Source organism: Aliiroseovarius sediminilitoris (genome assembly GCF_900109955.1).
GTDB classification, from domain to species: domain Bacteria; phylum Pseudomonadota; class Alphaproteobacteria; order Rhodobacterales; family Rhodobacteraceae; genus Aliiroseovarius; species Aliiroseovarius sediminilitoris.
The window spans coordinates 1-202,011 of sequence record NZ_FOJB01000002.1; the positions used below are offsets into that span (position 1 = coordinate 1).

The window sequence follows — 202,011 nt, forward strand, 5'->3', positions numbered from 1 at the left end:
TGGGCGGGCTTAGAAGAGCAAAAAGCAGCATGAAATCTAAACCTGATACACCTTAGAAACGCTGCAAACCTGTCCTAAAAGGTGGGACCACTTCAGCCATAGGGCCAGGAATTGGCAAAGCCCGCTTCAGGATCAAACAGAAAAAGATGCGAGGTATGCGCCATTGTGTAACCGTCAGGCGCGGTGGCTTCTTCAATTCGCTCGAAAAAGATCGGGAAGGTTTTCGACGTTGCCGCGATTTGCTCGGGTGTGCCGGTCAGACCGATAATGCCCGCGTTGAACAGAGGCACATAGTTGGCGAGTTCCAATGGAGTATCTCGCTCAGGATCGACCGATATGAAGATTGGTTGCACCTTTGACGCATCGTTCCCCAACCCCTCCATCACGGTGGTCACTTCAGACAATGTAGTGGGGCAAATGTCAGGGCAGTTCGTAAAGCCGAAGAACACCAGCATCCACCGCCCTGAAAAATCGCGTTTGGTACGGATCATGCCCTGGTGGTCGGTCAACTCGAAGATTGCTCGGAACGCCGTCTCGTCATTGCGAGATTGATCGGCTCGGTAGTCCGACCAAAGCAGCAACCAAACAAAGGCCAACGTCGCAATGCCCGCCAGCGTCCATAGGACTTTCCGAAACGCTTTCAGTTTCAATGTAAACCGCCTGCTATGGTTCTTTCATTGCTGTGTGCATTTGCATCCTCCAGCTACTAGAGGTTCAATCCCTTTAAGCCCCATGCGACGCGGAGTCACACGGTTGTGAGCAACAGACATCCCTTGAAAATTTTGCCTCAAAAACCTACAGTTACTTTACATTCAAGGGGACCATACATGTTCACTATCGGAACGCTCGGAAAAAAGACCGGCACTAAAGTTCAAACCATTCGCTACTATGAGCAGATTGGCCTGATGCCTGAGCCCGGCCGGACCGAAGGTGGACAAAGGCGCTATCGAGAAACCGACCTCGACCGCCTGTCTTTCATCCGCCACGCCCGCCAACTAGGGTTCCCGCTGGAAGCCATTCGAGAACTCTTGGATTTGTCCGACGATCCAAACCGTCCCTGCCATGATGCGGATGCCATCGCGCGTCGTCAGCTTAAGCAGGTCGAACAAAGGATGGCGCGTTTGGAAGCACTTCGAACGGAGCTAAAACGCATGGTGCATGAGTGCAGCGGCGGAAAGACTTCGGAATGTCTTGTCCTGGAAGTATTGAGGGACCATTCCGAGTGCCTGACCGACCACGAGGAAATTGGTGCCTAGGGTGCGAGAAGCAGGTTTCTTTGGAAATGCGGAACCAATACAGCTTTTGCAGGTTAATCATGTAACCGTCGCGAAGGGGACCACATGGCAACGCCAATGAATCGCTCTGAACATAAGATATTGTGGGTCGTCTTGGTCCTGAATGCAGCTCTCGCGATTGCATTTTTTGCGACGGGCACTTTCGGTGATTCCAACGCGCTGATCGCCAATGGGCTCGACAATCTCTCCGACAGCCTCGTCTACGCAATCAGTCTTTTTGCGTTGTCGCGCACCGGAAAATGGAAGCGGACAGCGGCGAACGTGTCAGGTGGTCTGCTTATTTTTTTCGCTCTTGGGATTCTTTATGATGCGTGGCGTCGGTATTCGGGGGGGTCCGAACCGCTCGGGTCAATCATGATTTTAATGGCGCTTATTGCCGCTTTTATCAACGCGGTCTGCGTCTGGCTGCTTGCCCAGTTGCAGGACCCGGATGTCAATATTCGTGCTGCCAATACATTCAGTTGGAACGACTTCGCAGCCAATCTTGGAATTCTCGTGGCTGGTGGTTTTGTCGCTTGGTTGGGAACAAACTGGCCAGACCTTTTGGTCGGCGCCATTGTCGCCGGCATCGCCTTTTGGGGGGGGCTGAAGATACTAAGGGACGCTCATCAAGAACACCACAAGGCCGTGCATGGCGATATCCAATAATGAAATCACATGGGGCATTCGGCACTTGAAGCTACAGTCGCTGTAGCAAATAGACCTGTTTCATCATGATTCGAGGAACAACAATGCGACAAAAAACCGATCCCCTGCATGCCGCCAGCAAATTGTTGGATTTCGATGATGATCGTATCGCCAGATTGATCGCGGATCGCGGATGGCGCGAACTGGACGAGTTTGACCGGATCGGTGCCATCTACGACTTTGTCCGAAACGAGATCGCCTTCGGCTACAATCAGGCGGATGATATACCCGCCTCACAGGTTCTTTCCGACGGCTATGGGCAGTGCAACACCAAAGGCACGCTTTTCATGGCGCTGCTGCGCGGCGTTGGCATTCGGTGTCGATTGCACGGCTTTGCGATCCATAAAGGCTTGCAGCGCGGTGTGGTCCCCGAGTTGGTATATCCCCTCACGCCGAAAGAGATCCTTCACTCGTGGGTAGAGATCGAATTTGAACATGCGTGGATCAATCTCGAAGGCTTCATCCTTGACGACGCGTTCCTCAACGTTCTTCAGGCATCTTTTCCCGGAACGAACAGTCTGTGCGGCTATGGCGTCGGCACGGATTGTCTAAGTGCTCCTCCCGTCATGTGGGAGGGGCAAGACACCTATATTCAGAGAACCGGCATCGTTCAGGATTTCGGGGTGTTTGAGACCCCGGACACCTTTTATGAGACCCACGGACAATCCTTCGGTTGGCTGCGGGGTATCCTGTATCGCCACCTCATACGGCACTGGATGAATGCTCGCGTTCGCGCCTTTCGCAGCGGTCGCATGAAGGCCCACAACGGTGCGACACATGCACACAAGGAAGCTGCCAATGCCACATGATCACGGACATGCCCATATCGATCCGGATTCGGGGGATCGCAGGATCTCTCTTGCGATCTGGGCCAATGGCCTTCTGACCGTTGCGCAGGTCGTCGGCGGTATTTTTGCAGGCAGCTTGGCCCTGATCGCCGATGCTCTTCACAATTTCTCCGACATGGCCTCGCTCGTGATTGCCTTCGGCGCCCGCAAAATCGCGCGCCGCCCGGCCGATGAACGTATGACCTTCGGCTATGGTCGGATCGAAATCGTCGCAGCTTTGATCAACTACACCACCCTCATCCTAATCGGACTCTACCTGATCTATGAGGGTGGTATGCGCATGATCGACCCACCCGAAGTCATGGGATGGACAGTGGTCATTCTTGGAGGGATCGCGCTGGTGGTTGACACGCTGACCGCGATGTTGACCTATTCCATGCAGAAGGGGAGCGTGAACATCCGCGCGCTGTTCCTCCACAACCTGTCCGACGCGCTTGCGTCGGTGGCCGTGATCGTCGGTGGGACGCTCATCATCCTTTACGACATGCGTTGGGTTGACCCCGCCATCACCATCGGCATTGCGCTTTATATCCTGTATCTGTCCATCACCGAGATCGGAGGCCCGATCCGCACCCTCATGCTGGGAAGCCCGCCCGACATTGACGGCACCGAAGTGGTTGCGGCGATCCAGAGTGTCGACGGCGTCGCCGATGTGCATCACATCCATCTGTGGCAGATGCAAGAACACGCCGCGGCTTTGGACTGCCATATCGTTGTCGAACGCAGTCGGATGGAGGACATTGAAACCATAAAATCCGGCATCAAGGCAGTGCTCCGCGAACGCTTTTCGATCGAACATTCCACGCTGGAATTCGAGGCAAAAGACACCGCGCATCAGAACGCCCATCTGTTCGGACATGGATCATAAGCGCGGCGCAAGGCGCCTTGTTTGCCCTTGGACTAGCTGCATTGGCCCTTGCCCCGTTCGCCGAAGGGCCGTGGTTGCGCGAGCAGTATTGCGCGAAATGCGATGATGATTGTGCCGAGATGCGTAGGTTCTTGTAAGATGCTGGCTCATGGCCTGGATATTTTGACAACCTCAAGCTCAACGCATCTCATCCGGGCAAGTCTTCATACCAGAGTTGCAGGGAACATCTGAAACAGCCTTTGTTTATGGTTTTCCTTTTTGACAATGGGCGTGCCAGCCTTCGCGCCTCTCGTGGAAGACGCCACAGATCGGATCGATCACCTTTGTTGCGCCACCGTGAGGTTCACTCGGACGTGTGAAAACGGCTGGGGCGAGGGCGGTGATCGCCATGTTTCATCTCTGACAGCGATTTATCCAATCGCTTGCGATCAGCGTCGGAAGGCCCTTGGGCGAGGGATCAAGCCGTTTTTGCTGTTCTTTCCGGGGTTTTGCCGGACCGGCCCGAATGCGCCCACCAAATCAAAATAAGTCCGGCAGCGAGCATGGGCAGGGACAGGATTTGGCCCATGGTCAGCCCGCTGTTGCCAAAATGCAGGGCATGACCAATTGGGTTCGTATCGGTTACGAATTGCAGATCAGGCTGGCGCACCAGTTCGACCAGCCCTCGTGCCAAGCCATAGCCGACAAGGAACAAACCGGTCAGGGCTCCTGGTTTGCGCAGCCAGTCACGCCTCAGGGCAAGCGTCAAAAGGACGATCCCAAGCACCAGGCCTTCCAGAACGGCTTCGTAGATCTGCGATGGGTGGCGGGCACAAAGCCCGACCACTCCGGCACAGGTCTGGGCGGCCTCACCGGGAAACACGACGCCCCAAGGAAGAGTGGTCGGGCGGCCCCACAATTCCGCATTGATGAAATTTGCGCTCCGCCCAAGGAAAAGCCCTATCGGTGCCGCCAAAGCAAGCAAGTCCGCCAGACTCAGGACGGGAAGACGGTTTCGCATGGCGAAGATAAGGGCCGCGACTGAAACACCCAGGAATCCACCATGAAAGGACATACCACCTTGCCATACCTTAAGGATATCAAGGGGTTGTGACAGGTAGTATCCCGGTTGATAAAACAGGACATATCCAAGCCGTCCACCCAAAATAACCCCGACGATCACCCAAGTCAGCAGATCCTCCAGCTGCGCCGGTGAAAGCGGCGCCTCGCGCCCAGGCCAAACAGCAGTGTTTCGGACCAATCGAACACAAAGCCGCCAGCCAAGCAGCAACCCCACGATATAGGCCAGCGCATACCATCTGATTGCAATGTGAAGAGACCATAGATCGATTGAGAAAATCTCGGGAGATATCTCAGGGAAGGGGATGGCGGCGACAATCATTTCGTTTCCTTAAACTTGGGAGGGGTGTGGGGAGATCGCCGTGAGGCGGAATTGCGGGTAAGCGCGAATACGAGCATTGGGATGGCTGTCAGCAACCCAAGGCCGAGCGCCACCCAACCTGCGGGGCCGTATCGACCCGATATGGCTTCGGCACCAAAATAGGCCAATGCAAAACTGGCGGGCAGTATACCAGCCATGGTTGCAATGAGAAATCGCCACAAATGAAGGCGACTCAGACCGGCTGCGTAGCTCATGACATCGAAAGAAATAAAGGGCAGCAGGCGGCTGATGAAAACAGCAACAGTCAAAGCGTTTTGTGACCCAAGCAGGCCTGCCTCAATCCGTGCGCCCAAAAGCCGCTCGACAGTCCGCCGACCAAGAATGCGGGCGATCAGGAACGCGACGAGGGCGCCAGTTTCCGCACCGATAGCGACATAAAATGTGCCAGCAATCTGCCCAAATGCGGCGCCGGCAGCCAATGCGATAGGTGCGCTTGGAATAGGACTCGCCACGACGGCAATGGTCATAAGCGCAATAACAGCAAGAGGACCAAAAACCCCGAGACCCTCAACCCAAGACCGTATGGTATCAGGGTTCAAATCAGCCAACATAGGAGAGAACTGCCACCAAAGCGCGATGATACCCGCAGCACCAAGAAGCGCGGCGACAACGATTTTAGCTTTGATTGCGGGCCTTCCCGGCATTTTGTGCTTTCTGAATTCGGATATAGCCGTTCCCGAAAGGTGAGGCGTCTCAGCCAACGGTGAACTGACCCATCATCCCTGCATCTTCATGTTCGAGGATATGGCAATGGTACATATAGGGCGCATTGGCCGGGGCGGGTTGGTCAAATCGGATCAGCAGGTCGACCGCGCCATTGACCAAAACGGTGTCTTTCCAACCCGTATTCTGAGGTCGCGGCGCGCGACCGTTCTCAGACAAGACCTGAAACTTGGCACCATGGACATGAAACGGATGCATCATCATATCAGCGCTGACTGTCCATCGCTCGAATGCCCCTTGGGTCACACGGAAATTGATCCGGTCCATCGCGAAGGCGTCGCCATTGATCGAGAACATACTGTCAGAACGTCCAAACATCATTCCCATTCCCATGGGCATATCCAACGAAAGACGTCGCCAGTTCGCATTGGCGGCATTCCCATTTGGACGGGTGCCTCCAAGGTCGTCAGGCAGTTTCGTGATCCGAACGGGAAGGGTGGTATCAACGGTAAAGGGCAATACGGTGAAGCGCCCGCTTTGCTGGCGTTGACCCCCCATCATGCCACCCATCATCCCGATATTGGGATTGTGTTCAGAGGTCAGCGTCACGTCGCGCTCATTTGAGAAATCGACAAGGACTTCGAAACGTTCGCCGGGCGAGATGAGCAATTTCGACAATTGGATCGGCTTGTCCAGATAGCCGCTGTCGGTGGCAACAAGATGCATGGGCCGATCATCCGACAAAGCAAGCGTATAGATACGCGCATTCGACCCGTTCAACAGACGAAGACGAACCAATCCCTTGGGCACAACAGCAGAAGAGCCGACCTGGCCATTGATCAGGATGGTATCACCAAGAAATCCCATCATTCGGTCGGGCATGGAAGGGGAAAGGTCAAAGTCACCTCCTCGTGTAAACCGCCGATCCTGCAACACCAAAGTCAGGTCGTCGACACCATATTCCGACGGCAATCCACGCGCATCATCCTGACCATCGTCAATCTGAAGCACGCCTGCCAGCCCCAGTTGAACCTGCCGGGCAGTCGCCCCGTGAGCGTGGGAATGATACCAAGCGGTTGCTGCTGGCTGGGTGATCGCCAGTTCAGGCGACCAGGTTTTTCCCGGCGCGATGGGTTGATGCGGGCCACCATCGACCACCCCCGGCACAAGAAGGCCGTGCCAATGCACTGAAATCGTTTCGTCAAGTGAGTTGTAGACGTCGACCTGGGTTGAACGACCTGTTGGCATTCGCAAGGTTGGACCCAGGAAGGGTTGGTTGAATCCCCAAGTGTTGGTGCCGGACGAGCCTACAAACCCTGTTTGCCCTTTCAGCGCCTCCAACCGAACCTGCCCCGCTGACCTGGCGTCCAAAAGTGGCTGCATGGTCAGCCGTTTTACCGCCGCCTGGCCAAGGGAAAAGGACGATGTCCCCACAAGAAATGCGCTGGCAGACAGGCTGCCAAGGAAAGTCCGGCGTTTCATTCGCTTTTTCTCCGGTTCACAGCCTGAGAACAGACGGCAAGTCAGAGATTGCCTGCTGTGCGGTGACGACCGGCAGACCGGCCTTGACCCATCCCGGTCCGCTGCGTGACCCAAGCATTCCATCTGCCACATCGATAAAACTATCATATCCAGACTTGCGAAGACTGCTCATCACACTGCCGGATCGCCCACCCGTTGCGCAAATCAGGGCAACGGGGCGGGTTTCGGCCAGATCACGTGCGGCAAACAGGCGTTCGGGAAAACGCTCATCGTGCAGGCTGACAGGCCAGGCACCCTGAGCTACGCCTGTTTGGCGCCATTCCTCCGCGGAACGAATATCAAGCATCCGTATCAGGTCCTGTTTCAAGGCTTCGAATGCCTCTGCGGAAGTCCAGATGTCACGATTCTGGGCCAGCGTCGCTGTAGCAAGTGCCTGAACGGGTAGAGATGCCAGGAAGACCAGAGTGCTTCGGCGTGAAAATTTCATCTTCTACACTCCCGAAACGACATCAAGCTGCCTCGATCGCTGTGCGCAGCATGTCACGAACTTCACCGGCCACCTCATGCAGCCCGCTATTCTCGACGGCCGCCATGGATGCGACCGGGTCGATTGCACTGACTTCAGTGCCACCGTCTACCTGACGCAGGATGACGTTGCAGGGCAACATCGCGCCGATGCGCGGCTCCAGCCCAATGGCCTGATGCGCCATTTCAGGGTTGCACGCGCCTAAGATGCGGTAGCCGTCCATGTCGACGTCAATCTTCTTTTTCATCGTGGCCTTGACGTCGATTTCGGTCAAAACGCCGAACCCCTGTTCACTCAGAGCGTCACGCACGCGCATTTCTGCATCATCAATTGACACATCGGAAAGCAGCCGGTTGAAAGTGTATGTCATCATGTATCTCCTCTTGGAATTATTCCGACCGACATCGGGGGGAAGTCTAATGTCGGTCGGAGCACCGGGTGCATACCATTTGGATGCACCCAGTTAAACGTCTCAGTTGTTTTCAGTGCTGTTCTCGGTGCCGGTATCTTCGCTTTTTTCTGTGCCGGTATCGTCACCCATCATTCCTTCGGAAGACGGACGCATATTCATACGCTTGGCAGGGGTTGTCATTTCACTTGGTGTCACCATGCCGTCCCCATCCGAATCAAGATACTGGAAACGGTCAACCATCATGGACCGGGTGATTTCACCGTGCAGAACTTCGAACTCCTCAAGTGATAGCGCACCGTCACCATTCGTGTCAGCATCCGCGTGCATTGACTGCAATTGGCCAAGTGCCTCGTCACCTGAAACAATCCCATCACCATCGACATCAAATCGGTCCATCATCGACCCGCGCATGAGAGACATCATATCTTGTCCCATCATTCCCTGCGATCTGGCCGCTCCCATGTTGCCCATGCCAGCACCCATGTTGCCCATGCCGCCGCCCATGTTGCCCATGCCGGCACCCATGTTGCCCATGCCGCCGCCCATCATCCCACCATGCATCTGCATCATCATTTTCATCATGCCTTGCATCATTTGACGGTGGTCGCCGTCCATCATACCACCCTGGCCCATCATACCCATGGGTCCAGAACTGTCTGCCATCGCCCCAGAGCTTGGAGGATTGGCTTTACCTGCTCCTGCTTTCCCACCATCGTGGTGTCCTGCTTCGGCAAATGCTGCTCCGGTTGTGCTGAAGACCAGCGCCAGGGCGAGTGCGGTATTGGTTGTCTTGGACATAGTAGCCTCTTTTCGTGTTTTGTTGCCTCGTTTACATCGGCATAAGAAATCGAAACGGAAGGGTATGCATCCCCCGGTTTGTAACCGTCTGTCGCAACACCCGATTCTTGATACAATCGGTGACAAAAATGGGTCTGACCGCCTCTGCGAAGATATCTTAGAAAGAGACCATGACGAACCCACCGCATATCCTTGTTGTTGACGATCACCAGCAGATCCGTGACAGCGTGACCCGTTTTCTTGAGAAGAACGGCTTGCGCGCCACATCCGCGAAAGACGCTCAGGACATGGATGCGAAACTGGCCAAAGGGCATTTCGACCTCATGGTTCTGGATGTCATGATGCCGGGTGAAAGCGGGCTTTCGGTCTGTCAGCGTCTTGCAGCGGACAAAAGCATTCCAATTATCATGCTGACCGCATTGGGCGAGGAAACCGATCGGATTGTCGGACTGGAGATCGGAGCGGACGACTATATCGCGAAGCCGTTCAACCCCCGCGAATTGTTGGCGCGGATCAAGGCAGTGCTGCGCCGCGCGCCTCCGGTCGAAACCGTGGCAGGTGACTTTGCCGGCAAGAAAGTTCGATTTGCGCATTTGACCCTTGACGTTGACCGACAGGTTCTTTTGGACAGCGGTGCCACGGAAATTGCGCTGACCAGCGCAGATTTCAAACTTCTGATGGTGCTGCTTGAACGCCCCAGGGTAATCCTTAATCGCGACCAACTTCTGGATTTGGCTGCTGGACGGGCGGCGGGTCCTCTGGACCGCACCATCGATAACCAGATCAGCAGGCTGCGTCGCAAGATCGAACCCGATATCCTGCGCCCGAAGATCATAAAGACGATCCGCAACGGTGGGTATTGCCTTAGTGCCGATGTAGAGGTCGACGGATGACCTTGGCGCCCATTTATACTCTGCGGGTTCAACTGGTGCTGTTGGTGATCGCAGCCTTGACAGTCGCACAAGTGATCAGTCTTTGGCTGTTCGCGGATGAACGCAGTTTGGCCGTGCGTGCAGCTCTTGGTTTCGAAGCAGCAGGGCGCGCCGCCAATGTCGCGCGGTTGATCGAAGAAGCCCCTGAAGATTTGCACATGTCGATCCTGCGCGCTGCAAATTCGCCACTTGTCCGATTTGATCTGGCAAAAGAACCCATGGTTCAGCTTACTGGTCATTCGGACGGCGGTCTGGTCGAGACACGTATCCGCGCGCTTCTTGACGATGGTTACAGTCGCGACATCCGCGTCGAACTGCATGAGATTGAAGGGCGGATTCTTCCGCTTCCGCAACTTTCACAACAGATGTCCGAAATGCACGCGGCAATGATGCGCGGCGGGCTTTCGGCGGTCGAGATGAATTTGTCCATCGCGATCGCAGGCGGGCGCTGGTTGAACGTCGGAACGCGATTCGAACGACCGCCGATCCAATGGCCTGTTTATTCAATGTTGACCTTCGCATTATCGGCAGCGGTCATTCTGATCGCGATTTTTTGGTTCCTGATGACCCGTTTGACGGGTCCACTGCGACGGCTGGTTGGCGCGGCAGATCGATTGGGACGGGGCGAAGATGTGGCGGATTTGCCCATGGCCGGACCAACCGAGGTGCGTGACCTGACCTCGACCTTCAATCGGATGCAGGATCGCCTGACACGGTTTGTGGCAGACCGAACTCGACTACTTGCGGCGCTTGGGCACGACATACGCTCACCGCTCACAGCGATGCGGGTGCGGGCTGAAATGGTAGATGACGTTGAAACCCGCGATAGTCTTATCGCCTCGGTCGAGGAAATGCAGTCCATGGTCGAAGCCACTTTGACATTCGCGCGTGGGCTTGCGGATTCCGAAGAGCCCGAGACCATTGATATCGGCGAATTTCTTGATGCGCTGAAATCTGACATGGTGACGCCGTTTCACCTTGAAGACGGTCCAACGGTCAAAGCCCGGATTCGCCCTCATGCGCTGCGACGTGCCCTGCGCAACGTCATCGAAAATGCAGTTCGCTATGGTGGTGCGACGCGTGTCAGCCATCAAAGCCGCACCGAGGAATTCATCATCACCGTCGAAGATAATGGCCCAGGCATTCCCGCCCCAGAACTGGAGCGCGTCTTTGATCCCTTCTTTCGCCTTGAGCAATCACGATCGCTTGAAACAGGCGGGCATGGGTTGGGTTTATCAATCGCTCGAACGATAATTCGTGCCCATGGCGGCGATATTTCACTTTCCAATCGCGACGAAGGGGGGCTACGTGCAACCATCGCGATTCCTTTTGCGGACGACTTATCAATGAAAGGAGACCATCATGAACATGAAGCTAGGTCTAACAACTCTGGCCGCGCTGCTTATGGCGAACATCGCCTATGCGGACAGGGCAGATGATTGGGGCAGGGGGTACGGCCACATGACTGGAGGCGGAGCATATGGTATGTTTGGTGGACTCATGATGTTGGCTTTTTGGGGCGTGATCATCGTCTTGATCGTGCTGGCGGTTCGCTGGTTCTCCGGTGATCGACCCGGCGGGAGCAAATCTTCGGATGCAATGAACGTCCTCAGATCCCGCTTTGCCAAAGGAGAGATCGATGAAGAAGAGTTTCTCAAGCGAAAAGCTGCACTCGAAGATTGACCTTCGCCAGACAGCTCTCACCCTTTCGAGGGTGAGGGCACCACGACTGTACTTGATTGACAGGATAGCAACATGACACCCGAAATCGGCCACTTTGCCCTAGCACTCGCCTTTGCATTGGCACTCATCCAAAGCGTACTCCCCGTGATGGGGGCTAATCGCGGCAAGCTGCTCTGGATGCAGTCCGCACGTGCGACATCAATCGGGCAGTTGGTGCTTGTCGCGGTTGCATTCGCCGCCTTGATGCGAAGCTTCATCATCAGCGACTTTACCGTTGTCAACGTGGCATCGAACTCGCATTCACTCAAACCCATGCTCTACAAGATTGCCGGAACCTGGGGCAGTCACGAGGGGTCATTATTGCTCTGGGTGTTGATCCTGACCATTTTTGGCGCCGCCGTATCGGTGTTTGGCAGCAATATACCGGACTCGTTGAAGGCGCGCACGCTCGCCGTGCAGGCGTGGATCAGTTCAGGCTTCTTGTCATTCATGCTTCTGACATCGAACCCGTTTGACCGGGTGTTTCCACCCCCTGCGAACGGTAACGATCTGAACCCGCTTTTGCAGGATTTCGGCCTCGCGCTTCACCCTCCGTTCCTTTACCTCGGATATGTCGGTTTCTCGATCGTCTTTTCTTTCGCCGTGGCTGCATTGTTGGAAGGCCGGGTCGATGCCGCATGGGCCCGCTGGGTGCGTCCCTGGACGTTGGCCGCCTGGATTTTCCTGACCGCAGGCATCGTGCTTGGCTCGTGGTGGGCTTATTATGAGCTTGGCTGGGGTGGCTGGTGGTTCTGGGATCCGGTTGAGAATGTCAGCTTCATGCCTTGGCTGCTTGGCACTGCCTTGCTTCATTCCGCTATCGTTACCGAAAAACGCGATGCATTCAAAAGCTGGACAATCCTGTTGGCGATCCTGACGTTCTCGCTGTCATTGTTGGGAACGTTCGTGGTGCGGTCAGGGCTTTTGACTTCGGTCCACGCCTTTGCCGTTGACCCGGAGCGCGGGCTTTACATCCTGTTCCTGCTGGCGTTGTCGATCGGTGGCTCGCTGGCACTTTACGCATGGCGTGCGCCGATGATGGAGGCTGGTGGGGTTTTCAAACCCATCAGCCGCGAAGCTGGATTGCTGGTCAACAACCTTATCCTTGGCGCGGCAACCGGGTCGGTCCTGTTCGGGACGCTCTATCCGCTGTTTCTTGAGGCGGTCACTGGAGAAAAAATTTCAGTCGGACCCCCTTTCTTTAACTCAACCTTCATACCAATGATGCTGCCATTGGTGTTTTTCATGGGCGTCGGCCCATACCTGAGTTGGAAACGGGCTGATTTGCCCGGTGTTCTACAGCGTGTGAAATTCGTCGCACTGGCATCAATCGTCGCGACCCTAGTTCTGTGGTATCTTCAGGAAGGTGGACCATTGCTGGCGCACCTGTCGGTCCTGCTGGCCATCTGGTTGTTGCTCGCGACGTTGCGGGAATGGGCGATGCGCATTCGACTGTTTGATGTGCCCTTTCCCGATGCGCTGCGTCGTGCGCGCAATCTGCCGCGCGCATCGTATGGAATGACATTGGCCCATGCCGGTCTTGCGGTCCTTATGCTTGGCCTTATTGGCTCCAGCGCCTGGAAGGTTGAAGAGGTCGTATTTGTTTCGCCCGGGACAACCATTGAAATTGCCGGTTTCGAGGTCAGGTTCGACGGGGTCGAGCGGGTGCGTGGACCAAATTATTTCGCCGACCGCGGCACGTTGTATGTCACGAAAGGAGGGGAAGCCGTCACGACCCTGTTCCCCGAGCGGCGCTTCTACCCGATTGCCGAAAGCTCAACGACAGAAAGCGCTATTCGCTCTACCATTGTTGGTGATCTCTATACCTCGATAGCTGAACCGGCGTCTGACGACGCGGAACTAAGTGGCGCTTGGACCCTGCGCATTCTTTATGAGCCGTTCGTCAACTTCATCTGGTTGGGCGCCGTAATCATGATCACTGGAGGCGGATTGTCCTTGTCAGACCGACGGCTTCGGGTCGGCGCACCGAAACGCAAACCAGTGCTCCCTGCGATCACGAATCCGGCGGAATAGAACATGTTACGAGTACTGGCTTTCCTACCGTTCCTGATTGCGGTTGTTTTCGGGGGGTTTCTTCTCTGGGGTTTGAACCCGGATCGGAATCCGAATGAAGTCCCGACCGTGTTGATCTCGCAACCAGCACCAGAGTTTGAACTGGGGCCGGTTGCGGGTCTGGATACCCCGGGCTTGTCGCGTTCAAACTTGATTGGAACCGATTCACCAGTCGTCGTGAATGTCTTTGCGTCCTGGTGCGTGCCATGTCGCGCGGAACATGCAGTGCTGACCAGCTTGGCCGAGCGCGATGGCATCCGGCTTTTTGGCATCAACTACAAGGACGAACCCGAAGACGCGGCGCGGTGGTTGGCCGAACTCGGGAACCCATACACACGGATTGGCTCTGACCTGTCGGGGCGGGCCGGGATTGAGTGGGGCATTTCCGGAGTGCCGGAAACCTTCATTGTCGGCACCGATGGCACCGTGCTCTACCGCTATGTCGGCCCGGTCGTGGGAGAGGAAGCGGTCGGTAAATTTCGCGAGGCCCTGGTCCAAGCCGGTGCCCTGAACAGAGAGGATCTGTGATGTTGCGACTTTTTATACTTCTTCTGGCGATGGCTTTGCCGATGACGGCATTGGCTGTTGAGCCGGACGAAATGCTGGATGATCCGGTATTGGAGGCACGCGCGCGCGAAGTGTCAAAGGGGCTTCGCTGTGTCGTATGTCTGAACCAGGACATCGACAGTTCAAACGCGGGCGTCGCGCGCGATCTGCGGTTGCTGGTTCGTGAACGCATCATGGCCGGGGACACTAACGAAGAGGCCACGGCCTTTATCCAAGCTCGCTATGGTGACTATGTCCTGCTTAGACCGCCCTTGAATGCCAAAACCTACGTCTTGTGGTTTGCACCGCCAACGCTGTTGATCATCGGCGTCGGTGTTGGCTGGATGACGTTGTTGCGCAGGAGAAGGAAGCCTGTTCAAAACAAACTGAGCGAAGCCGAAGAGCAAGAAATCAAACAGTTCATAGATGACCAGAAGGCAGGAGAAAGTACATGATTTTCGTTTGGATGGGGTTGCTGACACTTATTGCAGTCGCCTTCGTTGCCTTTCCCTTGCTGAAGAAGGAGCAGGCACCAACATCTGCGCAGGATTCGACGCCAGCAGTTCTGGTGGATCAGTTGGACGAGGTGCAACGTGACCTTGATCGACGCGTGATATCGAACTCCGAAGCATCGGCTGCGCAGCAGGAGATCAAGCGGCGCATTCTGGCAGCGGCAAGACGCACGGTGTCCGGACAGACTGTCGAGAACACAAGCGGAAGGGTCGGGCTTTGGCTGGCCGTTTTATTCGTGCCGCTTCTGGCTGTCGTATACTATGCCTTCATGGGATCGCCAGAAATCTCAAGCCTGGCCTTTGCAGATCGCCAAGCCGAACGCGCCGAGCAAGAGAAAATTACCGAACTTACAGACAAGCTCTATGCCCGATTGGCGTCCGATCCGGAAGGCGGGCCGTCAGAGGGTTGGATGCTGCTAGGACAGACCTACTATCGTATGGGAGAGTATTCGCGGGCCGCGGCTGCGTTCGAGACCGTAGCGGACCGCGAAGATGCGACTTCGGCGACCTTTTCAATGCTGGCCGAAGCCCTGGTTAGTGCTGAGCAGGGTATCGTGACACCTAAAGCGGAAACCGCCATTGACAAAGCAATCGCGCTGGACCCAACCAACCCTGCGGGTGTTTTCTATAAATCAATGGCCATGGCACAGAAAGGCGAAGAGCAAGCGGCCTATGAGCTGTTGTTATCCAGTCTGGAGGCCGCCGACGGATTCGCATCCTGGATGGAAGTCTTTGTCGCACAAGCCAATCAGATCGGTGAAAAAATTGGCCAGGACCCAATTTCACTGACGGATTATGCACCGATGGCAAACGGTGGGGCAGGACCGACAGCCGAGGACATCGAGGCTGCTGGCGAAATGAGCGCCGAAGATCGTAGTGATTTTATCCGTTCAATGGTGGAGCGACTTGCCGCTCGACTTGAAGAAAACCCTGAAGATCTGGAAGGTTGGATGCGATTGGCGAACGCCTACAAGGTCCTTGGAGAAAAGCAGAATGCGGTTTCGGCTTACGAACAGGCCTCAAACTTGCTTGCTGACCTCGCCGCGAATGATCCACGGCATCAAATTGTAGAGCAGGCATTGTCTGAACTGAAAGAATAACAATGAGTTGGCAAGGGATCTTTGGGAAGGTTCTCGGTGTTCCTTCCGTTTGGGTATGTGAAAGGTCAGCCTGTTTGCACCCACCAATCCAACGCTGACACAGAAAATCCATGACGAACTATCCCAGCGGCTTTGACAAGCCGCTGGTTGATTTCATGCCAAAACCGTTTCCTCAGGTGGGCAATGGCAATCAATTGAGGTCTGGGCGGATCACTTGACCTTACGCCCGTTCATATAGGGTCCGGGCTTGAGCGGATTCTACTCTCAATCACGACACCGTAAACAAAACGGTCGCATCCCGGGCATCTGGCGCAGATATCTTGCCACGGCATTCAAGTGATCCAAGCCTTAAGCCAGGCCAGGCCAGGCCAGGCCAGGAATATTGTGGTCGGGGCGGCATGAAAGCTCGTGTTGATATCCCCATGAAACAGGCATTACCGGGCCATAGCTCTAAGTTGCAATCCGGGGATACCCATGCGCCACCTTGACCTGTCAGAAATCAAGACGCCCTGAAAGATACCGGCTGTGGCGCTAAAGCCTGCGCTGTCAGCAATTCTGCAAACACCGCTGGCCTTGCGCTTCCTGAATTCTGGGGTTTTCCGGTGTCTTTGCGCCGCGCTACTTCTCAAACTCAAGGTTGCTGGAACGAACCTCGCTGATACGAGCGGTTTCCAGAGCCATCATGACATCCTGTGACGACAGGATTTCGGACAAAATAATTCCGTTCGGTGCGCCGGGTCCATAGACAGCATTGAAGGGAATTCCATAGCGGTTGTTTGCTTCAAGGAACCGCGAGATACGTTCGTCGGGGCGCGTCCAATCGGCCTGCATTGCGGTGACACCATCACTGTTCAAGGCGGCCAAGACCGGTTCACGCTCCAAGACCAGAGCCTTGTTGGCTTTGCAAGTCAGGCACCAATCGGCAGTGACATCGACAAAAACCACTTCGCCCTGTGATACACGGCGCGCAATGCCCCCACGGTCGAAGGCGACCCAATTGATCCGCCCCCCTGGTGTTTCAGGCCCTGCCAACGCCTGACGCGCAAGAAGTTCGGCCGAAACCATGGGCAGAACGGCGAGCACGATCACGGTCAGGCCGCGCAGGGAAGGGGACCAGGGGCGCTGAATCAGAACCAGGAGCAATAGAAGTGAAAGGCCGACAACTACGATCATGGAAAGGGGGCCTGCGACGCTGGTCAAGACCCACAAGAGCCAGATTGATGTTCCGAGAAGAAGCCCCCCCAAAACCAATTTCAACCCGACCATCCACCGTCCTGGTTTGGGTAAGACCGACACCAGACCCGGCATGAGAGCTACAAGCAGATAAGGCAGTGCAAGCCCCAAACCCAGCGCTGTGAATACAATCATGATGTCAACGCCACGCCCGGCAAGCGCAAATGCTATCGCCGTGCCCAGAAACGGTGCCGAACAGGGGGTAGCCATTACCGCCCCGAAAAATCCGGTAGCGAAGTCAGCTCCATGACCCGGGGTGCCTCCCGCATTGGACAAGCGAGTCTGGAGTGCGGAAGGCAAAGCCAGCTCGAACAGGCCAAACAGATTTGCGGAAAAGATAACGAGCACAAGGACCATCAATGCCAAGAATGCCGGATTCTGGAATTGCAGTCCCCATCCGACGGACACGCCAAAAAGCTGCAAAACATAGAGGATGGCGGCCAGAGCCCACATGAAACTCATGACACCTGCGGCAGCGGCCAGAAAGCCAATACGAACAGATCGCGAGCCGCGTCCTTGCGCCTTGATCGCCGATGACAGCTTGATTGACAAAACCGGAAGGACACACGGCATCACATTCAAGATCAGACCACCCAGAAAGGCGATCATCGCAATCCAGGCCAATTTGTTCAGACCTGGCACCAGTTGTTCAAGCCTGAACGGCGGTTCCGGTGGATCCGACATCAACTGAGGCGACAGGGTCAGGGCGCGTTCAGGACCGTCTGTCACGGTCAAGACGGGATCGTTATAGGTTTGTTCGTTAACGGTAAGGATCGGGATGCGCGCCCAAAGCCTGCGACCTCCATCCCCGAGCCGGATGTCAGGTTTACCCAAAGCTGTGCCGGCCCCAAGTTCGACAAAAACATCCGGTGACACAAATGCTTTGGCGCTTAGCAACTCAAGCGTCAGGGCTGTCTGCTTTGCGTCGATTGACGCAACAGCAGCCTCAATCCCTGTGTTGTTACCTTCGCTGGGAACACGAGATAAGAAGGTGCTGATGCGCGATGCAGACGCCGTATCGATGTCCGAACCCGGCGGCAGTGACAGAGCCAGTTCAAAGGTATGAGGAACACAGACCTCGGAGCAGGTCAGCAGTTTCACGGTTCCGACCAAATCGACTGGTTCACCCGGCTGTTGAAGAGTGATCTGAAGGGGCAAAACAACGGAATCGTGATAGCCGAAGTTTTCGATACCGAATGCAGTGAACCGCTCCGGGGCTGGCCAGAGCATTTCAACATTTGCGACGTTGCTTGAGCCGCTCCAATCGACCTCGGGGGGGCTGCCAACTTCACCCGGAGAGCGCCAATAGGCTTTCCAGCCTTCGGCAAGCGTCAAGTCAAGACCCGCTGATAGCGTTTCAGTGCCGGATGGAACGCCATCCTGTGCAGAGATCAATTTTGCGGTCACAGATGTCGAGGAATATGCCTCCGACGTCACTGCGATAGCAGGGCTGGTCGCAAGCATTCCCAAACCAAGAATAAGGAGCAACCCAATGTGGCGGGCTCCTGTCATCAGGGATGTAAACATCGTCATGTTCATTAACTCACGGTGCTATGCGTCATTCATTTGCCCCTACCGGGATTTCCGATACGTCAGCAATTGTCAAACCCTGTCGACCATCATCACAAGAAATCGTTCGAACCGGGCTGTCTGCGTCGCCGGTAAACCAGCATCCCTCTGGTGCAGACATTGTCACATTGCCATAGGCAACGGTCGTATTGTCCGGTTTCTCGCATAGCTTGGGTGTCGCGGCACAACCGCTCAGCGCCAATCCAGCCAACACAACACGCAGGGGGCCGGAACCAGGCACCGGATCAACCCTGACGCACTTGCGGAACAGCCGATGACACTTCGCGGATCACAATATCGTGTGTTTCATTGTCGGCCACAGAATCATCGGCCCCAGAATCACTTTTGTGACAGCTCTTGCCCATCACCTTGTGCATCACGAAATGGACGCCGACACAAAGCAGCAAGGGTGCAAAGGTGAACAGGTTATACCCCGCCCCGCCAAACGCGCCGCCTGCCAGGACAAAGCCGACAATCGGTATAAACATGACGACACAACAGGCCAACATCGCAAGATGCATCGGCTTCGACCCCGACTGGGATTGCGCCGTAGGTTTGGTGTCGTTTTGGTCGCTCATGTGTGCCTCTTCCGGATGGGTTGGCCCCATATGCACGCCTAACCTGTAGAAAGGTCAAGGATACATTTCGATACAAAATTTGATGCTCGGAGCAGTTGATGAATGTATCGGATCAGGCGAATAAGCAGCTCAGAAAAACGTCCAACAATCGCGTGGAGACGCAACATGGCAGGCAATGGAAAACTAGACAGGCGTATGGTGATGGCCGGTGCGGCTTCTTTTTTGGCTGCACCAACCATATTACGGGCACAGGAAGTTCCAACGAATATTCAGGAACCCGCGGTGCGGCGAAACATATCTTCCTTCACCCTACATGAATGGAAAGACCATTTCGATAGTTTGGGCAAAGGCATTCTGCTGTCCGATACCGTCTCTCGTGTTCTTCAGCACTGGACAGCGGACGGTGAAATGCGGATTTATCCGACGTCGGTGCCAATCTCGGAAGAATTGACCCGTCGCGGATATACCGAAGTTATCGAAAAGCGAAAAAACCCCAGTTGGGCCCCGACACCATCCATGAGAAAGCGCAATCCGGAATGGCCCGCGATCATAAAGGGAGGCGACCCCGAAAATCCCCTTGGATCACGAGCGCTGTATCTGTCTTGGCAATACTACCGCATTCATGGCACTCAGGATTCGCGCAAAATCGGTCGCAATTCTTCGAATGGATGTATAGGTCTCTACAATGAACAGATCGAAGAAGTATATGACCGTACTCCCGTTGGCACGCAGGTCAAGCTGATCTGATTACCGCAAGAACAAACCCAAAGGAAAAACGAATGAGCAATTGGGGACTTTTCGTGGGCGGTGCGCTGCTGGTTGGCGTCGCGGCAGCCGGATGGCAGGCGTTTCAGCCAGCGCCCGCACAGCAAGGCCATTCCATGGTGCCGCCTGACACGAGCGACATCGCAATGGGTGATCCGATCGAGGACGTTCGGGTGCCCGAGGAATTGTCGGTTGAGGCAGCAATTGGAAAACGCGCGTTTGAGGCCAAGTGCGCAACGTGCCATGGCACAAATGCTGCCGGCCAAAATGGAGTAGCCCCCCCGCTTGTGCATAAGATTTACGAGCCGGGGCACCATGCGGATGAAGCATTCCAAAGGGCTGCGATGGGCGGGGTTCGTTCGCATCACTGGAACTTCGGCGACATGCCTCCTGTAACTGGGATAACACGAGGGGATGTCCAATACATCGCGCTGTATATCCGAGAGCTTCAGCGCGAAAACGGGATCAATTGATGCTCCCAAAGACCGGTGCATTCCTGTTTCGATTGCTCTTTGTTGTTCTGATCGGCGGTTTCGTCGCTTTTGCGAGTGTTCCGGACGTCGCCGATGGCCACGCGGGAAGCTCTGACAGTCTGTCTGAGACGCTCGTGGATGAAAGCGGCGCGGACCACCACGCCGATACCGCATCCAGTTCATCCGGGCATTGCCACCCCGGTCTTGATTGCTTCACTGCCGGAGCCTTTCTTCTGCTTCCGGCATTGTCTGCACCATTGGAGACCGGAAAATCGAAAGTCTGGTTCTCACACCTTGAAAGCGAGAGCTGGGCATCCCTTCCAGACAACCCGCCGCCGCGAAATCAATCCTGACACCAGCAAACTGAAAAAGACTGATCAAGGATTGAAACTATGAAAAAAACGACTGTTATTGCGGCAATCATCGCAAGCTCGACGGCTTTGGCCGCTTTTGCTCATGGCGGCGCAACCGGCGTCGTGAAAGAACGCATGGATGCCATGGCTGACATGGGAAAGGCTGTGAAAGCGGTCACGCCCATGATGCGCGGCGAAATCGCCTATGACGCGGATGTTGTGCGTCAAGCTGCGGCAACGTTCTCTCGTCACGCTGGCGAGACCATGACCAACCTCTTTCCCGAAGGCACCGGTGGTGCGCCCTCAGAAGCCAAAGACTCCGTCTGGACCAAATGGGAGGAATTCTCAGAACTGGCCGAACAGCTTGGTGTTGTTTCCGAAGGGCTGGCAGGCGCTGCTGACAACGGGATGATGGCGTCAGGCGGTGGTGCCGCGTCCACAGACACAATGATGGGCGGCGGTTCCAGCATGACGGGCGGCGCATCCGGCATGATGGGCGGCGCTGACACAACGGAAAGCACCATGACCGTCGCGCAGATTGCTGAAATGCCAGTGGACAGCGCGTTCACAATGGTGACTCAGGTTTGCTCCGCCTGTCACACAAAATTCCGTGCGGAATCAAAGTAAGATGCGCGGTATCAGTAAACTAGCCTTGGGCGTGACGGCATTCGGTGCCTTCACGACCATCGCAATCGTTGCGTGGCCGATCGGGCAGATCAAAGGGCCCATCACTCTTGAAGGAGACGCAAGCAAAGGGGCCTATCTCGCCCGTGCAAGCGGCTGCATTGCCTGCCACACGAATTTTGAGGCAGGTGGTGCTCCTTTGGCTGGCGGAGTAAAACTGGACACGCCTTTCGGCACGCTGTTTTCACCCAATCTGACCACCGACCCGGAACACGGAATCGGTGACTGGACGATTGACGAATTTGCGCGTGCCGTCAGGCAAGGGATCTCGCCGGATGGAGAGCCATACTATCCAGCCTTTACCTATCCTTTCTACGCCAACTTCACCGACCAGGAGATTGCCGACCTTTGGGCTGCTTTTCAGACTGTCCCTGCAGTTGCCGAACCGTCCAAGGAACAGGAAATGCCTTTCCCTTTCAACCAGCGTTGGGGGCTGAAACTGTGGCGTGCCGCGTTTTTGACCACCCCGCGCACAGATCCGGTTGAAGGCAATGGCAACGCCTGGAACCGCGGTCGGGAGCTCGTGGAAGGGGCCACGCATTGTGCAGCCTGTCACACAGGCCGCAACATTGTAGGTGCGCGGAAAACGGACAGCCAGCACTTCAAGGGAAGTGCCGCGTTACCCGGAGGAGGCAAAGCCCCGGCCATCGATTATGAAACGCTACAAATGCGCGGATGGACCGTAGACAGTCTGGCCTATGCGTTGCGAACCGGTATCAAACCCGACGGCGACGCGTTTGGAGGGTCGATGGGAGAAGTTGTAATGTATGGAACCAGGTTTTTGACAGAAGAAGATCAAAGGGCCATGGCAACCTACCTGATGGACGATCACACCGACGGGTGACATAGCGAAACGAAACTAGGGAGGGGGCTGTGGCCCCCTTCCAAAGAAGGACACGGAATGAAACAAACCCGACGAGATGTTTTGCGCATGGGGGCGACCCTGGGACTTGGTACACTGGTGCCAGGAACAATTCGCGCGGCCGCGACCGACCCCACTTTGCTGACTGCCCGCGTTGCAGATGTCCAACTCGCGCCTGCCAACTATCCGCTGACCCAAATCTGGGGCTACGACGGGCAGATGCCGGGAACTTTGATCCGGGTGCAACAAGGCGACCGCATTGCGCGACGGTTTGTCAACGAGCTTCCACAGGCCAGTTCCGTGCACTGGCACGGTCTTCGTATCGACAACGCGATGGACGGGGTGGCTGGGCTGACCCAGGACGCAGTGCCGCCCGGCGGGACATTCGACTATGATTTCACCGCCGATGATGCCGGCACGTATTGGTATCATGCCCACAACCGCTCTATGGAACAGGTCGCCCGCGGGCTTTACGGTGCCCTGATCGTTGATGAAGCGGAAGCGGCTGACATTGACCGGGATGAAATTCTGATCCTCGATGATTGGCGCCTGGACCCGGAAACGGCGCAGTTGGACACTGATTTCGACACCCCGCACGACCGAAGCCACGCCGGGCGTCTCGGAAATTTTGTTGCCACGAACGGATCGCCGGAAACAGAGTTGCCGGTCAAGCCCAACGAACGTCTGCGGCTGCGCCTGATCAACGCGTCCAACGCGAAGATATTCCAACTGGCGCTGTCGGGGCTTGAAGGTTGGGTGATGGCTTATGACGGTATGCCGCTGGACGTGCCAGAGAAGGTTGAAGGCCCTTTCCTGTTGGCACCTGGGCAACGCATCGATCTGTTTGCCGATGTCACCGCCGCCACAGACGAAGTCGCACATTTGGTTCGCATCGACGATGAAGAAGCTGTTTCGCAAGCCGCTTTTCCAGTTGGTTCTTCCGAGAGTTCAGCCAGCAAGCGCAACACCCCAACGCCGCTGCCACCAAATCCGAACATGTCCGTTCCCGACGTGGACACGGCACGCCGGTTCGACTTGAAGATGGAAGGTGGCGCTATGGGCGGCCTTCAAAGCGCCAAGCTGGACGGCAAGACAATGAACTTTAGCGAATTGGCGGCAGTCAACCAGTTCTGGTCGTTCAACGGCATAGTCGGTATGGACGATACTCCACTTGCGCAGCTATCATCAGGGGAAACCGCACGGGTCAGCATCCAGAACGACACAGTCTTTCCACATGCCATGCACTTGCACGGTATGCATTTTCGCGAAGTCTTGAAAGATGGTAAACTTGGCCCCCTCAGGGATACGCTGTTGGTGTTCAGGGGTGAAACACGTGAGATCGCCTTTGTCGCTGGCAAACCCGGCAAGTGGCTATTCCATTGCCACATGTTGGCTCATGCAGCAGCGGGCATGGCGACCTGGATTAGCGTGACATGAACAAATTAATATATGGGAGAACAGCATGAAACTGAGAAATGGAATTCTCGCTCTGGCCATCGGTCTGGCGACGCCGTTTGGAACATGGGCGGACGAGTTAGATGAGGGCAGAATCAAGGAACTGGCCCTTGAAGCGATCCGTGAAAACCCCAGCATCATCATGGAAGCCGTCTCGATCCTGGAACAACAGAAAGCCACCGACATCGAGGCCGCCCGCGCAGATGTTCTGACCAATCAGCGCAACTTGCTGGAACTGGATCCGAATGCACCGGTGCTGGGCAATCCGGATGGGGATGTAACGGTGGTGGAGTTCTTCGACTACAACTGTCCCTATTGCCGCCGAGCGATGGACGAAGTGCAAGGACTGCTTGAGGATGATGCGGATGTGCGACTTGTTTATCGCGAGTGGCCTATTCTGGGAGAAGGATCGGTTTTTGCTGCAAAGGCTGCATTGGCAGCCCGGGAACAGGGGAAATACGAAGCATTCCATTGGGCGCTGATGGGTATGAGTGGTCGTGCAGAAGAAGCGTCTGTCATGCGCATCGCATCTGAAGTCGGACTGGATATCGACCAGCTGCGCCGGGATATGCAAGCACCTGAAATCGAAGAACATATCTCGACCTCGATGAATCTTGCGCAATCCCTGGGCTTCAATGGCACACCATCATTTGTGATCGGTGATGAACTGGTGCCGGGGTTTGTAGAGAAATCCCAGTTGGTTGAAATCGTCGATGCGACGAGAAAGGCAGCAGAATGATCCCAGACTGCTGGTGGTCCAGCGATGTTTGACGACTGTTGGAACGAACACCATTTTTCAAAGGGAAAGGTTGGACGTGATCCCTGATGGTAAAATGTCGCTTGCTCCGTGCGCCGTCGAACCTTTGACGGCAGATGCTGACCACACATGGCGGATCGGGGATGTTCGAACAGTCGCTGCGCAGACATCATGGCAATCCAGGATGAGGTATCATGATGAAAAAGAGAACGTTCACTAACCACAGCACGGAGAGAAACGATGTCACGAACCAAGCTTGTGATTGCTGCGGCTGTCGCCATATTAGGTATTTTGAGCGCCGCGGCCTTCCTAGGCTCCAACGATGCAAAAGCCGGGCCACCAAAGCAACCGGCGAATTCTGATACCGAGGCCGGTGCGAAGTTGTATGCTGAAAACTGTGCTTCGTGCCACGGGGCGCAGTTGGAAGGTGAACCCGATTGGCGCAGCCCGAAAGATGACGGCACTCTACCCGCTCCCCCCCATGACCAGACCGGCCATACCTGGCATCACGGAGATGCGCTGCTGTTCAATTACACAAAACTGGGCGGGCAGGCGGCCCTGGAGGCAAGCGGCGTCACCGATTTTGTCAGCAGTATGCCCAGTTTTGGCGACCAATTGAGCGAGCAGGAAATCTGGGATATTCTGGCGTTCATCAAGTCAACCTGGCCCGACCGGATGCGCGAAACCCAGAAAGTGCGGACGGAAGGCGAACAGATGCAGGGTAGCTCGTAAGCGACACGGTTTGACCTTTGTCATGTTGTGATATCGCGCCAATGATAAAATACAATGAAATAAAATCACCAACCCACCCACCAAACATGGAAGCGAACCAAATGACCAATCTTACACTTAATCGCCGCGCAGTTCTGTGTGCTATCGGAGCCGCCGGGCTTGGACTGAGTATGCCTGCTCTGGCTGGCACAGGCCCGTTGATGCAAGTCGTCAAGGATCCGAATTGTGGATGCTGCGGCGCATGGGTCGACGTCATAAACGAAGCAGGATTTGAAACGGAGGTCAGCGAAGTCCCCTATGAAGCGCTGGTGCGTCTGAAGCAGGAAAGTGGAATCAGCGAAGAGATGGCGTCTTGCCACACGGCCCGTGTGGAAGAATATGTCATTGAAGGTCATGTGCCACCAGCCGACATCCGCCGCCTGTTGAGCGAACGACCAGACGCAATCGGCTTGTCAGTTCCGGGCATGCCGTGGGGATCACCCGGCATGGGTCCTGAAAGCGAACGCGATGCCTATGCGGTATATATAATCCGTAAAGACGGGACGACCGAAGTCTTTACCGCTTATGACGCCGCGTGATGGGTATCATCAATCCCGTAAGCTCTGCGTGAGTGTGTCAGATGGGGCCGCGTTCGCCCTGATCCAGAAAATACACCCTGCTCGCCGGGGTGCCTTGGCGAGGCAAGAGTTTACCGACTCTGTTTGATGCCCGAACTGTAACGTTCCAGATCGGCGGTCGAACGACCGGGACAAGAAGTCGAGATTGGCAGGAATGAGGTTAACGGAAGTGACCTCGTTCGGCGCAACCAAGGCCATTCGCGCCCTGTTCTTCGTTGAAGTGATGGCTAACGGCCGCCAACACCAGGCACTTGGCGTTGATGTGGCAACCGGCCAGACGGCGTATTGGCTTAGACAGCCATCGTGCTGGGATAACCCTCCTTGTTCAAGATCTCGGCCAGTTCGGCGTCATTTAGTCTGCTGCTGATGTCGACGGTGCGTGCATCAAGATCGAAGGCAAGAACCGCATCGCCATCGACGGCGTCGATCGCTTTTTCGATGGCTGCTTTACAATGACCGCAGCTCATGTCGGGCACGTTGAATTTGCTCATTACACTCTCCGTTTCGTTGATCATCAAGCGACATGGAGGTTCCCATGGGGTAAGGTCAAGAGTCAAAAATATATTACATTCAGTGCTTGACCTTACCCACACTGGAACCCAGATACATGCCTGATCCCCCCGAATCGCAGAGAGTGTCATGACGGAAAAAAACAATGTTACTTTGTCGGTCGAAGGTATGACTTGCGCCTCGTGCGTCGGACGTGTCGAAAAGACACTGACCGCAGTTCCCGGCGTATTAACTGCCGAAGTCAATCTGGCCAACGAAACTGCCCGAGTAAGCTTCGCCGCCCCCGCCAACTTGCCTGGGTTGATGGATACTTTGAGTGAAGCAGGCTATCCGGCCTCAACGAACGAAGTGACCCTTGAAGTCGAAAATATGACCTGCGCCAGCTGCGTTGGCCGGGTTGAACGCAAACTGATGGCCAGCACCGGTGTAATCGATGCGCAGGTCAATCTGGCCACAGAAACTGCAACCGTACGCTATGCCATCGGCGCAACTACGCCGGCAGATTTGGCCCGGATTTCCACCGAACTGGGATATCCAGCGAAGGTCAAGGCGGGTGAAGATCGCGACAAACAGGACCGCAAGGCAGCAGAGACTGCCCATCTCGGTCGACTGACCCTGATCGCGGCGGTTCTGGCTCTGCCGGTTTTCCTGATCGAGATGGGCGGTCATGTGGTTCCCGCGATACATATGTGGATCGAAAACAGCTTCGGTCTGCAAAACAGCCGGATTCTACAGTTTGTTCTGACCACGGTCGTCCTGTTCGGCCCCGGTCTGCGGTTTTATACCAAGGGATTTCCGCAACTGCTGAAGGGCGCGCCTGACATGAACTCGCTTGTCGCGCTTGGCACGTCCGCGGCCTATGTGTTCTCACTGGTGTCCACTTTCACACCGGGTCTGCTGCCGCCTGGCACTGATAATGTCTACTATGAAGCGGCAGCCGTGATTGTCGTCCTGATCCTGCTTGGCCGCTTTCTGGAAGCGCGCGCCAAAGGGCGCACAGGAGATGCAATCCGCAAACTTGTCGGGCTTCAGGCGAAAGCCGCACGGGTAGAGCGCGATGGCGAGGTCGTCGAGCTTCCGATCGAAGATATTGTCGTGGGCGATCTGATCCACGTGCGTCCAGGCGAAAAAATTGCCGTGGACGGCACTGTCTCCAGCGGTCGTTCATATGTCGATGAAAGCATGATCACCGGCGAACCCGTCCCGGTCGAAAAATCCACCGGGTCTGAGATCGTGGGCGCCACGGTGAATGGAACCGGCGCGCTGACGTTCCGCGCGACCAAGGTCGGGTCCGATACGATGCTGGCACAGATCATCAAGATGGTCGAAGAAGCCCAAGGTGCCAAATTGCCAATTCAGGGTCTTGTGGACCGGATCACATCCTGGTTCGTGCCTGCTGTCATGGTCATCGCGACCCTGACGGTGCTGGCATGGCTGTTCTTTGGTCCTGACCCGGCACTGAGCTTTGCGCTGATTGCGGGCGTCGCCGTCTTGATCATTGCCTGCCCTTGCGCGATGGGGTTGGCAACTCCGACGTCGATTATGGTCGGCACGGGTCGCGCAGCCGAAATGGGCGTCCTTTTCCGAAAGGGCGATGCCCTTCAGATGTTACAAGAGACGCGGGTGGTCGCGCTGGACAAGACCGGCACCTTGACACAAGGTCGCCCGGAATTGACGGACCTTATCGTCGCTGACGGGTTTGATGGCGATGAGGTGCTGCGCCTGGTTGCCGCCATCGAAGCGCAGTCCGAACACCCGATCGCCGAAGCCATCACGCGGGCCGCAGCCCAGAAGGGATTGAAAGGAGCCGTTGTCGAGGCGTTCACCTCGATCACGGGTTACGGTGTTGAAGCGACGGTTGAGGGCCATCGAATTCTTGTCGGTGCCGACCGGTTAATGAAGCGCGAAGGGATCGACCTGCGGGCGCTTGCTCAAACCGGCGAGGCACTGGGCCGTAAGGGGCGCACGCCGCTTTATGCTGCGATTGACGGACAGATCGCGGCAACAATTGCTGTGACGGATCCAATAAAGGCGACCACCCCGGCAGCTATCGCAGCATTCCATGATCTGGGGCTGAGCGTGGCAATGATCACGGGTGACAATCAGGGAACCGCCAACGCCATTGCGGCCGAATTGGGAATTGATATTGTCGTGGCTGAAGTCCTGCCCGAGGGCAAGGTTGCCGCTCTTGAAGATCTGCGAACGCGGGGCAAGCTGGCATTCGTCGGAGACGGCATCAACGACGCGCCCGCACTGGCAACAGCGGATGTGGGCATTGCCATCGGCACCGGGACGGATGTGGCGATCGAGGCGGCAGATGTTGTGTTGATGTCTGGTGAGTTGACAGGTGTCGTCAACGCCTTTGACATTTCAACGCGCACCATGCGCAATATCCGGCAGAACCTGTTCTGGGCTTTTGCATACAACACATTGCTGATCCCTGTGGCTGCCGGCGTGCTGTATCCGGCCTTCGGGTTGCTTTTGTCGCCGGTTCTGGCGGCGGGTGCGATGGCCCTTTCCAGTGTCTTCGTGCTGACGAACGCGCTGCGCTTGCGTTGGGTCAAACCGGTTCTGTTCGAAAAAGCACCGGTTCCGATGCAGGGGGATAACACTCTGAACCCGGCGCTGGCTGAATAAGCAGGAGGACGACATGAACCTGAATATTGGCGAAGTATCCAAGCGCACCGGCCTGCGGGCGAAAACCATCCGGTATTATGAGGATATCGGGTTGGTGAAACCTTTGCGGGACTGCAACGACTATCGGGTGTTCCGCGAAACCGATCTGCACAAACTCATTTTCCTGAGTCGTGCTCGTGGCTTGGGCTTCACAATCGATGATTGTCGTGCATTGCTTGCACTATACGAAGATGGCAGCCGCAGTAGTTCGGAAGTAAAAGATATCACAAACAGACACTTGGAAGAGATCGAAGCCAAGATCATTGACCTTCAGGCAATGCACGAGACATTGTCCCATCTGGCGATTGAATGCGCGGGGGATCACCGACCTGACTGCCCAATCCTAAAAGGACTGAGCGCCGAAATTGACCATTGATCTGAGACCAGTCTTTAATAAGGAACGCCTGATCGGATCTTCCGTTGCTGGCTTCGTCCCGGGCTTGGTGTGACGACTTGTTTTCCTCGCAATATTTCGATGTTCAGGACAAAAGCCTGACCGCGTGGCCTGACCTTCCCCGTATACGCGATGCGCTCAGATGCGTGAGCATCTGGGCGCCATAGTATTGGCGTAGCACGTATTTGAAATGACATTGACACCACCCCGTGACCGCGCAAAGCAACATCGGCATGGCTGGTCAGACCTGCTGTAGAAGATGGCTCCGCCCCGCCCAGCCATGCTCTGCTGCCACCAGATGTGACAGTTCTAGCTTGGACAAACACTGACACTTGCAACTGATTGCAACACCGACACACCAAATCCGAAGGGTCAGTGGATTCCGGGTATCAACGCCCAATTGATCAAGCTGCAACAAGCGGATGCCGTGTTGCTGAAAACCATCACTGTATATCGCTTCGGAGCGCCACGGCGGTCCTTCAGTTCTTGGACCAGTTGGTGTCAGATGACGCGAAATTATGGTGAACAGGCAAGGGGGCTTCACGATGCTGTGTGGCCGGTTTTGCCTGACGGCGGTTTGTATTATTGTTGACATCGAAAAAGTTCACCAAGGGCATATCTGGTCAACTTGACTGATCCAGAGCCATTGGTCCGGTTCATTGATCTGACAGGAGGGCCTTGGATGTCCAAAATCCTGATCAAACGCCGCACCCTTATTGCCACCGGGATCGCCGCCGCTGTGACCGGGGGGGCCGGTCTTTTGGTGCCTGCGCGGGCGCAAGGCCTTGCGCCGACCCGATCGATGCGCGGCGGGTCCAACAACTATCTGCCCGGTGCGCCGATTGTGGACCGGATAGGCAATGGTGGTTTCTGGATGACCGGCACAGTTCGCCGCGCAGGCGATGGTGCCCCGCTGGCGGGTCAACGCATTCAGGTCTGGGCCCATACAACCGAAGGTCACGAACGCGACCCGCACAGTCACGGTGCCACACTGACCGATGCGACCGGAGCGTTCCGGCTTGAGATGCCGCAGATCGTGCCAGCCTTTGGGCAACCGCACGGCCATCTGGCCTATGACGACGACGCATTCGAGACGGTCTTCCTGCGGCCCGTCATGGCCAGTTCGAAAGACACCAGCCTCAGCGCGCATTTTGTCCTGCAACCGGCCTGACAAGGCGTGCTTCGGGGGATGAACGGTTTCAGGACCATCCTTTCCGTGCTGGTCGTTGCGGGCACGATTGCGACACCGTTGCTACTCGCCGCGCAAAGCCCACTGCTCGCGTGGCGCGATCCGGTCTATATCGTGGCCGGGTTCGCTGGTATCATTGCGATGGCGTTTTTGCTGATCCAGCCATTGCTGGCGGCTGGGCTGTTTCCCGGCCTGCACCTGTTTGCCGGGCGTCGCGTGCATCGCGTGACCGGTGCAGGGCTGGTGCTTGCGGTGGTGATCCATGTCGGGGGCCTTTGGATCACAAGTCCGCCCGATGTCGTTGACGCACTTCTTTTCACGTCACCCACACCGTTTTCTGCTTGGGGTGTCATCGCGATGTGGGCGATGTTCGGTGCCGCCGGTCTGGCACTGGGGCGACGACATCTGAGGCTGCGGCTCTGGCGCCTTGGGCACACGTTACTGGTCGTTGTGGTCGTGGTCGGCAGCGTCATTCATGCGATGCTGATCGAAGGTGCCATGGAAACGATCTCGAAATCCGCGTTGTGCCTGCTGGTGCTGTTGGGGACCGCGAAAGCGGTGTCGGACCTGCGAGCCTGGTCCGGTCGTGGCCCCACCGCACGCTGATCGTGCCACGCGGCGGACATTTCAGCCGTCCAGCCGATAGAACCGACGCGAGACGGTTTCAAAGACCTGTTCGTGATCCGTTTTGGGCACCAGAAGCGCATGCGCGCTGAATAGGGTTTCATAATCGGAATACAGGCTGTCGACCGGGAAGTTAGAGCCGAACATGCAGCGATCCGGGCCGAATTGGTCAAGGCAGACCTCGATTATGGGCCGGAGATCTTCGGGTCTCCAGTCATGTTTGAACATGCCGAGTCCGGACAGTTTGCAGGTGACATGGGGCAGGGCAGACAGGTGGCGCAATGCCTGCGCCCAATCGGCAAGCCCGGTCGCCGAACGATCATGCGGGCTGCCCGCGTGACACAGGGCAATCTGCGTGTCGGGAGCTGTTTCCAGCACGCGGGCGGTGTTTTCCATTAGTTCCGGGATCAGTTGCAGATCGAAGCTCAGCCCGCGCCGTCCCAATTCGCGCAGGCCGTCAGCGAACCGGGGATTGTCAAGCAGCGTGTTGGTGCCGGTCATGGCATCTTCGCCCGGCGCGCGACCGACGATCTGGCGGGCGCCGCGCAGGGTCGAGAGGGTCTGGAACCGGTCAAGCTGATGCCCAAGGTCGGGCGCGGTCAGATCGCAAAAGACGACCTGCACCATTGGCCAGTCGGGATTGGCATCTGCCACGGACTGCACCCATTGCGCCTCGGCCCAACCATCTTCGGCACCCACCTGTACGTGCACGGAGCCCGTCACGCCTTGCGCGGTGGCATCGCGGCGAAACTCCTCCAGCAGATAATTGCGCTGGATCGAGGCGGGATCGCCGAAAAAACGTGACGTTCCTTTGGCCATCAACCACGGGTAATGCACCGCAGACAGATCCCAAAGATGGTGGTGGGCATCGATCATCACAGCTCTCCGTCAGCCAGTCGTTGCAGCACGTCATCACCTTGGTCTTTCCAGAAATGCAGAAGGTCAATGAATATCCAGTTTTCGGCCAGTTTGTCGCCATCGCGACGGTAAATGTCGATCACGCGGAACGCGCCGGTTTCGCCGGTGGGGGCATGCCCCATGAACTCGCCGGTCAGACGGGCAGTGAAATTGGGCCAGCCGAAGAAGCCTCCATAGTGACCTTCAGCCAACCGGGCGATATGGGTGGTTTTTGAGCGGTCAGAGAAGGCCGCGCGGAACGGCCCTGAATGCTGCCGCGCATATCGCGGGATCGTATAGGTCGCGCCGATGCCCGTCGGTCCCCACCACAACATGTCATCGGCCCAGGTCTGGCGCAGCTCGTCTTCCAGGCTCAAACCGCTTTGCCATTGCCCCAAATCGCCGATCATGCGGTTGATCACCGCAAGCGTCGCCTCGCCCTCGTCGGCGGGCTGCGGCGCGAGAAGTAGCCCATCATGAGTTTGCGGACCCGGCTGCACCAGTTGCGCGGCGGTCTGGCCGGGGAACGGGTCAAGACCGGCTTGCACCATCAGGTGGGGCAGGTCGAAATACATTGCGGTTTCGACGATCTTACCATCCGCGACCCGGTTGAATTCGCAATAGCGCAGCATGGCGATCTTGTGGGTCGGAGGGATGTTCAGAAACGGTTCGTCAAACAGCCCCATCAGATGCCCCATCGACACCACCCATATGCCGTTGAATCCATCCATCTGATTGCGTCCGGCAAAGAAGACATCCTCGCGCCGTTGCAAGGACGTCAGGCTGCTGCGCAGGGGCACCCAGAACAGGCGGTCCACCTCTTGGATTGATCCAAGTTCGCCAAACGGATGGAACCCACGCCAGAGGTAATCGGGGGCGGTGTGTGCCGCAAGCGCGTCTAGGGCGTTGATTCCCGGCGCGATCAGGTCCGCGTGATGGCGCCGGACGATGTCCTTGGCGGTTTGAAGGTCTTGCATTTGCTTCTCTTTACAGTCAGTTGCGCCTGAAATTGCATACGTTTGCAAATATAGCTTGCCAAATTGTCGCAGCAAAGTCTAACATTATTGCATTCGTATGCAAAACCCAATGGGAGGGGGTCCGAATGGCAGAGATCGAACTGCGCAACATCAGCAAGCGTTGGGGCGCATTTGTCGGCGTCGATAATTTCGACCTGACCATCGCCGATAAGGAATTCCTGGTTTTGCTAGGGCCGTCCGGGTGCGGCAAGACCACCACGATGCGGATGATCGCCGGGCTGGAGGATGCCAGCGAAGGCGACATTATCGTTGACGGAGAGCGGGTGAATGACAAGGAACCCAAGGATCGCGACGTGGCCATGGTGTTCCAAAGCTATGCGCTTTACCCGAACATGAACGTCTATGAAAACATCCGCTTTCCGCTGAAGGTGCGCGGCAATGACCCCTCCACCCACCATGAACGCGTGATGCAGGCCGCCGAACGGGTCGAGCTTCTGGACTTTCTGGATCGAAAACCGGCCGCCCTGTCGGGCGGTCAACGGCAGCGCGTGGCGCTGGCGCGGGCCATCGTCCGCAAGCCCAAAGTGTTCTTGATGGACGAACCCCTGTCCAATCTGGATGCCAAGCTGCGGGTCTCGACCCGCGCGCAGATCAAGAACCTTAGCCACGATCTGGCGGCGACCACCATTTACGTGACCCATGACCAGATCGAGGCGATGACCTTGGCGGATCGGGTCGTCGTGATGAAAAAAGGTGTGGTGCAGCAGGTTGGCAGCCCGACCGAGATCTATGACACCCCGGCCAATACGTTTGTCGCCAGCTTTATCGGCTCACCTGCCATGAACCTGATGGATGGAGAGGTAAAGGGCGGCACGTTCCGGGCACAAAACACCGAAATCCGCGGCCTGAACGCCCCCGACGGCCCCGTCACGCTTGGCTTTCGCGCCGAAGATGCCGCCTTGGCCGAGACCGGGCAGGGGCAGATCAACGCGCCGATCTATACGCTTGAGCTGCTGGGCGACGCGACGATGATTTCCGTGCGTATCAATGGCGCGCTGGTGTCGGTGAAATCCGACAAGACCTTCCGGGCAGAGATTGGGGACATGGTCTCGATCTCGGTCCCGAATGAGATTTGCCACAGTTTCGAAGCCACCGAAGATGGCAAACGTATCGAGGGCTAGCCCTCAGACACTTGCCGCGACAGCGGCACAACCATGGTCCGCGCGTCGACGGCGGACCTGACAAAACAGGGAGACATTTCTGATGTTCAAGAAACTTGCATTGGCCGGCGTATTGTCGGTGATGGCAACCGGCGCATGGGCCGAGTGTGCCTATGAAAACACCACACCTTTGAAATCGCTGTCCGCCGGGTTCGAAGCCTGGAAGGCGGTCACGGATGCGATGGCGGAATGCGGAAATTTCCAAGCCTCGCTGGATCAGGATTTCCGCGAGAAGCAGCCCGAAGCCTTCGCGGCAAAACCTGCGCTGTATCAGATTGGCGGTGTTGCAAACTCGACCATGGTGCCGCTGTTGAATGCGGGCACAATTCGGCCGCTGGATGATCTGGTAGCAAAGTATGGCCAGCACCTGAAGCCCAACCAGCTGATCAAGGTGGACGGCAAGACCTATGCGATTGCGATGATGGTGAACCTGCAACACCTGATGTATCGCGAGGACATTCTGAATGACCTCGGCATCGCGGTGCCCACGACCTATGCCGAGATGCTGGACGCGGCCGCGAAGATCAAAGAGGCGGGCGTTGTGGAGTATCCCATCGGTGCCACCTTCAAGACCGGCTGGAACCTGGGCGAAGAATTCATCAACAACTATCTGGGTGAAGGCGGCGAATTCTTTGCCGAGGGCAACATGCCCAACATCAACAATGAAAAAGGTGTGGCCGCGCTGGAAGTGATGAAAGCGCTGACCGAGTATATGGATCCGGAATATCTGGTCTCGGATTCGACTTATGTTCAGCAGCAATTCCAACAGGGCAAGATCGCCATGGCGAACCTGTGGGCCAGCCGTGCCGCCGCGATGAATGACGAAGCCGAAAGCCAGGTCGTTGGCAAGGTCGTGATGGCCGCCGCCCCGATGGGGTCCGAGCGTCCGGCCTCGTCGCTGTGGTGGGATGGCGTCGTCTTTGCCACCAACATGACAGACGAAGAGGCCGAAGCTGCCTTTCAGGTGGCCATGGAGGGTATGGATACCGAAATGGTCAAGGCGAACAATGACGCTGCCGTCTGGCTGATCGACGGGTTTGATGCCGGGCCGCTGGCCAAAGGGGCCTATGAGACCGCGCAGAAAGGCACGGCACCCTATCCCGGATCCGGACCGATGGGCATCATGCACACGGTGCTGGGTAACGGCATTTCGGATTACCTGAATGGTGCCAAGGATGCGACCACGACGCTGGCTGACATCGAAGCGGCCTATATCACCGCCGCCAAGGAATCGGGCTTGGTGCAGTAATTCCTTCTGAACGGGGGAGGGTTTCAGCTCTCCCCCCTCTTTCCACCAGTAACTTCAGGACCATGAGAAAGGCAGAGCCATGAATTTCAAGACTTTCGCAGCCTTCGTCGGGCCATCTGTCTTTATGATGCTCCTGTTTATCGCGTTCCCGCTGGCAAGTGTGCTGAAGCAGAGCTTCTATGTCACTCAGCCGGTCTATGAAACGGTGGAGGTCGAGACATGCTCGCCGGGGTTTCCCGACCAGATTTGCGTGACCGAGCAAAAATCCGTTCCGCAACTGGATAAAGATGGCAACATCGTCGAGATCACGACCTTCGTCGGCCTGCAAAGCTATCGCAATGTGTTGGAGTTGGAGCGGGCATGGAATGCCATCAAAACTGATGGACTGATGGCCCTTCAGTCGATTGATTTCTGGAAGGCGCTGCGGTTCACCCTGACATTCACCCTGATCACCTTGCCGATTGTCGTGGCGTCCGGGCTTGGCATCGCGCTGATGATCAACAATGCCTCACTTGCCATCAAGGGGCCGGTGATCTTCATCTCGCTCTTGCCGTTCATCATCACGCCGGTCATCGGTGCGCTCAGCATCAACTGGCTGTTTCGCGGCGACGGTATTCTGACCGCCCTTATCGAATGGTATTTGCAGCGCGACGTGTCGATGTTTGCGCAGGCCTGGACCATCGAGATTCTGATCATGCTGTATCGTGTGTGGCACGTGGCCCCGTTTGCGGCGATCGTGTTCTATGCGGGGCTTCAGACGGTCAACAGTGACGCGCTGGAAAGCGCCGTGATCGACGGGGCAAGCAGATGGCAGCGAATGAAATATGTGGTGATCCCGCATCTGACCCCGCTGATCATCTTCATTTCGATGATCCACCTGATGGACGCCTATCGCGTCTTCGAAGAAATCGTCGGCTTCTCAAGCCAGGGCTATGTCATCAGCTTGCAATGGCTGACCTATGACTTCCTGGTGCCGGATCAGGCGGGCAACCGGTCGATCAGCCGGGCTTCGGCCTCGGCGATGCTGACCATGATCGGGATTGCCGTTCTCCTGGTTCCGCTTCTGCGCCGCACCTGGCAAGACCATAAAGGAGGTCACTAAGATGTCGTCTCGCGCTCTTCGTCAGCCTTTGGGGCTGAAACTCACCTCGGCGTCGTTTTTGGCGCTTTGGTGCATCGTCGCGGCCTTCCCGATCTTCTGGATCACGGTGATGAGCTTCAAATCCCCGGTCGATGCGTTTTCGTCCAACCCGCTGAACGTCATCTTTGGCCCTAACACACGAGCTGGCGGTCAGGGACTTTCCATCCTGGATATCCTGTTCGGGATCGTGGTGATCTGGGTGACGGCCCGGCTGGCCACCAAGACCCTGCCGATCATGGTCGCCGCCTATGCGCCCTCTGGCCAGAAATGGATTGGATGGCTGATCGGCGCGCTTGCCCTTGTCATCGGTTTCCTTGTCACCTTCTTCGCGATCCTGCCAGCCATCCTTGACGTGCTGAACCCATGGTTTGGCCCGCTGGGCCGGGATGTCATCGGTCTGACCACCGAGCATTACAAAACCGTTTGGATCGACCGCGGGTTTTCCAACAACTTCAAGAACTCGATGATTGTCACCACCGGCGTTGTGACCGTGTCGCTGACGGTGGGCACGCTGGCGGGCTATGGGCTTGCGCGGTCCGGGTCGGGCATTGCCTTCGCGATTCTTATCATTGCGCTGGTATTTCGGGCGTTGCCGCATTCGGTGCTGGTGGCGGGTTATCTGCCGGTGTTCATCTCGTCGTCCGAGTGGCTGGCCCCGATCCTGGGCGACAACGCCCCCACGCTTTATGGCAAACCCTTCGCGGTCATCGCGGTGCTGGTTGCCATCAATCAACCCTTCACGATCTGGATGCTGCGGTCATTCTTTCAAAGTATCCCTGCCGAGCTGGACGAGGCCGCGCGGGTCGATGGTTGCAACCACTTCCAGGCCTTCCGTCGTGTCATCATGCCGGTGATGTGGCCGGGGGTGATCACGACCGGGCTGTTTTCCTTCCTGTTGGGCTACAATGACTTCCTTGTCACCTCGCTTCTGCTGGATGCGCAGAACCAGACCATGGTGCCAGCCATCGCCGGGATGTTCAGCCGCGAAACCACCACGACGGATCAGGTTGTCGCCGTGGCTGCGGCGGTGTCGATCACCGCGCCTTTGTTCTTCCTTGTCATGGTGTTCCAACGCCAGATTGTCAGCGGTCTGACCGCAGGCGCGGTGAAAGGCTGATGAGCAGCCGGGCAAGACATAACGCGCGGTGCGGCCATCCGGCCCTGAACAGAATGCCGCGGGATTTCCTGCTGGGGCGTCCACGCCCCGCACGATCCCAACGTATTTTGACAGGAGAGACAGAATGAAAGGTTCCCGCCCCGAACAAGCGGTGCTGACCCGTGATACGGATATGTCGAAAACCGACGATACCCGCCGGGTGATCGAAGCCATGGTTGATGGCCTGAACGACCACCGCATCAACGATATTGGCGAGTTCTTTGCCAATGGATTTCGTTGGATGGGCAATCGGGGATGCGGCACGAAAAACGGGTTGAAAGAATTTCAGACCAACTGGCAGCGCCCGTTTCAAGCGGCGTTTTCGGACAAGACCTGCATCGACGAGGCGCGTCTTTATATGGGGGAATGGGCCGCGGCGTTTGGCCGACAGGAAGCCACCCATTCCGGCGAATTTCTGGGCATCGCCCCCACCGGAAAGCGGGTCGAGATCCGCTATATGGATTTCTGGAAAGTGGTCGACGGCAAGATCACCGACAACTGGGTGAATGTCGATTTCGCCCATGTGGCCGCGCAACTGGGCGTGGATCTTTTTAACGGCGAAGGCTGGGAAGCCTATGACCGGGGCGAACGTGTACCCCCCCGGCCCGAATAAGCGAGGAAAAGCAATGACGATCACACATCTGAAACGCGGCAAACCCGAGGCTGATCGTGCCGAGGATGACGCGCAGACGGCCGCTGTTGTGGCGGCGACGCTGAAGGACATCGAGACCCGTGGCGATGCCGCCGTGCGCGAGCTGGCGGTGAAGTTTGATGGCTATGACCGCGACAGCTATCGCCTGACGCAACAAGAGATTGACGCGCTGATCGCGAAGGTCAGCCCGCGCGAGCTGGCGGACATCAAGTTTGCGCAATCGCAGGTCACAAAGTTCGCCCAGGCGCAGCGCGACAGCATGCTGGACATAGAGGTCGAGACCTTGCCGGGTGTGATCCTTGGTCACAAGAACATCCCGGTGCAGTCGGTCGGCTGCTATGTGCCGGGCGGCAAGTTCCCGATGGTGGCAAGCGCGCATATGTCGGTGGCCACCGCGAAGGTTGCGGGTGTGCCGCGCATCATCGCCTGCACGCCGCCCTTCAACGGCGAACCGAACCCCGCGGTGATCGCCGCGATGCATCTGGGCGGCGCACACGAGATTTACGTGCTGGGCGGCATCCAGGCCGTGGGCGCGATGGCGCTTGGCACGGAAACCATTGCCCCCGTGCATCTGCTGGTTGGCCCCGGCAATGCCTTTGTCGCGGAGGCCAAGCGGCAGCTTTTCGGCCGCGTCGGCATCGACCTGCTCGCCGGCCCGACCGAGACCATGGTGATCGCCGACGACACCGCTGCCGACGCCGAACTGTGCGCCACCGACCTTCTGGGTCAGGCCGAGCATGGCTATAACAGCCCCTGCGTGCTGCTGACCAACTCGCGCAAGCTGGCCGAGGACACGATGGCCGAGATCGACCGCCTCCTTCAGATCCTGCCCACCGCCGGCACCGCGAAAGTGTCGTGGGACGATTATGGCGAGGTCATTGTCTGCGACACATATGAAGAAATGCTGAAGGTCGCCGACGACATCGCGTCCGAGCACGTGCAGGTGATGACCGACCGCGACGACTGGTTTCTTGAGAACATGACCTGCTATGGCGCGCTGTTCCTGGGGCCGCGCACCAACGTGGCCAATGGCGACAAGGTGATCGGCACCAACCACACGCTGCCGACCAAGAAGGCGGGCCGCTATACCGGCGGGCTGTGGGTCGGAAAGTATCTGAAAACACACAGCTATCAGAAGGTCACAACGGACGAGGCCGCGGCGATGATCGGCGAATACGGCTCGCGCCTGTGCATGCTGGAAGGCTTCGTCGGCCACGCCGAACAATGCAACATCCGCGTGCGACGCTATGGCGGTGTGAACGTGCCTTATGGCGAAGGCGCGCCCTATCGCGACGCAGCAGAGTAGTACTAACAACGTGCGGGGATCGCGAAACGACACCCCGCCAACACATGAGACAACGAAAATGGATGTTCAAAGCAAGAACAAGGCTCTGATCGCACCTGTGCGGGCGGCGATGTATGATTTTGACGCGGGCAAACTGCGCAAGGCGCTGGCAGACGCCTGTGCACCGGATGCGGTGTTTCACCTGTGTTTCCCGTTTGGCGACAGCATCGGGGCCGGCGCCTTTTGTGACACTGCCTATCGCGACCTGCTGGACGCCTGGCCGGATCTGGAGCGGCGTGATTATATCGTCATGGCCGGACCGGACGAAGACGGCGCGGAATGGGTCGGCTGTGGTGGCTATTACACCGGCACGTTCGAGGCCCCGTGGCTGGACATCCCCCCCACCGGTCATCAGGTCCATATGAGGTTTCACGAGTTCTTCCGCATCGAAGACGGCAAGATCGTCGAATTTCAGGGCCTGTGGGACATTCCCGAGGTGATGATGCAGGCCCATGCCTGGCCGCTGGCCCCGTCGCTTGGGCGCGAATGGCATGTGCCGGGTCCGGCCACCTGTGATGGTATCCTGACCGGCCCCTATGACATGAACAAGGGCACCGCGTCCCGTCAGCATATCATCGACATGCTGGAACATATGAAGCGCCACCCCAGCCAGGGCGGCCCCGAAGTGATGGAGATGGACAGGTTCTGGCACGAGAAGATGAGCTGGTATGGCCCATCGGGCATCGGCACCGGTCGCGGTATCCGGGGGTTCCGCAACTGGCATCAAATCCCGTTTCTGTCGGGGATGCCGGATCGCGGCAAATATGTGGACCAGATCGACTATCACTTCTTTGGCGATGGCGATTATGCTGCCGTGACCGGGTGGCCTGACATGATCCAGACCGTCACCCATGGCGGCTGGCTGGGCATCGCGCCGTCGGGCAAGAAGATCACCATGCGCAGCCTTGATTTCTGGCGCATTGAAAACGGCAAGATCCGGGAAAACTGGGTGTTGGTCGACCTGCTGGATGCATATGACCAGTTGGGTGTGGACGTGTTTGCACGTCTGCGGGAGTTCAACAAGGTGCGCCATATGGGGCGCCTTAATATCCCTGATGGAATGAGCTGATGGATAAACTGCCCAAAACCCCCTCGTTTCGACTTGATGGTCGTCGCGCGCTTGTGGCCGGGGCCAGTTCCGGGATCGGCCTGGCGTGCGCGGCTGCTTTGGGCGAAGCCGGGGCCGAAGTGGTTCTGGCCGCCCGGCGCGCCGATGCGTTGAAGGCGCTGGTCGGCGAAATGACGGCTGCGGGTATGTCTGCCCGTGCGCTGCCGTTGGACGTGTCCGATATTGCGGGCACGCAGGCGGCGATTGCGGGAAACGGACCCTTTGATGTGCTCGTGAACTCCGCCGGACTGGCGCGCCACAGTCCCGCGACCGAGACCACCGAAGCGGATTTCGACGCGGTGTCCGACTTGAACATCAAGGGCGCTTATTTCCTGACCCAAGCGGTGGCGAAGGGGCTGATTGCAGCCGGAAAGCCCGGCAGCCTGATCAACATATCCTCGCAAATGGCGCATGTGGGCGGGGTGGACCGGGCGGTCTATTGCGCGACCAAACACGCGGTCGAGGGCTTCACCAAGTCGATGGCGATCGAATGGGGCAGGGCGGGCATCCGCGTCAACACGATCTGCCCGACTTTCATCCTGACAGACTTGACCCGATCCACCTTTGAGCAGCCGGACAAACGCGCCTGGATCGAAGACAAGATCAAGCTGGGTCGCGTGGGTGAGGTCGAGGATATCATGGGCGCGGTGCAATTCCTGGCCTCGGACGCGTCCAGCCTTGTCACCGGCACGGCCTTGATGATCGACGGGGGATGGACCGCAGAATGAGCAAAGTGACCTCAGCCCAAGTTGCACAGCGCGCGGGCGTCAGCCAATCTGCCGTCAGCCGGGTGTTTACCCCCGGCGCCTCCGCGTCGAAGCGCACGGTTGAGAAGGTCAGGAAAGCTGCGGATGAACTGGGCTATCGCCCCAATTCGCTGGCGCGCGCGATGGTGTCGGGCAAAAGCCGGATAATCGGCCTGGTCGTGGCCTATCTGGAAAACCACTTCTATCCCGAAGCCTTGGAAAAACTGTCCAATGCGTTGCAGGAACAGGGCTATCACATCCTGATTTTCATGGCTTCCAGCACGTCCGGTGACATCAGCGACGTGGTCGAGGAAATTCTGGATTATCAGGTCGATGGGATCATCACCGCCTCGGTCGCCATGTCGTCGGATCTGACCGACCGCTGCCGCAAGGCCGGGGTGCCGATTGTCCTGTTCAACCGGTCGCAGGACGGGCCGGACCTGTCCTCGGTCGCGTCGAACAATGTCGCGGGCGGGCGCAAGATAGCCGAGTTCCTGATCGCGGCGGGGCACCGGAAAATCGGCTACATCGCGGGGTGGGAAGGGGCGTCGACCCAGCGTGACCGCGAGGCTGGGTTCCGGACCGGACTGGCTGCGGCCGGTGTTTCGCTTCACAGCCGCGCCGTGGGGGATTTCCGTTCTGACCGCGCTGCCGAGGCCGCACGGCAGATGTTCTCGGGCGATGATCGGCCCGACGCGGTGTTTGTCTGCAACGATCACATGGCCTTCGCGGTGATGGATGTATTGCGGTCAGATCTTGGCCTGTCGGTGCCCGGTGACGTGTCGGTCGTTGGCTACGACGATGTGCCGATTGCCGGCTGGCCCGCCTATGACCTGACCACCGTGCGCCAACCCGCCAACCGTATGGTGGCCGAAACCGTCGGCCTGCTTCTGGCGGAAATCGACGGCACCGGGAAAGGCCCGCAAAAGATTGAAATTGACGGCCCGCTAGTCGTGCGCGGCTCGGCCCGCAAACCGGAAGGATGGAGCGAATGAAGGGTTTTGACAGCAAGTTCAAGGATTTCCCCGACTATATCATCGGGATCACCAAGGAAATCTGGGAAGATCGCGGCATCGCCACGCTGCATGACTACTATGCACCCGATATCGTTGTGCGCTCGCCTGCCTCGGTCGTGGTGGGCAATCAGGATGTCATCGGCGCGACCATGGCCACGCTGGCAGAGTTTCCCGACCGCACCCTGCTGGGCGAAGATGTAATCTGGTCGGGCACCCCGGAAGAGGGGATGTTGTCCTCGCACCGGTTGTTTTCGACCGCGACGCATCTGGGCGATGGGGTTTATGGCAAGGCGACTGGGAACAAGCTGGCCTATCGCATCATCGCGGACTGCCACGCGATCAACAACCAGATCAATGATGAATGGCTGATCCGCGACCAGGGCGCGATTGTGCGCCAGATGGGGTGGGAACCGAAGGATTATGCAAGTGACCTGATCGCGCGTGAGGGCGGGCCAGAGCGTTGCGTGAAACCCTTCACCCCCGCCAATGACAAGCCCGGCCCCTATAAGGGCAACGGTAATGACAATGAATGGGGCCAGAAATACGCCGACATCCTGACGCGCATCATGAATGCCGACATGACCGCGATCGAATCCGAGTATGACCGCGCGGTGCAATCGGAATATCCGGGCGGTGCCACAGGTCACAGCTGGGGGCCGGTGGATCGGTTCTGGATGGGGCTGCGTGCATCCTTCCCGAATGCCACCTTCACCATCCACCACCAGATCGGGCGCGATGATCCGTTGATGCCGCCGCGCGCCGCGCTGCGTTGGACGTTGCACGGCAAGCATGACGGCTGGGGCGTTTTCGGCGTGCCGACCGGGGCCGAGGTCTATGTGCTGGGCGCAAGCCATGCCGAGTTCGGGCCGTGGGGTTTGCGGCGGGAATTCACTCTGTTCGATGAAACCGCGATCTGGAAACAGATCCTGTTGCAAACCGGAGAGGTGTAAGTGTCAACCGACGCTCTTCATCTGGACGCGGGTCAGGCCGCACGCAGGTTTCATAACTTCTGCGCGTCCCGGCGCGCGCGGCGGTTGAATGACCACCCGCCCGGTGTCCGGGTTTGATCCACACAAACCCAACCCGATAGGAGACAGACCAATGAGCAACATCCAAGACCGCATCGTTCGCTATGGCGAGCTGCAACCCTGCAAAACCGCCTTCATCGACGCCCACACGCCGGGCTCGGACCAGAAGGAAAACTTCACCATCATCGGCGGCGGCGTCAGTGAAAGCCCAGATCAGCACGTTCACATCACCGATCAGATCGGCTTCAACATCGGCGCGGCGGGGCAACCGCCGAAATGCCGCAACTCGCTGCATTCCCATACCACCGCCGAGGTGTTCTTTGTCCTCAAGGGACGTTGGCGGTTCTTCTGGGGCCGCTATGGCACAGCGGGCGAATTCGTGGCCGAAGAAGGCGATATTTTCAACATCCCCACCGGCATTTTTCGCGGATTTGAAAACATCGGCACCGACTATGGCATGATCATGGCTGTGTTGGGCGGCGACGACGCGGGCGGCGGCGTGACCTGGGCCCCGCAGGTGATCGAAGACGCCAAGGACCATGGGCTTGTGTTGGGGGATAACGGTGCGCTTTACGACTCCAAGAAGGGTCAAAGCCTGCCGGATGGTGTGAAACCCATGCCACTTCTGACCGAAGAAGAGCTGAAGGCCTTCCCCGAAGTGCCGGTCGAAAATGTCGTGCGCGACTATGTCGCCCGGTATTGGGACTTGATGGCGCTGGCGGGCAAGAAACCCGCGAAAGTCATCGGCGAGGATGGGCTTTTGCGCGACAAACCGGGGTTCGAGGTTGAGTTCCTGACCCGCGTCTCGATCCCCGACGAAATGCACAGCCACGACAAACCCACGGTTCTGATGCCCATGCGTGGTCATTGGAAACTGCGGTATGAGGGCGGGGAAACCGTGCTGAACCCCGGCGACACCTGTCTGATCAATCCGGGCGAGTCCCATGCGCTTGCGCCGTCCATGACAGGCGAGGCGAGCCTTTATCGTGTCCGCACGACTGATGATCCGGCGGGCCTGACCTGGTCTGGCAAATAAGAAACTGTGAGGAGCCCATTATGACACGTATCAAAACAACCCATGTGGGCTCCTTGCCGCGCAGTCAGAAGGTGGTGGATTTCATCTTCGCCCGTGAGAACGGCACCGCCTATGACCCCGACGCGTTCGATGCCTGCATGACGCAGGCCGTGTCCGACACCGTGCGCAAACAGGTGGCGGCGGGGATTGACATCGTATCGGACGGTGAGACGTCGAAGATCTCTTACGCCACCTATGTCAAGGACCGCTATACCGGGTTTGACGGCGACAGCCCGCGCAATGCGCCGGCCGACCTGAAAATGTTTCCGGGCTTCCTGAAACGGCTGGCCGATGATGGCGGCACCCCACAATATGCACGCCCCATGTGCGTGGGTGAGGTGAAATCAAAAGGTCAGGGCGAGCTTGAAAAGGACATCGCGAACCTGAAAGCCGCGATGGACGAACATGGGGCAGAGCGCGGCTTCATGAACGCCGCCAGCCCCGGTGTGATCTCGCTGTTCCTTCAGAATGACTACTACACATCGCGCGAGGCTTATCTGGCCGCGCTGGCCGACGCGATGAAGGCGGAATACGAGACCATCGTGGCCTCGGGGCTGGACCTGCAACTGGATTGCCCCGACCTTGCCCTGTCGCGCCACATGCTGTTCACCGACTTGACGGATGACGAGTTCATCAAGGTCGCGAACCTGCATGTCGAGGCGTTGAACCACGCGCTGTTGGACGTCCCTGCCGACAAGGTGCGGGTGCATATCTGCTGGGGCAATTACGAGGGGCCGCATTGCTGCGACATTCCGATGGCCAAGATGTTCGACACGCTGATGGCAACGAAATCGCGCTATGTGCTGTTTGAAACCTCGAACCCGCGCCACGGGCATGAATGGACCACGTTCCGCGACCGCAATGGCGACATCCCAGATGACAAGATTCTGGTGCCCGGCGTCGTCGACACCACCACCAATTTCGTCGAGCATCCTGAACTTGTCGCCCAACGCATCCAGCGGTTCACCGACATTGTCGGCGCGGATCGGGTGATCGCGGGTTCGGACTGTGGTTTCGGCACGTTTGCGGGCTTTGGCGCTGTCGACCCTGACATCGCCTATGCCAAGCTTTCGGCCTTGGCCGAGGGGGCCGCGCTGATCAAATGACGCCCCTTGTGCTGCTTCCCGGAATGATGTGCGATGCGCGGCTGTTTGCGCCGCAATTCGCCGCTTTTTCGGGTCAGCGGATGGTGGTTAGCGCCCCCATCACCGAACATGACCGCGTTGAACGACTGGCCGAGGCTGTGCTGTCGGATGCCCCGCCGCGCTTTGCCCTGGCCGGTCTGTCCATGGGCGGCATCGTCGCGATGGAAGTATTGCGCCAGGCCCGCGATCGGGTCGAGCGGATCGCCCTTCTGGACACCAACCCGTTGGCTGAAACCGATGCCGTCAAAGCCCGTCGTTTTCCGCAAATGCAAAAGGTGCGCGAGGGCCAACTGGCGCATGTCATGCGTGACGAGATGAAGCCAAATTACCTGAGCGACGGCCCGCGCCGGCAGGAAATCCTCGATCTGTGCATGGAGATGGCGCTGGACCTTGGTCCGCATGTGTTTTTGACCCAGTCGCGGGCTTTGATGGGCCGGCCCGATCAGGCTGAAACCTTGCGGGCGACGCAGCTTCCGGCGCTGGTCCTGTGCGGGCGGGATGACACTTTGTGTCCTGTGGCGCGGCACGAATTGATGGCGGACCTGATCCCTGATGCTCACCTTGAAATCATCGACGGCGCGGGGCATCTGCCGACGCTGGAGCAACCCGAAAAAACCAACGTGGCGCTGGCGCGCTGGCTGGAGGACTGAATGGACAACACTCTTTTGACCATGCTGCAACGGGTCGATACACCCACCGTTTGCAACGCCATCGAGGTGGCGCAGGGCAAACGTGGCTTTGACGCGTTTACCCGTGGCACGATGCTGGCCTCGCACCCTGATGCCCCGGCCATTGTGGGCTATGCCCGCACCGCTCGGATCGCCGCCGTCGCGCCGCCGACCGAGGCGCCCGAAGTCATCAAGGCACGGCGCATGGACTATTACCGCCATATGTCACAAGGTTCGCGCCCCGCGCTGGCGGTGATTGAAGACGTGGATTTCCCCCGGTGCATCGGCGCCTATTGGGGCGAGATCAACACGACGGTGCATAAGGGTTTCGGCCTGTCCGGTGCGCTGACCAACGGGGTTATGCGTGACCTTGGCGATCTGCCGGACGGGTTTCCGGTGATTGCAGGCTCCATCGGTCCCAGCCATGGGTTCGTCCATGTAAAGGATATTGCGCAACCGGTGACGGTCTTCGGGTTGACCATCGCGGATGGCGATCTGGTCCATGCCGACCGCCACGGTGCGCTCGTCATTCCGCCCGACGTATTGCCTGATTTGGAAGCCGCAATCCGGCGCCTGTTGGACACCGAGAAACTTGTGCTGGACCCAGCACGTCAGGAAGGGTTCGACTTTGACGCCTTCGAAGCCGCGTGGTCAGCCTTTGAGGCGGCGCGGACATAGTGAAAGCGCAAGGGCCGGGCGAAGTTTGATCCGCCCGGCCCCTGTTTCTTACGCCAGAAGATCGAAGCGGTCGGCGTTCATCACCTTGGTCCAGGCGGCCACGAAGTCGCGCACGAATTTCGCTTCATTGTCATCCTGAGCATAGACTTCTGCATAGGCGCGCAGGATCGAGTTTGATCCGAACACAAGATCAGCGCGGGTTGCGGTGTATTTCACCGCGCCTGTCTGGCGGTCCTGCAACTCGTAAGTGTCATCTTCGCTGGCGGGAACCCATTTGTAGCTCATATCGGTCAGCACCTGGAAGAAGTCGGTGGTCAGCTGGCCTTCCCGCTGGCTGAAGACCCCGTGTTTCGAGCCGCCATGGTTGACGCCCAGCACACGAAGCCCACCGACAAGCGCGGTCATTTCATGCCCGGTCAGGCCCAGAAGCTGCGCCCGGTCGAGCAACAGCTCTTCCGCGTGGACGGGCAGGTCGTCGCGTTTCCAGTTGCGGAAGCCATCCGCGACGGGTTCAAGCACCGAGAAGCTATCAGCATCTGTTTGCGCGTCCGTGGCGTCACCACGACCGGGGGTGAAGGGCACAGAAACGTCCGACCCGGCGGCCTTGATCGCCTGTTCGACCCCGACATTGCCGGCCAGAACGATCACGTCGGCGATGGACGCGCCGGTCTCGGCAGCGATGGGTTCAAGGATGCCCAGCACTTTGGCCAGCCGTTTCGGTTCGTTGCCCGGCCAGTCTTTCTGCGGAGCAAGCCGGATGCGGGCACCATTGGCCCCGCCGCGCATATCCGAGCCGCGATAGGTGCGGGCGCTGTCCCATGCGGTGGCAATCATCTCGGCCATGCTCAGGCCGCTTTTGGCGATCTTTGCCTTCACCGCGTCGACATCGTAATCGGTCGACCCAGCGGGCACCGGATCTTGCCAGATCAAATCGCCTTCGGGGACGAAGGGACCGATATAGTTGGCCTTCGGTCCCATGTCGCGGTGGGTCAGCTTGAACCATGCCTTGGCAAAGGTCGCGGCCAGATATGCCGGGTCTTTGTGGAACCGTTCGCAAATTTCGCGATAGATCGGGTCGACCTTCATCGCCATATCCGCGTCGGTCATGATCGGGTTGTGCTTGATCGAAGGATCCGTCGCGTCCGGCACCTTGTGCTCTTCTGCGATGTTGATCGGTTCCCACTGATTGGCACCTGCGCGGGATTTCTTGACCTCCCATTCATAGCCGAACAAGAGGTCAAGATAGCCATTGTCCCACTTGGTCGGGTTGGTGGTCCAAGCTCCTTCCAGCCCCGATGTATGCGCTGTGTTGGCGTTGCCGTCGAAGCCGGGATCAGCCCAACCAAAACCGCCGGCCTCAAGATCGCAGCCCGCAGGGGCGGGTCCGACTTGATCTGCGGCCAGACCGCCATGCGCTTTCCCAACCGTGTGTCCGCCCACTGTCAGGGCGGCGGTTTCTTCGTCGTTCATCGCCATGCGTGCGAATGTCATGCGCACGAATTTACCCGTCTTTGCGGGATCGGGCACGCCGTTCACACCTTCGGGGTTCACATAGATCAGGCCCATATGCGACGCCGCAAGCGGATCATAGAGCGAGTCTGCATCATCCAGATCGGTGATCCGTTCGTCCGTGGGGGCCAGCATTTCGCTGTCTTCACCCCAGTTGATGTCCAGCTCGGGGGCCCAGATGTCTTCACGCCCAAAGGCGAAGCCATAGACTTTCAGACCCATATTGGAATAGGCCACCGTCCCGGCCAGCACCAGAAGGTCGGCCCAGGACAGCGCGTTGCCGTATTTCTTTTTCACCGGCCAAAGGATGCGCCGCGCCTTATCAAGGCTGGCGTTGTCGGGCCAGGAGTTCAGCGGTTCAAACCGCAGGTTGCCGGTGCCCGCACCGCCGCGCCCATCGCCCAGACGATACGATCCGGCGACATGCCATGACAGTCGGATGAACAACCCGCCATAATGCCCCCAGTCGGCGGGCCACCAGCTTTGGCTGTCGGTCAGCAGCTTGTCGACGTCGTCCCAGACGCCTTGAAAATCCAGAGCCTTCACCGCTTCGCGGTGGTTGTAGTCGGGATCCATGGGATTTGATCGCGCGTCGTGCTGATGCAGGATGCTTATGTTCAGCGTTTTGGGCCACCATTTTGCCGGGTGGTTGTCCATTCCGGTGTTGCCGCCATGCATGACCGGGCAACCGCCGCCCTTCATCACGTTGTCTCCGTCCATAATCTACTCCCTATCGGATGATTGCTACGGCGATTCCGTAGCTTAGAATGAGTCTAACGCGACTGAATTATAAATCCCAATTGATTATTCTTACAGAAGCGATAACCTTTGGTTATGATCGGTCTGACCCTGAAGCATCTTCGATATTTCGATGCCCTCGCGCGCCATGCCCATTTTGGCCGTGCTGCGGATGCCTGTGGGATCTCGCAGCCCGCGCTATCGGTGCAGATCAAGGAATTGGAGGCGATGCTTGGTTCGCCGCTGGTCGAACGCGGATCGCGGAACATCCGTTTGACCAGCCTTGGCACAGCGTTTTTGGATCGGGCGCGCAAGATACTGGTGCAGGTGGGCGAGCTGGACGATCTTGCGCGGTCGGCCATGGGGCCGCTTGCGGGGCAGTTGCGGCTTGGGATCATTCCGACGGTCGCGCCTTATCTTTTGCCACAGGTGATGGCTGCGTTGTCGACCCAATTGCCCACGCTGGAGCTTTACCCGCGCGAGTCCGTTACCAGGTCACTGATCGCTGATCTGCTTGACTCGCGGCTTGATGCGGCCATTGTCGCCCTTCCGATTTCCGAGCCCGCGTTGCAGGAATTTGCGCTGTTCAAGGAAGATTTCGTGCTGGTGCGTCCGGTTAGCGAGGCGGATAAACCCGTGCCCAGCCCGGAAAAGCTTCAGGACATGCGATTGCTGCTGTTGGAGGAGGGGCATTGCTTCCGCGATCAGGCGCTGAGCTTCTGCGAGGTTTCAACCACCAAACCACGCTATTTGATGGAGGGCAGTTCGCTGTCAACGCTGGTGCAGATGGTCGGGGCGGGGATGGGCGTGACGCTGATCCCCGAAATGGCGTTGCCACTGGAAACGCGGCAGGCGCAGGTTTCCATCGCCCGATTCACGCCACCCAGCCCCGCGCGCAGCATCGGCATGGTGTGGCGCAAGACCAATCCGTTGGCTGAAAAACTGATGGAGGTCGGGGCGATTGTCCGGCAGGTGGGGGACACACAGCGCAAGTGCGCCGATGCGGCCCCGGCCTAGTTACTTGCCGCCCAGAAGATGGGCCACATGCTGCATGGCAAGGGCATATCCGTGCGTGCCGAACCCGGCCATAACCGCATCGGCGCGAAGGCTGACGAAGGATTTGTGCCGGAAGGGCTCGCGTTTGTGGACCTGACTGACATGAACCTCGATCACCGGGCCATCAAAGGCGTTCAGCGCGTCCAGCACTGCGATGGAATAATGCGTGAGCGCACCGGGGTTGATGATGATCCCGGCGGCGTCTTCCCGCGCCTCGTGAATCCAATCGACAATCTGACCTTCGTGGTTGGATTGCAGCATCTTTTGCGACAGACCGGCAGATGCCGCGACCGTCTGACATTGCGCTTCGATATCGGCCAGAGTCTCGTGCCCATAGAGGTCAGGTTGCCGATTGCCCAACAGGTTCAGGTTCGGGCCGTTGAGGATATAGATCAGTTTGCTCATCAGGCGGCTCTTTCGTCTTGGCGTTGGGCGGTTTCTGCCGCCTCCTCGCGTTTGCCGGGTTTTCATGTTCTGGCATTAAAGCCGAACTTAGACAAGCAAGCCAAAGAGATAACGGACCGCTGTGGGATTGGTGCCAGTGTGGGCCAACAGAAAAGCCCCGGTCGCGGATGGGCCGGGGCTTTGTCTGATTTGATGACCGGTGCACCGTCTAGCTGGCGGTCAGATGGGTGTCGAAGAAGGCCAGTGTCCGCTCCCACGCCAGAGTTGCCGCATCTTCGTCATAGCGCGGGGTGGTGTCGTTGTGGAAGCCGTGGTTGACGCCCGGATAGAAGTGGACGGTATAGCCCTTTCCGTTTTCATCCAGCGCCGCCTTATAAGCGTCCCAGCCCGCGTTGATCCGTTCATCCAGTTCCGCATAGTGGATCAGCAGCGGGGCCTGGATCTGCGGCACGTCTTCGGCGGCGGGTTGCCGGCCATAGAACGGCACCGACGCGGCAAGATCGGGATAGGCCACTGCCAGCGCGTTGCTGACGCCGCCGCCATAGCAGAAGCCGACACATCCGACGCGACCCGTGCTGCCCTGATGGTCGCGAAGGTATTCGAAGGCGGCAAAGAAATCTTCCATCAGTTTTGCGCCATCAAGCTGTCGCTGCATCTCGCGACCTTCGTCGTCCGTGCCGGGATAGCCGCCAAGTGGCGTTAGCCCATCCGGCCCAAGCGCGAGATATCCGGCCTTGGCTGTGCGGCGCACCACATCTTCGATATAGGGGTTGAGACCTCGGTTCTCGTGCACGACCAGAACAGCGGGCAGAGGGCCTTCGGCACCCGCTGGGCGGGCCATAAGACCGCGGATCATGCCGTGACCTTCGGGGCTTTCATATTCGATGACCTCGGTTTCAATATCCGGGTCGTCCGGCGCCACCTGTTGGGCCAAAGCATAATTCGGCTGAAGCTGTTCAAAGATCATCGCGCCTGTAACACCGGCGGCAGCATAGCGGCCCGCCTTGGCAATAAATTCGCGTTTGCTGAGTTTGCCGTGCACGTATCCATCGAAGACTTCCAGAATGCGCGGATCGAAATCAGACGCACGCTTGCGTTGAGGTTGGTCTGTCATTTTTTTCTCCTCTGTTGCTTGAATATGGTTGGTTGCATGATCCGGGAGTAGCCAAGATCGCCACCTCGCGGTGTCGCCTTTACCAAGTTTAGCACACGCGTCATGATTCTCTTACGGCGCGTGCGGTTGGAATGAATGCAACTTCCACACAAATTACCGGTCCTAACCGGCTGTCATGCGACGCAGGGTGGTGTCTCGATCAATGAAATGATGCTTCAACGCGCCAAAGATATGCAGCGCCAACATAAGCAGGATCACCGGGGGTGCGGTTTCGTGGACGGCCTTGGCGACGGTGTCCAGCCATTCGATCTTGCCCAGAGACGGCAACAGTGTCAGCCCCCAGATGGACAAATCGCGCCCGCCAGCGATGGACATGAGGATGCCCGAGATGGGCATCGCAAGGATCGCCGTCAGCAGTCCAACATGCACCACTTTCGCGGTTCTGTCTTGCCAGGCTGGCATCTGTTCGACTGGTTTTGGGAACCCGTTCGCCACCCGCCAGCCAACACGCCACAGGCCAAAGATCAGAACACTGACGCCAAAAGCTTTATGCCATTGCATATATGGGCTGACCGCCTCGCGCGGCAGTTCGCTGTTTTCGATGAAGATGCCAAGGCCCAATGCGCCCAGAAAGATTGCTGCGGTGATCCAGTGGTTGATCTTCGACACCGATCCGAAATGGGTGGAACCGTCGGTTATTGGTGATGTTTTCACGGGGTGGGGTTGTTGATGTCCGTGCATGTTCGATGCTCCATAACTGTATCGGGCGGCCCAGTCAGCCCGCCCGCTGTTTATGCGTAGCCGATCAGCGGCGACCTGCCTTGTCAGTCAGGGTCAGTGCGCCGTCATTGTCGCGATCCATACGGTTCACGACATCTCCGAAGCGAGCGTCGGCTTCTTCAGGGCTGATCACGCCATCGCCATCCGCGTCGAGATCCTGGAACATATCGACCATGCGCGAGCGGGTGAATTCGCGGTAGAGCGTATCGAATTCTTCGATCGACAGGGCACCGTCACCCGAAACATCGGCCTCGGTCACTTTCGCGGCGCGAAAAGCGTCGACCTCTTCCTGCGTGACCGAACCGTTTCCGTCGGCGTCTATCTGTGCAAACAGGCCGCGAAACATTTCGCCGCCACCTCTCATGCCATCACCGCCACGCATCCCGTGGCCACCGCGCTTTTCATGACGACCCATGCGGTCGCCCTTGCCACTGTCGCGGCCTGCTTTGCCGTCACGATAATCGGCGCGTTGCATTGGTTTCTGGGATTGCATCTGGACCTGTGCTTGATCGTCCGGGGTCAGCGGCGGCAGGTTTTGGGCAGTCGCGATCATCACCCCGGATCCGATCAGGCCAAGCGTCAGAAATCCGATGGGAAGAATTTTGGTCGTTTTCATTGTGTGATCCTTTTCGATCCTGAGATATTGAGGACGCATGTCGCGTCCGGTGATCTCGATATGGACCTGATGACGCGAAAAGGTTTGTCAGGGCGAACCCGATTTTGTCGCCAGTTGTCGCGGCCCAGGGGTTTGACACATTTTGCGACAAATCAGGGCCTGTTGGGTGGGTGCGTATACTAGGCATGCACCCCCAATGCAGCTACGACTGTCTTATAACACGCGAAAGGAGAAGCCGTTGGACGCGTCTGAGCCGAAAATTCTAATCGTTGATGATGCGCGCGACATTCGCGAGCCGCTGGGTCAGTACCTGCACAAGCAAGGGTTTCGTACAGAACTGGCTGCAAATGCCGGTGAAGCGCGCCGGATCATCGAGGAAGCGAACCTGGCGCTGATTGTTCTGGACGTGATGATGCCGGGCGAAGACGGGCTGAGCCTGTGCCGCTGGCTTGTGGGGCGCGGTGGTCCGCCTGTGATCCTGTTGACAGCGATGGCGGATGAGACTGACAGGATCGTGGGTCTTGAACTTGGAGCCGATGACTACGTCGTCAAACCATTCAACCCGCGCGAGTTGCTTGCGCGTATCCGGGCCGTCTTGCGACGCGCGCCGCCGCCCGAGCCGAAGGTGCCGACGGGACGGGCACGGATTGCAGGTTGGACCCATGACCCGACCACCCATCGGCTGGTTCACCAAGACGGGCGCGATATCGAGCTGACAACAGGCGAAAGCCGTCTTCTGGCGGTACTGGCAGACCATCCCAACACGGTGCTCAACCGTGATCGACTGTTGGATCTGACGGTTGGGCGGGATGCCAAGGCCTATGACCGTGCCATAGATAACACGGTCAGTCGTTTGCGCCGCAAGATCGAGGAAGACCCGAAAGTGCCGAAGCTGATCGTCACGGAATGGGGCGGCGGATACCGTCTGGCCGCCGACGTCGAAGCAGAATGACCGCCCTGCGCCGATTTTTACCCGATGGGGTCGCGGGCCGGTTTGCCCTGCTGCTGACCGTGGCGCTTGTGGTCGCCAACTTGATCGCGCTGGCGCTGCTGTCGATCGAGAGGGGTCGCCTGGATCGGGCCGCGTTGATCGAGCGGGAGGCAGAGCGCATCGTGTCGCTGGTTCCGGCCATCGAGGCAGCCGAGCCTGGTTCGCGCCATGCCATCGCACGCGACGCGTCCACCCGGTTTTCGCGCGTTTCGGTCGACCCTGAACCGGTGGTAACAGAGGTTCCGACCGCACCACGATCAACGGCTTTGACCAAGGACCTGACGGATGCGCTGGACGGACGACGCGTTCAAGCCGCGATCTTGGTGCGCCCGGATCGCGATGGCGGTCATCGCAGCGAAAGCATTGCCGTTTCGATCCTGTTGGCATCGCCCGATGGCGGGACAACGCAATGGTTAAACGTGCGGTCACGGGGGGAACGCCCCCGTCCGCCGGGGCTGGATGAAGAGGTCTTCTTTATCGTTCTGGGTCTGTCGCTTGTCGCGGTATTGGGGGTGTCGCTGCTGTTTCTGCGCCGCCTGACGCGACCGCTTCGTGAACTGGCAACGGCGGCGCGGGCCGCGGGCAATGGCGACCGGTCCGCTCATGTGGCCGAGGAAGGGCCGCGCGAAATGCGCGAGGCTGCCGCTGCGTTTAACGACATGCAATCCCGCATCGCCCGGTTCGATGCTGAACGGATGCGGACCTTGGCCGCGGTGGGTCATGATCTGCGCACCCCGATCACCAGTCTGAGGATTCGGGCCGAGCTTCTGGATGATCCAGACGGCGCAGCGATGATCCGAACGCTGGATGAAATGACGGTAATGGCGAACGGGCTGGTATCTTATGCCCAGGGCGCGAGAGAGGCTGAGTCAGCCGAGCAGGTTCAACTGCGCGATCTGTTGGCACGTCTGTGTGACGAGCAGGGCGCGATCCTTGCCCCCGGTGACGCCGTTACGATCACCGCGCGCCCGGTTGCGCTTGCGCGTGCGTTCAGAAACCTGATCGACAACGCCACCCGCTATGGCGGTGCCGCCCGCCTGTCACTGCACGTCCGGCGGCACCGGGCAGTGATCACCATCGACGATGACGGGCCGGGTATCCCTGTCGCTGACCGTGAATCCATGTTTGAACCCTTTGTCCGCGGCGAGTTGAGCCGCAATCTTGAAACGGGCGGCGCGGGACTGGGGCTGTCGATTGCACGCGGCATTATCGCGGCCCATGGCGGAGAGATTGCTTTGACCAACCGGGACGAAGGCGGCTTGCGCGTATCGATTGATCTGCCGGTTGTGATCTGAGATGAGAAAATCCCTGATAATCGTTTCGGTGTTGATACTGGTCCTGGTCGCGACCGTGGGTGCCCAATATCTTTGGCAATCTCGCGGGCCGGGGCTGGTCTCGCCGTCAGCGAATGCACTGCGCGTTGCCACGTGGAACGTCCATTACATCATGGCGCGGCGTGACGACGGGCGGTGGGGTCTGGAACGATGGCAGCAGCGCAAAGCGCCGCTTGCCGCTACTTTCGCAGCCCTTGAGGCAGACATCGTTGCATTTCAGGAGATGGAGACGTTCGAGGGCAGCGATGACGATACCGTCAATCTGGCGCGGTCGTGGCTGTTGGATACAAACCCGGACTACAGTGCTGCGGCAGTCGGTGATTGGAGGGTCTTTCCCTCAACGCAACCGATCTTCTATCGCACCGAACGGTTCGATTTGTTGGAGCAAGGGTGGTTCTTTCTGTCTGAAACACCCGATGTCATCTATTCCCGCACCTTTGACGGGTCTTACCCCGCATTCGTATCCTGGGCTGTGTTCCGGGACCGACAAAACGATGCGGAATTTCGCGTGGTGAATGCGCATCTGGATTACTCCAGTGGTGAGAACCGCACAAGATCCGTTGCTCTGATGACCGATCGAATGGTGCCGTGGATCGCTGGAAACGAGGCGGTGATTCTTGCGGGCGATCTGAATGCACTTGCCGGGTCATCGTTGCATGACAAGCTTGAACAGGCTGGTTTGACCTTTGTGCCGGTGAAGGGGGCAACTTATCATCTGGATCGGGGTCTGAACCTGTTTGGGGCGATAGATCATATTGCCCATACTGAAAAGCTTCAGCCGATTGGCGAAGCCATGGTGGTCCGAGAACGGCTCGGCCCGGTCTGGCCGTCGGACCATTATCCTGTCGTCGTGGATTATCGCGGGTCCGGCAGTTAAGCAGACATTCCGCGCTATTTGTCTTGCGAGCCGCCTCGTGCCGAGGCACGTTTCAGCGGGGCATGAAGGGTATTCGGGGTATGGCGGAAAGGACATTCGATGGCATTTCTGGGGATTGATCTTGGCACCTCTGGCCTGCGTGCTTTGTTGGTCAATGCAGAGGGCACGCCGCTTGGCGCGGTCGAGCGGAGCTATGCCGCGACACATCCCCATCCCGGTTGGTCCGAACAGGACCCCGCCCAGTGGATCGCAGCATTTGACAGTGCGATGGACGAATTGCGGGCGACGTTCCCCGGGTTTGCCGATCTGCGCGGGATCGGGGTTGCCGGGCATATGCATGGTGCCACGCTGCTTGATGCGGCGGGCAAGGTTTTGCGCCCCTGTATTCTGTGGAATGACACGCGATCTGCGGCTGAGGCGGCGGTGCTGGATGCAATGCCGGATGTTCGGGCACGATCCGGCAACATCGTATTCCCCGGCTTCACGGCACCCAAGCTGGAATGGGTGCGCCGCCATGAACCCGAGATTTTTGCACAGACTGCCAAGGTTCTGCTGCCCGCGGCCTATCTGAACTACTATCTGACCGGTGAATATGTGGCGGACATGTCGGACAGTGCTGGCACGTCGTGGCTGGATGTTGGCAAGCGTCAGTGGTCCGAGCGGTTGCTTGAGGCCAGCCACATGCGGCCGGATCAGATGCCCCGGTTGGTCGAAGGGTCAGAAGTGGCGGGAGGGATGCGCCAAAAGCTGGCCAGGAAATGGGGGTTGAGCGGTTCTGTGACCGTGGCGGGCGGGGCAGGGGACAATGCCGCCGCTGCCTGTGGCATCGGCGCGTTGAATGAAGGGCAGGGGTTTGTCTCGCTGGGCACGTCCGGGGTGCTTCTGGCTGCGCGCGATGGATACGCACCTGCGCCAGAGACCGCCGTGCACACGTTTTGTCATGCGGTGCCGGGGCGGTGGTTTCAGATGGGCGTCATGTTGTCGGCGACCGACAGTCTGAACTGGCTGGCGCGGATTACTGGCGAAAAACCGGCAAAGCTGACCGCGCTTCTTGGCAATGTGTTGCACCCACCCGGTGCGGTTCGGTTCCTGCCCTATCTGTCCGGTGAACGGACACCTCACAATGACGCTGAAATTCGCGGCGGGTTTACAGGCTTGTCCGCAGGAACCACGCGGCAGGACATGACCCGCGCTGTGCTTGAAGGCGTGGCGTTCGGGTTGCGCGACAGTTTCGACGCGCTGACCGGCACTGATGCCAAGCTGGACAAGATCATCGCCATCGGTGGCGGAACCGCGTCGCGATACTGGGTCAACCTGTTGGCAACCGTGCTGGGTGTGCCGGTTCAACTGCCCGCATCAGGCGAGTTCGGCGCTGCGCTGGGAGCGGCACGACTGGGCCGGATCGCAGCCACCGGTGTCGCGCCGGAAAGCGTCATCACGCCGCCAGAGATACAAGTCGAAATCCTGCCGGATACCGAGAAGATGGAGGCATTCGCCGCGGCCCATCAGGCTTTCCGCAGGGCTTATCCGGCGCTGAAATCCATTCAGTAAATCAAATCGCGCGGCCAGCCTGTCGCCCCTCGTATATCGCCAAGGCCGCATTGCGGGGCGCATTGGCGTCGCCGATGGTGTGGGTGAGAATGCCCATCACGTCTAACGCCGTGCGAAGGCTGGTGTCGGCGATGTTTGTCGTGGCCAGTACCAGCATGTCGGCCGCGAGAGGTTCGGTTTGACCCGTCAACAGGGATTGCACGATCGCGCCGTTGGCGGTCCATTCGCTGATTGCGGCATCGGTCACGAAGCGCACGCCCAACTGGGCCAGCGTCCGCCGGAGCGGCCAATCGGTGGCCGAGCGTTCCAGTTCCTTGCCGATCATCGCGGCGGGGGTGACAATCGTCACCTCATGGCCGTCCTCGGCCAGCCGCCAAGCTGTGCCACAGCCGCGCCAATTGCCGCCTTCGTCCAGCACAACGACACGCGGGCCCGGCCGCACCGTTTGCATCATCACATCCTCGACCGAGCAGACATTGCCCTTTTCCAGACCCGGAAGGCCGGTCAGATGCGGCAGCGCCTTTTGGAAGCCCGTTTCGGCGGGCAGTGATCCGGTCGCCAGAACCACTTTGTCAGCGCCGAATGCTGTTATGTCGCCTTCATCCATGCAAGTGTTGAAACGCAGATCGACACCAAGCTGGGTCAGTTGCCGTTCATACCAGTCGATCAACTCGCTGATCTGGCCCCGGCGCGGCTGCAATCCGGCCAAGCGGAATTGCCCGCCCAACCTTGGCCCGGCTTCGGCCAGCGCGACGCGATGCCCGCGTTCTGCGGCCACGCGGGCGGCCTCAAGCCCGGCGGGGCCACCGCCGACAACAAGAACGGATTTTGAATTGGGTGCCGGATCAAACCTGTCTCCGCCCCACAGATATTCATGCCCGGCAGAGGGGTTGATCAGGCACGAAATGTAATAGTCACGGCTGCGCCGCCCCCAACATTGCTGGTTACAGGAGATGCAGCCGCGAATGTCATCCGCCCGTCCCCTCCTGGCCTTGTTGACCAGATGCGGATCGGCAATCTGGCCGCGCACGATGGACACCAGATCGGCCTCGCCTGCGCCCAGAACGGTGTTTGCGTTTTGCGGTGTTCGGATGTGACTTTCGGCGGTGACGAGAGCATTCTTCACCACGCCCTTTAGCATAGCCGCCAGATCGACCCCCAGCTTTTCGCCGTAAAGAAAGGTCGGCATCAGCTTGTAGAAATCGAAATAGCCGCCCGTGCCGCAGGTGACGTAATCCATCAACCCCTCGGCATCGTGCAGAGCGACAATCCGGGCAGTGTCTTCCTTGGTCAAAGCGGCTTCGACATCCGGTTCGTCATTGACGGCCAAACCGATGACGAAGTCATTGCCACAGGCGTCACGAATGCGGCGCAGCACCTCGCGCGAGGCGCGCGTGCGATTTTCAAGACTGCCGCCCCAACTATCGCTGCGCTGATTGGAAAATGGCGTCCAGAACTGATCCAGAAGACCGTGATAGGCAGCCCAGACCTCGACCCCGTCGAACCCGGCTTTCTGGCAGCGGATGGCGGCCTGGACAAACCCTTCGATTGTGTCCTCAATCTCGGTCTCGGTCATTTCGTGACTGCCGTCGCTGTCGTGATAACTGGGGCCGCCCGACGGCGACCAGTGGGCGTGCCAGGAAATGTCGCCATCACCATGTGCGCCAACATGGTAAAGCTGCTGGATCATCACGGTGCCGTGGGCCTGGCACGCTTCGGTGATGCGCCGGAAATGCGGTATGACCGTGTCCGAGCCAGGCCGGAAATTGCCACGGGTGAGGACGGCGGCGGGATGCACTGGCATCGGTTCAACCACGATCATCGCCGCACCGCCCATGGCGCGTTCAACATAATAGGCCAGATGCTGTTCGCCGGGCAGACCATCCTGCGCCATGTTCGTGGTATGCGCGCCAAACACCAGCCGGTTTTTCAAGGTCTTGTGCCGCAATTGCACCGGCTGAAAGATATGGGGGAACTCGGCCATTTCTTCATGCACCGTTCAGCCCGCACCCCACGTGTCCGAGATCCGATAGCCCTCGGGCCATGGGTCGGAGGGATCAAGCATGTGTTGGTGAATGCCGGTGATCCAGCCCCGGCCAGAAATTTCAGGAATAATGGCCGGGCAATCACCAATTGTGGTTTCGCCAAGAATGGTGCCTGAGAAGGTCGAGCCGATGATGGATTGGACCGTCAGCCGGTCGCCCACATTCATCAGGCCGCGGGCGCGCAGAACCGCCATTCGCGCCGAAAGGGCTGTGCCGGTGGGGGAGCGGTCGACCTTGCCAGGCCGGATCGCGACGGCCGCCTTGGTGTTCAATCCCTCAGCGTCCTTGACCAATGGCCCGGCAAACAGACAGAACGAGAAATGCCGCCAGTCAGGATTGTCCGGGTGCGAAAACGTCAATTGCTGATTGGCGGCATTGGTGATGCGGACGCCAAGTTTTGCGATGTCACGCGCCTCGTCTTCGGTCAGCGAAAAACCGAGCGCTGCGGCATCCACGATAACGAAACTGTCACCGCCATAGGCGGTATCGACGGTCAGTGTGCCAAGGCCATCGACCGCAAGCGTCTGGTCGAGTTCGGCAGCGAAGGATGGGACGTTCTGCACATGAATGCGCTCGGCCTTGCCGTTTTTGCAGTCTGCCCTGACGCGGACCAGCCCGCCGGGTGACTCCAGCACCATATGTGTTTCTGGTTCCTGCATTAGGACCAAACCCGCGTCCAGCAGCACGGTTGCGACACAGATTGAATTCGAACCGGACATCGGCGGGGTGTCCTCGGGTTCCATGATAATCCACGCGGCCTGTGCGTCGGGGTGTCTGGGAGGCACGAGCAGGTTCACATGCCGAAAGACCCCGCCGCGCGGTTCGTTCAGGACGAAATTGCGCAGGGTCTGGTCGCGGGCGATCCAGCGGCTCTGTTCCCAGATTGTTTCGCCGGGCGGAGGCAGAACGCCGCCCACGATCACGTCACCCACTTCGCCTTCGGCATGGGCCGAGATGACGTGAATGGTTTTCGAAGACCGCATTCAGATGTCCTTTACCAACCGAAGCGCGTCATAGATCGCCGCATGGGTGTTGCGGGCCGAGACGGCATCGCCAATGCGGAACAGTTGGAAGGTGCCATCCGGGTTGCGATCCATGGTTTGTGGCTGACCGTCGATCAGGGCCTCGTAATCCACCGCCCCGCCGTTTGACGACATCGGCTTCAAATCGAAATAGAGATCGTCCAGCGGCAGGGTGCCATAGTTCACCACGACCTGATCATACTGCGCGTCATGGGTGTGGTCACTGTAATCTGTGCCAATGACCGCCGTCAGCTTGTTGCCATCGCGTTTCACATCCAAAAGCCGCCGGGTCACAGTGAAAGTCACATCCTTGTCCTGCAACGCGCGCATATAGGGCACAAGGTTCATCGCCATGATGTCGGGGGCAAACACGCGGTCGGGGGTCATCACCTCGACCTTCGATCCGGCCAGCGCCGCGATTTCAGCAGCCTGAAGCCCCGGATGATCGCCGCTTTCGTCATAGATCAGGATATTGTCGGCAGGCTTCACGTCGCCCGAGATGATGTCCCACGAGGTAACGACATTCGCTTGCTCGGTCCCGGTTTCAAAAAGTTCCGTGTTAGGCAGGCCGCCGGTTGCCACGATCACCACATCGGGGATCAGGGCGGTGATGTCGTCAGCCTCGGCCCATGTGTTGAACCGAAACTCCACGTCGCGCGCGGCACATTGCGCCATGCGCCAGTCGATGATCGAGATCATTTCGCGCCTGCGCGGGCTTTGTGCGGTCAGGCGCACCTGCCCACCGGGATCGGCGGCGGCTTCGAACACGATGACCTCGTGGCCGCGTTCGGCAGCGACGCGGGCGGCTTCCAACCCACCGGGGCCAGCGCCCACGACCACCACTTTCTTGCGGGTCTTGGCGGGCGGAATGTCATGCGGCATGGTCAATTCGCGCCCGGTGGCAGCGTTGTGCATGCACAGCGCGTCGCCCGCCTGATAGATACGATCAAGGCAATATGTCGCACCGACACAGGGGCGGATGTCATCCTCGCGCCCTTCGATGATCTTGCGCACGATATGCGGATCAGCCATATGCGCCCGAGTCATGCCGACCATATCCAGAAGCCCAGCCTGCACCGCATGGCGCGCCGTCGCCACATCGGGAATTTTCGCGGCGTGGAAGGTCGGCATTCCAGTGGCTTTCCGGACTTCACCTGCAAAATCCAGATGCGGGGCATTTTTCATCCCCTGCACCGGGATAACGTCGGTCATCGCCGGATCGGTGTGAATGCGCCCACGGATCACGTTCAGGAAATCGACCTGCCCGGTGACGGCGAGCCGTCTGGAAATCTCGATCCCGTCCTCGGCGGTGATGCCTCCTTTTTGCGCCTCGTCCGCCGTGTAGCGGAAGCCGACGATGAAGTCGTTGCCCACGCGTTTGCGGATTGCGTCAAGAACATCCATCGGAAAGCGCAACCGGTTCTCAAGCGTATCGGCACCGTATGGCCCGATCAGATCGTTGGTCAGCGGCGACCAGAACTGATCCAGCAAATGGCCATAAACCTGCAATTCGATCCCGTCCATGCCGCCCACCTGCATCCGTTCGGCGGCGTCGGCAAAATCGGTGATGATGCGGTCGATGTCCCAATCCTCGATCAGTTTGGGAAAGGCGCGGTGCGCAGGTTCGCGATGCTTTGACGACGAAACCGAGGGCAGCCAATTACCCTTGTTCCACGCGGTGCGACGACCCAGATGGGTCAGTTGGATCATCACCGCGCAACCATGGTCGTGGCAGGCATCGGTCAGGTTTCTGATCCACGGCACCACCTCGTCCTTATAGGCCAGAATGTTATTGAACACCGGTGGGCTGTCTTTCGACACCGCAGCCGATCCTGCGGTCATGGTCAGCGCCACACCGGCCTTGGCGCGTTCGGCGTGATAGGCCGCATAGCGCTCCTTCGGCATCCCGTCTTCGGGGTAAGCGGGTTCATGACTTGTGGTCATGATCCGGTTCCTGAGCGTCAGGTGCTTGAGTTGATAGGGCTGGAGCAACGGATCCTTTGACATAGGCTTAACCTCAATACCACGCGTCTGGCATCGACGCTTTCTTCTTCGCCATGAACTCCTGAAGAGCTTCGTCTTTTCCGGGGTCGAGCGGGGGTGTCTGATAGGCGTTCAGTTGTTCTTTCCAACGCGAATTGGCGCGGGTGGCGGCGTCAATCCCACCTTGTTCATCCCAAGTTTCCCATGGCTGGTTGTCGTCCATTGCGCTGTCCCAATAGGCGGTCTTGTAGTGCCGCATCGTGTGCGCGGTCGAGAACAGATGCTCGCCCGGACCTTTTTCCGCCAAGGCGTCGAAGGCAAGCGTGTCCTCGTTCACCTCGATCCCTTTCAGATAGGCGTGAAGCGCGCCGCACAGGTCGGTGTCCATGATAAATTTCTCGTAGGACATCGACAACAGCCCATCGAGGAACCCGGCTGAATGCAGAACGTAGTTCGCGCCGCATTGCACCGCCGACATCATCGACATCATGGATTGCTGCATCGCCTGCGCATCGGGCAATTTCGAGGTCGAGAAATTTCCCGCACAGCGCAGCGGCATGTTCAGGCGACGGGCCAATTGCCCCATCACCAGCGACCCCAGCGCGGGTTCCGGCGTGCCGAAGGTGGGCGAGCCGGACCGAAGTGACATTGAACTGAGGAAAGATGCCAGCACCGCAGGCGCGCCGGGGCGCACAAGTTGGGTCAGCGCACAGGACACCATGCTTTCGGCAAGACATTGCGCGACGGACCCCGCCATCGTCAGCGGCGACACCGCACCGCCCAGCAGGAAAGGCAAGTGGATCGACCCTTGTCCGGCCCGTGCATAGGCGCGGATGCCTTGAGTTGTCACGCCATCAAGCACCAAGGGCGACGTCGTGTTGAAATTGCCCATTATGACACAGTTCTGGTCAACGAAGTCCGCACCGAACAGGATGCGGCACATCTCGATGCTGTCTTCGGCCCGTTCCGGCGCGGTGATCGAGCCAAGAAACGCGCGGTCGGAATAGCGGATATGGGAATAGACCATATCCAGATGCCGCTTGTTCACCGCGATGTCTGTCGGTTCGCAGATCGTCCCCCCGGAATGGTGCAGCCACGGGCTGGACTGGCCCAGCTTGATGAAATTGCGGAAATCCTCGATCGTGCCATAGCGGCGGCCTTTGTCGAGGTCCATGACGAAAGGCGAGCCATAGGAGGGTGCGAACACCACCGCTTCGCCACCAATTTCGACCGAGCGCGCGGGGTTTCGGGCATGTTGCGTGAACCGGGCCGGTGCGGTTTTCAGGATATCGCGGATCATGCCCGGTTCGAATTTGATGTTCCAACTGTCGGCGGTCAGGTCGTTGACGTGACCACCGGCGGTGCGGAACAGACGCACGGTTTCGGGATCGTCGCGAAACTCGATTCCGATCTCGGCAAGGATGCGGTCGGCTGTCGCTTCGATCTGCGCCAGACTGTCGTCGCCCAAAAGGTCATAGGTCGGAATGCCGCGGGTGATGAACGGCACCTCAAGCTGTGGGTTCTGGCCGGGAGCACCGCTGCGTGCCGCTTGATCGCCGCCCCGAGAACGCCGCCGGGCTTTGCGTGCTGTTTCTGTCACATGACCCATTGCTGTTGCCTTTCGACTCACTGTATTGACATATCTGTCCGCAGAATTGACATACCTGTCAAGCAAATCTATAACTCTGCCTATGAATATCGTTGACCCCTCTCGGCCAAGCGCCACCGAAGACATCTGGCTGAAAGCGGCCTATGACGTGTTGACCGAAAGCGGGGTCGAGGCGGTGAAAATCATGCCGCTGGCCAAACGGCTGGGCCTGACCCGCACCAGTTTTTATTGGCATTTCAAAGATCGTGAAGCGCTGTTGGAGGCGATGATCCGCTATTGGGAAGACACCAACACCGGCAACCTTGTGACCCGCTGCGAAGCCTATGCGGAAAATATTTTCGAGGCGATCTTCAACCTGTTTGACTGCTGGCTTGACGACACGCTGTTCGACTCCCGTCTGGATCTGGCGATCCGCAATTGGGCCCGCAATGATCCAGCCCTGCAAATCCGGCTGGATCAAGCGGACGCGCGCAGGAAAGAAGCGATGGAGGGCATATTTCTGCGCTTCGGGTTCGACCCCGCCGAGGCCGAAATCCGCGCTCTGACCATGATCTATACGCAAATCGGCTATATCTCGATGCAGGTTACGGAAAGCCGCGCGCAACGATTTGCCCGGATGCCCGGATATGTTGAAGTATTCACAGGGCAGAAACCAACAGACGCCGATATTGAACGTTTCGTGTCGCGTCACGCCATGGGCGCGCTGGCTTGACCCCACAAACCTTTTGTCGTTTTTTGATCCGGCGCTACGACTTTCAAAAATTTGCTAATAATCCTTCATGGACAATGGGAAAGATTAATCTGTCCGTTGGCGGCATTATGGGGGAAAGCCAACCCCGAAACCCTTTGCAGAAAGCCTTGGCATGTCGAAATCGAGCTATTACGCCCCGAACGGAGGGTTGCCCCCTCAGACCCAGCTTCTGACCGACCGGGCGATGTTTACCGAAGCCTACGCGGTTATCCCCAAGGGGACGTATAGCGATATCGTGACGAGCCTTCTGCCGTTCTGGGACGACGCGCGGTTCTGGGTGTTATCGCGGCCATTGTCGGGCTTTGCCGAAACCTTCTCGCAATATATCGCAGAAGTGCTGCCGGGCGGTGGCAGCAACCATCCCGAGACGGAAGCTGGCGTCGAAGCGGTGTTGTTCGTGGTCGAAGGGGGCATGACCCTGACGATTGATGGCATAGCGCATGAGATGGGTGAGGGCGGGTATGCCTTCCTGCCCCCGCACGCCAACTGGACCCTGCGCAACAACGGCTCCGTGCCGGTCCGGTTTCACTGGATTCGCAAGCATTATCAGGCGGTCGAGGGTCTGGACGCACCAGAGGCGTTCGTCACCAATGAAAATGACGTGACACCCACCGCCATGCCCGACACTGACGGCGCGTGGGCGACCAGCCGCTTTGTGGACCCCAGCGACCTGCGCCATGACATGCATGTGACGATTGTCACCTTCCAACCGGGCGGGGTCATCCCCTTTGCCGAAACCCATGTGATGGAACACGGGCTTTATGTGCTGGAAGGCAAAGCGGTCTATCGCCTTAATCAGGACTGGGTCGAAGTTGAGGCCGGCGATTACATGTGGCTGCGCGCCTTCTGCCCGCAGGCGTGCTATGCTGGTGGACCGGGGCCGTTCCGGTATCTGCTTTATAAGGACGTGAACCGGCACATGACGCTGAGCGCGGCCAAATTCTAGGACGACCCAAGGCCGCGCGAAACTTGAGCGGCCGCGTCCGAAACCAGTGCGCCGATCCTCTCGACCTCGCTTTTCGGTATCCGGTGGGTGGGGCCGGAGATTGAGACCCCCGCCACCGCCTCGCCATAGATATCCCGGATCGGGGCGGCGATGCAGCGCATGCCTTCGGCCTTTTCCTCGTCGTCAAACGCCCAGCCTTTTTCGCGGATGACTGTCAGTTCGTTTTTCAACATGTCCGGCAAAATGATCGTCTTCTCGGTGAACCGGGTCAATTCTGCCATACGCAAATATTGATTGGTGCGTGTCTCGGAATAACAGGAAAGCAGTGCTTTCCCGATACCAGAGGCGTGCATGGGTGACAGGGTGCCAGGCGGAAAAAACGCGCGGATGGATTCCTGCGTTTCAACCTGGCTGATGAACATCACCACGCCATTGCGTTCGATCCCAAGATTCGAGGTCTCTCCGGTTGCCTCCATCAGCTCGCGCATGATGGGCCGGCTGCGTTCCACGATACTGCTGCGCCGCAGGAAGGCCGATCCCATACGGAACGCGGCCGATCCGATGTGCCAGGTCTGGGCGCGCTCATCCATTTCAACGAAATTCCTGGCATGCAAGGTGGCAAGAACCCGGTGCATCGTTGCCGGGGATTGGTCCAAATGCGCTGACAGCTGTGACAAGGTCATGCCGTTCGCATGGGCCAGCGCATCCACCACATCCAAAGCCCGATCCAGCGCCAGAATGGTGGTCTGCTTTTCATTGGAGTTGAAGTTTTTAGGGCGACCCATCCGCCGTTTCGGGGTTTCCATTTTCATTCCCTTCGAACAAAACCAACAAGACCTTCTGGAAAATATTGAAAGTCATGCGCGACAAGTGAAAAAGTCAAACCATTGATAATCAATAATAATGATATGATTACCCCAATAATGAAACACTTTTTCAAAAATATATCAAGGGATCAGCCCCTTCGCTACTGTTGTGGAAACCGCCAATTAGGAGGGCAGAATCATGAGCTTTCAGAACCCCGTTTTCATTCCCGGTCCGACCAATATGCCCGAGAGCCTGCGCAAGGCTGTCGATATGCCAACGCTGGACCACCGCTCACCCTTGTTCGGGCAAATTCTGCATCCGGCGCTGGAGGGTGTGAAGAAGGTTCTGAAAAGCGAAACCGCCAAGGTATTCATCTTTCCCTCGACCGGAACCGGTGGTTGGGAAACCGCGCTGACCAACACGCTTTCTGCCGGTGACAAGGTTCTGGCCGCGCGAAACGGCATGTTCAGCCACCGCTGGATTGATATGTGCCAACGTCATGGTCTGGACGTGCAGATTGTCGAAACCCCCTGGGGGGCCGGCCTGCCTGCCGACAAATATGCCGACATCCTGAAGGTCGACGCCGACCACGAGATCAAGGTGGTTCTGGCAACGCATAACGAAACCGCCACCGGTGTTCGCTCGGACATTGCCGCCGTGCGCAAGGCTCTGGACGCCGCAAACCACCCGGCGATGTTGTTTGTTGATGGCGTCAGTTCGATCGCGTCAATGGATTTTCGGATGGACGAATGGGGCGTGGATATCGCCGTCACCGGCTCGCAGAAGGGCTTTATGCTGCCCGCTGGTCTGGCCATCGTTGGCTTTTCGCCGAAAGCCATGGCCGCGCTGGAAACCGCCACGCTGCCGCGCACCTTTTTTGACGTGCGCGACATGGGCAATGGATATGCGAACAACGCCTATCCCTATACGCCGGCGGTTGGTCTGTTGAACGGTCTGAACGAAGCGTGCAAGATGCTGCTGGATGAAGGTCTGGAAAACGTCTTTGCCCGCCATCACCGCATCGCGGAAGGTGTGCGTCAGGCGGTCAGCGCGTGGGGGCTTGAGTTGTGCGCCGTGTCGAAAGACGTGCAGTCGGACACGGTCAGCGCCATTCGCACGCCCGAGGGCTTCAACGCTACGGACATTGTCACCCATGCCGCCAACAAATACGGCGTCGCCTTTGGTGTGGGTCTGGGCGAGGTTGCAGGCAAGGTGTTTCGCATCGGCCATTTGGGCAGCCTGACCGACGTTATGACCTTGTCGGGTCTGGCGACCGCCGAAATGTGCATGGTCGATCTGGGGCTGGATATCAAACTGGGGTCCGGCGTTGCTGCGGCGCAGGAATACTATCGCGCCAACCAGCTTGCCATGAGCAAAGCCGCGTAAGGGGGCAAAGATGTATATCCCGACCTATCAGGACATGCTGGACGCGCATGAGCGGATCAAACCGCATATCCGCCGCACCCCGATCCGCACGTCCGATTACCTGAACGAGTTGACCGGCGCGGAGCTGTTCTTCAAGTGCGAGAACTTTCAGGAACCCGGCGCGTTCAAGGTGCGCGGCGCTTCGAACGCGGTGTTCGGACTGAATGACGAACAAGCCAAGAAGGGTGTGGCGACGCATTCGTCGGGCAACCATGCGTCCTGTCTGAGCTATGCGGCCATGCTGCGCGGTATTCCGTGCAATGTGGTCATGCCGCACACCGCGCCGCAGGCCAAGAAAGACACGGTGCGCCGTTATGGTGGCAAGATCACCGAATGCGAGCCGTCGACCACCTCGCGCGAAGAGACTTTCGCCAAGGTGCAGGCTGAAACCGGCGGCGATTTCGTGCACCCCTATAACGATCCGCGCGTGATTGCGGGGCAGGGGACTTGCGCGAAAGAGATGATAGAGCAGTTGGATGGACTGGACTTTGCGGTTGCGCCCATTGGCGGCGGCGGCATGATTTCCGGCACCTGCCTGACGCTGTCCAACCTTGCGCCGGAAACCAAGATCATCGCGGCGGAACCGGAACAGGCGGACGATGCCTATCGCAGCTTCAAGGCGGGGCACATCATTGCCGACGACGCGCCCAAGACCATCGCCGACGGTCTTCTGGTGCCCCTGAAAGATCTGACGTGGCATTTCGTGTCAAACCACGTGTCCGACATCTATACGGCCTCGGACCCCGAGATCGTCGAGGCGATGAAAATCACCTGGAAGCACCTGCGTATCGTGATGGAGCCGTCATCCGCTGTGCCTCTGGCAACGATCCTGAAAAACCCCGACACGTTCAAAGGCAAACGTGTTGGCATCATCATCACTGGCGGCAATGTCGATCTGGACAGATTGCCGTGGCTGAACACCTGATTGGGAGACAGAACAATGAATGCACCGACTGATTATTCGAAGTTCGACGTGGGTTTCGACATTCCCGCCAAACCCGGCATGGACGAGGCGGACATCCAGACACCGTGCCTGATCCTTGATCTTGACGCGCTGGAACGCAACATCAAGAAGATGGGCGACTATGCCAAGGCGCATGGGATGCGCCACCGCGCCCATGGCAAGATGCACAAATCCGTGGACGTTCTGAAGCTGCAACAAGATCTTGGCGCCGCCTGCGGCGTGTGCTGCCAGAAGGTCTCGGAAGCCGAAGTGTTCGCCCGTGGCGGCATCAAGGACGTCATGGTGTCGAACCAAGTGACGGAACCGGCCAAGATCAAACGTCTGGCCGAAATGCCGAAACTGGGCGCGCGGGTTCTGGTCTGTGTGGATGACCCAGAGAACGTCAAAGCGCTGTCAGATGCGGCTGTTGCAGCGGGCACCGAGCTGGAGGCGCTGGTCGAGATCGACTGCGGTGCGGGCCGTTGCGGCGTCAGCACCACGCAAGACGTGGTGAACATCGCCAAGCTGATCGACGCCGCCCCGAACCTGAAATTCGCAGGCATTCAAGCCTATCAGGGCGCAATGCAGCACTTGGACCTGTATGAAGACCGCAAGGAAAAGCTGGATGCGGCCATCGCGCAAGTTGCCGACGCTGTTCAGGGTCTGAAAAGCAATGGTCTGGACTGTCACATCGTTGGCGGCGGTGGCACCGGGTCGTATTATTTCGAAAGCGCCTCGGGCGTGTATAACGAGCTGCAATGCGGATCCTATGCCTTCATGGATGCCGATTACGGCCGTATCCTCGACAAGGACGGCAAGCGCATTGACGATGGCGAATGGGAGAACGCGCTGTTCATCCTGACCACGGTGATGAGCCATTCGAAAGCTGACAAGGCAATCGTGGACGCTGGTCTGAAAGCGCAGTCGGTCGATAGCGGCCTGCCCACGGTCTATGGTCGTGACGATGTCGAATACCTGAAATGCTCGGACGAACACGGCGTGGTTGCCGACCCGAACGGCGCGTTGAAGGTGAACGACAAGCTGAAGCTGGTGCCCGGTCACTGTGATCCGACCTGCAACGTGCATGATTGGTATGTCGGCGTGCGGAACGGCAAGGTCGAAACCGTCTGGCCGGTGTCGGCGCGCGGCAAGGCTTACTAAGCTGACTTTACAAAACTGGTGGGGCTTCGGCCCCATCACTTTTCAAAGGATAGAACCAGATGTTTATCGTTCCCGAAAAAGAAATCGCCGCCCTTGTGACGCGCAAAGACAATTTCGACGCGGTCGAACAGGTTTTTGCCTCGATGGCGGGCGGGTCTGCCTATAACTTCCCGGTGATCCGCGAGGCGATTGGTCATGCCGATGCCCTTTACGGGTTCAAATCCGGGTTTGACCGGGCGGCGCTGAACCTCGGTTTGAAATCGGGTGGCTATTGGCCCGGCAATGCGGAGAAAGGCCTGACCAACCACCAATCGACAGTGTTCCTGTTTGACGCCGACACCGGCAAATGCCGCGCCGTCGTCGGGGGCAACCTGTTGACCGCGCTACGCACTGCGGCTGCGGCTGCCGTGTCCGTCGCCCACCTGGCGCGCAAAGACAGCAAGGTTCTGGGCATGATCGGGGCAGGGCATCAAGCCACGTTCCAACTGCAAGCCGTGGCCGAACAGCGCAACTTTGAAAAAGTTGTCGCATGGAACCGGACGTCGGAGAAACTGGCCTCGCTTCAGAACGTCGCGGACGATTTGGGCCTGCCGTTTGAAAGCGTCAGCCTGGACGAGCTGGGCGCACAGGCGGATGTGATCGTGACGATCGTATCCAGCCAGGCCGCGATCCTGAACGACGCTCAGGTCAAACCCGGCACGCACATTGCCTGCATGGGCACAGACACCAAGGGCAAGCAAGAGGTCGACGCCAACCTTGTCGCGCGTGCCACTGTGTTCACCGATGAAATCGCCCAGTCGATCAGCATTGGCGAAGCGCAACACGCGATTGCCGATGGCTCGCTGAAACAGGCCGACATCTCGGAAATTGGCGCGGTCATCAACGGGGACCACCCCGGCCGCACATCGGACGATGAAGTAACCCTGTTTGACGGCACCGGTGTTGGTCTGCAAGACCTCGCGGTTGCGTCAAAGGTCGTCGATCTGGCGATTGAAAAGGGCATCGCGATCGAGGTCGATTTCTAAGCAGATGACGGTTTCGGTGCAGCAGGCAGCGACCACCAATCAACACGATCCAGCCGTTTGCGGTTAGTATCAGCATGACAACAGGTGGGGGAAACCCATAACATGCTGAAAGCGGGGACCTTTTTGGCCCGCACCTTGGAGGAGGAACAGAACATGGCACTGGACAATAAAAGCGCCGACAAACGTCAGGAAGCCTTGGATTACCACGAGTTTCCGAAGCCCGGAAAACTGGAGATCCGCGCCACCAAGCCGATGGCGACGGGGCGCGACCTGTCGAACGCCTACAGCCCCGGCGTGGCCGAGGCGTGTCTTGAGATCGAAAAAAACCCGGCGGATGCCGCGCGCTATACGTCCAAGGGAAATCTGGTGGCGGTGATTTCCAACGGGACGGCGGTTCTGGGGCTGGGCAATATCGGAGCGCAGGCGTCCAAGCCCGTGATGGAAGGCAAGGCCGTTCTGTTCAAGAAATTCGCTGGCATTGATTGCTTTGATATCGAGGTCAACGAAACCGACCCCGAAAAGCTGGCCGAGATTGTTGCCAAGCTGGAACCCACTTTCGGGGCGGTGAACCTTGAGGATATCAAGGCGCCGGACTGCTTTCTGGTCGAAGAACTTTGTCGGAAGAAAATGAACATTCCGGTGTTTCACGATGACCAGCACGGCACCGCGATTGTCGCCTCGGCGGCGGCTTTCAACGCGCTGATCGTGGCGAAGAAGGATGTGGCCAAGATCAAGGTTGTGGCCCTTGGTGCGGGGGCTGCGGGCATTGCGTGTCTGAAAATGCTGATGGTGATGGGCGTCAAGAAACAACACATCACCATGTTGGACAGCAAGGGCGTGGTTCACACGGGCCGCTCTGACCTGAACAAGCAAAAGCAGGAATTTGCCCGCGACACCGACATGCGCACCACTGATGATGCGATGGTCGGGGCGGACCTGTTCCTTGGCGTGTCTGGCCCCGGCTTGCTGACCAAAGAGATGGTCGCGAAAATGGCGGATGATCCGATCATTTTCGCGCTGGCCAACCCGACACCCGAGATCATGCCGGAAGAGGCACGCGAGGTAGCGCCCGGTGCGCTGATTGCGACAGGCCGGTCGGATTATCCGAACCAAGTGAACAACGTGCTATGTTTCCCGTTCATTTTCCGCGGTGCGCTGGACAGTGGCGCGACCGAGATCAACGACGAAATGAAGCTGGCGTGTGTCGAGGCGATTGCGGGTCTGGCGCGGGTAACGACTTCGGCGGAAGTGGGTGTCGCCTATCGCGGCGAGCGTTTGACCTTCGGGCCGGAATATCTGATCCCGAAACCGTTTGATCCGCGCCTGTTACCGACTATTGCGACCGCCGTGGCACGGGCCGCCATTGCATCTGGTGTTGCAACGCGCGAACTTGATCTGGACGAATACAAGACCACGCTTCAAGGCGAAGTCTTCCGGTCCTATTCCATCATGCGCCGTGTGTTCGACGCTGCCCGCGCCGCCAAGCGCCGGATCGTCTTTGCCGAAGGCGAGGATGAGCGCGTGTTGCGCGCGGCCCAAACAATGGCGGAAGACGGGGTCGATACGCCGATCCTGATTGGTCGTCCCGAAGTCGTTGAAGCACGATTGGAACGGGAAGGATTGAAGATCAAGCCGGGCCAGGATTTCGAACTCGTGAACCCGGAAAATGACCCGCGCTATCGCGATTATTGGGAAACCTATCACGAAGTTCTGGCACGAAAGGGCGTCACACCTGATCTGGCACGTGCCATCCTGCGCACCAATACCACCGCCATCGCGGGCGTGATGGTGCGTCGCGGCGAAGCTGACAGCATGATCTGCGGCACGTTCGGCGAGTTTCGCTGGCATCTGAATTACGCCACCAACCTGCTGGCGGAAGGCGAGCTTCACCCGGTCGGTGCGCTGTCGCTGATGATCCTGGATCAAGGACCACTGTTCATCGCGGACACCCATGTGAACATCACACCGGATGCGCAACAACTCTCGGAAATTGTCGTGGCCGCCGCCCGTCACGTGCGCCGTTTCGGAATCGAGCCACGGGTCGCGCTGTGTTCGGGCTCGCAATTCGGCAATCTGGACAGCGCGTCGGGACGGGCGATGCGCGGAGCGCTGGATATTCTGGATCAGCAGCCGCTGGATTTCGAATACGAGGGTGAGATGCACACCGATGCTGCCCTTGACCCGGATCTGCGCGAACGCCTGTTCCCGGGTGGACGTCTGACCGGCAAGGCAAATGTGCTGGTCTATGCCAACACAGATGCAGCCGGGGCCACGCGCAACATCCTGAAAGCCGTCGCCGGCGGGCTTGAAGTCGGCCCGATCCTGATGGGGATGGGAAATCGGGTGCATATCGTCACGCCCTCGATCACCGTGCGCGGTCTGTTGAATACCGCCGCGTTGGCGGGGTCTGCGGTGTCCAGCTACGGCTGACCACCCGGTCCAGGGGTTGGACAACCGCCGCAAGAGTGGTCCAGCCCCGAAAAAACCAAAAATTATCGGAGGAGAATACAAGTGTCTGCACTATCTACAGACGTGGATGCAGTTGATGAAAAACTGCCACCCGCGAAATTATTTACCTTGGGATTACAACACGTTCTGGTGATGTATGCCGGTGCCATCGCGGTGCCGCTGATCGTCGGGCGTGTCCTGAAGCTAAACCCTGAACAGGTGGCGTTCCTGATCTCGGCTGACCTGTTTGTCTGCGGAGTCGTCACCATCATCCAGTCGCTGGGGGCCTCCAAATGGTTTGGCATCAAGATGCCCGTCATGATGGGTGTGACTTTTGCATCGGTCGGGCCGATGGTGTCGATTGCCGTGGCCAATCCAGGTGTGGATGGCGCGCGAATGATCTTCGGAGCCATTATTGGCGCCGGTATCATCGCGATGCTGATTGCGCCCTTGGTCAGTCGCATGTTGCGATTCTTCCCACCGGTGGTGACAGGCACGATCATTCTTGTGATCGGTGTCACCCTGATGCGCGTCGGGATCAACTGGATCTTCGGTCTGCCTGTCGGCCCCACGGCGCCCGAGATTGTCGATCCCGCCCATACCGCATGGCTTGAAGAAGTGCGCGGCATGCTTGCAAGCGGTTCAATCCCGGCGATACCCGAAGGTCTGACCGTGGCGCCGACCGTGGACAATCCGCGTTACGCAACCCCGCAAAACATGATGATCTCGGGCCTTGTGCTGTTGACCATTATTGTTGTGATGAAATACGCAACCGGCTTTCTGGCCAACATTTCGGTTCTGTTGGGCATTATCGTGGGTGCGGTTTTTGCCGCCTCGATCGGCATGATGCATTTCGATAGTGTGGGCGATGCGGGCTGGTTTGCCCTGATCACGCCTTTCCGCTTTGGCCTTCCGATTTTCGACCCCATCATGATCCTGACCATGACGCTTGTCATGATCGTCGTGATGATTGAATCGACCGGCATGTTCCTGGCCCTGGGCGAGATGTGCGGCAAGAAGATCGAACGTCCGTCCTTGTCGGCTGGTCTTCGGACCGATGGTCTGGGCACGCTGATCGGCGGGGTGTTCAACACCTTCCCCTATACATCGTTCAGCCAGAATGTCGGCCTTGTTGGTGTGACGGGCATTCGGTCGCGCTATGTCTGCGTGGCGGGGGGTGCGATCATGATCGTGCTGGGTCTGGTGCCTAAAATGGGCGCTTTGGTCGAGGCCCTGCCGGTCGCCGTTCTTGGTGGAGCCGGTCTGGTGATGTTCGGCATGGTTGCGGCCACGGGTGTTCGTATCCTGGGTGGTGTTGACTTCAAGACCAACCGCTATAACGGTCTGATCGTCGCCATTTCACTGGGTCTTGGTATGATCCCCTTGATCGCGCCTGATTTCACCATGTGGCTTCCGCACTCGATCGAACCGCTGATCCACTCCGGCATTCTGCTGGCCGCAATTTCTTCGGTTGTGTTGAACATGGTGTTCAACGGCACCAAGGAGATCTCGGAAGAAGAGCTGGTCGAAGCCGCCTTGCAATCAGATGGTGGTCACTGATCCTCTGATCTGACAAGCTGGCAAAAAGGGAAGGGGCTTTGTCGCTTCCCTTTTTCCGTTGGGGCGCGCGTGTGTTGCTGGCGATCACGTTGTGACATGTCGGCGCGGCTTATGTATCTGCACAGGGTGATGCCGTGACCGATCAGCCGACAAGGAAACGATAGAAGAAAACGGCGCTCATCCCGAAGCCGATGATGGCTATGATCAGGCGCAGCACAGGCACCGGGATCGCGCGGGCCAAGGGTGCGCCGGTGTATCCGCCGATGGTGGATGCCACCATCATCACCAGCGCCTGCGGCCATGCGACCAGCCCCGCCAGCGCGAAGATCGCGACCGAGATGGCGGACAGCGCGAAGGACAGCCCGTTTTTCAACCCGTTCATTTGGTGGATGTTGGACATGCCCCAAAGCGCGAACAGTGCCAGAAGGACAATCCCCAACCCGCCGTTGAAATAGCCGCCATAGACGCTGACCAGAAATAGCCCCAGCGCACCGTAGGGGGTGACGGATCGGCTGTGCTTCGCGCTCCAGTCGCGCAACTGATTGCCAAAAAGAAAAACCAACGTGGCGGCGAGCAGCAGAAACGGCACCACGGCTGAGAATGCTTTGTCCGATGAAATCAGAAGCAGACCAGCCCCGACAACCCCGCCCGCCAGCGTGATCAAGGTCAGCTTGACCATCAGCTTGCGGTCGAAGCTGCGCAATTCAGGTAGGAACCCCATCGCGCCGCCCAGATAGCCGGGGAAAACCGCAACGGCGCTGGTGGCGTTCGCGGCGACAACCGGCACGCCGGTAAAGACCAGCGCGGGCAGGGTCAGGAACGTGCCGCCACCGGCGATGGTGTTCAAAACGCCCGCCGCATAGGCCGCGATGGCAAGGATGATGAAGTCTTGCATGAAGGATGCTCGTGTTAGGTTTGCCCCATTCCAAGGGGGCTGGAGTAAGGGCTGGAATACGGGACAAGGCGCGCCAAGATGGGCGCGCCCTGTCTGTTTGGTTGGCCCGGCTAGGGCCGCCCATCACTTCTTGCGCTTCTTCGGCGGCATCAGGTCGGTGATTGTGCCCTCGAACATTTCGGCGGCGAAGTTCACCGTTTCCGACAGGGTCGGGTGCGGGTGGATGGTGTGACCCAGATCGACCGCATCCGCACCCATCTCAATCGCCAGCGCGACCTCGGCAATCAGATCGCCCGCGTTGGGGCCGACAATGCCCGCGCCGATCACCCGGTCGTCCTCCTCGTCGAAGATCAGTTTGGTGATCCCTTCCGAGCGTCCCAGCGACAGTGACCGGCCCGAGGCTGCCCAAGGGAAGCTGCCCTTGCCGACCTTGATGCCTTGTGCCTTGGCTTCGGTTTCCGTCAGGCCGACCCAGGCCACTTCGGGGTCGGTATAGGCGACCGAGGGAATGACGCGCGCGTCAAAGAAGCGCTTTTCGCCGGCGGCGACCTCTGCGGCCACTTTGCCTTCATGCACCGCTTTATGCGCCAGCATCGGTTGGCCGACCACATCGCCGATGGCAAAGATGTGTGCCACGCCTGTGCGCTGTTGGTTGTCCACGTTGATGAAACCGCGGTCGTCCACGGCGACACCTGCCTTTTCGGCGTCGACCGTTTTGCCGTTGGGTTTGCGGCCAACCGCGACCAACACCTTGTCAAACGTATCGGTTTTTTCACCGTCCGGGCCTTCCATCGTGACCTTAAGGCCTTTTTTTTGTGCCTCGACGGCTGTGACTTTCGTCTTGGTCAGGATCGCTTCATACCGCCCCTCGATCCGCTTGTGCAGCGGTTTCACGATGTCCTTGTCCGCGCCCGGAATGATCTGGTCCATGAACTCGACAATCGTCACTTTCGACCCAAGCGCATCATAGACCGTGGCCATTTCCAGCCCGATGATGCCGCCGCCCAGCACCAGCAGGCGCTTGGGAATGTCCTCAAGCTCCAATGCGCCGGTTGAATCGATCACGCGCGGGTCGTCATGCGGGATGAAGGGCAGGGTGACGGGTTCGGAACCCGCCGCGATGATACATTGGTCAAAGCTGACTTTGGTCAGGCCATCATCGGTCTGCACCTCGATCATGTTCGGGCCAGAGAAGCGGCCATAGCCGTTCACGACATGCACCTTGCGGGCTTTCGCCAGACCCGACAGACCGCCGGTCAGCCCGTTCACCACCGAGGATTTCCAGTCGCGCAGGTCGTTCAGCTTGATCTTGGGTTTGGCAAAGCTGATACCGTGTTCGCCCATCTCTTCAGCCTCGGTGATGACCTTGGCCGCGTGCAGCAAGGCCTTCGACGGAATACAGCCCACGTTCAGGCATACCCCACCCAGCGAGGCATCCTTTTCGATCAATACGACCTTTTTGCCAAGATCGGCGGCGCGGAAGGCGGCGGTGTAACCACCGGGGCCGGAGCCCAGCACGACCACTTCGCCGTGAATGTCACCGGGACCGGCCGCGGTGCCTGTGGCGGCAACGGCGGCAGGAGCCTCTGCGGATGGAGCTTCCGGTGCTGCCTCGGCAGGCGCATCGCCCGCATCGACGGCGTCCAGTACCATGATGACCGAGCCTTCGGACACCTTGTCGCCTTCGGACACCTTGATTTCCTTCACCACACCTGCGGCGGGCGATGGGACTTCCATGGTGGCCTTGTCGCTTTCCAACTCCAACAACGGGTCTTCTGCGGCAACCGTGTCGCCGACAGCGACCAGAATGCCAATGACTGGCACATCCGAGAAATCGCCAATATCAGGAACTTTCACATCCATGTCTTCGTTCCCCTTACAGCATCAGCCGGCGCACATCGCCGAGCAGGTGTTTCAGTGTTGCCGAGAAGCGCGCCGCCAATGCGCCGTCGATGGCGCGGTGGTCATAGGACAGGCTGAGCGGCTGCATGTTGCGCGGCACGAACTCTTCCCCGTTCCAGACGGGTGCCATTTTCGACCGGGTCAGGCCCAGAATGGCGACCTCGGGTGCGTTGACGATGGGGGTGAATGACGTGCCGCCGATCCCGCCCAAGGACGAGATCGTGAAAGTTGCCCCCGACATATCATCGCCCTTCAGCTTGCCGTCGCGTGCCTTGGCAGACAGATCGCCCAGTTCCTTGGATATCTCGATGATCCCCTTGCGGTCGGCATCCTTGATCACCGGCACCATCAGACCGTTGGGCGTATCCGCCGCAAAGCCGATGTTATAGAAATCCTTGCGGATCAGTTTGTCGCCGTCGGGGTGGATCGACGAGTTAACTTCCCAGTGCTGCTTTAGCGCCGACACGCTGGCCTTGATCACGAAGGACAGAAGCGTGACGCGATAGCCGTCTTCCTTGGCCTGCGCGTCCAGCTCGCGGCGGTAAGCGTCCAGATCGGTGATGTCGGCTTCTTCGTTATGGGTGACATGCGGGATGTTCAGCCAGGACCGGTGAAGGGCCGGGCCGGACAGTTTCTTGATACGCGGCATTTCCACATCTTCGGTGGGACCGAATTTCGAGAAGTCCACGGCGGGAATCGGCGGTATGCCCATGCCGCCGCTGACGGCACCCCCGCTTGCGGGCGCGGATTGCGATTTCAGGAAAGCGGTCACGTCTTCGCGCAGGATGCGACCCTTGCGGCCCGATCCGTTGACCCGTGCCAGATCAATTTCCAACTGGCGCGCAAAGGCGCGAACCGACGGGCTGGCATGGGCCTTGCCAAAGCCCGCATCCGTTACCGTTGCCGGAGCAGCAGCAGGTGCAGGCGAGGGGGCTGGGGTCGCGTCAGGAGTTGGAGCCGCGTCGGCAATGGGCGCGGCGGCGGAGGTGTCAGCCCCCGCACCGTCACCTTCCAGCATCAAGATCAGCGAGCCTTCGGACACCGTATCGCCTTCGGACACCTTGATCTCGGCCACTTTCCCTGCGGCGGGCGAAGGCACTTCCAATGTGGCCTTGTCGCTCTCCAGCTCGATAATCGGGTCTTCTGCGGCAATCACGTCACCCACGCTGACCAGAACGGTCACAACGGGCACGTCGGAAAAATCGCCGATGTCGGGAACTTTCACTTCGATCGTCATAATTTATTCTCCTGTCTGTCCGTTCACACCAAGCGCGGGTTGGGCTTGTTGCCGTCGATGTCGTATTTGGAAAGTGCATCTTGCAGCTGTTTCTTGGTGACATTGCCGTCACGATAAAGGTCCACCATAGCCGCCGCTGCAATGTGGTTGGCGTCCACCTCGAAGAAGCGGCGCAGGTTCACGCGGCTGTCCGAGCGACCAAAGCCGTCGGTGCCCAGCACCGTGTAGCGCCCAGGCACGGCCAGCCGGATCTGTTCGGCATAGTTCTTCATGTAATCCGTCGCCGCGATGATCGGACCTTTGGTTTTGGACAATTGCTGGGTCGCAAAGGGTTCGCGCGGCTCGGCCAGCGGGTTCAGGCGATTCCAGCGCGCCACGTCCTGACAATCGCGCGCCAACTCGTTGAACGAGGTGGCCGACCAGATTTCCGCCGTGACGCCGAAATCTTCTTTCAGCATCTCGGCGGCTTTCATCGCCTGCACCAGAATGGTGCCTGACCCCACCAGGGTGACATGTTTCTTGCCGGGCTTCTTGACCTCTTGCAGGCGGTAAAGGCCTTTGACGATCTCGTCCTCGACGCCCATTGGCATGTCGGGATGCGAGTAGTTTTCGTTCATCAGGGTCAGATAGAAATACACGTCCTCCTGATCGACATACATGCGTTGCAGCCCGTTATGCACGATCACCGCGACCTCGTATTGGAAGGTTGGATCATAGGTGATGCAGTTGGGGATGGTGCCCGCCAGGATATGGCTGTGCCCGTCCTCGTGCTGTAACCCTTCGCCGTTCAGCGTGGTGCGCCCTGCGGTGCCACCCAGCATGAAACCCCGCGCGCGGCTGTCGCCCGCCGCCCATGCCAGATCGCCGATCCGCTGGAACCCGAACATCGAGTAGTAGATATAGAAAGGGATCATCGGCACGCCATGATTGGAATAGGACGTCGCCGCCGCGATCCAGTCCGCCATGGCGCCGGCCTCGTTGATGCCTTCCTGTAGCACCTGACCATCGGTGCTTTCCTTGTAATACATCATCTGGTCGGCATCTTCGGGGGTATAGTTCTGCCCCTTGGGGTTATAGATCCCGACCGAGCGGAACAGACCCTCCATCCCGAAGGTGCGGCTTTCATCGGGCACGATGGGCACAACGTGTTTGCCGACATTCTTGTCGCGCAAAAGCGTGGTCAGAATGCGGACGAACGCCATGGTGGTCGAGATTTCGCGATCCCCGGTGCCTTTCAGTTGTGATGAAAACTTGTCGAGGCCGGGAATGTCCAGTTTGGGTGTGTCACGCCAGTCGCGCTTGGGAAACTCTCCGCCCAGCTTCTTGCGCTGGTCCAGAAGATAGGATTTCTGCGCATTGTTCAGCTTGACGAAGGGCGCGTTCGGCAGGTCTTCGTCGCTGACCGGGATGTCGAACCGGTCGCGGAAGGCGCGCAGTTGATCCTCGGCCATCTTCTTTTGCTGGTGGGTGATGTTTTGGCCTTCACCGGCCTTGCCCATGCCATAGCCCTTGACCGTCTTGACCAGTAGACAAGTGGGTTCGCCCTTGGTCTCGGACGCGCGTTTGAAGGCGGTATAGACCTTTTGCGGGTCATGCCCGCCCCGGCGCAGCGCCCAGATCTGATCATCGGTCCAATCCTCGACCAGCGCGGCGGTTTCAGGATATTTCCCAAAGAAATGCTTGCGGATATAGGCCCCGTCCTTGGATTTGAAGGTCTGATAATCGCCATCGACGGTTTCATCCATGAGCTGGCGCAAGCGCCCGGTGGTATCTTTTTCAAGCAGCTCATCCCAGCCCTTGCCCCACAGGAGTTTGATGACGTTCCAGCCTGCACCGCGGAAATCGCCCTCCAACTCCTGCACGATTTTCGAGTTGCCACGCACCGGGCCATCCAGCCGTTGCAGATTGCAGTTCACCACGAAGATCAGGTTGTCCAGCCCTTCACGGGCGGCAAGGTCGATGGCGCCCCGGCTTTCGGGTTCGTCCATCTCGCCGTCACCAAGGAAGACCCAGACCTTTCGGTCGGCCATGTCGATCAAGCCTCGATTGTGCATGTATTTCATGAACCGCGCCTGATAAATCGCCATTAGCGGACCAAGACCCATCGAGACGGTCGGGAACTGCCAGTAATCCGGCATCAGCCACGGGTGCGGATAGGACGACAAGCCTTCGCCAGACACCTCTGAACGGAAGTTCTCTAACTGCTCTTCGGAAATGCGCCCTTCCATGAAGGACCGCGCATAGATGCCGGGGATCACATGACCCTGAAAGAACACAAGGTCGCCGCCGTGAATGGCAGACTTCGAGCGCCAGAAGTGGTTCAGCCCGATGTCATACATCACCGCCGAGGACGCAAAAGACGCGATGTGCCCGCCATATTCCGACGAGACCTTGTTGCGGCGCACGACGGTGGCCATGGCGTTCCAGCGGTTGATGGTGCGGATGCGCCATTCCATCTCCAGATTGCCGGGGATCTCTAGCTCGTCATCCGCCGGGATCGTGTTCTGATAAGGCGTGGTGGCGGAAAACGGCAGGTTGGCCCCGGCGGCGCGCGCCTGTTGAACGGACTTGTCCAGCAGGAAATGCGCCCGATCTGGCCCATCTTTCGCGATGACGTCTTCAATCGCTTCCTGCCATTCGCGAGATTCTACTGGATCGATGTCGTTTGGAAATTCAACCATGGCGCGGTCTCCGTGTTGTGCGGTTCATTAGGCAATATTGGTCTATCCTGCGGCATTTGCCCACAGGATATATGCTTTAATTGAGAGAGAGGGGCACGCGCGCATGCGCCGCATGTTCTGGGGCGGGGACGCGAGATATCCGTTGGAGCCGGATGTCATCTTTTGTTTGGTCGGACGCCCCCATATTAGGGGCGCCCGTAAAGTCTGGATCAAGCGTGATCATCATGGGGCAACGAGCCACGACCATGGCCGGCCATCCCACCCGATACTTCCTCGGTCGCTTCATCTGCCAGTTCGTGCGGCAGGACCAGGTTCAGAACGATGGCGATCACCGCTGCGGGCAGAAGGCCCGAGGTCAGCAGGATGCGGGCGGTGTCGGGCATGTGCTGAAGCGCACCCGGTTCCAGTTGCAGACCAAGACCGATGGACAGGGCAATCGCGAAGATCACCATGTTGCGGCGGTTCCAGTCGACATCCGACAGCATCGAGATACCGGCGGCCACAACCATGCCGAACATCACGATCACACCGCCGCCCAGAACCTCGATCGGAACGGTGCGGATCACGCCGCCGACTTTGGGGATCAGCCCCGCGACGATCAGGAAGATCGCCCCAAAGGTCACAACGTGGCGGCTCATCACGCCGGTCATGGCGATCAGGCCCACGTTCTGGCTGAACGAGGTGTTGGGGAACGCGCCGAACATACCGGCGACGGCCGTGCCGATACCGTCGGCATATGTCGCGCCCTGGATTTCCTTGTCGGTTGCTTCGCGGCCTGCACCACCTTTGGTGATCCCCGATACGTCGCCCACGGTCTCGATCGCCGAGATGAAGGCCATCAGACAGAAGCCAATGATCGCAGCGGCCGACATTTCGAACCCGTATTTGAAGGGCATCGGCAGGGCGAAAGCGCTGGCGCGGCTCCACGATCCGGTGATGGCTTCAATCGACAACATGCCGACCATGATCGCATAGATATAGCCGACGATCAGACCGATCAGCACCGCCGAGATCGACAACATGCCCTTGGTGAAGAATTTCAAACCAAGTGTCACCAAGATAACCACCAAGGCGGCGGACCAGTTCAGCAGCGAGCCGTATTCCGGCGTGCCAATCGCAGGAACACCGCCCGCGGCATACTGAATGCCCACCTTCACAAGCGCCAGACCGATCATCGTCACCACAAGCCCGGTCACAAGCGGGGGCAGGGCAAAGCGAAGCTTACCGACGAATGTCCCGATGAAGGCATGGAAGATACCACCGATGATGACGCCGGTGAACAGGGCGGCCAGCGCGTCAACGCCTTTGCCCGCCACAAGCGGGATCATGATCGGCAGGAACGCAAACGACGTGCCCTGCACGATGGGCAGCGCCGCGCCGACCGGGCCAATCGTTATGGTTTGCAGAAGCGTGGCAACACCCGCAAACAGCATCGACATCTGGATCAGATACAAGAGTTCCGGAAAGTCGGGTGAGTTCGACCCGAACCCGAAGCCCGCCGCACCCGCGACGATGATCGCAGGTGTGACGTTCGAAACGAACATTGCCAGGACGTGCTGGATGCCCAGCGGAATCGCCTTGTGCAAAGCGGGTGTATAGTTTGGGTCGCGAAGTTGCTCCGCTGTCCCGATGGAATTGTCAGCCATGTGGTTTCCTCCCAATTTGACTGTTCGCGCCAGGCCGCTGCTTCTGTGACAGGGTGCCTTATTTCACTGATTGAACGATGTAAGGATCGTCGAACCAGTGTTCGTCCAGGTTGGGTCCATCGCCGATACGATCAACGACGATAAACTGTCCCGGTTTTTCGATGGGGGCGAGCACGCCGTGCCAAACACCCCGCAAAAGATTGATGGATTGGCCCGGTTGCGACACGAAGGCCTTGAGGTTCACCGGCACCCCGTTCTGATCTTCGGCCACGATGACCAGCATCGGCACGCCGGACACCGGAATGAACGCCTGACTTCCCTCCGGGTGACGTTCGACCATGTCGACCACATGGGGAAACTGCCGCGCCTTGGCGTCAAACAGGCTGATCCCGGCACGCCCGTCGGCAAAATCCATGCGCGCAAGGTCATGGTGACGCCCGCACATGCCTTGATTGATCAGCTTGTCGGGTGCGCCCGAGACCTCGATCACGTCACCGAACGGCGCGAAGGCGGCCGCGGTCAGGGGCTGCGGGGTCAGTGCCCGGCTCACGGCAGCAGGTCCCTTAGGCGGAACTGGGCGATCCGTTCGACCTGTCGGCAGGCTTCGGCAAATTCGGTGTCGCGATCATTGTCGATACGCGTGTGGAAATTGGCAAGGATGGACGCCTTGTCGTGATCGCGCACCGCGATGATGAAGGGAAAGCCGTGCTTGTCCACATAGGTGGTGTTGAGCTTGGTGAAGGTCTCGCGTTCCTCGTCGGTCAGGTAATCCAGACCCGCGCCTGCCTGTTCCGACGTGCTTTCGGCGGTCAATTCACCTGCTGCGGCCAGCTTGCCCGCCAAGTCGGGGTGAGCGGTCAGAACGCCCAGACGCTCATCCTCGGACGCGGTGCGGAAGGCGCGGCAAAGCGCGTTGTGGACCCCTGCGGCGCTGTCATGGGCCGGGCCGAGCTCCAGATCATACGCGCGTTCGGCGATCCACGGGGAATGTTCAAAGATCGAGCCGTAAAGCGACACGAACCGCGCCTTGTCCATCTGGCTGGGCCGCTCGAACCGTTTGGGTGGATGGGTTTTCGCCCAATGCTCGGCAATGTCGATGCGGCGCGGGGTCCAGACGCCATCATGCGCCTGAATATGATCGATAAACCGTTTCAGACCTGCGATTTTGCCCGGTCGCCCCACAAGGCGGCAGTGCAGACCGATGGTCATCATGGCGGGACGCCCGGCATCACCTTCGGCATAGAGCGTGTCGAACGCATCGGTCAGATAGCGGCCAAAATCGTTGCCTGTCACCCAACCCGGCGCGGTGGCGAAACGCATGTCGTTGGCTTCCAGAGTGTAAGGGATAATCAGCTGATCGCAGTCGCCGACTTCCAGCCAATAGGGCAGGTCGTCGTCATAGGTGTCGGACACATAGGCGAACCCGCCTTCTTCGGCGGCCAGACGCACGGTGTTTTCTGAACAGCGCCCGGTATACCAACCGCGCGGGCGTTCGCCCACGACCTCGGTGTGCAGGCGGATCGCCTCGGCGATCGAGGCACGCTCGGCGTCTTCGGGCATGTCTTTATGTTCGATCCATTTCAGGCCGTGGCTGGCAATCTCCCAGCCTGCATCCTTCATCGCCTGAAGCTGTTCGGGGCTGCGCGACAGGGCGCGAGCGACGCCATAGATCGTCAGCGGAATATCCGCGCCGGTGAACAGACGATGCAGACGCCAGAACCCGGCGCGCGCGCCGTATTCATACATGCTTTCCATGTTCCAGTGGCGTTTGCCGGGCCAGGGGGCGGCGCCGGGAATGTCGGACAAAAACGCCTCGGACGCGTCATCCCCATGCAGCACGCAGTTTTCCGCGCCCTCTTCATAGTTTAACACAAACTGAACCGCGACCTTGGCGTTGCCCGGCCATTGCGGGTGGGGTGGCGTCGGGCCGTAGCCGCGCATGTCACGAGTGTAGCGTTTCAACTCGGGTCTCCTCATTTTCTTTCTTATACCGCAAAATAATTGCGGTCACTTTCACATTTTTTTTGAAAGAGCTTTTTGTCACTTCTCTATGTATTGATAACAAAACGCAGGACATTAATGGGACAACTCAGAAGGAGACGCCATATGACCGGATATCTGACCACGCATGTTCTGGACACTGCACGGGGCTGCCCGGCTGAGGGACTTGAGATCGACCTGTATCGCATCGAAGGGGACAAACGCATCCATCTGCGCAGCCTCACGACCAATGATGACGGGCGCACGGACGAGCAAATTCTGCCCGCTGACGAGTTTGAAATCGGCACCTATGAGTTGGTGTTCCATGCAGGCGCGTATCTGGACGCGATCGGCACACCGCCGGAAGAACCGCGTTTCCTGGACGTGGTGCCACTGCGCTTCGGGATGTCCGAGCCCGCGCATTATCACGTGCCGCTGCTGCTTTCGCCGTTTGGCTATTCAACCTATCGCGGCAGCTAGGGCGCGGGTCTATTTGGGCATCGACGCCTGAATGTGGTCCACCATGAAATCGATGAACAGGCGGGCCTTTGGGTCTTGCCTGCGCCTGTGCATGTAAAGACAGGCCAGCTGAATGGGCAGGGGGGGTTCATCGACCAGCACCGGCACCAGTCGCCCCTTGGCCAGATGCTCGGAAATTTCGAACACTGCTTTCAGAACGATCCCCTGACCATCCAGTGCCCAACTGGTCAGAATCTCGCCGTGATCGGATTCAAATGGGCCGGAAACCGTCACGCGCTTGACCCCGTTTGCGGTTTGCAGCGGCCATTGGAACTCTGGCGCGCCGGGATAACGCAGGTTCAGGCAATCATGCATATCGGTGCGCAACTCGTCGCTGGATGTCGGCATGCCGTGGTTCTTGATATAGTCCGGCGAGGCGCACAGAACACGCGGACAATCGGTAATCTTGCGAATGCGCAGATTGCTGTCTTCCGGCACACCCAAGAAGAACGCGGCATCCAAACCCTCGGCGGCCAGATCAAGTTTGCGGTCCGAGGATCGCAAGCGGATGTTGATCAGGGGATAGGCCTCTCTGAACGTCGGTACTGCCGGGGCGATAAACCGTTGCGCGATGCCGATGGGTGCGGCCACGTGCAAGGTGCCACGCGGCGACCGGGTGATGTCGCTGATGTCAGCCTCGGCGGCTTCGACCGCCTCAAGAATTTTACTGGCACCCTTGTAGAAGGTGTTGCCCTGTTCCGTCGGGTTCAGCAGCCGCGTGGTGCGCTGAAACAGGCGGATGCCCAGATGCCCCTCAAGCTGCGATATACGCGACGACGCTACGGCGGCCGAGATGCGCAGATCGCGCGCGGCAGCCGACATGCTGCCCAATTCATAGACCCGTACAAAGGTTCTGATATTGTCCAGATAGGCCATGTCGCCATTCTTCCACTTTTTTTGAAGCAGCTAGATATTTTTTCCTAATATACGATAATGAGCCAGTGAGCTACTTTTTATAAAAGCTCGGAGGAACACCCTATGCAAGATCTTGCAATCATGTGGGATTGGCTGGCCTTTGCGGTCCGTTGGTTGCACGTCATCACCGCGATGGCCTGGATTGGCTCGTCATTTTACTTTGTCGCTTTGGACCTCGGTCTGCGCAAAGCGCCGGATCTACCGGTGGGTGCCCATGGCGAGGAATGGCAGGTTCACGGCGGTGGATTTTACCACATCCGCAAGTTTCTTGTGGCCCCCGAAAACATGCCCGAGCATCTGATCTGGTTCAAATGGGAAAGTTATACGACATGGTTGTCGGGCGCGGCTCTTTTGATGATCGTCTATTGGGTGGGCGGCGAGCTTTACCTGATCGACGCCCAGAAAGCTGACCTTGCACTGTGGCAGGGGATCGTGATCTCGGCCGTGTCGTTGTCGATTGGCTGGCTGGTTTATGACCGGCTGTGCAAATCGCCCCTGGCTGAAAATCCGACGGTTCTGATGGTGCTGCTGTTCGTGCTGCTGGTGGCCATGGGCTATGGCTATAACCAGATCTTCACGGGCCGGGCGACGATGCTGCATCTGGGCGCCTTCACTGCGACGATCATGACGGCGAACGTGTTCTTCATCATCATGCCCAACCAGCGCATCGTCGTGAAAGACTTGCAAGAAGGCCGCACGCCGGACGCCAAATACGGCAAGATCGCCAAGCTTCGCTCGACCCACAACAACTATCTGACGCTGCCCGTGATCTTCCTGATGTTGTCGAACCACTATCCGCTGGCGTTCGCGTCGGAATACAACTGGATCATCGCCGCATTGGTGTTCCTGATGGGTGTGTCGATCCGCCACTACTTCAACTCGAACCATGCGGGCACGAGCGACCCGAAGTGGACATGGCTGGTGACAACGGTTCTGTTCATCATGATCATGTGGCTGTCCACGGCACCGTTGGAAAATGACACGCTGGAAGAGGCCGAAGCCCGCCCCTTGAGCAAGACCGAGCAGATCTTCGCGAATGCCGAAGGGTTCGATGAGGTTCAGGATATCATTCTGGGCCGCTGCTCCATGTGTCATGCGCGCGAGGTGTTCTATGACGGTATCCGACGTGCGCCCAAGGGTATTCATCTGGAAACCACAGGCGACATCACCCGCGCGGCACGGCAGATCTATATTCAAGCGGGGGTGTCAGTGGCCATGCCACCCGCAAACGTGTCTTTCATGGAAGACGACGAGCGCAAGAAGATCATCAAATGGTATCGAAACGCAGCGAAGGATTTACCGTTCTACATCGCGTCGAACTGAACTCGCCTTGCGAACAGGTGATGCACGAATGGGCCTGCGCCAATGCAGAGGCCTTTTGCCTGTCCTGACCCCGGACCGTATGATCGGAGTATGACAGAATCAAAGAAACGCGCGCTTGTCATTGGGTCGTCCGGCGGGGTAGGGCAGGCGCTGATGAGTGCCTTACAGGGGCGTGGCTTTGATGTCACGGGCCTGTCCCGCACCGGCCAAGGGCTGGACATCACCAACGAGGGAAACGTGTCCGATGTGTTTGGGCAGCTTGACGGTTCCTTCGACCAGATCGTCGTCGCATCGGGCATACTGGCCGCCCGGTCCGGTCCCGAAAAATCCATCGGCGCGGTGACAGGTGATGAACTTGCCGCGCTGTTCGCAGTGAACGCCATAGGCCCTGCACTGATCCTTAAACATTCCAAACACCTGATGCCTCGCGACCGGCGTGTAATCTTTGCGGCGTTGTCTGCCCGCGTGGGATCCATTGGCGACAACAGGTTGGGCGGCTGGTATTCCTATCGCGCGTCGAAAGCTGCGCTGAACCAGTTGATCAAGACCGCGTCGGTCGAGCTGCGCCGGACGCACAAACACCTGATCTGCGTCGCGCTGCATCCCGGCACGGTCGCCACACCTTTCACCCGCGATTATCCCCAGCACACATCCGTCGCGCCCAAAGAGGCCGCCGACAATTTGCTGAATGTCATGGAAGGGCTGACCCCAGAGGATAACGGGTCCTTTTTTGACTGGGCGGGGAAGCAGGTGCCCTGGTGACGGATTTGTTGCAACCAAGTGGACAAGTGGAAATGTCACCAGTTGTGTAAAGCAGAAGTGTCAGCATGAGCGCTGACGGTAGCAAAGCCTGACAGAGCGGAGACCTCACATATCGCAGCCCTGGCTGGCTTTGCGGCGGCAATGAATGCGAACCTTCTTGCAAAGTGCGGCGAAAGGGGCAAAGCGCCCTAAGTGACGGATGCTGTGCATCGTTGAAAAGGCGGGCTAGCGCAGTTAACCGCCCTTCGGCCTCGCAGCGAGTTCTTCGTTTGGCGCTTGGCAAGCGATGACTCCAAGCCGGACTGAATCATTGACGTGGGTCAATGCGATAGACGATCGGATCCGATAGGTTGCACCTATGGGTAAACTTGCTGACTACGATCATCCGGCCATCAGCGAGCTTGCGGCCCGCTTGACCCGATCCGAGACAACGCCGCGCCGCAAGCTCGACCGAATTTTCCACTATGTGCGCGATGAAATCCGGTTTGGATTTCCGATGAACGGCGATTTCGTCAAGGCATCGGAAACGATCCAGCTGGGATACGGACAGTGCAATACCAAGGCGACGCTCTTGCTCGCCCTCTGTAAGGCGGCAGGGATACAAGCGCGCATCCATTTCTCACTGATCACCAAGGATATCCAAAAGGGCTTCTTCACGGGCCTCGCCTATTGGCTGATGCCGAATGAAATCTCTCATTCGTGGATCGAGGTGGAAATCGAGGGCCAGTGGCGGCGGATCGACACATTCATCAATGACAAGTCCCTGTTCGACGCAGCCAAGGCCAAGATCAAACGTCTGGGCTGGTCGGTGGGCTATTCGGTGGCGTTGGAAGACGGTGAGGCCAGTGCCGATCTGAACCTCGATCATGCGGCCTATCAACAGATGGCGGCAGTCACCGATGACCACGGCGCCTGGGATGATCCGTCCGACTATTACGAAAGCGAGAAGTACAGAAACCGGCCAGACGGTGTACGCATGTGGTTCTATCGCCACCTCATCGGGGGAATAAACCGCCGTGTGGAAGCTGTGCGCTCGGAACCCGTTTGATTTGAAGGCTGCACATGAAGAAAATTGATATCAAGAAGCAGATGACCGCCCTTTATGGCACCACCTTGAAACAGGGGATGGTCATAGTTGATGTGCCCAAGATGAACTACCTGATGGTTGACGGCGACGGGAATCCAAACACATCGCAGGCTTTTGCAAATGCGGTGGAAGCTCTCTATTCTCTCTCTTACCCGCTAAAGTTCATGGTCAAGAAAGGCCCGCTTGCCATTGATTATGGGGTCATGCCGCTTGAAGCATTGTGGTGGACCGATGACATGAACAACTTCTCGTCAACCGACAAGGATTCCTGGAAATGGACGGCGATGATCAGCCAACCGGAATGGATTACGAGTGAGATGGTCGAAATTGCGCGCACGGCGACTGCCAAAAAGAAGGACCTCCCCGCGCTTAAGCAGGTTCGATTTGAGGCGTTGGAAGAAGGACCGGCTGCACAGTGCCTCTACATCGGTCCGTATGCGGGGGAACCGCCGACAATCACCGCCCTGCATGAGTTCATTGCGGACAACGGATGTGATCGTCGCGGTAAACATCACGAGATTTATCTGAACGATATGCGGCGCACGAAGCCAGCCAATCTCAGGACGATCATTCGCCAACCGATGGCGAGTAGGTAATTGTCGCAACCCAGCTTAGCATGTGCCCGGCTACAGCCCTTGCATCGCATAATGGGAGTTATGTTAACAGAGACGATAGGCCAACCGCAGTTTCAGGAGCTTGGAAGGCGTTGACGGGCGATGGCGACAAAAACGCCGCTGCCATGGCACAACGCCGCGTCATTGAAATCATAGGTTGGGCTGTGAAGCGGTGCTGACGCATCACCGTTGCCGATGAACGCAAAGCAGCCCGGGACGTGGTCAAGAAAGCGGGCGAAATCCTCGGAGGCGGTCATGGGTTCGGGCCTCACCGTGACTCGGGCAGAGACGGTTTCAACGGCGGTCAGAAGCTCGGCGGTCAGGTCAGCGTCATTGACCAGGGGCACGAATTCGCGCGAATATGTTACGGTCGCCTCAATGCCATGAGTTGCAGCGATGCCGCTTGCGATCCGGCGCATCTCGGCTTCGATCCGAGCAGAAATATCTGATCGGAAACTTCTTGCATCACCAATGATACGGGCTTGCCCAGGCAAGGCATTGCGCGTTCCATCGGTCCGCAACTCGGTGACGGAGACAACGGCAATGTCGGTGGGATCAAGGCGACGCGCCACGATTGTTTGCAAATCCAGCACCAGCGCGCAGGCGGGCACCATTACCTCGCGGGTCGTATGGGGCCGTGCTGCATGCCCTCCCTGACCTTGCAGCGTGATTTCAAAGATATCCTCGGCAGACATGATTGGGCCAGCGCGTGTTTCCAGATGTCCGACGGGCAGACCGGGCAGGTTGTGCAGGCCGAAGACCTCGTCAAACGGGAAGCGTGCCATCAGCCCGTCGTTGATCATCGCCTGCGCGCCCCTGCCCCACTCCTCGGCGGGTTGGAACAGAAAGCGGATGGTGCCGTCAAACCCGCCGTCCGCTGCCAACACCTGTGCCGCACCCAGAAGCATCGCGGTGTGCCCGTCATGCCCACAGGCGTGCATGGTCCCGTGATTGGCGGAGGCCCAGCCTGTGTCATTGGCCTCGGTGATGCGCAAAGCATCCATGTCGGCACGCAGCGCAATGGCGCGGTTCGACGTGCCCCGCTGCAAAGTTCCGACCACCCCGGTGCGGCCGACGCCCTCGGTCACATCAACACCGAAGCTGCGCAGCTTTTGTGCGACGAACCCCGCTGTGCGAACCTCTTCGAAGCCAAATTCCGGGTGCTGGTGCAGATCACGGCGCCACGCTGTCATCTCGACTTCAAGTGTCGTTGGATCGTTCATCCAGTTACCCTCCGCGCTTCAGGCTATCCGTTCGGCTTGCAGAACAGCCTCGGGTGTGCGGCCGATGAGACTGGTATAAAGCGCAGGATCGGTTGCGCCTTCGGTGTTGATCACCAAAAGCCGCGCATCGGCGCCAAGACCGATGCGGGCGGCCAGTTCGGGGTCGTTCAGAACGGTGATTGCTCCCGCCAACCCCACGCCTCCACTTTCTCCGGCGACGACCGCAGGATCACCGGCAATCGGGTCTGCAAGGCGTCGCATGACCGACACCGCATCATCCTCATCCACGGTCATGAACCCATCCGCGACACGTTCCAGAACACGGAAGGCGACCAAGGACGGCTCGTAGCATTCCAGCATCGCCATCACGGTCGGCTCGGTCTCGTCCACCTTCACCGGTTGGTTCTGCTTGGCACTGGCGAGCACGCAGGCCGCCCGCGCCGGTTCAACCACCGTGATGTGGGGGCGACCCTTGCCCAGCAGCACCGCCAGATGTCCGGCAACGGCCGCCGCGAAGCCGCCGACCCCGGCCTGAAGGAACACATGCGTCGGAGGCATCGGTAGCTCTGCCAGCGCTTCGCGGACGATGGCGGTGTAGCCCTGCATGACCAATCCGGGGATGTCTTCATAGCCGGGCCATGATGTGTCGGACAGCACGGTCCAGCCCTGTTCTTCGGCAACGCTTGAAGCTTCGGCGACCGAGTCGTCATAGTTCCCAGCCACGCGCGTGATCTGGGCGCCAAATCCGGCGATGGCATCAATACGCGACTGGCTGACCCCGGCGTGAACAAAAATCACCGCCTTTGCCCCCATCAATCGGGCACCTTGCGCGACGGACCGACCGTGGTTGCCATCTGTGGCACAGGCAAAGGTCATGCTGCGCGCGATGTTGCGCACTTCATCAGACAATATTGCGTCGATGGGGATTGAGCGCCCCAGCTGGCGTTCGGCCCTGTCCTGAACAAGTCGCATCAGCGCATAGGCCCCGCCAAGCGCCTTGAAGCTGCCAAGGCCAAGCCGATGTCCCTCGTCCTTCAGGTGCAGCGCGCCGAGGTTCAGCCCTTTCGCAAGACCCGGAAGCGCGACCAGTGGTGTGGGCGCGCTGTTCTTTCTAAGGGTCAGGAGACGGGCAACGTTATTGGCCCCGGCGATCCCAAGCGTCTGGGCATCGCGTGGATCAAGGGGGTGGTCATGGTTCGGAAGGGTGTTGTGCAGATACATGGGGAACTCCGTGTTTGCAGAAATATTATTGCAAGCACGCTGAAATTTGCGCTGATTTTTGAGAGGTATTGTGCAAGTTTGTTTCACATGACCCCACTCGACGCATTCGATCTGGCCATTCTGCGCATCCTTCAGCGCGACAACACCTCGCCGCAGCGGCAGATTGGCGCGACGGTGAATCTGTCTGCGCCGTCCGTCCAACGCCGCATTCGCCGCATGGAAGCCGACGGTGTCATCACATCGAACGTGGCCGTCATTGACCCGGACAAGGTGGGGCTGCCATTGACCATATTCGTGCAAGTCGAACTGGTCAGCGAAACCCCTTCAGAAATTGACCTGATGAAGCGTCGGTTCCGTGACGCACCCGAGGTGCAGCAGTGTTTTTATGTCACCGGCGAGGCGGACTTCATGCTTGTCGTCGTGGTCGAAAGCATGGCGGCGTATGAGACATTTACCCGCCAGGTCTTTTTTCAGGACAGCAATGTCCGCAAGTTTCGCACTTTTGTGTCCATGGATGCGGTGAAGACGGGAACGGGACTGAACATCTAGCGCCGTTCGCCCAAAAGCGGCTTGCTGTGCTCGATCACAAAGTCGACAAACAGGCGGATCTTGGGGTCTTGCAGTTTTTTGTGGGGATACAGGCAGCCAAAGATCGTCGGGACCGGTGGCGTTGCCGGCAGAACTTGCACCAGATTGCCATCGCGCAGATGCTCGGCCACGTCGAAGCGCGGTTTGTTTACGATGCCGCGCCCGTCCAGCGCCCAAGCTGTCAGCACGTCCCCGTCATCGGCATCGTATTTTCCCGCTACCTCCAGCTTGCGCAGTCCGGTCTTGGTTTGCAGTACCCAGAAATACTCGGGCGAGCGCGGATATCTGAGCAGAAGACAGTTGTGCTGGTCGCTCAGCAGGTCGTCGGGTGTCTGGGGCGTGCCGTTCTGGGACAGATAGGCGGGCGAGGCACACAAGACCCGGTCACAATCCCGGATCTTGCGCAATTTCAGGTTCGAATCGCTGGGGGTGCCGATGAAAAAGGCGATGTCCAACCCGTCGGCCATGATGTCGACCTTGCGGTCGGACAGGCGCATTTGCACCCGGGTATCGGGAAACGCCTCGACAAAACGGGGCACCAAAGGTGCAATAATCCGACGACCAGCCCCCAATGGCGCGGTCACACGGATGGTGCCACGCGGCGCGTGCGAGAAGTTTGCGACCTTCGATTCCGCAATGTCCACGGTTTCCAGCACCGCTCTGGCTTCGTGGTAAAACAGCTTCCCAACTTCGGTCGGTGACAGCGACCGCGTGGTGCGATTGAACAACCGCACCCCCAGATGTTTTTCCAATTCTTTGATACGTTTACTTGCCACCGCCGGAGTCAGGCGCAGATCGCGCCCACCGGACGTGATGCTGCCCAGATCGACGACGCGCACGAAGACGCGCAGGCTTTCGATATAGGACATGCGGCCCCTTTCCGTGACGTGGATGCTGACCCCCGGACTGTGCCATGAGGCGCCGCCATTATCAACGATCTGTTGAAAGTCTTTGCCGATTCCGCCCCTGTGTGAGGGCAATAGCCTGCGATATGGTGCTTGGGCAAGGTCCAACATGACCCGTTATTCAGGAGCCACCATGACACATCGCAGCCACATCCACTTCCTTCTGAATGGGCAAACCGTCAGCATTGCAGATGTCGGCGCGGACCAGACCTTGCTGGACTACCTGCGCCTGAACCGGCGTCTGACGGGCAGCAAGGAAGGCTGCGCGGAAGGGGATTGCGGGGCCTGCACCGTGCTGGTGGGGCGTTTGACGGATGCGGGTCTGACCTATGAGCCGGTGAATGCCTGCATCCGTTTTCTGGCCTCGCTGGATGGTTGTCACGTCGTCACAGTCGAACATTTGTCCGGCCCCGAAGGCCGATTGCACCCGGTGCAACAAGCGATGGTCGACCACCACGGCAGCCAGTGTGGCTTCTGCACGCCGGGCTTCGTGATGTCGCTTTATGCGCTGTGGATGGCGACACCCGAGCCGACGGAAAAACAGGTCGAAACCGCGCTGCAAGGCAATCTGTGTCGCTGCACGGGGTATGAGCCGATCATTCGCGCCGCCATTGCCGTCAGCCGTTATGGCACGCCGGCCGCAGACCATCTGACCACTGAACGCGACCAAGTGCTTGACCAATTGCGCGGCCTGCGGGATGGCCAGCGCGTTGTGACCGGGCCTGCCGACAACCAAGCCATTCTGCCCGCTGATGTAGACGATCTGGCAGAGGTGTTGTTGGCTCACCCGCAAGCGACCATCGTGGCGGGCGCCACCGATGTCGGCCTGTGGGTCACGAAGTTTCTGCGCCCGATCAGCCCCGCCGTGTTCATCGGTCATCTGGACGGTTTGAAGACCGTGCGTCAGGACGATGACGCCATGGTGATCGGGGCTGCCGCCACCTATACTGAATGTCAGGACGCCATCGCCGAAATCTTCCCGCATCTGACCCCCTATTGGGACCGGATCGCCGGATGGCAGGTGCGTAATATGGGAACCGTGGGCGGCAACATCGCCAACGGCTCGCCCATCGGGGACACACCGCCTGTACTGATCGCGTTGGGGGCCGAGATCACGCTGCGCCACGGCACCACCCGGCGCACCCTGCCATTGCAGGATTTCTTCATCGACTATGGCAAGCAGGATCGCAAACCGGGTGAGTTCGTCGAAAGCATCCGCGTGCCGCGCCCGGCACCCGGCCAACGCGATGCGGCCTATAAGATTTCGAAACGTCGCGATGAGGATATTTCCTCGGTCGCTGTCGGGATCAGCGTGACGCTGGCTGACGATGTGATCACCGGCGTGCGCATTGCCTTTGGGGGCATGGCTGCCACCCCGAAACGCGCTGCTGCCGCCGAAGCGGCCCTGCTGGGACAGGCGTGGAGCGAAGAGGTCTTCGAGACCGCCGCCAAGGCGCTGCCGCAGGATTTCCAACCGCTGACCGATTGGCGCGCGTCGGCGGACTACCGGATGCTGTCGGCCCAGAACCTGCTGCGCCGGTTTTTTCTCGACCAAGATGATGCCTCGTCTGATCTCGTTCAACTGGCCACCGCGTAAGGAGTGGATGATATGAAAGACAACGTCTCGATCCGTGGGGCTGCCCATACCGACCGCATCCACGACAGCGCCACCAAACATGTCACCGGGGCGGCCGACTATACCGACGACATCGTTGAACCCGTCGGCACGCTGCACGCCTATCTGGGTGTGTCGGACGTCGCCCATGCCAATATCCGAAGCTTGGACTTGAGTGCCGTGCGCGCTGCCCCCGGTGTGGTGGGCGTGCTGACCGCAGACGATATTCCCGGCCATAATGACATCAGCCCGACCGGCCTGAACGACGAACCCGTATTTCCCACCGACAAGATCCAGTTTCACGGCCAGCCCCTGTTCGCTGTCATCGCCGAAACCCGCGATGCCGCGCGTCGGGCCGCTGAACTCGCCGATGTTGATTGCGAAAAGCTGCCCCACGCGCTGGACCCGATTGCCGCACAGGATGCGGGCTATCCTCATGTCACCGCGCCCCTGAAGCTGGAACGCGGCGAGGTGGCCCCGGCGTCTGCCAAGGCGACCAACCGCATCAAGGGTCGGATGAGCGTCGGCGGGCAGGATCACATGTATCTGGAAGGACATATCGCCTTCGCCATTCCGGGTGAGGATGACGATGTGATCGTCCATTGCTCGACCCAGCACCCAAGCGAGGCGCAGCATATGGTCGCCCATGTGCTTGGCGTGCCCTCGAACGCGGTCACGGTGAATGTGCGCCGGATGGGCGGTGGGTTCGGCGGCAAGGAAAGCCAGATGAACCTGTTCTGTGCCGTCGCGGCCATTGCCGCCAAGAAATGGGGTCGCGCGGTGAAAATCCGCCCCGACCGCGATCAGGACATGACCGCGACCGGCAAACGGCATGATTTCGTCATCGACTATGACGTGGCGTTCGACGACGCGGGCCGGATCGAGGCGGTGAACGGTGTCTTTGCGGCACGTTGCGGGTTTTCGTCCGACCTGTCCGGTCCTGTCACCGACCGCGCATTGTTTCACGCTGACAATGCTTATTTCTATCCGAATGTGCGGTTGGTTAGCCATCCGATGAAGACCAACACCGTCTCGAACACTGCGTTTCGCGGCTTTGGCGGGCCGCAGGGTGTGATCGTGGCCGAACGCATCATGGAAGAGATTGCTTATGCCACCGGCCAGGACCCGCTGGATGTGCGCAAGGCGAATTTCTATGGCGGCAAGGGGCGTGATCTGACGCCCTATCACCAAGAGGTCGAGGACAATATTCTTGACCGTCTGGTGGGCGAGCTTGAGGAAAGCGCAGACTATCGCGCGCGCCGCAAAGCCATCATCGACTTCAACGCTACATCGCGTGTTCTGAAAAAGGGCATCGCGCTGACCCCGGTCAAGTTCGGGATCTCGTTCACCGCGACGTGGTATAATCAGGCGGGCGCGCTGGTGCATGTCTATAATGACGGGTCGATCCATCTGAACCACGGTGGCACCGAAATGGGTCAGGGTCTGAACACCAAGGTTGCCCAAGTGGTGGCCGAGGCGTTTCAGGTCGATTTCGAACGCATCAAGATCACCAGGACCACGACCGAGAAGGTGCCTAACACATCCGCCACTGCCGCGTCGTCCGGCACCGATCTGAACGGCATGGCCGCGCTGAACGCGGTCGAGCAGATCAAGGCGCGGCTGGTGGAATTTGCCGCCGGGAAGTGGAAGGTCTCGCCTGACGCCGTGGTGTTTGAACCCAATCAGGTGCGCATCGGTAACGAAGTTCTGAGCTTCGATGCCTTCATCAAGCAGGCTTACATGGCGCGCGTGCAACTCTCTGCCGCAGGCTTCTACAAGACGCCGAAAATCCACTGGGACCGAGCGGCGGGCAAGGGTCGCCCGTTCTTCTACTACGCCTATGGCGCGGCCTGTTCCGAGGTCACAATTGACACGCTGACCGGTGAATACCGGGTAGAGCGGACGGATATCCTGCATGATGTGGGTCGGTCGCTGAACCCGGTGTTGGACAAGGGCCAGGTCGAAGGTGCGTTCATTCAGGGCATGGGCTGGTTGACCACCGAGGAATTGTGGTGGGACGATGCTGGCCGTCTGCGCACCCATGCGCCGTCGACCTACAAGATCCCGCTGGCGTCCGACCGGCCGCGCGTGTTCAACGTGAAGCTTGCCGATTGGTCAGAAAACCGCGAGTTGACGATCAAACGCTCCAAGGCTGTGGGAGAGCCGCCCTTCATGCTGGGCATCTCGGTGTTCGAGGCTTTGTCGATGGCGGTCGCCTCGGTCGCGGATTATCGCATTTGCCCGCGTCTGGACGCGCCCGCCACGCCCGAGCGTGTGCTGATGGCCGTCGAACGCCTGAAAGCGGCGGGCTGACCCATGGCCCAGCCCCTGCGCGATCTGTCTGACTTTCTGTCCCTGAACGGACCGGTCATTCGCGTGACCCTGAGACGGGTGCGCGGATCATCGCCGCGCGATGAAGGGACCGAGATGTTCGTGGCCCAAGATCGTCTGTGGAGCACCATCGGAGGTGGGCAGTTGGAATACATCGCCATCGACCGCGCCCGTGAAATGCTGCGCAAGGGCGTGCTGAACCTTGATCTGGACGTGCCGCTTGGCCCCGAGATCGGTCAGTGCTGCGGGGGGCGGGTTGAATTGTCTTTGGCGCGAATGCGGCCGTCGGACAAGCGTGAAGCCCTGACGCATGCGCAGGATCAAGCCGCGCATCTGCCCCATGTCTATGTCATGGGTGCTGGCCATGTGGGCCGCGCGTTGGCGGAATTGTTCCAGCACCTGCCGGTGCGCTGCATCCTGATCGACAGCCGCGAGGAGGAGTTGGTCCGGTGCCGGGCGGATGTGGAAACGCGGTTAAGCGCGATCCCGGAAGTGGACATCATGAACGCCCCTGCGGGCAGCGCCTTTGTTGTGCTGACCCATGACCATGCGCTTGATTTCCTGCTGACTCTGGCGGCCCTTGAAAAAGGCAACGCGGCCTATGTTGGCATGATCGGGTCCGCCACCAAACGGGCCAAGTTTCGCAACTGGGTCCGCCAGCATGGTGACGACCACAGCACCGGACAATTGATTTGCCCCATCGGGGCAAGCGGCAGCCGCGACAAGCGGCCCAGCGTCATCGCGGCCTTCGTGGCAGCGGAAGTGATCGCTGATTTGACCTCTGAAACTGCCGCAAATTCCCAGCAATGGGACATGGGAGCGCCCGTTCCGGGCAATCAAACAGACCGGAAAGACCCCGCCGCCAAACGCGCGCGGGACTGATTTCCGGTCACAGTGGAGGAGGAGTCCGTCATGGACGGTGGAACTTACAACTACAGGCTTTTTGCGCGCAATGACTTCAGCGCGTTCTGGGCCTTGTTTACCGATAACCTGATCAACCTGATCGTGCTGGCAGGCGTCTGTCAGTTCGTCTTCAACATGCCGGCCGAGATCGTGTTTGGCCGCATTCTGCCCGGCGCTGCCGTGGCCATCATGGCCGGTGTCGGGGCCTACACCGTTCTGGCCAAACGCGCCGCGCAAAGGCACGGGCGTGATGTGACCGCCCTGCCCTATGGTATCTCGACACCCGTTATGTTCGTCTATCTGTTCGGTGTGATCGGCCCGATCTACTGGTCCACCAATGATGCGACACTTGCGTGGCAGGTGGGCATTGGTGCGGGTTTCATGGGTGGCATTGTCGCTGGTCTTGGGGCTATCGTTGGCCCATGGCTGAAACGTGTGACGCCTCGCGCAGGGATGCTGGGCACGCTTTGTGGTATCGCGTTGGTGTTCATCGGCACCGTTCCGTTGGCCACCGTGTTCGAAGACCCGTTCGTCGGTTTTGCCTCGATGATCATCATTCTTTGGGGTCTGGTCGGCCGTTTCCGCCTGCCGTTCAACATTCCCGCCGGTCTTCTGGCCTTGATCGTCGGCACCGTGGTCGCTCTGGGCATGGGCAAAGCCTCGATCAGCTTCGAAGGTGTGGGCTTTTATCCGCCGGTGCCGTATTTCGGTGATCTGATCGCCGGTATCCAATACCTGTTCGCCAATCCCGAGCTGTTCCTGGTTTTGGTGCCGGTGCAGATCTATAACTTCATCGAAACCATGAACAACGTCGAAAGCGCCGAAGCGGCGGGCGACCATTACCCGGTGGCGACTTGTCAGGTGACAGACGGCGTGGGCACGATGATCGGCGCGATTTTTGGTTCGCCCTTCCCCACAACTGCCTATATCGGCCACCCGGCTTACAAGCGGATGGGGGCGCATACCGGCTATATCATTGCGGTCGGTCTGGTCATTCCCTTCGCCGCGTTCTTCGGGCTGCTCGCGTTTCTGAACAACCTGATCCCCGTGGCCGCCGCCGCGCCGGTTCTGGTGTTCGTGGCGCTGAGCCTGATCACCAACACGGCGCATTCGGTCAAGACCGAGCATATGGCCGCCGTGACCATCGCGATGATGCCGCACGTGTCTTCCTTCCTTGTGACCAAATGGGGGTCGCTGATGGGTGCCCTTGGTGCCACCGGGGTCGAAGGCCTGCCGCGACTGGGTGACGAAGCCCTGACCGCCGCCCTTTTACAGCAAGGCGCGCATTTCGAAGGCCATCTGGCGCTCAGCCAAGGGGCCATTCTGACCGGCCTGATCTGGGGTGCCATCGTGGCCAGCGTGATCGACGGACGGTTCCGCAACGCGGGTGGGTTCGCCCTTGCTGCCTGCGGCATGTCGCTGGTCGGTATCATCCATTCGGCCAGCCTGCATTGGCCCAGCCTGAGCGGTGTCAGCATGGGGTATCTGATCGCGGCGGCGTTCCTGTTCGTCTATCCGTATTTCCACAAGGAAGACGCGTTGGTGAACGACAACCTGCCGACCGACGAACCGCAACCAACTCCGGGCGAATAATTCCTCCCTTCGCCCGAACTCAGCACAGGGCGCGCGCTGCGTCCTGTGCCTTTTCTTGAACGGAATATGCAATGACTTCGCCGCAAACCCTTCTGCGTGGCCGCACACTTACCTTCACTGCCGAACCAAACGGCCCCGATGACACCCACGCCCATGAGTATCGCGAGGACGGTGCAATATTGATGGCCGAGGGCAAAATCATCGCCTCGGGCGACTATGCCGATGTCAGTGCGCAGTCAACCGGCGCGCGGGTGATCGACCACCGCCCCCACCTTCTGATGGCCGGGTTTATCGACACCCATATACACTTTCCGCAGGTGCAGGTGATTGCCTCTTGGGGTGCGCAGCTTCTGGATTGGCTGAACACCTATACTTTCCCCGCCGAGACCCAATATGCCGACCCTGCACATAGCGCCACGATGGCAGGCAAGTTCTATGACCAGATCACCGCGCATGGCACCACGACCGCGGTCGCCTATTGCTCGGTCCACAAAACCTCGGCCGATGCGTTCTTTACCGAGGCCGCCCGGCGCAACATGTGCATGATCGGCGGCAAAGTGATGATGGACCGCAACGCGCCGGACGGGCTGCGCGACACGCCACAATCCTCTTATGACGACTCAAAGGCGCTGATCGACACGTGGCACGGGAAAGGGCGCGGTCACTATGCGATCACGCCGCGCTTCGCCATCACCTCGACGCCAGCCCAGATGGAGATGGCGCAGGCCTTGGTGCAAGAGCATCCCGATTGCTATGTCCAGACCCACCTGTCGGAAAACCATGACGAGATCGCCTATACCACCGAGCTTTACCCAGAGGCCCGCGACTATCTGGATGTCTATCAATCCTATGGCCTGCTTGGCCCAAAGATGCTGCTGGGGCATTCCATTCACCTGACACCACGCGAAATCGACGCGCTGGTCGACACCGGCGCACACCCGGTGTTTTGCCCGACCTCGAACCTGTTTCTGGGCAGTGGGCTGTTTGATGACGCAGGCCTGCGCGGGCGCGGCATCACCAATGCGATTGCGACAGATGTGGGCGCTGGCACCAGCTATTCCATGCTGCAAACGCTGAATGAAAGCTACAAGGTGCTGCAATTACAGGGCCAATCCCTGCACCCCCTGCGTGCCTTCCACTGGATCACGCGCGGCAATGCCGTCGCGCTGGGGTTGGAAGACAAGATCGGCACACTCGCCCCCGGCTCGGATGCCGATATCGTTGTGCTGAATGCCTCTGCCACAGACGCCATGGCCCTGCGGATGGAGCGCGCGACCACCCTGTCGGAAGAGTTGTTCGTGCTGATGATGATGGGTGATGATCGCGCGGTGGAACGGGTTTACGTGGCGGGGGCGCCACCTGAACCTATCTGAACCAATGCGGGTTGACCCGACCACCGCTGCCCGCCCGCAAAACGCGAACGGGCAACGGTGATGATCTATGATTGAACGAACCTATGAGCGCCGTCGCGGCCCGATCAGTTAGACGCCTGACGCAACAACGGCGTGATCCGACGGACACTGGCGCGGCGGTTGGCCCGTTCTTCCAATTCGGTATCTACCTTCAGGAAGGCCTCACCATAGCCTTGCACGATCAGATTTTCCGGCGGCACATCGAAATACTCGGTCAAGGCCAATGCGACCGATTCCGCCCGACGGTCCGACAGGGCCAGATTATAGGCGGCAGACCCCACTGCATCGGTGTGACCTTCGATCAGGAACACCTCGTTCCGGTCATTGGCGACATAGCTCTGGATCAACTTGCCCAAACGCGCCAGTGACCGCGCCTGATCCGGGCGGATCGCAGCCGACCCGGTTTCGAAGGTGACAGCATTCAGGTCGATCACCGGCACAAGATTGCGCACCTGTGGGATGTGCCGGATCTGCGCCAGACTGAAGCGACGATCGAAAACACCTTCACGGGCCAGGGCCCTGCGCAAGGCGTCTTCGTCGGCGTCAGCGGTCAAACCCTGTTGCGCAACGGGGTCAGGCAGAGTGGTGACATCGACAGGTTCAACAGCAACTGTATCGTCGATCAATACCGTTTCAGTGCCGTCCTCGGCCACGTGAACCCGGCGCAGCACGCGATATTCAGGATCGCGGACAGTGACGATTTCTGTGCCATCGGGTCGGATCACGGTCGTGCGGGTCGATCCATCGCCAAAAGTCTCGGTCCGCAGCCTTGTGCCCGGTTGGCGTAAGAGGGCGTTATCATCCTTGATGATCTCATAGCTGCCATCCTCGCGGCTAACCACGACCCGATCACCAGAGTTCAGTGCCACTTCGCGATTGTTGGACAGGATCGCACCTACCGCGACTGCGCCCAGGCCCAAGAGGATGGCCTTTTCGCCTTTGGACAGCCCTTCATCGCGTTTGGCGCTCGCCGTGGCGTCTTTTTGCTCGATCACCGTCTTCACGGCTTCGTTGACCTTGTTGGCAAAATCTTCGTCGGACGACCGGGCGGTTTCTTCCGTCACCACTTCCTCGGTCACTTCAGCCGAGGTGTCCGCTTCGACCGGGGCGGCGGCGGCGGCAGCCACTGGGGCTTCACCACTTTCAGCCGCGGGTTGAACGGGAAGCTCTGGCACCGGCTCTGACGTTACAGCCTCTTCGGCGGTCGGTTCGGTGTCGGTCAACGCATCCGCAAGCGCTGCTTCCTCTTCCGGCGATACGTCAGACGCTTGTTCGGCAGGTTGCTCTGCGGTCTGCTCAACCGGCGCTTCGACAGGCTCCGCTTCGGTGGTTTCAGTCGAAGTATCAGCGCTCTGTGCGGGGGTTTGCGCATCGGGCGTTTCGGCAACTTCGCCGGTCGGTTCAGCTTCCGGCGCGACGATACTTTCGTTTGTGGTCGCTTCGGTGACTGTATCGCTTTCAACCGTGTCGGGTGCCGGTTCTTCGGAGGGATTCGCTTCTGCGGTCTCGGCCTCTGGGGCTTTTTCCGTCACCTCCGCTTCAGCCTCTGGTGCCGCTTCAACCGGTGCAGCATCGGCGGGGGCGGCTTCGGCTTCGACCGCTGGCGCTTCTTCTGCGGGAGCTGCCTCGACCGTGCCGGTGTCAGTCGCAACCTCGGCGGCAGGTTCGGCGGTGCCACCCTCTTGGATCGGCAAGTTCAGAGCTTGCGCAATCTCCGGCGTCATACCGCTTTCACGCAATGCGGTCAGCATCCCCGCCATGTCTGGGCGCAGACTGGCATCCACACCTTCGCCACAGGGAAGCGGCGCGCCATCGGCACAGATCATCGCGCTTTTCGGAACCGCAATCACGCCCTCGCCACACGGCAAGGCTGCGCCGTTTTCGCAGATCATACTTTCCGCCGGTATCTCCGGGACGCCACTTGCGCAGGGCGTTTCACTGCCATCAACGCAAAGCACACTTGGGGCAGCGCCGGACGCGTTTGTCTGTGCAACAATCGGCGCGGGAAACGCCATTGAAAGGGTCGCCACAAGGGCGGTCGAGGATTTCCATGTTATGGGCATTCTGCGGTCTCCAACCTGGTGGTTTGCAATTATCACTGTGATGATAACGCAACCCCTGGGCATTCGGTTCCCCGACGATCAGACTCAAGCGGGCTTTCGCCATCGGTCTGTCCATCCAGGCCGAGCACCCATCGGACAGAAGTGAATGTCAGAACAGGACCGACGGCAACCATGTTGCCAGCACCGGCAACAGCCAGATCAGCGCGATCCCGACAATCTGAAGACAGATGAACGGCAAAACGCCGGCATATATCTGGCCGGTCGTGACCTCTTTCGGGGCCGCGCCCCGCAGATAGAACAGCGAAAAGCCGAAAGGCGGCGTCAAGAACGAAGTCTGAAGGTTTATCGCGATCAACACGCCCAGCCAGATCGGATCATGGCCCAGCAGGATCAGGGATGGTGTGATCAGCGGCAGAACGATCACCGAAATTTCGACGAAATCGAGGAAGAAGCCCAACACGAAGATCACGATCATGCAAAAGACCAGCGCGCCGTTTGCACCGCCTGGCATCCCGGCCAGAAGACGCGCCACGCGCTCTTCTCCGCCCAGCCCGATAAAGACCAAGCTGAAGAACCCGGCGGCAATGATGGTGGCGAAGATCATGGCCGTCATCGTCATGGTCGAGCCGACCGCCTCTTGCACCACGCGTTTTTGCAACGCGGCGCGCAGGGCCAGAAGCACGGACAGCCCGCCCACTACCGCAAGTCCGGCATAGAAGATGCCAAGCCCAAAAGCGCCCGAAGTCAGGTCGTTGCGCTGAAACCGCACCGGGAAGGCCCCGGCAAGAATACCCAATGCGATCAGGGCAATTGTGCCCAGAAGTATAAAGCGCGGGGCGGTGCCGATGCGATAGCCGGTCATCAACAACGCGCCGATGGCACCGACCGACGCGGCTTCGGTCGGGGTGGCGACGCCGCCCAGAATGGCGCCCAGCACGGCGAAGATCAGCATGACCGGCGGGATCACCGCGCCAACCACCTCGCGCCAGTCAGGCTTGGCCAGATCAAGGGGCGCAGGCGGCATGTCCTGCGGGCGCAACCATCCGCGCGCCACGATATAGATCAGGTAAAGACAGACCAGCACCAGACCCGGGATCACGGCGGCTGCAAAGAACTGGCCGACCGACAATGCCTCGACCGAGAACTTGCCCTGCTCGTATTGCGCCTGCTGGAACGACGTGGACATCACGTCCGCCAGAATGATCAGAAGGGTCGAGGGGGGAATGATTTGCCCCAGCGTGCCCGCCGTGCAGACGATGCCCGAGGCAACCCGTGCGTCATATCCGGCGCGCAGCATCGTGGGCAGCGCGATCATCCCCATCGCGACCACGGTCGCTCCGACGATCCCCGTGGACGCTGCCAGCAACGTGCCGACCAGCACGACCGAGATACCCAGCCCGCCGCGCAACTGTCCGAACAGCCGACCCATCGTGTCAAGCAGCCCTTCGGCGATACGGCTTTTCTCAAGCAACGCGCCCATCATCACGAACAGGGGAATGGCGATCAGCACCGGGTTGGTCAGGACGCCAAACACCCGCTGGCCCAACGCGCCCAGCAGTGTGATATCCATCTGGCCCAGCATCCAGCCCAGATAGGCAAAGATCACCGCCACACCGGCGATGCTGAACGATACAGGGAACCCCAGAAGGATCGCGCCCATCAGGGCTGCGAACATGATAAGGTCGAGATATTCGATCATCAGGTTTCTTTCACGGCCAGAAGGCGGATCAACAGGGCAAGTGATTGCAGCATCACGAGGACGCTAAAGGCTGGGATCAGGGATTTCAGCAGGAAAACCGCCTCGATCCCGCCCACCGAAATCGGGCCTTCAAGGATTGCCCAGGAATTGCGCACCGATGGCCATGACCAATAGATCAGCGCGATCATCGACGGCATCAGCAGGAACAGATGACCGAAAATGTCGATCCGCCGCCGCACCTCGGGCGTCGCCTTGGCATAGAACACGTCAACGCGTACATGTTTGTCGACAAGTAGCGTATAGCCTGCCGCCAGCATGAACAGGCCGGCGTGCATGTATAAAACGCTTTCCTGCAACGCGATTGAATTCGCGCCGAACGCGTAGCGCCCGACAACGATGGTGAATTGCACCAACATCATGGCCAGCGCCAACCAGCGCACCACATAGGCCACGCCCATGTTCACCTTGTCCAAGGCATTCGCCAGATGCTCCATCGCCTGCCCCCGCTTGACTGTCGGTCAGGGCGCGGTCATCGCTGCGCCCTGACCGAGAGGTCTTAGTAACCCATGACCAGATTACGTGCGTTCATCTGGCCGTTGTCAGCATAGACCATGTATTTGCCGACCGAGTCGCGATACGCCACAAAGCTTTCGGTGATCCGTTTCACCAGTTCGTCGTCATCCTGACGCAGATCGTCGATGACTTCGGCGGCAGCTTTGCCCATGGCCGTGATGACATCCTCGGGGAACATCTTCACCTGAACACCTTGCTCGGCAACCATCGCTTGCAACGAAATGGCGTGCTTCGTCGTGTATTCGGTCCAGACTTGGTTATACAGGCTGTCACTGGCCGCCTGCACCACTTGTTTCAGGTCGTCCGGCAACTCGTTGAACACATCTGCGTTGACGCCACATTCCTCGGCTGAAGACGGCTCGCCCACGCCGGGCCAATAGTAGTTCTTGGCAACCTGGTAATATCCAAGCGCACTGTCTGTCCAGGGGCCGATAAACTCACCCGCGTCCAGAGCACCGGTTTGCAACGCCTGGAACATGTCCGGGCCACTCATCGCTTCCGCTGCCATGCCCATCTTTGCCGCCATCTCAGACGCAAGACCCGTGGTGCGGAACTTCATGCCCTTCAGGTCTTCGGCTGAATTGATCTCGTTGCGGAACCAACCGCCCCATTGCGGGCCAGAGTTGCCGCACAGGAACGGCTTGATGCCGAACCGGCCATACATCTCGTCATAGAGCGCCTGCCCGCCGCCGTGCACCATCCAGCCAACTTGCTCATCCGCACGCAGACCGAAAGGTTGCGAGCCGAACAGCAAAATGCCCTTGGACTTCGACCCCCAATAGGCGGGGACGGCGTGATACAGCTCGGCAGTGCCTTCGCTGACCGCGTCAAAAACGCCGCGGCCGGGAACGAGTTCACCGGCGGCGAACAGCTTCACCTCGATCCGTCCACCCGACAGGGTGGTGATCCGGTCGGCCAACTGCTGTGCAGCCACGCCCGGCCCCGGCAGGTTTTTGGGCCACGCCGTCACCATCTTCCACTGGCGTTTATCTTGCGCGATGGCTGGTGTTGCCAGTGCTGTTGCTGCGGTGCCGATGGCCCCGGTTGTCAGAAATGTCCGTCTTTGCATGCGCCTATCCTCCAATCGGCAATTGCGACCATGGAACAGGCATTTGTCGCGCCATGGTCAAATCCGTGCATATAGCTATTATGTAAATACATAATAGAGTCAATCTTTACGACGCAAAAAGCTGTCTATGCCAACAATCCTCGCGCAATGATTGTGCGCTGGATCTCTGATGACCCTTCATAGATGCGGAAGATCCTGAGATCGCGCAGATATCGCTCCAAGGGGAAATCACGGGTGTAACCATATCCTCCGTGAATTTGCAGCGCCCGATCCGCGATCCGCCACGCCGCTTCGCTGGCGTAAAGCTTGGCAAAGGCGGATTCGCTGGAATATCGCACGCCGGTCCCGCGCAGGGTCGCCGCCTGCATCGCCAACGCGCGGGCTGCCGCCAGTTCGGTGGCGCTGTCGGCCAGCATCCATTGCAGACCTTGGAATTCCGCAATCGCATGGCCGCTGACCTGCCGTTCTTTGGCATAGGAAATCGCGGCCTTCAACGCGGCGTCGGCGATGCCTGTCGCCTGCGCGGCCACTTCGATCCGGCCATTGTCCAAGACCTTCATCGCGGTGCGGAACCCTGTGCCCTCGTCGCCCAGACGGTTTTCTTCCGGCACCCAGCAATCAAAGCTGATGCCGAAGACATGCCCACCCTTCAGGCCCATCGTCTTCTCATGCGGCGCGACCAAGACACCGTCGGTCTTCTTCGGCTCGACGATGAAGGCGCTGACGCCCCGCGCGCCGGCGTCTGGGTCGGTCTTGGCATAAACCACCATGAAATCCGCCGCCCCCGCGTTCGATATGAAGCATTTGGACCCCTTGATCCGGTATCCATCCCCTTCGCGTTTCGCCGTGGTTCGCATGTCCGCGGGGTTCGACCCGGCCTGCGGTTCGGTCAGGGCAAAGGCGCCCAGCGACGTGCCCGCCGCCGCATCGGGCAGTATCCGCGCCTGCAAATCGGCATCCGCACCCAACAGCAGTGAATCCGTCGCCAGAAAATGCGCCGTCAGCATCGAGGCGGTCGAGCCGCAAGCCCCCGCAATCGCTTCGACCGCAGCATAAAGCGCCGGGCCGGACAACCCGATGCCGCCATGGTCTTCCGGCAGGTTCAGGCCCAGCAGGCCCATTTCGGCCATCGCGTCCAAGTGGCAGGTGGCAAACAGTGCCTCTTCGTCGATCTGCGCGGCTTTCGGCGCCAGCACTTCGGTCGAGAACCGCTCGATCTGCGCGACCAACGCGCGTTCGTCGTCGCTCATGGGATAAGTCATGCGCCTTGTTCCTTATTCAAAGAGTTCAGAATATCGTCAGCGTCCGCGTTCAGGGCCGGAGCCGCCTTGCGCCCCCCGCGCCCAATGCCGCTAAAATGCACCGGCTGTTCTGGCACGTTCAGAACGCCCAGATCAGGGTGCGTGACAGTGGACGCCAACCTGCGTTCAACCGCCTGCCGCGACGCCCAAGCCTGTGCCACGGACTGAATGCTGGACGCGGGGATACCCGCTGCGGACAATTGTTCAACCACCGCGTCCACGGGGCGCGTATCCGCCCATTCGCCGATATACGCGGCCAAGGCCGGTTCGTTTTCACGGCGCAGTGTGTCCGTGGTGAACCGTGCGTCCTGCACCAGATCGGGCTGCCCGATCACCTCGCAGAACGTGGCAAACAGTCGGTCATTCAGAACCGCCAGCGCGAAATGCCCGTCCGCCGCCGGATAGGTGCCAAAGGGGGCAGACAGCGGATGCCGGTTGCCCGTGCGCGTGGGGGTCTCGCCGCCCATCAGAGTGCGACAGGCAAGGATCGGCATCATCGACACCAGACCGTCAAACAGCGCCACATCCACATGACGCCCCTGCCCGGTGCGGCTGCGTTCAAACAGGGCCACCATCGTGCCCCAGGCCGCGAACAGCCCACCGGCCACATCGCCCAAAGCCTCGCCCACCATTGTCGGCGCGCCATCGGGTTCGCCGGTGGCGTCCATCAACCCGCTCATCGCCTGAACGATGATGTCATAGGCAGGCTTTTTCGTGTTCGGCCCGGTCTGACCAAACCCGGACAGCGAGACATAGACCAAATGCGGAAACGCCTCGCTCAGCGCGTCATAGCTCAACCCCAGCTTTTCCATCACGCCGGGGCGGAAATTCTCGATCAGCACATCACACTCCGCCAACAACGCCTTGACCGTCGCAATCGCGTCCGCCGATTTCAGGTCCAGAGCGATGGACCGTTTGCCCCGGTTGATCGCCTGAAACAACAGGCTTTCACCATCCTTGAACGGGCCGATATGGCGGTAATCGTCGCCGTGGGCGGCTTCGACCTTGATCACATCCGCGCCCAGATCAGCCATCATCGCCGTGCAATAGGGGCCGGCCAGAACGCGGGTGAAATCCAGCACTCTGACCCCGCTCAGGGGCTGGGACGCTTGGGGGGTGGGGGGCTGGGTGGGCATATGATCCTCCGGGTTTGATCGGTTGAGCATAGGGGCGTGCATGCTATAAGCAGAAATATACAATGCTAATATGGTGATAAATGCACGCTATACCTATAAGCCTTCGCCAGATCGACTATGTCATCGCCGCTGCGGAAACAGGCAGCACCGCCGCCGCCGCGCGGGCGCTGAATGTCTCGCAACCATCGGTGTCGCTGGCGATTGCCAAGGTCGAAGACCACTTTGGCCGCCCGCTGTTCGTGCGTAGCGCCGGGCAGGGCATCGCGCCCACCGCCTTCGGGTTGCGCAAACTGGGGGCCTTGCGCAGCCTGCGCGCGCAGGCGCAATCGGCTCTCAGCAACGAAGGCAACGGTGCCGAGGTGCTGAACCTTGGCGTCTTTTCCACCCTTGGCCCACGTTATGCGCCCGCTCTGGTCAACGGCTTTCAAAAAACCATGCCAGACGCGCAAATCAAACTGCACGAGGGCGATCTGGATCGACTGACCCGATGGCTGTTAAACGGTCGGATTGATCTGGCGCTGATCTATGATTTCGGCCTGCCCTCGTCGCTTGAGATCACGCCGCTGGTCGATGTGCGCCCCTATGGTCTGGTCGCGCGCGCCCACCCGCTATCGGGTCGCGGCACCGTCACCATGGCCGAGCTGCTGACCGACCCACTGATCCTGATGAGCCTGCCGCACAGCCGCGATTATTTCCTGACGCTGGCGCAGATGAACGGTATCCGTCCCCGCATCGCGCATGAGACCGGCTCGGTCGAGATGTTGCGCGCCATGGTTGCCAACCACATGGGCGTAGGGTTAATGGCGACCGACATTGCACAGGATACCGCCTGTGACGGCCAGCCCGTCACCCGGTTGGAACTGACCGACCCACTGGTGCCCCACCGCATCGCGCTGGCCCGTGCGCCGCACCCCCATATCGCGCCGCTGGTCGCGTCTTTTCAGGACCACGTGGCGCGCAGCTTTGACGTTTGACACGGTATGTCTGGCCATTTGTGCCTTATGTCTATATCTTTCCACGCCAACACGACGGATTGGCCAAGACCCATTGCCGCCATATCGGAGATCGCATCATGTCCATAACCTACCGCGAGGTAAAAGCCGATATCCTGCGCCAGATCACGCAAGGCGAGCTTGCCCCCGGCAGCGCGATGCCGAACGAGGTGGATCTGGCCGCAAGCTATGGCTGCGCGCGGGCCACTGTCAATCGGGCGATGCGCGAACTGGCTGATGACGGCATCATCGAACGCCGCCGAAAGGCCGGCACTCGGGTCCGGCAGAACCCGATCCGACAGGTGCGGCTGAACATCCCCATCGTCGGGCAGGAGATTGCGGAGCTGGGCGCTGCCTATCGTTATGCGCTGGTGAAGTGCAAAGCCGAACCCGCCCCCGATTGGCTGCGCGCGCGTATGGCGCTGGGGCGCGATGACAGGGTGATGCATTTGATTTGCATGCACTACGCCGATGGCGCGCCGTATCAGCACGAGGATCGCTGGATCAACCTGAAGGCGCTGCCCGAAGCCGAGCTGCACGATTTTTTGGATGTAGGTCCCAACGAATGGTTGGTGTCGACAGTTCCATTTACCGATGCACAGATCAGCTTTCATGCCGTTCAGGCCGACGCCGCGACAGCCGAATACCTGGATTGCAGCGAAGGCGACGCCCTGTTCCAGACCGAACGCACCACTTGGCTTGAAGGGCAGACGATCACCTTCGTGCAACTGACCTATCGCCGTGGCCACCGCGTGACGATGCAGTATTGACCGCCCGGGAATAACCCCGGACAGGTCAGTGATCAGCTTACGTTTGACTGCAAAGGCCGGACGAAGGGCGCAGACCCCCGGGCCCTTACAAAATACCCGGCAGGTTCAACCCGTTCTCGCGCGCGCAGTCCTTGGCGATCTCGTAGCCCGCATCGGCGTGGCGCATGACCCCCGTCGCCGGATCGTTCCACAACACACGCGCGATGCGGCGATCTGCGTCCTCGGTCCCGTCACAACAGATCACCATGCCCGAATGCTGGGAAAAGCCCATGCCAACCCCGCCGCCATGGTGCAGCGACACCCAAGTCGCGCCCGACGCGGTGTTCAGGAGCGCGTTCAGAAGCGGCCAGTCCGACACCGCGTCCGAGCCGTCCATCATCGCTTCCGTCTCGCGGTTGGGCGAGGCGACGGACCCTGAATCCAGGTGGTCACGACCAATCACGACCGGCGCTTTCAGCTCGCCATTGCGCACCATTTCGTTGAACGCGAGGCCCAGCTTGTGACGCACGCCCAGACCAACCCAGCAAATCCGCGCTGGCAGGCCTTGGAATGCGATCCGCTCGCGGGCCATGTCCAGCCAGTTGTGCAGGTGACTGTCCTCGGCCAGGATTTCCTTCACCTTGGCGTCGGTCTTGTAGATATCTTCCGGGTCGCCCGACAGTGCCGCCCAACGGAACGGGCCGATGCCGCGGCAGAACAGCGGGCGGATATAGGCGGGCACGAAGCCGGGGAAATCAAACGCATTCTCAAGCCCTTCTTCCAGCGCCATCTGGCGGATGTTGTTGCCGTAATCGACGGTCGGAATACCGGCGGCGTGGAAATCGACCATCGCCTTGACCTGCACCTTCATCGACGCACGGGCGGCCTTTTCAACGGATTTCGGATCGCTTTCGCGCTTCTCGCGCCATTCGGCCATGGTCCAGCCCTGCGGCAGATAGCCGTTCACGGGGTCATGCGCGCTGGTCTGGTCGGTTACGATATCGGGGCGGATGCCGCGTTTGACCAACTCGGGGAACACGTCGGCGGCATTGCCCAACAGGGCGACCGACCTGGCTTCACCGGCTGCGGTCCAGCGTTCGATCATTTCAAGTGCTTCATCAAGGCTGTCGGTCTTTTCGTCCACGTAACGGGTGCGCAGGCGAAAATCAATGCTGTCGGGGTTGCACTCGACCGCCAGACAGCAGGCCCCGGCCATCACGGCCGCCAAAGGCTGAGCACCGCCCATGCCGCCCAGACCACCGGTCAGGATCCACTTGCCAGTCAGGTCGCCGTCATAATGCTGGCGCCCGGCCTCGACAAAGGTTTCATAGGTGCCCTGCACGATGCCCTGCGACCCGATATAAATCCACGAGCCGGCGGTCATCTGGCCATACATCGCCAGACCTTTCTTATCCAACTCGTTGAAGTGGTCCCACGTCGCCCAATGCGGCACGAGGTTCGAGTTCGCAATCAACACGCGGGGCGCGTCCTTGTGGGTCTGAAAGACGCCCACGGGCTTACCCGATTGCACCAGCAGCGTCTGATCTTCGTCCAGATCGCGCAGGCTCGCGACGATCTTGTCGAAATCATCCCACGTTCGCGCAGCGCGACCGATACCGCCATACACGACCAACTCGTGCGGGTTTTCGGCCACGTCAGGGTGCAGGTTGTTCATCAGCATCCGCATCGGGGCTTCGGTCAGCCAGCTTTTTGCAGTGATCTCGGTGCCGATTGCGGGATAGATATCACGGGTGTTCTTGCGCGGATCGCTCATGATGTTCCTTTCAGGTCAGGTGCCATGTCGGCAAGTGTTGTCAGAATGGTTTTCAGATGCCTGCGCAACCGCGCGGCTTTTGCGTCGTCATAGGTCCAAGGCGTCGCCTCGTCCGTCAGGTAGGTGCTTTGCGCCAGTTCCATCTGGATTGCGTGCAGCCCTTCCGAGGGGCGGCCATAATGGCGCGTGGTCCAGCCGCCTTTGAAGCGGCCGTTGGTGATGCTGGAATAGGCCTCTGCCATCTGGCACAGGTTTTGCACAGCAGCTTCGATCTGCGGCGCGCAGGTGGTGCCCAGATTGGTGCCGATGTTGAAATCCGGCAGTGTGCCATCGAACAGAAACGGAATGCGCGACCGGATCGAGTGGCAGTCATACAGGATCGCGATGCCATGCAGGTCGCGCACGCGGTTCAACTCGGCCTCAAGTGCGGCGTGGTAGGGGGCGTGATAGGCTTGGCGACGTGCCTCGACTTCATCCTCGGTGGGCGGCGTGTCCCAGATGTCTTGCCCATCGAAATCGGTCAGTGGCACAAGCCCGGTGGTGTTCTGCCCCGGATAAAGCGACACGCCCGACGGGTCGCGGTTGGCGTCGATCACATAGCGATGGAAAGTCGCCCGCACCGTGGTCGCGCCGGGCAACAGCCCGTCATAGAGCGTGTGGATATGCCAGTCGGTGTCGTCCAGCCCCTGCCCGCGCGCGTTCAGCCGCGCCTTTATGTCGTCAGGAACATACGTTCCCGTATGCGGCAGGCCCAAAACGATGGGGCTGTCGCCCTGATGGACCTCGACAGGGGTCATGGGCGAAGCTCCGGCATCGACGTTTTCGTGGCCGCCACAACCGCGTTCGACGCGACCAGCGCCGCCGCTTTTTCCAGGTCGGGCGCAAGGTAACGATCCTCCCCAAGCGACTCGACCCGCTTACGCACGGCGTCAATCACGGCCGCCAGCGGACCGCTTGTCGCCAGCGGTGCGCGGAATTCGATACCCTGTGCGGCGCACAGAAGTTCGACGCCAAGGATACGCTCCAGATTGGCGACCATGCGCGACAGGCGTACCGCGCCATGCGCGGCCATGCTAACGTGGTCTTCCTGGTTGGCCGAGGTCGGTGTCGAATCCGTCACGCAGGGATTCGCCAGATGCTTGTTCTCGCTCATCAAGGCGGCGGTGGTCACTTCGGCGATCATGTAGCCCGAGTTCAGGCCCGGATTGGGCGTGAGGAACGGCGGCAAATCGTGGCTCAGAACCGGATCGACAATCAAAGCGATACGCCGCTGCGCAATCGCGCCGATTTCAGCAATGGCCAGCGCGATCATGTCGGCGGCAAATCCCACCGGTTCGGCGTGGAAGTTTCCGCCGGACACAATCAGCCCCGCCTTGCTCAGCACCAGCGGGTTGTCGGTGGCGGCGTTCGCCTCAATCTCCAACGTGCGGGCGGCCATGCGCAGCATGTCCATCGCGGCCCCCGTCACCTGCGGCTGGCAACGGATGCAATAGGGGTCTTGCACGCGGGTATCACCTTCGCGGTGGCTTTCGCGAATGACTGACCCATCCAGCAGCGCGCGCATCGTCGCGGCGGCTTCGATCTGGCCGGCATGACCGCGCAGTGCGTGAATTTCCGGCTGCAACGGTGCGGTCGATCCCATGATCGCATCGGTCGACATGGCGGATGTGACCAGCGCCGCGTTCATCGCGCGCCACGCGCCAAACAGCCCGATCAGGGCATAGGCTGTGGTGAATTGCGTGCCGTTGATCAGGGCCAGCCCCTCTTTCGCGCTCAGCACGATGGGGTCAAGCCCCGCGCGCTTCAGCGCTTCGGCACCGGGCAGAACCTCACCTTCATATGTCGCCTGCGCTTCGCCGATCATCACTGCGGCCATATGCGCCAGCGGCGCCAAATCGCCGGACGCGCCGACTGACCCCTGCACCGGGATCACCGGCGTCACGCCGCGGGCAAGCATCCCTTCCAGCAGCTCGACCAGTTCCATCCGCACACCGGACGCGCCGCGCCCCAGCGACAGAAGCTTCAACGCCATCATCAGGCGCGCATGGGATTCCGGGATCGCCTCACCCACGCCGCAGCAATGGGACAGGATCAGGTTGCGTTGCAGGGTGGCGGTGTCGGACGGGTCAATCTTGACCGAGGCCAGTTTGCCAAACCCGGTATTCACGCCATAGACCGCGTCCGTCCCACTGGCGGCAGCAGCAATCTGCGCCTGCGCCGCACGGATGCTGTCATGGCAGGCCGGGTCCAATCGGGCAGCAATCCCATCGCGCCAGATCGTTTCCAGATCGGCCAGAGTGGTCGCGCCGGGGGTCAGGGTCAGAGTGGTCATGCGGTCTCTCCAGTGATGCGGAATGCGAGCGGGTTGAAACCGATGCGGTAAGATAGTTCCGCCGGCTCCGCGATGTCCCACACCGCCAGATCAGCCACCTGCCCCGGCGCAATCGTGCCCAGATCGGTCAGCCCCAGCGCGGCAGCCGCGTTTTGCGTCACGCCCCGCAGCGCCTCTTCCGGCGTCATGCGAAACAGGGTGCAGCCCATGTTCATCGTCAGCAGCAGTGAATTCAGCGGCGAAGAACCGGGGTTGATATCCGTGGCCAAAGCCATCGGCACGTTGTGCTTGCGCAAAAGCTCGACGGGTGGCTGTTGCGTCTCGCGCAGCGTATAAAACGCACCGGGCAGGATCACGGCAATCGTGCCCGCCTGCGCCATGGCCTTCACGCCGTCTTCGTCCAGATACTCGATATGATCGGCCGACAACGCGCCATAGCTTGCCGCCAGTTTCGCACCGCCCAGATTGGACAATTGTTCCGCGTGCAGTTTGACGGGCAGGCCCAGTTCTTGCGCCACATCGAAAACGCGCGCGATCTGAGCAGGCTGAAAGGCGATGCCTTCGCAGAACCCGTCAACCGCGTCCACCAGCCCTTCGGCGTGGGCGGCACGCAGGGCGGGGATGCACACCTCGTCGATATAGTCATCATCGCGACCGGCATATTCGGCAGGGGTTGCATGGGCACCCAAGAAGGTCGTCTTAGCGCGGATGGGTCGCTGCTCGGCAATCGCTCGCGCAACGCGCAGCATTCGCAGCTCGGTCTCAGCATCCAGACCATAGCCCGACTTGATTTCGATGGTCGTCACGCCCTCGGCGATCAACACGTCGACCCGCCGCAGCGCCAATTGCAAAAGCTCGCTTTCGCTGGCCGCGCGGGTGGCTTTGACGGTCGAGACAATGCCACCGCCTGCGCGCGCGACTTCTTCGTAACTGGCCCCGTTCAGGCGCATTTCAAACTCGACGGCGCGGTCGCCGCCATGCACGATATGGGTGTGGCAGTCGATCAGACCCGGCGTCACGACACGCCCGCCCAGTGAACGTTGATCCAGCCCCGCGAATTCCTCAGGCACCTCCGTTTGCGGCCCGACCCACGCGATCTTGCCATCCTGAATGGCGATGACCGCATCGCGGATCATCCCATAGGGCGCATCGCCCCCCGCCATGGTCACGGCATGCAGATCGGTCAAAAGCTGAGGCATAGCTGTCATGAGATCAGTCCTTTTCGCGAAGATTCGTCTTTTCTAGTATAATTTAATGTGTATTATGTCTATACATAAAATGCAAAACACAGGACCAAGACCATGATCCACGCCCGTCAGGCCCTTCTCGCGTCCGGTTGGGCGCAGGACGTTCGCATCACCGTTGAAAAGGGCCGCATTGATCAGATTACGCCCAATGCGGACACCCAGCCGGGCGACGCCCGCGTCGATACCTTGCTGCCTGCGTTGGGCAACCTGCACTCGCACAGCTTCCAGCGCGCAATGGCGGGGATGACCGAGTTCCGCACGGTCGGGCGTGACAGTTTCTGGACGTGGCGCGACCTGATGTATCGCTTTATGGACCGCCTGACGCCCGAGCAGATCGAAGCAATTGCGGCGCTGGTCTTCGTCGAAATGCAGGAAGCCGGATATTCCAGCGTGGGCGAGTTTCACTATGTCCACCACCAGCGCGGCGGCGCGCCCTATGATGCGCTGGCCGAACTGTCCCTGCGGGTGATGGCGGCGGCGGGGGAAACCGGCATCGGACTGACCCATCTTCCGGTGCTCTATACCTATGGCGGGGCGGGAAAGGTGCCGCTGGATCAGGGGCAACTGAGGTTCGGCAATGACGTGGATCGCTTCGCTGAACTGGTCCAGGACGCACGCGCGGGGCTTTCCGACCTGCCCGATGACGCCCGCGTCGGCATCGCGCCGCATTCGCTGCGTGCCACATCCCCCGACGACCTGAGCCGCGCGTTGGCGGACCATCAGGGCGGGCCGATCCACATCCACATTTCGGAACAACCCAAGGAAGTTAAGGATATCCGGACCTGGCTGGGCGCGCGCCCGGTCGATTGGCTGCTGGCCAACGCCCCCGTCGATGATGGCTGGTGCCTGATCCACGCCACCCATATGACCGAAAGTGAGACGCGCGCCATGGCCGCATCGGGCGCCGTCGCGGGCCTGTGCCCGATCACCGAGGCAAACCTGGGTGACGGCCCCTTCAACGGCCCCACCTATCTTGAGGCAGGCGGCGCCTTCGGCTTCGGCTCTGATTCCAACATCAACATTTCCCTGACCGAGGAGCTGCGCATGCTGGAATATTCCCAACGTCTGCGCGACGTGGCGCGCAACGTGATGGTGGTCGGCGAAGGGTCGGTCGGGGCGACGCTTTACACCGGGGCCGCCCGTGGCGGTGCGCAGGCTTTGGGGCGTGACGCAGGTGAAATCGCGCAAGGCCGCCTTGCCGATCTGGTCGCCATTGACACCACCGACCCGACGCTCTGCGCGCTGACGCCTGACCAAATCCTTGACGGTCTGTGCTTCGCCGCGAAGGACAATGTTGTCACCGACCTGTGGTCTGCCGGGCGGCACAACGTCACCGGTGGGCGACATATCGCGCGGGACGCGGTGGTCTCACGCTACCAGGGCGCGGTGGTGGACCTGCTGGCGTCGCTTTAACCTTTCGGGTGCAGGGTAATGGTCAGCGCGACCGCATCCTGCGCCAGATCGAAACGCAACGGCGTTGCCCTGCTGATCGCTGTGTCTCCCACGCCCAACTCCGCGCCAGCCACCGCGGCGGCCCCCGCGATCACATGCAGCATGCAGGTCTGCCCCGGCTGCCCGACTTCATGCGCGCCGGGATCACGCACGACCTGCGCATCGCCCTCGCACCGCGCGGTGTCGAACATCAGATTGAAATCGCGGATTGGCCCCTGGCTCAGCGTGGCTGTCACCGGCGCCGCGCCGTCGAACCGCACGGGGGCAGCATAACGCGCAGGCATCATCCCATCAGGCCCATGCAGCATCATGCCGTCGCCCTTGATCACCGTCAGGATACGCGTGAGGCCGGGAAAACTGGAAAACGCCCCGTCGCCATCCACATCCGCCATGCTCAGCCGCCACAGCGCGCCATGGTCGTCGCGTTCCTCGGCGATATTGCGGGTGATGCCGCCGCCGTTCTTCCAAGGTGTCTCAACCAGATCACGTTGTCGGATTATCTGCATGTCTTTCCCCGCTTCTTGATACTGCCCCTTTATGTCTGATCTTACCTGACGATAGAACCGCGACATGATTGTTCGAACGCCTCCTTCCGCACTGCGCCTGTTTTTCATCATGCAAGGCTCTGTCGTGCCCCGCATTTACGGTAAGATGGTCTCGGTCTTGCTGCTGACCCTGACGGTCGTGCTGGTGGATGAAATGCTGCTTCCGCTGCCGCGCATATCGCTTGCCGCGATGAGCGTCTTTGGCGTCGCGCTGTCTTTGTTTTTGGGCTTTCGCAACAATGCCGCCTATGATCGGTGGTGGGAGGCGCGCAAGCTCTGGGGCGGCCTGATTGCCGACACGCGCAGCTTTGCCCGCCAGTTGGAGCTGTTTGCGGTTTCACCCGATGACAGGTTCGCACTTCTGAACATGGTTGCCGCCTTCACTCACGCGCATCGCGGCAGCCTGCGGTCGTGCAATGTCGAGCGCGACATCGCGGCATGGGTCGGAGATGAGAAGGCCAAGGCGCTGCTGGCGCGCGCCAATCCAGCCGATGCCGCACTCAGCGACATCGCGCATCGACTGGCGGGCCTGCGGCGCAAAGGTTCGCTGGACGGGTTTGCGCAAATGGCGCTGGCGGACACGCTGTCGCGGCTGGCCTTGTCACAGGCCGGGTGCGAGCGGATCCAGACCACTCCCCTGCCCTTCGTCTATTCACTGCTGGTGCGTCGCACAACGTACCTGTATTGTGCGTTGTTGCCCTTCGCACTTCTGGGATCCGTCGAATGGTTCGCGCCGGTCTTTGCGGTTGTCGTGGCCTACGTGTTCTTTGGCCTGCAAGCGGTGACAAACGAGCTGGAACACCCGTTTGAACCCCGCCCGAACGGTCTGCCGTTGGATGCCATGAGCCGTGTGATCGAACGCAGTTTACGCGATGCGCTTGGAAAAAATATTCCACCAGCGTTGCAACCCAAGGATCACCTTCTCAGCTAACGCGATCTATCGCTTGACCTGATGCGCCCATGCTTGATCGAACAGCGTTTCATCGCCCATGTTGGCCACAAGCCGTTGCGTGATCTGGAAATGGTCCCGTGCGCCCCGCATCCCGGTTTCCGCAAGCGTTGATACGTTCCAGTCACCGCGACCGAAGCTGCGCCGCCAATTGATCTGCGCGTCTGCGTCGGCCGGGTTCGCGGGGTCAATCGACCAGACTTCCCGTACCGCACTTTCCGTGATGATACCGGTTTCAAGATCCTCAATCCTGCCATGATCGGATGAGATCGTCAGAACGATCCGACCGGTTTTCCGGTCGATTTCCCGTGTCTTTTCATCCTGTCCCTTGCGAAGCAGGCGACTGCTCCGTGGCGGGGCAGAGATCGGGGGCGGGAACGTCCATTCATTCCCCTCTGACGGGTCACGCAGCGGCAAACCAAGACGCCCGCTTTCAATCGTCAGGGTTGCAGGATCGGGTTCCGGCCAGGAATAGGGCCAATAGCTGCCCGCAACCGCCAGCCGCAGGCGATGACCTTTCGGCAGATGATAGGCGGCTTCATCGAGGCCCAGTGCCACCTCGACCGGCTGGCCAGGGATCAGATCGCGTTTTGCGTCAAACCCATCCCGGTTGCGCAAATCCAACAACCCCATGGTGATCAGCATCGAGGTCCCATCCGGCCTGAGATCACACAGCCGCACCACAAGCTGGGCGCGGACGCGGTCGGCGGACAGGCGCAATCGCACTGTGGGGCGTCCCACGATATCGGTCCCGTGATCCAGCGCCTGACTGTCAAAACAAGCGCTGCGGGCATCGTCTGGCCGCTGATCATCTGGCAGCTCGCCTGACCCGAAGCCGAAGGTGAAAAACTCGCCGCATTGTTCGCCGTGGCGCAGGTCCGGCGCGACTGTTGCGGGCAAGTTTCCCGACAAGGCATCACCCAGTGCCATATCCCGAACCGTCACACAGGCCGATGGCAATTTTTGGTCGCAAACCCAACGCCCGTCGCGATGGCCTGCAATCGGATCAGGCTTTGCACTGCCCATAACATATTCACGCCATGCCGGGTCTTGGTCTGCACCATTGTCAATTTCTTTCAACCAACGGTCCCACCACCGCAATGCCTCCTGCAAATAGCCAATCGACGGGCCGATTTGCGAGATATGCGGGTATTTGTGCCCCCACGGTCCGGCCACGCCCTTGACCGGAGCGTCAAGGTTCTCGACCAAATGGCGCATGGTGTTGCGATAGCCATCATGCAGCCCGCCAAAGGCCAGAACCGCCGCTTTGATCTTGCTGTAATCCTCGCAAATCGACCCATGCTTCCAATAGGCGTCGCGATCCCGATGCTCGGTCCAGATGCGCGGCAAGGGGGGCGTGTTCTCCAGCCGCTCAAGCCACATCGTCCGCCACCTGTCACCGACCTGATCGGGATCGGGCGGCATCGAGAACCACGACAACACTGTCGCCGCCCAGCTGATGTTGTCCGAATGCTGGATGCCGCCCTTGTAATGCACGTCGTCGGCATAGCGATCAACCGTTGACCCGATGGTGATCACGGCTTTCAGCGCATGGGGTGCGCGGGCGGCAATCTGCAAACTGTTGAACCCGCCCCAGGATATGCCCTGCATTCCAACAGCCCCGGTGCACCAGGGCTGGCTGGCGATCCAGGCGATCACATCTTCGCCGTCCTGCAATTCCTGCTCTGAATATTCATCGTCGAACAACCCTTCGCTTTCGCCGCAGCCACGCCGATCCACGCGCAGACAGGCATAGCCACGCTGTGCGATCCATGGATGCATTCCGGCATCGCGCTCGGCAGTCCCATCCGTTTTTCGGTAGGGCAGATATTCAAGGACGGCCGGGACCGGATGGTCCAACGCGTCCACCGGCATCCAGACCCGCGCCGACAAACGTGTGCCGTCCGGCAGTGTTATCCCCAGATCGCGATCATGGGTAAGCTCGTGAAGATGAGGGTCGATCATGTTCCAGCCTTACGTCAGTATGACCAACGGTCCCAGAACCAAACCCACGCGTCAACGCCAACCAAGCAGTTTGACTGCCGGCAGACATGAAAGTGGCCTGCCCAAACAAATTGGACAGGCCGTGTGGAGAACGCCGTGGGACTGGTCAACCTTTACAATCGTTCTACGGTTGGCGTTGCCACATTCTTTTGACGGATCCGGCCCCCAACTGGGAAAGGGTGCCGGGTCTGCCAGATGCTTACATGGCGGGCATAAGCACCTTGTCGATCACGTGGATCACGCCGTTCGATTGCTTCACATCGGCGATCGTCACGGTCGCCTTGTTGCCTTGCTCGTCCTCGATCCAGATGTTGTCCCCATCATAAGTCGCTTGCAGCGTGCAGCCGCCAACAGTGGGTACAGGGTGCTTGCCACCATCATCGTCAACCATGCCGCGAATGGCGTCCGACATCGCGTCGGCCGCGACAACGTGACAGGTCAGAACCTTGGTCAGCATCTCTTTGTTTTCAGGTTTCAAAAGCATTTCAACGGTGCCCTCGGGCAGCGCATCAAACGCTGCATTGACCGGTGCGAACACGGTGAACGGACCGTCGCCTTGCAGGGTTTCGACAAGACCGGCGGCCTTGACAGCGGCAACCAGCGTGGTGTGGTCAGCCGAATTTAACGCGTTCTCGACAATATTCTTATCGGCAAACATTGCCGCGCCGCCCACCATCGGATTCTTTTGCGAATGACTGTCTGCGAATGCCGTTGTTGCAACCAATACAAAGGCTGCTGCGGTGTTCAGGACATTAAGTTTGGTCATGGTATCGTTCCTTTCAAAGTGAGCCGAGCTTCTTACCCGGAGACATAAGGAACCACGAAAGACTGTCAGAAAAAGTTTCGGCTTTCTTAAAGAAATTTCTCAGAAAAATAAGTCCTGCATAAATTTCAACGCATTACGCACTCAATTATATTTACAGCATCTGAATTGGACCTGCCGCCAGAACCGCGCCCGTGGGTTGTCCGGTGGGGGAGCCGCCCTTGGGCTCATCACTGATCGCAAAGGTGGCCGCCGTCAGGCGCGCGCGCAATGCGTCAGGCAGAGTGATCCGGGCATCGTCCTCGTTCGGCACGATGCCAAGCGAGATCGGTGCTTCGGCTCCGTCGGGAATCAGCCACATCTCTAGATCGCGTCCGCTTGCCGGACCACCGGCGACCCGGCGCACGGTGAATTCCCCGCTGTCAGCCGAGAATGCGGCCGTGACAATCAGGGACCGGTCCTCAGAGCTGATCTCGGCTGTATGGGTCGGGGCAAGCGTTTGCGGTTCCATGAACAGAGGCATCACCGCCACAAGCGAAAGAGCCAACACAGCCGCCACTCCGCCGCCCAGAAGCCAGCCAAACGCGCCGCTCAGCGGTGACGGCTTCTTGACCTCCCCGAACAATCGCTTATGAATCGCAGCCTTTACATGTGCGGGGGGCGCGACGCTGTCAAACTCGTCTGACAGGGCGTGAAACTGGTGATCCCAGTCGCGCACAAGCTCGCGAAGCGCGGCATCATCCTGCATCCGGGCTTCGAACGCGCGGCGATCGTCAGCCGACAGCAAATGAAGGGCATATTCTGCCGCAAGGACATCATCGTCCCGATCAAATGTGTCTGTCGTGCTCATCGCGTTAAACACTCTCTCAGTTTCAGCAAGCTGCGCCGCAGCCAGGTTCGCATCGTATTCACCGGCACCGCGTATCGCTTGGCCAGTTCGTCATATGTTTCGCCCAGTAAATAGGCACCGCGCACGGCGCCTGCCTTGGGATCATCCAATTCGTCCAGACAGGCATTGATCCGGTCCCGTTCCGACGAGGCAAGCGCCGCCTGTTCGGGTGTCGGACCTGCATCGGCGATGTCTTGCCGCGCCGCAATATCGTCGGTTGGGGCTTTGCGGGCGCGCAGCCGGTCGATCGCCTGATTGCGCGTCACCGTAATCAACCATGTCATCGGGCTGTAGCCGTTTGCCTTGAACCGCTGGGCGTTTTGCCAGACGCGCACAAAGGCATCTTGCAAGACCTCTTCAGCTTCAGCCCGATTATTCAAGACACGCAAACACACGCCAAAAAGTTTCGCTGATGTTGCGTCATATAGTGCTTCGAAGGCCGCACGATCTCCAAGGCCAGTCCTGACTATCCAGTCTTCCAGTTCGTTCAGGTCAGCCATGAATTTCCCGTATCCGCGTCAACAGACAGCAATGGCGGGCAAGATGCGCGCGCGCCGATCATGCGGCAATCAGTGTAGAAATACAAAGCCTTCATTGTGTTCCATGCGGATCAAATCGTCTGGACCAGCCGACGGTCAACTGTCCAACGCCGCCAGCAGATCCCGCCGATTGTGCAGCACGCGCAGGATCGTCACGCCATCTGCACCGACCTGATAGACCACAAGATGCGCCCCGGTCGGAAAAATGCGCACAGGTGGCGTAAACTCAACCCGCAACCGCGATATTTCAGGTTGGTCAGCGATCAGTTCAAATCCAGTGATCAAGGTATCAAGATAGCGATCCGCCTGATCGGCTGACCAGGTTCGGGTGCCGTATCGCCATATGTCCGCAAGATCATTTTCCGCCGCCGGGGTCAGACGATAGGTCGCCCTAGTCGGCATCTTGTCGCATCCGGGTCTTGAACGCGCCTGCATCAAATGGGGTTGCCGGGCCAGAGGCAAGGGCTGCATCAACCGCAGCCTGCACCTCGGCAATGGCGGCGGCGCGTTCCTGATCACGCCGGATCAGATCGCGCACATAATCGCTGGAATTGGCAAACCGGCCGGATCGGGATTGTGATTCGACCCAGCTTTTCATCTGCTCTGGCAGAGATATATTCATCGTAGACATGGTTGGCCTCCTGTCCGGAATATATGGCAAACTTTGCCATTATTCAAGATACCGGACTCATGGACGCCACTCCGACGTGTCGCAGAACCTCAGAAATCCAGTCCAAGGTCCACCGTGCGCGCCGAATGGGTCAGCGCGCCGGACGAGATGTAATCGACTCCGGTCGCCGCGACCGAGGCGACACGATCAAGCGTCACGTTCCCGCTGGCTTCGGTTTTCACGGCACCGTCCACCATCGCCACGGCCTTGCACAACGCGTCGTTATCCATGTTGTCCAGCAATACGACCGAAGCACCGCCAACCTCAAGCACCTCGGCCAGTTGGTCCAGCCGGTCCACTTCGATCTCGACCGCCATCATGTGGCTGGCATGGGCTTTCGTGGCCTCAAGCACCTGACGCACCCCGCCGGCGGCAGCGATGTGGTTGTCCTTGATCAGGATAGCATCCGACAGGGAATAGCGGTGGTTGAACCCGCCACCATGCAGCACCGCCAGCTTTTCCACCAGCCGCAGCCCCGGCGTGGTCTTGCGGGTGCAGGTCATGCGGGCATGGGTGCCTTTCGTTTCGGCCACGAATCCGGCCGTCTTGGTGGCAATCCCCGTCAGGCGTCCCGCGAAGTTCAGCGCCACACGTTCGCCTGACAGGATCGACGCCGCTGATCCCTTGATGGTCATCAGCGTGTCACCCTTTCTGCACGGCTGACCGTCCGAGATATGAGTGATGACCTCAAGCGTCGGGTCCACCAGCCGAAAAGCTATCGTGGCCACCTGCATCCCAGACACCACCGCATCTTCGCGCGCATTCAGCCGGGCGTCATAGGTGGTGCCCGCCGGGATAACGGCGCGGGTGGTGACATCGCCATAGCTGCCCAGATCTTCCATCAGCGCATTGCGGATCATCGGTTCCAGAACCAGATCGGGGACGGAAGCAAAGCTCATGACAACTCCTTCACGGCCTGCGCGCGCACGGCAAGCGCGTCGGCCAGATACAGTTCGGACCGCTGGCCCGGCCCAACGGCGGTTTCAGGGAAATCGGACCGTTCATGCGCGCCGCGGCTTTCTTCACGAGCCAAAGCCCCCGCTGCGATCAGCGTCGCAGTGGCGCACATGTTCAGAAAGGACGGACTGTCGCCATGGGCCGCTTCCAGCCCTGCGATGGTGGCAAGCGCGCGGGTCAGCCCGTCCCGGTCGCGCACCACGCCGACATGCTGCGTCATGGTCTGACGCAGGGCCTGGACCGCCTCGGGTGCGGGCGGGGTGCCGCCGTCGGGAAAGGTGATGTCCAGCGGCGCGGCGTTGGTCACGTCCGTCAGGGTCTGCGCGATCCCTTCAGCACAGATGCGGGCATAGACCAGCGCCTCCAACAGCCCGTTCGAGGCCAGCCGGTTGGCCCCATGCAGCCCGGTCGAGGAGGCTTCGCCGCAGACCCAAAGCCCCTTGAGTGTGGCGCATCCCTGCGTGTCAGTTGCGATGCCGCCCATGTGGTAATGTGCGGCGGGGGCCACTGGGATCGGCTCCTTGGCCGGGTCGATCCCGTTGCGGGCGCAATATTCCGCAACGGCCGGGAATTGCGTCTTGATCGCCTCGCCCAACACCGCGCGGGTGTCCAGCATCGGGCGGTTTCCGGCTTGCACTTCGGCATAGATCGCACGCGCGACAACATCGCGCGGGGCCAGTTCGGCATCCGGGTGGATCGCTTGCATGAACCGCTCACCACGCTTGTTGATCAAGGCCGCACCTTCCCCGCGCAGGGCTTCGGTCGCCAGTGGGGCCGGGTCTTCGCCCACGTCCATCGCGGTGGGGTGGAACTGCACGAACTCGGCATCTGCAATCAACGCACCCGCCCGCGCGGCCATGCCGATCACCTGGCCGCGAATGCGTGGGGGGTTTGTCGTCAAAGCATACAGCCCGCCCGAGCCACCCCCTGCAAGCAGCACCGCCGACCCGCGTAGCAGAACCGGACCCGACCGGCCACCATCGGCCTCTTGCAGGACCACGCCGGTCACGCGTCCGTCCGTCACCTCAAGATCGCGCGCCATGGTGCCTTCCAGCGCCTGAATCGAGGGCGTGTCGCGCACCTGCGCGATCAGGGCGGCCATGATCTCGGCCCCAGCCTGATCGCCCTTCACCCGCACCACCCGCGCGAAACTGTGTGCCGCCTCACGTGACAGGACATAGCCGCCATCGCTGGTCCGGTCGAAGGGCGTTCCCATCGTGGTCAGATCAAGGATGTAGTCGCGCGCTTCCCGCGTCACCATATCGGCAACTGTTGTGTTCACTGTCCCTGCCCCGGCCTTCACCGTATCGGCGGCATGGCTTTCCGGGCTGTCGGCCATGTCCATCGCCGCGGCAACCCCGCCCTGCGCCCAGGCCGAACTGGCCCCTTCACCCAACACCTCGGGCGAGATCATCACGACCGGGAGCGGTGCCAGTTTCAATGCCGCATAAAGCGCGCCCAGACCGGCCCCGACGATGATGACACGATCCGTTTCAACGACCTGCATGACCCGTCAAAGACCCAGCTTGCGCGACAGGTCGATCATCGCTTGAACGGAGTGACGAGCCTTTTCCGCGACGTCGGCATCCACCTCGACCTGTCCGTCCATCGTGTGCAGAACATACAGGATCTTCTCAAGCGTGATCTTCTTCATGTAGGGGCACATGTTGCAGGGGCCGACAAACTCGACCTCGGGCAGTTCATCCGCAATGTTGGACGCCATCGAACATTCAGTGATCAGCATCGCTTTTTCGGGTCTCGTGTCGGTCACGTATTTCAGGATACCACTGGTCGAGCCGGAAAAATCCGCCTCGGCCACCACGTCGGGCGTGCATTCGGGATGCGCGATCAGCTTGGTGCCCGGGTTCCATTCGCGGAAATCGCGCAAATCCTGCGCGGTGTATTGTTCATGCACGATGCACGAGCCAGGCCAGTAAACCACATCTTTGTGGCTCTCATTGGCCACGTTCTGCGCCAGATATTGGTCGGGCGTCATGATCACCGTGTCCGCATCCATCGCATTCACGATCTGAACAGCATTCGAGGACGTGCAACAGATGTCCGACGCCGCTTTCACCTCGGCGGTTGTGTTCACATAGGACACAACTGGCGCACCGGGATATTTGGCGCGCATCTCGTCGATTCCGCCCGCGGTGATGCTTTCAGCCAATGAGCATCCGGCTTCCATATCAGGCATCAGCACGATCTTGTCAGGGCTGAGTATTTTCGACGTCTCGGCCATGAAATGCACGCCCGCCTGAACGATCACATCCGCCTCGACTTCGCTGGCCTTCATCGCCAGTTGCAGACTGTCGCCCACAAAATCCGACACGCCGTGAAAAATCTCGGGCGTCATGTAGTTGTGGCCCAGGATCACCGCGTTCCGTTCTTTCTTCAGGGCGTTAATCGCCTTGATGTATGGCGCATGGATCGCAAAATCCGGCGGCGTCACCACCCGATCCATGCGGGCATAGATGTCCTGCATCTCGTTGGCCAGCTCGACCGAGGGCGCAAGGTCATAATGTTCGGACAGAACTGTGCGAACGTTCGAAAGATCCAACAACGGGCAGGCCTCCAATTAATTGGCTAAGTGGCTAACACACAGGGCTTGGTACGAAAAGCCACATCAAGGGTTCGGGCCATTGTTGGGCGCTAAACTGCATCTGCTTTGGTCAGCACCAGAAACGTCATCATACCAAGCGGCGGCAACGTCTTATGTTGCTCGACCTCCAGCTTGCGTTCCTGCAAAACGGTTTCGATATGGAAATCGGAATGCCACCCGATTGTGTTGGCAAACGGTGCGGAAAGACGTTCCAAAAGCGCTAATATGCCTTGGGTGCGCATGAAATGGTTGGTGATGACCACCCTTCCACCGGGCTTCAAAACACGCGCAATCTCGGACATGACGCGTTCCGGTTCGGGCACGACAGACAGCACATGCATTGCGGCAATGGTATCGAAATTGTCATCAGGGAAGTCCAGCACACGGGCATCCATCTGCCTTAGCGCCACCACGTGCTTCAGTTTCAGCGCGCGTACCTTCGCTTGCGCTTTGGAAAGCATCTGCGCGCTGAAATCAACACCTGTCACCTTCAGTCCGGGATCATAATGTTCCAACGACAGCCCCGTGCCCACGCCAACCTCCAATACCGAGCCAGCCCGGCTGTTGATGTAATCAACCGCTCGTCGTCTGCCGGAATGGGTCACAGCTCCGAATGTCCTGTCATAAATCGGTGCCCAACGGGCGTAAGAGGTTTTAACGGCTTCGATATCCAATTCAGCCTCGCTTTCCGTGGTTCGTCCGACGATTGGCAATTCCGCACCAGATAATCATCGCGATATAGCCGATGCCAAGCATCACCAATGTGATCCATGCGTAGGTCAGCGCCGCTGCGCCGACGACCGCGAATCCGACCAGAAAGAATTTAACGTTCTCACGCGACACGCGGTTGGTCTTGAACGACCAGATCGGCGTCCGGCTGATCATCAACAGCCCGATGGCAACCATATATGCGCTAATGGCCAGGTCAGGTGGCATCGGGACGCCGTCGAACGCAAAGGATGCCGACATCGGTAACAACACCAACAACGCCCCCGCCGGTGATGGAACGCCGGCAAAGAACGCGTTGGGTGTGTTCTGCCCGTTCTCATTCTTCGCATCGTTACTGACATTGAACCGCGCCAGGCGCAGCACGCAGCAAACGGTATAAACCAGAACCGAAATCCAGGCCAGGTTGCGCGAATCCTGCAACGCCCAATAGTATATGACCAATGGTGGGGCGACGCCGAAATTCACAAAATCTGCGAGGGAGTCCAACTCGGCGCCCATCTTGCTGCCGCTCTTCATCAAGCGGGCAATGCGCCCATCCAACCCGTCCAGAACACAGGCCACCAATATGAGCTGAACCGCCAACCTGAAATCGCCTTGCACACCGAAACGGATCGCCGTCATGCCCGCACAAAGGCCCGCTATGGTCAGCATGTTCGGGATCAGCTGGATCAGCGCAAATTCAGACGCGGGCTTATCAGCCGATCTGGTCACGATGCGCTCACCTGTTCAACGACCGGGCCGTTTTCCGAGTTTCCCTCCGTATTTGGCATCTCGGCAATCACGGTTTCACCTGCAATCATCGTCTGGCCGATGCTGACCAGAGGCGTCACTCCAACTGGCAGATACACATCCAGCCGAGACCCAAAGCGAATGAGCCCGAAGCGTTCACCCGTTTTCATCTGCGCGCCGGGTTTCACGAAACAGACAATGCGGCGCGCCACCAGCCCGGCGATCTGAACCACGGCCAGATCCTGCCCATCCGGCATTCGAATGCACAGGCTGTTACGTTCGTTATCCTTGCTCGCCTTGTCCAGCGACGCATTGAAGAACTTGCCGGGCCGATAGGCGACGGCGATGATCTCGCCGGCGATCGGCGTGCGGTTCACATGGCAATTGAAGACGTTCATGAACACACTGACACGGGTCAGCGGCGTATCGGCCATACCCAGCTCTTCCGGTGGAACAGCGGGTTCGATCAGTGACACAACCCCGTCCGCCGGGCTGACAATCAGCCCCGGTCGCGTTGGCGTCACCCGCTTGGGGTCACGGAAAAAATAATAGCACCAGACGGTCAGACCGACACCAATCCAACCCAAAACCGATGAAATCAGGAACAAAAGGGCGGTCACACCCGCAAAAACGGCTACAAACCTGATGCCTTCAGGGTGCATCGGTTTGATGAACGTACGCATCATTTGCATTGAGGTTTTCCTTGGGGCAATTCACACCACTCTCATAAGGCGGTTGGGTTCAAGTGCAAGAAAATTCCTGATGGCGGGAGCCGTCCAGCACCACAATGCGTGGGGAACAGCTTTGTCAGCCTGTCATGCGTGGTGCATGAATATCCTATTGACGATCACTCCCCAAGCCAACCCGGTGAACCCTGGTTCACTCCCGCATCCTCCATCTGTTCGCGGTCCGGCAAGTCGCGCAGGCTTTTCAGGTCGAAGGCAACAAGGAAATGGTCGGTGGTGACGAACGTATAGGGTGCACCACGGCGGGGCGCGCGGGGGCCGGTGGCGATCAGGGTGCGGGCGTGCAGCCGCCCGATCAGGTCGCGGCTGATTTCCTTACCGAAGATGTCTTTCAGCCCGTCCCGCGTGATCGGTTGGTGATAGGCGATGGCGGCCAGAACCGCGATATCGAATGGGTTCAGGTCCAGAAGCTGATCGTCCACATCTGCCGCCGTGCGGATCGCGGGCGCATAGGCCGGACGAGTGCGCAGCATCCAGCCCTCTCGCAGCTTGGCAACTTCAAAGGACCGCCCTGCCAGATCGGTGGCAAGGTCGTCGATCAAAAGGTCCACCGATGCCCCCTGCCCCACCACCTTCGCCAGATCCTCGCGCGCGACCGGGGTTCGACTTGCAAACAACACAGCCTCGATCCGGCGCATCCATTCCCGCCAGCGCAGCTCTGGCGGTAGATCAGGCAGTTCGCGGTCCAGTTCCGGCTCGGATGGGTTTTCGGCCACATTCATGGTCACACCCCGTAAAGCCGGAACGTGTCACGCCCCGTCAATTCGCGCACGGCGCCAAGATCGACCAGTCGGTCGCACAATCGTCGCGCGGCGCGATCAGACATCAGCGGGGTCAGCGCCGTCGGGGCCAGCCCATCCTGGGTTAGAAACATCTCAACCGCCGCGCCCGCCCCCCTGGCGCGAAGTTTTGGGGTCACTGCACGTAGATATGCGGCCCGGCGCGTCAGATCGGCGGCCAGACGCAGGATTTCAGCCGTGAACCGTATTACCGCTTGGTGGCAGGCGGTGGTCAACTCTGCGCCGGTGCTCTGCAAATCCCGGCGCTTCAGCCCGCCTGCCAACAGTGGCATCAGATGGGTCCACCCCACGCCGCGTGCGAGCGCTGCGTCGGCCAGGATCAGGGCGGCGGCCTCCTCGGTCGGGTGGTCGGTCAGCACCGCTTCCAACACTGCCGCCGCCCGGCGCACCGGTCCGCCCTGCACCGCAGCCAACCAAATCGGCACATGCGACGCCAACCCATCCGGCATCGCACGTTTCAACGCAGCGGCCGAGATCGGCCGCCCCGCCGCCAGCCGCCACTGGCGATAAATCTCGCCCGCCGGTCCCGGATGATCGCCGGGGCGCATCAGGTGCAGCGCGTCCCGCAAGTCCGATGCCCGCTCCGGGCGTCCTGACATGACCACGCAGGCCTCGGCGGCCGACAGCGCCAACCGCGCGCGCAACAAATCATGGGGAACGTCACCTTGGGCCAGCGCAACATGCAGATGCGCCAAGGCTGCGCCCGACAAAAACGCTATGTCTTCAGATGTTTCCGCGCGACCCGCGATGACCCAGGATGGCATCCGGGGGATCGTGTCTGCATCATCACTATGGGTCTGTTTGGCAAATGTCATGCCCGGATACTAGTCACGCGCGGCGCTTTTATCCAGACGGTTCGTTCAAAACCGCCGCTGCTTTCGGATGCACTACGACGCGCCGTGACCGAGACAACCAAACACCGCCATCAACCCGACGGCGGTGCTCTCATTCGCATGGCATTTGCCTAGACCGTGCCGCCGAGGCTTCCTTCCAAGGCGACAAGCTCTTGCCCGCCTGCCATCAGGTCTTGCAGTTCTTCCGGTGTAATCTGGCCGCGCTGCGCGGTGCCCAGCGTCTGGCCACGGTTCAGCACAGTAAAGCGATCGCCCACGGCCATTGCGTGCCGCACGTTATGGGTGATGAACACAACCGCGATCCCCTGTTTGCGGACCTTGTCGATAGTCGCAAGAACATTGGCCGTCTGCCGAACGCCAAGCGCCGACGTCGGTTCGTCCAGGATCAACACCTTGGCACCGAAATGCACGGCGCGCGCGATGGCGACGGTTTGACGCTCACCTCCTGACAGGGTGCCGACCGCCTGATCGGGGCCACGCAGGTTGATGCCCATCTCGCGCATCTCGTCCATTGTGACCCTGTTGGCATAGTCATGGTCGAAAAACTTCAGCGGCCCAACCTTCTTCACCGGCTCATTCCCCATGAAGAAATTACGACTGACCGACATCAGGGGGATCATCGCAAGATGCTGGTGCACAGTCGCAATGCCCGCCGAGATCGCATCTCGTGGATCCTGAAACTGCATCGGCTTGCCTTCAAAGTAGATTTCGCCGCGCGTGGGCTGATGCACACCGGACATCGTCTTGATAAAGGTCGACTTGCCCGCACCGTTGTCACCCAACAGGCAATGGCACTCCCCCGGGAAGACTTCCAGCGACACACCTGCCAGCGCGATCACGCTGCCAAAGTGTTTCTCGATATTCTTCATTTGAATGATTGGCGCTTTTTCCGGATTCATATCAACGTTCCCCCGTGATGATGCGACGGATATAGGTGTTCAGAATGACCGCAAACAAAAGAATCACACCAAGGAAAACCCTGAACAACGAACTTTCGACACCGGCAAAAAACAGACCTTGCTGGACGACACCGAAGATCAACGCACCAAGTGCAGCGCCCAGGACCGAACCGTAGCCACCAGTCAGCAACGCACCGCCGATAACAACGGCGATGATCGCCTCGAACTCTTTCAACAGGCCCCGGTCGGCACCGGCGGATCCGAATTCCATCACCTGGCAGACGGCAAGAACCGTTGCGCAGAAGGCCGTAAGCGTAAACATCAGGATCTTGACCTTGTTCACCGGCACACCCGAGTTACGCGCCGCTTCGGGATCACCACCGGATGCAAAAATCCAGTTGCCGAATTGCGTGCGTGTCAACAGGATATGTCCCAACGAGATCAGGACAATTGCCCAGACAATCAGCATGGGTATGCCGTCAACGACGGGCTGACCTTCGCGCGCGCCACGTTCGAACACCGAAATAACGCCCGCATCCCCCAGCCACTGGAAAACGGGCTTCCCGATCGTGCCGCCGAAGAGCGGTGCCAACCAATCTCCTTCTGCGGCGTCACGAATGCCACCAATGATCGTTTTACGCTCGATCGTTTGCGGGATGTAGATGGTAAAGCCGCGCAGGATGAACAGAAAGGCAAGCGTCACAATGAAGCTGGGCAAGCCCGTTTTGATGACAATCCAGCCATTCAGGGCACCAAGCAAACAACAAATCACAAACGTAACGATAATCGCGATCCACATGGGCCAGCCCAGAACGACACCGAACACGGCAATCATCATACCTGCAAAACCGATCATGGATCCGACCGACAGATCGAATTCTCCGGCGATCATCAGCAGGCACGCGCCGACAGCGATGATCATGAACTGGGCGGAAACGACCGACCAGTTCAGAACGCCCTGCGAGGCAAACATACCGCTGTCAAACGCAAACAGCAAAAACAATGTAAAGACAGCGACGGTGCCGACAATACCGCCAAGCTCCGGGCGGATGAGAGCCTGCCGGAAGGATGATATTTCCTTGACACGTTCGTCAGATTGGATGGTCTCAGCCATGACTGGCTCCTCCTCAAGTCCAATGCGGAAGATGGGTGAGAAACGGGCGGCGCAGAAGGCCGCCCGCACTGATCACTCGTTTACTTACACACGAAAGTTAGCGGTATTCGCCCGCAAACTCTTCAACCTTGGCCAAGCCGTCCTTGGTGACGAAACCCGGACCAGAATTGATGTTGTTGCCGGGCAGAACCCCGTAACGGTCCCAATTGGCCAGAATAATGACCGGCATATAGGCTTGCAGGAACGGTTGCTGGTCGATGCCCCAGTTGATGATGCCGTCCTTGATACCTTTGACGATCTCTTCACCCAGATCGAACGTGCCGAAGTGAATCTCTCCGGCCATTCCGTTTTCCTGCAACGCGGCAATGGTGGGGTCAGCCGAAACCGGGCCAAGGGTCAGGATACCATTGACATCAGGATTTGCCGACAGATAGGCCAGCACCTTGTTCTTAATTTCCGAAGGGTCGGTGCCTGAATCCATCATCGAGTTCCCCAACTCGACCCCCAGACCATCCGCATAACCACGGCAACGCTCGCCCACGGTGGGCTGCTGAATGGCATGATTGACACACAGGAACTTGGTCACACCTTCATCTTTGGCGCGCTGCCCTGCCGCGAAACCTGCGTCATATTCAGGCTGCCCGACATACATCAATGCCCCGACTTCGCGGGCCTGCTCAGGCGTGCCGGTGTTCATGATGATCACATCGATGCCCTGATCAACCGCGGCGCGGATCGGCCCTTTCAGAACGTCAAAGTCAGCCAGCGTGGTGATGATTCCATCGGGGCTGGACGCGGCGGCCTGATCGATAATGCGGGCCATGTCGGCAACGTCCCCGGTGGGCGGATTGCGGTATTCGACTTCGGCACCAACTTGTTCGCCAGCCAGCGCGATACCGTTCTTGATCGTGTTCCACCAGCTATCGCTGTCCGGAGCATGGCTGACAAGAATGTATTTCTCGCCCTCGGCCATCGCGCCGGTTCCGACCATCAGCGGCGCTGCGGCGACGGCCGTGGCTAATACGACCTTTTTCATCAGTGATTTCATTTGATCCTCCCAAGATCCACTAATTTTGGCATCTGTTCTAAGAGCGGGTAGTCCCGGCCTCCGACTCGGAGTTAAGCATATTCATCTTCTTTTTGCAACCGGTTGCAATCTGACCCTCTTCTTTTCCTGATGCCCTTAAGGAAGAACTGTTATAAAAGTGGATAAACAGGCAGTTCCGGGTCAGGCTGACATGGCAGTAACATTGAAAGAGGTTGCAGAACGTGCCGGGGTTTCACGCTCCGCCGTGTCACGCACCTTTACGCCAGGCGCTTCAGTTTCGGACAAAACACGACGAAAGGTCGAAAAGGCCGCCGACGAGCTTGGATACAGCCCCAACGCGCTGGCCTCGTCGCTGACCACAGGGCGCACGAAGCTGATCGGCCTTGTCTCGAACAACTTCCACAACCCGATTCTTCTTGAGGTCTTCGACCTGTTCACCCGTGGCCTTCAGGACCGTGGCCTGCGACCGTTGCTGGTCAACCTGACAAATGAAACCGATCCCGAACATTCTGTGCGGATGCTTCGGCAATATTCGGTCGATGGCGTTGTCGTCGCCTCGTCCACCCTTCCGCCGGGGTTTTCAAAAGCGTTCCGCGATGCGGGAGTCCCCGTCGTGAACTCGTTCGGCCGCTATTCCTCCACGCCACAGGTCCATGTGGTCGGGATCGACAACGTTGAATGCGGGCGGATGGCCGCCCGAACCTTGGTGGCTCGTGGCTACAAGCGCGTCGCGTTTCTGGGCGGTCCGCAAAGCGCAACATCGACGCAAGATCGCCACAAGGGGTTCATGGCCGAAATGTCAGAACACCGTGAAATCAACACCACCTGCTCATATGCCGAGGCGTATTCCTTTGAGGCCGGGCGGCGTGAGATGATGAGATTGCTTGAGAGCACCCCGGCCGAGGCCTATTTCTGCGGCGATGACGTGCTGTCGATCGGTGTTCTTTCAGCCATTCAGGACAGCGGTCTGTCGGTGCCAGAGGACATCGGATTGATCGGACTGAACGACATGGAGATGTCGGGATGGGAGAACATCAACCTGACCACGATCCACCAACCGATCCGCCAGATCGTCACATCGTCTATCGAGCTTATGGTCGCGATGTTGGACGAGCCGGACCGCTATCCCGAAGCGCGCATTTTCCCATGTTCAATCGTCGAACGTGGAACGCTGCGCCCACTGAAAAGCTGACGCGAAACCTCCGAAAGCAACGCACGGAAAAACCGGGACACTGCCCCGGTCTCTCACAAGATCAATATGCGACATGCTTTGCACGCGTGACTATCGAAACATCGGTGGGCGGGCGTCAACCCATGTGCCGCCAGCTTTCGCCGACGACACCGCCATATGCACAGCCGCCATCGACCGCACCCCGTCCGCCGCCGACGGCAAGCCATCCCGCACTTCGCCACGGATTGCATCCGCCAGATCGCAATAGATATTGGCCACCGCCAACGGAAAGCCTTCGGGATGGGCGATGGCCACGCGGCTCAGACGCTGGGCATCTTCATGCAGACCGCCTTCGCCCTTCTCGATGATCTGTGTGCGCCCGCCAACTGGCGTATAGATCAATTGGTTCGGCTGCTCCGACGCCCAGCGAAGCCCGCCGGTTTCGCCGAATACCTGAATGTCAAACCCGTGCTGACGACCGATTGCGACGGACGAGGTCCAAAGCCGCCCGACCGCCCCGCCTTCCATGCGGAAGTTCACCATGGCGTCATCTTCCAGCTCGCGGCTGGCGATGGTCGAGGCAAAATCGGCGGACAAGGTTTTAACCTCGTCATCAGCAATGAAGCCCGCCATATGCAGCGCGTGAATGCCGCAATCGGCAAACTGGCCGGACACCCCTGCCATCGCGGGGTCATAACGCCACCGCACGCGCGGATTGTCCGCGTCGGTCGCATCGCCATGATGGCCGTGGCTGAAATTCGTGACAACAAGACGCACCTTGCCGATCTCGCCCGCCCGCACCATAGCGCGGGCCTGACGCACCATCGGATAAGCGGAATAGCAATAGTTCACCGCGCAGATTTTGCCGGTTTTTTCCGCCACACGCACGATTTCTTCACCCTCGTCCACGGTCATGGTCATGGGTTTTTCGCACAAGACGTTGAAGCCTGCTTCCAGAAAGGCCTTGGTAATCTCGAAATGCGTTGAATTGGGCGTCGCCACGGTCACCAGATCAACCTTGTCGGCGCGGCCCTTTTCACCGGCCAACATCTCGGTCCAATCGCCATAGGCGCGATCTTCGGCAATCCCAAGGCGTTGGGCATATTCGCGCCCTACGTCAGGACGATGGTCCAGCGCACCGGCTGCAAACTCAAACCGTCCATCGGCCAAAGCACCCAATCGGTGCGCCGGGCCGATCTGACTGCCTTCGCCGCCACCGATCATGCCCCATTTCAGTTTTGCCATGGCTCGTATCTCCTCAGTTAAAGCCAATGCTTTCCAGATATTCACGGTTCAAGCGCGCATCACCCACAGGGTCCGGGTCAAGCGTCGGGTCGCAATCCTGTTCGACCGTGCACCATCCCTGGAACCCGGCATCCACCAGCACTTGGCGCACGGCAGGAAAATCGACATCCCCGTCGCCCAGATTGCAGAAAATGCCCTGGCCGCAGGCGTCATAGAACCCGGTGCGTTTCTTGATCACCTCGGCTTTGACAGCGGGATCAATATCCTTGAAATGCATGTATGAGATCCGGTCCATGTGCCGCTTCATGAACGCCACCGGATCAAACCCCGCATAGGAATGGTGTCCGGTGTCAAAGCAGATTTTCAGGATCTTCTCGTCCACTTCATTCAGCAGACGCTCCAATTCGGGCTCGAAATCCATGAAACCCGCCGCATGGGCATGAATGCCAACGGTCAGCCCATATTCCTCGGCGCCGATCCGCGCACTTTCCGCGATCCGGTCACGATAGGCCGTCCATTCCGCCTTATCCATCTGCTCGGCTTCGGTCGCCCGCCCCGCTGTGGGTGCACGACGAGGCGAGATCGAGTCGATCAGCACAAGATGCTGCGCCCCATGCGCCTTCAGCGCCCGCGCGGTGCGGTGCGTTGCATCCAGCACGTCGTCCCACGCGGTCGGATCGTGATAGGGGCGAAAGACCACGCCGCCGATCAGTTCCAGATCGTTCTCCGCCAGCGCATCCGCTAAGACCGCAGGGTCTTCCGGCATGAAGCCGACAGGCCCAAGCTCGATCCCCTTATAGCCCGCGGCTGCACAGTCTTTCAGCACGGATTGCCAGGTCGGATTGCGCGGATCATCCGCAAATTCCACACCCCACGAACAGGGGGCATTGCCAATTCTGATGGTCACTTGGTTCGCCTTTCAAAGCTCAGAAATTGTTGATGTCCTGCCAGCCGCCAGACTGGTCCGAGGCAAGCGCCGCCGCGATCACGCGGTTGACCTCGTGCCCGTCCCGAAAGGTTGGCCAACGGTTTTCTTGTGTCTCGATCGCGGCCAGAAAATCGCGCGCTTCGATGATGATCTGATCCTGATAGCCGGTGCCATGCCCCGGTCCCTGACAGAAAGCCTCATAGTCGGGATGCGCCGGTCCGGTCAGGATCTTGGTGAACCCGCGCGTGGCATCCGGCCCCTCGGTGCGATAAAGCCAAAGCGCATTCTGATCTTCCTGATCAAAGCGAATTGCGCCTTTTGTGCCCGTGATTTCATAGGCATAGCCCATCTTGCGCCCGGTCGCGATGCGGCTGAAATACATCTGCCCCATTGCGCCGTTTCCAAAGCGGCACATCACTTGGCCATGGTCGTCATTCGTCACCTTGCCACCGGGGCGGGTTTTGTGAACCGTTTCAACCTCGGCCATGACGCGGCTGATTGGCCCCATAAGGGCCAGGGCTGCGTTGATCATATGCGGGGCCAGATCGCCCATCGTGCCATTGGCCATGCCAACTGTGCGCCAATTGGCAGGTGTCTCGGGATTGGCCAGAAAATCTTCGGTATGTTCACCACGAAACCATGTGATGTCGCCAATCGTCCCTTCTGCAATCAGGTGACGCGCAAACTGGCTGGCCGGCGTGCGGATATAATTGAACCCCACCATGTTCACGACCCCGGCCCGTTCCGCAGCGGCGGTCATCGCCGCGCTGTCTTCGATCGAAGCGCCAAGGGGTTTTTCGCAAAAAACCGGCTTTCCCAAGGCAAAGGCGGCTTCAGCCACATCGCGATGGGTTTCCTGCGGGGATGCAATCACAACCGCACCGACCGCGTCATCATTGACCAAAGCGCGCCAGTCATCCGTGCCACGTCGGAACCCATAGGCCTTGCGATACCGTTCAGCACTTTCCGGGGTTGTGGCGCAGACCATCTCTAGCCGCGGGCGCAGCCCCGTGTTGAACACCGCCCCAACAGACGACATGGCGACCGCGTGCGCCTTGCCCATGTAGCCGCCACCAAGGATTCCGATACCGATCTCGGTCATGCTTTGAAGCTCCATCATGAAATACGGTTTGCAACCGGTTGCAAATTTTGTATCGTAAGAATCAAATTCTCGCAAGCTGCATTCGGTGACACGCCGGAAAATCTCGAAGGGTTCGCGCCAACATGACGAAACAACCAGACACCATTCGCCTGACCACGGCCCAAGCCATCATTCGTTGGCTGTCAAACCAGTTCATCCAGATCGACGGGCAAGAAATGCGCCTGTGTGGCGGAGGGTTCGGGATCTTCGGCCACGGCAACGTGACTTGCCTGGGCGAGGCACTTTACAATGTGCGGGACGAACTGCCGCTTTATCGCGGTCAGAATGAACAAAGCATGGGATTCGCGGCAGCGGGCTATGCCAAGCAATGGCTGCGCCAGCGGTTCATGTTCTGCACGGCATCAGCCGGGCCGGGCACCGCAAACCTTCTGACCGCTGCGGGGCTGGCACATGCCAACCGCCTGCCCTTGCTGCTTTTGTGTGGCGACACATTCATCACACGCCTACCCGACCCGGTGTTGCAGCAAATGGAGAACTATGGCGACCCGACCCTTGGCGTGAATGACGCGTTCAAACCCGTTGTGCGGTATTGGGATCGCATCAGCCACCCGGCGCAGATCATCCAGTCGCTGCCAAATGCCATCGCCACCATGCTGGACCCGGCCGATTGTGGCCCCGCTTTCCTTGGTCTGCCGCAAGACGTGCAGGGCTGGACCTATGACTATCCAAAGGTATTCTTTGAGAAAAAGATGCATCGCATCCGTCGTCAGACCCCCGACTCAGACGAGGTTGCAGATGCGATTGCCCTTCTCAAAACAGCTAAGCGCCCGATGATCATTGCGGGCGGCGGCGTGCAGTATTCCGGCGCGGTCGATGAACTGACTGCTTTTGCTGAAGCCCACCAGATCCCTGTGGTTGAAACCATTGCGGGTCGGGCCAACATGCTGGCCACCCACCCGCTGAATATCGGCCCGATTGGCGTCACTGGATCAAACAGCGCCAATGCGATTGCTGAAAAGGCCGACGTGATCGTCGCTGTGGGCACGCGGTTGCAGGACTTTACCACCGGATCTTGGACGGCGTTTTCCAAGGACGCGCGCTTCATCTCGATCAACGCAGCCCGCCACGATGCAGGCAAGCATATGTCGCTGCCTGTTGTTGGCGACGCCAAACTGGCTTTGACCGCTCTCGGCGCGGCGCTGGACTTTCGGGCACCTGCCGACTGGGTTCAAACCGCACAGGACGAGCGCAAGACATGGGATGCCTATGTCGCCGACAACGTGTCTTATGGCAATCGCCCGAACTCCTATGCCCAAGCCATCGGCGCGGTGAACGAGTTGTGCGACCCCCGCGACCGTATCGTTGCTGCCGCAGGCGGCCTGCCTGCGGAGGTGACGGCCAACTGGCGCACACTTGATGTCGGCACCGTGGATGTGGAATTCGGCTTTTCCTGCATGGGCTACGAGATCGCCGGCGCCTGGGGCGCACGTATCGCGCAGGCCGAGCGCGAGCCGGACCAGGATGTCATCACCTTCTGCGGCGACGGCTCTTACATGATGCTGAACTCGGATATTTATTCCAGCGTGTTGAGCCGTAAGAAGTTGATTGTGATGCTGCTGGACAATGGCGGTTTCGCCGTCATCAACAAGCTGCAAAACAACACCGGGAATGAGAGCTTCAACAACCTGATCGCCGATTGCCCGACCGTGCCTGAACCCTTTGGCGTGGATTTCGTGGCCCACGCGACGTCAATGGGGGCCGAGGCCGAGAAAGTGTCGAACCTGTCTGAACTGGGCGACGCGTTCAAACGCGCCAAGGCATCGGACAAAACCTATGTGATCGTCATGAATGTGGACCCCTATGAAGGCTGGACCACCGAAGGTCACGCGTGGTGGGAGGTGGGCACCCCACACATCACCAACAGCGACCGGGTGCGCGAGGCGCATCAGGATTGGGAAAGCTCCCGCCCGAAACAGCGGAAGGGAGTGTAAGGCACATGCTCCTCGACGACATCAGACAGAACAAATTCGTGGTCTTTGGTCGCGCGGGTATGGACCTTTACGCGGACCCCGTCGGCACCAAATCGGAACATGCCGACATGTTTCATGCTGACCTTGGCGGCTCATCCGCCAATATCTGCGCCGGGCTGGTGAAGCTGGGGGCAAAGGCCGCTTTGGTTACGTCGGTATCCGATGACGCGGTGGGGCGGTTCTGTATCAATCGCTTGTGTCACTATGGTGTCGACACCCGTTATGTCCAGTCCGTGGGTGGCGAGGCGCGCACATCGCTTGCCGTCTATGAAAGTGTGCTGGAGGATTTTCAGAACGTGATCTATCGCAATGGGGCGGCTGATTTTCAGGTGCCTGATGCAGATGTCGACCAAGTTGACTACTCTGCCTTCGGTGCACTGATCACAGCAGGCACCGTGTTTGCCGCCGAGCCGTCCCGCAGTTCCACTTTCCGTGCCATCGACCATGCGCGTGCCGCCGGGTTGCCAGTGATTTTCGACATTGACTATCGCCCCTACAGTTGGCCATCCGCCGAAATTGCCGCTGATGTCCTGTCACGCGCTGGTGCAGTCAGCGACATGATCGTCGGCAATGATGAAGAGTTCGGTTTCATGGCGGGCGGCATCGAAAACGGTATGGAAAAGGCACGGGAACTCGCCGCCGAAGGCAAACTGATCATCTACAAGATGGGCCACAAAGGTGCGATCACACTTTGGCAGGGCAACGAAATTCATACCGGGATTTACCCGGTTACGGCCGTTAAACCCAACGGTGCAGGTGACAGTTTCATGGCAGGGCTTCTGGCCTCGATTGCCGATGGACACAGCTTGCACGATGCCGTTCTGCGCGGCTCGGCCTGTGCATCCATCGTGGTCAGCCAACCCGGCTGCGCCCCAGCGATGCCGACCACTTTCGAACTCGACGCCTTCCTTGCCCAACATCCCGGCGCAAGCGCTGCTTAAGCGCGCCGCCCCTGAAAAGGACCAAACCCATGCACATCGCCCCGTACGACAACAAGAACACACCCATCGTTGATGCAGATCACGATCTGGTGCCGCTGAATTATTTCAACATCGTCAAGCTGAAGAAGGGCGAGACGTTCGAATACCAGGTGCCCGGCTATGAAACCTGCGTCGTTCCCGCCACCGGAACGGTGGACGTAGAGGTGGAGGGGATGAGCTTCCCCGCTCTGGGAAACCGAACCGTTGACGTCTGGGATGGCGAACCCGAAGGCGTTTATGTCCCCGTTGGAGCGAAAGTGACAATCACCTGCGTGACGGACGAAACCGAAACCTTCATCGCCGGGGCGAAATACGACAAGGTGCTTGATCCGTTTGATGTGCGCGCGGATGAGCTTGACCTTGTGCAATACGGGTCGGACGACACGAAAACCCACCGCAAGATCAAGCATATCCTTGGACAGAAACACCACGACAAAGTGGGCCGTCTGCTGGTCAGCGAACTCTACACCGTCGGTCAGGGGGGCTGGTCCGGCTTCCCCTCGCACAAGCACGACACCGACCGCCTGCCCGACGAGACACGGCATGACGAGACCTATAATTTCCGCTTCCGCCCCAACTATGGCTCGGGCGTTCAGATGTTGCAGCGCGAAGACAACAAGCCGGGGGATGCTTATCATATCATGGACGGGTCCACGATTGTTCTGGACAAAGGCTATCACCCCTGCGCGGTGCTGCCCGGTTATGAAATGTATTATTTCACCATTCTGGGCGGTCTCAGCCAGCGGTCGCTGGTGCAGTATTTTCAACCAACACATGCAGGACAGATCGAAACCATCCCCGGCATCAAAGACATGATCGCGAAATTCAAATGACACTTGCAACGCTTGCTGATGTGCTTCAGCCCGCGCTGAAGCAAGGCTATGCCGTGGCTGGGCTGGTCACATTGGGCTGGGAAGATATGCGCGCCTATGTCGCCGCCGCCGAAGCCGAAGACGTTCCCGTGATCCTTCAGGCGGGTCCGTCCTGCCGCGCGCACACGCCCCTGCCGGTGCTGGGCAAGATGTTCCGTTATCTGGCGGAAGGTGCCAGCGTGCCCGTCGTGGCGCATCTGGATCACGGCTATACGATGGATGAATGCCGCGAAGCGATCGACAGTGGGTTCACATCGGTCATGTTCGATGGTTCGCGCAAGCCCATTGCGGACAATATAGCCGCGACCAGGGCGATCGTCGAACTTGCCCATGCCGCAGGCGTCTCCTGCGAAGGCGAGATTGGCTTCGTCGGATATTCCGGCGGCGAAGGGTCATCGGGCACAGACCCTGACGACGCAGCCCGTTTTGCGCGCGAGACCGGCGTGGACGCGATGGCGATCTCGGTTGGCAACGTCCATCTTCAACAGGACAAGGAAGGCGGGCTGGATATACCCCGCATCCGGGCAATCGAGGCCGTGACCAGCGTGCCGCTTGTCATCCATGGCGGCTCTGGCGTGCCGGTCGAACAAAGACGATTGCTGGCGACAGGTTCAAGTATCTGCAAATTCAACATCGGCACCGAGTTGCGCATGGCCTTCGGACACGCCCTGCGCAAGGCGGTGAACCGCGACACATCCCGCTTTGACCGGGTCTTGATCTTGAAAGAAACTCACGACCCCGTCATGGATGCCACGCGCCGGGTACTGCGCGCGTTCAAAGGAGAATGACATGTTGAACATCGGACTTCTGGGCTGTGGCCGTATCGGGCAGGTTCACGCCCGCTCGATCAGCCAGATCGACGGCGCGCGCGTCGCGGCTGTCTCGGACGCGTTCGCCGACCCCGCCCAAGCCTTGGCATCAAAGATTGGCGCACAGGTCATGGACAGTGACGCGCTGATCAACAGCAAGGATGTCGACGCCGTGGTGATCGGAACACCAACGGACACCCATTACGACCTGATCCACGCCGCCGCCCGCGCGGGCAAGGCGATCTTTTGTGAAAAACCCGTCGACATGTCCGCCGACCGCATCCGCGATTGTATCAAGGCAGTCGATGCGGCAGGCGTTTCCTTCATGACCGCATTCAACCGTCGCTTTGACCCCAATTTCGCCAACATACGATGCCGTATAGAGCAGGGAGAGATCGGGGACGTCGAGATCGTGACAATCATGTCGCGCGATCCGTCGCCGCCCCCCGTCAGCTATATTGAAAGTTCGGGTGGGCTGTTTCGGGACATGATGATCCATGACCTTGACATGGCGCGGTTTATTCTGGGCGAGGAACCGGTCAGCGTCTATGCCGTCGGTGCCGCCCTTGTTGATCCGGCCATTGGACGCGCGGGCGATGTTGATACCGCTGCTGTCACGCTGACCACGGCGTCCGGCAAAATCTGCCAGATTTCCAACTCCCGCCGGGCGACCTATGGCTATGACCAACGGCTGGAAGTGCATGGGTCCGCTGGAATGCTCCGCGCGGAGAATATACTGGAAACCACGGTTGAAGCCGCAAACGCTTCCGGGTTTCGCAAGGCACCCGCGCAGTATTTCTTCCTTGAGCGCTATGAAGCGGCGTATCGCAACGAAATGGTCCACTTTGTCGAAGCCGTTGCGTGCGGGGGTCTGGTTGCCCCGGACATCATGGACGGGCTACGCGCCCAGGTGCTTGCGGATGCAGCATCTATATCTCTTTCCACGGGGCAGCCAATCAGGGTCGACTGACCCTTCCGTGTCACCAATACGCGCGTTGGCAAGCAGATCGCGTCGGCCAACGCGGACATCGGTTATGGTGCCGTTGTTCGGGGTCTGCGCGCTCTAAATGGCTACAGGAGTGGTCCGATGCCGTTCAGCTTTTCAGCACTGCCATATTGTCCGCCTCCCAGCCGATCCAGACCGGATCGCTGCCGAGCGACTGGCCGGTCTCGGCATCAACATAGGCCTTGAGCACCGCATCGCCGTTCTCGCCCACAGCGATCTCCATCGTCATGCGAGATCCGAGGAAGGTTCTGCCCACCACGCGCCCCAGCACCGCATTGCCGGTCTGCGGGCGCTCGGTGTGGAAGTCGAGCTTCTCTAACCGCACTGAAGCGGTGATTGGCTGGCCCGCGTCCGGCAATCTGTCAGGCGCCTTGCCCATAAGGGTTGTTCCCTCCCAGTCCATCACCACCTTGTCGCCTTCGGTGCCACGCATCCGGCCTGACAGAAGGTTGGTCTCGCCGATGAACTCGGCCACGAACCGGCTGGCGGGCCGGAAATACAGCTCTTCCGGTGTGCCGTCCTGTTCCACCCGACCCTGGTTCATCACCACGATCCGGTCGGACATGGTCAATGCTTCTTCCTGATCGTGGGTCACGAAGAAGAAGGTCTTGTTGGTGCGCCGCTGGATCGATTTCAGCTCCTGCTGAACCTGTCCACGCAGCTTGGCATCCAACGCACCCAGCGGTTCGTCCAGCAACAGCAGTGCCGGATCGGGCGCCAGCGCGCGGGCCAGTGCCACCCGCTGGCGCTGACCCCCGGACAGTTGCACCGGATAGCGGTCGCCAAAGGCGTCAAGCTCCAGAAACGACATGATCTCGTCCGAGCGGCGCTTGATGTCCGCCTTGCCCATCCCTTTCAGCTCCAGCCCGAAGGAAATATTCTGCGCCACGGTCATATGTGGAAACAGCGCGTAATCCTGAAATACCATGTTCACATGGCGCTTCTCGGGCGGCTGGTCGGTCACGTCCTCGCCGTCAAGGATCACCCGGCCGGTGGTCGGACGTTCGAACCCGCCAAGGATGCGCAGCGTGGTGGACTTGCCGCAACCCGACGGGCCAAGAAAGGTCACGAACTCGCCCTGTGCGATGTCCAGTGTCAGGTTGTCCAGCGCGACGGTCTTGCCGAAATGCTTGGACAGTCCCTCGATGCGGACAAGTGGCGTCTGATCGGTCATGGTTCAGCTTTCCTTGTTCATGCGGCGGGTGAAACGCTCGGCCCAAATGCCGACGGCGGCGGTCAGGATCAGCGCAACAGTTGCGATGGCGTTGATCTCGGGGCTCATGCCCGAACGAAGTTTGGCAAAGATCAGCACCGGCAGCGTCGGTTCATACCCGCCCAGGAAGAACGATCGGACGAAATCGTCAAACGACAACAGCAGGCAGAAGATCGACGCGCCGAGAATGGCGGGCACCAGATAGGGCAAAGTGATCCGGATGAACGTGACCAGCGGGTCGGCACCAAGGTCGCGGGCGGCCTCGATCTGGCTTTTCGGCAGGGTCGACAGGCGTGCCATCACCACCAGCACCACGAAGGGCACGTTGTGCACCGCGTGCGCCCAGACGATCGCGCCCATGCCGGGCTCGATCCCCAGATAGCGGGCATAGATGCGAAACGCGATGGCCGAAATGATCCCCGGCACCAGCGCAGGCAGCACCGTCATTCCGAAAATCGCAGTGCGGCCAAGGAATTTTCGCCCCTCCAGCAACACGGCGATCCACGTGCCGACCATCACTGAAATCAGCGTCGACAGAACCGCGATGGCGATGGAATACCCAAAGGTCGACAAGACCTCGGCATCGGCAAAGACTCCCGTGTACCAATCCAATGTCCACGACCGGATCGGAAAGCCAATGAACTTCGAATCCTTGAACCCCATCATGATCATGAGGAACAGCGGCACGAAGACGTAAAGGACAAAGGCCCAATAGATGCAGCTCAGGAAGATCCGGTTGCCCCGGAACAGCTCTGGACGATCGTTCATTCCTGCTCTCCTTTACGCAGCGAATTCATCACTTTCTGGAACGTCGCCGTAATGACAAGCGCCGCCATGAACATGATCGTGGCAAAAGCGGCTCCGGTGGGCCATTCGTCACCGGCCACATGGAAAAAGCCCGCGATGGTTTCGGCAAACACCGTGGTGGACGGCCCGCCCAGAAGAACCGGCGTCGCATAGAAACCGGTGGAGATAAGGAACACCAGCGTGCAGCCTGACGAGATACCTTCTATGGTCAGCGGAAGCGACACCCGGCGGAACCGTGTCCATGCCCCGGCGCCCAGATCGGCTGCGGCCTCGTTCATGCTTTGCGGCAATTTCTCAAGCGCCGAATACAGCGGCAACAGCATGTAAAGCGCAGTCAGATAGACAATGCCGACCCCCATCGAAAAGCTCGTGTACATGAAGGGTATGGGTCGGTCGATCAGACCCATCCATTTCAAAACAAGGTTCACCGCGCCCGTGTTGCCCAACAGGATCATGATGGCATAGGTGCGCACAATCTCACCCACCCAGAACGGGATCAGCAGAAGCAGCAGAAACAACATCTGGTTCTTGCGGCTGACATGGCGGGCAAGAAAATAGGCCACCGGATATGTGATGATCAGCGTGCAGAAGGTGAACACCCCGGCAAAGGCCAGTGTCCGAAAGAACGGCATCCAGAAGATACTATCCCCGAAAAAGCGGGCATAATTGTCCAGGGTGAAATTCTGTTCGACCCCCGGTGCGACCGGATAGGCATCGGTCAGCGACACCCGAACCATCTGCAACATCGGCCCGAGGTGTTGGGTCAGCACCCACAGGACCGGAAAGGCGGCAAGGATCAGGAACTGGCGGCGCGGCGAGGCCGTCGCCAGACGCATCAACGTGTGATACGGGCCCCATCCGACCAGGCGGCCCCAGAATGTGCGGTCGGAAGCGTCATGTGCCTCGGCGCGCTTGCCCCGCTGCGAGGATGCGTCATAGGTCATTCAATGGTCTTTCGGAAGGTCAGGGCCCCTGCCCCGCACCGGGCGGGACAGGAACAGGTTTCCTAACATGGTATCAGGCGGCCTTGATCGCCTCGACCGCCGGGTCAACAAGCCCGTATTTCATCTCGTTCGCTTCGGCACGGAAGAATTGCAGGTTCGCCAACTGCTCTTCCGGGAACGAGGTCGACTTCTTCTCGAGATCGCTCAGATATTGCGAGGCATCCTTGTATGTCGAAATGAAGCCCGATGCCTTGGTCATCGCCGCACCGATTTCGGGCGAGGCAAGGATCGCGTCAAGGAAGGTATAGGCGTTGTCCACATTGGGCGCGTTGTTGGCGATATTATAGGTATAGACAAAGCCATATGACCCTTCGCGCGGGATCGTCATTGCCAGCGGGAAGCCATCATTGATCAACGCTGCTGCCGGGCCGTTCCACGAATGACCCAACGCGATGTCCTGGTTGACCATCATCTGCTGGAACTCGGCCCCGCCGTCGTAATATTTGCGCACCAAAGGCTTCTTCTCGATCAGGAACTGCTTGGCCTCCTCGACGATCTGTGCGGCCTTCTCGGGGTCATCCATATATTCGACCATATTGCCGTCATACCCCTTCATCAGCATCACGATCGACATCATGTCCTGAATGATATAGGCCGTCTGACCGCTGTATTTCTCGCTGAACAAAGTGTCCCAAGTCAGCGCTTCTTCCTCGCTCACCAACTCGGTGTTGTAGGACAGGACTTCCATTCCAGACAGGATCGGCGCACCCCATTTGTTGCCGTTGATCGTCGACCAATCGCTTTCCGAGAAGGTCGGGTTGATCTTGCCCCAGTTGGTCAGCCGGTCAGTGTCAAGCGGCGCCAGAAGGTCGCTGTCGATGAATTGCAGGAACCGGTGGCCGGCGACGGTCATGATGTCGACCGTCGGGTTCGGCTGTTCGGCGGCCAGCAGGTTGAACTGTTTGCCCTGATCATCCACCAGACGCACATTCACCTTGATACCGGTTTCGGCCTCGAACTGCTCCTTGAACGCTTCGGGCACGAAATCGTTATAGGTCCAGATGTTCACCTCGCCACCCGACTGGGCCGCAGCGCGACGCAGATAGAAGGGCGATGCCAGCGCAGCCCCGGTGGTGGCGGCGGTGCCAAGAAAACGGCGGCGGCTATAAAGCAGTTTTGACATATCAGGTCTCCTTGTTGGTTCAGTGGTCTTCTTCTTGGTTATTATCTTGTCGTCGTTCAGGCGCTGGCGGGGTGACGCAACAACCCTGTCTTTGCGGCCTGTTTCAGATCATCAAGGTCATAGCGGCCAAGGTCCAGCGCTTTCAGGATCTCGTTCTCTCCTTCGAAATCCCGACCATACATGGCCGAAAAAATCCGGATGCCAGCCTCGTGCAGCGGTGCGGGGTGGCCGGTCAGCCGCCCCAGCGCCGCGGTCAGGACCAACCCATAGGGCACATCCTCGGTCACGTAACGGCTGTCAGCCGTGTCTGGGCCGACACCTCCGTTTCCCTGCGCGTGCATCTGCTGGTTCATCTCGGAAATCGAGGCGACGGGCACGTGGAAGGACAGGTGGAAATGTTCAAAGATCGTCTTGACTTCCAGCCCCAGCGCCTTCGCGATGTCCAGTCGCTCACGGTCCAGCTCTTCCAGCAAACGACCCACTTTGGGGGTGACGTTCTGGCCCTGCGACCATGTCTCGCCGCGTTCCATTCGGGTGATGTTGCCCAAGGCAATCCCCATGTGGTTTTGCGGGTTCAGGTTGGACAGCGAGATCGCCAACAACCCACTACGTGGCTGGAACCGGTCGCCGAACAGGGTCTGGCACAGGCTCAACGCTTCTTGGGATCGGTTATCCGGCACGGTGCAAAGATCAACACGGCTGCGCACGGTGTTCACCTTCACCTCGGTGCCCGATTGCCGCCGTCCGGTGCAGATTGTGGTGCCCCAAGCGGTGATTGGAACATGCACGGCACGCGCGGCCAGAAGCTGCGACAGATAAACCGCCCCCAGCGAGGCATGGGACGAAATGATAACATGATGCCGCGGTTCGATATGCGGGGCCAGCGCGTCCAACACCGTTTTGTGGCCGTAACCCGGAAGCGCGATGATCAACACGTCATTGTCGCGAGCCAGCATCGCTGCACTGTCGGCAATGCGGGGCGTCAGCGTTGTCTCGACCGCGCCAACCGCTTTCAGCGCAGCACCGTTCGCCAAGTCCGCCGTGCCCTTGCCCGATGGCGACCACAGCATCGGATCGTGGCCAGCCTTATGCAACAGCGCCGCCGTCCCGAACGCAATCGAGCCTGCGCCCGCCAATCCAACCGATTTGCCCACGTCTCCTCCCATCGTATTTGCCAAACCTTTCATCGCGACGCTGATCTTCGCCCTACGCTGCGTCTTCCGGCACCCGCACCGGATCGCCCAGAACATGCATCAGCCGGTTGGCCCAGCCAAACAGCGCGGCGGACAGGGTCAGATCCAGCATCTCGGTCTCGTCCAACCCGGCAGCCTTCAGCGCGTCCATATGCTCCGGCCCCGCATTTGACGGTGCTTCGGACAGCGCCACCGCAAAATCAAAGATCGCCCGGTCGCGTGGTCCTAGGTCTGCCTTCGCGCCGTCGCGGAACAGTCTGTCCGTCGCCTCGGTCGATTTCTCTAGCTGCGCATGGCGCGCGGCATGGACAGCGGCGCAATAGATGCAATGGTTGACCATCGAGGCTCCCAGCGCGCCCAGTTCCCGCTCTGCCCGGCTCATCCCGCCCCTGTCATACATAATGGCATTAAACAGCGGCGAACGCACCTTCAGGCTTTCGACGTCATGCGCAAGGGTCAGAACATATTCCGACACCTTGGTATTCGACGGCGTGACCTGCAACGCATCCAACTGCGCGTCGGTCGCTTCAGACAGGTTCACCGGGGTCACGCGCGGCTGCCAATGCGGCACATTGCGGGTGAATTTCGTGATCACCTTACTCATGCGAACATCCCCTTCATCAGACGCAGCCCGGCAATCAGCCGAATCTGATAGGCCAGAAATGCGTTCAGTTCCGCCAACCGAACGATGTCGGCATCCGCCACACCTGTCGCTTGCAGACCCGAGATGTCAGTCGCCAAGACATTGCGCGTATCCACCGCCACCTTGTCCATGAAATCCACGACCTCAGCCAAGCCGTGTGCAGCCCCGTCATTGGCCGGATCGGCCAGATCGGCAAACGCGCCGGCTCCTTCGACATAGCACGCGGCAAGGTCGGTTTCTGCATTCAGCGCCACAATCCGCGCCGCCAGAGCCGCCCGCAATTCATGCGACCACGGGCCTTTGTCCTTGGGGCGCAGTACCGCTTCTTCCGCGGCCTGCGTCATCTCGAAGATATTCGCGCGGCCCTCGACGGCAGCCCCCACTGCGGCATCCGTCATGACACCTGCGAATCTCAAAGCGGTCGTCTCGAACGCCATCAGGCCACTTTTCCTTTCTTGTCGTCCGTCACCAGTTCGGAGGGCACCCATTCGCTGCCATCCAGTTCCGGCTTGTCGTAATCCAGCATCGCCTGCCAATGCGCGTCTATATCCTCGGCATACAGTCTCGCCGCGATCTCGCGCACCATCCAATTGGCACCTTCCGAGATCCCGGGAATATCGCCCGACACCTTGCCCAGGCTGGCCGAGGCGCCGTAGTTGAAGCAATAGACATTGGACAGCCACGGCGCGGTGCCCGGCACCTTTTCGCGGAAGGTGAAATCGTCATTCAAATAGGGGAACCGTCCCAAATCGCGTGAGTGCTCGTCCGCTGGTGGTGCGTAAACATCCTGCCACAGCAGAATATCGCTGGCCGCATCGCCGAACTCGGTTCGTGACAGCGGGTCGATCGTGAAGCCGGTGCCAAGGATAACGAAATCCGCCTCATAAGCCGTGCCATCGGCGAAACCCACTTTGACCGCGCCGTTCTTTTCGACCGTCGTTTGCACCGCTTTGCCGAAATGGAAATAGGCATTCGGATGACGGCTGACCCGGTTGGTGGACCCGTGCGGCGGTGGCGTTTGAGTGGCAAAGGAATACTGCATGAAGCGCCAGCGCCATTCATCGGGCAGGCGGGCATATCCGGCGGTGAACCCGAACGAGCCGATCCCCATCATCTTGTTGATCGTCGGCATTTCAGCGCGGCGGATCAGGTGGCGCACTTCGGCCGCGCCATGTTCCAGCGCCTCGGCGGCATTGTCCACGGCGGACGCCCCCACGCCCACCACCGCCACGCGCTTGCCTTTCAGCGTGGCAAAGTCGATCTTGTCGGCACTATGCGCCCAATACTTGCGGTCCAGACCCTGCACGAAGCCCGGAATGTTCGGTTGCCCCGTGCCATCGCGCCCGGTGGCAAAAACCAGTTTGCGGCACAGGATTGATTCTTCCCTGGCCCCCGAAAGATGCAGCCGCAACAAATCCCCCTCAGGTTCGACCAGATCGACGGCCACGTTGTTCTCGGTCGGGATGTCCAACACCTGCCGATACCATTGCAGGTATTCCATCCACATCGGGCGTGGGATTTTGTCCAACGCGTCCCATCCCTCCGTGCCAAACTGCGCGCGGAACCACGCCTGAAAGCTCAGCGCGCCATGGCCGAAGGCCGGGCCGGTCAGTTCCTTGGGCGAGCGTAACGTCTCCATCCGCGCATAGGTCAGCCACGGGCCTTCCAGCCCCTCGGGGCTACGGTCCAGCACCCGCATGTTATGAATGCCACCGGTTTTCAGCGCCAGCCACGCCACCATGCCGCACATGCCTCCGCCAATGATCACCACATCGCTCACGCCTTCACGCGCAGGCACCCAATCCTTGCCGGGCCAGCACAAAAACTTCAGATCCTCATGCAACCGCGCCTCAAGCCTTGGCAAACCTTGGTCGTCGATGGGTGAAGCGGGATCGCGTGTCATGTCGTCTTTCCTTCAAGTGTGAACTTCTGCCCTGATCAGAACAGTCAGGTTTGGCACTGTCGATGTCACGAGGCAAGCGTATCCTTGGCGAAATCCTGTGCTTTGAACCGGGCGGTGCTGGTATCGACGCGATACTGTGCCGTATAATCTTGGGCGATCCGCGCCAGATCGTCCACCGCATCAATGATTAAATCTGCCTTCGCGTCCGTCATCAAGGCAGAAAGGTTCAGCCGCACCCAGCCGGGTTTGGCGGTTTCCTGACCCAATTCCAACGCCGCCATAGTGGCATCGGAATCGGACTTGCCAAGACCCAGCAAACGGTGGCCATAAGGCCCGGCGCAGGCGCAACCGCCACGCGCCTGAACGCCTGTCAGATCGCTGAGCAACCGGGTGAAAAACTGGTGGTGGACCTGCGCGCCGTGGCCGTCCCGTATCCGGAACGAAAAAATTGGCAGCGCATCGGCTTCGGGTGTGCCCAGTATCTGGATACGATCATTGGCCGCCCAGACCTTCAAGGCACGCGCCCTGAGCGCCGCTTGCCGTTTATCCAACCAATCCTGCCCCAACGCTTCTTTCACCAGCATCGCCAATGCGGCGCGAATGTCGCCGGTCACATTGGGCGTGCCGCCCTCTTCGCGCGCGGCAAGGTTTTCGGAATACACATGCCCCCAAGGCGACACGAAACTGACCGTGCCGCCGCCAGGAAGGGTCGGCGTGGCACGACACGCGATCGCGTCACGGATCACGGCAATACCGCTGGACCCCGGACCGCCGGGAAACTTGTGCACGGAAAAAACGATGGCATCCTTCTGCGCGTCGCTGCCCTGTTTCATATCCATTTCGCAATATGGGCCGGCGCAGCCGTAATCCCAGATCGCCAGCGCACCATGGGCGCGCAGCATTCGCGTTACGGTATCCACATCCGTCAGAATGCCGGTGACGTTGGACGCTGCTGAAAAGGTGCCGACAATCCGCGCAGCACCCTTGGCCGCCCATAATGCACGGGCCAAATCGTTCATATCGACACCGCCACCCGGTGCTTCTGCAATCTCGATCACCTCTGCCCCGGTTTCGCGCCACGGCAGAATGTTGGAATGGTGTTCATACGGGCCGGTCAGAACCACCACGCGCTGTCCGTCCCTCACCAATCTGGTCAGATCCAGCAGACCGACGATCCGGTTGATCCCGGCGGTCGAACCTGCGCCGGTAAACACCACGCTCATCCCCTGCCCCGCGCCGGTCAGGCGGGCAATCTCGGTCCGCGCAGCCTCGCGCAGTTTGGTCATGTATTCACCACAGAACGACGCCTGTGTGTGGGTGTTGGCATAATAGGGCAGCACTCGGTCACGGATGAAATCCTCGACTTGTGCCAGCGCCCGGCCCGAAGCCACGTAATCGGCATAAATTAGCGGCTTTGGACCGAACGGCCCGTCTATCTGCACATCCTCACCGATCAGCCCCTTGCGGATCTGGTCGTGAATATCGGAACCTGTCAGCGTAGCCTTGAAATCGTCGAGAGCCGTCATGTTATCTCCTGATTTGATGCAAGCATTGTGACGCAATATCAACAAATTTATTCACAGTTTTTAGCCGTTGTATTTCATTTTTTGGGTCATATAATCGGTATATGGCAGATAAATTCGATCAATTTGATTACCGCATCCTGGAAGAACTTCAGCGTGACTCGGCACAGTCCCAACGGGCGCTTGCCGACAAGGTTGGCCTGTCGCAAAACGCTTGCTGGCGACGGCTCAAGACGTTGGAGGCGAAGGGGGCTATCCGCAACCGAACCGTGGTCATCAACCGCGAGAAACTGGGCGGTGGCTTCGTCGTGTTTTCGCTGATCAAAACGCGGCATCATTCGTCGGATTGGCTGCGCCAGTTCCGCAATCATGTCTCGGCAATCCCCGAGGTGATCGACTTCTTCCGCATCGGCGGTGAATATGATTATCTTCTAAAGATTGTTGTCAACAACATGGCCGGGTATGACGAAGTCTATAAGCGCCTGATCGGCAATATCGAGCTTGAGACCGTCACGTCCTATTTCGCGATGGAGGCGATCGAGGAGCAGCGCCCCATCCCGCTCAGATAGCCTCCGGCCCTACCGCCAGTTCAACACCACCTTGCCCGACAAGCCGGATTTCATCGCAGCGAACCCCTCTTTGAACTCGTCCACCTTCATCCGGTGTGTGATCACGCGGCTCACATCCAGCCCGTTTTGTAACATGGCGATCATCTTATACCAGGTCTCAAACATCTCGCGCCCATAGACGCCCTTGATGGTGATCGCCTTGAATACGATGCGCGACCAGTCAACCGGAGACTTGCCGGGCGGAATGCCCAGAAGCGCGATCTTGCCGCCCATGATCAGACCTTCTACCATCTGATCCAGCGCCTGCTGACTGCCCGACATTTCCAAGCCGACATCAAAACCCTGCTTCATCCCCAACTCGCGGATCACATCGCGCAGGTCTTCTGTTGTCACATCGACCGTTCGGATGTTGTGGCAGACATGTTCGGCCAGCTTCAGGCGATCCGGATTGATATCGGTGATCACCACATGCCGCGCCCCGGCATGACGCGCGACTGCTGCGGCCATGATGCCAATCGGCCCGGCCCCGGTGATCAACACATCCTCGCCCAGCAGATCGAAACTCAGCGCCGTGTGCACCGCGTTTCCCAACGGATCAAGGATCGCACCAATCTCGTCCGGAATATCATCCGGCAACGGCACCACATTGAACGCGGGCAGGCGCAGATATTCCGCAAACGCCCCCTGCACATTCACGCCAATGCCCCGCGTTCCGGGGTCCAGATGGAACTTGCCCGACCGGCTCTGGCGGCTTTCCGTGCCGACCACATGGCCTTCGCCCGAACACCTTTGACCGATCTCAAGCCCGGTGACATTGCGGCCAAGCTCGACGATCTCGCCGGCAAATTCGTGACCCGTTATCATCGGCACCGGCACCGTGGCCTGCGCCCAGTCGTCCCAGTTCCAGATGTGAATATCGGTGCCGCAGATACCCGTGGCATTGATGCGGATCAGCACATCATCCGGCCCGATCTCGGGCACCGGAGCGCGCACCATCCACAACCCTTCTTCGGGCTTGGATTTTTCCAGGGCTTTCATCGTGTTCGGCAGGCTCATTCGATCACTCCCAGGTTGCGACCCACTTTGCCAAACGCGGCCAGCGCGCGGTCAAGCTGTTCGGTGGTCAATGCTGCGCTCATCTGGGTGCGGATGCGGGCCTTGCCATGCGGCACCACCGGGAAGAAAAAACCCGAGACATAGACACCTTGGTCAAACAACCCGGCGGCCATCTTCTGCGCCAGCGGGGCCTCGCCCAGCATCACCGGAATGATCGGATGTTCGCCCTCCAGCAGGTTGAAACCCAGCTTGCTCAGCCCGTCCCGCCAATAGCGCGCGTTCGCGAAAAGTCGCGCCCGCAGATCGGCACCCGCTTCGACCAGACGGATCGCCTCCAGACCTGCCGCGACAATCGACGGCGGCAAGGCGTTCGAGAATAGGTAAGGCCGCGCGCGTTGACGCAACAGGTCGATCACCGGTTGCGGTCCGGCGATGTAACCGCCAAGCGCCCCGCCCAGTGCCTTGCCCAATGTGCCGGTCAGAATATCAACATCGATTCCGAAATGATCCGGCGTCCCTGCGCCCTTCGGTCCCATGAAACCGGTGGCGTGGCAGTCATCCACCATCACAACCGCGTCATATTCCTTTGCCAACCGGGTGATCTCCGGCAGGTTGGCCAGATAGCCATCCATCGAGAACACGCCGTCGGTGGCGATCATCACATGGCGCGCACCGCCTTCGCGCGCCTCTTTCAGCTTCGCCTCAAGATCGCCCATGTCGTTGTTGGCATAGCGAAAGCGTCGCGCCTTGCACAGCCGGATCCCGTCAATGATCGAGGCATGGTTCAGCGCATCCGAGACAATCGCGTCCTCCGGCCCCAGCAGCGGTTCAAACAACCCGCCGTTTGCGTCGAAACAGGCCGCGAACAGAATCGAGTCGTCCTTGCCCAAAAACGCCGCCAGCTTCTGTTCCAGCTCGCGGTGCAGGTCCTGCGTGCCACAAATGAACCGGACCGAGGCCATGCCAAAGCCCTTGTCCTCCATCACATCCCGCGCAGCCCGGATCAGGTCCGGGTGGTCGGCCAGCCCCAGATAGTTGTTGGCGCACAGGTTGATCACCTCGCGATTCCCCACAGTGATCTCGGCCCCCTGCGGCGAGGTGATCAGGCGCTCGCGTTTCATCAAGCCATCAGCCTCGATCCCGGCAAGCGTGGTTTTCAGATCTGCGATGAAACGGTCGGACATGAGACGACTCCTGTGATTTGCCTGATCTGGATACGATAGCGGATATTATTCCGCAATATAGGACTACTCTTTGTGAATACGCTCTGCGACTGGCTACATACCCTTGACGACAAGAAACGCCCGTGCCTGCCCCTCTGCCTTTAGCCGATGCGGCACATCGGCCGCATATCGCGCAGTTTCACCCGTATTCAACCGATCGGACGCATGCCCGCTGGTCACAGTCAGAACCCCTTCAATCACCGTCAGGTTCTCTTTCGTGCCGCAGGCATGTGGGGCAGAGTCGAGCATACCCCCATCGGCAAAGCGCAGCTCATACACCTCGTGGCGGCCCGCATCTTCGGGCGGGGACAGGATGCGGATCGTGCAGCCGTCACCATGGTTCTCGATGGTCGGCACTTCTTCGGCGCGCAGCAGCTCGATCCGGCTGCCCGCCTGGTCTTCCAACAGCCCCGCGAAATCCACCTGCAAGGTGCGGGTCAGGTTCCAGAGCGTCGACACCGTGGGCGAGCTTTCGCCCCGTTCGATCTGGCTGACCATGCTGCGCGACACGCCCGACAGCTTGGCCACCGCGTCCAGCGACAACCCCTGCGCTTGCCGCGCCTGCTTCAGGCGGGCGGAAAGACGAGAGAGGATCGAGTCTGGTTTTTCCATGTTCGGAGGGTAAGGCTGACTCGGATGGCCTTCCAGTGAAAAATTTGGTCATCAGACCGGTGCGCGGGCGTTCGTCACACATCCACCCTGGTTGCAATCGATCTGAATGCAAATGGGTTTTTTGATTTTGCATTTGACAGCGACGGCCCGCCAAACGGTCGAACGCCCGGGCAACAAACCGCGACGCGTGTTGGAAGGAAGGCCGCGCCCGAGGTTGCATTGATTCAGAAAAGACTGGTGTGCGGTATCAACTGACGTTCCCGGAGTGCTTTTCAATGTCGGTTTTCAGCTTCCTTGCTTCAAAACAGTAAACGGCACACTGTTTGGCGATGGACCCTCATAGCTGTGACAAGACACGCTGAGCCGCACGTCGGGAAAGTTAAGCGTCATGGACTATGCAGGAAGAACATCCACTCACGATGCGCACGGAAACCGGTTGGCAGCCATTAAAGTGAGGCTTGAGACACAGGGCATCAAGGAAGTGCGCTCTCTCTGCCGTTTGAAGCAGAACGGTTCGATGGCGCGTTCATGGTACATGTTGGGATGAACATCCAGGACAAGCAGACCCTGATGCGGGCGTGCGCGTGTTCTCAATCCCGGAGCGAAATTGGGCATCTCTGACATCATGAAGACCAATGATGAAAAGCTGATTTACCCCGTCCCTTGGGCAACCACGCCTGAGACAAGCTGGTTGGCTGACCCAGAACACTACCGAGCGCCGTTTGAAGGCAATGGATTTACCCTAGCAAAAGAAAACAATAGCCGTGAGTTTGCCATGGAGTTTTTCGGAAAAATGAAGGCAGCAAGCGAAGCCGCAAATGGCCTTCCGCCTTTGGGCTTGCACGTTCTCATGCAGCAATCGAGCGTAAAATGGTCCCGAACATGGTTGCGAAGTTCGCTGCAAATCGAATTTCGCACATCAAGATGATTGCGGTAAAAGGCAAATGAATTCGACAGTCCAGGCGCGCTATTTGCTGGTGATTGACGTGATCGTTTTGAAGAACGGCGCAATTGCCGACATTCGCCGCACCTATGGCAGTCGAAATGGGCGGGCCGCCCCCGGCGTTGGTCGCGGCGGTGACAGCGGCCCAGATATTCAGACGTATTCGACCGTTGTCATCATCCCGGCCGCCATGTGGTACATATTGTGGCAATGCAGCGGCCATTCACCAGGGTTGTTGGCATCAAAAGCGATCGTGACGCTTTCCATCGCCGGGACCAGCACGGTGTCGCGCATCGCCCCGGACAATCTGGCGCGCCCCAGGCCGACAACCTGAAAATGATGGCCGTGCAAATGCATGGGGTGTGACATCATCGTCTGGTTACGCATTGTGATTTCAACCCGCTGACCGGCGACAACCTCGACCGGATCGCGATCCGCGAATGACTTGCCGGAAATGCCCCAAGTGTAACTGCTCATGTCGCCGGTCAGATCAATGGTCAAGGCGGCGTCCGCGGATTTTGGCTTCAGGCCGTCTGTTGCAAGCAACTGGCGTTCAAGATCAAGCAGAACGGGCGGAGCGGTCACATCGGCTGTATCGGAAATGCGGTCGATCTTTGCGGACGCCGACGCCAGAACGATGCCGGTGCGATCCTTGCCGCCTTCAAGTTGGGCAAGGATCGGGTAAGCACCGCCATTTGCAGGAATCGAGACGTCGATATCCAGCCGTTGCGCCATTGCGATTTCAAACCGGGTGCCGCCAATCGGTGAAATATCCATGCCGTCGACCGCCACAAGCCGCCCGGGCAAGTTGCCGGTGTCGATCCAGAAATTGCTGGACGAGCCAGCGTTGATGATCCTCAACCGGACCTGACTGTTCTTCTCGACCTGCACGATCTCGGGATCGGACAGATCGCGGTCGTTCGCGAGAAAGGCGTCGAACCCGACATCGTTCAGATCCATCGGCATCCCGGCCATGGTCATTCCGCTGCCATCCATCCCTTGCATGTTACCCATGTCCATATTGCTATGGTCCATCCCGGCCATGCTGCCATTCCCGCCGCGGACCATTCCCATATTCATCGCAGCTGCACCGGACCCGATCAAAGCCATTGGTTCCGCTTTCAGTCCTGCCAGAATTTCCTCGGGCGCGGTAAAGCTGAAATCATGCAGCAAGATAGTTACCGCTTGTCGGTCGGCCGACGCATCTTCTGCCGTCTCCACAATCAAGGGGGCGGCCAGAAGCTGTGCCTCCTGCAAGCCAAAATGCGAGTGCATCCAGTGGGTGCCGGGCCTTTTCAGATCGAAAAGGTAGTCGTGCATGCCGCCTGTCGCGATGGGCACCTGAGAAACGTTGCTTCCGTCAAAGGCGACCGGTGGCGTCAGACCGTGCCAGTGAATGACGGTCGGATCAGCAAGCGTATTCAAGACCCGCACATCAAAAGGTGCTCCGACAGGTAGAACCAGTCCGGTTTCCCCAGCGTCGTTCGTGATGCCATAGACAGTCGCGGCCCGCCCCCGAATGTCCAGCGTGCGGGTGCCGACGGTCAGAGTGTGTTGCGGGGTGCTCTGGGCAGAACTGCGCATCGGCAACGCCAATGTTCCACCAAGGGCGGCAGCCCCTTTCAGAAGCGTTCGTCGGGAAATATGCACCACTCGTTTTATCCTTGTCAGAAGATTTCTGTCGGCAAGATGACCAAGGCATGCGCCCAAGACGATCAGGGCCAGACCTCGCCTATAAATCCATCCTTGTTTCGATTCGTCATCCGGCGCAACAACTGAGCTTGGCCACGTCCACCTCGAAGCTCTGAGCGGCAAGTTTCAGCCCCTCTACGGTGGTCAGATAGGGAAAGATCGTGCCGCCCAATGCCCGGGCCGTCATGCCGAACTTCATCGCCATGACCAGTGTCTGGATAGTGTCCGATCCTTCGGGTGCAATAATCTGGCCACCCAGCAACCTGTCAGTTTTCCTGTCCGCCACCAGCTTGATCAAACCACGCGTATCACGGGCGGCCAGTGCGCGCGGCACCTGGTCCAGCGGCACGATAGAGGTCTTGACCTCGAACCCGGCATCCCGCGCCTGTTGCTCGCTCAGACCGACCCCGGCAACCTGCGGGTCACAGAACACGACCCAGGGCATGACGGAGTTGTCATATCGCCTGTCCTCGTTCAGAACCGCGTTGCGCGCGGCCAGCTTGGCCCCATAAGCTGCCATGTAAACAAACTGGTCGCGGTCGGTCACGTCGCCCGCCGCATAGATGCCGGGCACTGTGGTTTGCATGTCGTCGCCGATGACGATGGACCCGCGTGCGTCGGTCTCCACGCCGATCTCTTCCAGACCCATACCGTCGGTATTGGCGCGCCTGCCAGCGGTCGAGACAAGACGATCCGCTGTCACTTCGACAGGTTCGCCGCTCTGCATGACCCGCAAGGTCACGCCCGCTGCATCACGGCGCACGCTCTGATAGCTTAGTCCTGACAGCAGGGTGATTCCCTCGGCGGCAAAAGCGTCCGCCAATTCCGCAGACACTTCCGGTTCGGCACCGGGCAGCAAATGTGACCGTGTTACCAGCGTGACCTTCACACCCATTCTGCTCATCATCTGCGCAAGTTCCGCGCCGATGTAGCCCGCCCCGATAAAAATTAGGCTTTCCGGCAGGGTTTCAAGCTCCAGCAGGCTGGTGCTGTCGAGCACGCCGATATCCTCGATCCCGTCAATCGTCGGCAGAACCGGATGACCTCCGGTCGCGATGATCAGTTTCGGTGCGGTTAGAATGCGACCGCCGACGATAGCGCCACCCTCGGTCAACCGCGCCGGACCGGTGTCGATATAATCCACACCCGCGTGTTCCGGCAGTAAGTCGGCGTATTTCTTCTGGCGCAGACTCGCCACCAGATCTTCCTTGGACTGGATCAGCGTAGGCCAGTCATCGACTTGGGCGTGACCCGACAGGCCGGGAAACCGCTTCGCCGCATGTGCGCCATGGATCGCTTCCGCCGCGCGGATCATCGCCTTGGACGGCACGCATCCGACGTTCACGCAAGTGCCACCGATGGTGCCATGCCCGACCAGCGCGACCCGCTTTCCCGCGTCCGCCGCCGTGATCGACGCGGAAAAGCCCGCCGATCCGGCCCCGATGACGATCAGGTCGTAACCGTCGTGTCCGTCGGCGTTCTTGTCGATATCTTTCATTTCAGCAAATCTCCTGCCGGTTTCGTTCGGTTGAGAAAAAAGGCGTATGCGCCGACAGCCAATACCGCGCCGACGGTGATGCGTAGGGCAAAGCGGAAGTCGATCCAGATGATGATCGCGGACAGCGCAGCGGCAATCAAAGTCGCCCAGAGTTTTGGGCTTGGTCCAAATTGCCCTGCCCGCAGCCAAAGCCCCTGCGCTACGACGGCGAGGCAGAAGAACAATAGCGGGAACAGTGCATAGTCCAGCCAGCCGGTGAGGGCAGACAGGCCGACACCTGCGACGACAATGACCAGAAGAGGGGTGAAGCAGCACACGGCGGCAAAAATCGTGCCGCCCAGCCCCCATTTCAGCAAACGGTCGGGGTTTTTATCGGTTTGTGTCAAAAGGCGTTCTTTCGTTCTGTGCGATTTCGGCGTGAGAAGTTGCAGCCCGGCACTTTGTCACGACGCAGGGTCGGGCAGCAGTTCGGCGGGATAGCCATTCGCCGTCACGGCCTCGATGATGCTTTCAACAGTGGCTTTGGTATCGTCGAAGGTGACGCTGTAGACGCCACGATCATCCTCGGGGCCTTCCACGAAATCGTTGATCTGGACCGATGGAACACCACGCAAGGAACTGGCGACAATGAAAGAGCATGAAGGACAGGTCAGCTCGCTGACGGCGATCTCGACTGTGCGCTCCTCTGCGAGGGCTGTCGAACCAAACGCGGCCACGACCAGTGCCGTTGATAGAATGATGCGTTTCATGATTTTGATCCTTGCTCAGAATGTCAGGATGAAGGGCGTGAGGTAGGGAAAGATCATCGCCACAAAGACGAGTGCAGCCGCAACCCAAAGGGTTGCACGCATGGCTTTGCGGGTGATCGGGCGGGCGCAGGTTCCGTCCGCGCAGGCTCCTGTGGTCACAGGCTTATAGGCCTTGTAAAACCCATATCCAAGGAACGCGGAACTAAGCGCGAAAGTATACCACTTATACGCATAAAGCGCACCAAGCTGCGCGATGAAAACACCGGTCACACCGAAGCTTACCAGCACCAGCGGCAGAATGCAGCACGAGGTCATCGCCAACGCGCCAAGAACACCGACGCCGGTCGCGCCCCACCCTGTCGCCGCATCATCGCCAATCTGGCGTGTCTGGTCGGGTGTCTGTGTCGTGACGCTCTGTCCCATAGTATCGCCCTTGTTCTGTTACCTCCTCCGTTGTAAGGTCTGTAGTTGATACAGGCTCAAGGGATATCTGCGAAGTATGGATAACAGAGGCGTGAAAGCCCTGCGGCGGGTCGATCTGGCGCGTGCCACGGGCTGTAATCTTGAAACCATCCGCTATTACGAGAGGGTCGGCATCATGCCAGACCCGCCCCGCACTGCAAACGGGTATCGCAGCTATGATGATGCCCATGTCAAACGGTTGAAATTTGTCATACGGTCCCGTGACCTCGGTTTTTCACTGGAAGAGATCCGGGGATTGCTTGGATTGGTCGATGACCAAAGTCAGACCTGCGGCGAAGTCCAGACCGTCGCCAAGGCGCACCTTGAAGATGTGAAGGCAAAAATTGCCGATCTCGTGCGAATTGAACGTGTCCTGTCTGAAACTGTCGCCCGATGCACGGGGGATGACGCCCCGGAATGTGCGGTTATCGATGCACTTCTGGACCCATAGGTTTCGGTGACAGCGGATATGACGTTCTGCCATGACATTCGCGGTAATGACCTCGTTGAACGTGGTTCGGGATTTGTCTAGAAATACCAGCGCAGCGCTGGCGCGGGCCTGTTGGACAGCATGGCAACCGCGATTATCCGCAGGCCAATGGCTCTGACTGGAATGGTTTTGACAAAGCGATGGGCCGCCGATTTGGCGCAGGGGTCGATCCGCGCAGGCATCTCGGGTGCGAAGCGGACCAAGCCAGCGGACAGCACAGTCTGCGCCGCATTTCGGAACAACCAGAGCGAAGCCCTTTGTTGGTCGGGCCACGAAAAGAAAATGACGCAGCCGGGCTCTGAATGCGGCTGAACCAGTCTTTCGGGACCCGGGCCATGACCTTACCAGCGTCGAGGACATCGCCCGGTGGGTGGGATTGACCCTCCGCATCACATGTTGCACCGCAGCTCCAGCGGTTTACGTGATGTCGTTTGTGGCCACACCATGCCCTTGAACTTGCCCGCCCGGACGGTGCGGGAACCGTATCGCGGGCGTCACCGGTCTTGTTCCGCGCGTTCGACGTGGCGTAGCGCCACAAGCGTAGCAAGAGGACCGACGATTTCAAAAAAGACAGTGGCCGAAATGGTCAGCGTCATGATTGCCGCCGCCCAATCGGGAAACGATTCAGCAGCCACCAGCGCCATTCCGACGGCGACCCCTGCCTGCGGCAACAGCGCCGGCCCATAGATATGCAGCTGCGCGCGTGGCACGCCGCCAATACGGGCACCGATTGCACCACTTGCAAGCCGGGCGGCGATACGAAGACCGACATAGGCCAGGCTGATCCAGCCAAGCGCCCAAAGTGCACCCAATTCAAGCGACGCCCCGGCAAACAGGAAGAAAAGCAGCATGAAGGGCCATTCTATATATTCGATCTCGTGAAAGGCATGATCGTGATGGCGCGCGAAATTGGCGATCATCGCGCCGGCAGTCATCCCAGCCACAAGGAACGAGACTTCCAGCCAGATCGCAACGCCCGCCGTCAGAAGAACGACGCCAATCGCCTCGGTCTGAAGCGGTTCGCCCTGTTTCAGGCGTCCGGTCAGGAACGCGGAGGGGATGCCGACACCGATACCAAGCAAGATGCCGCCTCCGATGTCGCGACCAGCCCCCAACAGTGGCGCAGCCCAACTGCCGGACTGGTCTATGAGTGCAAGGCAAAGGCTGAACACCAGCAGCCCCCAGACATCGTCGATAGCGACGATGCCGCTGAGGGTTTCAGTAAACCCGTTGCGCAGGCCCGACTGGCGGATGACATCCGAAATTGCTGCCGGATCCGTCGCCGTGGCAATCGCGCCGAGCAGAAGCGCCAGGCCGGGGTCGAGGCCCAGCATCGTGAGGCCGCCCCAGACGATGACAGTCGTGCCGACCACGATACTAAGAGAAATCGAGGAAATGGCACGACCATGACGCGACAAGTTTTTGCGTGTCAATTCCCCGCCAAGCAGGAACGCAACCATCGTCAAGGCGACGACAGAAATCGGTTCGAACAACTCGGTGACAGAGGTGGGCAGCAAGTTCAGACCGGACGGACCGACAAGAAGACCGAGAAGCAAAAACATCGTAACACGCGGCAACCGTGTGAGGTGGCCAACCTTATCTGCCAGCAAGCTGCCAAGAAAGATCAGGCCAAGCGTAATAAGAAATAGCGCCTGTTCCATCGCGTGCGGTTCCTGTGTCAAGCTGTGCCATTGGCCGGCACCGGGTCACTTTGAAACTCTCTCGTGCGGGCCGGGTTTCTTGGGTGCCTACTTATTAACGTCGATGATAGCAACCAGATCAGAAATATCCCAGAGGCGGTCAGTCAGGCCAGCGCAGCCAGCCAGGGCTCCGTTAGTTGAGGTCTCCACCCTGTCAGGCTGCGCTACTGTCACATCCCGGGGTGACGCTTCTGCTTTGCACAAACAGTGACATTTCTACTTGGTTGCAACTGTTCACATCGCCACCAAACGCGCCCTTTACGGCGTCCAGATAGGCTTTGTGGCTACGCGCAGTGCAGGATCGGATGGAAGGCGCATGTGCAGCTCGCGGTGCAGTCTTGCGGCTTTCTCTCTGTCGAATGTCGGGATCGTGCATTCCCTTAAGATCAAAGTCCAAGGAAACCACTGCACCTGTCAAAATTGGCGGGGCCCACACGCACTTTCTACGAATTCGAACACCAAATCCTCGAAATGCCCGGCGAACCCTTTGGATCGAATTGCTGGTCAGTCAGCATCCAGGTCGCCCAGACGAAAGAAAAGCGCCGTGTTGCCGGGCAAATCAAAACCGATGGATTGGGTCTGTCCACTCCACGCGATGTCTTCGCTGTCGCAAGAAATCGGCCCATGTCCTGAACCGCCAAACGGGGTGTCGTTGCTGTTGAGGACAACTTGCCATCGCCCAGTATTGGGAACGCCCAGACGGTAGCCTTCGCGGGGCGCAGGGGTCATGTTGCAAACCACGATAACCGGATCTTCCCCGTCTTCACCTTGGCGCACCCAAGCATAGACGGACAGATCCGACTGATCGACTTCCAGCCAGTAAAACCCTGACGGATCACTATCGGTGGCATAGAGCGTGGGCGTCTCTCGATAGAAAGTGTTCAGCGCCTTGACCCAGGCTTGCACACCGCAATGCCAGTCGTGATCCAGCAGATGCCAGTCAAGCGACCGCTCGTGGTTCCATTCTGCGCCTTGGGCGAACTCCTGTCCCATGAACAGAAGCTTCTTGCCCGGGTGTCCCCACATGAACCCATAATAGGCGCGCAAACCGGCGAACTTGTCAAAACCGTCGCCCGGCATCTTGCTCAGCATCGACCCCTTGCCGTGGACCACCTCGTCATGGCTGATCGGCAGGATGAAGTTTTCCGAGAACGCGTAGGTCAGGCCAAAGGTCATCTGGTGATGGTGATGTGAACGATGGATCGGGTCACGGCCCATGTAATCCAGCGTGTCGTTCATCCAACCCATGTTCCACTTGAACCCAAAACCAAGCCCGCCCTGATCGACAGGTTTGCTGACACCGGGGAAGGATGTGCTTTCTTCGGCAGCCATCAGCACCCCGGCATCCGCGTCATAAACCAATTGGTTCGTGCGTTGCAGGAAGGCGATCGCCTCAAGGTTCTCGCGCCCGCCATGTTGGTTGGGGATCCACTCGCCGTCTTTGCGCGAATAATCGCGGTAGAGCATGGAGGCAACGGCATCGACGCGCAAACCGTCGATGTGGAATTCCTTGATCCAATAGAGCGCGTTGGCGCAGAGGAAGTTTTGAACCTCGCGGCGGCCATAGTTGTAAATCAGAGTGTTCCAGTCCTGATGGAAACCTTCGCGCGGGTCGGCGTGTTCGTAGAGCGCGGTGCCGTCGAAATTGCCCAGACCATGCGCGTCCGTCGGGAAGTGACCCGGCACCCAGTCCAGCAGCACGCCAAGTCCCGCAACGTGAGCGGCGTTGACGAATGCGCGGAACTCATCGGGTGTGCCAAAACGGATTGTCGGGGCGAAAAGCCCGATGGGCTGGTATCCCCAAGAGCCATCGAAGGGAAATTCCGAGATCGGCATAAGCTCGATATGGGTGAAACCCATGTCGCGCACATAATCGACCAGTTCCGAGGCGAATTCGAGATAGCTGAGCGGGCGATCACCGTCTTCAACCTTGCGACGCCACGAACCAAGATGCACCTCGTAAATCGACACCGGTTTGTCGTGGCGATTGCGGTCAGCGCGCGTGGTCATCCATTCTTCGTCGCTCCATGCGTAACCATTAAGGTCCCGCACGACCGAGGCTGTTGCCGGCGGATGTTCTGCACCAAACCCAACAGGGTCCGCTTTCAGCGGCTGAATGGTCCCTGCCCCGTCGCGAATTTCATATTTATAGACCGTGCCTTCACCCAGATCCGGAACAAAGATTTCCCAAATGCCGGTCGATCCGCGCGCGCGCATCACGTGCCGCCGACCATCCCATTGGTTGAACTCGCCAACGACAGAAACGCGGCTCGCGGCAGGTGCCCAGACTGCAAAATGCACACCAGCGGTTCCTTGATGGGTCATCGGATGCGCACCCATACGGTCCCAAAGCTGCAAATGCGCACCTTCCGCGATCAGGTATTCGTCCAGCTCGCCCAGAACGGGGCCAAAACGATAGGCGTCGTCTTGTTCCCACTCGGCTTCCCCACTGCGGGCGCGCAAACGATAGCTACCGGTCGCAACGCCTTTACGGACAAAACCGGAAAACAATCCGCGCCCGTCCAGCCGTTCCAGCGTGGCCTCGGGTTTGCCTGTCTTGCCGTCCAACACATCGACGCTCTGCGCGCCGGGCAAAAGCGCCGTGACGCTCCAGCGACGGCCATTCTTGTGTGGTCCAAGGACCGAGAACGGGTCGGACATCGTGCCTGTCAGCAACGCTTCCGCAGTGCTGGCATCAAAGGTCGGTGTGTAGGTCGCGGTGTTCATTTGTCGTCCTCCAACAGCGATGAGACGCCCCAGATATCATCGGCATAGCCCTGAATGGTGCGGTCCGATGAGAACCAGCCGGAATGCGCGGTGTTAAGGACCGCCATCCGCGCCCAGCCATCGCTGTCGGCGAAACCTTCATCAACCTTGCGCTGCGCGTCCCAATAGGCGTCGAAATCCGCGGCTACCATGAAATAGTCGTCGCGCAAGAGCTTTTCGAGAACGGGCCAGTGGCGCGTCGGATCACCGGGTGAGTAGAACCCGGTGCGGATTTGGTCGATCACCTCGCTCAGGATCGGGCTTTGGTCGATATAGTTCTGCGTGACATATCCTTCGCGCGCGCCCTCGACCTGATCCGCCGTCATGCCGAAGATGTAGATATTGTCGTCCCCGACACAATCGCGGATTTCGACATTCGCGCCGTCCAGCGTGCCGATTGTCACCGCTCCGTTCAGCGCAAACTTCATGTTGCCGGTGCCCGAGGCTTCCTTGCCTGCGGTCGAAATCTGTTCGGACAGGTCTGCGGCGGGGATCAGGATTTCCGCCATGGAAACGTTGTAATTGGGCGGATAGACCACCTTGAGCCGATCACCGATGACCGGGTCATTGTTGATCGACTTGGCAATGTCGTTGATCAGCCGAATGATATTCTTGGCGTCGATATAGGCGGGTGCCGCCTTGCCTCCGAAGAACTTGACGCGTGGGGTCCATGCCGCGCCGGGATCGCGGCGGATCGCATTGGCAAGGGCCGCCGTTTCCAGCGCGTTCATCAGTTGGCGCTTGTATTCGTGAATGCGCTTGATCTGGATGTCGAACATCGCGTCTGGCGCGATGTCGACCCCCAATTTGTCGGAAACCCAGTCCGTCAACCGCCGCTTGTTTTCCTGTTTCACCGCCATGAACCGCTGGCAGAAATCCGGGTCGTCGGCCAAGGGTGCAATCCGTTTCAACTGCTCCAGATCGCGCACCCATTCGGTGCCTATGGTGTCGTTCAACAGATTGCGCAGGCCGGGATTGCAGCCATGCACCCAACGACGCGGAGTCACACCATTTGTCTGGTTCAGGATACGGTCGGGATAGACCGCGTGCAGATCGCTGAAGACGGTCTGTTTCATCAAGTTCGTGTGCAGTGCCGACACCCCGTTGACCTTCCGCGCACAGGTGAAGGCAAGTGTCCCCATATTGACCTTGCCGTTATCAACGATATGGGTGTTGACGCCCGTTTCGGACGCTTTCACATCGCGGGCCAATCGGTCGTCAATACGTTCGATCAGTTGCATGTGCCGGGGCAGGATTGCGCCCATCAAGGACACCTCCCATGCCTCCAGCGCTTCGGGCAAAAGCGTGTGGTTGGTATAGTGCAGCGTTCCCTGAGCGATGTCGAAAGCCGCGTCGAAGCCCAGTCCGTGAACGTCCATCAACTGTCGGATCAACTCAGGCCCCGCAATCGCGGGGTGAGTGTCGTTCATCTGGATGGCGACCTTTGACGGCAGTGCCCGTAAATCGCCGTTATGCGCCAGAAAGCGGCGCATCAGGTCTTGCAGAGAGGCCGAGGTGAAGAAAAACTCCTGCTTCAGGCGCAGCTCCTTTCCGATCTCGGTGCTGTCGTCGGGATAAAGCACACGAGAGATCGTTTCGGCCAAAACCTCGGGGGCGGCGGCCTGCATGTATTCCCCACGGTTGAACGGGTCCAGATCGAAGATTTGTCGGGGCTTGGCAGACCACAGGCGCAGCGTGTTGGTCCAGCTTGCGCGCCACCCCGGAACGGGCGTGTCATAGGCTTGTGCCATCACGATGTCGGACGGCGTCCAGACCGCGCTTTTGCCGTTCTCTGTGACCTGACCCCCAAACCCGATGTCATAAAGACATTCAGAGCGTTCAAATTCCCAGTTGTGCTGGTGGCGCAGCCAATCTTCGGCCATTTCCATCTGGCGGCCATCTTCGAAGGATTGCCGGAACAGACCATGCGCATAGCGAATGCCATAGCCGTGGGCCGGGATGCCAAGGCAGGACAGGCTGTCGAGAAAACAGGCGGCAAGCCGACCCAGCCCGCCATTGCCCAATGCGGCGTCGGGTTCATCCCCCACAACATCGACAAAATCCACATCGTAAGCCGCAAGCGCCTCTTTCGCTTCGTCCTCAAGGCCAAGGTTGTTCACCGCGTCTTCAAGGATGCGGCCCAACAGGAATTCCATCGAAAGATAGTAGACCCGCTTGCGGTCCTTCGCGTAGGTTTGATGCGTTGCATCGAACCATGGCGTGATCAGCCTGTCACGGACGGCTCGGGACAGGGCCAGACGCCAATCGGTGATGGATGCGCTGTCCGGCGTCTTGCCCACGCTATGGGCAAGATGGAAGTCGATCGCGCTGGCAAGTGTGCCTGAGGCATCGAAGTCTTTCATGGTTTTTCCAGTCAAGGTCATGTTTGTTTCAGGCCTGCGCGATGCGTCATGTGATGACGTCTGCGCTGCTTCGGCCAGTGTGTTTGGTTATGTCTGCAAGGGTTTCCGCCGCTGCGATCACAGGGGCAAGGGCCGCCTGCACGTCCTGCGTATGATCCCCGCTGCGGTCGACGAAGCGTTCCAGATAGACGCGAAGCGTGGCCCCTTGGGTTCCAGTGCCGGAAAGGCGCATCACGACGCGAGAACCATCGGTGAAACCGATGCGCACGCCCTGTGCCTCGGTCAGGCTTTGATCAATCGGATCACGGTAGGCGAAGTCATCGGCGGTGCTCACTTCCAATCCCGCGACCACCGTGCCGGGCAGGTCCGCCAGACGTCCGCGCAGCGCCGCCATCAGCGCCTCGGCAGCTTCCGTCGGGATTTCTTCGTAATCGTGGCGCGAGTAGTAGTTGCGCCCAAAGCTGCGCCAATGGTCACTTTGCAATTGGACAATATCGCGCCCGTCACGCGCCAGAATATTCAGCCATAGAAGCACCGCCCAAAGCCCATCTTTCTCTCGAATATGGTTTGATCCGGTGCCGGCACTTTCTTCTCCGCACAGCGTGGCTTTGCCCGCGTCCAGAAGATTGCCGAAAAACTTCCATCCGGTCGGCGTTTCAAAGCAAGGGATGCCAAGACGCACGGCAACCAGATCGACCGCCTGACTTGTGGGCATGGAGCGTGCCACACCCGCAAGTTTGCCCGAATAAGCGGGGGCCAGATGCGCATAAGCTGTCAGCAAGGCAAGACTGTCGGACGGCGAAATGAATGTGCCCTTGCCCATGACCATGTTGCGGTCGCCATCGCCGTCCGAGGCAGCCCCGAAATCGGGTGCGTCATCGCCGTTCATGATCGCCACCAGCTCGCTGGCCCAAACCGGGTTCGGGTCGGGATGCCCGCCGCCAAAATCCGGCGACGGCACAGCGTTGATGACCGACCCTTTGGGCGCGCCCAACGTTCCTTCAAGGATGCGTGTGGCATAGGGGCCGGTGACCGCATGCATGGCGTCGAAACAGATGCGAAAGCCGCCCGCAAAAAGAGTGCCGATTGCGTCGAAATCAAAGAGTTCCTGCATCAGCGTTTCATAGTCACCGACGGGATCAACAACGTCGATCCGACAATCGCCAACTGTGAAGGACCCTGCCCTGCCGATATCTTCAGGCTCTTGTTCGGCAATCTTGTATTCCGTGATCTCAAGCGTCTTGGCAAAGATCGCATCGGTGATCTTTTCGGGCGCTGGCCCCCCATTGGGGGCGTTGAACTTGATACCGAAATCGCCGTTCTCGCCGCCGGGATTGTGGCTGGCTGACAGGATGATCCCGCCATCGGTTTGGTTTTTGCGGATCAGGTTTGACGCGGCGGGTGTGGACAAGATGCCGTCTTGCCCGACGATCAGACGCGCAGCTCCGTTGGCCGCGGCCATCCTGATGATCACGCCGATTGCCTGCGTGTTGAAGAACCGACCGTCACCGCCAATGACATAGGTCTTGCCCGCCGCGCCGCCCGTGCCGTCAAAAATGCACTGCACGAAGTTTTCCAGATATCCTGGCTCACGGAAAACAGCCGTTTTCTTGCGCAAACCGGATGTTCCGGGCTTTTGCCCCTTAATGGGCGTGGTCTGAACAGTCTTGAAGACCATCTTTTTTCTCCATTCTTCTGGGGTTCGACCGAGCCTGAGCGCGCATGTCTTCGGCAAGCCTTTTGAAAGCCTCCGACTTTGCGATCTCATCGACGGTGAAAGGGGCCTTCAGCCGCCAGTTCGGATAACTGTCGACCGTGCCCGGCAGGTTCTGTTGGGACGTGCGCTCCGCGATATCATCAAGCTGGATCGACACCATGCTGGCATTCGCGCGTGCCAGTTGACGATGAATTTCCGGCACCGGGTCCGAGGAGCCGAGTGTTTCGCGCGCACGTGTGCGATCCGCGCGGGTTTTTTCCAGCATCTGCGCATCAATGACGCCGAGCTGATGCCTTACGCGCGCGTCTTCAGCGGTGAAAAATCCGGCGACGGTGGGCGTGTCATGGGTCGCAAATCCACAAATCGCCAAGCGTCGTGTCTTTGCGGTATCAGTGAAACCGCCGGTCGTCGTGCGCATATATTGCAGCACGTCCAGACCGTAGACACCCGAGGCAGAGAGCTTTTCGCGCAGCCCCTCGGGGACCAGACCCAGATCCTCGCCCACGACGATTGTATTGCTGCGCACACTTTCAATTGCCACAACCGCAAGAAGCGCGTCGAACGGATAGCTGACGTAAGTGCCCTCGGTCCCGCCATCGGGGATCCAGAAGCTGCGCATCAGGCCCAAAACATGGTCGATCCGGATCATGCCCGCGTGCCGCATGACGGACCGAAGCAGGCGTGCGAACCCGGCATACCCTTCAGCCCGGAGTTTCAGCGGCGATTGCGGCGCAAGGCCCCAGCTTTGACCAACGGGACCAAGAGGATCGGGCGGCGCACCAAGTGTGGCACCGGTGATCAAAGAGCTGTCCTTCACCCAAGTCTCTGCCGCGCCAAGACGCGGACCGACTGCGAGATCGAGGTAAAGACCAACGCGCATCCCGGCTTTGCATGCCCTGTCCTGCGCGTCTGCAAGTTGCATGTCAGCCTGCCATTGCTCCCATTTGGTGCGGGCGATTTCTTCTTCATGGGTTGTTTCGAAAGCCGCGAGGGCATCCGCATCATGGTCGCGGTATGGCGCGGGCCAAGTGCGCCAGTCTGCGCCAAAACTGGTGGACAGCGCTTCGAACAGAGCAAATTCGTGAAGGGCGGTCCCTGCCCGTTCAACATAGGTTTCAAAAGCGCGTCGCTGTGGCGCGCTGTCAGGAAGGTCACAAAAGCTGGCAAACTGATCTGCAAGCGCGTGCGCTGTGTTTCGCAATGCAGATGGGTAATCAACAAGTTCCGCATCGTTACCCGTGTGGCCGCCACCGACATCACAATGCCATATGTTCAAAAACCCGCGATGGCTGGGGGAATACGGGCTGATCACATCGTCAGGCCGGACGTGACCCATCGCATGCACGGGGTTGATACCCACAAAGTCCGCGCCATGCGCCGTCATCGCAGCGGCATAGTCACCAAGCAATCCATAGCTTCCAATCTGCGCGGTATCTCCGTCGGTCAGGCCGTAGAGCGGTGCCAGCACACCCCAGATGCGCCGTTCGGCGATATGATCTTCCAGCCGAACAGCACCGACCGGACGGGCCAGAACCCATGTGGTGAAATCGCGCACACCAGAACGTAAGCGCAAGCGATGGATGCCCAGTGGCAGGCCGGGAAGCGAAATCCTGTTCGTCGGCTGCCCTTGGGCAAGCGTTTCACCGGTGTCTTCGGCCTCAAGCTTCCATTCCGCAGTTTGGGTCAACGTCAGCGCACAAGCCTCGCCGGCGTCGACGACAACTTCAGGCGGCAACGGCTGTGCCGCGTCTTCGGTCTGCATTTGCTGCAACAGCACCTGCGCATCCGTATCCGAGCAGACATCCAACTGCATCGCCCGTAACACTGCGATCTGAGTGTCGCGCGGCACCTCGATCGTCTGGCCATCAAACCCGCGATAGTGCCCGTGCACGCCGACATGGGTGCAAAGCTGGGATATCCAGTCTGTCATGCTGTGACCTGCGTGCCGACAAAGACCACCAGAGAATGGGCAGCAACCGGCTGCCTGTGACGTTCGGTGACGATTGCGGTGGGAACGGTGGGGGCGGCAGTGTCCAGCACACGTTCCCATTGTTGCTCTGAACCCGGATCAGGCAGCATCGCACATTTGTCGCTTGCCCCGCCATTCACCACGATCACAACCATACCCGACTGTGACAGCGTGCTTTCCACGCCGCCACGGATAAGCAGACAAAATCCGTCAAGCGAGGAATCGCGCCAGTTCAACGCGCCACCCTTCAAACTGTACCAAGCGACATCCGGCAGCTCATCTTGCCGCAAACGCCCGTGCAGGTAATGGCCCTGTCGCAAAACCGTGTTGTCCCGGCGCAACGCAATCAGGCGCTTGGCGAAGTCCAGAAGGCCGCTGTCAGCGTCTGCCCAATTGATCCAGCTGGTTTCATTGTCCTGACAATAGGTGTTGTTGTTTCCACGCTGCGTGCGCCCCAGTTCGTCCCCGGCCAGAAGCATGGGCGTTCCTTGGGACAGGAAAACCGTCGCCAAAAGATTGCGCGCCCGCTGCGCGCGGCGGGCCAGGATAGCGGCGTCCCGCGTATCACCCTCGACACCGCAATTGTCGGACAGGTTATGCCCATGGCCATCGGCGTTGCTTTCGCCGTTGGCTTCGTTGTGCTTTTCGCGATAGCGGGTCACATCGGCCAGCGTGAAACCGTCATGGGCGGCGACGAAATTGATCGAACTGTAAGGCTTGCGCCCGGAGTGATCGAATATCGATGCCGTGCCCAGCAAATTGCCCGCCAGTTCCCGCGCCGCATGTGCGTCGCCACGCCAGAATTTGCGTGTGGTGTCGCGGAACCTGTCGTTCCATTCACCCCAATCGGCGGGAAACCCACCAAGCTGGTAGCCCCCGGGGCCGATATCCCATGGCTCTGCAATCATCTTGCACCGGCTCAGGACCGGGTCCTGACGGATTGCATCAAAGAATCCGCCGCGCAAATCAAAGCCATGCTGTTCGCGCCCCAACGTCGTGGCAAGATCGAACCGGAACCCGTCGATCCCCATGACTGTCACCCAATATCGCAGGGAATCCAGAACCATACGCAGAACATAAGGATGATGGACCGCCACGGTGTTTCCGCAGCCGGTATCGTTCACATAGTACCGGGCATGACTGGCCTGAAGCGCATAGTAAGCTGCGTTGTCCAACCCGCGAAAAGACAGGGTCGGCCCGCGATGATCACCTTCGGCGGTGTGATTGAAGACGACATCCAGAATGACCTCGATGCCCGCGGCATGAAGCCGGTCGACGGCATCACGGAACCCATCTACACCGTTCGGCCCGAGATAGCGGGGTTCAAGGGCAAAAAAGCCAAGGCTGTTATAGCCCCAATAATTCGTCAGCCCGCGCTCGACCAGGAAACCATCGTCAAGAAACGCGTGCACCGGCAACAGCTCCAGCGCGGTTACACCCAGATCGCTGAGATGTGCGATGATGGCATCACACCCAAGCGCCTCGTAGGTGCCACGCAGGTTTTCCGGCACATCGGGATGAAGTTGGGTCAGGCCTTTGACATGGGCCTCGTAAATGACGGTTTCCGACCACGATCTGCGCGGGGCTGGCGTTCCGCTCCACGGCATGTCGGGTTCCGGCACGATGGATTTGGGAACAAAGGCGGCGCTGTCTACCTGGCTTGGCCCAGCGTCGCGTTCAGGCATCGCAATGTCATAACCCAATGTTTCCTTGGCTGCACGCCACTCACCATGAAACGCGCGGGCATATGGATCAGCAAGCAGTTTCTTCGGATTGAAACGGTGGCCCCGATCCGGTTCATAGGGCCCGTGCGCCCGGTATCCATAAAGTGTTCCGGGTTTCAGACCCGGGACATATCCATGCCAGACGGGGCCCGTGCGATCCGGTAATGCCACACGCGCGGTTTCACGCTGTCCGTCAGGGCTGAACAGGCACAGCTCGATCTTTGTTGCGTTCGCGGAAAAGACTGCGAAGTTGACGCCTTGGCCGTCAAATATTGCACCCAGACGGGTGTGATCTCCGGCGACGATGCTAAGGATAGGCGCGGCTTCATGCATCTGTTCTTAGGCTCCCGCCAAGTTGTTATATATATCCGCCATCCGCTGCGCCGAGACGTCCCAGCCCACAGGATGTTTCATCCCGTTGCGTTGGATCTTCTGCCACGCCGTCCTGTCGGCATAGATCGCCATGGCACGATCAAGTGCGGCACCCAGTTTCTCCGCCGTCGTTGGCGCGAATTGCAGACCTGTCGCACAGCCTGCGGCCAGTGCAGCCTCATTGGCGTCAATGACCGTATCGGCCAGACCACCGGTGACGGATACAATCGGCACCGTGCCATAACGCATTGCGCAAAGCTGGGTCAGGCCGCAAGGCTCGAACCGTGATGGAACCAGCGTGGCATCCGCCCCCGCCTGCATCAGATGGGCGAGGTCTTCGTTGAACCCGATCTCGACACCGACACTGCTGGGAAAGCGGGCGGCAAGTTGTCGAAAACCGTGTTCCAGCTCTGGTGTCCCAGACCCCAGCAGCACAAACCGCGCGCCTTTCTCAAGGATCGCAGGCAACGCTTGCAGCGCAAGATCCAGCCCTTTTTGCTCTGACAAGCGGCTGATGACCGAAAAGAGCGGCGCGCTGGTGTCCGGGCCAAGACCGAAATGGTCCAGCACCGCTTGTTTGTTCACAGCCCTTTTCGCCAGCGTGCGGCTGGTGTAATTCTGCGCCAGAGCCGGGTCGGTCGCGGGGTCCCAGGCGACCATGTCGATGCCATTAAGAATGCCGGAAAGGTCCGCCTTGCGCGCCATCAAGACGCCCTCAAGCCCCATTCCGAACTCCGGCGTCATCAGTTCTCGTGCATAGGTCGGGCTGACCGTGGTGATCTGGTCTGCCTGCGTCAGACCACCTTTCAGAAAGCTGATCTGGCCGAAATACTCAAACCCGTCCTGCGTGAAGCCTTTGGGATCAAGACCCAAAGTGCCCATAGTCGTTGCCGGGAAATTGCCTTGAAAAGCGATGTTGTGAATGGTCAGGACACACGGCGGCGCAGCGCCAGCAGCTTGACGCAAATAGACCGGGGCCAACCCGGCCTGCCAGTCGTGTGCGTGGATCACATCGGGCATCCAGCCTGCGATACCGGTGCGCCCGATTTCGGCACCCAACCAGCCAAGCAAACCAAAGCGCAAATGATTGTCGGCCCAATCCACACCACTTTCATTCAGATAAATCTGACCCGGACGGTCATAGAGATGCGGCGCGTCGATCAGCAAAAGATCTATGCCGCTTTCACGTTTTTCCAATACACGCACCGGTCCGCCAAAATGCGATCCGACATTCAGGGCTTCTTTTGCCCCGCTCGCAAGATGTGCGATCTGGCGGTAAAGCGGCAGCAGGACGCGACATTCAACATCATGCGCACCCACAACGCGCCCAAGTGCGCCAACAACATCGGCCAGCCCCCCCGTCTTGACGAAAGGCGCGCATTCAGACGCAACAGAGAGCAGTTTGAGGGTCATTGCTCCAACTTGTCGATCATAGCTTGCGTAATGAGACATATCCCATTCTCGGAGCGCCGAAACCTCTCGGCGTCCTCTTTTGCGTTTTCGCCCACAACAAGCCCCGCAGGAATACGCACAGACCGGTCAATTATGACGTTCTTCAATCGGGCTTTGCGCCCGATACTGACATCCGGCAACGCAACAACACCATTGAGTTCGGAGTACGAATTTGCATGCACGCCACTGTGCAACAGGCACTGATTCAACTGCGCACCCGATATGATGCAACCACCCGCAACCATCGAAGAGACGGCCATGCCGCGCCGATCTTCCTCGTTATGTATGAATTTTGCAGGTGGGGTCAGTTCGGAATAGGTCCAGATCGGCCAGCCATGGTCATAAAGGTCCAACTCCGGCTCGAAATCGGTCAGGTCGATACTTGCCTGCCAGTAGGCATCAATCGTTCCGACGTCTCGCCAGTATGCTTTTTGCTCAAGCGAACTGGTCACGCAGGAACGGCTGAACGGATGCGCATAGGCATTGCCCGCCGCAACCAATGCGGGGATTATGTCTTTGCCGAAATCATGCTCGGACGTCTCGGACAAAGCGTCTTCACGCAGCAATTTGATCAGCAGTTCCGTCTTGAAGACATAGATACCCATGCTGGCCAAGGATTGCGTTTCGTCACCGGGCATGGAAGGCGGATCAGCGGGTTTTTCAACAAACTCAAGAATACGGTCGCTCTCGTCGACTGCCATCACACCGAACGCGCTGGCTTCACTCCGAGGTACCTCGATGCAGCCGACGGTGACGTCCGCACCGGTCTCTACATGCTGTTTCAGCAACAGCGAATAATCCTGTTTGTAGATGTGATCGCCCGCCAGAATAAGAATGTATTTCGGGGCATAGCCTTCGATGATGTCGATATTCTGTGTGACGGCATCTGCCGTGCCAAGATACCAGTTACGCTCGTTCACCCGTTGTGATGCGGGCAGGATATCAAGTGACTCGTTTCGTTCTGCCCGGAAGAAGCTCCAACCGCGTTGTAGGTGGCGGATCAGGCTGTGCGCCTTGTATTGCGTTGCCACACCAATGCGGCGGATGCCGGAATTCACCGCATTTGACAGCGCAAAGTCGATGATCCGCGTCTTGCCGCCGAAGTATACCGCAGGTTTTGCCCTGACATCGGTAAGCTCCTTAAGGCGGCTACCCCGCCCTCCGGCCAATACGAATGCCATTGTCTCGCGTGCAAGTCTATGAGTTGAAACGCTCATTTCTAATCCCTCCCGTATCGGCGTCATCGCAGCGCCGAATCGTCATCCTGGCCTTACAATCATCTTAACCTCTAATGACCAGTTTGCTTGCATCGGTCAATTATTAATTCACTCTTATTTACTTATTGACTTCATCCGTCGTCTTGGTCACTTTCACAGCAAAGGCAGATAATGAAGACAGGGACACGATGGGCCAGGCTTTGACAATCAAAGGCGGAAAAGCCAGCCCGGATACCCCGCGCCGGGGTTCAAACCAGAGCGGGATGCGCGCCTATAATGAACGGCTTGTTTTGTCGCTGATCCGACAAAGCGGTCCCTTGGCCAAGGCCGAAATCACCCGCACCACTGGACTGTCAGCGCAGACCGTTTCTGTCATCATGCGTGCATTGGAAGCCGAAGGGCTGCTTGTACGCGGAGAGCCGGTGCGCGGCAAGATTGGGCAACCTTCCGTTCCCATGAGCCTTGCCAAGGATGGCGCTTTCTTTTTCGGACTGAAGGTCGGTCGTCGCAGTCTCGATCTCGTGCTCACAGATTTCCTGGGTGAGGTTCAACACCGTGTCCGCATCAGCCACCCCTACCCGACGCCCGATAAAACAGTGCAGTTCGCAACCGACGCTGTCGGTCAAGTGCTCGATAATCTGCCCGAACAGCTCCATTCCCGCATCGCGGGACTTGGCATCGCCTTGCCGTTTCAACTTTGGGATTGGGCCGAAACGCTGGGCGTCGAAGATGCCGACATGCGTGATTGGAAAGACCGCGATATCGCCAAAGAGATTGGTGCGGTATGTGACTTCCCTGTATTTGTTTGCAACGATGCTTCTGCCGCCTGTGGGGCGGAATTGGTGTTCGGCAGTCAAAACAAACCCCAGGATTTTCTGTATGTCTTTGTCGGCTTCTTCATTGGCGGCGGCCTGGTGCTGGATGGTTCTCTCTATACCGGGCGCACTGGCAATGCAGCCGCCTTGGGGTCGATGATGCTGTTGGCTCAAGACGGCAACCTGCGCCAGTTGGTCGATGTCGCCTCGCTGGCGGTGCTGGAAGGCGCGCTGGTCGAAAGCGGCGACGAATACTCCATGGCTTGGGACAATCCCGAAGGCTGGAACATTCCCGACGGCCCGCTCGATATCTGGTTGAACGATGCGTCATACGGTATCGCGCAAGCAGTTCTTTCCTCTGTCTGTCTGATAGATGTGGGGAACGTTCTTATTGATGGCTGGATGCCAGAGCACATGCGGGCGGAACTTGTCCGGCGTGTCCGGAAATACATCGGTAATACATCAGTCGCTGGCGTCGCAAAGCCCGATATCCTTGAAGGGTCGATCGGGTCGGATGCACGCGCCCTTGGTGCAGCCAGTCTGCCCCTTTCCGAACGCTTTTTGGTCGAGCGCGATACCTATCAGAAAGGCCACGCCAAATAGCTTCGCATGCTGCAAGGAACTGGGACCATCGGAGAGCCGGAAGACCACTGCCGTCTGCTTGCCCTGCCCTCCAACGTCCCATGTGCGCCGGGGCGTCCACCCGATATTAGATCCACGACAGAGCCATTCACAAAGCTCAGGTTCATTGAGCTACCAATCACGACGCCAGCCTTGAGTTCATCCGCTTCCTCTTTGAAGAAGTCCCTCTGAATCATCGTGTTGTTCCAAAGCGAGGAAAGCAGGCGGCCATTGGCGACAAACTTCTGGATGTCTGGCGGGGTTACTCTTGAAGAACCAAAGCATCGAACATAGCGAAGGCCGGGTTTGGCCGAAATGCAACAATCTCAAGTGTTTCTCCGTGTTCCGAGATGACCCGGAGCGATATGTTGGTTAGACTTCTCCGGTCGTTCAAGATCGTCGCGGACTGACAGGTCGTGTCACAAGATCAATCGTGCACGGCGCTTTCTGCCGCAAAGCACCACACAAACCGCCGCACCTTGTCTAATCTCATCATGTCCAATAAAGTTGCCTTATCGGACGCGAGAAGATATGTTCGGCGACATGTCAGAAAACAACGAGAAATCGAGCTCGGACCCGAAAGTTGGCCCCTTACCCAACGAGGACGACGAGAGAGTCCCGCCTTCTGGTGAGGCTCTGACTCTCCCCTCCCATATGGCCGGCTCGGGAACTCTTGATCGGCTGGTCGACACGGCGCGGAACTACGCGGTGGCCTCGACGGCCGAGAACACCAACAAGGCCTACGCAGCCGACTGGAAGCACTTCGCACGGTGGTGCAGATTGAAGGGCACAGACCCGCTGCCGCCCTCACCGGAAATGATCGGCCTCTACCTTGCGGATCTGGCGTCCGGTTCAGGGTCCTCCCCTGCCCTATCGGTCAGCACCATCGAACGCCGCATGTCCGGTCTCGCCTGGAACTACGCACAGCGCGGCGTTTCCCTCGATCGCAAGAACCGCCACATCGCCACGGTGCTCGCCGGGATCAAACGCAAGCATGCGCGCCCACCCGTTCAGAAGGAAGCGATCCTGCCGGAAGACATCCTCGCCATGGTTGGCACCCTAGGTTTCGACCTGCGCGGGCTGAGAGATCGGGCAATCTTGCTCCTGGGATATGCCGGTGGTCTCAGGCGCTCGGAAATCGTCAGCCTTGATGTCGGCAAGGATGATACTCCCGACAGTGGCGGCTGGCTCGAGATCCTCGACGACGGCGCGGTGCTGACGCTGAATGCAAAGACGGGCTGGCGCGAAGTTGAGATCGGACGGGGATCTTCGGAACAGACCTGCCCCGTGCACGCGTTAGAGCAATGGCTGCGTTTTGCAAAAATCGACTTCGGCCCAATTTTCACCCGAACCTCGCGCGATGGCAAGAAAGCCTTGGAGGCTCGGCTCAGTGACAAACACGTCGCGCGTCTGATCAAGCAGACCGTACTCATGAGCGGCATCCGTGCCGAGCTGCCCGAGAAAGACCGCCTCGCCCTGTTCTCAGGCCACAGCCTACGCGCCGGTCTGGCCAGCTCGGCAGAGGTCGACGAGCGCTACGTCCAAAAGCAGCTCGGGCACGCCTCTGCCGAGATGACCCGTCGCTACCAGCGTCGTCGGGACCGGTTCCGGGTGAACCTGACCAAGGCCGCAGGCCTGTAGCTTCGACAATCGGACAGATAGGCATCATGCTGCCTGCCCGCTCAACCGGCCATAGAAACTGCGCTCCAGATGCAGCTCCCCTGCCCGGGCTTTTTCGATCATGCCGCGCAGATACCCGCCCGGGGAAGCCACTTCGCCCGCCGCGTGCTTGTCAAACACCAGAACAAGCGCCGCTGTCGCGATTTGTGGACCGAGCCGGTCCTGTGCAAGGTTCCAGGCGTGTTCGGAAATGCCAATCATTGGCCTGAGTTGACCGGCAACCCGGTGCAGATCACCCCAATCCTTCAAGTACCCGCCCATGTTGTGCGCCCAGGACGCAAATTCAGGACAAGCCTGCATCACTGTTGGCAAATCAAGCGCTGCGCCACGCTTCTTGCGGGTTTCGGCCACCCAATCTTCCAACGCCCTATCCACTTGCTCTTCTGGTGGCGCATTTGGCACCATGCCCGCCGCGTTCTCTTTTTCTGAGGACTTACAGATTACAGGATAAAGTTGGTTTGTAATTAGTATATGCGGGTCAGAAATGGCCTCCCTGGGGTTCATTTCTTGAGTCTGTTCAGTAACTTGCTCACTGGTTTCAACGGTGTTTTCCACAACCGCATCCGCACGGACTGCCTTGAGATAAGCCGCCTCGACGCGCGCCTGAAGCTCCCTGAACCATGCCAACAGCCGTTCAAGTGTCTCAGAGCCCACATTCCGGCGTGGCAGGCGGTCCAGAAGCTCCTCGAAGAGGTTGGTAAACTGCGCCCACGGGCCTCTCAGCGCGCCGCTGACGGCCGCCTCGATCCGGGCGCGGATCATCCGGCGCGCCACCGTGACCTGGCGCTTCAGGCGCTGGCAGAGCTCACGCTCGGCCTGCAATTCGGCGTGCAGCTGCTCGAACTCCTCGACGCGGGCCGATAGCGGCGACAAATCGAAACCATAGGCCTCGACGATGCGCCCGTCTGCGTCCCTGCGTCCCCAACGCTTGCCGTTGGGGCTGTCCTTGAAGGCAACCACACCAATCTCTGCCAGGCGACGGGCATGGCGTTTGAGCGCCGACAGGGAAAAGCCCGTCTGCTCCATCAGATAAGCGTTGGACGCCCAGACGATCGGGCGCTGCCCCTCCTCCCAGTCCTGGGCCTGCGTAAAGGCTCCCAGCGTGTCGAGAAGCATCATGTCGCCGGCCTTCAGGCCGATATGAGCGCCCACGCGCTTCACAGCGACAACGGCCTGTCGCTTGGGAACACCTATCCGTTCACCGGCTTGGGCAAGCTGCTCAGCAACTCCAAGACCCGGTGTCGGCTTGCGCCAACCTGTATGTTTCATGCCTGTATTTCACCTCCGTTTTTGTGGAGGCAAAAGATCCCCGTCCGCCAAAACGACGTTCTTTCGTTGACAGTGATTCGCGGGAGCGGTATCCAGTAGGTGTCTAATCTAATCGGATAAGCTCTCGGGCCGGATCGGCTTGGGGGCTTTTCTTTTGCCTCAGGTCATGATGTCGTTGTCTCCTCGGATTGAGAGAGAAAATCCGCATAGAGTTGATCGAGGTTCTCCGAGAGAAACTCACCAAACGCAGCGGAGTCCTTGGATGTTAATGAAATGCTGTAAGCCCGCCCTGAGCGTCCGATGACGCCCTTGATCCTGCCTTCTCCGGCAGTCCAGGTCCGCCTGGCAGGCTTGGCCTTCGACGCACGGCGTTTCGGTGCCTTACCTGCCTCTGCCAATTTGCTGTGCAGTATTTCGAATTTTGCATCGCTGTTGAGTTGATCAAAGCCATCCATGGATAAGATAGTTTCAGCAACGGTGTGGTTTGATTTCACCGCCATCAACCTTTTAAAGTCTTCCCAGCGATCCCGCCCGATCTGTTTTGCAGGCCCAATTGCGTCAATGATATGCGCCGGAATCGTTCCAGCGACGGACAACATGCGCGAAAGCAGTGTGCCATCGATAGTGAGCGCCTGTTGAATCACGTCTTTGGCTTGACCCAAGTCGTGCAGATTCTTGGCAAAGAGCGCTTTTTCGATGAAAGACAGATCTGCCCGTGCTGTGTTTTCCTGCCCCTGCGCCAAAACGTGGGCGACGTCGTCCATTTCCTTAACCACGGCCCGCACCGGAAATCCAAGCACGCGCGCGACCCGCACACGACGATGTCCGAAGACCACCATATACCGGTTTGGGATTTCTGGATGGGGTCGCAGCAGGATCGGCGTGTCCTGCCCATTGGCAGAAATCGACGCCTTCAACTCCTCGAAGGCCTCATCGTCTCCGCTTAGGCGGTCATTTACAAATGAGGCATCAATGAACGCCGGATCGATCTCGACAATTGTTTCACCTTCGAGAAGACGTTTGGAGTTCTCCGCCAGACTGTCGATGGAAACCTTCATCGACTTCGACGCACCGCGCATAGCATAGCTGGAGCGCGCACCATCAATGGGTTTCTCGGTCGGTTGCCCGATCACGGATTTCAACAGATCTTTTCTGGCCATGTTGTTCTCCCTTTTGGGGTGATCACGCACCCTTCTGCACGGCTGTCAAAACTCATCTGCACGGCTGTCAAAATCATAGACTGTCGCGCCCCCAGGCCTGATGCACAAGATCAGCAATCTCGTCATTCACAGCATTGAGCGATGTGATCGCACGGTCATATGTCGAACGTACAAACTGTGACCGCTCAACCTCGTACAGCGTCTGCTTGGTGATTCCAGCATCAGAAATGGCTGTCGATTTTACCATTTGCGCTTCGAGCATCTGATTTGGAAACATTGCCTGCAAAAAGCCGACCATCTGCTTTTGCGGGCCGTCGGTCGGCTCAAAGCGCGTCACGAGGTATCGAAACCACTTCAGCCGCATTTCGGCGCCGGCTTCCCGAATGGTTCGCAAAATACCGCCAAGCATCAAAAGGAACTGGCTCATCGACATCACGTCCAGCATTTGCGGATGAACCGTAATCAAGACGGAGCTTGATGCGGTTAGGGCGGTTAGGGTCAAATAACCCAGCTGCGGCGGGCAGTCGATCACGACCACATCATAGCGATCCTCAACTTCTTCGAGGGCTTTTGAGATTCTGGTGAAGAAAGCGCGACCCTCGGACGGGTCGCGACTCGTAAGCGCGACAGGCGTATCGTATTCGTACTCCTGCAAATCCAGACTAGCGGGCACAATATCTAGATTTGGGAAATTCGTCGGCCGGATAACTGCGCTGATCGGTTGGCGCTCGTCGTCATAGCGCAGAGTCTCATACAGGGATAAAACAGAGTCTAACTCAGGCTGAATTCCATGTAACGCAGTGAGTGACGCCTGCGGATCAAGATCCACCGCCAACACACGATGACCTTTAAGCGCCAGATGTTGGGCAAGATGTGCAGCGGTTGTCGTCTTGCCGCTACCACCTTTGAAATTCACGACCGAGATCACGTGAAGTTCCTCGTTTTCTGTCCGGTGGGGCAGATACTGCCGCTTTCCGGGCCGACCATGAACGTCAAGATAGGCGCGGAGTTCCAGCATTTGCTCGGCGGAGTAGGAACGACGACCAGAAGAAGATGTCTCTGGCTCGGGCCCTTTACCTTCAAGATGCAACTTCTTGATAGTTGATTGGGTGACACCGAGAAAATATGCAACCTCGGCCAGAGAGAATTGCCGCAACCCTTTCTGGGCGTCGGGTGGATATTGCTCCTGACGCAATATATTGAGTCTGTCAGAAATCAATTCCCCTTGTTGGAGGATGATCTCGTCGAAGGCAATCGCGCCCGTATCATTTTGGAATGGTGCTGCTTCCATTCTGTCGCCCCACTAAATATCGCTTTTATCGCGATTTCTATCCTTAAACTGTGAATACAGCGGAAGCTGGCTATCCACAACGATTATTTCTGTGGATGACCATACACCGCTTTGCGACGACAGAACTTGTAACGGTGTCTAAACCTTGCTGGCCAGGGGAATGTAACCGCTAAATCTGGTGTGCCGCTTCATTTTAGCACTCGCGCTAAGGCATTTATGTTGCAAGCAATGACATCTAAGTATTTGTTTCTTTATTATTTTTAGAATCTGCACGGCTGTCAAAAAGGTTGAAGGAGCTGCTTTTAGATAAGCCCATCCGCGGCGCTGAGACGAACAACGGTTTCAAGATCAACGCGCGAATTGCCGCCGAGACAGCCGACCGGAAATTTCTGACAACAAGGTCAGGTCCGATGACCCGGAACAGGCAAGGGCGTCGAAGATGCTGAATTCAACACCCGATTCTCTTCAGTGCAAGGGTCGATCTGGCCGGGTGTCTCGACCGACCGACAACCGCGACCTCTCTTTCGAATCGCAGGAGATCGGCGTCTGTAGCGAAACATACTGGCAGTTCGCAGCCCTCTCGCGTTTCGCCATGACAGCAGTCGGGAATGAACACGATGCGTGAAGTCATTCGGGGTTTCGCAGACGGCGGCTTCGACAGTGGTATGGATGTCAAATGTCAGTGTGAAGATCGAACAAGCCCCTCGTCAATCTCGATGTAGGCGCTGTTCGAGTTAATGGTGGTTGGAGTCGCGAGACCTGTCTCGAAAGGGTAGGGGGGTATTCTGGATTTCACTTTGTCGACGTGGGTTCCAAAGCCTGTCGTTCAGCGACCAAGAAAGAGGATGGGAAAATTTTACACCAAACTGTGAACACGGAACGCCGTGGGGAAAGCGACGGTCTAAGGGCTTTTGGAGTCAACATCTGAAACATCGCGCTTGCGCAATCGCAACGCCGGATTTCCCTGCCGACTGCCGCCTGCGTTTCATCAACCACTTACATCTTCAGGCAGAACAAACAGCGGATGCTTTGTATGGGAAGAAAATTATTGTCTTGACCTATCAACGATTGTGTCGGAAATGACCTTAGATGGTTTTCGAAAGACGAATGCGCTTTCGGAATGAAAAGGGAATACGGTGAGGAATAGCCAAAAGGCGCTAAATCCGTGACTGCCCCCGCAACTGTGAGCGGCGAGCGACCCCGATGAGCACCACTGAACGCTCCGCGTTTGGGAAGGTTCGGGCAAGCGACAACCCGCAAGTCAGGAGACCTGCCATCAAGGATGCAACTTCAACCCGGGCGGGGTGTTCGGACAGGAGGCCATGATGGCTTTGCGGTGTATTCCGTGTGATATTTTACCTGTGTTTGCCCTGCGTTCTCGCGGAGGGCGATATGGGCATACCACGTCACAGAATAACCATCTGCACATCTTGCAGACATAGGGGCGCAACCTGTAGTCCTGGTTATGATCTGATCAAACGATTGCGTGCCGCCATTGACGCGGCAGGAGACGCGATCAGCGAAGAATTTGAGGTCTCGGGCGTCGCCTGCATGGCGGGGTGCTTGCATCCCTGCACAATAGCTTATCACAGCACGCGCAAGGCAACCTATCTGTTCGGGGATATCGAACCAGATCAGGACATTGACGATCTTGTCGCATTTGCCCGGCAATATGCAGGTCTGGGGGATGGATGGTGTTCATCGGCCGAAAGGCCCGGTAAGTTGGGCAAACATACGCTGGCGCGAATTCCGGCAATGGTGCTTGCTTTGGAAGACAGCGAGGTGCGCCAGTCATGAACGCCGCAAGTCTTATTGCCGACAATATCAGCTGGGCACCGCACAAATCTCTTCCACGTCTCCTTCATCCCGTCAGTTTCAAGGTTGAGTCTGGGCAGGTGCTGGGGGTGGTTGGTCCGAATGGTGCTGGCAAATCCACACTGTTGCGCTTGATCTACCACTATCAACGACCGACATCCGGGCGCATCCTTGTGGATGGCAAAGATATCTGGTCTTTGCCATCTCGGGCTGCGGCTCGCAAGGTTGCCGCTGTTTTGCAAGAACAACCCGGCGCATTCGGTCTGACCGTCCGCGACATTGTCACTCTGGGGCGCACACCGCATCGTCAGGGGTTTTCGACCCCGGGTGCGCATGACGCCGAGATTGTCGATGCTGCCATAGGCCGGATGGACCTTCAGAATTTGGCATTCAGGGATGTTGGCACATTATCTGGCGGTGAACGTCAACGGGTCATGGTCGCGCGCGCGTTGGCGCAACAGCCACAGGTTCTGGTTATGGACGAACCAACCAACCACCTCGACATTCGCCATCAGCTTGAGATCCTGTCCTTGATCCGCACCCTTGGCCTTACAATTGTCGTGTCTTTGCATGACCTTAACATGGCGGCCGGAGTTTGTGATGCAGTTCTGTTGCTTGAGAACGGACATTGTAAGGGCTTCGGCCTTCCCGAAGACGTCCTGAACGAACATCTGGTGTCGCAGACATTTCGCGTCAAGGCACACCGCGAAACCCTCAGCCTCAGCCAAACCCGGCACCTGTCTTTCCAGCTTCCCGATTAAAGGAAATCCCAGATGAAAATGACGTATTCTTCGACCGTGTTCTGTGCCTTGCTGGCATTAACGTCGACAAGCGCCTTTGCGCAAGCAACCGTGCAAAGCTGCAATCGCGAGGTGACATTTGACGAACCCCCCAAAGCGGCAATCTCAAACGACGTCAACCTGACTGAAATGATGCTGGTTCTGGGGCTGGCAGATCGCATGGTCGGTTATACCGGCATTTCCGGGTGGAAGACGTTGGATGCCTCCATGACCGCGGGCATAGAGGAACTTCCCGAGTTGTCCTCCAAATACCCGAGCAAAGAGGTCCTCATCGGCGCAGGGGCTGATTTCTTCTTCGCGGGCTGGAATTATGGCATGAAGGTCGGCGGCGAAGTCACGCCTGAATCGCTCGAACCGTTTGGTATCAATGTCTACGAACTGACCGAAAGCTGCATCCATATCGGCGAAAAAGCCGCAGCCAGCATGGATGATATGTACGATGACTTATTGAACCTTGGCAAAATCTTTGACGTCAAGGAAAAAGCCGTTGATCTGGTCGAAGGCTATCGCGCCGAACTGGAGAGCTATACCGCAGGTCTGTCACTGTTGGACGAAGCGCCGCGTGTCTTCGTCTATGACAGTGGCGAAGACGCGCCCTTTACGGCGGGTCGCTATGCCATGCCAAATGCCCTGATCGAGGCCGCGGGCGGCACCAATATCATGAACGATCTCGAAAAAAGCTGGTCTACGGTGGGTTGGGAAGCTGTGGTTGAGCGCAACCCGGAAATCATCGTGATTGTAAATTACGGCGAAGTGACCGCCGAAGAGAAGCGTAACTTCATGATGTCAAACCCGGCCTTTGCCGATCTGGACGCCGTTAAAAACGACCGTTTCGTCAGTCTGGAATATGTCGAAGCCACGCCGGGGCCGCGCAATGTTCAGGCCGTGAAAAAGCTCGCCTCGGCATTCAGGGTCGAATGAAATGATCGCGAAGGCAGCCGCAATCCCTAAAACCAGTTTCCGCTTCGTAATAGGGGCTGGGCTGGTTCTGCTGCTCTTTTCGCTTTCTGTGGCCATAAGTGTAGGGGCCATATCGGTGCCCTTATCAACCGTTTGGGGTGTCTTGATCAACAAGATCGCCCCGGATACCATCGCCCAAAACTGGCCCGCCGGACACGAGGCTATCGTCTGGGACATTCGCTTTCCCCGCGCAATTCTTGCTGGTCTCGTCGGGGCAGGCCTGGCCATGGTCGGAGGCAGCCTTCAGGCTGTCACGCGCAACCCACTCGCCGATCCTCATTTGCTGGGCATATCTGCCGGCGGGGCTTTCGGGGCCATTCTGGCGCTTTTGCACACCGGCATGTTTCTGGGCACTCTGACGGTGCCTTTGTTCGCCTTTTTTGGTGCGCTTGGCGCGACACTTTTGGTTCTGACGGTGTCACAGATTGCCTCGGCCACAAGTGCCGATCGCCTGATCCTGGCTGGGGTGGCAGTGTCATTCATCGTCATGTCGCTTGCAAATGTGCTGATCTTTCTGGGGGATCCCCGTGCGACGCACACGGTTGTCTTCTGGATGCTGGGTGGCTTGGGTCTGGCCCAATGGGGACAGTTGATCTATCCGCTGGTGATCTTGGTGCTGTGCGGCTCATATCTTTGGCTGAAAGCCCGCAGTCTGAACGCAATGACCATCGGTGATGAAACCGCATCGACCCTTGGCATCCCGGTGGCGCGGTTCAGGTTGATGATTTTTGCCATGGGTGCGCTGATCACGGGCGTTATGGTCGCATTCTCGGGCATCATCGGCTTTGTTGGCCTGATGGTTCCGCATATTGTTCGCCTTCTGGCCGGAGGGGATTATACCCGTGTTCTGCCAGCATCCGCATTGTTCGGTGCCATTTATCTTTTGTGGTCGGACATCATCGCCCGCACGGTATTGGCCCCGGACGACCTGCCAATTGGCATTGTTACCGGGCTGATTGGTGGCGTGTTTTTTGTTTGGCTACTCAGACGGCGGACCGGTTGACTTCTGTTCAACAGAGCGTGTCGATCCAGGAAAGCAAAATCCCGTTTGAAGTCACACCACAACTCCCTTTCCGTTCGTTCATATTCACGTCGATCAGCAACAAACACGTTGCTTGTGCGATGTCGCACCTGTTCAAGTTTCTCGCCGCAAAGAAAAAGGGTCGACTGCAAACTTAGCTCTTGAACCTCAAGCCACTGTAGACCCTACATTGCTGCTGTTGATTGATTCTGGAGAGAACACATGGCGGTGAGTACCGATAACGAGCGTCGCGACATCCAACCTGAACATGAACATGATCATAAGCATGATCATTCAGGGCATAAGCACGACCATACGGCGCACAAATCGGATGGTAGCGCCTGTTGTGGCGGAGGCGCAGCGCAAGGGAATGTGATTCCGTCTGCACCTCCGCCCGATGAGGGACGGAGCTTTCAAGTCAGCGGTCTGGATTGCGTCGAAGAGGTTTCGATCCTTTCCAAAGTGGTTGGCCCAAAAGTTGGCGGTGCCGATCATCTTGCCTTCGATGTGATCAACGGACGCATGACGGTTTTGGAGAGCGCCGAGCAGATTTCCGATGGCGAAATCGTCAACCTGGTCGCCAGCACGGGAATGACTGCCCGGCCTTGGAACGCCGAAAGCGCCAGCGCCGATCAAGCGGCACATCTTGCCAAGCAGAAATTGTTCACGTCCCTGAGTGGCGGATTTTGGGCCGCAGGGTTCGTATACCATATCGTGGAAACCGGTCTGGGCGGTGCGCTTGGCTTGTTCTCGGGCCATGGCGAGTCAGCGATGCCGGTCCTTGAGGCCGCACTCTTCGGTTTCGCAATCCTCTTCGGGGTATGGCTTGTCGCGCCAAAGGCCTGGTCGTCTGCACGCCGCCTGTCTCCCGATATGAACCTGCTGATGGTTGTGGCCGTTGCAGGTGCAATCGTACTTGGTGAATATTTTGAAGCTGCAACCGTGGCGTTTTTCTTTTCACTGTCGCTCTATCTGGAAAGTTGGAGCGTTGGACGGGCCCGAAACGCGGTCTCGGCGCTTTTGGATCTGGCGCCGCCCACGGCGCGTGTCCTGAAGGATGACGGATCAGAGGCCGATGTTCCGGCCGCAGAAGTAGCCGTGGGGGCGCGGTTTATCGTCAGAGGGGGTGATCGCATCCCGCTTGATGGTGAGGTCATTGATGGGGCAGGGGCTGTGGATCAGGCCCCGATCACTGGCGAAAGTGCGCTTGTTCCCAAGGAAGCAGGGGACGATGTTTATGCGGGCACGATCAACGGAGAGGGCACGCTTACGGTCCGCGCAACGAAAGCGGCAACCGATACGGTCTTGTCAAAAATCATCCGCATGGTTGGCGACGCGCACTCGAAACGTGCCGAGGTCGAACAATGGGTCGCGAAGTTTGCCCGGATTTACACGCCGATCGTGATGGTTCTGGCGGCAGCAATCGCCGTCTTGCCACCCCTCTTTTTTGGCGGCGCCTGGGATTATTGGTTCTACAACGCTCTGGTCCTGCTGGTGATCGCGTGCCCCTGTGCCCTCGTCATTTCGACTCCGGTATCCATTGTTGCCGCCCTTGCTGCATCCGCTCGGGCCGGCGTGCTGATCAAAGGCGGGGCCTATGTCGAGGCACCCGGTCGCACCACCGCACTTGCGATGGACAAAACCGGCACCATTACCATGGGCGAACCCGAAGTGGCCGCTGTCTATCCCTTGGGTGACGTATCTAAATCAGAGCTATTGGCCCTTGCCGGTGCCCTGGAGGCGCGGTCGTCGCATCCTCTTGCGCGCGCCATTCTTGGCAAGGCTGAAACCGACGGTATTGCAGTGCAAGCCGCCAAGGACACCCGCACCGTCCCAGGTCGTGGGTTGGTGGGGCGCATCGACGGAAGAGATGTCTGGCTTGGATCGGATCGTTTCGCAGAGGAAAAAGGCTTTGGCGAAACCATCCCGTCAGACCTTCGGAATCAGATTGAAGGGGCCGGAAGCACCTTGGTCGCGGTTGGCGACGAAGGCGGCGTAACCGGTATTCTTGAACTCCGCGACCGCATTCGCCCCAACGCCAAGGGCATTGTTGCACAGCTTCATGCGCAGGGCGTCAAGACAATCATAATGCTGACGGGCGACAACGAGCGGACAGCACGTGCCGTGGCGGCCGAGGTCGGCATCGATGAAGTCCGCGCGGAACTCTTGCCCGAAGACAAGGTGACAGCCATCGAAGAGCTGGTCGCGCAACATGACATGGTTGCGATGATTGGCGACGGGGTCAACGATGCGCCCGCTATGGCGCGCGCGCATTACGGGATTGCCATGGGGGCCGTTGGCTCTGATGCCGCCATTGAAACGGCCGATATCGCGTTGATGACAGATGATATCGGCAAGGTGCCTTGGCTGATCGGTCATTCGCGCAGAACAATGTCGATCATCCGGCAGAACATTGGCATCTCTCTGGCCACTAAGGCTTTGTTCGTCGGCTTGACCGCGTTTGGTATGGCTACGATGTGGGGCGCTATCGCAGCCGATGTGGGTGTCTCGCTGGTGGTGGTCGCCAATGCGCTGCGCCTTCTGCGGGCTCGCGAAACCCCCAACGATGACCAGGGTGGAGAAAAAATTGGCGAACAGATGGCGAAAGGCGCGCTGGCCCATGGACATTGATCAGATCGCTGCGTGTCGGCCGTCTTGCCGGAATAGATCTTCCACAAACGGGCAACCCGTTGGCTGAGACGGCCGCGCCGCAGGGCGCAGCCCTTGTCAGGAAAAACGTCGGCGCAGAACAACGTTGAAGGCTTCAATCGCCACCACCATGACAATTACCGCAAGAGTGGCGCTCGCGGCTTTGTCATATTGGAAAGAGCGCACATAGGTCTGGATGTAAAAACCAATCCCCCCGGCACCGACGATGCCAAGGACCAGCGACTCGCGCAGGTTCAGCTCAAACCGGAAGATTGTGTCGCGCGCAATCACGGGTGCCATCTGTGGCCAGATCGCATACCGAAGCCGCGCGAGTGTTCCCGCGCCCGCACTTTCCAAGGCGGCAAGGGGCGCGCGTGACACGCCGTCGATTGCCTCGGCATAGAACTTGGCCAGCATGCCCGTCGCGTGGAACGCAACCGCAATGATGCCGGGCAGGGGACCAAGCCCGACTGCACCCACCATCAGCATCGCCACCAATATCAGCGGAATGGCCCGGATGATCGCCAGCACCGTTCGGATCGGACGAAAAAACACCGGTGGGGCCATCGTCTCGGACGCAAGAAGCCCCAATGGGACAGACAGGAAGACAGCGCCAAGCGTGCCGATAATTGCAATGCGCAGCGTCTCGGCGCTGCCCTTGATGATATCGTCCATCACCGAAGGATCGGGCGGGAACATGCGGCCCAGGAAATCGGCTATCCTTGTTCCGGCCGAGGCGAGACGTGTCATTTCGACATCGGTGGTGATCAACGACCAAAGGACTGCGCCGCCAACCAATAGTGCGGCCAAGAAGCTGCCGGACCCACGTGAACGCATCAGATCACCGCCCTGAGGCCGTTGGCCGGTATCTGCACGGCACCACGATAAAGCTCTGTCGTAGCGTCATCGGACAACTCGGTCGCGGGCACATCGAATGCGATCCCCCCATCCCGCATGCCGACGATGCGCTGTGCGAAACGCCGCGCAAGTTCGGGTTGATGCGATGAGAATAGAACGGTCGCGCCACGCGCGCGTGCTGCCTCTGTCAACAGTGTCAAAATCTCTGCAGCGCGAGTCGGGTCGAGACTGCTGACCGGTTCATCCGCCAAGATCAATTGCGGTTCTTGCGCCAGGCATCGGGCAATGGCGACGCGTTGCCTTTGGCCGCCACTCAGGCTATCGACCCTGCGCCTTGCAAGGTCCGCAATTCCGCAATCGCCAAGCGCACTCTGTGCGACCTGAAGATCGTATGATGTGGGCAATCCAAGAAAGGCTCGAAGCGGCGACATCCGTCCAAGACGACCGTTGAGCACGTTGCGCAGAACGGTGGCGCGTTCGACCAAAGCAAATTCCTGAAAAACGAAGCCGGTGGTCGGGCGATGGGCCTTCGGCGGCGGGCAATCCGGATCAAGCGGGTTGCCGAAGATCGAGACCCGGCCTTGCCAGTCCCGAAGCCTGCCATCAAGCAGCGTTAGACATGTCGTCTTGCCGGCGCCGGACGGTCCAAGAAGCGCGACGATCTCGCCTGCCGGAACCGAAAGCGACAGGTGTTCCAACGCCGGGGTGTCTGCACCGGAATGGGAGAAACTGACATCGTCGACTTGCGCGGCAACTTGCATCACAGAAGCCCGAATCGTCGCGCCATCTCCCGCACCCCATCGTAGGCACCGGGATCGGAAAGGACATAGCCGTCGGGTCCGTAGAGATAACGGAGCATTTCTCGGTTCTCGGGTTGGTTCAGCTTCATCATGGCGTCGACGAACCTTGTTTGAACACCATCGTCAAGCCCGGGACGCGCGATTACGACATGGCTCGGGATCGCTTCGCTTTCCGCAATCCAAGTCACCTCGGCCTGTTGTTCGGGCGTAAGAAGCAAATCTGCATACTGGCTCGCGCCTGCGGCATCGACCAGACCCTCTGCCATTGCTTGCATCGCTTGTTGATATCCACCGGCAAAATAGACGCGTCCAAAGAAGGTCTCTGCCTTTTCCGGACTTTCGATCAGGCCCGCATTGATGAATTCGGCGAGCGGATAAAGATAACCTGATTCCGAAATCGGGTCGGCGAAGGCAATGTAGCGACCGCGCAGATCGGCAAGCGTCTTGATACCGCTGTCGCGGCGCACGAAGATGCGGCCAGTGTAGCTTGGCGCATCGCGATAGACTTCGGACAGAAGCGGCACGGCGCCGATCTCTGCCTCTGCCAACACAAAGGGCAGCGCGCCCATGAAAGAGATGTCCGCGTCGCCGTTGCGCAACGCTTCAACTGCGGCGGCATGGTCAATAGTCACAAACCCTTCGACGGGCACTCCGATTTCACCGGTCAGCCAGCCCGTGACCGCCTCGATATCGCCGAGTAGTTTCTCTGGGTTCTCCTGCGGAATGAAGGCAAGGCGCAGGGCGCGTTCCTGCGCAACAAGCGGGTTTGTGGCAGCCAAGGCGACCGCTACGCCAGCCAGAGTCAATACGGTTCTGCGGTTCATTTGGATTGTCATCAGAACGCCCTTTGGTCAATTGCGGCGGCTTGGGTTTGAAAAGCAGTCCAACTTGCCTCGGCGGTTGCCCAGTCACCTTCGCGCACCGCAGAACCAACATCAGCAAGTATTTCCGCCAACGCATACACCTCGGGCCGGGCGGCAAGATTGGACATCGTGCTGGCATCGGCAGAAAGATCTGCCGCCACGGTGTCGGTTAACAGAAGGATGTGCTCGGCATCCCGCCGGGGCAGCAGCGTGTCCAGCGTCGACGCGAAGGTCGTCAGTTCCGTGAACGCAAGGCGGAAGGCGGTGTTTTCGTCGTCAAACGCCTCGTACGGCTTGTCCGCAGAGCCCACGGTTTCGATATAGGCCGTGAGGTCCGCACGCTCTGATGCGGTCAAGCCAAGAGATTTCGTATCGTCGAACCAATCCACAACTGCGGCCAAAGTGGGCAAGGATCCATCGTGGAAATACGGGGCCGTGTAAGCCGTCCCAAGCAAGGTGGGTGTGTCAAAAGCGCCTGCGCGCGCATCAACATAAGGCGCCGCAGCCGAGCCGATATCGTAGGCTTGCCGGTCGAGGAAATTTCCGTCCGGCACATGGCAACTGGCGCAGGATCGTTCGCCAAGCCCCGCGAAGGGACGGTTGAAGATCGCTTCGCCGCGCCTTGCCGCTTCGGGGGCGGCGTCGGTCAACTTGCCATCTGCGGTCAACTTGGAGTTTGGCAAGAAATCGAACTCAAGCATATAGGCGACCAACGCGTCCAACATGAACGGCGTCGGTTCATCACCGCCAAACTCGCCCACAATGACGTTGCGCGTGAACTCACGCAAAGAAGCAAAGCGACCGTCACGACCGTAAGGCCCGGTAAAGCGCAAGCCCCGCAGGCTTGGTATGTCGATGGGATCGTCACGCCGATCGTTGAAGATCGGGTTGAAAAAGGCACCATCCACGTCGATGGCACCGGGTTGGTGACTGGCACCGGGAATGAACAGCCGCTGGTTCACGTCCGACCGGTTGTGGCATGTGGAACAGGCAATCCCAAGGTCACGCGCGGGGCTGCCGAATATCTGCGTGCTGTCAAACAGCATGTCGCCATAGGCAACGAGTGGAAGGTCTACCTCGTCGATGCCCCGTTCCTCGAAATTGAGAACGAGCCGCGGAAGCGGATCCTGATCGAATATGTCCGATCCCGGTGGCAGGCTGGGCGGCACGTCGATAGCGCGTCCGCTTATCGCGGCGATTTCTGGCAATGTGTTCAAGGTGTCGCGTGGCGCAAAGCTATCCACGAGATAGTTCCGTTCAAGATAGTCAGAAATCACCTCGCTTGCGGCGACCATGGTCGCCCGATCAGCGGGTATCCCACCTGTCCCCAGTATACCGGACGACCCGGCACCACTGTTCAAGTCCAGCCATGCGAGGCCGATGTCACGCGCCGCGTCAGGATCGGCAGCAGTTACGCCATCGGCAAATGCACGATAAAGATCGCGACCCGTCTGCACCGCTTTTCGTGCATCCGATGGGTCAGTGGCGACCAATGCCCGCCCCAGTTCTTCCTCGATCCTGAGCGCGATCAATCGCGTGGCCTCGGCGAAGAGCGCCTGTCGATCCTCTTGCTCGATGGCCTTTAGCAGCCGCGAGGTATCAACACCGCTTTTGGCTCCCAGCGATTTCAGAGCGCCGTTGGTAAATTCGGAATTGCGATGGGGTTCAGACCAAGCCGTCGCAACCTTGTCCCAAGGCAAGGGTTCCAGATTTCCCAGAAAAAGCGTCAGGCGATAGGCCGCGGCCTCTGGAATCCATGGCGCCTCTTTTGCAGGCGTGGCCGAAACCGGCCCTGAAAGAACTGCCGCACAGATAAACGCCGTGAAAAACAGCCTCTGGAAAATCAAGATCAACAAAGCCTCCGAAATTGAAAGTTAGCCATGGCTAATATATCTACCCATAGCAAACAAGTTGTCAATCTATCCGTCTCGCTTCATTGTAGGGCTATGACAAAGCTGGAATCGAATGACCGTGAAACCGTTGAGCCCGTCGTCAGGGCACCTGAAGCACAAGCAGAGGGGTTTGCGACGGTCCGCCAGGCCCATGAGTCCGAAATGGCAGAGGATTACGTGGAACTGATTGCCGAGCTCATCGAAACGCAGGGAGAAGCGCGACCGGTCGAGATCGCCGAGCGCCTTGGGGTCAAACCACCCACAGTCACCAAGAACATCTCACGGCTCAAGGCTGCGGGGTTGGTTCGCCGAGAGCCCTATCGCGCCATTTTCCTTACCGAAAACGGTCAGGCACTGGCCGAGACCTGCAAGCGGCGCCACCGGATCGTGGTGGCATTTCTCAGGGGACTCGGGATCGACGAAGAAACAGCCGAGCGGGATGCAGAAGGCATCGAGCATCATGTCAGCGAGGCGACACTTAAGGCCTTTGAGCGCCACATTCTTCAAAACAGTTGAAACCGATGGCGACGACCGCCGGAAACACCCTCATCAGAAACTGGAACGTCGCCCCCGTCACTGTGCCCGATCACTCGTGCGTCAAGCCAAAATGCGGGTGAGGGTGAGGGTGAGGGTGGTTGAGACAAACATGCCAGCAATCCAAACAAAATTGCACAGCGCGCCGCATATTGGGTCGTGTCGAGACGATTCCCTTGCTGTTTCCTGGCCAGGAAAGCGACCAAGATCGCTTTCGTTCCATGCTCGACCAGAATGGCCGCAACCGCCGTGAGAGGCCCAACAGCCAAAAGTTTTTTGGGAACTTCTTGCGGTTATCCCAGCCAGACATCGAGAAACAACATCAGAACCAGGCCAATTGCCAGACCGAGGGTCGCTTTGTTCTGATGTCCGCTGCGATGAGTTTCTGGGATGATCTCGTGACTGATCACATAGAGCATTGCCCCGGCGGCAAAGGCCAACCCCCATGGCAAGATCGGCTCGGACAAAGTAATAATACCCGCACCCAGCAAGCCGCCAACAGGCTCGACCAGACCGGTCAGGGCTGCGATGCCCCATGCGCGAAGTTTGGAATATCCTTCCCCTAACAGTGCAACTGCGACGGCAAGACCCTCTGGAGCATTCTGAAGCCCGATACCGATGGCAATAGGCAGCCCACCTTCGACACCACCAGAGCCGAACCCCACGCCGACCGCGAGACCTTCGGGGAAATTGTGGATCGTGATCGCGATGATAAACAGCCAAACCCGTCGGAGCGACGCCGCTTCAGGGCCTTCACGCCCTGTCTTGAAATGCTCGTGCGGTAGCTTCTCGTTCATCAACGCCACAGCGCCCATGCCAAGCAAAATTGCGATACTAACAATCGCGGCAGGGGCCGCTCCGTTCTCGAACATCGGTTCGGCAGCATCAAGTGCTGGGATGATCAAAGAAAAGAACGACGCCGCCAACATCACACCTGCGGCAAACCCCAGCGAGAGGTCGCGTGTCGCGCGCGACGGAACACGTCCCAAGAGAATGGGAGCCGCGCCAAAGGCAGTCATCAGCCCCGCCGCGAGACTGCCAAGAAATCCTAATGCGATCGGAGAAAGGGCGTCCAAGTCGAATCCAGTCTAGTTTTCAGCGTAAAACATAGAGATTTCGGTCGACCCGTCTTGGCTGGTCAGAAACACATCGCAGGCCTCGCGATCATCTTTCGAACCCATACCCGGCGAACCACAAGCCAAGCCTGGCACAGCCAGACCGACCGTATCGGGACGTTCTTCAAGAAGCCGACGAAAGCCGGTGGCCGGGACGTGGCCTTCGATCACGTGGTCCTCAAGAAAGGCAGTATCAAAAGAAGCCATGCGCTGTGGCACCCCGCTGTCGAGCTTCAGACGAACGCGCCATCCGCCAAACATGTCATCGTTGGCCGGTGCAAACCCGTTCTCTTCCAATGCTCTATCCAGCCAAGACAGCATCCGCAACCATTGGTTTTCTTTACATCAAGCTGGGCAGGCTCGGGCAAGTGCCGTATCTGCGACAAAACCGCTAAATCCAATGGGCGAGGGCGGCGACTTAGGACTTCAATGCTCAAAGCCTTTCGTTCTCATTGTTCGCAACCAGAGTGGCGAGGTGGGTTTCGAGCCGCACACGAGCCTCTTTCAACCGGGCACCGGCCTGGGCGTCCTGTGTCTTGTCACCTGTCGCAGCCGCAAGCCGGTCATCTGAAAGCGGGTCGGTTGGCCGAAATGCCACCCATTATGGCAAATCCCATGGCCCAATACCTCACTCTCATGATGTCCTCTCCGCTCTGTCTTGTATCGCACGCCGGATTTTCGGCACCGCGAATTCTTTCGGTTCGTGATAGTCGATTGTGCTCACAAAACGCCCCCCGGCATCGAACAGGAAAACGCTCGCGGTATGGTTCATTGTATAGTCGCCCGTATCGGTCGGCACCTTCCGGTAGCTGACCCGGAACCCGTGCGCCGCCTGGGCGATCTGGTCGGGCGTTCCCGTCCCGCCGCGAATGGCGGGGTGGAAGTATCCCACATATTCGGCCATCGCCAAACACGGCCCGCCCGAGATCATGAATACGGATCAGGGCAGCCAGTTCACCGGGTCGGCCTGGATCACCACGCTGACCAAAGCTG

General features: G+C 59.0%; 182 protein-coding genes, 1 pseudogene and 1 riboswitch. Of the genes and pseudogenes, 83 read left to right on the top strand and 100 right to left on the bottom strand.

All coding sequences use genetic code 11. From position 1 onward, the window contains the following. Positions 1-92: 92 nt before the first annotated feature. The gene (locus BMY55_RS15050; RefSeq protein WP_091433182.1) at positions 93-614 is read right to left on the bottom strand and encodes an SCO family protein; all 522 of its coding nucleotides are present in this window, start codon (positions 612-614) and stop codon (positions 93-95) included. 213 nt (positions 615-827) lie between these two features. On the opposite strand from BMY55_RS15050, the gene BMY55_RS15055 reads away from it, so the two are divergent. The 4 genes from BMY55_RS15055 (at position 828) to BMY55_RS15070 (ending at position 3,698) form a co-directional block, all read left to right on the top strand. Beyond that, complete coding sequence (locus BMY55_RS15055; protein ID WP_091432741.1) at positions 828-1,256, top strand: MerR family transcriptional regulator; 429 nt, start codon at positions 828-830, stop codon at positions 1,254-1,256. An 84-nt stretch (positions 1,257-1,340) separates the two neighbouring features. After that, entirely contained in the window at positions 1,341-1,943 is a 603-nt protein-coding gene (locus BMY55_RS15060) for a cation transporter (protein WP_091432743.1), read from the top strand. Positions 1,944-2,026: 83 nt separating this feature from the next. Next, the gene (locus tag BMY55_RS15065; protein ID WP_091432745.1) at positions 2,027-2,791 is read left to right on the top strand and encodes a transglutaminase-like domain-containing protein; all 765 of its coding nucleotides are present in this window, start codon (positions 2,027-2,029) and stop codon (positions 2,789-2,791) included. After that, positions 2,781-3,698 (top strand): cation diffusion facilitator family transporter, encoded by a 918-nt coding sequence (locus tag BMY55_RS15070; protein WP_091432748.1) that lies wholly within the window; start codon positions 2,781-2,783, stop codon positions 3,696-3,698. The genes BMY55_RS15065 and BMY55_RS15070 overlap by 11 nt, the downstream gene beginning before the upstream one ends. A 457-nt stretch (positions 3,699-4,155) precedes the next feature. On the opposite strand, the gene lgt is transcribed toward BMY55_RS15070, so the two are convergent. The 6 genes from lgt to BMY55_RS15100 all read right to left on the bottom strand — a co-directional run bounded on the left by lgt (position 4,156) and on the right by BMY55_RS15100 (position 9,020). Next, the gene (lgt, locus tag BMY55_RS15075) at positions 4,156-5,079 is read right to left on the bottom strand and encodes a prolipoprotein diacylglyceryl transferase (protein WP_091432751.1); all 924 of its coding nucleotides are present in this window, start codon (positions 5,077-5,079) and stop codon (positions 4,156-4,158) included. Further along, complete coding sequence (locus tag BMY55_RS15080) at positions 5,076-5,783, bottom strand: TVP38/TMEM64 family protein (RefSeq protein ID WP_091432754.1); 708 nt, start codon at positions 5,781-5,783, stop codon at positions 5,076-5,078. The genes lgt and BMY55_RS15080 overlap by 4 nt, the downstream gene beginning before the upstream one ends. A gap of 49 nt (positions 5,784-5,832) precedes the next feature. After that, complete coding sequence (locus tag BMY55_RS15085; protein WP_091432756.1) at positions 5,833-7,284, bottom strand: multicopper oxidase domain-containing protein; 1,452 nt, start codon at positions 7,282-7,284, stop codon at positions 5,833-5,835. A 16-nt stretch (positions 7,285-7,300) separates the two neighbouring features. Further along, entirely contained in the window at positions 7,301-7,771 is a 471-nt protein-coding gene (locus tag BMY55_RS15090) for a rhodanese-like domain-containing protein (protein WP_091432759.1), read from the bottom strand. Positions 7,772-7,793: 22 nt separating this feature from the next. Then, the gene (locus BMY55_RS15095; protein WP_091433185.1) at positions 7,794-8,180 is read right to left on the bottom strand and encodes a DUF302 domain-containing protein; all 387 of its coding nucleotides are present in this window, start codon (positions 8,178-8,180) and stop codon (positions 7,794-7,796) included. A 102-nt stretch (positions 8,181-8,282) separates the two neighbouring features. Then, entirely contained in the window at positions 8,283-9,020 is a 738-nt protein-coding gene (locus BMY55_RS15100) for an EF-hand domain-containing protein (RefSeq protein ID WP_245744784.1), read from the bottom strand. A 170-nt stretch (positions 9,021-9,190) separates the two neighbouring features. Here BMY55_RS15100 and BMY55_RS15105 point away from each other — a divergent pair, with 170 nt between their 5' ends. The 7 genes from BMY55_RS15105 (at position 9,191) to ccmI (ending at position 15,905) form a co-directional block, all read left to right on the top strand. Beyond that, complete coding sequence (locus tag BMY55_RS15105) at positions 9,191-9,913, top strand: response regulator (RefSeq protein WP_091432762.1); 723 nt, start codon at positions 9,191-9,193, stop codon at positions 9,911-9,913. Continuing rightward, a complete protein-coding gene (locus BMY55_RS15110) occupies positions 9,910-11,391 on the top strand; it encodes an ATP-binding protein (RefSeq protein ID WP_091432763.1) in 1,482 nt (493 codons plus the stop codon). Before BMY55_RS15105 ends, BMY55_RS15110 begins: the two co-directional genes overlap by 4 nt. A 46-nt stretch (positions 11,392-11,437) precedes the next feature. Further along, complete coding sequence (locus tag BMY55_RS15115) at positions 11,438-11,635, top strand: SHOCT domain-containing protein (RefSeq protein WP_245744785.1); 198 nt, start codon at positions 11,438-11,440, stop codon at positions 11,633-11,635. A 72-nt stretch (positions 11,636-11,707) separates the two neighbouring features. Further along, on the top strand, positions 11,708-13,708 hold the full coding sequence (locus BMY55_RS15120) for a heme lyase CcmF/NrfE family subunit (RefSeq protein WP_091432768.1): 2,001 nt from the start codon (positions 11,708-11,710) through the stop codon (positions 13,706-13,708). 3 nt (positions 13,709-13,711) lie between these two features. Further along, a complete protein-coding gene (locus BMY55_RS15125) occupies positions 13,712-14,275 on the top strand; it encodes a DsbE family thiol:disulfide interchange protein (protein ID WP_091432770.1) in 564 nt (187 codons plus the stop codon). Further along, positions 14,275-14,748: a cytochrome c-type biogenesis protein gene (locus tag BMY55_RS15130; protein WP_091432773.1), complete on the top strand. Its 474-nt coding sequence runs from the start codon at positions 14,275-14,277 to the stop codon at positions 14,746-14,748. The genes BMY55_RS15125 and BMY55_RS15130 overlap by 1 nt, the downstream gene beginning before the upstream one ends. Beyond that, on the top strand, positions 14,745-15,905 hold the full coding sequence (ccmI, locus tag BMY55_RS15135; RefSeq protein WP_091432774.1) for a c-type cytochrome biogenesis protein CcmI: 1,161 nt from the start codon (positions 14,745-14,747) through the stop codon (positions 15,903-15,905). Before BMY55_RS15130 ends, ccmI begins: the two co-directional genes overlap by 4 nt. A 618-nt stretch (positions 15,906-16,523) precedes the next feature. Here ccmI and BMY55_RS15140 read toward each other — a convergent pair. Further along, complete coding sequence (locus tag BMY55_RS15140; protein ID WP_245744786.1) at positions 16,524-18,650, bottom strand: protein-disulfide reductase DsbD family protein; 2,127 nt, start codon at positions 18,648-18,650, stop codon at positions 16,524-16,526. 302 nt (positions 18,651-18,952) lie between these two features. Continuing rightward, entirely contained in the window at positions 18,953-19,285 is a 333-nt protein-coding gene (locus BMY55_RS15145) for a DUF2933 domain-containing protein (protein ID WP_091433192.1), read from the bottom strand. Positions 19,286-19,450: 165 nt separating this feature from the next. Here BMY55_RS15145 and BMY55_RS15150 point away from each other — a divergent pair, with 165 nt between their 5' ends. The 9 genes from BMY55_RS15150 to BMY55_RS15190 all read left to right on the top strand — a co-directional run bounded on the left by BMY55_RS15150 (position 19,451) and on the right by BMY55_RS15190 (position 25,944). After that, positions 19,451-20,032, top strand: a complete 582-nt coding sequence (locus BMY55_RS15150; protein ID WP_091432777.1) for a L,D-transpeptidase — start codon at positions 19,451-19,453, stop codon at positions 20,030-20,032. A 32-nt stretch (positions 20,033-20,064) separates the two neighbouring features. Next, complete coding sequence (locus BMY55_RS15155; RefSeq protein ID WP_091432778.1) at positions 20,065-20,523, top strand: c-type cytochrome; 459 nt, start codon at positions 20,065-20,067, stop codon at positions 20,521-20,523. Further along, on the top strand, positions 20,523-20,876 hold the full coding sequence (locus tag BMY55_RS15160) for a hypothetical protein (protein ID WP_091432781.1): 354 nt from the start codon (positions 20,523-20,525) through the stop codon (positions 20,874-20,876). Before BMY55_RS15155 ends, BMY55_RS15160 begins: the two co-directional genes overlap by 1 nt. Positions 20,877-20,915: 39 nt before the next feature. Beyond that, on the top strand, positions 20,916-21,503 hold the full coding sequence (locus BMY55_RS15165; protein ID WP_091432784.1) for a c-type cytochrome: 588 nt from the start codon (positions 20,916-20,918) through the stop codon (positions 21,501-21,503). A 1-nt stretch (position 21,504) separates the two neighbouring features. After that, positions 21,505-22,404 (top strand): c-type cytochrome, encoded by a 900-nt coding sequence (locus tag BMY55_RS15170; RefSeq protein ID WP_091432786.1) that lies wholly within the window; start codon positions 21,505-21,507, stop codon positions 22,402-22,404. Between the two features lie 57 nt (positions 22,405-22,461). Then, entirely contained in the window at positions 22,462-23,859 is a 1,398-nt protein-coding gene (locus BMY55_RS15175) for a multicopper oxidase family protein (RefSeq protein WP_091432789.1), read from the top strand. A gap of 25 nt (positions 23,860-23,884) precedes the next feature. Then, complete coding sequence (locus BMY55_RS15180) at positions 23,885-24,616, top strand: DsbA family protein (RefSeq protein ID WP_091432792.1); 732 nt, start codon at positions 23,885-23,887, stop codon at positions 24,614-24,616. A gap of 258 nt (positions 24,617-24,874) precedes the next feature. Beyond that, positions 24,875-25,366, top strand: a complete 492-nt coding sequence (locus tag BMY55_RS15185; protein ID WP_091432795.1) for a c-type cytochrome — start codon at positions 24,875-24,877, stop codon at positions 25,364-25,366. Positions 25,367-25,467: 101 nt separating this feature from the next. After that, positions 25,468-25,944, top strand: coding sequence for a DUF411 domain-containing protein (locus tag BMY55_RS15190; protein WP_091433194.1), 477 nt, complete (start codon positions 25,468-25,470; stop codon positions 25,942-25,944). A 329-nt stretch (positions 25,945-26,273) separates the two neighbouring features. Here the strand turns inward: BMY55_RS15190 and BMY55_RS15195 are convergent, their stop codons facing one another. After that, positions 26,274-26,474, bottom strand: a complete 201-nt coding sequence (locus BMY55_RS15195) for a heavy-metal-associated domain-containing protein (protein ID WP_091432799.1) — start codon at positions 26,472-26,474, stop codon at positions 26,274-26,276. A 148-nt stretch (positions 26,475-26,622) separates the two neighbouring features. Here BMY55_RS15195 and BMY55_RS15200 point away from each other — a divergent pair, with 148 nt between their 5' ends. From BMY55_RS15200 to BMY55_RS15215, 4 genes are all read left to right on the top strand, one after another. Then, positions 26,623-29,130: a heavy metal translocating P-type ATPase gene (locus BMY55_RS15200; protein WP_091432802.1), complete on the top strand. Its 2,508-nt coding sequence runs from the start codon at positions 26,623-26,625 to the stop codon at positions 29,128-29,130. Positions 29,131-29,149: 19 nt separating this feature from the next. Further along, positions 29,150-29,545, top strand: coding sequence for a Cu(I)-responsive transcriptional regulator (gene cueR / locus BMY55_RS15205; protein ID WP_091433197.1), 396 nt, complete (start codon positions 29,150-29,152; stop codon positions 29,543-29,545). 700 nt (positions 29,546-30,245) lie between these two features. Then, complete coding sequence (locus BMY55_RS15210) at positions 30,246-30,734, top strand: peptidase associated/transthyretin-like domain-containing protein (RefSeq protein WP_091432804.1); 489 nt, start codon at positions 30,246-30,248, stop codon at positions 30,732-30,734. Between the two features lie 18 nt (positions 30,735-30,752). After that, positions 30,753-31,358: a ferric reductase gene (locus tag BMY55_RS15215; protein ID WP_091432806.1), complete on the top strand. Its 606-nt coding sequence runs from the start codon at positions 30,753-30,755 to the stop codon at positions 31,356-31,358. Positions 31,359-31,379: 21 nt separating this feature from the next. Here BMY55_RS15215 and BMY55_RS15220 read toward each other — a convergent pair whose 3' ends face one another. Then, the gene (locus BMY55_RS15220) at positions 31,380-32,252 is read right to left on the bottom strand and encodes an amidohydrolase family protein (protein WP_091432809.1); all 873 of its coding nucleotides are present in this window, start codon (positions 32,250-32,252) and stop codon (positions 31,380-31,382) included. Beyond that, positions 32,252-33,250, bottom strand: a complete 999-nt coding sequence (locus BMY55_RS15225) for an ester cyclase (protein ID WP_091432813.1) — start codon at positions 33,248-33,250, stop codon at positions 32,252-32,254. Before BMY55_RS15225 ends, BMY55_RS15220 begins: the two co-directional genes overlap by 1 nt. A 125-nt stretch (positions 33,251-33,375) precedes the next feature. Between BMY55_RS15225 and BMY55_RS15230 the strand changes: the two genes are divergently transcribed. The 14 genes from BMY55_RS15230 (at position 33,376) to BMY55_RS15295 (ending at position 47,477) form a co-directional block, all read left to right on the top strand. Next, on the top strand, positions 33,376-34,431 hold the full coding sequence (locus BMY55_RS15230; protein WP_091432816.1) for an ABC transporter ATP-binding protein: 1,056 nt from the start codon (positions 33,376-33,378) through the stop codon (positions 34,429-34,431). Positions 34,432-34,513: 82 nt separating this feature from the next. Then, positions 34,514-35,719 carry an ABC transporter substrate-binding protein gene (locus BMY55_RS15235; protein ID WP_245744787.1) on the top strand — a complete coding sequence of 402 codons (1,206 nt, stop codon included), beginning with the start codon at positions 34,514-34,516 and terminating at the stop codon, positions 35,717-35,719. A 79-nt stretch (positions 35,720-35,798) separates the two neighbouring features. After that, positions 35,799-36,821 carry a carbohydrate ABC transporter permease gene (locus tag BMY55_RS15240; protein WP_091432822.1) on the top strand — a complete coding sequence of 341 codons (1,023 nt, stop codon included), beginning with the start codon at positions 35,799-35,801 and terminating at the stop codon, positions 36,819-36,821. A 1-nt stretch (position 36,822) separates the two neighbouring features. Next, positions 36,823-37,977, top strand: coding sequence for a carbohydrate ABC transporter permease (locus BMY55_RS15245; RefSeq protein ID WP_091432825.1), 1,155 nt, complete (start codon positions 36,823-36,825; stop codon positions 37,975-37,977). A 124-nt stretch (positions 37,978-38,101) separates the two neighbouring features. Further along, the gene (locus BMY55_RS15250; protein ID WP_091432828.1) at positions 38,102-38,629 is read left to right on the top strand and encodes an ester cyclase; all 528 of its coding nucleotides are present in this window, start codon (positions 38,102-38,104) and stop codon (positions 38,627-38,629) included. Between the two features lie 13 nt (positions 38,630-38,642). Further along, a complete protein-coding gene (hisD, locus tag BMY55_RS15255; protein WP_091432831.1) occupies positions 38,643-39,974 on the top strand; it encodes a histidinol dehydrogenase in 1,332 nt (443 codons plus the stop codon). A gap of 58 nt (positions 39,975-40,032) precedes the next feature. Beyond that, entirely contained in the window at positions 40,033-41,082 is a 1,050-nt protein-coding gene (locus BMY55_RS15260; RefSeq protein ID WP_091432835.1) for an ester cyclase, read from the top strand. Next, positions 41,082-41,849: an SDR family NAD(P)-dependent oxidoreductase gene (locus BMY55_RS15265; protein WP_091432836.1), complete on the top strand. Its 768-nt coding sequence runs from the start codon at positions 41,082-41,084 to the stop codon at positions 41,847-41,849. Before BMY55_RS15260 ends, BMY55_RS15265 begins: the two co-directional genes overlap by 1 nt. Next, complete coding sequence (locus tag BMY55_RS15270) at positions 41,846-42,862, top strand: LacI family DNA-binding transcriptional regulator (RefSeq protein ID WP_091432839.1); 1,017 nt, start codon at positions 41,846-41,848, stop codon at positions 42,860-42,862. The genes BMY55_RS15265 and BMY55_RS15270 overlap by 4 nt, the downstream gene beginning before the upstream one ends. Continuing rightward, on the top strand, positions 42,859-43,833 hold the full coding sequence (locus tag BMY55_RS15275; RefSeq protein WP_091432842.1) for a nuclear transport factor 2 family protein: 975 nt from the start codon (positions 42,859-42,861) through the stop codon (positions 43,831-43,833). Before BMY55_RS15270 ends, BMY55_RS15275 begins: the two co-directional genes overlap by 4 nt. 151 nt (positions 43,834-43,984) lie before the next feature. Beyond that, positions 43,985-44,947 (top strand): cupin domain-containing protein, encoded by a 963-nt coding sequence (locus BMY55_RS15280; protein WP_091432845.1) that lies wholly within the window; start codon positions 43,985-43,987, stop codon positions 44,945-44,947. A gap of 20 nt (positions 44,948-44,967) precedes the next feature. Next, positions 44,968-46,092 (top strand): cobalamin-independent methionine synthase II family protein, encoded by a 1,125-nt coding sequence (locus tag BMY55_RS15285; protein ID WP_091432848.1) that lies wholly within the window; start codon positions 44,968-44,970, stop codon positions 46,090-46,092. Beyond that, positions 46,089-46,781, top strand: a complete 693-nt coding sequence (locus tag BMY55_RS15290; protein WP_091432850.1) for an alpha/beta fold hydrolase — start codon at positions 46,089-46,091, stop codon at positions 46,779-46,781. The genes BMY55_RS15285 and BMY55_RS15290 overlap by 4 nt, the downstream gene beginning before the upstream one ends. Beyond that, positions 46,782-47,477 carry an RraA family protein gene (locus BMY55_RS15295; RefSeq protein WP_091432854.1) on the top strand — a complete coding sequence of 232 codons (696 nt, stop codon included), beginning with the start codon at positions 46,782-46,784 and terminating at the stop codon, positions 47,475-47,477. Between the two features lie 48 nt (positions 47,478-47,525). Here BMY55_RS15295 and katG read toward each other — a convergent pair whose 3' ends face one another. Next, on the bottom strand, positions 47,526-49,706 hold the full coding sequence (gene katG, locus BMY55_RS15300; protein ID WP_091432857.1) for a catalase/peroxidase HPI: 2,181 nt from the start codon (positions 49,704-49,706) through the stop codon (positions 47,526-47,528). A gap of 114 nt (positions 49,707-49,820) precedes the next feature. On the opposite strand from katG, the gene BMY55_RS15305 reads away from it, so the two are divergent. Further along, a complete protein-coding gene (locus BMY55_RS15305) occupies positions 49,821-50,741 on the top strand; it encodes a hydrogen peroxide-inducible genes activator (protein ID WP_091432860.1) in 921 nt (306 codons plus the stop codon). On the opposite strand, the gene aroQ is transcribed toward BMY55_RS15305, so the two are convergent. The 4 genes from aroQ to BMY55_RS15325 form a co-directional block, all read right to left on the bottom strand. Further along, on the bottom strand, positions 50,742-51,185 hold the full coding sequence (gene aroQ / locus BMY55_RS15310) for a type II 3-dehydroquinate dehydratase (protein ID WP_091432863.1): 444 nt from the start codon (positions 51,183-51,185) through the stop codon (positions 50,742-50,744). It lies immediately after the preceding gene. Between the two features lie 208 nt (positions 51,186-51,393). Further along, complete coding sequence (gene yghX, locus BMY55_RS15315; RefSeq protein WP_091432866.1) at positions 51,394-52,299, bottom strand: YghX family hydrolase; 906 nt, start codon at positions 52,297-52,299, stop codon at positions 51,394-51,396. A gap of 162 nt (positions 52,300-52,461) precedes the next feature. Next, on the bottom strand, positions 52,462-53,013 hold the full coding sequence (locus BMY55_RS15320; protein WP_245744788.1) for a cytochrome b: 552 nt from the start codon (positions 53,011-53,013) through the stop codon (positions 52,462-52,464). Positions 53,014-53,104: 91 nt separating this feature from the next. After that, the gene (locus BMY55_RS15325; RefSeq protein WP_177179388.1) at positions 53,105-53,695 is read right to left on the bottom strand and encodes an EF-hand domain-containing protein; all 591 of its coding nucleotides are present in this window, start codon (positions 53,693-53,695) and stop codon (positions 53,105-53,107) included. A gap of 238 nt (positions 53,696-53,933) precedes the next feature. Here BMY55_RS15325 and BMY55_RS15330 point away from each other — a divergent pair, with 238 nt between their 5' ends. The 4 genes from BMY55_RS15330 (at position 53,934) to xylB (ending at position 58,448) form a co-directional block, all read left to right on the top strand. Beyond that, positions 53,934-54,647, top strand: coding sequence for a response regulator (locus BMY55_RS15330; RefSeq protein ID WP_091433199.1), 714 nt, complete (start codon positions 53,934-53,936; stop codon positions 54,645-54,647). Next, entirely contained in the window at positions 54,644-55,981 is a 1,338-nt protein-coding gene (locus tag BMY55_RS15335) for an ATP-binding protein (RefSeq protein ID WP_177179390.1), read from the top strand. Before BMY55_RS15330 ends, BMY55_RS15335 begins: the two co-directional genes overlap by 4 nt. Before the next feature lies 1 nt (position 55,982). Continuing rightward, positions 55,983-56,897 (top strand): endonuclease/exonuclease/phosphatase family protein, encoded by a 915-nt coding sequence (locus BMY55_RS15340; RefSeq protein ID WP_091432876.1) that lies wholly within the window; start codon positions 55,983-55,985, stop codon positions 56,895-56,897. 99 nt (positions 56,898-56,996) lie between these two features. Further along, entirely contained in the window at positions 56,997-58,448 is a 1,452-nt protein-coding gene (gene xylB / locus BMY55_RS15345) for a xylulokinase (RefSeq protein ID WP_091432879.1), read from the top strand. A gap of 1 nt (position 58,449) precedes the next feature. On the opposite strand, the gene BMY55_RS15350 is transcribed toward xylB, so the two are convergent. Genes BMY55_RS15350 through BMY55_RS15365 form a run of 4 tightly spaced genes read right to left on the bottom strand, consistent with a single transcriptional unit; the run spans position 58,450 to position 65,107 of the window. Then, positions 58,450-60,432, bottom strand: coding sequence for an oxidoreductase (locus tag BMY55_RS15350; RefSeq protein WP_091433202.1), 1,983 nt, complete (start codon positions 60,430-60,432; stop codon positions 58,450-58,452). Positions 60,433-60,447: 15 nt separating this feature from the next. After that, positions 60,448-61,476, bottom strand: a complete 1,029-nt coding sequence (locus BMY55_RS15355) for a trans-3-hydroxy-L-proline dehydratase (protein ID WP_091432881.1) — start codon at positions 61,474-61,476, stop codon at positions 60,448-60,450. After that, positions 61,477-63,522, bottom strand: coding sequence for an oxidoreductase (locus BMY55_RS15360; RefSeq protein ID WP_091432884.1), 2,046 nt, complete (start codon positions 63,520-63,522; stop codon positions 61,477-61,479). A gap of 10 nt (positions 63,523-63,532) precedes the next feature. Continuing rightward, a complete protein-coding gene (locus BMY55_RS15365) occupies positions 63,533-65,107 on the bottom strand; it encodes a trimethylamine methyltransferase family protein (RefSeq protein ID WP_091432887.1) in 1,575 nt (524 codons plus the stop codon). Positions 65,108-65,189: 82 nt separating this feature from the next. Here BMY55_RS15365 and BMY55_RS15370 point away from each other — a divergent pair, with 82 nt between their 5' ends. Both BMY55_RS15370 and BMY55_RS15375 read left to right on the top strand, forming a co-directional pair. Next, positions 65,190-65,819: a TetR/AcrR family transcriptional regulator gene (locus BMY55_RS15370; protein ID WP_091432889.1), complete on the top strand. Its 630-nt coding sequence runs from the start codon at positions 65,190-65,192 to the stop codon at positions 65,817-65,819. Positions 65,820-65,970: 151 nt separating this feature from the next. Continuing rightward, positions 65,971-66,804, top strand: a complete 834-nt coding sequence (locus BMY55_RS15375; protein WP_091432892.1) for a bifunctional allantoicase/(S)-ureidoglycine aminohydrolase — start codon at positions 65,971-65,973, stop codon at positions 66,802-66,804. Here BMY55_RS15375 and bhcR read toward each other — a convergent pair. Then, the gene (gene bhcR, locus BMY55_RS15380; RefSeq protein WP_322787738.1) at positions 66,801-67,616 is read right to left on the bottom strand and encodes an HTH-type transcriptional regulator BhcR; all 816 of its coding nucleotides are present in this window, start codon (positions 67,614-67,616) and stop codon (positions 66,801-66,803) included. The genes BMY55_RS15375 and bhcR overlap by 4 nt on opposite strands. Before the next feature lie 193 nt (positions 67,617-67,809). Between bhcR and bhcA the strand changes: the two genes are divergently transcribed. From bhcA to BMY55_RS15410, 6 genes are all read left to right on the top strand, one after another. Next, the gene (gene bhcA / locus BMY55_RS15385; protein WP_091432895.1) at positions 67,810-68,997 is read left to right on the top strand and encodes an L-aspartate--glyoxylate aminotransferase BhcA; all 1,188 of its coding nucleotides are present in this window, start codon (positions 67,810-67,812) and stop codon (positions 68,995-68,997) included. A gap of 10 nt (positions 68,998-69,007) precedes the next feature. After that, positions 69,008-69,961 carry a beta-hydroxyaspartate dehydratase BhcB gene (bhcB, locus tag BMY55_RS15390; protein ID WP_091432901.1) on the top strand — a complete coding sequence of 318 codons (954 nt, stop codon included), beginning with the start codon at positions 69,008-69,010 and terminating at the stop codon, positions 69,959-69,961. Between the two features lie 15 nt (positions 69,962-69,976). Continuing rightward, a complete protein-coding gene (bhcC, locus tag BMY55_RS15395) occupies positions 69,977-71,140 on the top strand; it encodes a 3-hydroxy-D-aspartate aldolase BhcC (RefSeq protein ID WP_091432903.1) in 1,164 nt (387 codons plus the stop codon). A gap of 59 nt (positions 71,141-71,199) precedes the next feature. Beyond that, the gene (gene bhcD / locus BMY55_RS15400) at positions 71,200-72,165 is read left to right on the top strand and encodes an iminosuccinate reductase BhcD (protein WP_091432905.1); all 966 of its coding nucleotides are present in this window, start codon (positions 71,200-71,202) and stop codon (positions 72,163-72,165) included. 153 nt (positions 72,166-72,318) lie between these two features. Next, positions 72,319-74,595 carry an NADP-dependent malic enzyme gene (locus BMY55_RS15405; protein ID WP_091433207.1) on the top strand — a complete coding sequence of 759 codons (2,277 nt, stop codon included), beginning with the start codon at positions 72,319-72,321 and terminating at the stop codon, positions 74,593-74,595. An 81-nt stretch (positions 74,596-74,676) separates the two neighbouring features. Continuing rightward, complete coding sequence (locus tag BMY55_RS15410) at positions 74,677-76,173, top strand: nucleobase:cation symporter-2 family protein (protein WP_091432908.1); 1,497 nt, start codon at positions 74,677-74,679, stop codon at positions 76,171-76,173. A gap of 142 nt (positions 76,174-76,315) precedes the next feature. On the opposite strand, the gene BMY55_RS15415 is transcribed toward BMY55_RS15410, so the two are convergent. The 7 genes from BMY55_RS15415 to puuE all read right to left on the bottom strand — a co-directional run bounded on the left by BMY55_RS15415 (position 76,316) and on the right by puuE (position 86,496). After that, positions 76,316-77,068, bottom strand: a complete 753-nt coding sequence (locus BMY55_RS15415; RefSeq protein ID WP_091432910.1) for a sulfite exporter TauE/SafE family protein — start codon at positions 77,066-77,068, stop codon at positions 76,316-76,318. 123 nt (positions 77,069-77,191) lie between these two features. After that, a complete protein-coding gene (gene lpdA, locus BMY55_RS15420) occupies positions 77,192-78,931 on the bottom strand; it encodes a dihydrolipoyl dehydrogenase (RefSeq protein ID WP_091432913.1) in 1,740 nt (579 codons plus the stop codon). A 13-nt stretch (positions 78,932-78,944) separates the two neighbouring features. Then, positions 78,945-80,207, bottom strand: coding sequence for a dihydrolipoyllysine-residue acetyltransferase (gene aceF, locus BMY55_RS15425; RefSeq protein WP_091432917.1), 1,263 nt, complete (start codon positions 80,205-80,207; stop codon positions 78,945-78,947). Between the two features lie 23 nt (positions 80,208-80,230). Next, the gene (gene aceE, locus BMY55_RS15430) at positions 80,231-82,888 is read right to left on the bottom strand and encodes a pyruvate dehydrogenase (acetyl-transferring), homodimeric type (RefSeq protein WP_091432920.1); all 2,658 of its coding nucleotides are present in this window, start codon (positions 82,886-82,888) and stop codon (positions 80,231-80,233) included. Positions 82,889-83,097: 209 nt separating this feature from the next. After that, positions 83,098-84,534, bottom strand: a complete 1,437-nt coding sequence (locus BMY55_RS15435) for a uracil-xanthine permease family protein (protein ID WP_091432923.1) — start codon at positions 84,532-84,534, stop codon at positions 83,098-83,100. A gap of 58 nt (positions 84,535-84,592) precedes the next feature. Next, positions 84,593-85,084, bottom strand: coding sequence for an ureidoglycolate lyase (locus tag BMY55_RS15440; protein WP_091432925.1), 492 nt, complete (start codon positions 85,082-85,084; stop codon positions 84,593-84,595). Further along, the gene (gene puuE / locus BMY55_RS15445; protein ID WP_091432927.1) at positions 85,081-86,496 is read right to left on the bottom strand and encodes an allantoinase PuuE; all 1,416 of its coding nucleotides are present in this window, start codon (positions 86,494-86,496) and stop codon (positions 85,081-85,083) included. The genes BMY55_RS15440 and puuE overlap by 4 nt, the downstream gene beginning before the upstream one ends. A gap of 144 nt (positions 86,497-86,640) precedes the next feature. Here puuE and uraH point away from each other — a divergent pair, with 144 nt between their 5' ends. After that, on the top strand, positions 86,641-86,994 hold the full coding sequence (gene uraH / locus BMY55_RS15450; RefSeq protein ID WP_091432930.1) for a hydroxyisourate hydrolase: 354 nt from the start codon (positions 86,641-86,643) through the stop codon (positions 86,992-86,994). Positions 86,995-87,003: 9 nt separating this feature from the next. Here the strand turns inward: uraH and BMY55_RS15455 are convergent, their stop codons facing one another. After that, positions 87,004-87,909 (bottom strand): LysR family transcriptional regulator, encoded by a 906-nt coding sequence (locus tag BMY55_RS15455; protein WP_091432934.1) that lies wholly within the window; start codon positions 87,907-87,909, stop codon positions 87,004-87,006. A 102-nt stretch (positions 87,910-88,011) separates the two neighbouring features. On the opposite strand from BMY55_RS15455, the gene BMY55_RS15460 reads away from it, so the two are divergent. From BMY55_RS15460 to BMY55_RS15475, 4 genes are all read left to right on the top strand, one after another. Further along, a complete protein-coding gene (locus BMY55_RS15460) occupies positions 88,012-89,271 on the top strand; it encodes a urate hydroxylase PuuD (protein ID WP_091432939.1) in 1,260 nt (419 codons plus the stop codon). A gap of 90 nt (positions 89,272-89,361) precedes the next feature. After that, a complete protein-coding gene (locus tag BMY55_RS15465; RefSeq protein WP_091432943.1) occupies positions 89,362-90,033 on the top strand; it encodes an SDR family oxidoreductase in 672 nt (223 codons plus the stop codon). 358 nt (positions 90,034-90,391) lie between these two features. After that, positions 90,392-91,081 (top strand): transglutaminase-like domain-containing protein, encoded by a 690-nt coding sequence (locus tag BMY55_RS15470; protein WP_091432947.1) that lies wholly within the window; start codon positions 90,392-90,394, stop codon positions 91,079-91,081. A gap of 14 nt (positions 91,082-91,095) precedes the next feature. Then, the gene (locus BMY55_RS15475) at positions 91,096-91,716 is read left to right on the top strand and encodes a GyrI-like domain-containing protein (protein WP_091432952.1); all 621 of its coding nucleotides are present in this window, start codon (positions 91,096-91,098) and stop codon (positions 91,714-91,716) included. A 92-nt stretch (positions 91,717-91,808) separates the two neighbouring features. Here the strand turns inward: BMY55_RS15475 and BMY55_RS15480 are convergent, their stop codons facing one another. Continuing rightward, on the bottom strand, positions 91,809-92,957 hold the full coding sequence (locus BMY55_RS15480) for a M20 aminoacylase family protein (RefSeq protein WP_091432956.1): 1,149 nt from the start codon (positions 92,955-92,957) through the stop codon (positions 91,809-91,811). Positions 92,958-92,975: 18 nt separating this feature from the next. Beyond that, positions 92,976-94,178, bottom strand: a complete 1,203-nt coding sequence (locus BMY55_RS15485) for a diaminopropionate ammonia-lyase (RefSeq protein ID WP_091432960.1) — start codon at positions 94,176-94,178, stop codon at positions 92,976-92,978. A gap of 87 nt (positions 94,179-94,265) precedes the next feature. On the opposite strand from BMY55_RS15485, the gene BMY55_RS15490 reads away from it, so the two are divergent. After that, positions 94,266-94,727, top strand: a complete 462-nt coding sequence (locus tag BMY55_RS15490) for an Lrp/AsnC family transcriptional regulator (protein ID WP_091432964.1) — start codon at positions 94,266-94,268, stop codon at positions 94,725-94,727. Here BMY55_RS15490 and BMY55_RS15495 read toward each other — a convergent pair. Beyond that, positions 94,724-95,635 carry a LysR family transcriptional regulator gene (locus BMY55_RS15495; protein ID WP_091433210.1) on the bottom strand — a complete coding sequence of 304 codons (912 nt, stop codon included), beginning with the start codon at positions 95,633-95,635 and terminating at the stop codon, positions 94,724-94,726. The genes BMY55_RS15490 and BMY55_RS15495 overlap by 4 nt on opposite strands. A gap of 169 nt (positions 95,636-95,804) precedes the next feature. Between BMY55_RS15495 and xdhA the strand changes: the two genes are divergently transcribed. From xdhA to guaD, 5 genes are all read left to right on the top strand, one after another. Then, positions 95,805-97,268 carry a xanthine dehydrogenase small subunit gene (gene xdhA, locus BMY55_RS15500; protein ID WP_091433212.1) on the top strand — a complete coding sequence of 488 codons (1,464 nt, stop codon included), beginning with the start codon at positions 95,805-95,807 and terminating at the stop codon, positions 97,266-97,268. Between the two features lie 12 nt (positions 97,269-97,280). Next, on the top strand, positions 97,281-99,599 hold the full coding sequence (gene xdhB / locus BMY55_RS15505; RefSeq protein WP_091432967.1) for a xanthine dehydrogenase molybdopterin binding subunit: 2,319 nt from the start codon (positions 97,281-97,283) through the stop codon (positions 99,597-99,599). Positions 99,600-99,602: 3 nt separating this feature from the next. Further along, positions 99,603-100,499 (top strand): xanthine dehydrogenase accessory protein XdhC, encoded by an 897-nt coding sequence (gene xdhC / locus BMY55_RS15510; protein ID WP_091432970.1) that lies wholly within the window; start codon positions 99,603-99,605, stop codon positions 100,497-100,499. A 30-nt stretch (positions 100,500-100,529) separates the two neighbouring features. Next, a complete protein-coding gene (locus BMY55_RS15515; RefSeq protein ID WP_091432973.1) occupies positions 100,530-102,113 on the top strand; it encodes a permease family protein in 1,584 nt (527 codons plus the stop codon). 71 nt (positions 102,114-102,184) lie between these two features. Next, on the top strand, positions 102,185-103,486 hold the full coding sequence (gene guaD, locus BMY55_RS15520) for a guanine deaminase (RefSeq protein WP_091432977.1): 1,302 nt from the start codon (positions 102,185-102,187) through the stop codon (positions 103,484-103,486). 104 nt (positions 103,487-103,590) lie between these two features. Here guaD and BMY55_RS15525 read toward each other — a convergent pair whose 3' ends face one another. The 6 genes from BMY55_RS15525 to BMY55_RS15550 form a co-directional block, all read right to left on the bottom strand. Next, a complete protein-coding gene (locus BMY55_RS15525; RefSeq protein WP_177179391.1) occupies positions 103,591-105,588 on the bottom strand; it encodes an OmpA family protein in 1,998 nt (665 codons plus the stop codon). 148 nt (positions 105,589-105,736) lie between these two features. Next, positions 105,737-107,287, bottom strand: coding sequence for a TRAP transporter large permease (locus tag BMY55_RS15530; protein WP_177179392.1), 1,551 nt, complete (start codon positions 107,285-107,287; stop codon positions 105,737-105,739). After that, positions 107,287-107,781, bottom strand: coding sequence for a TRAP transporter small permease subunit (locus BMY55_RS15535; RefSeq protein ID WP_091432984.1), 495 nt, complete (start codon positions 107,779-107,781; stop codon positions 107,287-107,289). Before BMY55_RS15535 ends, BMY55_RS15530 begins: the two co-directional genes overlap by 1 nt. A gap of 62 nt (positions 107,782-107,843) precedes the next feature. After that, a complete protein-coding gene (locus BMY55_RS15540) occupies positions 107,844-108,929 on the bottom strand; it encodes a TRAP transporter substrate-binding protein (protein WP_091432988.1) in 1,086 nt (361 codons plus the stop codon). A gap of 125 nt (positions 108,930-109,054) precedes the next feature. Further along, entirely contained in the window at positions 109,055-110,179 is a 1,125-nt protein-coding gene (locus tag BMY55_RS15545; RefSeq protein ID WP_245744789.1) for an acyl-CoA dehydrogenase family protein, read from the bottom strand. A gap of 8 nt (positions 110,180-110,187) precedes the next feature. After that, entirely contained in the window at positions 110,188-111,366 is a 1,179-nt protein-coding gene (locus BMY55_RS15550; RefSeq protein WP_091433219.1) for a CaiB/BaiF CoA transferase family protein, read from the bottom strand. 80 nt (positions 111,367-111,446) lie between these two features. On the opposite strand from BMY55_RS15550, the gene BMY55_RS15555 reads away from it, so the two are divergent. Both BMY55_RS15555 and BMY55_RS15560 read left to right on the top strand, forming a co-directional pair. Further along, on the top strand, positions 111,447-112,340 hold the full coding sequence (locus tag BMY55_RS15555; RefSeq protein ID WP_091432995.1) for a LysR family transcriptional regulator: 894 nt from the start codon (positions 111,447-111,449) through the stop codon (positions 112,338-112,340). 98 nt (positions 112,341-112,438) lie between these two features. Further along, entirely contained in the window at positions 112,439-113,128 is a 690-nt protein-coding gene (locus tag BMY55_RS15560) for a GntR family transcriptional regulator (protein WP_091433222.1), read from the top strand. A gap of 85 nt (positions 113,129-113,213) precedes the next feature. Here the strand turns inward: BMY55_RS15560 and hutU are convergent, their stop codons facing one another. From hutU to hutI, 4 genes are read right to left on the bottom strand one after another with little or no spacing between them, the layout of a single operon-like run. Beyond that, positions 113,214-114,881 carry a urocanate hydratase gene (gene hutU / locus BMY55_RS15565; RefSeq protein ID WP_091432998.1) on the bottom strand — a complete coding sequence of 556 codons (1,668 nt, stop codon included), beginning with the start codon at positions 114,879-114,881 and terminating at the stop codon, positions 113,214-113,216. Then, positions 114,878-115,678 carry an N-formylglutamate deformylase gene (hutG, locus tag BMY55_RS15570; RefSeq protein WP_091433001.1) on the bottom strand — a complete coding sequence of 267 codons (801 nt, stop codon included), beginning with the start codon at positions 115,676-115,678 and terminating at the stop codon, positions 114,878-114,880. Before hutG ends, hutU begins: the two co-directional genes overlap by 4 nt. Then, positions 115,675-117,213, bottom strand: a complete 1,539-nt coding sequence (gene hutH / locus BMY55_RS15575) for a histidine ammonia-lyase (protein WP_091433004.1) — start codon at positions 117,211-117,213, stop codon at positions 115,675-115,677. The genes hutG and hutH overlap by 4 nt, the downstream gene beginning before the upstream one ends. Continuing rightward, the gene (gene hutI, locus BMY55_RS15580) at positions 117,210-118,421 is read right to left on the bottom strand and encodes an imidazolonepropionase (protein ID WP_091433005.1); all 1,212 of its coding nucleotides are present in this window, start codon (positions 118,419-118,421) and stop codon (positions 117,210-117,212) included. Before hutI ends, hutH begins: the two co-directional genes overlap by 4 nt. 93 nt (positions 118,422-118,514) lie before the next feature. Between hutI and BMY55_RS15585 the strand changes: the two genes are divergently transcribed. After that, positions 118,515-119,873, top strand: a complete 1,359-nt coding sequence (locus BMY55_RS15585; RefSeq protein ID WP_091433010.1) for a formimidoylglutamate deiminase — start codon at positions 118,515-118,517, stop codon at positions 119,871-119,873. Here BMY55_RS15585 and BMY55_RS15590 read toward each other — a convergent pair. Continuing rightward, positions 119,870-120,418, bottom strand: coding sequence for a HutD/Ves family protein (locus tag BMY55_RS15590; RefSeq protein ID WP_177179393.1), 549 nt, complete (start codon positions 120,416-120,418; stop codon positions 119,870-119,872). The genes BMY55_RS15585 and BMY55_RS15590 overlap by 4 nt on opposite strands. 64 nt (positions 120,419-120,482) lie before the next feature. Here BMY55_RS15590 and BMY55_RS15595 point away from each other — a divergent pair, with 64 nt between their 5' ends. Continuing rightward, entirely contained in the window at positions 120,483-121,388 is a 906-nt protein-coding gene (locus BMY55_RS15595) for a bestrophin family protein (RefSeq protein WP_091433012.1), read from the top strand. 6 nt (positions 121,389-121,394) lie between these two features. Here BMY55_RS15595 and BMY55_RS15600 read toward each other — a convergent pair whose 3' ends face one another. From BMY55_RS15600 to BMY55_RS15680, 17 genes are all read right to left on the bottom strand, one after another. Further along, positions 121,395-123,371 (bottom strand): CocE/NonD family hydrolase, encoded by a 1,977-nt coding sequence (locus tag BMY55_RS15600; protein ID WP_091433015.1) that lies wholly within the window; start codon positions 123,369-123,371, stop codon positions 121,395-121,397. A 238-nt stretch (positions 123,372-123,609) separates the two neighbouring features. Next, positions 123,610-124,176 carry a fasciclin domain-containing protein gene (locus tag BMY55_RS15605; RefSeq protein WP_091433018.1) on the bottom strand — a complete coding sequence of 189 codons (567 nt, stop codon included), beginning with the start codon at positions 124,174-124,176 and terminating at the stop codon, positions 123,610-123,612. Positions 124,177-124,327: 151 nt separating this feature from the next. After that, a complete protein-coding gene (locus tag BMY55_RS15610) occupies positions 124,328-125,023 on the bottom strand; it encodes an anti-sigma factor (RefSeq protein ID WP_091433021.1) in 696 nt (231 codons plus the stop codon). Further along, positions 125,020-125,562 (bottom strand): sigma-70 family RNA polymerase sigma factor, encoded by a 543-nt coding sequence (locus BMY55_RS15615; RefSeq protein ID WP_091433023.1) that lies wholly within the window; start codon positions 125,560-125,562, stop codon positions 125,020-125,022. The genes BMY55_RS15610 and BMY55_RS15615 overlap by 4 nt, the downstream gene beginning before the upstream one ends. A gap of 135 nt (positions 125,563-125,697) precedes the next feature. Further along, on the bottom strand, positions 125,698-126,003 hold the full coding sequence (locus BMY55_RS15620; protein ID WP_091433026.1) for a type II toxin-antitoxin system RelE/ParE family toxin: 306 nt from the start codon (positions 126,001-126,003) through the stop codon (positions 125,698-125,700). Then, entirely contained in the window at positions 125,993-126,232 is a 240-nt protein-coding gene (locus BMY55_RS15625; protein WP_091433029.1) for a type II toxin-antitoxin system ParD family antitoxin, read from the bottom strand. Before BMY55_RS15625 ends, BMY55_RS15620 begins: the two co-directional genes overlap by 11 nt. Positions 126,233-126,321: 89 nt before the next feature. Next, on the bottom strand, positions 126,322-127,170 hold the full coding sequence (gene nadC, locus BMY55_RS15630) for a carboxylating nicotinate-nucleotide diphosphorylase (RefSeq protein WP_091433033.1): 849 nt from the start codon (positions 127,168-127,170) through the stop codon (positions 126,322-126,324). Further along, on the bottom strand, positions 127,167-128,735 hold the full coding sequence (locus BMY55_RS15635; protein WP_091433036.1) for an L-aspartate oxidase: 1,569 nt from the start codon (positions 128,733-128,735) through the stop codon (positions 127,167-127,169). The genes nadC and BMY55_RS15635 overlap by 4 nt, the downstream gene beginning before the upstream one ends. A gap of 6 nt (positions 128,736-128,741) precedes the next feature. Continuing rightward, on the bottom strand, positions 128,742-129,788 hold the full coding sequence (gene nadA, locus BMY55_RS15640) for a quinolinate synthase NadA (protein WP_407639081.1): 1,047 nt from the start codon (positions 129,786-129,788) through the stop codon (positions 128,742-128,744). A gap of 92 nt (positions 129,789-129,880) precedes the next feature. Then, positions 129,881-130,504 carry a class I SAM-dependent methyltransferase gene (locus BMY55_RS15645; RefSeq protein WP_091433039.1) on the bottom strand — a complete coding sequence of 208 codons (624 nt, stop codon included), beginning with the start codon at positions 130,502-130,504 and terminating at the stop codon, positions 129,881-129,883. 1 nt (position 130,505) lies between these two features. Next, complete coding sequence (gene pssA / locus BMY55_RS15650; protein WP_407639082.1) at positions 130,506-131,270, bottom strand: CDP-diacylglycerol--serine O-phosphatidyltransferase; 765 nt, start codon at positions 131,268-131,270, stop codon at positions 130,506-130,508. Beyond that, positions 131,267-131,980 (bottom strand): phosphatidylserine decarboxylase, encoded by a 714-nt coding sequence (locus BMY55_RS15655; RefSeq protein WP_091433042.1) that lies wholly within the window; start codon positions 131,978-131,980, stop codon positions 131,267-131,269. The genes pssA and BMY55_RS15655 overlap by 4 nt, the downstream gene beginning before the upstream one ends. Positions 131,981-132,135: 155 nt before the next feature. Beyond that, the gene (scpB, locus tag BMY55_RS15660) at positions 132,136-132,756 is read right to left on the bottom strand and encodes an SMC-Scp complex subunit ScpB (RefSeq protein ID WP_407639083.1); all 621 of its coding nucleotides are present in this window, start codon (positions 132,754-132,756) and stop codon (positions 132,136-132,138) included. A 2-nt stretch (positions 132,757-132,758) separates the two neighbouring features. Next, positions 132,759-133,649: a DUF1403 family protein gene (locus BMY55_RS15665; RefSeq protein ID WP_091433043.1), complete on the bottom strand. Its 891-nt coding sequence runs from the start codon at positions 133,647-133,649 to the stop codon at positions 132,759-132,761. 149 nt (positions 133,650-133,798) lie between these two features. Then, positions 133,799-134,587: an ATP-binding cassette domain-containing protein gene (locus tag BMY55_RS15670; RefSeq protein ID WP_091433047.1), complete on the bottom strand. Its 789-nt coding sequence runs from the start codon at positions 134,585-134,587 to the stop codon at positions 133,799-133,801. A 1-nt stretch (position 134,588) separates the two neighbouring features. Further along, entirely contained in the window at positions 134,589-135,701 is a 1,113-nt protein-coding gene (locus tag BMY55_RS15675) for an ABC transporter permease (RefSeq protein WP_091433050.1), read from the bottom strand. Between the two features lie 97 nt (positions 135,702-135,798). Continuing rightward, a complete protein-coding gene (locus BMY55_RS15680) occupies positions 135,799-136,749 on the bottom strand; it encodes a sugar ABC transporter substrate-binding protein (protein WP_091433053.1) in 951 nt (316 codons plus the stop codon). A gap of 190 nt (positions 136,750-136,939) precedes the next feature. Between BMY55_RS15680 and BMY55_RS15685 the strand changes: the two genes are divergently transcribed. Further along, complete coding sequence (locus tag BMY55_RS15685) at positions 136,940-137,941, top strand: LacI family DNA-binding transcriptional regulator (RefSeq protein WP_091433237.1); 1,002 nt, start codon at positions 136,940-136,942, stop codon at positions 137,939-137,941. 90 nt (positions 137,942-138,031) lie between these two features. Here BMY55_RS15685 and BMY55_RS15690 read toward each other — a convergent pair whose 3' ends face one another. From BMY55_RS15690 to BMY55_RS15700, 3 genes are read right to left on the bottom strand one after another with little or no spacing between them, the layout of a single operon-like run. Continuing rightward, positions 138,032-139,165, bottom strand: coding sequence for a Gfo/Idh/MocA family protein (locus BMY55_RS15690; RefSeq protein WP_091433055.1), 1,134 nt, complete (start codon positions 139,163-139,165; stop codon positions 138,032-138,034). A 13-nt stretch (positions 139,166-139,178) separates the two neighbouring features. Further along, positions 139,179-140,072 carry a TIM barrel protein gene (locus tag BMY55_RS15695; protein WP_091433057.1) on the bottom strand — a complete coding sequence of 298 codons (894 nt, stop codon included), beginning with the start codon at positions 140,070-140,072 and terminating at the stop codon, positions 139,179-139,181. A 19-nt stretch (positions 140,073-140,091) separates the two neighbouring features. After that, positions 140,092-141,195, bottom strand: a complete 1,104-nt coding sequence (locus tag BMY55_RS15700; RefSeq protein ID WP_177179401.1) for a Gfo/Idh/MocA family protein — start codon at positions 141,193-141,195, stop codon at positions 140,092-140,094. 122 nt (positions 141,196-141,317) lie between these two features. On the opposite strand from BMY55_RS15700, the gene iolD reads away from it, so the two are divergent. The 5 genes from iolD to iolG are packed head-to-tail and all read left to right on the top strand — an operon-like array spanning position 141,318 to position 146,856. Continuing rightward, positions 141,318-143,186, top strand: a complete 1,869-nt coding sequence (iolD, locus tag BMY55_RS15705; RefSeq protein WP_091433063.1) for a 3D-(3,5/4)-trihydroxycyclohexane-1,2-dione acylhydrolase (decyclizing) — start codon at positions 141,318-141,320, stop codon at positions 143,184-143,186. Positions 143,187-143,191: 5 nt separating this feature from the next. Next, a complete protein-coding gene (gene iolC / locus BMY55_RS15710) occupies positions 143,192-144,166 on the top strand; it encodes a 5-dehydro-2-deoxygluconokinase (protein WP_091433066.1) in 975 nt (324 codons plus the stop codon). A gap of 29 nt (positions 144,167-144,195) precedes the next feature. Further along, entirely contained in the window at positions 144,196-145,038 is an 843-nt protein-coding gene (locus tag BMY55_RS15715) for a 5-deoxy-glucuronate isomerase (RefSeq protein ID WP_091433070.1), read from the top strand. Then, entirely contained in the window at positions 145,035-145,865 is an 831-nt protein-coding gene (locus tag BMY55_RS15720) for a class II fructose-bisphosphate aldolase (protein WP_091433074.1), read from the top strand. Before BMY55_RS15715 ends, BMY55_RS15720 begins: the two co-directional genes overlap by 4 nt. 1 nt (position 145,866) lies before the next feature. Continuing rightward, positions 145,867-146,856: an inositol 2-dehydrogenase gene (gene iolG / locus BMY55_RS15725; RefSeq protein ID WP_091433077.1), complete on the top strand. Its 990-nt coding sequence runs from the start codon at positions 145,867-145,869 to the stop codon at positions 146,854-146,856. Between the two features lie 124 nt (positions 146,857-146,980). On the opposite strand, the gene BMY55_RS15730 is transcribed toward iolG, so the two are convergent. From BMY55_RS15730 to BMY55_RS15770, 9 genes are all read right to left on the bottom strand, one after another. Then, complete coding sequence (locus tag BMY55_RS15730; protein ID WP_091433081.1) at positions 146,981-148,066, bottom strand: ABC transporter ATP-binding protein; 1,086 nt, start codon at positions 148,064-148,066, stop codon at positions 146,981-146,983. Positions 148,067-148,069: 3 nt separating this feature from the next. Beyond that, positions 148,070-148,855, bottom strand: a complete 786-nt coding sequence (locus BMY55_RS15735; protein ID WP_091433239.1) for an ABC transporter permease — start codon at positions 148,853-148,855, stop codon at positions 148,070-148,072. Between the two features lie 14 nt (positions 148,856-148,869). Then, positions 148,870-149,856, bottom strand: a complete 987-nt coding sequence (locus tag BMY55_RS15740) for an ABC transporter permease (protein WP_091433084.1) — start codon at positions 149,854-149,856, stop codon at positions 148,870-148,872. A 73-nt stretch (positions 149,857-149,929) separates the two neighbouring features. Further along, positions 149,930-151,039: an ABC transporter substrate-binding protein gene (locus BMY55_RS15745; protein WP_091433086.1), complete on the bottom strand. Its 1,110-nt coding sequence runs from the start codon at positions 151,037-151,039 to the stop codon at positions 149,930-149,932. Between the two features lie 56 nt (positions 151,040-151,095). Beyond that, positions 151,096-152,205, bottom strand: coding sequence for an NAD/NADP octopine/nopaline dehydrogenase family protein (locus tag BMY55_RS15750; protein WP_091433089.1), 1,110 nt, complete (start codon positions 152,203-152,205; stop codon positions 151,096-151,098). Positions 152,206-152,245: 40 nt separating this feature from the next. After that, positions 152,246-152,836, bottom strand: coding sequence for a peroxidase-related enzyme (locus BMY55_RS15755; RefSeq protein ID WP_091433091.1), 591 nt, complete (start codon positions 152,834-152,836; stop codon positions 152,246-152,248). Further along, a complete protein-coding gene (locus BMY55_RS15760; RefSeq protein WP_322787739.1) occupies positions 152,833-153,312 on the bottom strand; it encodes a hypothetical protein in 480 nt (159 codons plus the stop codon). The genes BMY55_RS15755 and BMY55_RS15760 overlap by 4 nt, the downstream gene beginning before the upstream one ends. Beyond that, complete coding sequence (locus BMY55_RS15765) at positions 153,312-154,778, bottom strand: NAD(P)-binding domain-containing protein (RefSeq protein ID WP_091433092.1); 1,467 nt, start codon at positions 154,776-154,778, stop codon at positions 153,312-153,314. Before BMY55_RS15765 ends, BMY55_RS15760 begins: the two co-directional genes overlap by 1 nt. Positions 154,779-154,843: 65 nt before the next feature. Then, positions 154,844-156,304, bottom strand: a complete 1,461-nt coding sequence (locus BMY55_RS15770; protein WP_091433095.1) for an aminotransferase class V-fold PLP-dependent enzyme — start codon at positions 156,302-156,304, stop codon at positions 154,844-154,846. 101 nt (positions 156,305-156,405) lie between these two features. Here BMY55_RS15770 and BMY55_RS15775 point away from each other — a divergent pair, with 101 nt between their 5' ends. After that, positions 156,406-156,870 (top strand): Lrp/AsnC family transcriptional regulator, encoded by a 465-nt coding sequence (locus BMY55_RS15775; RefSeq protein ID WP_091433098.1) that lies wholly within the window; start codon positions 156,406-156,408, stop codon positions 156,868-156,870. 9 nt (positions 156,871-156,879) lie between these two features. Here the strand turns inward: BMY55_RS15775 and tdh are convergent, their stop codons facing one another. The 3 genes from tdh to BMY55_RS15790 all read right to left on the bottom strand — a co-directional run bounded on the left by tdh (position 156,880) and on the right by BMY55_RS15790 (position 159,761). Then, positions 156,880-157,908, bottom strand: coding sequence for an L-threonine 3-dehydrogenase (gene tdh, locus BMY55_RS15780; protein ID WP_091433246.1), 1,029 nt, complete (start codon positions 157,906-157,908; stop codon positions 156,880-156,882). Between the two features lie 14 nt (positions 157,909-157,922). Beyond that, a complete protein-coding gene (locus tag BMY55_RS15785; protein ID WP_091433100.1) occupies positions 157,923-159,110 on the bottom strand; it encodes a glycine C-acetyltransferase in 1,188 nt (395 codons plus the stop codon). Positions 159,111-159,203: 93 nt separating this feature from the next. After that, positions 159,204-159,761 (bottom strand): helix-turn-helix domain-containing protein, encoded by a 558-nt coding sequence (locus tag BMY55_RS15790; protein WP_091433103.1) that lies wholly within the window; start codon positions 159,759-159,761, stop codon positions 159,204-159,206. A 625-nt stretch (positions 159,762-160,386) separates the two neighbouring features. On the opposite strand from BMY55_RS15790, the gene BMY55_RS15795 reads away from it, so the two are divergent. Beyond that, positions 160,387-160,689 carry a hypothetical protein gene (locus BMY55_RS15795; RefSeq protein ID WP_091433105.1) on the top strand — a complete coding sequence of 101 codons (303 nt, stop codon included), beginning with the start codon at positions 160,387-160,389 and terminating at the stop codon, positions 160,687-160,689. 168 nt (positions 160,690-160,857) lie between these two features. Here the strand turns inward: BMY55_RS15795 and BMY55_RS15800 are convergent, their stop codons facing one another. From BMY55_RS15800 to BMY55_RS15820, 5 genes are all read right to left on the bottom strand, one after another. Continuing rightward, on the bottom strand, positions 160,858-162,357 hold the full coding sequence (locus BMY55_RS15800; RefSeq protein ID WP_218142259.1) for a multicopper oxidase family protein: 1,500 nt from the start codon (positions 162,355-162,357) through the stop codon (positions 160,858-160,860). 106 nt (positions 162,358-162,463) lie between these two features. Then, positions 162,464-163,894, bottom strand: coding sequence for a mercury(II) reductase (merA, locus tag BMY55_RS15805; protein WP_091433108.1), 1,431 nt, complete (start codon positions 163,892-163,894; stop codon positions 162,464-162,466). After that, entirely contained in the window at positions 163,891-164,280 is a 390-nt protein-coding gene (gene merF, locus BMY55_RS15810; RefSeq protein WP_091433114.1) for a mercury resistance system transport protein MerF, read from the bottom strand. Before merF ends, merA begins: the two co-directional genes overlap by 4 nt. A 57-nt stretch (positions 164,281-164,337) precedes the next feature. Beyond that, positions 164,338-164,643, bottom strand: coding sequence for a heavy-metal-associated domain-containing protein (locus BMY55_RS15815; RefSeq protein WP_091433117.1), 306 nt, complete (start codon positions 164,641-164,643; stop codon positions 164,338-164,340). A gap of 15 nt (positions 164,644-164,658) precedes the next feature. After that, positions 164,659-165,066, bottom strand: coding sequence for a mercuric transporter MerT family protein (locus tag BMY55_RS15820; RefSeq protein WP_091433120.1), 408 nt, complete (start codon positions 165,064-165,066; stop codon positions 164,659-164,661). Positions 165,067-165,142: 76 nt separating this feature from the next. Between BMY55_RS15820 and BMY55_RS15825 the strand changes: the two genes are divergently transcribed. Beyond that, positions 165,143-165,556 carry a MerR family transcriptional regulator gene (locus tag BMY55_RS15825; RefSeq protein WP_177179394.1) on the top strand — a complete coding sequence of 138 codons (414 nt, stop codon included), beginning with the start codon at positions 165,143-165,145 and terminating at the stop codon, positions 165,554-165,556. A 533-nt stretch (positions 165,557-166,089) separates the two neighbouring features. On the opposite strand, the gene BMY55_RS15835 is transcribed toward BMY55_RS15825, so the two are convergent. The 8 genes from BMY55_RS15835 to glgC all read right to left on the bottom strand — a co-directional run bounded on the left by BMY55_RS15835 (position 166,090) and on the right by glgC (position 180,875). Next, the gene (locus tag BMY55_RS15835; protein ID WP_245744790.1) at positions 166,090-167,277 is read right to left on the bottom strand and encodes a cation:proton antiporter; all 1,188 of its coding nucleotides are present in this window, start codon (positions 167,275-167,277) and stop codon (positions 166,090-166,092) included. Positions 167,278-167,799: 522 nt separating this feature from the next. Further along, on the bottom strand, positions 167,800-170,022 hold the full coding sequence (gene glgB, locus BMY55_RS15840) for a 1,4-alpha-glucan branching protein GlgB (protein WP_091433130.1): 2,223 nt from the start codon (positions 170,020-170,022) through the stop codon (positions 167,800-167,802). Next, on the bottom strand, positions 170,019-172,424 hold the full coding sequence (locus BMY55_RS15845) for a glycogen/starch/alpha-glucan phosphorylase (protein ID WP_091433255.1): 2,406 nt from the start codon (positions 172,422-172,424) through the stop codon (positions 170,019-170,021). Before BMY55_RS15845 ends, glgB begins: the two co-directional genes overlap by 4 nt. 46 nt (positions 172,425-172,470) lie before the next feature. Next, positions 172,471-174,102: an alpha-D-glucose phosphate-specific phosphoglucomutase gene (locus tag BMY55_RS15850; RefSeq protein ID WP_091433133.1), complete on the bottom strand. Its 1,632-nt coding sequence runs from the start codon at positions 174,100-174,102 to the stop codon at positions 172,471-172,473. Then, the gene (gene malQ, locus BMY55_RS15855; protein ID WP_177179395.1) at positions 174,068-176,071 is read right to left on the bottom strand and encodes a 4-alpha-glucanotransferase; all 2,004 of its coding nucleotides are present in this window, start codon (positions 176,069-176,071) and stop codon (positions 174,068-174,070) included. Before malQ ends, BMY55_RS15850 begins: the two co-directional genes overlap by 35 nt. Next, a complete protein-coding gene (glgX, locus tag BMY55_RS15860; RefSeq protein WP_091433137.1) occupies positions 176,068-178,167 on the bottom strand; it encodes a glycogen debranching protein GlgX in 2,100 nt (699 codons plus the stop codon). Before glgX ends, malQ begins: the two co-directional genes overlap by 4 nt. Positions 178,168-178,173: 6 nt before the next feature. Continuing rightward, on the bottom strand, positions 178,174-179,619 hold the full coding sequence (gene glgA / locus BMY55_RS15865; RefSeq protein WP_091433140.1) for a glycogen synthase GlgA: 1,446 nt from the start codon (positions 179,617-179,619) through the stop codon (positions 178,174-178,176). Continuing rightward, the gene (gene glgC, locus BMY55_RS15870; protein WP_091433142.1) at positions 179,616-180,875 is read right to left on the bottom strand and encodes a glucose-1-phosphate adenylyltransferase; all 1,260 of its coding nucleotides are present in this window, start codon (positions 180,873-180,875) and stop codon (positions 179,616-179,618) included. The genes glgA and glgC overlap by 4 nt, the downstream gene beginning before the upstream one ends. Positions 180,876-181,063: 188 nt before the next feature. On the opposite strand from glgC, the gene BMY55_RS15875 reads away from it, so the two are divergent. Further along, complete coding sequence (locus tag BMY55_RS15875; protein WP_245744791.1) at positions 181,064-182,293, top strand: ROK family transcriptional regulator; 1,230 nt, start codon at positions 181,064-181,066, stop codon at positions 182,291-182,293. Positions 182,294-182,854: 561 nt separating this feature from the next. Continuing rightward, on the top strand, positions 182,855-183,952 hold the full coding sequence (locus BMY55_RS15880) for a tyrosine-type recombinase/integrase (RefSeq protein ID WP_091433262.1): 1,098 nt from the start codon (positions 182,855-182,857) through the stop codon (positions 183,950-183,952). Between the two features lie 24 nt (positions 183,953-183,976). On the opposite strand, the gene repC is transcribed toward BMY55_RS15880, so the two are convergent. From repC to repA, 3 genes are all read right to left on the bottom strand, one after another. Next, complete coding sequence (gene repC, locus BMY55_RS15885) at positions 183,977-185,260, bottom strand: plasmid replication protein RepC (protein ID WP_091433145.1); 1,284 nt, start codon at positions 185,258-185,260, stop codon at positions 183,977-183,979. A 164-nt stretch (positions 185,261-185,424) separates the two neighbouring features. Beyond that, positions 185,425-186,420 (bottom strand): plasmid partitioning protein RepB, encoded by a 996-nt coding sequence (repB, locus tag BMY55_RS15890; protein WP_091433148.1) that lies wholly within the window; start codon positions 186,418-186,420, stop codon positions 185,425-185,427. 73 nt (positions 186,421-186,493) lie between these two features. After that, entirely contained in the window at positions 186,494-187,711 is a 1,218-nt protein-coding gene (repA, locus tag BMY55_RS15895; RefSeq protein WP_091433151.1) for a plasmid partitioning protein RepA, read from the bottom strand. Positions 187,712-188,784: 1,073 nt separating this feature from the next. After that, a riboswitch (cobalamin riboswitch) is annotated at positions 188,785-189,003 on the top strand. Between the two features lie 100 nt (positions 189,004-189,103). Between repA and BMY55_RS15900 the strand changes: the two genes are divergently transcribed. The 5 genes from BMY55_RS15900 (at position 189,104) to BMY55_RS15925 (ending at position 194,938) form a co-directional block, all read left to right on the top strand. Continuing rightward, entirely contained in the window at positions 189,104-189,508 is a 405-nt protein-coding gene (locus BMY55_RS15900; protein ID WP_091433153.1) for a DUF1636 family protein, read from the top strand. Continuing rightward, positions 189,505-190,287, top strand: coding sequence for an ABC transporter ATP-binding protein (locus BMY55_RS15905; protein ID WP_091433157.1), 783 nt, complete (start codon positions 189,505-189,507; stop codon positions 190,285-190,287). The genes BMY55_RS15900 and BMY55_RS15905 overlap by 4 nt, the downstream gene beginning before the upstream one ends. An 18-nt stretch (positions 190,288-190,305) precedes the next feature. Next, entirely contained in the window at positions 190,306-191,247 is a 942-nt protein-coding gene (locus BMY55_RS15910; protein ID WP_407639085.1) for an ABC transporter substrate-binding protein, read from the top strand. Position 191,248: 1 nt separating this feature from the next. After that, positions 191,249-192,289 (top strand): FecCD family ABC transporter permease, encoded by a 1,041-nt coding sequence (locus tag BMY55_RS15915; RefSeq protein ID WP_091433163.1) that lies wholly within the window; start codon positions 191,249-191,251, stop codon positions 192,287-192,289. Positions 192,290-192,529: 240 nt separating this feature from the next. Continuing rightward, entirely contained in the window at positions 192,530-194,938 is a 2,409-nt protein-coding gene (locus BMY55_RS15925) for a heavy metal translocating P-type ATPase (RefSeq protein ID WP_177179397.1), read from the top strand. Between the two features lie 96 nt (positions 194,939-195,034). Here BMY55_RS15925 and phnE read toward each other — a convergent pair whose 3' ends face one another. Genes phnE through BMY55_RS15945 form a run of 4 tightly spaced genes read right to left on the bottom strand, consistent with a single transcriptional unit; the run spans position 195,035 to position 199,330 of the window. Next, complete coding sequence (gene phnE / locus BMY55_RS15930; protein ID WP_091433168.1) at positions 195,035-195,793, bottom strand: phosphonate ABC transporter, permease protein PhnE; 759 nt, start codon at positions 195,791-195,793, stop codon at positions 195,035-195,037. Next, entirely contained in the window at positions 195,793-196,575 is a 783-nt protein-coding gene (locus BMY55_RS15935; RefSeq protein ID WP_091433170.1) for a phosphonate ABC transporter ATP-binding protein, read from the bottom strand. Before BMY55_RS15935 ends, phnE begins: the two co-directional genes overlap by 1 nt. Beyond that, a complete protein-coding gene (locus BMY55_RS15940) occupies positions 196,575-197,438 on the bottom strand; it encodes a phosphate/phosphite/phosphonate ABC transporter substrate-binding protein (RefSeq protein ID WP_245744792.1) in 864 nt (287 codons plus the stop codon). Before BMY55_RS15940 ends, BMY55_RS15935 begins: the two co-directional genes overlap by 1 nt. 11 nt (positions 197,439-197,449) lie before the next feature. Further along, complete coding sequence (locus BMY55_RS15945; RefSeq protein ID WP_091433268.1) at positions 197,450-199,330, bottom strand: cytochrome c peroxidase; 1,881 nt, start codon at positions 199,328-199,330, stop codon at positions 197,450-197,452. A gap of 93 nt (positions 199,331-199,423) precedes the next feature. Here BMY55_RS15945 and mntR point away from each other — a divergent pair, with 93 nt between their 5' ends. Then, a complete protein-coding gene (mntR, locus tag BMY55_RS15950) occupies positions 199,424-199,885 on the top strand; it encodes a manganese-binding transcriptional regulator MntR (RefSeq protein WP_091433175.1) in 462 nt (153 codons plus the stop codon). Positions 199,886-200,196: 311 nt separating this feature from the next. Here the strand turns inward: mntR and BMY55_RS15955 are convergent, their stop codons facing one another. The 4 genes and pseudogenes from BMY55_RS15955 to BMY55_RS15965 all read right to left on the bottom strand — a co-directional run. Further along, on the bottom strand, positions 200,197-200,979 hold the full coding sequence (locus BMY55_RS15955; RefSeq protein WP_091433177.1) for a ZIP family metal transporter: 783 nt from the start codon (positions 200,977-200,979) through the stop codon (positions 200,197-200,199). Between the two features lie 12 nt (positions 200,980-200,991). After that, positions 200,992-201,339 carry a DUF411 domain-containing protein gene (locus BMY55_RS15960; RefSeq protein WP_245744793.1) on the bottom strand — a complete coding sequence of 116 codons (348 nt, stop codon included), beginning with the start codon at positions 201,337-201,339 and terminating at the stop codon, positions 200,992-200,994. A gap of 112 nt (positions 201,340-201,451) precedes the next feature. Further along, positions 201,452-201,616, bottom strand: coding sequence for a hypothetical protein (locus BMY55_RS16955; RefSeq protein WP_177179398.1), 165 nt, complete (start codon positions 201,614-201,616; stop codon positions 201,452-201,454). Positions 201,617-201,652: 36 nt separating this feature from the next. Beyond that, positions 201,653-201,922, bottom strand: a pseudogene (locus tag BMY55_RS15965) (SCO family protein); the annotation flags it as partial. Positions 201,923-202,011 lie beyond the last annotated feature (89 nt).

Coding starts and splice junctions, on each gene's coding strand:
- BMY55_RS15055 (WP_091432741.1), top strand. CDS start 828: ATGTTCACTATCGGAACGCTCGGAAAAAAGACCGGCACTAAAGTTCAA.
- BMY55_RS15060 (WP_091432743.1), top strand. CDS start 1,341: ATGGCAACGCCAATGAATCGCTCTGAACATAAGATATTGTGGGTCGTC.
- BMY55_RS15065 (WP_091432745.1), top strand. CDS start 2,027: ATGCGACAAAAAACCGATCCCCTGCATGCCGCCAGCAAATTGTTGGAT.
- BMY55_RS15070 (WP_091432748.1), top strand. CDS start 2,781: ATGCCACATGATCACGGACATGCCCATATCGATCCGGATTCGGGGGAT.
- lgt (WP_091432751.1), bottom strand. CDS start 5,079: ATGATTGTCGCCGCCATCCCCTTCCCTGAGATATCTCCCGAGATTTTC.
- BMY55_RS15080 (WP_091432754.1), bottom strand. CDS start 5,783: ATGCCGGGAAGGCCCGCAATCAAAGCTAAAATCGTTGTCGCCGCGCTT.
- BMY55_RS15085 (WP_091432756.1), bottom strand. CDS start 7,284: ATGAAACGCCGGACTTTCCTTGGCAGCCTGTCTGCCAGCGCATTTCTT.
- BMY55_RS15090 (WP_091432759.1), bottom strand. CDS start 7,771: ATGAAATTTTCACGCCGAAGCACTCTGGTCTTCCTGGCATCTCTACCC.
- BMY55_RS15095 (WP_091433185.1), bottom strand. CDS start 8,180: ATGACATACACTTTCAACCGGCTGCTTTCCGATGTGTCAATTGATGAT.
- BMY55_RS15100 (WP_245744784.1), bottom strand. CDS start 9,020: ATGTCCAAGACAACCAATACCGCACTCGCCCTGGCGCTGGTCTTCAGC.
- BMY55_RS15105 (WP_091432762.1), top strand. CDS start 9,191: ATGACGAACCCACCGCATATCCTTGTTGTTGACGATCACCAGCAGATC.
- BMY55_RS15110 (WP_091432763.1), top strand. CDS start 9,910: ATGACCTTGGCGCCCATTTATACTCTGCGGGTTCAACTGGTGCTGTTG.
- BMY55_RS15115 (WP_245744785.1), top strand. CDS start 11,438: ATGTTTGGTGGACTCATGATGTTGGCTTTTTGGGGCGTGATCATCGTC.
- BMY55_RS15120 (WP_091432768.1), top strand. CDS start 11,708: ATGACACCCGAAATCGGCCACTTTGCCCTAGCACTCGCCTTTGCATTG.
- BMY55_RS15125 (WP_091432770.1), top strand. CDS start 13,712: ATGTTACGAGTACTGGCTTTCCTACCGTTCCTGATTGCGGTTGTTTTC.
- BMY55_RS15130 (WP_091432773.1), top strand. CDS start 14,275: ATGTTGCGACTTTTTATACTTCTTCTGGCGATGGCTTTGCCGATGACG.
- ccmI (WP_091432774.1), top strand. CDS start 14,745: ATGATTTTCGTTTGGATGGGGTTGCTGACACTTATTGCAGTCGCCTTC.
- BMY55_RS15140 (WP_245744786.1), bottom strand. CDS start 18,650: ATGACAGGAGCCCGCCACATTGGGTTGCTCCTTATTCTTGGTTTGGGA.
- BMY55_RS15145 (WP_091433192.1), bottom strand. CDS start 19,285: ATGAGCGACCAAAACGACACCAAACCTACGGCGCAATCCCAGTCGGGG.
- BMY55_RS15150 (WP_091432777.1), top strand. CDS start 19,451: ATGGCAGGCAATGGAAAACTAGACAGGCGTATGGTGATGGCCGGTGCG.
- BMY55_RS15155 (WP_091432778.1), top strand. CDS start 20,065: ATGAGCAATTGGGGACTTTTCGTGGGCGGTGCGCTGCTGGTTGGCGTC.
- BMY55_RS15160 (WP_091432781.1), top strand. CDS start 20,523: ATGCTCCCAAAGACCGGTGCATTCCTGTTTCGATTGCTCTTTGTTGTT.
- BMY55_RS15165 (WP_091432784.1), top strand. CDS start 20,916: ATGAAAAAAACGACTGTTATTGCGGCAATCATCGCAAGCTCGACGGCT.
- BMY55_RS15170 (WP_091432786.1), top strand. CDS start 21,505: ATGCGCGGTATCAGTAAACTAGCCTTGGGCGTGACGGCATTCGGTGCC.
- BMY55_RS15175 (WP_091432789.1), top strand. CDS start 22,462: ATGAAACAAACCCGACGAGATGTTTTGCGCATGGGGGCGACCCTGGGA.
- BMY55_RS15180 (WP_091432792.1), top strand. CDS start 23,885: ATGAAACTGAGAAATGGAATTCTCGCTCTGGCCATCGGTCTGGCGACG.
- BMY55_RS15185 (WP_091432795.1), top strand. CDS start 24,875: ATGTCACGAACCAAGCTTGTGATTGCTGCGGCTGTCGCCATATTAGGT.
- BMY55_RS15190 (WP_091433194.1), top strand. CDS start 25,468: ATGACCAATCTTACACTTAATCGCCGCGCAGTTCTGTGTGCTATCGGA.
- BMY55_RS15195 (WP_091432799.1), bottom strand. CDS start 26,474: ATGAGCAAATTCAACGTGCCCGACATGAGCTGCGGTCATTGTAAAGCA.
- BMY55_RS15200 (WP_091432802.1), top strand. CDS start 26,623: ATGACGGAAAAAAACAATGTTACTTTGTCGGTCGAAGGTATGACTTGC.
- BMY55_RS15210 (WP_091432804.1), top strand. CDS start 30,246: ATGTCCAAAATCCTGATCAAACGCCGCACCCTTATTGCCACCGGGATC.
- BMY55_RS15215 (WP_091432806.1), top strand. CDS start 30,753: ATGAACGGTTTCAGGACCATCCTTTCCGTGCTGGTCGTTGCGGGCACG.
- BMY55_RS15220 (WP_091432809.1), bottom strand. CDS start 32,252: ATGATCGATGCCCACCACCATCTTTGGGATCTGTCTGCGGTGCATTAC.
- BMY55_RS15225 (WP_091432813.1), bottom strand. CDS start 33,250: ATGCAAGACCTTCAAACCGCCAAGGACATCGTCCGGCGCCATCACGCG.
- BMY55_RS15230 (WP_091432816.1), top strand. CDS start 33,376: ATGGCAGAGATCGAACTGCGCAACATCAGCAAGCGTTGGGGCGCATTT.
- BMY55_RS15235 (WP_245744787.1), top strand. CDS start 34,514: ATGTTCAAGAAACTTGCATTGGCCGGCGTATTGTCGGTGATGGCAACC.
- BMY55_RS15240 (WP_091432822.1), top strand. CDS start 35,799: ATGAATTTCAAGACTTTCGCAGCCTTCGTCGGGCCATCTGTCTTTATG.
- BMY55_RS15245 (WP_091432825.1), top strand. CDS start 36,823: ATGTCGTCTCGCGCTCTTCGTCAGCCTTTGGGGCTGAAACTCACCTCG.
- BMY55_RS15250 (WP_091432828.1), top strand. CDS start 38,102: ATGAAAGGTTCCCGCCCCGAACAAGCGGTGCTGACCCGTGATACGGAT.
- hisD (WP_091432831.1), top strand. CDS start 38,643: ATGACGATCACACATCTGAAACGCGGCAAACCCGAGGCTGATCGTGCC.
- BMY55_RS15260 (WP_091432835.1), top strand. CDS start 40,033: ATGGATGTTCAAAGCAAGAACAAGGCTCTGATCGCACCTGTGCGGGCG.
- BMY55_RS15265 (WP_091432836.1), top strand. CDS start 41,082: ATGGATAAACTGCCCAAAACCCCCTCGTTTCGACTTGATGGTCGTCGC.
- BMY55_RS15270 (WP_091432839.1), top strand. CDS start 41,846: ATGAGCAAAGTGACCTCAGCCCAAGTTGCACAGCGCGCGGGCGTCAGC.
- BMY55_RS15275 (WP_091432842.1), top strand. CDS start 42,859: ATGAAGGGTTTTGACAGCAAGTTCAAGGATTTCCCCGACTATATCATC.
- BMY55_RS15280 (WP_091432845.1), top strand. CDS start 43,985: ATGAGCAACATCCAAGACCGCATCGTTCGCTATGGCGAGCTGCAACCC.
- BMY55_RS15285 (WP_091432848.1), top strand. CDS start 44,968: ATGACACGTATCAAAACAACCCATGTGGGCTCCTTGCCGCGCAGTCAG.
- BMY55_RS15290 (WP_091432850.1), top strand. CDS start 46,089: ATGACGCCCCTTGTGCTGCTTCCCGGAATGATGTGCGATGCGCGGCTG.
- BMY55_RS15295 (WP_091432854.1), top strand. CDS start 46,782: ATGGACAACACTCTTTTGACCATGCTGCAACGGGTCGATACACCCACC.
- katG (WP_091432857.1), bottom strand. CDS start 49,706: ATGGACGGAGACAACGTGATGAAGGGCGGCGGTTGCCCGGTCATGCAT.
- BMY55_RS15305 (WP_091432860.1), top strand. CDS start 49,821: ATGATCGGTCTGACCCTGAAGCATCTTCGATATTTCGATGCCCTCGCG.
- aroQ (WP_091432863.1), bottom strand. CDS start 51,185: ATGAGCAAACTGATCTATATCCTCAACGGCCCGAACCTGAACCTGTTG.
- yghX (WP_091432866.1), bottom strand. CDS start 52,299: ATGACAGACCAACCTCAACGCAAGCGTGCGTCTGATTTCGATCCGCGC.
- BMY55_RS15325 (WP_177179388.1), bottom strand. CDS start 53,695: ATGAAAACGACCAAAATTCTTCCCATCGGATTTCTGACGCTTGGCCTG.
- BMY55_RS15335 (WP_177179390.1), top strand. CDS start 54,644: ATGACCGCCCTGCGCCGATTTTTACCCGATGGGGTCGCGGGCCGGTTT.
- BMY55_RS15340 (WP_091432876.1), top strand. CDS start 55,983: ATGAGAAAATCCCTGATAATCGTTTCGGTGTTGATACTGGTCCTGGTC.
- xylB (WP_091432879.1), top strand. CDS start 56,997: ATGGCATTTCTGGGGATTGATCTTGGCACCTCTGGCCTGCGTGCTTTG.
- BMY55_RS15350 (WP_091433202.1), bottom strand. CDS start 60,432: ATGGCCGAGTTCCCCCATATCTTTCAGCCGGTGCAATTGCGGCACAAG.
- BMY55_RS15355 (WP_091432881.1), bottom strand. CDS start 61,476: ATGCGGTCTTCGAAAACCATTCACGTCATCTCGGCCCATGCCGAAGGC.
- BMY55_RS15360 (WP_091432884.1), bottom strand. CDS start 63,522: ATGTCAAAGGATCCGTTGCTCCAGCCCTATCAACTCAAGCACCTGACG.
- BMY55_RS15365 (WP_091432887.1), bottom strand. CDS start 65,107: ATGGGTCATGTGACAGAAACAGCACGCAAAGCCCGGCGGCGTTCTCGG.
- BMY55_RS15370 (WP_091432889.1), top strand. CDS start 65,190: ATGAATATCGTTGACCCCTCTCGGCCAAGCGCCACCGAAGACATCTGG.
- BMY55_RS15375 (WP_091432892.1), top strand. CDS start 65,971: ATGTCGAAATCGAGCTATTACGCCCCGAACGGAGGGTTGCCCCCTCAG.
- bhcR (WP_322787738.1), bottom strand. CDS start 67,616: ATGAAAATGGAAACCCCGAAACGGCGGATGGGTCGCCCTAAAAACTTC.
- bhcA (WP_091432895.1), top strand. CDS start 67,810: ATGAGCTTTCAGAACCCCGTTTTCATTCCCGGTCCGACCAATATGCCC.
- bhcB (WP_091432901.1), top strand. CDS start 69,008: ATGTATATCCCGACCTATCAGGACATGCTGGACGCGCATGAGCGGATC.
- bhcC (WP_091432903.1), top strand. CDS start 69,977: ATGAATGCACCGACTGATTATTCGAAGTTCGACGTGGGTTTCGACATT.
- bhcD (WP_091432905.1), top strand. CDS start 71,200: ATGTTTATCGTTCCCGAAAAAGAAATCGCCGCCCTTGTGACGCGCAAA.
- BMY55_RS15405 (WP_091433207.1), top strand. CDS start 72,319: ATGGCACTGGACAATAAAAGCGCCGACAAACGTCAGGAAGCCTTGGAT.
- BMY55_RS15415 (WP_091432910.1), bottom strand. CDS start 77,068: ATGCAAGACTTCATCATCCTTGCCATCGCGGCCTATGCGGCGGGCGTT.
- lpdA (WP_091432913.1), bottom strand. CDS start 78,931: ATGGATGTGAAAGTTCCTGATATTGGCGATTTCTCGGATGTGCCAGTC.
- aceF (WP_091432917.1), bottom strand. CDS start 80,207: ATGACGATCGAAGTGAAAGTTCCCGACATCGGCGATTTTTCCGACGTG.
- aceE (WP_091432920.1), bottom strand. CDS start 82,888: ATGGTTGAATTTCCAAACGACATCGATCCAGTAGAATCTCGCGAATGG.
- BMY55_RS15435 (WP_091432923.1), bottom strand. CDS start 84,534: ATGGCTGACAATTCCATCGGGACAGCGGAGCAACTTCGCGACCCAAAC.
- uraH (WP_091432930.1), top strand. CDS start 86,641: ATGACCGGATATCTGACCACGCATGTTCTGGACACTGCACGGGGCTGC.
- BMY55_RS15455 (WP_091432934.1), bottom strand. CDS start 87,909: ATGGCCTATCTGGACAATATCAGAACCTTTGTACGGGTCTATGAATTG.
- BMY55_RS15460 (WP_091432939.1), top strand. CDS start 88,012: ATGCAAGATCTTGCAATCATGTGGGATTGGCTGGCCTTTGCGGTCCGT.
- BMY55_RS15465 (WP_091432943.1), top strand. CDS start 89,362: ATGACAGAATCAAAGAAACGCGCGCTTGTCATTGGGTCGTCCGGCGGG.
- BMY55_RS15470 (WP_091432947.1), top strand. CDS start 90,392: ATGGGTAAACTTGCTGACTACGATCATCCGGCCATCAGCGAGCTTGCG.
- BMY55_RS15475 (WP_091432952.1), top strand. CDS start 91,096: ATGAAGAAAATTGATATCAAGAAGCAGATGACCGCCCTTTATGGCACC.
- BMY55_RS15480 (WP_091432956.1), bottom strand. CDS start 92,957: ATGAACGATCCAACGACACTTGAAGTCGAGATGACAGCGTGGCGCCGT.
- BMY55_RS15485 (WP_091432960.1), bottom strand. CDS start 94,178: ATGTATCTGCACAACACCCTTCCGAACCATGACCACCCCCTTGATCCA.
- BMY55_RS15490 (WP_091432964.1), top strand. CDS start 94,266: ATGACCCCACTCGACGCATTCGATCTGGCCATTCTGCGCATCCTTCAG.
- BMY55_RS15495 (WP_091433210.1), bottom strand. CDS start 95,635: ATGTCCTATATCGAAAGCCTGCGCGTCTTCGTGCGCGTCGTCGATCTG.
- xdhA (WP_091433212.1), top strand. CDS start 95,805: ATGACACATCGCAGCCACATCCACTTCCTTCTGAATGGGCAAACCGTC.
- xdhB (WP_091432967.1), top strand. CDS start 97,281: ATGAAAGACAACGTCTCGATCCGTGGGGCTGCCCATACCGACCGCATC.
- xdhC (WP_091432970.1), top strand. CDS start 99,603: ATGGCCCAGCCCCTGCGCGATCTGTCTGACTTTCTGTCCCTGAACGGA.
- BMY55_RS15515 (WP_091432973.1), top strand. CDS start 100,530: ATGGACGGTGGAACTTACAACTACAGGCTTTTTGCGCGCAATGACTTC.
- guaD (WP_091432977.1), top strand. CDS start 102,185: ATGACTTCGCCGCAAACCCTTCTGCGTGGCCGCACACTTACCTTCACT.
- BMY55_RS15525 (WP_177179391.1), bottom strand. CDS start 105,588: ATGCCCATAACATGGAAATCCTCGACCGCCCTTGTGGCGACCCTTTCA.
- BMY55_RS15530 (WP_177179392.1), bottom strand. CDS start 107,287: ATGATCGAATATCTCGACCTTATCATGTTCGCAGCCCTGATGGGCGCG.
- BMY55_RS15535 (WP_091432984.1), bottom strand. CDS start 107,781: ATGGAGCATCTGGCGAATGCCTTGGACAAGGTGAACATGGGCGTGGCC.
- BMY55_RS15540 (WP_091432988.1), bottom strand. CDS start 108,929: ATGCAAAGACGGACATTTCTGACAACCGGGGCCATCGGCACCGCAGCA.
- BMY55_RS15545 (WP_245744789.1), bottom strand. CDS start 110,179: ATGAGCGACGACGAACGCGCGTTGGTCGCGCAGATCGAGCGGTTCTCG.
- BMY55_RS15550 (WP_091433219.1), bottom strand. CDS start 111,366: ATGCCCACCCAGCCCCCCACCCCCCAAGCGTCCCAGCCCCTGAGCGGG.
- BMY55_RS15555 (WP_091432995.1), top strand. CDS start 111,447: ATGCACGCTATACCTATAAGCCTTCGCCAGATCGACTATGTCATCGCC.
- BMY55_RS15560 (WP_091433222.1), top strand. CDS start 112,439: ATGTCCATAACCTACCGCGAGGTAAAAGCCGATATCCTGCGCCAGATC.
- hutU (WP_091432998.1), bottom strand. CDS start 114,881: ATGAGCGATCCGCGCAAGAACACCCGTGATATCTATCCCGCAATCGGC.
- hutG (WP_091433001.1), bottom strand. CDS start 115,678: ATGACCCCTGTCGAGGTCCATCAGGGCGACAGCCCCATCGTTTTGGGC.
- hutH (WP_091433004.1), bottom strand. CDS start 117,213: ATGACCACTCTGACCCTGACCCCCGGCGCGACCACTCTGGCCGATCTG.
- hutI (WP_091433005.1), bottom strand. CDS start 118,421: ATGACAGCTATGCCTCAGCTTTTGACCGATCTGCATGCCGTGACCATG.
- BMY55_RS15585 (WP_091433010.1), top strand. CDS start 118,515: ATGATCCACGCCCGTCAGGCCCTTCTCGCGTCCGGTTGGGCGCAGGAC.
- BMY55_RS15590 (WP_177179393.1), bottom strand. CDS start 120,418: ATGCAGATAATCCGACAACGTGATCTGGTTGAGACACCTTGGAAGAAC.
- BMY55_RS15595 (WP_091433012.1), top strand. CDS start 120,483: ATGATTGTTCGAACGCCTCCTTCCGCACTGCGCCTGTTTTTCATCATG.
- BMY55_RS15600 (WP_091433015.1), bottom strand. CDS start 123,371: ATGATCGACCCTCATCTTCACGAGCTTACCCATGATCGCGATCTGGGG.
- BMY55_RS15605 (WP_091433018.1), bottom strand. CDS start 124,176: ATGACCAAACTTAATGTCCTGAACACCGCAGCAGCCTTTGTATTGGTT.
- BMY55_RS15610 (WP_091433021.1), bottom strand. CDS start 125,023: ATGAGCACGACAGACACATTTGATCGGGACGATGATGTCCTTGCGGCA.
- BMY55_RS15615 (WP_091433023.1), bottom strand. CDS start 125,562: ATGGCTGACCTGAACGAACTGGAAGACTGGATAGTCAGGACTGGCCTT.
- BMY55_RS15620 (WP_091433026.1), bottom strand. CDS start 126,003: ATGCCGACTAGGGCGACCTATCGTCTGACCCCGGCGGCGGAAAATGAT.
- BMY55_RS15625 (WP_091433029.1), bottom strand. CDS start 126,232: ATGTCTACGATGAATATATCTCTGCCAGAGCAGATGAAAAGCTGGGTC.
- nadC (WP_091433033.1), bottom strand. CDS start 127,170: ATGAGCTTTGCTTCCGTCCCCGATCTGGTTCTGGAACCGATGATCCGC.
- BMY55_RS15635 (WP_091433036.1), bottom strand. CDS start 128,735: ATGCAGGTCGTTGAAACGGATCGTGTCATCATCGTCGGGGCCGGTCTG.
- BMY55_RS15655 (WP_091433042.1), bottom strand. CDS start 131,980: ATGCAAATGATGCGTACGTTCATCAAACCGATGCACCCTGAAGGCATC.
- scpB (WP_407639083.1), bottom strand. CDS start 132,756: ATGAATGTGGCCGAAAACCCATCCGAGCCGGAACTGGACCGCGAACTG.
- BMY55_RS15665 (WP_091433043.1), bottom strand. CDS start 133,649: ATGACATTTGCCAAACAGACCCATAGTGATGATGCAGACACGATCCCC.
- BMY55_RS15670 (WP_091433047.1), bottom strand. CDS start 134,587: ATGAATCCGGAAAAAGCGCCAATCATTCAAATGAAGAATATCGAGAAA.
- BMY55_RS15675 (WP_091433050.1), bottom strand. CDS start 135,701: ATGGCTGAGACCATCCAATCTGACGAACGTGTCAAGGAAATATCATCC.
- BMY55_RS15680 (WP_091433053.1), bottom strand. CDS start 136,749: ATGAAATCACTGATGAAAAAGGTCGTATTAGCCACGGCCGTCGCCGCA.
- BMY55_RS15685 (WP_091433237.1), top strand. CDS start 136,940: ATGGCAGTAACATTGAAAGAGGTTGCAGAACGTGCCGGGGTTTCACGC.
- BMY55_RS15690 (WP_091433055.1), bottom strand. CDS start 139,165: ATGGCAAAACTGAAATGGGGCATGATCGGTGGCGGCGAAGGCAGTCAG.
- BMY55_RS15700 (WP_177179401.1), bottom strand. CDS start 141,195: ATGACCGAGATCGGTATCGGAATCCTTGGTGGCGGCTACATGGGCAAG.
- iolD (WP_091433063.1), top strand. CDS start 141,318: ATGACGAAACAACCAGACACCATTCGCCTGACCACGGCCCAAGCCATC.
- iolC (WP_091433066.1), top strand. CDS start 143,192: ATGCTCCTCGACGACATCAGACAGAACAAATTCGTGGTCTTTGGTCGC.
- BMY55_RS15715 (WP_091433070.1), top strand. CDS start 144,196: ATGCACATCGCCCCGTACGACAACAAGAACACACCCATCGTTGATGCA.
- BMY55_RS15720 (WP_091433074.1), top strand. CDS start 145,035: ATGACACTTGCAACGCTTGCTGATGTGCTTCAGCCCGCGCTGAAGCAA.
- iolG (WP_091433077.1), top strand. CDS start 145,867: ATGTTGAACATCGGACTTCTGGGCTGTGGCCGTATCGGGCAGGTTCAC.
- BMY55_RS15730 (WP_091433081.1), bottom strand. CDS start 148,066: ATGACCGATCAGACGCCACTTGTCCGCATCGAGGGACTGTCCAAGCAT.
- BMY55_RS15740 (WP_091433084.1), bottom strand. CDS start 149,856: ATGACCTATGACGCATCCTCGCAGCGGGGCAAGCGCGCCGAGGCACAT.
- BMY55_RS15745 (WP_091433086.1), bottom strand. CDS start 151,039: ATGTCAAAACTGCTTTATAGCCGCCGCCGTTTTCTTGGCACCGCCGCC.
- BMY55_RS15750 (WP_091433089.1), bottom strand. CDS start 152,205: ATGGGAGGAGACGTGGGCAAATCGGTTGGATTGGCGGGCGCAGGCTCG.
- BMY55_RS15755 (WP_091433091.1), bottom strand. CDS start 152,836: ATGAGTAAGGTGATCACGAAATTCACCCGCAATGTGCCGCATTGGCAG.
- BMY55_RS15760 (WP_322787739.1), bottom strand. CDS start 153,312: ATGGCGTTCGAGACGACCGCTTTGAGATTCGCAGGTGTCATGACGGAT.
- BMY55_RS15765 (WP_091433092.1), bottom strand. CDS start 154,778: ATGACACGCGATCCCGCTTCACCCATCGACGACCAAGGTTTGCCAAGG.
- BMY55_RS15770 (WP_091433095.1), bottom strand. CDS start 156,304: ATGACGGCTCTCGACGATTTCAAGGCTACGCTGACAGGTTCCGATATT.
- BMY55_RS15775 (WP_091433098.1), top strand. CDS start 156,406: ATGGCAGATAAATTCGATCAATTTGATTACCGCATCCTGGAAGAACTT.
- tdh (WP_091433246.1), bottom strand. CDS start 157,908: ATGAAAGCCCTGGAAAAATCCAAGCCCGAAGAAGGGTTGTGGATGGTG.
- BMY55_RS15785 (WP_091433100.1), bottom strand. CDS start 159,110: ATGTCCGACCGTTTCATCGCAGATCTGAAAACCACGCTTGCCGGGATC.
- BMY55_RS15790 (WP_091433103.1), bottom strand. CDS start 159,761: ATGGAAAAACCAGACTCGATCCTCTCTCGTCTTTCCGCCCGCCTGAAG.
- BMY55_RS15795 (WP_091433105.1), top strand. CDS start 160,387: ATGAAGACCAATGATGAAAAGCTGATTTACCCCGTCCCTTGGGCAACC.
- merA (WP_091433108.1), bottom strand. CDS start 163,894: ATGAAAGATATCGACAAGAACGCCGACGGACACGACGGTTACGACCTG.
- BMY55_RS15815 (WP_091433117.1), bottom strand. CDS start 164,643: ATGAAACGCATCATTCTATCAACGGCACTGGTCGTGGCCGCGTTTGGT.
- BMY55_RS15820 (WP_091433120.1), bottom strand. CDS start 165,066: ATGGGACAGAGCGTCACGACACAGACACCCGACCAGACACGCCAGATT.
- BMY55_RS15825 (WP_177179394.1), top strand. CDS start 165,143: ATGGATAACAGAGGCGTGAAAGCCCTGCGGCGGGTCGATCTGGCGCGT.
- glgB (WP_091433130.1), bottom strand. CDS start 170,022: ATGAACACCGCGACCTACACACCGACCTTTGATGCCAGCACTGCGGAA.
- BMY55_RS15845 (WP_091433255.1), bottom strand. CDS start 172,424: ATGAAAGACTTCGATGCCTCAGGCACACTTGCCAGCGCGATCGACTTC.
- BMY55_RS15850 (WP_091433133.1), bottom strand. CDS start 174,102: ATGGTCTTCAAGACTGTTCAGACCACGCCCATTAAGGGGCAAAAGCCC.
- malQ (WP_177179395.1), bottom strand. CDS start 176,071: ATGACAGACTGGATATCCCAGCTTTGCACCCATGTCGGCGTGCACGGG.
- glgX (WP_091433137.1), bottom strand. CDS start 178,167: ATGCATGAAGCCGCGCCTATCCTTAGCATCGTCGCCGGAGATCACACC.
- glgA (WP_091433140.1), bottom strand. CDS start 179,619: ATGACCCTCAAACTGCTCTCTGTTGCGTCTGAATGCGCGCCTTTCGTC.
- glgC (WP_091433142.1), bottom strand. CDS start 180,875: ATGAGCGTTTCAACTCATAGACTTGCACGCGAGACAATGGCATTCGTA.
- BMY55_RS15875 (WP_245744791.1), top strand. CDS start 181,064: ATGGGCCAGGCTTTGACAATCAAAGGCGGAAAAGCCAGCCCGGATACC.
- BMY55_RS15880 (WP_091433262.1), top strand. CDS start 182,855: ATGTCAGAAAACAACGAGAAATCGAGCTCGGACCCGAAAGTTGGCCCC.
- repC (WP_091433145.1), bottom strand. CDS start 185,260: ATGAAACATACAGGTTGGCGCAAGCCGACACCGGGTCTTGGAGTTGCT.
- repB (WP_091433148.1), bottom strand. CDS start 186,420: ATGGCCAGAAAAGATCTGTTGAAATCCGTGATCGGGCAACCGACCGAG.
- repA (WP_091433151.1), bottom strand. CDS start 187,711: ATGGAAGCAGCACCATTCCAAAATGATACGGGCGCGATTGCCTTCGAC.
- BMY55_RS15900 (WP_091433153.1), top strand. CDS start 189,104: ATGGGCATACCACGTCACAGAATAACCATCTGCACATCTTGCAGACAT.
- BMY55_RS15905 (WP_091433157.1), top strand. CDS start 189,505: ATGAACGCCGCAAGTCTTATTGCCGACAATATCAGCTGGGCACCGCAC.
- BMY55_RS15910 (WP_407639085.1), top strand. CDS start 190,306: ATGACGTATTCTTCGACCGTGTTCTGTGCCTTGCTGGCATTAACGTCG.
- BMY55_RS15915 (WP_091433163.1), top strand. CDS start 191,249: ATGATCGCGAAGGCAGCCGCAATCCCTAAAACCAGTTTCCGCTTCGTA.
- BMY55_RS15925 (WP_177179397.1), top strand. CDS start 192,530: ATGGCGGTGAGTACCGATAACGAGCGTCGCGACATCCAACCTGAACAT.
- phnE (WP_091433168.1), bottom strand. CDS start 195,793: ATGCGTTCACGTGGGTCCGGCAGCTTCTTGGCCGCACTATTGGTTGGC.
- BMY55_RS15935 (WP_091433170.1), bottom strand. CDS start 196,575: ATGCAAGTTGCCGCGCAAGTCGACGATGTCAGTTTCTCCCATTCCGGT.
- BMY55_RS15940 (WP_245744792.1), bottom strand. CDS start 197,438: ATGAACCGCAGAACCGTATTGACTCTGGCTGGCGTAGCGGTCGCCTTG.
- mntR (WP_091433175.1), top strand. CDS start 199,424: ATGACAAAGCTGGAATCGAATGACCGTGAAACCGTTGAGCCCGTCGTC.
- BMY55_RS15960 (WP_245744793.1), bottom strand. CDS start 201,339: ATGCTGTCTTGGCTGGATAGAGCATTGGAAGAGAACGGGTTTGCACCG.